Consider the following 227,024-nt stretch of genomic DNA (forward strand, 5'->3'; position numbering starts at 1 on the left):
CTCTAGGGCAATTAGGCCCAGCAAACCCTTGCAGTTAATGCCTTGGCCAGACGGAGGGTTTTAGGGTGAATCATTTTCATGAGGAAATTAGCGTAAACCCCAATTGAGATGCTTGTAGGGAGGAATACGATCGTGTTGTTGTTATACCGATTAATAAAAGAAGAATTGGAGATATTCGATGTCTATTACTGCCAAAGATGCAGCCCCAGTAGTTGTTCAAGAAGAAAATACAAGTCAATCCCGTAGAAAGTTTTTCAGCAAAGCAGGTGCTGCTGCTGTAGCTGTTCCACTGGCTGGCTTCCCAATGATTTCTGTAGCTCAAGCTCCTGTTGTGTTGAAAATGCAAGGTGCTTGGGGTGCTAAGGATGTCTTCAATGAAATGGCTGAAGACTACGTCAAAAAAGTAAACGAAATGTCTGGCGGTAAGCTCAAGATTGATTACCTCGTTGGCGGTTCAGTAGTTAAGCCATTCGAAGTGACTGACGCGGTTAGCAAGGGTGTTCTAGACGGTGGCCACCAAGTTGCGGTTTACTGGTACGGTAAGTCTAAAGTAGCCTCATTGTTTGGTTCTGGCCCAATTACTGGCGCTAACGCTGAGCAGACTCTCGGTTGGATTCAGCGTGGCGGTGGCGATCAGCTCTATCAAGAGTTGCTCCAAAAGCTAAACCTGAACATCAAAGGTTTCTTTGCATTCCCAATGCCAACTCAGCCATTAGGCTGGTTTAAAAAGACTCCACCAAAGAACGCTCAAGAGCTCGTGGGCTACAAGTATCGTACCGTAGGCCTTGCAGCTGACTTGATGCAAAGCATGGGCATGAAAGTGACTCAGTTGCCAGGTGGCGAGATTGTTCCAGCGATGGAGCGCGGTGTGATTGACGCATTTGAGTTCAACAACCCAACTTCTGACCGTCGTTTCGGCGCTCAAGACGTGGCCAAGAACTATGTGATGGGTTCATTCCACCAGGCGATGGAATTCTTTGAAATCATTTTCAACAAGACTAAGTACGATTCTTTGTCTCCTGAAAATAAAGCAATCCTCAAGTACGCAGCTGAAGCAGCTTCATCTTCAAATACTTGGATGGCTCAGGATTACTACTCTAAGGACTTGCAAGAGCTGATCACTAAGGACAAGGTGAAAGTTACACGTACACCAAAATCCATTATGGAAGCACAGCTCAAGGCTTGGGCTGAGTTGACTGCTAAATTGAATGCAGAAGACCCATTCTTCAAGAAGTGTGCAGATTCACAATTGGCCTGGGCTAAGCGCGTTGCTTACTACGGCTTCTTGAATGACGCAGACTACAAGGCAGCTTACGAGTATGTATTCAAAACTAAGCTTCCAGTATAAAATGCTGATCTAGAAATAAAGAAAGGCCGCTTTATTAGCGGCCTTTTTTGCAGTAACGAACAATACCTCTAATATTTATCAGTATTAGAGGTATTAGTACAAAAAACAGAAGCGCTAAAAGCGTACTGAGGAGAAAGCAATGCTGGGTTATATCAAGTGGGTTGATGGCCTCTCGAAATCCATAGGCCATGCCTTTGGATGGACGGTAGTCCTGTTGACCCTGGGAACCTGTTACGAAGTGTTTATGCGCTATGTGCTCAATAATCCAACGGATTGGGCATTCGATATGAGCTATATGTTCTACGGCGCATTATTCATGATGGCAGGACCATACACACTATCCAAGGCCGCTATGGTCCGAGGCGATTTTTTATATCGCACCTGGAAAGAGACTACACAAGCCAAGGTTGATCTTGTTTTGTATTTCTTGTTCTACTTCCCTGGCATTTTGGCTCTGATTGTGATTGGTGGTCGCTATGGTTTTGATGCCATGATGATTCGTGAGGTCAGTGTGAATAGTCCGGTTGGAGTGCCTGTTTGGCCACTCAAGATGATCATCTTCTTTGCAGGTTTAGGTTTATTTATGGCTGGAACCGCTGAAGTATGTCGTTGCCTCATCTGCATTAAAACTGGCAGCTGGCCTTTTAGAGATCAAGATGTCAAAGAACTCGAAGAAGTTCTTATTGAAACCCATTCAACTCAAGTAGAAAGCACATAATGAGTGATCCAGTCATCGCCCTCTTTATGTTGGGCTTGTTTATTGTTTTTATTTTCCTGGGATTCCCAATCGCCTTCACTTTGATGGCAATGGGTATCGGTTTTGGTTTTTACGCCTATTACGATCCAGTCCTCTCTTTTTTAGATAACCGCATCTTCTACCTATTTGTGCAAAACACATTTAGTGTGATGAACAACGATGTCTTGATATCGATACCCCTGTTCTTATTCATGGGTTACATCATTGAGCGCGCCAATATCTTGGATCGACTCTTTTTGAGCTTGCAAACTGCCTTAAGGCACGTGCCTGGATCAATGGCAGTTGCTGCCTTGATTACCTGTGCACTGTTTGCTACTGCTACCGGTATTGTGGGCGCAGTGGTAACTTTGATGGGCTTATTAGCTTTGCCATCAATGCTTAAAGCAGGTTACGACCAAAAGTTGGCAGCAGGTGTTATTACTGCCGGTGGTACTTTGGGTATTTTGATTCCACCATCAATCATGTTGATTGTGTATGCCGCAACTGCAGGTGTATCTGTGGTCAAGCTCTATGCTGCTGCTATGGTGCCTGGTTTCTTGTTGGCGGGCTTGTATTTGGTGTATGTCATTGTGCGCGTTGTGCTTAATCCATCACTAGCCCCTAAACCAAAAGATGTGGATAACGTCGGTTTTTGGGATGGCTTTAAATTACTGGTAACCGCATTCTTCCCATTGGCTTTATTGATTTTGGCAGTTCTAGGCTCCATTTTGTTTGGCTTGGCAACCCCAAGTGAAGCAGCGGCAATGGGTGCATTGGGCGGAACCATGTTGGCAGTTGCCTACAAGGCATTTACTTGGCAACGTCTGCGTGAGTCTGTCTACTTGACTGCGAAGACCTCAGCGATGGTGTGCTACTTGTTCGTAGGTTCATGGACATTCTCATCCGTGTTTTCTTATTTAGGTGGCGAACACCTTATTAAAGATTTCATGATGTCAATGGATTTGAATACCGTTCAGTTCCTCATCATTGCTCAGTTAATCGTCTTCGTCTTGGGTTGGCCACTAGAGTGGAGCGAGATCATTATTATTTTCGTCCCGATCTTCTTGCCACTCTTGGCGCACTTTAATGTCGATCCATTGCTGTTTGGTATTTTGATCGCCGTGAACTTGCAAACCTCTTTCTTGACGCCGCCCATGGCCATGTCGGCCTACTACCTCAAAGGTGTGGCGCCGCCAGAGTTGGCTTTATGGACGATTTTCAAGGGATGTTTCCCATTCCTAGGAATGGTGCTAGTCACCTTAGTGCTGGTCTATGTACAGCCAGTATTGGTAACTTGGTTGCCAGATATGCTCTATAACAATGAGGATGTATCTGCTCCCTATGATCCAAATGATCCTAGCGCAGTAAACCCTGAATTCTTAATGAGTAAGTAAGACGAGATGAGTGACGCAGTGATTACCTTAAATCAGTTGGATGTCCCAAAAATTCGAGAGCTTATCTCGACTGGGTCATCTAGCTGTGTTGAGCTCACCGATTTGTTTTGCCAACAGGCAAAGGGGATTGATGAAAAAATTACTGCGCTCGCTTTTTTTCATCCCAAAGCCATTTTGCGACAAGCAGCTTTAGTTGATGATGGTCACGCACGTGGCTTAAATCACTCGGCCAGGCTTGAGGGTGTTCCGGTTGCACTGAGTGACAACATTGATTCCATTGATATGTTCTCCACTATCGGATCTCCCTTATTAGAGGGGCGTCATCCTCGTTGGGATGCTTCTCTCGTAAAACGCTTAAGAGATGATGGTGCAATTACTTTTTGTAAAGCCAAAGTTGCAGAATTCAATTTGGGTCAAGCCCCCGAAGTTTGCAACCCCATTGATCTTGAGCGACAAGTTGGCTTGGCTGCTGGAGCTGCTGCTGCTTTAGTTGCTAGCGGTATCGTGCCTGTTGCAGTGGGTACGCAATCTCTAGGATCGATTGCGGAGTCTGCGTCTTATTGTGGTGTAGTGGGCTTTAAGCCTAGCAGTCGCTTAATCTCTCAATCAGGAATCTTTCGTGCTTCAAAAACACTCGAGCAAGTTGGCATCTTTAGTAAGACTGTAGAAGATGCTGCTTTACTAGCTGAGATTGTCTTGGGATCTGATGATCAAGATCTAGATACTAAAGGCGTGCTCCCAAGACCGCTCTTGGCAATTTGTAAAGAAGAGATTCCTTTTAAGCCCAACTTTGTTTTCTTGAAAACGCCAGATTGGGTTGATATGGAAGCTGAGGCAAAAGAAGCGATCGAGGCTTTGCTTGAAGAGCTTGCCGATCAAATCACAATTATTGATTTGCCGGAGTCTACGATTCAGTCAAAAGAGTGGCATGAGCTTATTGTGCAGGCGGAGTTCACCCAAGCTTTAGAAACACAAGAGCGTCAAATCTCTAAAAAGCCGCCTAAGAGAATTGCTGACATGATTAAGGCGGGCTCGAAGATCACCGCTCAAGAGTATCTCCGAGCTCTGAATGCCATTGAAATGGTATCAAGTAGTTTTGATGAGTTCTTTGATCGCTTTGACTGTATTTTGACGCCTTCAAGCTTAGGCTTTGCACCATTGAAATCTGAAACTGCAAGACCTAGTAGTTTGGCAAATTCTCTTTGGGCTGTTACTGGTATGTCAACGATTAGTCTACCGATTTTGCAATCAGGCAAAGGGCTTCCTTTGGGAGTTCAGCTGACTGGTAAACAATTCGACGATGCTCGTCTCTTAAGGACGGCGCGTTGGTTTTTAAATCACTTCAATCAATAACTGGAACTATTGAATATGAAAAAATTATTCCCACCTTTATTAGCATTAGGTTTATTGCTATTTTTCTTTTTAGCCTACATCCTCAAGCTCAAGCAGTTTGATTTATTGCTATTGCTCACCTTTGGTATTGGTTTGGCAGTGTATGACTTCTATCTTTCTTACAAAGATAGCAAAGACCAGCATTAATCAGTTATGAGTTTTCCTGCTTGTGCTGGAGGCAGATAAGCCGAAAGTACAAGCAAGTAGTGTGATTCCTGACCTAGGGCTGTAGCAGCCCAATAGCCTCCCGAATGAGGAGCGCGCGATAAGCCATGTAGATGGCAACAAGTACAAATCCCGATAAGAATAGTTTTGGTATTAGGGCGCCTTCGCTCACTAATTCTGAATTCAGTAGCCCTATTGCCACCGCCAAAAAGAATAGTGCGCCCAGTACCAGCATGACCCAATTCTCTGCGCCTGTAACTTCTTGGGTTTGGTTGCGGTACGCCAGTACTTGAAATGCCGTATTTGACCGATACCCCGATACTGTCACGCTATCGCTATCGCCAATCTTCATTGGCGTAGAAAACTTTGCTTGAATAGCTTGATCACCTAAGTTAAAGCTTGATATATAGAAACGCTGGTAATACACAGAGGAGTGATCGTGGGTTGGTTTTTCAGGATTAACGTATTCTAAGAGCTCATGACTCAGATTGCTGACAGTCCCCGAAATAGCGCTCACTGAGCTAGTTAAAAAAGAACTTGGTTTTATGTGACAGCCTTTATAAACAGGCTAATAGCAATGAGAAGAGTGAATATAGCAAATATCTGCTGTACCCTTGGACCGCTAATTTTCCTCTCCAGAACTTTTCCTATTAATAGCCCAATGAGAGAGCCAATAGAAAAGGGAATAGCAATGCTAGTGTTTAATGTGCCCGATGCCAGAGAAATAAATGCACCTCCAGCTGAAACAATAGCTAATACCCCTAGTGAGGTAGCCACAATAGATTTCATTGGGAGGTCGGTGAACTTATTGAGGGCCGGCACCAGAATAAATCCCCCGCCAACACCTAGTAATCCCGATAGGAAGCCGGCAAGTGCACCGGCAAACATAAGTGCCCTAGCGCAGGGCACCGTCCAAATGAGTTTTCCGATAGATAAATTCAGTTGGCAAGGCGGCGGCTTGACAGTCTTAACAACTTTCCCTGAGATTGTTCTAGCTACCTGAAACAACATTCTGATCGATACATACATCAAGATTCCGCTAAACGCGATCAATAGCGGTGCGTTGGGTATCCTTTGCGCAAGCCATAGCCCGAGCGGAGATAGCATTAGTCCAAAGGCGGCCATAAAGATTGCGGCCTTATAACGGAGTACCTTAGTATTTAGGCCAATGATTGCGCCAACACCTGCAGATAAAGTAATGGCAGTTAATGCAATCGGGCCCGCTTCGGAGATGGGAAGGTGTAGCAAAAAAACCAGTAGCGGCACGGACAGTATGCCTCCACCTGCTCCTGTAAGGCCCATCAACACCCCTACCAAAATGCCGATTGCAGCGGTAAGGTGGGGGATATATTCTGGGCTTAGGATCATTTATTAATTTTCAAAGGGGCGAGCAAGCCATTCTCTTCCTTTGAGCATAGCATTCCAATAGAGCCATGGCAGAACATCTTTCTTGAGTATCCAGGCTAGTTTAGTTGCCTTTAAGGGGTTAATGAGCCATGGGAAAGTAGGCAATAACTTGCCCCCAAAACCAAATTCCGCTAAAACAATTTTGCCGCGCTCAACTGTCAATGGGCAGGATCCATATCCGTCATATTTAGTTGGCAATGGCAGATTATTTTTTGCGGCTACTAGATTTTCAGCGACAACAACAATTTGCTTTCTTGCAGCAGCAGCTGTCTTAGAGTTAGGTGATGAGCAGCAATCACCCAGGCCAAATATATTTGGATAGCGAGTATGTTGTAAAGTGAATTGATCAACATCTACAAAACCTTCTGGATTGGCGACTGGACTTGCTTTAAGGCAATCTTGAGGTCCCTGTGGGGGCACCACATGAAGCATATCAAACACTTTTTCAACTTGGCTGACATTGCCGTCGGCATCTTTTACTGCAAATATAGCCTTCTTGGCTGCGCCATCAACAGAAACTAGGTTGGTATTGAAATTGAGTTTGGCGTTATATTTTTTTACGTATTCCATTAGTGGAGGCACAAAATCAGCAACTCCAAATAGTGCGGCGCCAGCATTGTTGAGCTCCACCTCAATTTTACTCAGACTGCCTTGTTTTTGCCATTCATAGCATGACAAGTACATGGCTTTTTGTGGTGCTCCAGGGCACTTAATTGGCATTGGCGGTTGAGTGAAGATAGCTTTTCCAGATTTGAGGTTTTTTACGAGTTCCCAGGTATATGGGGAATATTCAAAGCTGTAATTAGAGGTCACTCCATTTTTGCCTAGCGTTTCCACTAAGCCTGGAATTGCCTCCCAGTTAGATTTCAGTCCAGTCGCGATTGCCAGTTGTTTGTATTTAATTGGACTACCATGCTCAATAAGTACTTCATTTGCATCTGGGTTAAAGCCGGTGATTTGATCTTTAATCCAATGTACACCATTTGGAATTAGGCTTTCGGTCTGACGACGGCTATCCTTTACATTGAAAGCGCCTCCACCCACAAGGGTCCAGGATGGCTGGTAATAATGGACTTCTGAGGGCTCTATGATGGCAATCTTGAGTGACGGCTCACGTACTTTAAGGCTAGACGCGAGGCCAATACCAGCCGCACCACCTCCAGCAATCAGGACGTCAAATTGGTCAATGGTTTGCGCTGTAGGCATGTTTTCTCCGGGGGTCTAGTAATCGGTACAGGAGTAAAAATAAACGATAAATGCATTATTTCATATCAGGGTTTCTTATTACTTTATATTTTTATATAATGTATGTAGATAAGTTTATTTACCGTGATTGGAAAATTTTGATGAAACCGACTGTTAAGGGATTTTTTGACCCAGAAACTTGGACTGTGACCTATGTGGTTTATGAAAAGCCTGGTTCACCATGTTTAATTATCGATTCTGTGCTCAATTATGATCACAAGTCAGGTCGAACTAAGACTAAGTCGGCGGATGAGGTCATCGCCTTTGTTAAGGAGCATAACTTAGAGGTAGAGTGGATCCTAGAGACTCATGCACACGCTGATCATGTCTCCGCTGCCCCCTATTTAAAGTCGCATCTTGGTGGAAAAATTGCGATTGGAGAACACATCACCAATGTGCAGGATGTATTTAAAAAAGTTTTTCATTTGGAAGGTGCTTTACCGACAGATGGATCGCAGTTTGATTGCTTGCTAAAAGATGGTGAGGAAATTCAAGTGGGTGCGTTAAGCTTTAAGTCACTATTTGTTCCTGGCCATACCCCGGCCTGTATGGCGTATCAAATCGGCGATGCAATTTTTGTTGGCGATACGATGTTTATGCCGGATGTCGGGACCGCAAGATGTGATTTTCCGGGTGGCGATGCCCATACCCTCTATCAGTCAATGAAAAAAATTCTGAGCTTTCCCTCTGAAACTAGATTGTTTATGTGCCATGACTACCCGCCGAATGGTCGCCCCGTAAACTTTGAGACAACCGTCGCTGAGCAAAAAAAATCCAATATTCATATGCGCGATGGTATTAGCGAGGCAGAGTTCGTGCAGATGCGTTCTAAGCGTGACGCTACCTTAGAAATGCCAACATTAATACTGCCCGCTATTCAAATTAACATTCGAGCTGGAGTGCTCCCGCCCCCAGAAAGTAATGGCGTCTCCTATCTGAAGATTCCGTTGAATGCACTATAAGTTTGCTCCTTCAAATGAATCCAATGATTACTAAATCCGAGCTAAAGAAGATGCAGTCATCTGCAGATGATGCTTGCAGGATGATGAAGGTCTTATCTAACCGAGATCGCATGATGCTCTTATGCGAAATCGGCCAAGCGGAAAAATGCGTTAGTGAGCTAGAGGCCGCCCTAGATTTACACCAACCTACACTCTCGCAGCAGCTTACTGTGTTACGTAAGGAAAAGCTGGTCAAAACACGTAGAGATGGTAAGCAAATTTACTACTCCCTATCAAGCCAGGTTGCTGTAGCAGTGATGAGTTTGCTCTACAAGCATTACTGTAAGAAGTAATTGCCAGAAATCACTCAATTGTTTTTAAAGGGAGTTCAATATGAAATGTAACGTCGGCGGTATCGATCGTATCTTAAGAATCTCAGTAGGCATTGTGCTAGTTGCGCTTGCAGCCAACGGTATCGTAGGTTGGTGGGGCTGGCTTGGGCTAATTCCTTTGGCTACTGGAATTTTCCGTTTCTGCCCAGCGTATCCATTATTGGGAATCAATTCTTGTGGAACTTCATCCGGGAAAGATTCTTGCTCTAAGTAAGTCTTCCATCCTTTGATTAAGGCGTATTGAGAAATAATACTCAATGCGCCTTATTGCCATCTAGCGCTCGCACTTTTTGGTAAAAACTCCATGTAGTAAAAATATGGCAAAGAAGGCAATGCCAATCACCCAGTGGCTTGTGATAACAGCATCCCGAATTACTTCTGGCCCGTAATACAACAAGACACCTGTTAGTAATAAAGTGCCTAAGAAGGCTAATTGGCTAAGGCCACTCCACAACTTTCGCCTGGACTTGAGCCCTGCCTTCAGGTGGAATGGAAAAATGGAACCCAGTGCCATCGAGGCCACCATAGCAGCAATGCCGTGCCACATTAATACGGAGTGGGAGCCCAATACAGTCCGCTCAATATGAAATTCGTGCCCAAGCAAATAGGCTGTGCCAGTAAGGGAGCAGCTCAACATCGCAATCAGTACAAAATATCTTTGCCAGGTCGGCATTTTTCCCAGGCGACTGGTATTTTTCATGGGGTGAGCGTGTTGGGAATTTTGATAGCTTGGGCAGAAAAATGACTCAAGCAGGGGTGTTGGGTATCCCCAGAAATGCTCACTACCTTGGTCAAAGCATCTGCGTAGACACATTGATTTGCAATCACTGAGTAAGACTCTGAAAATTCAAGATGCTCTTGATTGAAGGGGTTGACCATATAGCTTTTGGCATCAGCATTGCGCCTTGAAAAATAGAGGCTGCTAGTTGCGATTGCGCCCCTCCTGATATTGCCAATTTGGATGAGTTCATGGGGGTGTGCTGGATTGCGAATGTGAATGTCTTGACTGCAATCGCCAAAAACTCGTAAATCCCCACCAGCATTAACGGATCCTGATTGGATGCTGCTAGCTAATAAGATCTCCACCGCCCTGTCCACAGCATAGCCTTTAGCAATCCCCCCAAGATCAAGGCAGAGTGGGGCCGTGGAGTACACCAAGTTTGGCTCAATGAATAGAACATCTTCAATACCTCCAAATGCATGAGCACCCAAGCAGACATGCTGAGGAAGTAAGCCTGCTTCTACTAAGAGGTGCCCAACTCCGCAATTAAATAGGCCATTTGAGAGTTGGTAAATCTCTTTGGCAATCGAAAGCACCTCAGCAGTCCAGGGGTGAATATGGATAGGCTCTAAATATGAGCTGGCATTTATTTGAGAAAGCTCGCTCTCTGGATTGTGAAAGCCCATCAAGGATTGCACTTGCTCAATGCCTAGGAAAGCTTCGTTGAGTACTTTCGAAGATTGCAACGCATCCTCAATTCTGATTTCTACGAAGGTGCCCAAAAGGGGCTTGCAGCGAATCATTTTGCTTTTGGAATTGAGGTTTGATGTTTTAAGGCGATGTCGTATAAGACTGCAACCCGCTTGACGCCATCAGTCAGATGTTTACAAGAAAGGGTGGCGCCACCGATATTTTTAATATCCTTATTCAGCTTAATGGGGTCTGCTGCTGTTTTGCCAATAAATTGTTTTCGCCACTCGACTTCTGCCACTTCGTAGCCATAGGATTCAACGTATTCCAGAATCTCGATGCCAGTCACCGCGCCTGATGGGTTGAGTGCCACTGCATAGGTAATCATTTCATGTTTGCCAACCACCTCATCTACGATGAACCAACTGCCATCAGATGTCTTCCAAATTCGATCACCTTGAAAGGGGTGGCGAATGCTTGAAGCGGCACGCATTTTGTCTTGTAACTCATCGGTGATGATGATGGGATTTTTCGCTAGAGGCTTATTAGGGGCTAGTATCTTTTGGGCTTGCTCAATGGATACATAAATCTTGGCATGTGCAACTATCGGTGTTGTTACTGCAACAAGGCCAATGACGAGTGAGGGGTTGGGTTTCCAGTTCATATTCTCTTCCTTAGTTCAAAGGAAATCCAACTTTGACAATGAATTCATTAACAGAGTGGCTATCCCAAACTCGGGCATTGGAGCATTCTGCTTCTCCGCCACCCATGCAATTCCCACCCTTTAACTGATAGCGCCATGCGCCAGTAACCCACCAGTCTTTTGCAGCGTAGTGCATGTTTGGTCCAACAAAGGTTGCTCGCTGTACTTGATTCCGTAAATTCAATTCTGAGTAATCATTGTGAAAGCGCGCTTCAACACCGGCAGACCATTTGGGGGCAAATCGGTAGCTAGCCCCCACAAGAAAATCGAGCATGGATTCAGGAACATTGCCATTTTCAATAAATTTCAAGCGTTCATTCGCTACGACTACGTTACCTGCCAATACCAGTCGGTCATCAATGAAGTTCGATTGCAAGAGGAGGCGAGCCTCAATTTCATCTTTGTTTCTACCCCAGGTGGGCTCTAGATATAGTCCCACTCCAACAGGAGATGTCACTGGATTGGTGAGTCGATAAATGGCCTCTAAGGAGCCGCCCTCAATACCACTTTTTCTATAGGGGGTAGCGGGATCATGGCTAGATGACACTCCATATCCACCTGTGCAACTTGCGGCATCACCACAAGCCTCAGGGTTGGTGTAATTTTGATTTGCACTGGTGTAATAAGAGTTGATGTAGCCAGCGATTTGCAAATCATTAGTTAAGCCATATTCAAGCTCAGTTCTAGCAGTCCAGGCATCGTAGGTGCCTGCAGCTTGCTGTTTATTGAGCTGTAAGCGTTGCTCAAACTCGAGCTTTCCTTTTGGCTGGAGATCGAGGGTGTAAATCCATCCAAACGCCCCTTCGCCCGCATTGGCGAATGAGAAGTGCAAGGCGGTGGCTAATAGGATGCTGAAGGCTACGAGTCTTTTGATGGTCAGTTTCATGGTGATAGTGGTTAGTGAATAAAAGTTATTGAGAATGATTCTCAATATACAGTAAATGAGAATAATTCTCAATTGAGAAAATGACCCTGTTTGGCTTGGTGTTGAGATTTGGCTGGGAACTTGCTGGGGCTTGTAAGATCAAGGCTATGGATTCAGAAGCTCTGGTGAAGCTAGTCACAATGAAGATGCCTTTTGGCAAGCATGCTGGCCGTGCACTTGCTGACTTGCCTGGCAATTATTTGGCGTGGTTTGCTCGCGAAGGCTTCCCTCAGGGTGAGCTAGGTCAGTTGCTGGAGCTAATGCATACCCTGGATCACAATGGATTACGAGGCTTGTTGGCGCCTATTCAGCGGGCCCATGGGACTGCTCCCCGCACTCGGGAGCAATAAAGAGTTACTTTGAGTGCACTATCGCTACGACACGATTGCGTTCGTAGCTCACATTGGGTGAATCGGGCGGACTGCTTTGCGAAAGCCTGACCTGCATTTGAGTTTGCGCCTCAATCTCTTGTGTCAGACTCTGAGCCAACTGGAGATTGCGGTCATATTGAAGCTCTATGCTGGCAACCCTTCCCGCCTTAATGCTGGAAATGATTGCTGAAACCTTTTCGGGTGAGTATTGATCAAAAAAGATCGGATACCAGCCACCCAGTGCTTGTCTAGAATCAGTTGCGCCTTTATCAACTTGTGCAAGAGGCTTGCTTACACTGTTCTCTACAGGTAAATGAAAGTCGATACCAGTTTTCTGAATCAGTTCAGCATAAGAGATTGGTGGATGCATTTGAGCTCCATCGGTGTTTTCAACCCAATAAGCCCAAGCTAATTTTTTATCGGGGTCATATACCAGTTTATAGAGATGACTTGGAATGGTGACCTTACTTTTACCAATGCTGCCGGCATGACCAGTTGAGCCAGTAAAGACGTAGACATCGCCTTGCGCACGCTTGATATACATCCTGGTAGGCTCTTCAACCCGCTTTGCCCAGATGCCTTGGTTATTTTGTCTAGCCTGCGGCATCATATTTGCCAGGGAAAATGATTGCGCCATTCCTCGTTCGCGAGTCATATCACCAGCCGGGACGTTGTGTCCCCGGTCATAACCGCTGCCACGATAGTCGGCCAGTAGGGCGCGTTCACTCAAGGGCAGTCTAGCTTCTTCGTAAAACTGATTGGTGCGGCGGGGGCGAGGTGCTTGAAGTTGCTCACCATTTAACTTTTCGACGGTATAGATAGGCTTTTTATCCGAAGGGGAGTAATAAATTGCAAAATCATCAAAGCAAAGGTCTCGCCCTACCTGGGAAGTGCTGGGTATTTGCTGGGATGGGAAAAAATCTTTGCATTGATCAAATAGGGCGGATGCACTTAGAGGTAGCCAAAGCAGGCTAAGTAAGAGGGGTTTGACCAGGAATTTCATTGCATCTCAGTGTAATGAGTGTCCTCACCAGGTGCTTAAAGAATTACACCTATCACGTGATCAGATTAGCTCTAGGGCTAGTATTGATCAGGGTTTTAGAGGCTAAGACCCTAACTATTGATGTGGTTGAAAAGCAGGAAGATCAATGGATCTGTAGCTTGATGCAATGATTCAGATAACACTACCTGTAGAAAATAAAGCTGCTGCAAATACTAGATGTATGGGTTTGCAGCTCTTGCAGAAGCTCATGTGCGATTACACATAAGCTGCAACTCCATATTCAATAAAATCAATAGGTTATTAATTTACTGGCCGCCAAAAGCTGAAAGTAATTTACGTATAAGTTGCAATTTTCTTAAGTAATTTGCGCATAAGTTGCAATTTTCTCAAAGTCACTTGTAAATTCGTTTTGAAGAAAATAGTTATTTAGTCGCTTCTCAAAAGAGGCGGGGAGAAATAAGTGGTCCTCTTTTTCAATTACCCCTGGGATTGAAATTGTCCATAAACCAAGCAACTCAATAGCATTTATGGTTTTCTCAAATGACTGACTGTGTTTAGCTGCAATTTTGCTGACATTTATAAAGTGAGTCTCAAACCGATCAATAAATGATCGGGTAATGATCTTGCCGTTGGGTTCTTCACGGTATTGAAGATATCCAGTGCGCATTAAAAATTCAATTCCTGTTTTATTTGTGCGAATATCACAGGCCGCTTGAGCAATCGAAAGCCCTTCATTTTGAATTGCAACTCTTTTTTGAGAAACATATTGCTTAATTTCTCTCTTATATAAAATTAAGCTCGAGAGCTTTTTCCCAAAGCGTCCTCGTACTGTAATTTTATCCTCTAAAATTCCCTTCAAAATAGAAATTTTTATTTCAACATCAATTGACTTCTTTTCTAAGACTTTCTCAAGCGTTATGAATTGTTCATTTCTTACCGAGGTACGTCTGAAGCCAACTATATTCTTTTTCTTAATGGTTTCAAGAATCTCATCTAGAACCTCTTTGAGCCAGGGAAATTTAAGGGATTTTGCTTTTTCTGTGATTAGATAATCACTCATAACTCCACTGCTCCAAAATAAGCCGAGAATATTATGAGGAACCCCTATGTAATCCGCAGCCTCTGTTAGGGTGAGAATTTTGTTATCCGTATGGGATGATTTTTCCTTGGGGGGTAAGTTGGGAAAATCATCAAAATAAGATACATGGGTGAGATTAGGTTTGCCCTTTAATGGGCTTGGAAATGTAAATTGATTTGAAAAGAGCAACAGCTCATTAATTATAAAGTCAGTATTTTTGTCAAAATTGCTATTGTTGGTTAATTCATTAATTAGTTTCTTTATTTGTGTTGAATGTAAATATTTTTTTCCAAACTTATCAGCGGCATTAAAGTATCTATCTAAAAAATCTGCATACCCTTCAGGCCATCTTGAAAACATTGCTACACTCACATTAACGGCATTTGTTACGCCCAAGGTGGCGTCGTCTCTGGTTATAACTCTATCTTCGTGCGGTTCATAAAAACTACTCACTTTGCTATTTTTATGCAATATTTCCAACAGTTGCTCTAGCTGAAGTTTTTCGAAGTGGCTTAAGGGGAACCGATATGTGTTTGGCAGGTTGTCAGTAAATTTTTCATTGAGTTTTGCGTAAATAATTCCCATCAACTCTGTGTGCGACTTTTTCGAGGGTTCTAGAGGAGCATTTGTATAATCAGCACCGCATTTACATTTGAGTAGCCCAGGCCTAAACCAGCTTATCGGATTAAGGCATGATTGACATTTAGTGATGGGTTTTACTTTATGCCTTGGACACGCAATTGCAATAGATAGGTCCCAAAAAGCATTAATATGACCATCTTCTTTTACGCAAATAGGGCAAATCTTTGCTTTAATAGTTATAAGGCGTTGGTGCCGTTGATTGCATCCGAGTTGCCGCCCAAGTATTTTTAACTTTGATGCTGATTCGCTGTCTGTGTGCGAATATCTATCAAGTCTATTTTCTGGAAATCCAAGAATTTCTGCAAATTTTTTTGTGGAGATATTTCTTGACCCGGGAGTGAGTTTCTCGGTCCCCAACATTTTTGCAACTAAAGAGGGTGATAGATAGCCATTTGCTTCTGATACTCTTAATAAATAGCCTCGCAGGCTTTCATATCTGAATGGCTTTGGGGTTACCACAAGAAGATTATTTTCATTTGCCTGCAAAACTAACCCCTAAGCGACTTGATCCCTCGGGGATTCAAATTTGTTGGTCTAGAAATGTCTGAGTGATTTAAATTTATTTTTGGAAATCCTATTTGTGCAACTTTCGCTAAAACTTCATTTGGCTGCGCCTGTATGAAGTTCCTTGAAAATGGATCAAAGTTTGACAGGATTTGTTCGTCTCTCCATATCGATGCTTCATAAGCAATTTTTAGGTCTTCAATCGTAATGATCTTCTTGTTTGTATCCAGGGCTTCCCAGACTGCATGTCGCAATAACTTGCTCAAATATCCAATAAGGCCACCAGTTGCGCAATAGCATCTAAATGCCATTTCATTTGAGTCCAGTGGGGGTATATCAAAATGAGAGCTTATTGATTTATGAAAGGCTCCTAATATTCCCACGAACTCCTCTCTTTGGTCGATATCTCCCCAATCAAATCTTGGCAAAACTATCGGGGCAAAAAATCTTCCTGCAAGCTGCTCATTCTGGTCTAGTACCGCTTTACAAGTGGGGAGCCCTGCTACAACTAAGGCGCATTTAGTATCGTCAACTAATATCTTTAACCAGTCGGCAACATAGTGCATTACTTTGTGCGTCCCCTTATCATAAAAGTGTTGAAATTCATCAATGATTACCATTGATGTTTTAGCGCTTCTCATTAAGAGTTTTAACCTCATTGTTTTGGCGTTTTCAGTGCCAGAGTAACTTTGTGGGTCACCCAATGCGCGAAGCATAATTTCGACTAAACCTTTTACGGTGGGTTTTGATGGGGTCTTTACCATTAAAATCGGGGCTTTGACACCATCCTCATCTCTTTTGGGTGGATGATTATGGTAGAAAGCTTCTAGCGCTCGACTCTTTCCAGTTCTAGATTCGCCAATTAAGGCCAGGCAGACTGGTTCTGGACTATCTAAAGAATACCGCATACATTGCTCGATGCGCATAGTAGCTGTTGAGAATGCGGTGTGAGGAACTAGAGTGGATTCGACAATATGCCTCTTTAGTGCACTCATTCGGTTCCCCAATTTAAGGTCCGATTGGAGATGATTGGCTCAAATGTCCTTATCTTGCGTTGACTCGCTTGTACATTTCTAGGGGCATCGGGCCCTATATCATCCACGGCATTGCTTTTTAGGCTTGTTGAATGACCTAGTTGAGGAGCTGGCAATTCATCAATTGGACTTACAGATTTTGAAATTAAGCTCTTATCTCCCCTAAATCTAGTAACCTTTTGTCGAATTTTCTTTGGTCCTGTTTTTAAGTCTTGATCAATCCAATCTTGAATCATTTGCTTTGCCTGAAGGCAGCCAAATACATCATCTTTATCGAGATGTTTTTGGGAAAGCCTTTTGCAAATTCGATGCTGATACTTCGAAAGTCCTTTTGCGTAGTGATTAAGTAGTGCTGGAACTGTGATTAATTCATTGTTACTCGGGGATAGTACGATAATTTGACCCAAGTCTGAGTCATCAATTTGAATTTGGACCTGAAGCTTTGTGCCAAACCGTCTTCTTAATGCTGCTAATTCTTGTGAGTTATAAAGTAGTCCATCGAGCTCTATACCTTTGTGTGTTAAAACCCTTGTTTCGCTACGACTTAAGATGGCATCTAATTGAGCAACATTATCGGGGAGTAATATATCGCCCGAATTAATACTGGATTTCCAAATCGAGGCAGGGCTTGCTTTCAGACTACGGTGAAGTTCTTGGTGGTATACATCTGCTATCCATGTGCGATAAATTTTTTGAAATGTGCTGTATTTAATGACCGCATGTTTTACTGGGTCGTACTCACCTTTATCAAAAATATTACTAAAAGTCGTTCCGGGGTTGCCGTGTGCAAGTTCTTTATTTATGGTTCCAAGAAAGCGTTCAATTTTTCCCTTGAACCATGGCGTTTTTCTTGCTGAATAGTGAATTTCTATGCCAAGGGAGTAACAGGCTTTCTCGAGATTCTCACCATGAAATTCCATTCCATTATCAACTACTAGTTCGCGCATTACTCCGTGAGCATCCCAGGCGGATTTTATTTCTGGGTATTCCTCTCTTAGATTTGCTTTTGGGAGAATTGCCATCTTCAAGCATTGAGCAACTGTCAAAAAGCTTGGGGGTTCAAAGCTCACTGATATCCCAAGAATGCATCTAGAATAATCATCAATACATGCTGTGATCCATGGTCGACCAAGCGGAAACCCGTTCTCATCAACCAACATGAGATCCAATTGAGTATGGTCAATTTCGGCTCTCTCTAATGGGGCTTGAGTTATGCGGTGAGATGTAACTGTGCGAAATTTATTGAGGGCTATATTCCTCCCGTCTCTCGCCATGCAGACATCAAAAGCTGGTATCGCAGAAATTAGTCTTTTAATCAATCTTGGGCTCGGCAACGGCAGTTGCATGCTTTGCACAAGCAGCGAATTTTCTTTTAGAACTAGAAGAGTTGCTCTTTCAAAAACCTTTTTTAGATTTCCTTTTTCTGGAGTGAGGTAAATTTCATCGATAGCTCTATTTACTATAGCCTCTACCTCCTTAGGGTATCTACTGCCGGTATTGCCTTTCTTGCTATGGTTATCGGCCAAGGACATGATGTCTTGACCAGACTTCATGTATCTTTTTTTCCACCTGTACACGGTGCTCCAATTTGGTGGCTTGGGTAATGTATTTTGGCTAATCATTACCCAAACTTTTCTAATTAACGGCTCAAATGCTTTTAATGAGTTGGGGGAGTCGATAACTGCGTTGACATAGGCCCTCTTGATTTTTAGGGTTTGCCAATCCTCATCGCTAAGTTCAGAGGTTAAGTTAGGGATTTTTTGGCGAGGATCTTTTTCAGTTATGAATCCCTCATTAAAGACTAATTTTCTATTTAAATATAGTTTCTCAAGTTCGGCAATTGATAACCTTATTAAATTACCAGTGTTAATTTCTTCGCACTGCCATGAATGATTCTCAACCCTTTTTCTCAGTACATATGACTCACCTTCAATTTTAATTTTGACGCCTTTTGTTAATGAAGAGCAGCTCATAATCTCTCCTCTCTTAATGGCTCCAAAAAAGATTTGCGCCATTGAAAAATGGTTTTGTTTGACCATACTTGATTAATGTCAAAGTAAATGTACCCCTCTATCACCAATCTACATATAATTTTTGGGCCCTGTGGTCCAATAAGCCCGGATTTCAGCTCACCCCAGCTGATGGTTCCGTGGCGCTCTAAGTAACGAAGCGCTTTTTCTTTCTCTACTATGCCGATGGGGTTTACTCCATATCGCAACAAGGCTATAGTGTTTTGTTTTTTGGGCTGAAGTGTTAGACTTTTTGGGTCAACGGTGCGCCAGCTATAGCCCATCTTTAAAAGTTGACTTTTAAAAGCCTCTATATTTGTGATGGACATCCCATCAGTCATATCGGACCACTTCTTTATTTCCCAAACTTCCTTGTACTCATAAGATTTAACGAGTAAGTCTGGGTACCGATGAAAAGTCTTGCCATCAATTTCGTATTGAATTTCCATTGGAGATTCGTGAAATGAACTAATGGTTGGTGTGATATCTAGTAATCGAAAAGCATGAAGTTGGTCAATATTTTCCCAATGCAGCATATGACCCATTTTTAGACTTGGGTACTTGCCAGTTGGCTTGGTGTTTGACCGAGAGATTACTCGCTTGATTCTTGTCTCGCCTGCCTCGGGCATTCTTATTTGTATAATTTTAAGCATTTATTTATTTGGTTTAGCCAGCTATACTAGATTAATTAAAAAAAACTTACCTTTTTAGGAAATGAGTTAACAGCTGCAGTGAGGTTTCTAGTTTGTATGTCGGATCATTGCGCTTGGGTTTGCGAATTAGAGTCAATTTCTTATTATCTAAAGCTAAGATCCCGCAGTTATTAGGAGTACTCTTGGTTCCATAATCAGGATTGAATTCACAAAATGCTATCCAAATGTAATCACAGTATTTTGCTTGGACATAAAGGGGAGAACAGTCTTGCCTAGGATTGTTATTAGCTTTAATTTCAACCCCATGAAACTCTAGTCCGCTTTTATTTTCCAGTACAATCATTGCGTCAAAGCAGATACGCTTACCCCCATCATTTTTTTGCATGAGACAGAAGTTTGGCATCACCACTTCATACTTATTTTTATTTTCCATCTCCATCCAGTTATTGTCTGGAGAATTTAGGCAAACAAGCACCTGGGCTTCATTGATGCTCGCTTGATTTTTGGGATCCGCTAAGTCTATTTTGGGCCTAGATACGCCCGTCCCTCTCGATGTTTTACCTTCCAAACTTTTTCTATATGCAATCCAAGTGGACCGCAATTCATTTCTCTTGATATTTTCAGATAGAACTCTTTTTGCTAGAGTTATAAAAACATCTCGTGGAGTTACTCGTTCAATTTTTTCAAGAATTTCTAAGTTTTCAGGACTAATCTTCGCAGATAAAGTTTTGAATTCTGGGGCTGTTATCTTATATATTTTTAGTTCTTCCTGAAGGTTTTTGTAAAACTTTGCAGCTCTAAAGTATCTCCATAGACTGCTCTCACTCAGCAACATTTTTTTGCTGACATCAATTAGCCACTCAGTAAATGATTTATGGGTTGATGACCATTCTCCGGTTGCTTCATTGGAGAGCAAAAATTCAGCCATAACCACCCATGAGTTAGATGAGGATTGGAGGGGGGTGTCATTGATTTTTTTAATTTCCATTTTATTAGTTTAGCTGGCTAAAGTGAATTTGTCAAATGTTTTTTTCAGTTATTTAGTAAAGAGCTTATTAAGAGCGTGCTTATTTTATCGGATAACTTTACAGTTAGTCATTTTAAGTTTATAGTTTAATGACTTTAACTTTATATTAAACCATTTTTAACTTGGCAGTCAATAATGTCTAAACCATCAAGACTTAATCAACTTATAGCAAGCGTAACCGAGGATGTTGTAGCACATCCCGCTGATCTGACGCGCCATTACATGGGTAAGCTGAATATTTCCAGGGTTGGCGCAAATAACTATATTAAACAGCTAGAGGAGCAGGGTTGGATTGCCAGAAGTGGGCCATCTACAAGGCCTTTGTTTAGTCCTGGGTATCAAAGGCATGTCTCAAGGCTCTACGAAATCGAAAATCTTGAGGAGGATCTGGTTTGGGCTAAGGAATTTAGGCCATATTTCAGCCTTGCACCAAATGTCTTTAATATCGTAAATCATGGCTTTACCGAGATGTTAAATAATGCAATTGACCACTCTGGAGGGAGTGAGGTTTTTATTTGGGCTCGGCAAACCGAAACCCGTTTTACATTGGCTATATCTGACAATGGAATTGGCATATTCGCAAAAATCGCTACCGCACTTAATTTGCCAGATATGCGACAAGCTCTTTTTGAGCTGTCAAAGGGTAAATTTACAACCGACCCAAGTAGGCATAGTGGTGAGGGCGTATTTTTTACTTCTCGGATGTTTGATTGGTTTGAAATAAATGCTAATAACTTAGAGTTCCATCACGATCAAAAGCTTGTGGAGGATGTATTGCATGAAGCAAAGGGGATATTTCCTGATGGAACAGTTGTCTTTATGAGTATTGCTTTAGATAGCATGCGAACTACAGCCGATGTCTATGCGGAATATACAAATGCTCCCGATGATTTTGATTTTTCTAAAACCGTGGTTCCAATGAAGCTTGCGCAGTATGGGGAAGAGCATTTGGTTTCGAGGTCCCAGGCAAAAAGATTGATAGCGCGATTTGATAGGTTTAAAAGGGTGGTGCTTAATTTTGATGGGGTGCAAGAAATTGGTCAGGCATTTGCGGATGAAATTTTCAGGGTTTATGCCAATGAGCACCCCGATGTCGAGTTGATACCAGAAAAGATGACTAAACAAGTTCAGGGTATGTGGTTGAGGGCTGTGGCTCCAAGAATTTAGTGAATTTCACTATAGGTAGTTGTTGCGTTTCTCATTCTGACTATTAGTAGATGATTTAACGTTTTTATTGCTTGCAATTTATGGGGTCCAAACTTGCAGCTTATGGGGTCTAAATTGCAATTTATGCGTAAACGCACAAAATAGTAAAAAAGTTGGATTTTCGGCACTTTTTTATGATATGAAATAAGCACCCACTAACTTCTATAAATCATTGAATTTAAACAATAAAATATCAAAAATAAGGACTTCCACGGGGGGTAAGTGTATTTCAAGACCTATAAGTTATTGAAACACCATTCTTTATTCTTGACTTGATATAAGAACCTTCTTAGGATGGCACATGTTTTTAACTTATTGCATTGCAACATAAATCAGATGTTTGATTTTTTGGTGTGCTGCAAGACCATGAATGATTAAATGTTTGTCTGCCGATTCGAGTGACTTGCAACTAGCCCAGCCCCTAGGCGCTAAGGCTATGAAGTTGTTCTCTTACGCGCTCTCACCAGTTTATCGGGTGCTCAATGGCTTATTGATCGTGACAGTGTTCATGATCGTGGGGCTCTGGCTCTCCGGCAATGGTACTCAAGCGGGTGCATTTGATATGGCTCGCATCTTGGTTCCAGATGAAGCTCGCCAGATGGTTTGGCAAAACGGATTTGGAATGCTCGATCAATACCAAGAAGAGACTCCAAAGGCTCTGGACGATAAAGAAATCACCAGCGTGATCTACGACAAGGCTTCAGCAGGCTCTAGCAGCAGCCTGACAAGCTCTAGGCACCAAAAAGTAGCCCTTCTAGTGCCATCAGTAGCCCACGCGCAGGTGAAGCCAATCTCTCACTTATCGGATCGCATCCCAGCATCAAAAATAGATCCACAGGCGCTAGATTCCAAATTAATGACATCGATTCAAAATCAACGCGCAGTAGCTGACTTCTTCGAGAAAAAGTACAAGCTGGACCGCGCCAAGATTGAAGAGTATGTATCTAATACTGTATTGATTGCAAAAGAAGTCAATATTGATCCAGTCCTATTACTCGCCGTGATCTCAGTGGAGTCTAATTTCAACCCGCTCAGTAAAAGTCATGCTGGCGCTGAGGGCTTGATGCAGGTGATGACTACAATTCACCAAGATAAATATGCCTTGTATGGCGGGGTTAGTGAAGCAGTTAAGCCAGAGGTGAATATTCGGATAGGCGCCTACATCCTGAAGTATTTGATAGCGACCAGTGGCTCATTACGTAATGGCTTGAAATACTATGTTGGTGCGGCAAATGCAGAAAATGACGGCGGCTACACTGATAAAGTGATGGCTGAGAGAAATCGTTTGATTAGTTTGTGCCAGCCAACGTCGCAAAGTAAATTAACTTTGAATGGTAAAGATTTGCGTTCATAGGCACCCCATTTACTTTGTAAAAATAAAGGCCACTCAGTTCAATTGAGTGGCCTTATTACTTGCAGATGCAGCTTTCGAATTAACTGACTCCGTGTAGCTCTACATCAAATACCAGCGTCGCATTTGGGGGAATCACACCACCAGCACCGCGTGGCCCATAACCCATTTCTGAAGGGATGATCAGGGTGCGTTTACCGCCGATTTTCATGCCTTGAACACCCTGGTCCCAGCCCTTAATGACATGGCCAGCACCTAAAGGAAAGCTGAATAATTGGCCGCGATCAAGGGAGCTATCAAACTTCTGCCCTTTGTGATCTGGTGCATTCTCATCAAATAACCAGCCGGTGTAATGTACGTCCACATCATTGCCGGCAACGGCTTCCGCGCCATCACCAACAACAGTATCTATTTTTTGCAGTTCGCTCACGTTTTTCTTCCTCTTTGGCTGAAATTGAGGGGCTAGTATATTCTGAGCGTAATCTTTTTGTTCGAGCACAATCACATGACACACTTCTGGCCTCATTCCGCTTATCAAACCCTGACGGTGGGCTCGGATAATCAATTACTGGTGACGGATGATTTTCTGCGTACTTACCTACTGCGCCCAGAGTTAAATCTCGTTCCTGAATCCTGCGATGCAGAGCGAAGCCTGCATCAACGTTTAAGCGAGAGCCCGCGTGCAGTGATTTCTGATCAAGAAATTGCTGCGATGGCTGATCCTGATATTCAGGTGAACTATCAAGTTTGGCTGAGATATCGAGCCAAATTATTGGCGGCTAGCTCTTTAGAAAACTTCTATATGAGTTTGTTTAAAGGTGAAGGTGTAGATGTTCCACCGCTATTTATTGCTCAGCTGGCGCAAATATTTATTCACCATATCTTGGGTCAAGATTGCCATCCCTTAGATGCTCGCATGGGCGAGATTTTCTTTCGGACTCAGAAGATCACTGTGCTAGAGGACGGTGTTGTAATGGGTGCAGATGATGAGGTGGTTACTCGCAATGCACAGGCAGGGGAGACTGGCAATATTCTAGATCTCCTGAAGAGTAAGTCGATGTCTATGCGCTCGATCGACTTAGATGTTCTGCACGAAGAAAATGCTGATCTCTATTGGGAGAAATCCGAGGATCATGACTTTGCGGTTCAACTGAATTTTGGGCAGCCACCTATTAATCACTTTTGCCGCGTGCTTGAAAAATGGATACAACATTTTTTAGGTGCTCAGGTACGTATTACCCCAATGCAGCAAATCACTGACCCAAAGTGGTCTTGGCATGTTGGCCTCGATGCTGCTGCATCCGATATCCTCAATAAGCTGTATAAAAAAGAGCCCGTAGATCCGGATGAGCTTGAGAGAGTGATCTGTTTATTCCGCCTCGACTTTATCGATGAGGCTGCTGTTACCCAATCGCAGGCTGGAAAACCAGTCTATATGGCGATTGCTATGAATGATGAAAAGCAACTCAAGCTGAAACCGCAAAACCTGCTCTTCAATTTGCCCTTAGCTAAAGCTTCCTAGTTTCTTGCGATTGGCGCTAAGCCAAATCAAAGCACCTGCTGTGACGGCAACTGGAAGTAGTGAGCCCCAGTTCAAAATATTCCAGCCCTGCGAGGTAATGAGTGCGCCAGAGCCGAAAGAAGTAAAGGCCATGGTGCCAAATACAAAGAAGTTAATTGCCGCCTGAGCTTTGTCACGCTCTTCCGGGCGGTAAGCTGTCATCGCCAATGAGGTCGAACCCGTAAATAAAAAGTTCCAACCAACCCCCAATAAAAATAACGCAATTAAGAATTGATGTAAGTCGGTACCAGATAGTGCGATTGCTATGCACAAGAAATTGAGGATGACCCCAACGCCCATGATTTTGAGGGTGCCAAAGCGCTGAATGAGTGAGCCAGTAAAAAATCCGGGGGCAAACATCCCGATCACGTGCCACTCTAAAACCAGAGCAGTATCAGAGAAGGGTAGTCCACAAATTTGCATAGCGAGCGGAGTAGCTGCCATCAGGAGGTTCATGACGCCATAACCCAGGGAGGCACCAATCACCGCAACCATAAAGACTGGCTGCATCAGAATAGTCTTTAGATCTCTACCATCGGACAGCGAGTGCCGTGTCTTGAATTCTTCTGGAAAGTGGATGAACTGCATCACGATGATGCTAATCAAGCCAGCTATCGAAAGGGAGAGATATGCGCCTAAAAATGCAGTATCAAAGAAATCCTTGGTCCATGACGCAAGATTAGGCCCAATGACAGCGCCCAGGATTCCGCCGGCTAGCACCCAAGAGACCGCTTTATCTCTCTGGCTGACAACGGTCAGCTCGGCAGCAGCAAACCGATAGAGTTGCCCATTAGCGCTGTAATAGCCTGCAATAAAGGTGCCCAGCACCAAGAGCCAGAAATTCTTAGAAATGGCGGCATAGGCGCAAAGAAGGGCTGATAAGACTGCTACCAATAGGCCCAGCTGAAAAGAAATCTTCCGACCAAAGTAATTTTGAGTTTTGGCGACGATCGAGGTAGAGAAGGCCCCACCAACAACATAGCCCATGACAGGTAGGGTAGCCATCCAAGCGACGGGGCTCAGACTAAGTCCAACCAGGCCATTAATGGCAATAAAAGTCACATTATTGGTCAAAAACAAGCCCTGGCAGAGAATTAGCAGTACGAGGTTTTTGTTGAGCAGAGTGTACTTATTGGTCATGCGCCACAGTTTACGATCTAAGTGTCCGCCGGGTTTGCTCGCTGGATTCCCTGAAATTGACCCGCTTTGGCCAATTTGGGGTCTAAATCCCCTTAAATAGCCGGGTTCGATGATTTAAAATAGACGTCTCGGTCCAGTGCGTGAAATATCACCCAAGATAGCCAAAAGCGCCTGAAGTGTTGCGCATGGAACGCGAGAGTGGTTCGGTATAAGGCCGAGCCCTAATATTTATCCATATCGAGGAAACATCAATGGCTTCAGAGAAATCAAAGATCATTTACACGCTGACAGACGAAGCGCCATTATTGGCGACCTGTGCATTTTTACCAATCATGCGTACTTTTACAGCGCCAGCTGGGGTGCAGGTTGTAGAAAGCGACATTTCTGTTGCGGCACGTATCTTGGCAGAGTTCTCTGATTGCTTAAGTGCTGAGCAGAAAGTGCCTGATAATTTAGCCGAGCTGGGTCGTATGACTTTATTGCCGGATACCAACATCATCAAGCTGCCGAATATCAGTGCTTCAGTGCCTCAGTTGCTCGCCGCTATCAAGGAATTGCAATCTAAGGGTTATAAGATCCCTGATTTCCCAGAAGATCCTAAGGATGATGCTGAAAAAGCAATTCGTACTCGTTACTCTAAGTGTTTGGGTAGTGCAGTAAACCCAGTATTGCGCGAAGGTAACTCTGATCGCCGCGCACCAAATGCGGTCAAACGTTATGCCCGCAAGAATCCACACTCCATGGGTGAGTGGAGTCAGGCTTCCCGTACACACGTATCCCACATGCATGGTGGCGATTTCTACGCAGGCGAGAAGTCAATGACTATGACTAAGGCATGTGATGTGAAGATGGACTTGGTCACAAAGAGTGGCAAGACCATCGTTCTCAAGCCAAAAGTCTCTTTACTGGCTGGTGAAATTATTGACAGCATGTATATGAGTAAGAAAGCGCTCTGCGAGTTCTACGAAAAAGAAATTGAAGATGCTTATAAGACTGGCATGATGTTGTCCTTGCACGTGAAGGCAACCATGATGAAGGTATCGCACCCAATCGTGTTTGGCCATGCTGTAAAGATTTTCTACAAAGATGCATTTGCAAAGCACGGCAAGTTGTTTGAAGAGTTAGGCGTTAATCCAAACAATGGTATGAGCAGTTTGTATGACAAGATCAAAACCTTGCCAGAATCTAAGCGCGAAGAAATCATTCAAGACTTGCACGCTTGCCATGAGCACCGCCCAGCATTGGCGATGGTGGATTCTGCTAAAGGCATTACCAACCTCCATTCACCAAGCGATGTGATCGTGGATGCATCGATGCCAGCGATGATTCGTGTTGGTGGCAAGATGTGGGGTGCTGATGGTCGTTTGCATGACACGAAGGCAGTGATTCCAGAAAGTACGTTCGCCCGTATCTACCAAGAGATGATTAACTTCTGTAAGACTCACGGTAACTTTGATCCAAAAACCATGGGCACAGTGCCAAACGTGGGCTTGATGGCTCAGCAGGCAGAGGAGTACGGCTCACACGACAAGACCTTTGAGATTGCCGAAGCTGGTGTTGCCCGCATTGTTGCGGATGACGGCACAGTATTGCTTGAGCAGAATGTGGAAGAGGGCGATATCTGGCGTATGTGTCAGGTTAAAGATGTGCCGATTCGTGACTGGGTTAAGTTGGCGGTAAACCGTGCGCGTTTATCAAATACTCCAGCAGTATTCTGGTTAGACGAGTACCGTCCACATGAAGCTGAGTTGATCAAGAAGGTTCAAACCTATCTCAAAGATTACGACTTAACTGGTGTGGATATTCAGATCATGTCTCAGACTCGCGCAATGCGCTATACATTGGAGCGCATCATTCGCGGTAAAGATACGATTTCAGTGACAGGCAATATTTTGCGTGACTACCTCACTGACTTGTTCCCAATTATGGAGCTTGGCACTAGCGCCAAGATGTTGTCTATCGTGCCTTTGATGGCAGGTGGAGGCCTCTTTGAAACTGGTGCAGGTGGTTCTGCTCCTAAGCACGTTCAACAATTGGTTGAAGAGAATCATTTGCGTTGGGACTCTTTGGGCGAGTTCTTGGCCTTGGCTGTTTCTTTGGAGGATATTGGTGATAAGACCAATAATCCAAAAGTGAAGATCTTGGCCCGTACTTTAGATGAGGCAACTGGCACATTGTTGGATAACAATAAGTCGCCATCTCCACGCACTGGTGAGTTGGATAACCGCGGTAGCCAGTTCTACTTGGCAATGTACTGGGCTCAAGCCTTAGCTGCGCAAACCGAAGATAAAGAATTGCAAGCCCACTTTACTCCGATTGCAAAAGCCTTGGCTGAGAACGAGCAAAAAATTGTTGCTGAGTTCAAGGCTGTGCAAGGTAAGCCAGCAGATATTGGCGGCTACTTCATGCCTGATCAAGCCAAGTTCAAAGCAGTGATGTGCCCAAGTGCAACATTGAACGATATCTTGAGCAAGGCAGCAGTAGCTTAAGCTTGTTTTACTTCACTAGGTGAAGTTCGCAAAATGAAAAAGGCAAACCAGTGGGTTTGCCTTTTTTCTTGCCCTCAGATCTTCTTTTGATCCTTACGCCTAGTGCCGTACTAATTATCCTAGGCATTCAGATACTGATCTTCTTGGTAGGTACTCACCCATTGCGGCCTATAAATTAACAACATAGCCAGCAACATACCGGAGAGTGAGCCCTCCATAAATGACAGGATGAGTAAGCCTAAAAACCAGCCCACCGGATCATTGCTAGCAAATGAGGTGATATTGAATGCTTGTTGTAACCCGTATATCAACACGCCGGTTGCAAAGGTACTTAGAAAAGCTGCCAAATAACCATGCCCCAAAATCAGAATAAATAAATGTTTGGGTAGTAGTCGATCAACCGCCTTGATGACACAGTAAGCAAAGATTGCAGGAATGACGCTCACCATGACATAGTGTTGAGTGGACTCTACCAAGTCACCGCTGATGCTTAAGACCCCAACTAGGGCTACGAAAAAGAGGAGTGTGATTGCACTCCAGAAGCCAAATAATGCGACTAGTAATGAAGCTCCAAAAAAGTGGAAGGATAGATCGATTAAGTTATCGAGGTTGCTATTGGGTAGGTGGGCGCGAATATTCCAGGCTACAGCTAGCAGAAGAATGCAGACCAAAAAGAGGTTGCGAAGACGGGGTTGAAGAAGAACCCCTTGGCGACTTTGATACACGCCTAATAGGAAAATGGCACATGCCACTAGGATCCAGGTCATACCGCTCTTTCAGGGTAAATAAATTCTTATTTGAACTCCATATGAGCTGGTCAGATATTGGATGAAACCCTATTATCCAGCACGGTTCTGAGCAATAAATTGCCAACCGTAGGAGAATGAGCCTTATTCACCATGCAGTTTGACATCCATCAAAGAGATATTGATATGTATACAAATGACCAAAAGCAACTTTCTTTAGAAATCACCCCCAAGGCAGTTTTTGAAGGACGCCGTGATTTGATTAAAAGCGCTGCTGCCGGAGCTTTTGGGTTGGCACTTGCGCCCTGGTTCTCACGCGAGGCTCTCGCAAGCACCCCACAAAAATTAATCGCAACACCAAATCCAAGTCTTTCGGTGAAGGAAGATACTACTGGCTATCAATATGTTACGGGCTACAACAATTTTTACGAGTTTGGTACCGAGAAATCGGATCCTGCTGCCAATGCGGGCTCCCTGCAGACTCGTCCATGGACTGTCACGATTGAAGGTTTAGTTAAAAAACCAGTTACTTTGGATATTGATGCTCTTCTAAAACTTGCTCCAATGGAAGAGCGTGTTTATCGGATGCGCTGTGTTGAAGGTTGGTCGATGGTGATTCCTTGGGATGGTTACTCGCTCTCTAAATTACTAAATTACGTTCAGCCTTTGGGCTCAGCAAAGTTTGTTGAGTTTATTTCTCTAGCAGATCGCAAACAAATGCCTGGCTTAAGGAGTCAAATCATTGATTGGCCCTATCGCGAAGGCTTGCGTTTAGATGAGGCAATGAACCCATTGACGCTATTGACATTTGGTTTGTATGGTGAAGTGTTGCCCAAGCAAAATGGCGCTCCGGTTCGCATTGTCGTGCCCTGGAAATATGGCTTTAAGAGCGCTAAGTCGATTGTCAAAATTCGTTTGACTGAAGAGATGCCTAAGACCAGCTGGAGTCAATTTGATGCGCGAGAGTATGGCTTTTATTCCAACGTCAATCCTTTAGTGGATCATCCTCGTTGGAGTCAAGCAACTGAGCGTCGAATTGGCGATTTTAAAGCGGCCTTTGCACCTAAAATGAAAACACAAATGTTTAATGGTTATGGTGATCAAGTTGCCAGCATGTATACCGGCATGGACTTGAAGAAATTCTACTAATTGATCTGAGATAGTTGGTGTTCATGAAGGTATTTGTTTTTCTGTTGGCGCTACTGCCCTTAGGGCGACTTATTTGGCTGGGCTTTAATGATGGCTTGGGTGCTAATCCAGTTGAGTTCATTACCCGCTCGACAGGTACGTGGGCATTAGTCTTCTTGTGTTTAACCTTGGCGATGACGCCATTGCGTTTGCTAACGAATGCAGCAGCATGGATTCGGTATCGCAGAATGTTGGGCCTATTTAGTTTTTTCTATGGCTGTCTGCATTTTGGGATTTGGCTTTGGTTGGATCAGAACTTTGATTTAGTAGAAATGATCAAGGATGTGGTCAAGCGCCCATTTATCACCATGGGCTTCATTAGCTTTGTTCTATTAATTCCGCTAGCTCTGACATCTACCCATTGGGCTCAAAGAAAATTAGGCCGTCGGTGGACCCAACTGCATCGACTGATTTATTTGATTGCCTGTACTGTGATCCTTCACTATTGGTGGCATAAAGCAGGTAAGAATGATCTTGATACCGTAACAATTTATGCGATCGTTTTGATATTACTGTTATCTTGTAGGATTCCTTATATTCGCAAGTTCCTAGGCAAGAAATTTACCACTTAATATCAAATCTCCCATGACTCTGTTTCTAAATCTTCGCGTTTCAATCGTTTCCATATTGGGCTTTCTGATGATTTGTCTGGGATCTGTTCAGGCTAATGCTCAGCAAGCTGATCAGACTGTAAAGACCATAGCTACTCTAGATGTGCCTCGTTATCTCGGCACTTGGTACGAGATTGCGAAGTTTCCAAATTGGTTTCAGAAGAAATGCGTTTCTAATACCAAGGCTGTATATTCCCCCAAACCCGATGGCAATCTTCAGGTACTGAATAGCTGCAAAACTGCAAGCGGAGAGACTTCAGAAGCGGAGGGTTTAGCTCGCCAAATTGGTGCGAAGGATTCGCCAAAGTTAGAGGTGCGTTTTGCTCCTGAGTGGCTTTCATTTCTACCTATGGTCTGGGGTGATTACTGGGTGATTGATTTGGATGCTCAATATCAGGTGGCTGCTGTAAGTGATCCGAGAAGAGAATACCTTTGGGTTTTGTCTAGAACACCACAGCTCGATCCGAAAGTCTATGCTGATTTATTGCAGCGCTTAAAGCAACAACAATTTGACATTCAAAAGCTCGAGCTCACTTCCCAGAAAAATTAAGGTGTCTGAAAAGCGAATTGGCAATTATTTGCTCCCGCCCGGAATTGAAATCTTCGAGCGTGGTTGGTTATCAGCCAATAATATTTTTTTATTTGGTGAAGATGATGTTTCCTTGGTTGATAGCGGTTACTGCACGCATCAGCAAATGACAGTGGATTTGGTTTCTAATGCACTCAAGCGGCACAACTTAAGTGGCCTCAATAAATTAGTTAATACACATCTGCACTCAGATCATTGTGGTGGCAATGCGGGACTATTAAAAGAGTTTGATTGCGAGATCTGGATACCAGAAGCTGAGGTAATCGCTGTGCAAGATTGGGATGAAGATTTACTCAGTTTTGCGCAATTGGGGCAAGATTGCCCGCGCTTTTCTCACTGCGATCAACTCGTAGCTGGCAAAGAGATTAACTTGGGTCCTTATCGCTGGCAGATTCTTGCGGCTCCTGGTCATGACAATCATTCAATCATGCTCTATCAAGAGCAACATCAAATCTTGATCTCTGCCGATGCCCTTTGGGAAGAGGGTTTTGGAGTCATCTTCCCTGAGCTCTGGGGTGAAAGTGGCTTTGAAGGGGTGGCGCAGACATTAGAGCTAATTGAAGAGCTTCCAGTTGCCTTGGTGATTCCGGGACATGGAAAACCGTTTACTGATGTAAAGAAGTCAATCGCTACCGCAAAATCTCGGCTTGACTATCTTTCAGGTGATACTGATCGTAATGCTCGTCACGGCGCTAAGGTGCTGCTCAAGTACAAGTTGTTGGAGTGGCGAAGTAAAGAGATGTCAGCAGTCAAGAGCTGGATTGCAGGTACGCCAGCACTAGAAAGTATTCGTAAGCAAATGAATCTCTGTAGTGGGGATTTTGAAGATTGGTTGATACAGGCTTTAGTAAAATCAAAAGCTGCAATCATTGAGAAAGACTGCTTAGTTAATCTTGACTGAAGTGCCGCTCAGAAATTAAACCTTAGAAATTAAACGATAGCTTTCCGTAAAAAGACCAGTCGTAAACAGAGTAGCTTTCAACTACTTGTTTGCTGGCTCCCACTGCAAACAAAAAATGTTTATTGAGGCGATGGGTCACCATGGCATCGAGTGGAACAAACCAGCCACCACCCCCACCCGTATTCCAGACGATCCCGTTTTCATCCCACAGTCGAATTTGAGTATTGGGAAAGACATTAAACCCAAGCGTTGGAAAAATATTGAGATTACGGGCTAGGGGCGGCTGATTGGGATTATTGGCCAATGAATTGCCTTTGCTATCAAAGCCATACATATATCGTAGAAGCGGTGAAAAGTCGGAGAGGCGCGAGCTACTATCTTTGGTAGGCACGTACACCGTGCCGATCTGAGGACCAACTGCCCATTGCCCATTATTACCAAACGGAAAAATTACTCGACCTCCCAGTGTGCCTTCCCAATTTTTCAAAATACTAGGGTGATTTCCCCAGACGGTCAGCATCGTATTGCCAGCGATATAGGTGCCAGATGATTGTTCTGAAAGGGTAGGTCCATAAGTTGAAACGTAGGAGGTATCGAGTCGCATAGTGCCTCGCCAGCGATCAAACTGGAGGGGTTGGTAATAGCGCAACTTCAAGGTATCACTTTGAGTTTGCTCTCCAAAGGCGTTGTGGTAGCCCCAAAATTCCAGAACCCGCTGACTTGAGTACTGGTCAGATGCTTTTTCTAGGTTAAGAAAGCCCCCCGAGAACTTGCTTTCATCAGCCAAAACCCCTCCCATTAATCCCAGCAGAATCAATGAAGTCAGGGTGTGGGTGAAAATCCGCAACAATGCCATATACGCAGTAATATAAATGAATCAGTCAATTACAAAAAATAAGTAGGAAATTATGGAACATACCGTTTTGGTAACTGGCGCTACTGCTGGTTTTGGAGAGGCAACTGCGAGGCGTTTTCTCGCTAATGGTCATAAAGTAATTGCTGCAGGCAGAAGGGCAGAGCGCTTGGAAGCTTTAAAAGCATCCCTTCCTCTAGAGCAGCAAAAAAAATTACTCACATTGGCTGTGGATGTTTGTGACAGCGAACAGGTTGATGGTCTTGCCGCAACATTGCCGGCAGACTTTGCTGCGGTAACAGTACTGGTGAATAACGCTGGATTGGCTTTAGGTTTGGAGCCGGCGCATCAAGCATTTCTCTCAGACTGGGATCGAATGATTGATACCAATATTAAGGGGCTGGTGCATATGACGCGTGCTTTCTTGCCTGGAATGGTGGAGCGTAAATCTGGCCACATCATCAATTTAGGCTCGGTCGCTGCAAGCTATCCCTACCCGGGCGGCAATGTATATGGTGGAACTAAAGCATTTGTGCAGCAATTTAGTTTGAACCTGAGGGCAGATTTGCTTGGTACGCCAGTCCGTGTTACCTGTATTGAGCCTGGCATGAGTTCGGGCACAGAGTTTTCAAATGTGCGCTTTAAGGGCGATGACGATAAAGCGGGTAAGGTCTACAGTGGCGTTAAGGCATTAAGTGCGGATGATGTGGCAGAGGCAATTTATTGGTCTGCAAGCTTACCAAGCCATATCAATATTAATTTGGTAGAGATGATGCCAGTACAGCAAGCTTTTAATGCTTTCAGCGTTCACCGCGGTGAGTTTTAAAGCAATCTAGACTGTAGGTTTCCATTTGTAAAACTTGGGATAAACGCGCATTACTACTGGTCCGTCAAAGTCCCAAGATTTACAAGTTCCCAAATATAGCGGTGGCTTGTTGTCATCCGGATCAAAGAGGGCTCCAGGAATTGATTGAAAGGCAGCGGTAGCGATATTGCTGAGAAGCTCTCGTAGGTGTGTACAGCCCTTAATTCCTCCAAGATGTTCATTAATAGTTTTGCGCCAACCTTTACCAAGGCGCGCGCCAATCAGCGCATCCATTGGAGGGATTGCCTGAGGACATTCTGGATGCGGATGGCTGTCCATGGACACCTCAATTGCTAGTATTACCAATTCCGTATTCACGGTAATACGAACCCACATGTCATGAAATGCCTGACCTGGCTCCCAGGTTTTCCCGCCGGTAGTGAAGGGGTGAAATTTAAAGTCTCGTAGATGGGCCTCTATGTCCCATAAGCCATCCTCTCGGGCATAGCCTTGGAAAGTAATTTCACGGGTATGGAGTGGATTTCTGCTTGCTGGAGTTGATAGCATGGCGACAATAAGTAAGAGGCTAAGAGATGGTATGCATCCATCATAATGGCTACATATCATGGTCGCAGAGTCAGCCTACTTTGTAGTATTCTCGGCATGACATGGCAAAACCAATTTCTCTCGAAAAAATATTATTTAGCCAAGGATTTGGCACTAGGCGCTATTGCAGCGATTTAGTCTATGCCGAGCTAGTGAAAGTTAATGGTGTATTGGCGGAAGATCCAGAGGAGCGCATTGCGACTGAGGGTTTGATGCTGAACGTGGAAGGCAAAGATTGGGAGTTTCATGAAAAAGCCTATATCGCTTTTAATAAGCCCCCAAACTATGAGTGCTCTCATAAAACTACGCATCACCCCAGCGTCTACAGTTTGTTACCAAAGCCATTTGTAGAGCGAGGATTACAGTGTGTCGGCCGCTTAGACTTTGATACTACTGGCCTTATTTTGATTTCGGATGACGGCCAGTTTATTCATAAGATGACTACGCCAAAGAAAAATATTGGTAAGGTCTATGAGATTACTACCCCTGAGCCTATTACTCAAAAACAGATGGATCACTTATTAAGTGGCGTTGTGCTGGATGATGACCCAAAACCCTGTTTTGCGACGGCTTGCAAACAGCTAAGTGAAAATGTTTTAGCTATGACTATAGTTGAGGGCCGCTACCATCAAGTCAAAAGAATGATGGCTGCTGTAGGTAATCATGTTGCTAAGCTGCATCGTACTGAAATCGGGCAATACCGTATGCCTGCCGATTTGAAGGAAGGTGAGTGGCGTTGGCTTTATCCAGAAGATTTACAGATGCTATCTAAGAGTGTGGATGCTCCCATTGTCTAAACCTAAACTCCTAGCAAATGATTTTGACTTTGCAAAAGTTGTGCCCGATTGGCAGCTTAATTTAGCTACTCAAGAGCTAGAGCGAGTATTTGTATTTCGGGATTTCAAGGCGGCATTTGAGTTTATGACTCTAAGTGCTAATAAGGCGGAGGAGTTAGATCATCATCCAGATTGGTCTAACTCTTGGAACCGAGTATCAGTGCGCTTAAGCACCCATTCGATGAAAGCTTTGACTGAACTCGATATCGCCATGGCAAGTGCCATGGATCGATATGCTTTGCAAGTTCAGGCTTAGTTCCTCTTACTGAACTTCTTCATCCTCTTCATCTTCCGAAGTAATACTCATGAGGATGGTTGCCAATAGACCATAAACAACCTCAGTGGCAATCATGCCATCTTCATCGAGCTCATCAATCAGGTCGTTTAGACAATCTTCTGTGGGCTCATTTAAGAGTGTCATGGCGCATTCGCACCCATAGTCAAAATCTTCGTCGTTTTGGGTTTGAGTGTCGTTCGTCATAAGAATCCTTTAAGTGATGCTGCAGAATAGCAAATAAAGTCTCGCTAGCCCAGCGCTATTATTTCAATAGGGCAAGAGCTTCTTTGAAGGCTGGATTTTGAGCACTCTTTAGCCACTCAAATCCCAGCATCTCTCCAGTAATCAGTCTGGCTCCAGCAGCACTCAGTCGATCAAGAGCGATTTGTTTATCGAGTGCTCGGCGTGAGCCAACCCCATCCACCACTATGGATACGTCATAACCCTCATCGATTAATTTCAGTGCGGTTTGCATTAAGCACACATGGGCCTCGCATCCCATCAGAATGCATTGCTGGCGATTGGTGGGAATGGCTGCTGCGAGGCCATCTGCGCAGGCATTGAAATGCTCTTTGCTGATTGTTTGGCTACAAAAAGACTTAATGGATTCAATATTGCTTCCAAGGCTCTTTGGGCTTTGCTCTGTGCCAATGATTGGAATCCCGAGAAGTTGAGCAATCTTGGCAATCCGGATGCATTGATTTAATACCGACTCACCTTGATTAATTGCGGGCATGAGACGACCCTGTAAATCAATCAGGATGAGGATGGATGACTCTGAATGAATTTGATTGGAGGTTCTCATGATTATTGGGCTCACAGTAGAAGGCTGACAGTTTTAAAGTCGGGATCATCATCAAGCTTAGTAACTTCAAAACCTAACTCAGAAACCAGGTGCAACATTTTTAAGTTCTTACTCAAGACATATCCAAGCATTTCTTGTAATTGATTTTCTTTTGCATATGCGATTAGGTCAAGCATCAAATGCGTACCAATTCCATGTGCCGCATAGTGATCACTTACGCTCAGAGAGAACTCGCAAACATTGTTATTGGGTGGAGTCACATAACGTGAAATGCCAATAATTTCTTCATCACCTTGTTTATTTCGAATGACTGCGACTAGAGCCATTTCTTTTGCGTAGTCCAGTCGCAAAATGTCATCCAGAAAGGCATCTGGAAGCTTAGAGATTGCGTGGGCAAATCTTAAGTAACGACTCTCTGGTGAGAGATGGTTGAATAGCTCAATGATTCGGTCCCGGTCATCTGAATGGATGGGGCGAATCAGGTAGTGTTCACCGCTGTCAAGCGTATAAGTCTTGTTGGGGAATGAGATTGCTGTCTTCATAAGCTGGAGGTAGTCGAGACTTGATTCTTCAGGATACCTTTTTATGCAAGAAACTACAGTCTTTTAGCTCTAAAATAGAATCTCACACCTATCCCATATGGCAATTCCCTCATGATTTCTTTGGCTCAGGCCTTTAATGACCACTCTGTAGCCTTTTTTGTATTTGCTGCTATCAGTGTCATCATTGTGGGCATCTCTAAAAGCGGCTTTGGTGCGGGCTTGGGAGTGTTGTCATTGCCGCTAATGGCGAGTCAGTCCAGTATCCATGAAGCCTTGGCAATCTTATTGCCTCTGTTAATTGCGATTGATTTGGTGGGCTTGAGGAGATTTTTGAAAAATGCCGATTGGCGAATCTTAAAGTTAGTTCTTCTACCTGCTGCATTTGGCATGCTGTTGGGCTATCTCTTTTTCTCTGTCATTACCCCCAAAATTCTCTCGCTCTCGATTGGTATCTTTACCTTGCTATTTTTAATTCAGAGCTTAGTGATGTCACGTTTAAAATTGCAAGAAGCTAAACCATTCCCATGGCTTGGAAGATTAATGGGGGGAGTTTCCGGATTCACTTCATTTATTGCCCACATCGGTGGCCCTCCCATCACAATCTATATGCTGAGAGAGAAAGTCGCACCTATGGTGTACACCTCAACCCTGGGTATTTTTTTCACGGTGATTAATTTTGGTAAGTTACTACCGTATGCTCATCTCGATTTACTCAATTTCAATCAATTAGCTACTTCAATCCTACTCTTGCCTTTAGTGCCAGTAGGTGTCTATTTAGGATTTTATTTAGCCGAAAAGATTTCAGCTAAGTGGTACTACATCGTCGTCCAATTTTTTCTATTGGTGGCAAGTATTAAATTAATCGCAGATGGCTTACTCGCCTAAGTCAAAACAAGAAAGGTTTATGAATAACTTTATACAAGTAAAAGCGATTCTGCCGATTAGAATTGCCTTCATTTTTGCTATCCCAATCACTTCAATCGCACAAACTTTTTCACCTTATAGTCCTGCGCAAATACAAGAGTTTAATAATCAAGCCATAGCACCGATGGAGACTCCTGCTGGCCCAGTGTATCTGGAGAGGCCGCCGGTCAATCAGAAGCCGAGTGTGCCATTTGATTCTCGCTATATTAAAAATCCAGATGGCGAAGAGCAGGCAGAAGCACAGGGGGCCGAGTCAGCCGCTCCGTTTGAGCCAATCCCCGCTACCTTTACCTTCTAGTCAATCCTAGCTGTTAAGATTGCTTCAATATTTTAGAAAAGAGTTCTTTATGAAACCGTACTCCATCCGTTTTTTTATTAGTGCTGTAATGGCATTAGGTTTTGCTTCTGTCGCCTGTTCTCAAGACGCATTGCCGATTAATGCCGCTGCCTCCGTTAACGGGGTGATCATTTCTAACGATGCTGTTGAGCAAGGGATCCAAGCTTCCTTATCTCAAGGTCAAAAGGATTCTCCAGAACTTCGCAAGGCAGTTTTGGGAAAGATGATTGAGATTTCTCTTCTTTCCCAGCAGGCTGAGAAAGATGGCCTTGCTAATTCTGATAGAGCCAATAGTCAACTGGCCCTCATTCGTCAAAATTACTTAGCCGACTTAGAGTTGTCTACTTATATTTCAAAAAATCCAGTAACTGATGTTGATGTGCAAGCAGAGTACAGCCGTGAGATTGCCTCGCTAGGCCCTCAAGGCATGATCATTGAATATAAGGTCAGTGATATTGCTGTTGCTACTGAAGCTGATGCACAAGCTGCCCTAGTTAGAATTAAAAAAGGCGAGTCTTTCGATAAAGTGGCTAAGAGTGTTTCGCTCGCACCTAATAAAGTTCAAGGCGGGGCTGTAGGCTGGGTACAAGCAGGTCAGACCTTGCCACAAATTGCTAGTGTTCTCGTAACTCTCACTAAAGGTCAGGTTTCACCTGCGCCAATTCAGATGCCACAAGGCTGGTATTTAATTAAATTGGAAGATAAAAAATCCAGCAAGCCGCCAACTTTTGAGCAGGCTAAAGCAGCTATTCGCAACGGCTTAACGCAGAAGAAGCAATTTGAGTTCTTGTCCCAATTGCGTCAGGGAGCGAATATCGTCGTACGCTAAATAAACTTGGCTATTAAAAAGGGCGCCTCAGGGCGCTCTTTTGTATTTCTACCATCCCCTCTAGTGGTATTTCTCTATCTCCATACCAGTCATTCGGGAGTAGATTAAATCATCACCGATTAAATAAGGGGTCATAAATGAGTAAGAATCCATTTGATTTAGGCGCGATGGCAAGTCAGGCTAAAGGCATGAAGGCTGCGCAAGCAGTTGGACAGGCAGCGCTGACTAGTGCTCAGGAAATTGCTCAGTTAAATCAGAGGGCTGCGCAAGAGCTTTCTACTCGATTACAAACCAAAGTTGCTGAGCTGATGAAAACACAAGATCCAAAGGCGGTATTTGATTATGTCCATGCCGAAGTCTTGCAAGATGCTGCAAAAGAAGTGGCCGACTATCAGGCTCAACTTTTTCAAGCGTTGGCTAGTGGAAATAAAGAGCTAGCAAAAATTGCCGAGTCAATGATTAAAGACTCTCAGCATGACTTAATTCATTTTGTGAATGAAGCTACTCAAAATGCTCCCGCAGGAACTGAGCCATACACCTCTGTATTCAAAACCTCATTTAGCAATGCACTTCAGAATTTTGAGTTGATCCGCGCGGCAATGGCAGACTCCTTTGTGGGTTTTGAGAAGAGCGTGGAAAATATGAGTCAGTTTTCAGCTACACAGAGTAGCGCTGCAAAACAAAAGCCGAAAAACAAATAAGTCTATATGCTTTAACGGGCGAACTATGGGTTGCAGTGCTTGCACAAAGAGGGGTTGGCAAATTGAATTATTTTCATCCCTTCTGAGTTTTGATATTCGCACTTAAGGCATCCCCATATTTTTGCAATCTCCTGGTTGGTCGGCATGCCGCATGCATTGCAAGGCAATCCTCGCTGAATCTCCTTAACCCAGTAGCCTGGAGTTTGGCATTCTGGGCATAAGGAATTCATCTTTTTTGCAAGATCTATCGCCGCTTGCCGAATACCCTCCATTCGGGTTGGGTTGGCAAAGGCTCTAAGGTCATTTTCAACATAAACAATTCCTTTTGATGAGTGTGCTGAGGCCCATTCAAAAGCATGCTTGAGTTGCTTGATGTCGCTAATATTTTTTATGGATTGAGGGTGATATTCATCTGTTGGTTTTATCACGAGATGATGGGATGGAAAAAGTGCTGCGTGAGAAAACTTTTCTAATTCCTCCCAGCGAGTGACATAGGCATGAGCATTTTGAGCGGGACCGCTGTAGAACCCAGTAATTTCTAATTGGAGTGCTTCGTCGATGAGGATTATTAATTCCTGATTCCATGGCAGCATCCCGGTATATGGGTCGGCAACAAAGGCCCCTTCATTTGCTAAACCAAGATCAGTGCCAACTAGCTTCATACCAATTTGAGCCTTCTTGCGTGCAGCATCTAGTTGGCTGCCGTATCTAGGCGCTTCGAGGGTAAATGTCCCTAGTAAATCTGTATCGTAAGCATCGGTGTGTTTTATCTGAAGTCCAGTGCTGGGCTTGAGGATTTCATTAAGCACAAGCTCTTTGCCATGCTTGGTTAAAACGCTAGCTGTTCTATTGAAATACATATTCATCGGAATATCTCTAAATAGAGCTCATGTGCTAACTAAATCACTAGTTTGGCAATCATGGCATACAGAGGAATGCCCAAAATAATATTGAATGGGAATGTGATGCCGAGTGACATTCCCATATACAGGCCTGGATTGACTTCAGGTAACGCATGACGCAGAACTGCGGGCACGGCAATATAAGAAGCGCTGGATGCTAAAACCATTAGCAAAATACTATTACCAAGTGGCAGGCCAATCAGTTTGCAGAATGCCAATGCAATGAGAGCATGTGAGAGTGGAGAGGCAATTGCGTAAAGGAGGGTAATAGGTGGCTTGCCTTTGAGGCCTTTAATACTCCGAGCCGCCATGAGGCCCATATCCAGCAGAAAAAATGCGAGCATTCCCTTAAAGAGATCAATTGAAAATGGTGCCATTAACTTTTGACCGGCATCACCGCTTACTAAGCCAACCACCATCGACCCTAAAAGGAGGAGTTGTGCGCCATCAGTAAAGGATTCATGCAATATTTTTGAGATACCAGTTTGCTCAGGCTTGTTTTGGTGCTGAGCTGCATGCGCAACCCGAGCTTTGTTTGCTAAAACAATTGCCAAAATAATAGCTGGAGACTCCATGAGCGCCATCGCAGCTGCCATATGCCCCCCATAACTAATATTGAATTGGTCTAGGTATTGAGTGGCTGTAATGAAGGTAACCGCACTGACAGAGCCATAAGTTGCGGCAACTGCTGCTGCATCAAATGCGTTTAATTTAGTTCTCAGAATCTGATAGCCGATGATAGGAATCAGGACGGCCAGGAACACGGCAAGACCAAGAGACAGGGCAATCTCTACCGTAAATCCGGACTTATGTAGAGCAAAGCCGCCCTTGAGACCCAGTGCCATTAATAAGTAGAGCGATAGAAATCGAGCAATCGGCTGTGGAATTTCTAGGTTCGATTTAACGGCGCCAGCAAATGCGCCAAATATAAAAAAGAGGATTGCTGGATCTAAAAAACTTGCCATTGCTTAGCGCCTAATAATTGCTTCTACTAACGGATGCTGAATTTTCTTCTCCGAGCGAATGGCGTAAAAATACTCGTAGATATCTTCACACTTGCCAATCATTTCAATATGGTAGGTTTCTTTTAAATCCTTTTTGATGCTTTCGCCGGCTGGGAAGATTCCTAAGCCACTCGCTGCAAAGGTCTTTAGTAGAGCGCTATCCTCAAACTCGCCTGCAATATTTGGGTTGATACTATTTTGTACGAACCATTGATCGATCAGGTACCTAACCTTTGAATGCGAGGTTGGTAATAGTATGGGCAGATCATTCAGACATGCAGGAAAAGATTTTTTGGATTGCTTGAGTAGCTTCTTGGGGCCAAACCAGGCAATCGATGACTTCATTAACTCTTCGCTATAGACATGCAGATTTTTATTAATCGGTGCAGGTCTATCCGCAAGCACAATATCTAACCTATGTAGGGCAAGATCAGCTAAGAGGTCTTCAAATTCTCCTTCATGCGCAATCAGCTGCACATCGTTTTTTTCCAGAATTGGTTCAAGTAGCTGTCTGGTTACTAGCTTTGGTAGTCCATCGGATATGCCAACCGTTATTTTAGTTTTAGGTGAAGTGGCAGCCTCTCTGACTGCTTCCGGCAGTCGCTCGCCAAGGAGAAAAATTTGATCAGCAATTTCCAGGGCTGCATATCCAGATTCAGTTAAGGTGATACCCCGTCCAGCTGGTTTGAAGAGCAGATAACCGAGTGATTTTTCTAATTCATGTACCTGGGCGCTGATTGTCTGAATTGCAATATTGAGACGCTCGGCAGCCTTAGACATGCTGCCTTCTTTGGCTACTACCCAGAAGTAGTAAAGGTGTCGGTAGTTATAGAGCATTTGATTGTCAGTTTTTTCCGAAATTAATGTCAATATATCTCTGCTTTTTACTAATGGCAAATCAGCCTACATTAACCCTATCGAAATCCATGGAATTCATGGGTAATTAAATGAGGAGATGAAATTGGAACTATTTAGCCCGGAATTTTTTTCGGCATTGCTGGCAATTATTGTGATTGATCTGGTGCTTGCAGGTGATAACGCTATTGTTATTGCGATGGCTGCCAGAAACTTGCCAGCACATCTTCAGAAAAAGGCGATTATTTGGGGTGCCGTAGGTGCCATTGCTGTCAGAAGCGCTATGACACTAGTGGTCGTATATCTACTTAAGATCCCTGGACTAATGTTGATTGGTGGATTACTGCTGGTATGGATTGCATATCGTTTACTCAATCCTGAGCAAGAGAGTGATGAGCATGGCCAAGCCTCTACAACCTTTTGGGGCGCAATGAAAACCATTGTGGTTGCGGATGCCATTATGGGGTTAGACAACGTTCTCGCTGTGGCTGGTGCGTCTCACGGTAGTTATGTATTAGTTGTGCTTGGCTTGTTGATTAGCATTCCTGTAGTGATCTGGGGATCGACTCAAATACTTAAACTCGTCGAGCGCTACCCTTCTGTGACCTATTTGGGTGCTGGTGTCCTCGCATGGACGGCGGCAAAAATGATGATTTCTGAGCCAATCTCTAAGGAATGGTTAGCTTCCCAAAGCTCGGCTTTGGAATACGTGATTCAAGTTGCTGTTGTACTAGGTGTATTAGCAAGTGGTTTTATTAGAAGTAGACGTGCGCTTGAAGGTGTGATTGCTCCTTCGGTTGTAGTTCCGGAGTCTGCAAGTATGGTGTTACAAGAGCAGCCCCCTAATTTTGGAGAAAACAAAATGAATAAAATTTTAATTCCTGTGGATGGTTCAAAAAATTCAGATTTGGCAGTGAAGCATGCTGTGAAGACTTATGGCCAGGATTCGAATGCACGTTTTTACTTGTGCAACGTACAGCCTACCTTATATCGTCACATCGGCAAATACTTGAGTAAGCAAACGATTAATGAGTGGCATGCTGAGCGTGCAACTCTGGCTGCAGCCTCGGCATCAGCTTATCTTGAAAAGCATGGCCTGAATTTTTCCTTTAGCTACGCCTGTGGTGATAAAGGTAGCGCTATTCGTGATGAGGCTACGCGACTTGAATGTAGTCGTATTGTGATTGGTACTTCAAAGAAAAACTCTTTGAGCCGTTTGTTTGAGAACTCTACAACCGCCAAACTACTAGAGATCAGTGATATTCCGGTAGAGGTAGTAACTGGCAGTTCATTACCAGCGCTTGAGCGATGGGGTATTCCTGCCCTTGGTGCTGGTGCTGCAACCGCGCTAATGGCTGTGGTGATCGATTAGTTTTAATCCGGCTGTTCTCTTTTATGCCCTCGTTTTGAGGGCATTTTTTTATCTTTAAATATTCAGATAAATACTGAATTTAAATCAATTAAATTCTTCTTTATTAAGAATAAAGACTGATCTATTCTGGCCCAGTGTTAAGTAGAGGAGGATGTTAATGAATGTAATCTTAGACACTAGGGATGGCCTTGAGCCAGAATTAAAAACTTTCACAGAGAATCGTGTGAAATTCTCGTTGAAGCGACTTTATTGGATGGTCCGAAAAATTAAGATTCAATACAGCGCAGTTGCATCGTCAAAGACCACTTGCAATCAATACTGCGTGATTAGCTTGGAGACATTTGACCATCATCAAATCGAAGTGAGCATGGCGGCCAAGGATCAGCGGACCGCGCTGGAGATGTGCCTTAAGAAAATCTATAAGCTGGTTCAGAGAACCCTTCATAAAAGCCAGCAATATGGACGATTTTCAAAACACCTCTATATATGAGTAATTCACTCCCAATTCGATTGATTCCCCACAAGTATGATCTAATAGACTACTTACATGTGGGGAGTAGCCTGCTCAGTCCTCTGAGTCCTATATATCGTCAATTCGGCCTTAGGGTCCGGTATAAAGGTGGATCAATATCAAGGCAAGACCATTTTAATTTTCATAAATGGTTATCTTTTGAATTCGCAACCCCGATCGTTGATTTATACGCTCAAAATCGTGCCCAAGTCCCTTATTTGGGGAATTCCACATATTTTCAATTTAATAAGGCGAGATAATGAGAGATCTTGTTTATTCATTAAAATAGTCGCAATGAATCGATTAGTAACTGCATTGATATTTGCAGTCTGTATCTTGTTTGCAGGCGGAGTGAGTGCACAAGCTCAAAAGCCACTTTCTCTAAATGAATTGATTGGTATCGCGCTAGAGTCGAGCCCTCAAGTGCTGGCGGCACGCGATCAATCCAAGGTAATCAGAGGGCAACTCTCTTCCGCTCGCGCAATTCCAAATCCAGAGTTCGAGCTAAATACAGGACAACAAAGATCAGTAACTGGACCGCTGACTACGGGCAATGTGTCATCCTGGTCAGTGACCCAGCCGCTAGATATGCCTTATACCCGCTATCCTCGTGTGAATACAGCCGAGGCTAATTTGCGAGCTGCCGAGGCAACTCGTGTTGCCTTTGAAATTGAAATGATTTCCAGGGTGCAACAACGTTTCTATGAGTTGATGCGTCGCGAAGCAGAGTTAAAAGCAGCCGAAGAAGATTTGGGGTTAACTAAGCAAATTCGCGATCGTATGCAAATTCGTTATGACGTTGGTGAGACTGCCCGATTCGAATTAATTCGTGCACAAACAGAATTTCTGAATGCGCAAATTAATACTGAATCTAGTAAGTTGAGAGTAGAGCAGGCTAAGGGTCAATTGAGGCAAGTAGTTGGACATAACTTGCCAGCAGACTTCGAGGTTGTTTCTCAAGGTCTCAAGATAGAACCTTTGCCTACTTTGCCAATCTTGCTAAGTGAGTTGCACGCGCAAAGTCCCGAGTTGCAGCGGGCAAAAGCTGAGGTCGAAGCAACTGAATCTAAGTTGAGCTTTGAGCAGAACTCTCGCTTGCCAAAACTATCGATTAAGGCGCAGCAATATAACGACCCAAATTTTACTGATCGTCTGTATGGCTTGGTGGTGAGCATTCCTATTTGGGACTTCAAGGGTGGTCAGATTGCGGAAGCAGAAGCCAATGCATCTAAGGCTAAGAATCAACTGAATGCCCAAAGCCAAAACCTCGATCAGCAATTGGAGACGGCATATAAGCTCTACCAGATGACCAGTTATCAGGTAAAAATTCTGGATGAAGATGTCGTTAAGCTAGCATCGAGCGCGCGGCGGATTGCTGAGGTTTCTTATCGTTACGGTGAGCGCGGCATGCTGGAGTATTTAGATGCACAAAGAACATTTAGAGTGGCTCGTAATGATTTGATCAAGGCTCGCTTTGATTTGGCCTCAGTCGTTACCGAGATTCAGCGTTTAAGAGCAACCCCGGAGTGGATTGCAAAAATTGAGAGTGGAATGCAATGAAGCAAGAGTTCACGGAAATCACGGCTAAGTTAAAGGAGTTTTACTCCCGCTATATGGCAATTGCAAAAGTCTATGCAAATGAATGGCTTGCTGTTGTCATTAAAGCCCAAAATGATTTATATCTATTGACCCATGAGTGGTTTAGTACTCACTTGCCTCGTGTGGCTCAGCGGTACGATAAAGCCCCTCCCTGGACGCAAAAAGGACTCTATTACTTTCCTTGGTTTTGTCTATTTCTGATTATCCTAAATTACTTCAATGTGTTTGATCGCAGTCCGACCGTCAAGTCTGTTCAAGATCCCAATGTAGTGATCGTGAATGAAGATCTACATAATATGATTACTGAGGGAGAGGTTTACACCGGTTCGTTTGTTGAAGAGTTACGCGCTTCTGGTCGAGTGGATTTTAATGAGATGTTTTTATCCCGTATCGGTGCGAATGTGACAGGCCGAGTATCGGAGATACTAGCTATTCCAGGTCAAAAGGTGAAGCAGGGCGATATTTTGGCCAAAATCACCTCTACTGAATTAACGCAATCCCAACTATCTTTTCTGAAAGCAAAGAGCGCAAGTCAATTGGCTGATCAGGCAGCTAATCGAGCTAGGATTTTATATAAAGAAGATGTGATCGCTTTGGCTGAGTTGCAAAAGCGAGAGGCTGAGGCAAGTAGCGCCAAGGCTGAATATCGTGCAGCAAATGATCAATTGCGTGTTCAAGGTATGGATCAGCCTAGTATCGATCGCTTGGCAAGGTCCGGCGTGATTGAATCTACGAATAACGTGATCGCCAGTATTCCTGGTGAGATTGTGGAGAGAAAGATCAATAAGGGTCAGGTGGTGCAGCCTGCTGATGCTTTATTTACAGTGGCTGATTTAAATACCTTATGGGCAGTCTCTGAAATCCCAGAAAGTAACTCTTATTTAATTCACAAGGGTCAGAAGATTAGATTGATCATTCCAGCTTTGCGTAATGCAGAGATTGAGGGTGTTGTTGCTCACGTCGATTCCGTTGTCAACACCCAAACTCGTACAGTAGTAGTGCGAATGGAAGTGCCTAACAAAGATGGTTTGATTAAGCCTGGAATGTTAGCAACCATGATGATTGAAAGTCAGCCGACTAAAAAATTGCTAGTACCTACTAGTGCAATCATTCGTGAAGATAATAAAGATTATGTATTTGTTAAAGAGGATGATGAAATATTTAGGATGATAGCTGTGAAGCTTGGTCCTGAAGGCAGGGGATATCGTCCGGTGATCTCGGGTCTAAAAGAGGGGCAAAATATCGCAGTCAATGGTGCCTTCCATTTAAATTCTGAACGTAAAAAACAGTTGAGCGGTGGTTAAGCTGCATGATTGAGAAAATTGTCCGCCTCTCCCTGCAGCAGAGACTCTTAGTCGCAATTATTGCTTTGGTATTAATGGTGGCAGGCTTGCTGGCAACCAAGCGTCTGTCGGTTGATGCATTTCCAGATGTCACTAATGTACAAGTACAGATTGCCTCTGAAGCTCCAGGCCGCTCTCCCGAAGAGGTAGAGCGTTTCGTCACAGTTCCTATTGAATTGGCGATGACTGGCTTGCCGGGCCTTACCGAAATGCGCTCCCTGAATCGCAATGGAATCTCTGTCATTACCTTGGTATTTACGGATAAGACCGAACTCTATTTTGCAAGACAGTTGGTTACTGAGCGCTTGATTGAGGTAGCCTCCAGAATGCCTGTTGGTATTACGCCTGTGTTAGCACCACCTTCAACAGGTTTAGGTGAAATCTATCAATACACCTTAGATCATCCTTCTGATGGTGACCGAGAGCTCACAGTAGATGAGCTAGAAGAACGCCGGACTATTCAAGATTGGATAGTGCGCCCCATGCTACGTTCAATACCTGGGGTGGCTGAAATTAATACTCAAGGCGGATATGCGCGTGAGTATCAGGTATTGGTTAATCCAGAGCGCTTGCGTCACTACCAAGTGAGCTTGCGCGAAGTATATGAAGCACTCGCCAGAAATAATGCTAATTCAGGTGGTGGGCAGCTACCGACCTATGCAGAGCGCTACCTCATTCGTGGCGTTGGATTAATTACCAAGCCAGAAGATATTGGCAAAATTATTCTGAAGGAAGTCAAAGGTATTCCGGTATACGTGAAGAACGTAGCTGAGGTCACCATCGGTAGTGAGATTCGTCAAGGCGCAGCGATTAAAAATGGTTACACCGAGAGTGTGGCAGGCATTATTCAGATGATTCGCGGTGGCAATGCTCGAGAAGTAGTAAATCGGATTAAGTTAAAAGTAGCAGAAATTAACGAGGGTAAGTTACTCCCCGATGGCCTACAGATCGTGCCATTTTATGATCGTACAGACTTGGTAAATGCGGCCATGTTTAATGTGGCGAAAGTATTGGTCGAGGGAGTTGTCCTGGTCATTATTTTGCTCTTCTTATTTCTGGGTGATGTGCGATCTTCCTTGATTGTGGTGGCTACATTGATTTTGACGCCGCTACTGACATTCTTGGTTATGAATCGTTATGGCATCTCTGCTAATCTGATGTCATTAGGTGGTCTCGCAATTGCGATTGGCATCATGGTGGATGGTTCGGTAGTGGTTGTAGAAAATACTTTTGCAAAGTTAGGTGAGCGACTAAAGGCTGGAGAATCTAAAAATCGTATTATTTTGGAGGCTGCCTCTGAAGTAGGCACCCCAGTCTTGTTTGGTGTCGGCATCATTATTTTGGTCTTTATGCCACTACTCTCTTTGGAGGGGATGGAGGGCAAGATGTTTGCCCCAATGGCTATCACTATTGCAATAGCACTAGCGATTTCTTTGATCTTGTCATTTACCTTATCTCCAGCACTCTGTTCGTATATTTTGAAGGGTGGTAGTGAGGACGACACTAAGCTGGTTGCCCGTCTTCGTGCGCCATATGATCGCTGGCTGCATTGGAGTCTTGCCAATCCGAAGTTAGTTGTTAAGAGATCCTTGATGGCTTTAGCGGCAAGTTTGGTTGGTTTTGTACTTTTAGGTAAAGCATTTATTCCAGTGATGCAAGAGGGTTCAATTACCCCAGTGATTGTGCGCGCACCAAATATCTCTTTGGATGAGTCTGTGAAGTTGGAGTTTGAAGCGCTTAAAAGAATTATGACCATACCCGACGTCAAGATGGTGGTGTCTCGTCTTGGTAGAGGGGAGTCCCCCGCAGATCCGGGTCAACCCAATGAATCTGACCCAATTGTGACCTTAAAACCTTTGAGTGAGCGCAGTCTAAGTCAAGAAGAAATTGCCCAGCAAATTCGCGATAAGTTAAAAACACTACCTGGTATTGAATTAGCCATTTCACAGCCGATTGCTGCACGTGTCGATGAAATGGTTTCAGGTGTGAGATCGCAAGTAGCGATTAAGATTTTTGGTGATGATTTATTGACCTTGCAAAAGCTAGGAGCGCAAATCAGCCAAATCCTCACTAAGATGAAGGGCAGCAATGACTTGCGAATAGAGCAAGTCTCTGGACAAAATTACCTCAATATCAAAATTGATCGAGATGCCATTGCTCGCTACGGGATCAATGTGTCGGACGTAAATGAAGTGATTGAAACAGCGATTGGTGGTAAGCAAGCCAGCATTGTCTATGAAGGTGAGAGACGTTTCCCACTCATGTTGCGATATCCTGCCCCCTATCGAGATAATGTAGATGCTATCGAAAACATCATTCTGCACTCACCTGATGGTGCTCAAGTGCTATTGCGTGACTTAGCGGAAATTTCCTTGGTGGATGGCCCAGCGCAAATCTCGCGCGAGGCAGGCAAACGTCGTTTGGTCGTTGGCGTGAACGTCGATGGTCGAGATCTGGGTGGATTTGTGAAGGAAGCTCAAAGCTTAATTGCTAAGCAGGTTGAGTTGCCAGAAGGTTATACCCTGGAGTGGGGTGGCCAGTTTGAAAATATGGAACGCGCTATGGCTCGTTTGATGATCATTATTCCGCTGACTATTTTGGCGATCTTTTTCTTACTCTTCATGCTATTTAAATCCATACGATTAGCAGCTTTGATTATTTTGGTCTTGCCTTTTGCGTCAATCGGCGGTGTAGTCGGTCTATTTATAGCTGGTGAGTATTTATCCGTGCCTGCGGCAGTAGGATTTATTAATTTATGGGGTATCGCCGTTCTAAATGGCGTGGTGTTGATCTCATTTATTAAGCAATTGCGTGAAGATGGCTACTCTATGGAGGATGCCTTGCTGCATGGATGTGGCCATCGCTTTAGGCCAGTCATGATGACTGCTTCAGTCGCGATGCTGGCTTTGGTACCAATGCTGTTTTCAGGCGGCCCCGGCTCTGAGGTTACAAGACCGCTAGCTGCAGTAGTCATCGCTGGTCTGATTACATCAACTGCATTAACATTATTAGTACTCCCCGTCTTATATAGATGGTTTGAAGATAAAGAGGTGGAAGCATGATGGAAGTGAAGGCGGTTATTCGCCCCAATAAATTAGCAGCCCTCAGAACAGCATTGCTGGAGACCCCGGGATTTCCGGGTATGACTGTATCGAAGGTTGAAGGTTGCAGTGCCCCGAACCGTACCAGTAAATTTAATATTAAAGAAGAGTTAACCGATTATTCTGCCAAGGTAAAAATTGAAATCGTTTGTAATGACGAGATTGCTCCAGTTTTCATGGACCGCATCGTGACTATTTGCCAAACGGGTCAGGTGGGCGATGGTGTAGTGTGGTGTACAGAAGTACCCAAGGCATTCTTTATCTCTAAGACCTCAGTCTAGGCAAATCTGTAAATTCTTCGGTATGATGAATCGAGCAATTTTATTAATGATTGCCAATCATCTTGGAGACTGCTTTGAAAAATATTATCGATCGCATTGATCATATTGTCCTGACTGTTACAGATATTGAGCGCACTACACAGTGGTATGAAAAAGCCTTAGGTTTCGAGCGAGAGTTTTTTACTGGACCAGAAGGTCAGCCCCGTTATTCATTGCGCTTTGGGCAATTAAAAATTAATCTTCAAGATAAAGATACAGAAACACCTACAAAAGCCAAAGTTCCTACGATTGGCTCTGGTGACTTTTGCCTGATTTCAGCGATCCCCTTGGATGACTTCATTTTTCATCTTCAGAGCAATGGCGTTGCCATTGATGTTGGTCCAGTTCCTAGACGTGGCGCTCTTGGACCGATTCGTTCTGTCTACTTGCGTGACCCAGACAATAACCTCGTAGAGGTTGCTGAATACGTTTAATGCCAAACTAGATCTTATGCGTTTAGCTGGCGTGCAAGATCTAGAAAGTCTTTTGCGTGATAGTTAGTAAATTGCTCCACATGGAGATCATTTCGAAGATGATTTTTGCCAAACTCCATTGGACGTTCAATAAAGGCCGTTTGTAGTCCACAGGCATGGGCGGCTTCTAAATCATCTTTATGTGCTGCAACCAGCATGACCTCTTCTGGTGAAATATTAAAAGTTTCTGCCACCCCTAGATAAGTTTCTGGATCCGGCTTGTAGTGGCGGAATACCTCGGCGGAAAGAATGAGGTCCCAGGGTAGCCCGGCGTTTTTAGCCATGTTGGCTAATAAGCCCAGATTTCCGTTGGAAAGAGTCACGATTGTGAACTGACTTTTCAGCTTGTGTAGACCTTCGACAGCCTCTGGCCAAGGAGTAAGGCGGTGCCAGACTAGATTGAGGTCTTGTATTTGCGCTTCAGATAAAGAATTGATTTTGAAGGTCTTGAGAACATCATCTAGGATCATGCGGTGCAGATCATCAATCTTGGTCCAAGGAAGTTCTCCGGAGCGAACACGAGCCATAGCTGGCCTATAACCTTGCCGCCAAGCTGTTGCAAAGGCATCTGGATCAACTGGCAGCCCGAGTCGAGTGACCTCGGCTGCGATGGATCCATGCCAGTCAACTACTGTGCCAAACACATCAAATGCAAGAACTTTTGGTTTTGTTTTCATATGGAGATTATTCATTAGCTTGAAAAAAATTGCTGGAGATTATTCTGCTGAATTCTTCTTCAGAGTCCTGTATGTGATGTGAAGTCATACAAGTCATACATTGCAAAGAATTGCTAGAATGACAAAGACCCTAAAAGGGCGCCAGATCAAATAAGGACATAGTCATGGGCGGTATTTCTCAGTGGGAGCAATTGAATATTGAATTAACGGCTGCCTTAGGTAGCTCTGTTCATTTTGATACAGCCCATCAGGCGGTATATGCCTCAGAAGCATCCAACTACCGCCAAATTCCGATCGGGGTTGTTACCCCTAAAAATACTGAAGAATTTATAAAAGGTATTGAGATCTGCCATCGCAATAAAGCGCCGGTACTGATGCGCGGTGCTGGTACCTCCATGAATGGTCAGACTGTGAATAATGCGGTCGTATTTGATATTTCTAAGTACTGCAACCATATTCTTAGCTTAGATCCAAGTGCTGGCAATGCCATTGTTGAGCCGGGTGTCATCTGCGACTCGCTGCGTGATGCTGCTGAGCTACATGGCCTTACTTTTGCGCCAGATCCTTCGACGCACAGTCGTTGCACTTTGGGGGGTATGGTTGCCAACAACTCTTGCGGAGCCCACTCCGTAATGGCGGGTAAGACGCTTGAAAATACCGAAGCATTAGAGATTCTGACCTATGACGGTGAACGCTTTTGGGTTGGCCCAACTTCTGATCAAGAGTTGCAAGACATTATTGCTGCCGGTGGACGTAAAGGCCAAATCTATCGAGACTTGCTAGCTTTGCGTGAGCGCTATGCAGATTTGATTCGGGCGCGCTTCCCAAATATTAAGCGACGTGTTTCTGGTTATAACTTAGATCAATTGCTACCCGAGAATGGGTTTAACGTTGCACGTGCTTTGGTTGGTACGGAAGGGACTTGCGCACTCACTCTGGCCGCAAAAGTGCGCTTGGTAAAGAGCCCAGCAAAAAGGGTGGTTCTCGTTTTGGGTTTTGATGATATTTATGTGGCAGGTGATGCCGTACCTGAATACCAATCCTTCCACCCTATTGCGATTGAAGGTTTAGATTACAAAATTATCCGTGGCTTACAAGAGCGCAATTTAGCTAAAGCGGAGATTGATTTGCTTCCCCCTGGCAACGCTTGGGTAGTTGTGGAGTTCGGTGATGACACTATCGAGGGTGCTATTGCTCAGGCTCAAAAAGCGGAAGAATATTTCAAGGCAAGAACGAAGGGTCCAAAGCCATCTACATGGTTAGAGCCTGACCCACTAGTGCAGAAACGTATTTGGTCAATTCGTGAAAATGGTGCCTCAGCCACTCACTTATCGATCGACCCTAACTCGCCTGATCCAGTTGTTGGCTGGGAAGATGCCGCAGTTGATCCAGCGCGTCTGGGTGAGTATCTTCGCGCCTTCCAAGCATTAGTGGACTCCTATGAATACGAAACTTCGCTCTATGGACACTTTGGCGATGGATGTATTCATGCGCGCATTACTTTTAATTTACGCTCTGCAGAAGGCGTTGCTAAATTTAGATCGTTCATTCGGGATGCGGCAACCTTAGTTGTGGAGTTTGGTGGCTCACTCACTGGTGAGCATGGTGATGGCCAAGCTAGGGCAGAATTTCTCCCCATCATGTTTGGCGAAGAATTAATGGGCGCAATGCATGAGTTCAAACGCATCTGGGATCCGCAAAACAAACTCAATCCAGGAAAAGTGGTTCATCCCTATCGCGTAGATGAAAACCTGCGCATGGGCCCAGAGTACAAAGTGGTCAATATCAAAACGCGTTTAAATTTCTTGAGCCAAGAAGGCAATGGATTCCAGAGAGCAGTTGAGCGTTGTGTTGGTATGGGTAAATGCCGTAGCGAAAAAATCGGCACGATGTGTCCAAGCTACCGCGCCACTAAGGAAGAACGCTTTTCTACTCGTGGACGCTCACGCCTATTCTGGGAAATGCTCCAGGGTGAAGTAATTAAGGATGGCTGGAAGAGTGAAGAGCTCAAAGAAGCTTTGGATACTTGCCTCTCATGCAAGGGTTGCAAGAGCGATTGCCCAGCGCACGTGGATATGGCTTCATATAAAGCCGAGTTCTTATCCCATTATCATGAGACCAATAGCAGACCTCGTCAGGCTTTGACCATGGGTCGTATTGGTGATTGGGCGCCCCTTGCCAGCAAGTTCTCCTGGTTGATGAATGGTGTTATGCAAACGCCACTACTTTCTAGTATTGCTAAGTGGCTTGGTGGCGTAGCGCAAGAGCGTAGCCTGCCGAAGTTTGCAAACCAATCCTTCAGAAAGCAATTCAAGCCAATAAAGCATGCAGGTCTGGGACAGAAGAAAGTCATTCTCTGGGTGGATACTTTCTGCGAGCACTTTCATCCTGAGGTTGCAAATGCTGCGGTTGAGGTGCTGGCACATGCGGGCTTTGAGGCAACGCTACCAAAGACGCCTCTATGCTGCGGCCGACCTTTGTACGACTTTGGTTATCTAGATCTCGCTAAGCAAAAGCTCGAAAAGATTTTGGATGCGATCGGCAGTGAAATTCAATCCAATCCAAGTGCGCCGATTGCAGTGGTAGGTCTTGAGCCAGGCTGTATGTCGGTATTTAAGGATGAGCTATTAAAGTTCTTCCCGAACGATCCAAGGGCGAAACTCTTGGCATCGAGCACCTACCTGCTGGGAGATTTTCTGCACGAGCAGGGCTACACGCCACCACCCTTAGACTGCAACATCTTGGTTCACTCGCATTGTCACCAGAAGTCTTTATTTGGTACCAAAGGCGATATAGCTCTATTGGCTGCTTTGGGTGCCAAGGCTAATTACATTGATAGCGGTTGCTGTGGCATGGCAGGTTCATTTGGATTCAATCCAGAGCATGTTGAAATATCCAAAGCAGTAGGTGAGCTGGTATTGCTGCCCGCTATTCGAGCTACTGATCTAGAAACTATCATTCTGACCAATGGCTTTAGTTGTCGAGAGCAGATTGAGCAAGAGACCGGTCGCAAGGTAAAGCATCTAGCTGAGTTGCTACAAATGGCGCATCAAGCTCAAGTAGAAAGCGTGTAATACCAATTCCCTTGCAGTAAGAAAGGTTCATAATGCTACTAAAGCCCTATTTAGATTGGGAGTAATCAATTGGATAAGTTAAATCTGCAAGCCTCTTATTTAAGTAGCTCTACCCATAGAGGGGATGCTACTTTGCATGATCGAAAAATAGCCCCTAGTACAGCCTCTACTCGAGCCCATCCTATCCCCTCCGCGCTAAAAGTTGAGCAGTCTGGACCAGCAGTTACTATTGAAATTAGCGGTAATACCCCCGATCCCCTTAAATTGATCCCGATGAGTGCTGATCGACAAATCAGCGCATATATTCGAAATACAAAGTTGCTCTAAATCTCTCAGGTTGATAGCGGTACCCTCTGATTTAGTTTGAGCCTCGCTCAGAGCTCGTGGATTCACGATAAATAAGTTAGTATTAACTAACTTATTTATCGACCCTCGCTACAAATGAGTACGTCCTAGTAGCTTGTCCCCAAATAAAGCTAGAATGGATCCCCGCCCAAACAGATGAGGGGGATAAAGCACTACGGTGTGGATGCCCAAAGGAAACCCAATGAGTTTGTTCAAGAAAAGTTCACAGTCCATTAAGTTCTTACAGCCAACGATGGAGTCCTTTGAGACCATCATTGGACCTGCTACGGAGGTTCATGGCAGGCTAGTTGCTAATGAGAGTCTACGAATTGATGGTCGAGTTATCGGCAATATCGAGGCGCGCCAAGGTAAGAGTGTCAGCATAGCTTTGGGTCGTACGGGGGTGGTGCTGGGTGATATTTTCGCCTTTAGGGTTCTAGTTGCCGGCAAGGTAGAAGGAAATATCTACGCTACTGAGCGCGTTGAGTTGCATGAAGGTGCGGAAGTTCGAGGCGATATTACTTATGGTCAACTCGGAATTGAGCATGGTGCAAAATTAAATGGCCTGATGATCTCCAGAAATGGTGAGGAGCCAGAGGGCGCTACTGATTCTGCTGCAATTTTTCAAGCCAATTGGAGCAAAATTAAAAGCCAATAATTTTTTGGCGCACACCATTTTTACCTATTAACGCATTAACAAGGATAGTAGCTCATGGGATTATTTGACTTGATTAAAGGCGGGTCTTTGCAGATGAGTCAAAGACAGTTCGATCAGTGCGTTTTTAATCACTATCGCGAACGATTTAACTACGATAGTTTTCAAAGTTTCTGGCATGCAACTGTTTCAAATCCGGACGGTAGCGTTGGGCGCTTAGTTGATCGCCTTTATGCATGTGAGGATGGCTTTCCAAAAGATAGTCTTTTACATGCGCAGTTAGCAGAAGCCTCTTTGATCATTGAAAAACATTGGTTCAATACCTACGGTATTAGTCCAGAGTCCTTAAGTATTTTTTCAAATATCTGCACCCAGGCACAACAGGCTCTTGAGGAACAATTAAGTTCTGAAGCCGTTCAGCCTATTGAGATTGATCCTGAAGTGAGGGTTGATGGCTGTCAAAAATCTCTGAACACGTATGAGCAAAATCTGGCTCAAATGGGTATACCCAAGTTTGATGATTTAACAAAGATTCACTACTTTATGGTGGATATGAATGAAACCCTATCAGCCCCATTTAAATACAGCGGTAGTGTTTTAAAGGTTTTGGAGCAGGACTCTTATATGCAGGATGATGATGTTAGCTGGGGGCGATGGACTCTGTTTAGAGACGCTACTGGCTATACCGATATTTGGATTGTGCGCATCGAGTCTGGAAAAGCTGAGGTAGTAAAAATGATTTCTAAGGTAGATGCAGATGCCTACAGCTTAGATGAATCCCCCAGGGGAATTCAATATGATCTAGAAATTTTTAAGGCAATAGATAAGACACGTATTACTGCTTTTGATAATTCTGAATTTAATGATCCGCCACCGCCGTATTTCCAAATGCTGTCGATGATGGATGTCATTGGCGATAAACCCGGCAGCAACGTCTAGATAAAAAAATACCCCAATAAAGGGGTATTTTTTTAAGCGACTAAGACTTACTCATCATCACTCGAGTTTGAGCTTGAATAGTCTTGAGTAGAAGAGCTTGAGTAGCTTGTAGAGGGTGGAGTCGCATCAATTACTCTCAATTCACCACTGAGCTTGGCGCCTTTTTCTACGCTCATTTCAGCATATTGGGTGAGTCCAGTAATTTTTGCGCTAGAGCGAACATTCAGGTGATTGGTCACATGGAGGCCTTGAGTCACTTCGCCGCGAATCTCAACCACTTCAGCATTGATGCGACCATTCACAATTCCGGAAGTATCAACTAGTACTTCTTTGGTATTGAGTTCGCCTTCAACTAGACCTGCAACAACTGCCATTTCTGGTACTTCAAAGGTGCCCTTGACAATAACGCCCTCACCAACAAAAAGGGAGCCTTTTGGATTGTTATCGGTCATAGTAAGTTTCCTGAGGTAATAAATATGGTTTTATCATATAGTAATTAATGAAATTTTTGGACTTCCGTGCTACTGGCTTGCCCTACATTGGGGCCGGTTTTTTTCCGGTGGTAGGGGTGGATAGCTCTGAAAACTGCTCTTTTAACTCTTTAAGTGAGTTAATTTTGCTTTCTATATGGGGGATTTGTTTTTGAAGTGCCTGGAGATTCTCGCGATAGTGGGCTTCAACCTCATCCATTTCCTTGCGCGTAATGACGCCCCCCATTTCCTTGGTCATTTCAGGGCTAAATCGAATGGCCACCCTAAACCCTAAGAAGTGGATGCCAATGCCAAAAAGAATAAATGCGCTAAAGGATAAAAAGGCGATCTTGATCGCCGTTCTACCGGTTATCTTGACTTGCTTCATGGTCGATGTAGACCCAGAAATCCAGATGAGCTGCATTTTTTGCTATTAATCCTCTATTTTCTTGGGGTATTACCCTTAATTGAGGGTGATTTTAACATTTTGGATCAATTTTGAAGGGTTTTTTGAGCCTAAATTGCTTACTATCAATAGGCCAATTTGCTAATATCTAAACATAAATAAAACAATATGGAGATAGGATCCCCCAATCTTTACTCCTGCTTGTATTTTTGCGGCGAAGTAAATTGAGGAAAATGGCATGTCGCCAGTAAAAAACAACCCCTTGCCAGATGTGATTGGAGCCAGGCTAAAAGCAGCCAGGGAGGCTCGCAAGCTCGAGCGCGTGGAGTTGGCGAACTTATGTTGCTTGTCTGCCAAAATGATTTTGGAGCTGGAGGAGGGTGGCATGAGCTCTTTCTACAGCTTCCCCTTGAAGATCAGTGCAGCAAAACGGGTGGGTAGTTTTCTGAATCTCACTGAGTCTGATTATTTGTCATTTCCGCAGCCCCCTGCTGATCCTGTTGAGGGTCTTGAGGGTGTGGCGCCTGAAGCGGAGGACGTGGCTAGAACTGAAGTGGCTCCCGCAGAGTTAAATCCTACATCTGCGCAAGATGAGGTTCTTGCTGGATCACGCGATCCAGCCATCACCGAGCGACTAGAGTGGCAGGAGTTGTTAACGGAAAAAGTGGGCGGAGATGTTTCTGGGCCAGAGGCTGGTGGTCGCTTTAGCTTTTCCCTCAGGCCAGCACTTTTTCTGTCTCTGGGGCTAGCTATTGGTGGGCTGTTGTTTGGCCTAAATACGAAATATGACTTGGTATATCAAGTTGCAGCCCTCATGGAGACTAAGCCTACGCCCCCACCTGCTGTTCCAGTAGAGGAAGCGTCTAAAGAGACTGCTGATGAAGGTAAAGCGCAAGTGCAGCCTGACCCAGCATTGAGCCAGGAAGTGAAGCCCGCCGAAGCGGTGGCAGCGACAGGCCAGTGCCCATACAAGCAAAATGGTCAACTATTGAGCTATCAATCGCCCAATCCGTCAAAGCCTGGCGATACCGTGAATCTCAAAACCTTAATTAAGCAGACTGTTTGCTTTGTTGATGGGGCCGGCAAGCAGTTGGTGATGGCAATGGAGGCAAATACTGCCCTTGCTTTTAAAGGTATTGCACCATTCACCGTTTTGGCTCAAGATTTGGATGATGTTGAAATGTATTTTCAGGGTTGGAGGGTTCGCTTTCCTGCCGCTGGGACTAAGCAAGTGCAGTTGCTCGAAGTGAATTAATGGCCCACTATCCTGTGCGCTAATTTTTTGAGGTATTGAGAAATGTTCGAATTTTCAAAAAAAGGCCCGATGGCCGATACACAGTTGACTTATGCCAGCATGGTTGGCAGTGGATCTACTGTAAAGGGTAATTTCACACACCGTGGGAATATGCTGCTCTCCGGGCACCTTGTTGGGGACATCCATCAAGATGAGGAGTCCTCAGGATCCACGGATGGCTACACCGCTGTAGTTGGTAAATCGGGGTTTCTAGAGGGCAATATTCACAGTGCCCACGCGATTATTATCGGCCGCATTGAGGGTTCAGTTTACGCAAAGGGTCGTGTTGAAATTTATCCTGGTGCAATCGTCAATGGTGATGTGACTTACTCGCAAATTAACGTTCATCCAGACGCTAAGGTGAATGGTAATTTAAAGTGCCTATTGTCAGATCTGACGGATCATTTGACCGATGAGCATGGTAGTGACGAGTCTCTCAATAATGTGTTGCCGATGACTAAGGCTGATGGCTACTAAGTAGTCATGATTTAAATGACAGAGTTTAGAGATAAAGCTCCTTGGTATGGATTGCTAATTTTTATCGTCCTGGTGGTTGTCAGCGCCATAGTTCACACCTACTACTTTAGAGACTTGCCTAAGTGCCGTGATGAGAATATCCAAATCTTGCTTAATAATAAGTTGCGAAATAATGAGCAGCTTCTGAATAATTCACAAACTTTAGCGTTTGGGCAATTCCTGGAAAAATCTCACAATGCAGTTCAGAGAGATTGCAGTGCAGAGCTTTTGACAAATGCTGGGACTTATTTGATTTTGTACAAAGTCATAAATGACTCTGGCGAGCAATCCTTCTTTCAGCGCCTATTTGCTCCAGTCGATTACTCAATATCACTTGAGTCTGTAAACGCGATAAAACAGTAATTGCTGAATTCAGAGTAAAAATTTGCCAACAATGTAAAGCATCAGCCCGGAAATCAATAGATATCCGAAGCCTTTTGCGAGGGCCTTTTCTACGCCCTTTTGAACAATGCGATTCTGAATACCTTCATCTGCCACAATATTTTTGATGTTCCAAAGATCTTTTCTGATGACATTGAGGCTTTCATCGGACTTACGATCTCTTTGCTGAAGATTGGCGCTAATCTCGGCTAAGTGAGTATTGATTGCCTGCAGCTCTTTAATTGCGTCATCTAAATTGCCCATAGATACCCCGAAATAATGTTTAAGCTAATAGCTCGTCAATCTGTAAGTCTTAGAGATATTTAGCTGATAAACATAGATTATTGCAAATCTTGACTAGGTCTTGCCATTTGGTGGAAATCCCAGGGATTTGCTTTATAGTGATGCTAGGTCGACATTGCACATTAAATCGAATGCTTTGCCACTTCAATATGACACGCAGTATGGATATCAAACCGCAAATGATCGTAAATCAAATTGGGCTAATAGCCAAAAAAATTGCCAAAGTTTTGATTTATGCATTTATTGCTTTAGTACTGCTTTATGTTGCCTTTAAGGCTTGGGAATACCAGGCTGAGTCTGAGCAGAAGCAGGCTGATAAAGTGTCGCAAACTCAGCACAGCGAGAAGTTTGCTAACGGCAGTCAATATGTCGCAACCTATTCTCCTTTGCTAGTGGGCGGCTCATCACTAAGCTTCGTTCAGCGCCCTAACAATGAGCCCCTTTTTAAGTATTTGTTAGGGGCTAGTTATCCAAATTTCATTACTGCGCTTGAAGATAGCGCATCCCTGGTTTATGTGGGACCACAAATCCTGGGTACAGGATGTCAAAAATTGGGCTGCGCTGTAGCGCAAGCAGCATTAGTGATTGATCCAAGTAAGGGCCGTATTTATGCTGCCCTGATTGAAGGTGGCAAAGTAAGCTACTTTGGTTTAACTGAGGGACAGGCGGTGCCACCTGCATTTGAGAAATGGGCTAGCACTCAGATCGTGGAGCTTGCAAAGTGAACCAATTCTTCTGCCGTATGAAGCCACTCATCTACCTTGCACTTGCCTGCACATTGATTTCTTTTGTTGGCGGTGTATCTGCAAAAGCGCCTGCAGATACTGGTCATGCCAAAACTTCAGAGTCTAAGGGGGCAACTAAATCTGCCAACGATAAAGATATCGTCCTGGGAAAGAATTCTGAGAGCACGCTGTATTTGCTAGCAGGTTGGGGCAAAGCAGAGGGACCTTATATTTGGTACACAGTCTCTGCGCACTTCAATAAAGATCAGCTTGCTCCCGATGGGAAAACATTTAATTTATTTAGCGCTAGCGGCGCCCTAGATTGTAAGGAAAACAATTCCTTTTATTACCGTACTTCTTACATGTTCTTTGATGCTAAGGCGGGGGCGCTCAATGAAGTATTTTTTGAGAAAAGTAAATCAAATCCATTACGAATTGATTTAGGGAGTATTGAAGCTGATGTTAAAAACATCGTCTGTAAATAATTTCTCGACTTAGAGAAGTTTGAGATGGCTTTCTTCAAAACTACCGCAGCATCGATGCCTAAGGACCCAGAAACCGTTGCCGACCTAAATTTGGATTTAAGGCTGGACCTCATCGCTGCTAACCCAGAATTCGCTGCCGAGCAACTCAAGAGTATCTTGGCGAACTTACAACAAGTTTTGCAGGCAACAAATCGAGAGGCGGCGATCGCTTATCTAGCTCAGGATCCCAGCTTATCCACTTTTCAACGCCACCTACTTTCTGACTTACTAGGTGAGGGTGGGAAAGCTATCCCTGGTAATCGGGATGAGTTAACTGGCTTATTGACTCGATCAAATCTATTGGATTTATTCTCCCAAGAATCCCATGGAGTTGGCACCAAGACGAACTTAGCCATCTGCTTTATTGATCTAGATGGCTTTAAGGTAATCAATGATCAGCACGGGCATGTGATCGGAGATCAAGTATTGCTAGCGATCAGCCAGCGCATACAGGCAGCGATCCGACCGACTGACATGGCTGTTCGCTGGGGTGGGGATGAATTTATTGTTGTATTTGAGGGTGTGAGCACGCCTGATGTGGTGATGCAACTGGCCACCCGACTATTGGGAATTATTGGCGAGCCACTGCAATTAGATTTGGATAATCCGATGAGATTATTTTTGGGTGCCAGTATCGGCGTTGCGATCCGAACCGATGAAAAACTATCGATGAGCGATTTAGTGAACCGGGCTGATCAGGCAATGTATCAAGCTAAAAAGTCTGGGCAAAACGGTATACAGATTTTTTCTTGAGTACTAAGCTTTGCGAAGGTGCACTGCTGGTATGCGTAGAGCCTCACGGTATTTCGCAACAGTTCTTCTGGCAATAACGTAGCCCTGGTCACTCAGCAGTTTAGCGATATTAGTGTCCGAAATCGGTTTGGTTGATGGCTCGTTTTCAACAATTTGCTTGATCAAAGCTTGAACTGCTGTTGAAGAAATTGCCCCGCCTTTTTCTGAGCTGAGCTGACTGCTAAAAAAGTATTTGAATTCATAAATTCCGAGTGGACATGAAAGATACTTTTGAGTCGTCACGCGAGAAATAGTCGACTCATGCATATTGAGGCTTTCAGCAATTTCTCGCAGCACAAGTGGCCTCATACCAACCGCACCCATGGAAAAGAATTTTTGCTGGCGCGCAACGATCTCTTGAGCAACCTTGAGAATTGTTTCCTCGCGCTGTGCAATGTTTTTTACCATCCAACTAGCCTCGAGCATCTTTTGCTTTAAAGCACCGTTGGCTTTCTTTTGACCATTTTCTTTCAGGATTCTGGCGTATTCACTATTGAGTGAAATGCGAGGTTTCGCATTGGGATTGGATTCGACTACCCATTGCCCATTCTTTGCTTTGACGGCGACATCAGGCAAAACCCATTGATCATGTTCACGCTCAAATTGGGCACCAGGATTATGTTGCAAGCTACGAATGCATTCAACTGCTTTGAGAACTTCTGCTTGGGATTTGCCGCAAGCCTGTTTTATTTTGAGCCAGTCTTTAGACCCTACTTTATTCAAATGGGTGTTGACAATCAGTTTGGCAAGTTGCCAGTCATCTGCATTGCCCTGTTGCTCATCTAGAATGCGATCAATTTGTAAAGAAAGGCACTCTGCAAGATTGCGCGCACCAACTCCTGGGGGGTCAAGGAGCTTGAGTTGACTTAGTCCACGCTCTAAAAGTTCGGCAGAGTTCAGGTCTTGATCTTGGAGTAGAGCTCCAATCTCTGTATTGATGGTCTCTATATCGTCTATCAAATAACCCCTCTCATCAAGGCATCCAGCTAAGTACGTCAGAATCGACTGTTCTTGAGGGGGGATATGCAGCAAATGAATTTGCTCTTCTAGGTGTTCAAGCAGGGTTTGTTGATGGGCAACCCTTTCATAGCGCTCTACCCAGTCTTCATCATCTTGGCTTGACTGGCTGGTATTGGACCAATTGTTCTGTGGAGCTTCGATTCGTTCGTTTGATTGACTGAGATTGGACTCAATTTCAGGATTGGGCTCAAATTCTAGGAGCGGATTGTCTTCTGCGGCCTTGGCTAATTCTTGCTCCAGCTCATTATTGGACAACTGAAGTAGTTTGATGGCCTGCTGTAGTTGCGGGGTAAGGCTTACCTGAGTACTCAGGCGGTTATTTAGTGAGATGGCCATATTGCTACCTACCGAAGTCCAGTAGGTGAGGTAATCCGGGCGCGCCCTGGGATTGGGTGGTGCCAATCCTCAATTGCAGTGAATACAGTTCCGAGTGCATAACACCATTCTAACCATAAATTTTGTGTAAATACCTATATAAATTAAAGGCTTAAGCGTTATATCTTGCTTGATTCCAATTGATGGGATAAAAATTGTCTAATCAAAGCAGTCTATTTAGCCGTATTAAAATCACCAGAGAATAAAAGAGACATTTCACATTATGGAAAATCCAGTCATTACCGAGCATCGCATTCGTGGCGAGCGTTTCTATACGATTGAAAAGAGTAGCAAAATTGCGTTTTATACGACCAATATCGCTGCTGCACGCTACTGGGTAAAGCATGTCATTGATGGGGAGTCCATCCCCTTGCCGGCTGAAGAGGGTGGTCTGGAGACTCCTCAATCCTAATTAGGGTTTTAGTATTGACAGAGTTGGCCTTGCCCAACAACTGATCACCAGAACTTGTTCTAAGTTGGGGTGCTTTTACCCCCTAGATATCCGTATAATTGCCAATTTAGATGGTTTTCACCATGGGCAAGCCTTTTTCGATCAATCTCGTTGTATTAGTTCTCTCCAGTTTTTTTGGGGTGAGCTTGGCGTATGCGCAGGCAAACGACGATTTGGTTACGGTGCTTGACGGTAAGCACTACACCATTGCTTACTACAAAAGTTCTATCAAGTTATTGCCGCCTGACTGGAAAAAGGTTTGGATCATTACAAATCGAAAATCGAGTGATGGACAGTCTCGAGTGGCGTCAGTTCGTCGCAATATTCTTTTTAACTGCGCGCGCAATACCTACTCCACTTTAGCAACCGTCAATTATGCAGAGCCTATGGCAGGGGGCAAGCCAATGCTGCAAACCGGTTCTGGTTTCGAGTTAAATGATGAGCCAGTTCCCGAGGAAAGTCCTTTAGCAATTGTGCAGAGTCAAGTTTGTGCGCCTTAATTCAATCTCATGAAATTTAATATATTCCCTCCTGAAGCACTGAAAAGCATTGAACCTAAGTTTCATGTAGAGCCTCGTGCGATTGCGAAAACAATCGAGCGCGAGCTTCACAAAAAGCCGCTTGCCGGTTTATTTACACTTGATGGATCAGCAAGAGAATTGCCTGTATCGTTGTTGGATATTGCGCAAGGCTTATTGGTGATGAAGCCTCTAATCAAGCCTGAAGGTGGCCTGACTGGTTTAGTCGGCGGTCAAAGACTGGTTGTGCTGTGTGGCGACACTGGCAAGATGCAATTTTTAGCGAACAATCTCAAGCTAACTGAAGACGGCAATCTCACATGCCCTTTGCCAGCCGATTTAATTTTGATTCAGCGTAGAAAAGAATTCCGTACCTTAGGTCCCGGTGATGAGGACTTGAGCTTTGTCCTTTGCTTGGGTGCGGGCCAGGAATTACTAACGAAGGTGATTGATATTTCTGATCATGGAATGTTGTTAGATATTCGTTTGGGTGCAACTGAAGTAGAGGTTGGCCGGTATTGGCATTCTGGCTATTTTGAGCGCTTGAAATCACGCTCTACTACGATTGATCTTGTAATCAAGAATGTTCGTCCGGGAGCGGCGATGGATCGCATTCGTGCGGGCTGCGAACTATATGAGCCTAATAGGATGGTTCTAAAAGAGTTTGAAAGTACGCGCAGTGCTATCGAGAATGCTAGAGTTCAAGGTCGCCTTAATCGATGGTATCTAGGGGCATCGTGGCATGAATAATTTCGCTCCATGTGATTATCAAATATCCGAATGAATTGACTATGAGCCTATTTGCCAACTTCACCACCGGAAAACTCATCATGATCATCAGTGCGCTGATGTTCATTGTGTTGCTGTATTTCTTTATCAAAGATTTTTACGGCAAGGTCGTTGAGGACGTCAAGACAAATGGAATTGGTCCTGAACCAATTGAACCGGTAGTGGTCGCAAGCCTTCAAAAAACGCATCAGCTTGAAGAAGTCATTAATCAAAAAATTGCCAACATGAAGTTAGACCTCATGGCGGAGCGTTTACGTATTACATCAACAGCTGAAGTCTTAAAAAACCTTGCTGTTGAGCGACATCTTCCAGAGACTTTGTATCAGATCTATTTTGAGACTCGGGCATTTCCGAAAAAGAGTCTAGAGGCTCAACAAACCGATCTAGAGTGGCATGCGCAGGCTGGCATTACAGATCTCAAAGTGGACCCCTTGCCTTTGGATGATGGCACTGTCATTCATTTCACCTTACATAACTACCCTTATACGCTCACTGCCATTAATCATCGATTCGCTAGAACTTACTACGTGGAGTTGACACTGCGTGATGTGGATGATGTCAGATTGTTTGTGGTGCGCGTGAAGGCAAATGAAGCAACAGGGCGCGATATTTTAGAGACTGCCATCATTGAGATGAAGTCGGGAGATTGGATTGATGACATCGCCAGTTGCCGTTTGTTAATGGATAAGCGTAAGACTGAGGTGCAGTTAATGGCAGAGCATCGTGAAGTGGAGATGCTCAAACAACGTTTTGTTTTAAATCATTCGGGTAATAAATTGAGCGCAAGCAAGACTGACTCTGGTCGTAAGAAAGGCTAGAGACTATCTTGTTTTCACCTCAAATCCCTCGCTCACAGCGCAATCTGTATTTCTGGTTTTTGGCCTTCTCAGGCTTTTTAGTCGTCGTCTCTTTATTGACGCTATTAGGTGCTGCCAGTGAATTATCAAACGCTTCGATTGAGTTAAAAAACCTGAAAGTGGTGGGCCCGAATCTTGAGGACTTTGTTAATACGCAAAATATTGACTTTAGATTAAATGCTAAAAATACCCAACGTAGATTAAAGCCTGCGGACATCCCAAAGCTTGTGGATGATGCGATTATACCCGTGGGTATGGACGAGGCTGTTACGAGGGCCTTCCAATTCTTTGCTGAGTTTGAAAATAAGCGTTTCAAGCCAATTTTGACGGTCACTCTTCCGGTGATTGAATCTGTCGAGCCTGGCTCTCCCGCCGATTTGGCTGGTATTAAAGCTGGGGACCTTGTGTTGAATGTGAATTCAGTCAAAATTGAGTCGGTTATGGGTTTTTATCTTGCCTTAAATGAGAAGCCATCCGCAGAGGTAGCGCTCAAACTTTTAAGGCATAAAAAAGATAATGTTTCGGTGGTGTTGCGTCTGATTGGCAAAGGCCCAATCAATGATAGTAATTGCGGGCTTAAATTTTTAACTCCGCCAGATGCTGTGTATTTAACTGAACAGGAAACCAAGCGCCAGGCCGATCAATATCGTCGCGATATGCTTCCTAGTATTCCAGTAGATTGGCGCCCTGAAGCTGCAAACAATCTCATGCAAACTGCTAAGCGCCTCAATCTCATTGCTAAAAGTGTGATTGACCCCTCTGGTGCCAATCCTGCAAAAATTCAGTCTAAGGATGTATTGGTTTGGCAGCACAAAAAGTTTCTAGAAAATGTGGATACGTATTTTTCTCTCAGAAGAAAAATTGAGAGTAGAAGTAGCTCCCACCTCATGGGTATGGGCGACGCAGTAGTTGGCTTTGTTTCTAGCCTGTTTATTTTTGCGATCGCATTGGGATTATTCTTGTATCAGCGTCGAGTAACTGGTAAAAAATCATGACCAATCTTGAAAATCCAGAATACTGGCTTGGGATGCGCATCAATGGCGAGCGATATGTGCTCCCAGCGAGCTCAGTACAGTCTGTTTTTTTATACCCTGAGGCAGAGCAATCCTTAAAGGATTTAAGAATCAGTGGTGTAGTGGTTCATGAGGGTGCACCGGTTTATCTGCGTAACCATTTTCAGGTGCTGCGGTTTAATCGTCGATCAGAAAATATTGCCGATTGGCAGCAAGTGCTTAAGCCAGGGGCTGCGCCTTGGATCGTCGTATTAAAGGATGGCCTTAATAAGGGCCTTGGTTTTAGGGTGAATAATATCTCCGGCCCCTTTCATGGATCAGTTTTAAGTGATTCATTATTTGTGCATCACAATGGGATCGATCATCTTTTGGTGGAGGCTTCCTAGAGCTGGGTGACTGGTCTCATTCATTAGCTAGAAAAAATATATGAGCAAAAAATATAAAAACCATATCTTTCAGCGAGCGACGATGCCTTGGCGTTGGTTAGCAATTGTCTCGTTTGTGATTGCGCTAGTCACTAGCGTTAGTGCATTTATTACGGCGCGTGATTGGGTATCTGATGGGAAGTATTTACAGTCGATTGATATTGAGCAGATTGAGGTACTCCGTCTTATCCCAGCATTAAAAGTGTTGCAATCTCAAACGAGCAGTACTGTTGGTCTAGAGCCCAGCTTTTTTAATAATCTTAAAAAATCAGACGGCCTCTTTAAATCCATTACAGATGACGTTAAGCTGCCTGTAGATGCTCCAGCAACTGACTCTGGGCCAGCGAAAAGTCCTGCTATGAATTCGGCAAGTCCAGCTCAGAGTGCGGACACTGCTAAGTTGGCTACTCTCTCTGATAATCCTGCGCTGGCCTTTTTCCAAAAGTTAGATGCCAAAATTATGAAGGTGGTCTTCGGTAAGCCAGATAAATACGCTCATCTTGCTGAAGAAAAGCTAGATGCATCCGAAGTTCAACCGGCTGAAGCGAAGTCATCTAAAGTTGCTAGCGTTCAGGATGTGCTGCTGGGAGCAAAGAGGGCAGAACAAGCAATGGGCACGGTTTTAGTGCAAGAAAAAAGTCTGGCTGGATTGGGGATTCTTGCAAAATCAGCAGAAGTCTTATTGTCGCCAAAAGGCGTTTTAGATTTAGATAAGATTTCCAGTGATTCTCCAGCAAAAAAATATGCAGAAAGTCTGAATGCCTTTCTTAGGGCAAATGATGCTTGGCAGAAAAACATCACTGACGCGGCTAGCACCTCCGAGCTTCAAAAAGCTTTAGGTACGGTAATCGATCAAAAAGTATTGCTTGAAATTGAGTTGGGTAAAAAAGTCTCTGGAAAATCACCTCCTAAGTTGAATGAGGTGATGACCAAGGTTCATCAAACTCCTTGGCATACAAAATTGCCTCAAGAAAGTGCTTTAGCAATCAAGCTTTATTCAACGGGCATGACAACGATTCGTGATTTTGCTTCTAGTCATGAAGCATTAAGAGTAGTGGCTCAACAAAACTCTCAAGATTTAGGATTCTTTGACTTTAAAACTGCCGGTGGATTTTTGGGGCTGACTATTGTTTCCGTTGTTGGCATATTGGGTTTTGCTATTGGTGGCTTCATGTTCTCCCGAAACACCAACTTAAATGCCCTTGATTTACAGCGCACATCAAAAGTGGCTTCTGCTGCCGATCAACTCTTAAGCTCAATTGACTTGGGCTTTGCTAATGCACCAAGTATGAAAGCGATGGATCCGCCTAAGAGTGAGCCTCAGCCTGCTGCTCCTCAGCGCGCGCCGCAACCCGCTACAGATGCGACTTCGCCTGAATTGAAAACAGTGGTGAATGTGATTTCTGAGCTGAGTGGCGATTTGAAGCAGAAGATCAGTGATATTGAGCGTCGCTTCAAGTTACTTAGCCAGTTAAGTAATAAGCTACGACATTCTGTTAACACCTTGCAAGATAAGGCTGCGCAAATACGCCCTGCCGACTCTGGTGGCAATGAGCAAGCCTATTCAGGCTCTACTGAGAGAGCAAGCAGAGTTGGGCCTTTAGATCAGCTGCAAGATGCATTCTTCGCCTTGAAACAGCAGGGCGTCAGATTGTACTTAGCTATCTTAGATAACCACTCTAGTAAACAGTTGGCAGTAGAGACTGAGCAACTCAATCTATTGGTTGATCGTGTTGAGGCAACTGTCTCAAAAATGAGAGGTTCTCTTGCTATAGCTTTAGAACAGGCGGCCGCTACTGAGCAATTTGCTCCAGAAATTTCTCTTGAGGCAATTGAGCTTTTGGGCATGGACGCCAAACAAGTGATACGTGATCTCGATAGTTGGGAAGAAGAGTTTGATGGCTTGGGTCAAGAATTCTCAGATTTGAAGCGTCAAGCAAAAACTTAATACGGTTAACTAGAGATAAAGCACACATCCCATGTCTGAAGAAAAACCGCTATTTTTAATTGACGTTGATCGGGCAATTGAGGGCTTAGTATCCTCTGTGCCTGCCAATGGCGGTACTGGTTCAGCTAGGCTTGAGTCTTCTGTAATGTATTGCGTTGATTTAGCCAATGCCCTTGATGGCGCTGGCCTAGATGCATTAAGTGGATTTGCAAGTGAGTTATCTGAGAGCTTTACGGCTAATAGCTCCCAAGCATTTTTATTGATCCCAGATTTAATCGCGCTGGTCAACGCAGAAGCTTCGCATATTCACAGTTCCGGTGAGTCCGGCGCCTTGGTGAGTGTCGAGCAACTAAACCAGGCTAAGACTGCATTCGAGCAGAAGCTGGCTCAACTAAAAGCGGGCGCTCCAGTTTCTAAAGAACCTATCTCACTACTAGTGTCTGTCGCCGAAACTATTGAACCAGTGATTGAGTTAGAAGCTCAGCCTACAGCCCAGCCAATAGCACCCATCCCCGAAGATGAGTATGTAGATGAGTTTCCAAATCAAGAGTTTGCTTCCGATCTTAAAGAGGGTTTGCGCGCTCCTGAAAAAAGTCCTGAGTCTCAAGCTCAAACTCAGAGCCCGCAAGCTCGAGTTGAGTCTGATGCACCTAGTGATCGAGAGATTGAACTAAACCGTACGCTAGATCGCACGATTAGTGAGTTGAAGAATCTCTTTGCACCTAGGCAAGAGTCCCCGCCAGTGCTTGTGCCAGAGCCAAAGCCAAAAGCGTTTTCGATCCCTGAAGGCTTATCTCAGCCGATCGATCGGGCAAGTGCTTTTGAGTATTCGAGTAACTCACGTTTATTGGACAAGCACTATGTTTTGGATCGATCGACGAATTTAAATCGATTACAAAAAGCCCGTAGCTTAGCTGGTAAAGGGAATGGTTGGAGTGGAGTCGAACTCGATTTTGTATTAAGCAAAGAGCAAGATGAATTGATTCGCGTAGGACAACAATCTTTGCGACATATTTTTGACAACTTAACTGATGAGTTGTTGATTGATGAAGTCTATGCAGACGCAGACGTTGCGCAGCAGTTATTAACCATCCTGAGTATTTTGCCGCCATGCCCAAGCATTTTTGCTGTGCAGCAAGAGCTCATGATTTTTATCGATTTGGACCACATTTCTTTATCTCAAGAGCATTTGTTGGCGGTTGGCAGCATGATGGCTGAAATCGGCGGCTCTTTGGAGGTTCATCACGAGGGCGTTCGTCTCTCCTGCCCATCTAGTCTTTTAAGAATGCCGATGGCCTATTTCTCGCGTCATGGAGAGTATTTTGCGGTATCCGCGATCCAGTATTTAGGCGAAGAACAGTTAGATAAGCTTGCTAGTTCAAAAGTAGACTCTTTGGGTGAAATCATCCATCCCGCTAGGAAGATTGCTATTCGGGCAGGTTTGGAAACTTATTGGATCTATGCCCACGAGTTTATGGGGGTTGAGAATATGAATATCCACCAAAACATTCCCGCGGCATTAGAGCGGCCTCATTGGTTGGCTGGTGTAGCTTTGGATGGTGCAAATACTGTCTATTCTTGGGTTGCCTTGGATCGGTACGTCAGATAATGCGCTTGCTCGGCTTTGCTCTATTCGCATACCTAGTTCAATTTCTTGCGGCATTTAGTGTTCAGGCTGCCTTGCCTCCCGATGTGGAGGCGTCCATGAAGCGCTTCATTCAAAAAAGCCCTAGTGTGAATGGTCTGCGTGTTGAGGTGCAACTGGTGGAGCCAAATCAGGTGATTCCGGCCTGCTTAGGGGGTTCTATTGAGATATTGACCCCTCCCGGTGTGCGGCTCTGGGGTAGAAGTACTTTGCAATTGCGCTGTGCCAAGGCCTCTTGGATGGTCAATGTGCCTGTCAATATCCACGCTTATGGGGATTATGTAGTGGCTAGCCGCTACCTTGCTTTTGGGCAAAAAATCGAAAATGGCGATATTCGGGTGATTGAGGGGGATTTAACTACCTTGCCCGATGATGTCTTGAGGACCCCTCGAGCTGCCTACGAAAAGGTATTGAGTCGCTCGCTACAAATGGGGTCACCAATTGGGCTAAACGATTTAAAGGAATCATCCGTAATAAAGGTAGGAGATCCTGTTTTGATCCAATTAGTGGGTAAGGGATTTCAGGTATCGGGAGAAGGAACTGCCCAAACCGCCGGAATGATAGGTGATATGGTGCGTGTGCGCCTGATGGACGGTCAGGTCTTGCAAGGCAAGGTTTTAAGGCCGGGCGTGATCGGGGTTAATGTAGAGTGAGCGTTGCTTCACTTTATGCGGTAAAGTTGTGAAACAAGGCAGTTTTTTAGTGGTAATTAGCAGTAAAATTTCGCTGTAACGCAGTACTTAGGAGAATGAGATGAAGATTAATGAGAATGCACCACTGATTCCACCAAATTCAGGAGTGGCTAAACCCACACCAGGCTCAAACTCGGCTGCTGTAAATAACACTGCTGCTAAAGCCAATGCTGATGTAGTTTCTGGTCCAGCTGTTAATTTAGATATCAGCCTGACTGCAAAGTTGGCTGAAGTTCAAAATGATTCCAAGGCAAGTAAAGCAAGCGACGAAGCTTTGATTGAAAAGTTGCGCGCTAAAGTTGCTGCTGGTGAATTTGAGATTGATTACAAGAAAATCTCTCAAGCGATGCTCAAAGATGTCGTTGCAGCAATTGGTCAAAAGCCCAATCGCGCATAACTGACTTCTAGCTAGTTTTCGTAACACCCCCAAAAAACCATGTCCGTTACAGCCCCATCAATGTCATTTGATGGGCTGCATTCTTTTCTTCAGAAAATTGATACCGCTGTAAGAGATCTGCGCACCGCCTTAGAGGCAAACGATATGGATCGACTGCCCAATGCTCTTGAATTGACTAATGCAGCCTTAGAGTCCATTAATGGCTATCCTGGTGGAGTAGAAAAACTTCGTGGGGATATCAATGAGTTCCCTGAGGGGCAAAAAGAGCGTTTATTAAGCTTACTCAATGAAACCTCTACCAATCATCAAATTAATGGCGATTTAATACGCCTCGCAATGCAGCGTAGTGCGGCAATGCAATCTTTTATTGCTCAACAAGCCCCGGGTGCCACCTATGGCAGCGATGGCGGTGTTCCTGGATCTGTGGGTGGAGTTCTGTCCCGCAAGGTTTAAGCTTTTCTGCTCCCATTTAGCCCCTCTGGGGGAATATCAGGACTACAGATATTTGTATAATTGAAGCTTACCCAAGCTTCAAGTTTGAGTCAGCTTTTCTCTTTTTTAAATTGAAGAATGCACTCATGGCGGGAACGGGCAATTACAAATTCCAGCGATGCCATTCAACATTTACCAACCCGATGCCGGTCAGATTGATCCTAAATATAATTTGGACAGTCGATTTTTGTATAAAAATCTCGAGAAATTTTTCTCTCCGGGACCGGTTTCTGCGATCTTCAATACCAAGTCATCACAATTGCTGCCTGTCAGTGTAGATAGCCTAGAAGCCAAGACGGGTTTCAAATTCAAGGTAGAGGAAGCGCCCAAAAATGGGGTGCATTCCTTCCTGATGGATCCATGCATTTTTGTTGCTGGCTTGGATGTTGGTAAGTTGCAATTTTCAATGCAAGGATTGCGATTCTTAGATAGCGGGTTGCTAGCATGTGACATTCCCAGGGAAGTAGCTCTGATTCAGCGTCGAGAAGATTTTAGGGTTCCGGCCCCACCTGATAGGGCATTTAAGGCCTTAATTTATTTCAGTGTTGGCAAGGAAATGATTGCCGATATTGTGGATATTTCCGATAAGGGTATTCAATTTGATATTCGTCTTGGGGCTACGGAACTAGAGGTCGGAAAAGTTTGGAGTGGCTGCACCTTGGAGAGATTGCAAGCTCGCACTGCTAAGTTCGATCTCATTATTCGGAGCATTAGACCAAGCCTTCTGGAGGAGTCACGAGTCCGAGTGGGTTGTGAGCTTTACGAGCCAACCCGCTTAAATGAAAATGAATTTGTGAGCACCAGGACGGCCATTCAGAGCTCTAGGGTAAACAGGCGCATTAATTACTGGTATCAGGAAGCTTCCTGGTGCTAATGTTGATGCCCCAATGTGGCGCAAGAAGAATTCATCGATAATTACTTATTCAATAAAATTAATGCCTTACTAGGAGTTAGAAATCATGGGTTACGGAGCAATTGAACTAGGTCAATTGAATATGCAAAAAGGCAAGTTTGATGTTGCCTTTGATATTTTGTACGACTGTGCGGTCAATGATCAGAACGATGACGCTGTTTTCTTAATGACCAAAATGGTGTTTGATGGCAATCTCTCGCCGGAGCATATTGAGAAATTCTACGAACTCCAAAATGGTCACACCAGTCTAGGTAATGGTTATGCCCTGTTTAATGTGGGGCTGATGCACGAACGTGGTCTTGGAAAAGTTGCTCAGAACTATAAAATTGCAGTTGATTACTATCAAAAAGCCATCAAAGAGGATGTTAAGGATGCTTACTGTAATTTGGGCAATATCCTGGCGCTGGGCCTGGGAATGGATCAAGGTGTGCCGCGAGATATAAATAATGGAATCAAGTTTTTAGCAAGGGGCGCTGAAGAGGGTAGTCGTCAATGTGCTTATACCTTGGGCTCGCTCTATGGCAAAGGTGAATTTATTCCGCAGGATCTTAAAAAAGCCTTTTACTACCTTTCCTTAGCAGCGCTTCAAGGTCATGATCAAGCAAAGCGGGTGCTGCATATTTTTGTTCATAGCCACAAAGAAGACTACGATGCAGAGATGTCGGCTGCTGAGTTACAGTTCGGTAAGATTGAGAATATGCGGCAGCTATATAAATGCCTATAAGCTAATTTGGCTTTGAAAATAAAACCTCAAATGCCTAGTGCCTTTGAGGTTTTTTCTTTTTTGTGCTCAAACTGAAATCAAGCTTCATGTTCTAAAATAGACTCATCACTTAATCGATTGGTGTTTTATGCAGTTTGATAATTCTCGTTTAGATATCGCCACCTTAAATCTCAGAAAAGGTAGGTATGATGCTGCGTTCGAGATTTTTTATGACTTAGCGACAATCGATTTAGATCAAGAAGCGCAGTTTGCCCTAACCAAGATGTGTTTTGATGGTCATCTTGACCCAGAGCAAATTAATAAACTTTTTACTTGGGTAAATTCCAATAGCAGTTTAGGTAATGGTTATGCCCACTTCAATGTGGGCCTCATGCATGAGCGCGGTATGGGAGAAATCAAGCAAGACTATAAGACTGCCATTGAGTATTACGAGAAGGCTATCAAGGAAGAGGTGCATGATGCCTACTGTAATCTTGGAAATATCTATGCTTTAGGCCTAGGTGAAGAGCAAGGTGTTCCTAGGGATGTTCGCAAGGGTATTGCATATTTAGCCAAGGGCGCTGAAGAGGGGAGCCGTCAGTCTGCCTATACCTTGGGCTGTTTATATGAAAAAGGGGAATATATTCCTCAGGATCATAAAAAGGCTTGCTATTACTTGGTGCTAGCAACTCTTCAAAAACATGATCAAGCCCATCGAGTGCTCATTATGTTTCAGCATGCCAACAAAGGTAATTACGATAAAGAATTTGATGCTGCGGAAGCGCAGTTTGGAAAAATTCAGAACATGCGCACGCTATATAGGTCTCTGTAACTGAGAGCAGTAGTCGTACGGTGCTAGTGATTAGACTTTCAGTTTGGCTCTAATCCGAATCATTCCCTGAGTATGAATTTGGCTAATACGGCCTGGGGTGATGTTCATCACTTGGGCAATTTCTCGATAAGACAAGTCTTCCTGGTAATGCAGTGCAAATACCAGTTTTTCATTTTCAGGTAATCCCTCAAGAATAGTTGCTATGCGATCTGCCAACTGACTCATCGCAACTGCTCTCATCGGGTCTGAATCATCGGCATCAGAAGGTAGTAAATCATCTGATAAATCATCAAGTGGCATCAAGTGCACCATATTGGCCATGATGGCATGGTAGGCCTCAATGGTGATTTCTGCGCTACTGGCAATTTCTTTTTCAGATGGGTGACGCCCTAAGTTTTGCTCCAGCTTGCGGGTGACTTTTTCAAGCCCTACGAGCTCATCGCGCTGATTACGCGGAAGAATGTCATTTTTACGGCAAGAATCATAGATAGCACCTCGAATACGAGTTCTTGCATAAGCTTCAAAAGCTAAGTTAGCCTGAGGCTCGTAGCGGGTTAGGGCATCGAGGAGACCAGTTAGACCTTCTTGGATAAGATCATCTACTTCCACATTAGGCGGCAGTCTTGAGCAAATTTGATGAGCAATCCGCTTGACTAGCGGTAAGTGCTCTTCAATGGCTTGATTGATATCAATTGACTGGGAATAAGTGGATGGCTTCAATCACAACTCGTTTATTGGGAATGCTTAATTTTATGCGACTTAGCTCGTAATCTTTGCGGAAATCGCCTTGAAGAATCCCATAGGCATCACAAATTCATGTGTCTCGCCTTTGCTGACTGGGTTCCAAGTCAAATCATCAGGGTCTAGCTCAACGCGTTCGGCAGTTAAAGCTTTGATCCATCCAATGAAATCTAAGGGCTGCTCGAGTGCAGAAACGGATGCGTTGTGGAGTTTTTCAAAGGCCTGAGCACCAGCAGCTTCATCTTCACCGCCCACAATCAATACTGAGAGCGGCTCATCAATTTGCAAAATTGCCATTTGACGAATCATCACCATGGCCTTTTTGAGGGAATCTTGATCGCTTGCGGTTACTAATATGCGTTTGATATTACTGCCGTAGTAGGCAACGATATTTGCCTGAGGATCAATTGTCGGAAAAACGATGTAGTCGATATCAATTTCATGATTAACTAAGCGTTGATCCAGCTGAGGATATTTAGCAAAACGATGGGCGATCTCTGGGCGCAATTTAACGCTCGTGGCATACCAAAAATTCTCTTCAATGGCTTTAATGCTTCTTGCCAAATTGATGGAGCTAGTAAACACTTGTCCTAAGTCATAGCGGACTGGGTATAAAAACCCGGACATTGTTTTGCGATCTGATAAAGCAATCTCATCAATCAGAAGTACCCTGTGACCCAACTGCTTAATACTATGCGCTGTGCCATGACCCAAGTGAATAGTGGAGTCTGGATCGAGCGTACTGGCAATACAAATGACCCTCGATAACTCAGCGCCAAAGATATTGCGTAAACCCGCAGCTTGATCCACGCTACCTGTAGTTGTTGTACTCATTGATTGACTTTGCGAATCCAGTCACCCAGGTGGTCTGAAAGAAGAGCGGGTACCTGTTCATCAGTAATCGAGAAGGTTTCTGAGAAAGCACGCATTGCCATCGCACGGTGACTCAAGTAATTAATATCGGGCTGACTGAGATCTTCGGGAACGCGTTGACCATTAGAGACAAACATGACTGATAAATCATGACGAATCACGCTATCAATCACTGGTGCAAGATGGGCTGCCTCATCAATCTTGGTGATGATGACAGAATCCAGTTTTTCACCATTGGCATTTTGCATAGCCTGGTTGTGCAAGCTGATCACTTCTTCTTGGGTGCGTAGATCGGTAGTAGAGCTCATGACTAAAATGCGACGTGCCTTGTTAGAGCCATGCTCTAGTAATTGAGATTGCTCAACCATGAGCGTATCGCGTTGGCTCACACCGGCGGTATCTAGCAGGACAATCTTGCGATTAGAGAAGTCCTTAATCTTTGCAGCTAAATCTTCGCTATCTCGTACAGCTGTGACTGAAAGCCCCAGGATTTTTGCAAATGTTTTGAGTTGCTCTTGAGCGCCGATACGATAGGTGTCGGTGGTAAGAAGAGCAACTTGGTTGCGGCCATAGCGCAATACACAGCGTGCAGCAATTTTGGCAACAGTTGTTGTTTTGCCAACCCCGGTAGGTCCAATAAAGGCAAAGACGCCGCCACGATCAAAGATGTCAAAGGCATGCGATGTCTTGATCATGCATTTCACTTGCTCACGAGCATTTTTTAGCAATGCTGGCAAACTCAAGTCCTGAGGCAAGTTACGTGCAATCTCGGCGCATAGCTTGGGAGAGAATCCGCTATTGAGAAGGTGTTTCACGATCTCGGTAACGTGGGTATTTTCCTGTTGGATATTTCCCCAGAAATTACCGGCAACATGCGATTGCAGTAAATATTTAACTTCACTGATCTCAGAAAGCAGCTTTTCTACTTTAGGTGAACTACCTGATTCAAATATATTGGAGACTGCTGGGGCGGCATTTACTGCAGGTGCAGCGGCCGCAGCAGGCGCATTTGCTTTTTGTAATCCGGCTTCCGAGATGCGATGCGCCTGAGCCGCATTGAGAGCTGAAACTCTAGCTGCATTGAGAGCTGCAACATCTTGCGCTGCTTTTGCATTGGCAGCAGCAGAGGCATTAAATATCGCGTCATTATTGGACGGATTGATTACGCTGCTATCACTGCGCTGAATACGTTCAGCATTGTTAAAGGAAGTTGGTAAAAATGCTTCTGCACCAGGAGCTCTGACAGAGCGACCCGCTCTAGCTGGGTTGCGTCTTAAGCTACCCGCAGGAATTTCGCCATATGGTTTTGGCGCGGGGGCTTGGGCGCGACGCGCAATAGCGTTTTCAAACTTGTCTGACAGACCAGATTGAGCCATCGATCTTTCTGAAAAAGGGCTGGCTTCACTGCTAAGGGCATCGAGCGATTCGGAGCGTGTGGATAGATTGGCTAAATCTTGTGAAGTAATGGCAATAATTTCTACGCCTTGGTCGGTGTCTTTAGTGGAGAGCACCATAGCGTCAGAACCCAATTCTGTACGAATCAGCTTTAACGCATCAGCGGTATTGGCTGCAATAAATTTTTGGGGGCCCATGCTTAAACTCCGGAGTAGATCTCTTTAATAGTGATTTTAGGGGTTTTTGCCCGTTTGGGAACAAAGAACCTTGAAGAAAGCCAGATTGGAGGTTGGTGGTAGCTCACTTAATGCCAATACCACCGCCTGAGGGCAGACCCTGCGAGCAATTCTGGAGATGGTGGTTCTAGTCCGTGTGCCACTGACAATGACTGGCGGCAGGTTTTGGTTTTCCATCTCCTGAACACCCCTGATAACCTCTTCCCCAAACATGCGGGCTAAAGAGGGCTCAATCAGCCCATCCGGAGCAATGGCTCCAGCACCAATCGATTGCTCAATGAGGCGCTCAAACTCTGGCTGAATTCCCAATACTTGATAGTTATTGCCATCACCTAAAACATCTTGAACGATCGTGCGACGCAGTGCATAACGAATATGCGGCAAGATCTCTAAAGGATCATTGAGTTTGCCCGCATATTCACTAGAGATTTCCAAAATGGTGCGCAGATCTTTGATGGGAACATTTTCTTCCAGCAGTAATTGCAAGATGCGCTGCAGCTGCGCCACGGTAACAATTTTCGGTATGACATCCTCAACCAATTTCGGGTAACTCATCTTGAAGTGATCAAGCAGGTCTTGGGTTTCTTGTCGACCTAATAGCTCGGCAGCATGCTGATGAATGAGGTGATCTAAATGCGTAGTGATGACTACTGCAGGTTCAACGACGGTATAGCCTTTAGCAATGGCTTCATCGCGCATGGTGCGCTCAATCCAAACAGCAGGCATACCAAAGGTTGGATCTTTCACTTCGATGCCCGGAATTTTATCGGTACCACTTTGTTGAATCGCTAATAGGCGATCTGGCAAGCACTGTCCTCGTCCAATCTCAGCACCGTAAAGCAAAATACGATAAGTCTCAGCACTCAGTTGCAAGTTGTCCCTAATATGTACAGACGGAATTAAAAATCCTACTTGAGTAACGAATTTTCGGCGAATCGCTTTAATGCGTTTAATGAGATCACTCTCATCACCTTTGTCTACCAATGGAATGAGGCGATACGCTAATTCAAGGCAGAGTGGCTCAACGATTGGAACATCTTTCCACTCTAGCTCCTCATTAACAACTGGCTGAGCCAAAGCTACTTTAGTTGCTGCAGCCTCTCTCTTAATGCGTTGGTGGGTTAAATAAGCAAGACCACCAAAAAGGGCAGCAAAGCCTAAGAAGATGACATGGGGCATACCAGGCAAGATGCCCAAGATGCCGAGCACTCCAGCTACAACGCCCAGTGCATTACTGTTCGCTTCAAACTGCTTGGAGACCTGACCGGAAAAATCATCCTCGGTGGCAACGCGGGTTACCAAGATACCGGCCGCAGTAGAAATAACGAGCGCTGGAATCTGCGCAACTAAGCCATCACCAATTGTCAGTGATGCAAAAGTGGAAAGCGCCTTGCCAAAATCCATGCCATGTTGCAGGACGCCAATCATCACACCACCGATGAGATTGATTACCAAAATCATGATGCCGGCCATCGCATCGCCACGCACGAACTTGGACGCACCGTCCATGGAACCAAAGAAGTCTGCTTCTTGCGCTACATCAGCGCGTCGTGATTTTGCTTCTTCTTGCTGAATAAGACCAGCATTGAGATCAGCGTCAATCGCCATCTGTTTACCAGGCATGGAGTCCAAAGCAAAGCGAGCAGAGACTTCCGCTACGCGGCCGGAACCTTTGGTGATCACCACAAAGTTAATGATCGTGATCACAATAAAGATCACGATACCCACCGCAAAGTTACCGCCAATCAAGAAAACACCAAAGGCCTCAATCACCTTACCGGCAGCATCCGTTCCTTTGTAACCGTCCATCAACACAATACGAGTCGAAGCGACGTTAAGGGACAGGCGAAGTAGGGTGGTTAACAGTAATACCGTTGGGAAGGCAACGAAATCTTTAAAACTCTTGATATTGATCGCTGTAAATAGAACGATGATGGACAGCGCAATATTGAAGGTAAAGAGCACATCGAGAATGATGGCTGGCAAGGGCACCAGCATCATGATCAGTACTAAAAGTACCAAAATCGGGATGGCGCCTTGTGCCGATGGGCTCGGCAACTTTGAGGTGTCAAAACCCAATATTTTCATGCGATAGGTCTATTGCCTGATAAATGATTAAAAATTGCCAAAAAACTGCACTAAATCAGTAGGCGCTAACCTATATATAGTGTTTAGCACCCCAATAGACCCTAAATATACTGTATTTCAGGGGAAAAAACATTAAAAATGGCAATAATTGCCGCATTTTTTAGACAAAAATTGCCTCTCAAAAAATAGCGTTGGTGGGCTAGAGCTTATAAGTTGAATTTTAATCAATTAAGGCTCATATTTCGACATTATAAATATATAAGTATTTGATTTATATGGGAATATTTTTTATTTCAGAATAATTGATAAAAAGAGCTAAACACTCTCGGAATAATTGCCGTATAAGACGATAGGGAGTCACCCCTTCTTTATCTAAAAAGATTGAGTGATTTATGGTCAATGCTTTCTAAAGATGTTAATTTCGCAAGAGGATGAGTTAGAAAAATCATGTCAGGTGTAGTTTTTTCAACAGGAAATGTGGCGAGCACACAGTATGCAAATGTGTCGCAGGGTACAAGCACGCCTGTAGATGCTGCTCCAATAAAGATTGCTACTCCTGCTGTTCCAAGCGATGCGGAAATAGTTTCCAAGGTAGCTAGCACTGAAATAAAACCTTCTAATGTTGCTGAAACAGCCCAAGCATCCAGAGTTGCAATTGATAGAGCAGCTGAACAAATCCAAAGCTTTGTTCAATCTATGGGGAGAGATCTGAGGTTTTCAATCGATAGTGCAACTGGATATCATATTGTAACAGTTACCAACCCCCAAACTGGAGAAGTGGTGCGTCAAATGCCATCCCCGGAATTGCTAAAAATTGCACAAAGCTTACCGCAATATAAGAGCGGCCTGGTAAATCAAAAAGCTTAAAACTAAAGCCTGATTAAAGGATTTGGCTTCCGGCTAGAGGGCTTATCAGGTATAGGTTGTAGCTTTACTCATCCACAATTCTTGTGCTTAATCGAACTCTAAGATTTAATTCTCAATTCCATCATTGAGGTGAACTAAAGTATTCGCTAGCTCTCCATAAATAGAGGCTAAAGAGAGGAGTCGTACATTTACGATGTGATACAAATTCAAGCGAAAAGCAACATGCTTTTAGCGGTTAATCAAAACACTGGAGTAGACTTAAAGTTTTAAGTATTGAAATAAAGGGTGGGGATGAAGTTACATATAGGCGGCTTGCAGGCCAAAGATGGCTGGAAGATTCTGAATGTGCAAAAATTTACGAATGTAGATTATTTGGGCGACATATCAGACCTTGAGCAATTTGAGGATTGTCAATTTGACGAGATTTATGCAAGCCATGTTTTGGAGCATGTGCCTCAAAAAAAAATGCTGGCAACGTTTCAGGGAATATTTAGGGTCTTATCCCCTGGCGGTCTTTTTTATATTTCGGTTCCTGATTTAGATATCTTGTGTCGCACCTTCATTGACCCAAAATTAAACCCTAATCAGAAAATGCTTACTATGCGCATGATGTTTGGGGGGCAAATGGATGAGCACGACTTTCATTACTTCGGCTGGAATCAGCAATTTATGATTGATTTTTTGCGGGATGTTGGATTTACTCACGCACAAAAAGTCGAATCTTTTGATCTTTTTGAGGATACGAGTAACTATATGCCCTTTGGATTTCCAGTTAGCTTAAATATTATTGCGAGAAAGTAGCATTTATGAATTTAATAAATAAATAAATTGGCTGGTGAAATGCCTTTGCGCCACATAGTTACTACCTCTGAATATCCACGCTCGATGCTGCGTGTATAAGACTCAGTATCGAATAATTTGGAGGTTAATCTATTTTTAGCAATGTTTTCTCGGACTAAATCTAATTTATCTCTGTTATTAGCGAGATTAATTGCGATACGCTCATACTCATCCTCTGAGTACGCTATTAATTCAGGTGTATTGAGTGATTTGAGAATGCTTCCCGCAACTCTACTAGAAAATGTTCTTCCTGCTAATGTCACAACAGGAAGGCCTGACCAAAGTGCATCACTAGCAGTGGTATGAGCATTGTAAAAAAAGGTATCAAGAAATAAATCAGCTAGTTTAAGTCTTGCTAAATGGTCTTTCATCTCCGGCAATCTTTGTGCAAAAACGATTCTTTTTTTATCGACACCATATTTTGAGAATTCCGCCAGTAATCTATCATTAGCTGCGCTAAAGTTATTTGCAAGCCATAGAATGCTGTTTGGGGTAGCATTAAGGATATTCATCCAACATTTCATTACCCTTGGATTTATTTTGTATGAATTATTAAAGCATGCAAATACAAATTTGCCTTCTTCTAGGCCGAACTCTTTTCTGGCTGGGATTGAGTCAGCAATTTTTTTCGTCGAGTCGTTTACTTGGTAACTAGGAAGATAAATTATTTTTTCGGTATAGAAACTTCTAGCATCCTCGGGAATTAAAAATTCATCTGCAATAATGTAGTCATAAGCAGTGTTAGCCATTGTTCCTGGGAATCCAAGATAATTTATTTGGATTGGCGCGCATCTTTTTGAGAATATCTCAAATCTTGCTCCTGCTGTGTATCCACCTAAATCAATTGCAATATCAATTTCCATATGGCGACACAGATTTACAACTTCATCATCTGATAGGTCTAGGGTATTAATTACTTTATCTAGCGAGTTATCTATTCTTACTCTTGATTCATCATTAATTATTGGACCATGCGAGAATCCTATTATCTCAAATTGGCTTTTATCATGGAATTCAAACATCCCTGAAATTAAATGGGCTACTGGATGATTATGGAAATCGGCAGAAAAGTATCCAATTTTAATTTTTCGAGAAACTTCATTGCCCTTAAATTTAATTTTTTCAACTGAAATTAAATTTTTATCTTGAGCATAAATTCTTGCACATTTTTGCTCAATTTTGGGTTCATTTTGAATCCCAATAAGCGGAAATGGCAGCGAGACCTTTTTATTTTTTTTAACACCTTCTAAAACCTCGCTCAAGAGCTGGTCAAAATTTCCCCAGTCCCATGCGATCATTTTCACGTGTAATAGCATGCCAAGCAGATAATCTAAATTTGGATTCTTGGCTAGAGCATATTCATATGCGTTTTTAGCTTCATCATACCTTTTAAGCTCGCGTAGTAAATCCGCATAATTACAAATGGGATCGATGAAGTCCCCATCCAATTCTATAGCCCTTCTAAAACAATTGAGAGCATCTTCCTTTTCCCCGTATTTGGAAAGTGCGCTCCCTTTATTATTGTAGAAAAGTGCAGCCTTAGGATCCAAGGTAATAGCTGAGTTGTAATCATCAATAGCTTCTGCATATTTATACAGTGCAGCTTTGGCAAGCCCTCGATTATTTAGTGCCAGCGCAAATTGTGGATCCCAACAAAGTGCATTGTTGTACCCCTCTATTGCACTGTCAAATTTGCCCGTTAGATAAAGTGCGTGAGCTTTGTTGTAATAGGCGTGTACATTTTGTGGATCAAGATCAATACATTTGTTATAGGCATCAATTGACTGAGGAAATCTTTTGAGATCCTGAAGGGCATTCCCAAGGTTAAAGTATGCGGAAGCATAGTTGGGGTCAAGGCTTATTGCTAGTTTGAAGTTGTTAGCTGCCTCCAATGGGCTGTTTAGATTTTGAAGGGCAATCCCAAGATTATTGTGCACCGCAGCATATTTCGGATTGAGTTTCTTTGCTTTTCTAAGTAGTTTGACAGCCAGCTCGAATTCCTTGTTTTGGGAGTGAATGACGCCTTGCAAATGAAGAGCATCAAAGTGATTTGGACATATCCTCAATATTTCCTGGTAGATATTTGAAGCCTTTGCCAGATCCCCAGATTTTTGATGGTTGAGGCCATTGTGAATGAGTTCGTTGAGTTTTTGCTCGATAGATTGATTCATTGATGAATTATGTATGGATGCTATTTGTGGGTGTAGAAGAGGGCAAAAAATGCCATTCTATTTGAAAAAAATCAATTAATACAAGCACTTGCAAAATTAACTAACCACAAACATGTATTTATCCGTTTGAAAAGTACGAGGCAATTTAAATAAGTTAGTGAAAGTCTAAACGAAAACTTAAAACTTGCCGTTAATTCAGATATCGGGATGTCGATCCCATTAGGAGAAAAAAATGTCAACAGTAATTAACACAAACCTAGCTTCGCTTTTTGCGCAAAATAGCCTGTCCAATGCTCAGAACAATTTGGCAACATCTGTCCAAAGACTATCTTCTGGTTTGAGAATAAACAGCGCAAAAGATGATGCAGCAGGTTTGGCGATTTCCCAAAATATGCAGAGTCAGATTAATGGTACAAATCAATCAGTACGTAATTTATCTGATGCAACCAACTTATTGCAAACCGCAGACACATCACTTTCATCAATTCAGGATATGCTCTTGCGTCTAAAGCAATTATCAGTCCAGGGCTATGATGGATCACTTTCGGCTAATCAAAAACTAGATATTGTTCAGGAGATGAAAGACCTCAATACTGAAATCAATGCTACCGCTCAACGCACAGCATTTAATGGAATTAATTTATTGACTTCTGGCTCTTCGATTGACTCTGTAAACTCAGATTTAGTGGCCGGCCAAACCTTAACAACCACTGCGGTTGCTGTGGCAACTACTGCAGGTACTTTGGGTGTAGCTACCAAAAACCTCGGTGATGCTGCAACATCTACTTATTCAATTGCAATTGACCCAAGTCTTGCTACTCGCACACCTGGTACCTATACATTCACAAGCCTTAATAACCAGTTGACAATGACTGGCACCTTTAATGGCCTTTCCCAGTCTCAGACTGTTACTGTTGCTGATGCACCTTCAGACAACTTGGCCGCAAGAACAACAAGTCAGGTATTGAATTTTGATAAGTTTGGGGTTGCCTTCACCTTAAATACTACTAACGCCGCAGCTGCGTCTGAAACTGGTGCAGTTTTAGCTGCCGCAATTGTTACTAAGGGCTCTACATTAGTCATTAATGGTGTTAACGGTGATGTTACTGATGTTCGTTTATCTGGCGTTGCACCTGGAACTTACACAATGGCAACAACTGCAACTGGTGCTGATTATTTGAAATTGTCTGGCACTATTAACGGTGTATCTACAGTACAAGAAATTCAACTATCAACTAATGCTGCAAACGCAACAGAAACTGTTAACTTTAGTAGTTTTGGTATTCAGTTTGATATTAAGAGTTACCAGCAACAGACGGGCGCACAGTTGGTAACCGCCTTGACAACAAGAACAAGCGGCGCGGGCTCAACAACTGGGGCAATTATTGTCGGCTCTGGAAATAACAGTGCATTGAAGTTCCAAAGCGGTCCAACTTCTGATCAGTTTATTCAAATCGACACTTTGAATGTGCAAACTGGAAGTAGTGGATCAACAGCTGGTCAAGCAATTGAGATGATGACGCTAGGCACTCGTATTACTTCATCATCAGCCGGTAATTTAGGAACCCTCGGAGCTGGTGATACGATCGATACATGGCAGACCGCATTTAAAAATGCTGCCGCTGCGGTAGATAATGCTCTCGAATATATATCTACTAAGCGTGCAACTTTCGGCTCCCAAATGAATCGTTTGAGCTTTGTGTCTACAAACTTACAAGCTCAAAGCACTAACTTGCAAAATTCACGTTCTGCAATTATTGATACAGATTTTGCAGCTGAAACTGCAAAATTGACTAAAGGACAGATCATGCAGCAGGCTGCAACAGCAATGTTGGCGCAGGCCAATCAAATGCCAAACGTAATCTTGTCTTTATTGAAATAAGTAATTTGCAAAGCAATACACAAAAATCAGGGTGACCTGATTTTTGTGCCTTAGGAATACGCATTATGTAGTTAATGGGAGGTAATATATGAGTCAAGTCGCCGCATTGAATTCTGTGCCACAGCCAATGGCAGTTGGAGTAATGCAAACGGCTGGTTCAGTACCTGAGCGAGTAGCTCAGCCAATTCGCAGTGATGCGGAGGTTGTGTCAAAAGCTGCCAGCACTGAAATTAAGCCATCTGCAGTAAATGAGGTAACGCAGCCAACGCGCGAAGTAGTTGCCAAAGCTGCTGAGCAGATTCAAAGTTTTGTTCAGTCTATGGGCCGCAATTTAAGCTTTTCTGTTGACAGCACAACTGGTTATCACATTGTTCGCGTAACAAATCCGGAAACTGGAGATGTCGTTCGGCAATTGCCAACTGAAGAATTAATTCGTATTGCCCAAAGTTTTGAGCAATTAAACGCAACTTTAGTGCATCAAAAAGCATAATATTTTCGTGCCAAGTCTAGTCTTGGCACGAAAATTGCATAAATTTATCTACCTCAGCATGCTTTTCTGGGAACTAATTTCTTTAACAGCGTTGTATTGATAAGGGTGGGAATTTAAGAAATGGCGGTTTCTTCATCTAGTGCAAGCACTTCTAGTGCGGGAGCTGCCTCCATAGATGTGGCTAGTATTGTTGCTCAATTAATGACAGTTGAGAATAAGCCACTAGATGCGCTTGCCGCCAAAATTTCCCAGCAACAGGTAGTTATTAGTGATTTAGGGACAATTAAGAGCAAAGTTTCGGCATTAGGGGATATGCTTAAAGCTTTCCAAAATCCCGCCTCTTACAATAGTGCTGTTGCCAGCACAACCGATTCAACGATCTTGCAGGCTAATGCCGCAAATGGAGCTATACCAGGCAGTTACAACGTAACCGTTGGCTCTACCGCATCCGCATCAAAATTCACTATCTCCGGGTATTCTTCGATGACGGATTTGGCGGGTATCAACTCTGTAGCGGGATTTTCTATTACAGTTGGGTCCACGACTTACAACACCTTGGGGACGCCTGCTGGAACGCCCTCTCTTGCCGCAAGTGCAACTATTGGTGATTTACGTAATTGGATCAATGGACTTGGCGTGAACGTAAATGCTAGTCTTGTTCAAACCACTGATTCTTCGCACTATGCATTGATGATTCAAGGAACGCAAACTGGAGTTGCTAATGCTCTTAGTTATGCTGGTCTAGACATGGTTTCAGGCCCCTCAATCGTAATTACTTCAGGTTCTGCGGATGTGCCAACCATCACTGAATCTGCAAGCGTAACTTTTAATGCTTTGACGGCAGGACAAACCCTGGTTATTGGCGGCTTGACCTTTACAGCTGGCACCAGTGGCGCGACAGCAGATCAAGTTGCTGCAGCGTTTGCTGGCATCGCAAATGAGGAAACCTATACTAGTATTAATACTGACAAGGGATTGGGGGATGCGAGTGGAGGCGCTTTTACGGCCGGAAGCTTAAGCGCTTGGTCCAGTGGGTCTGCCACCGGTGCCAACATTGTATTTACTAGTGATATATCGAATTCTAATGTTGATAATCTTGTGAGCTCAGGCTCGGCTGGTGGTCTTACTGCAACTACTGTAAGCACGGCACAAGATGCGGCCTTTACAATCAATGGAACGGATTTTGTTAGATCGTCTAATGCTGTCGGGGATGTTATTGACGGGGTTGCTTTAAATTTGGTTTCTTCCTCTGGCACGACGCAGGTCTTAAATATTGCTAGGGGCGCAGATAATTCAAAGCAAACCATTGCGAACCTAATTAGTGCATACAATGATCTTGTAAGCACTTATAAGTCCATGACTGCAAACCCAAGCAATTCCAGTGCAAACAAGCTAGGGACATTTGCTAACTCACCAACAGTTTTATCTTTTATTGGTGATATAAAGTCTAAACTTTCGAGTGGGGCAACTTATGGCAGTCCTGATCCTGTAACTGGTAAATTAAGCACTATTAGTTTGAGCGCCATGGGAATGGATTTGCAGCTTGATGGAACAATAAAGTTTAATGATGCAGCTTATGCTTTGGCTAGCAACAAAGGGTTGCAAAGTATTTTATCGGCAGGGGTCAAAATTGGAGGGGTTACAGGTACGCTATCTTCCAACCCCAGAGTTACAACAACGCAAGGCACCGCTTCAAGTAATGAGTCTGCTAGTGTTGCATTTAGTTCAATGTCGCCAAACGAAACCCTATCTTTTGCTGGATTAACTTTTAAGGCTGGATCCAGTGGAGCGAGCGCAGCGCAAGTGGCATCTGCATTTTCGTCACTCTCGCCAGCAGGTACCACAGCAGACAGCTTTAACAGCAGCAAATCTCTTAGTGCATTAACTGGTGGAACCTTTACATCTGGAGTTTTAACGGGATGGTCTAGTGCAGGAGCGATTGGCACCTCCGTTGTTTTCACAAGCACAACTTCAAATGCTGATGTTGCTGATTTAACCTCGACACAAACTGCTGGAACTACAGATCTACTGGCATTTATTAACTCGCAAGTTGGCACAAATGGCGTTTTGTCCTTGGAGATACTGGCCAAAACAACTGCATCTAGTAACTTAACGAAGCATCAGGCTGATTTGCAAGCGCGACTGCTAACAATTCAAAATAATCTAACTGCCCAATACTCAGCTTTAAATGCACTTTTATATCAGCTAAGCTCAACAAGTACTGCCTTATCAAGCGCATTTACTGCTTTGACCAACAGTCAAAGCAGTAATTAATGATTGGCGTGCTATCTACGGGGAATTATTAGTGATGAATAAATCTGCTCGCGCCTATGCTGCAAATGAAGTGCTTACTGGGGTTAATGGCTCAGACGCAGGTCAACTGATTGTTCTAGTTTATGAACGAGTCTTTGATCATTTGAAATTAGCCAAGAATGCTCTGGATAATGGCGAGTATGGAATTGAATCTTTTACTAAAGCTCATGACCTTATTCAGCAGGGTTTGTTGGCATGCCTTGATTACGAAGGTGGAGGTGAAGTTGCTTTAAGTCTCGGTGCTGTATATGAATGGACTTTACGTGAGATTTTAAGTGCACGATTAAATAAATCCCCTGAGAAAGTTCAAGAGATTTTGGATGTATTGTGGCCGCTATATGAAGCATGGTTGGTTTTGGCTCCAAAAGATGAAATAGTACATTTGGTTTCAACTTCAAGTGTTGAAGTCAATATTTCTCAGGCCACACATTACTAGAATTAATTTGGTGCTGTCGTGCTATCAGAGATATGATGGCTAGCATCATTAACATTAGCGAGGATTGAGTATGGCCATACCAATTCCCTCGAATTTACCCATCAATCCTGTGGTGGATTACCACCGCAATGATTTAATTACCCCTCCATCTGCACCAGCGGTTGTCGAGAGTCTTGGTGCAATCGACCCCCGGGTAGCATTAAAGATGCCCTTACCAGTTGGGGATTCATCTGCTAGCGCCGCTATGCACGATGCATTGCAGAATGCCGCTGCTAGAGCGGGTGCCGCTGTTGCATCTGAGCCCAATGTTGATCAGGCAGTCTTCTTAGAGCTTTCATCTATGACCGGTGATCTGGCAGAGGCCTCAGGTAATCCGTCTCAAGCTCGAGTAACGAGTTTGTTATCCCAGAGCCTGGCGCGCATGGATACCCTGGGTGGTGCTGCACTTGGGCAGCTGCTCTCAGATATCTTGGCGGTTGATGTGCCTCAGCTTGGCAAGTCCATTACTACAGATGCAAAGGCTGCTATAGCTCAAAATGCTGTGGTTAATTGGCCTGGAGCTAGTACTCAAACCCCACTTGTTAATGTCGCGGATCCTAAATTGGCAATGGCGACTTTGTATCAAAATCTGCAGAGCTCAGGAATATTTGCAGCTGATCAGCTCAAGCGCTTATTGTTTCCTGCAAGTGAGGAAGACGGAGCACCATTAGCCACCAGTAACAGTGTTGAGACTGAAACCGCAAATTTAGTTAACCAGCTTTCAACAGACTCACCGGCAGTACGAGACTCAGTCAAATTACTTTTGCGCGGAGATATTCTCTGGCAAGGGCAACTGATGCCAAACGTCCAAGGGCGCTTATATCGCGAGGATGCATGGGAAGCAGATCCAGATCAGCCTGGGCAATTACAAAAAGGTAGCCGCATCACGATGGAAGTTACTTTGCCAAACTTGGGCCCATTTAAAGTTGTCGGCACTCAGTTTGGCGAAAGTGTGCACGTAGCAGTAGAAGGTACTCCTGAGGCGCAAAGCACCCTGACAAATGCTTTTTCAGATTTGCTAGAACAAATACGCGCGCAAGTTGATCCTGATACCAAAGTCAGCCTAAAGGGTGGGGGATCATCCAATGGATGAGAAAAAGATCCGTAAAGCAGTTGCGCTTGCCTATGAGGTCAATAGCGCTGCACCACGCATTACCGGACAAGGTGAGGGCTTTGTGGCCGAAGCCATTTTGGCCAGGGCAAAAGAATTTGGTATTCCAACCAAAACAGAGCCAGAGCTAGTGGAGTTTTTAATGCAACTCAAACTGAATGAATTAGTGCCCCCTAAACTCTATGCTGCAGTGGCTGAAGTGCTGGCTTGGGCCTATGAGGTGGATGGCAAAACCGTACCCAATCCAAATAACATTCCGATAGATTCTCGATAAGAGATCTTGGTAATAAAAAAGCCCAGTTGAACTGGGCTTTTGCTTGTCTGGGGGCTTGGACTACTTAAACTTGTAAGTTAGTCACTTCTTTGTAAGCATCCACCAATCTGTTACGAACGGCAATCATCCCTTGCAAGGAAAGGTTGGCTTTTTGGAGGGAGACGATCACGTCTTCCAGTGAGGTATCTGATGCACCAGTTGCGAAAGACTGGGCTTTAGCTTGAGCACTATTTTGGGCGGTATTAACATTTTCAATGGCGTTTTTGAGAACTGCAGAGAAATCAACACCATTGCCAGCTTGGTTATCAGTAGCGACAGGCTGACCACTGGCTGCAGCGGCTAATGCCTGCATCCGGGTAATCATCGAATCTACGCTGGTTGTTGTGCTCATGCGCCTAATTATCTAACAAAAACAATCAAAATACTCATTCATTTAGAAAGCCAGCTTCTTTATAGGCTTTCAGCTTGTAGCGTAATGCCCTTGCTGAGATACCTAATACTTCTACGGCTTTCGTTCTATTTCCATTTACTTCTGCCAAAACCTTGAGAATGTGCTCACGCTCAACCGACTCAATATCCTGACTCACTTCACCCTTAAATAATGCAATTTCTGTGCCATTTTGGGGCATATTGCTATCTGGAGCTGGATTTATTGCTGCTTTTGGGGAGTGATCGACTGTGGCTGTGTGGGTCAGTTGGGAGTCATCCAGCTCCAAGTCTTCCGCATAGATTTGATCCCCGTCTGCCAATAAAACCGCTCTTTGGATAATGTTCTCAAGTTCGCGGACATTGCCAGGCCAAGGGTACTTTTGTAAAAGAGCTCTGGCTGCCACACTCAGGGTAAGCGAATCACGACCAATATTTACGCTATAGCGTTTGAGAAAGAACTCCGCTAGGGGAATGATATCCAGCGGACGGTTACGCAATTCCAGAACATGAATCGGGAATACGTTTAGGCGGAAGTACAAATCCTCCCTGAACTTGCCTGCCTTGACTTGCTCCTGAAGATTGAGGTTAGTAGCTGCAATGATTCGCACATCTGCCTGAATCGAATCCGTAGATCCAATGCGTTCAATCATTTTGTCTTGCAATACGCGCAATAGTTTGGCTTGAAGCGGTGCTGGCATTTCTCCAATTTCATCTAAGAAGAGAGTGCCTTTATGAGCTTGCTCAAATTTACCTGCTTGTGATTTGGTAGCGCCAGTAAATGAACCTTTTTCATGACCGAACAAAATCGATTCCAGCAAAGTCTCTGGAATGGCAGCACAGTTAATCGCTACGTAAGGACCTTTTGCGCGCTTAGATGTTTTATGAATGTGATGCGCAATTACTTCTTTACCTGCACCAGATTCACCTGTCACTAAAACGCTCGTATCGGTTGCAGCTACTCGTTCACATCTTGTGAAGGTAGCAATACTTTGTGGATCTACGGCAATCACGTTGTGTTCAGCAGGTCGAATCTGTGAGCCCACTTCTTTAGTTTTTGGCGTGGCTTCTACTAGAGCAGATGCTTCAGGTGTGCTTGCAGAATTCGTTTCTGGTGGGTAATAGCGAGAAATAATTTCAATGAGTTGTTGTGGCACAAAAGGCTTAATCAGAAAGTCTCTTGCACCTGCTTTCAGTGCCTCGACAGCAAGCTTGGTATCGGCAAAGGCAGTCATGATGACCACTGGTAAATCGGGGCATTCTGTTTGTGCAATCTTGAGCAGATCTAAGCCGGTCATGCCAGGCAGCTTGTAGTCTGTAACCAATACAGTCTTGAGCCCAGGGCGTAAGAGGGGCACTACTGTCTCAGCTCTTTGGTGGGTCACAAAGTCAATATTTTTCATGCGCAGCGTGACTGCAATAGCCTCTCTGAGGTCTTCATCATCCTCAACCAGAATCACAGGGAAACGTTGATCAATAGCGTCATTCATTTCAATAGTTCGTTTCTCAGTATTTATTGTTGCGTGATGGGTAAGGTAATCTTGAAGACTGCACCGTGCTTGGTGTTGTGAACGGCAATCGTTCCACGGTGGGCATCTAAAGTATTTTTGGCGATCGATAGACCAAGACCAGTGCCATTAGCGCTGGTAGTAGAGAAGGGCTCAAACAAGGAGTCAATGATGGTGCTCGCAATACCGGGGCCTTGATCTTCAATGGTGATGATCAATTTCTTTGAATCAATATTTGCAGTCAGTAAGACAGTATCTTGAGGCTGTGAGACTGCTAGTGCGTTTTCAAGAATAGCCACTAATGCATTCGGAATAGATTTTGGTTCTACTAGCAACATGGCTGTCTCAGAAATATTGCACTGAACATTGAGCTTTACTTGCTTTGTTTCAAACAGGGCCTGAATGCTAGCTTGCGCTTCATCAATTAGTTGTTTGGCAGATGTAAGAACAGTTTTGGTGGGGCGATTAGAAATAAATCGCAACATGTCTTGTGAAAGTTTTTCTAGATCAAGTAATTGCTTGCGTAAGCGCAAGGCAAACTCTTTAGCCATCTCTGGCTGCACTTCATCATCACAAAGATGGGATGAATACAGAAGGGCGGTAGCAAGTGGTGTGCGAAATTGGTGTGCAATACCGGCAGCCATCTTGCCCATGGCAGTGAGGCGATTTTCGCGCTGGGTTTCTTGGTGAAGAGCAATGTTGGCGGTAATGTCTTGAATCTGCACAAAGCTACGTATGCCCTCGTCAATGCGAATGACCTGAACCATTTTTTGCGGGGAGTTGCGATCCTCGGCATTACCAATCAGGTACTCTCCAGGGGCAATAGAGGCTTGCCAATCATGTGGCAACTGAAAATGATTGCCTGTGCTTAAGCTAGGTAAGAACTGAAGGACTGCTGGGTTATGAAGCAGAACAATATTGTTCTCGAGCAGTATTACTCCAGCTGGAATGGCATTTAATAGGATCCCTAAGCGCTGATTGGACTTTTGCAACTCGGAGCTGAGTTGATTGATCTTCTCTTGAAGAGCTGCTTGCTGAGTCTCGAGTTTTTGAGATTCCGCATAAAAAATGGCAAATGCTTCCTCTAGGTGCTTAGCAGCTAGAGTGGGATCTTTCTCAGCGGTTATATTGGGGGCTGACTTGGTCAATGTATTTATCTATGGCTAAATGCGTATTAAATGACTTTGGTTTTGTAATAACTAGGGCGGCAAATTTTGCCTCTTTATTCCCATAGAATATCAATATTTAGGGAAAAAAGGCAAAAAGGTTCTATATTTAGTGATATTATGTTTACAGAATTTTTACCTGATTTGACGGAATCGACCCATTGAGCGAAGAGGCAAAGCCCGGAATACAGGAAAGCGAAAAGGATGCAGCAGTAGTCAGCATTGGCTCTAAAGCCGCCTCCGCAGCTATTCCAGCGATGGCCCCATCTAAGGGCAAGGTCAAACTCCCCTCAAAATTAGGCGAACTCCAACAGCGTTTTGGTGCTCTTGGTCTACAACAGCGCCTGATCGTACTTGCTGCACTCTTCCTCTTTATTGCAGTCTTGGTCTTTGTTTCGATTTCCGGCCGAAGTAGGGATGACTACCGCGTACTTTTCTCCAGTATTAACGAGCGTGACGGCGCTGCGATCGTAGCTGCCTTGCAGCAGATGAATGTTCCTTACAAGTTCACAGAAGGTGGTGCTGCTATTTTGGTGCCAGAGTCATCTGTTTATGAAACCCGTTTGCGCCTTGCTGGACAAGGGCTTCCCAAGGCGGGCAACGTTGGTTTTGAGTTGCTTGAAAACCAAAAAATGGGTACCAGCCAGTTTGTAGAGCAGGTGAACTATCAGCGTGGTCTTGAGGGTGAGTTGGCTCGTAGCATTAGCTCATTGGCGCAGGTTAAATCTGCTCGTGTGATGTTAGCCATTCCTAAGCAAACCGCATTTATGCGTGAGCAAGAAAAACCCACTGCATCTGTTGTCGTCACAATGCATCCTGGTCGATTCTTGGATGCTCAGCAAGTTGCTGCCATCACGAATTTAGTAGGTTCTTCAGTGCCTAATCTAGGCCCAGCCAATGTCACTATTGTTGACGCTGAAGGTAGTCTCCTAGCCCCCAATGCCCAACGTTTAATGGGCTTGGATAGCAATCAGTTGAAATATGTAGCGGAACTTGAAGGCGCATTATCTAAGCGGGTTCAGGCCATCTTAGAGCCCGTCACTGGTAAAGAAAATGTACGTGCTCAAGTAACGGTTGATATGGATTTTGGTGAGCTTGAGCGAACCGAAGAAACGTTCGGTCGCAACTCACCACCAAATCAGTCCTCCATTAGAAGTCAGCAAACAAACGAAGCAGCAACACCTGGATCTGCAGCGGCAGGCGTCCCTGGTGCGCTCACCAACCAACCTCCTGGTGGCGGTCAGGCGCCTATTAATGCGGCAGGCGGAGCTGCTGCTGGGCCGCAGAATCTCAATGCACCGCCATCAAGTTCAAGCTCTACTGCTAGCAACATCAAAAAAGACTCAACAATCAACTACGAGTTAGATCGTGCGATTCAGAGAATTAAATCTGAAAAAGGTCAAGTCAGAAGAGTGTCTGCTGGTGTAGTAGTGAACTACAAGCAGCCCACCGGGGTTGATAAAGATGGTAAGCCACTCAAGCCTGTGCCTTATAACGCCAAAGAGTTGGACCAGATTAATAACCTAGCTCGTGATGCTGTTGGCTTTAATGAGCGTCGTGGTGATAGCGTCAGTGTTGCCAATATTCCGTTTAAGGTTGAAGCTGACGTTGAACCTCCTTTTTACAAGCAGGCGGGTGTAATTGAGCTCAGCAAAGAGTTCTTTAAGTTTGCGATTATTTTGGGATCTCTAGGTATTATTTTCTTTGGCGTTGTGAAGCCTTTACTCTTTCCTAAGAAGATGGATGAGGCCTTGGAAGAGCAGCGTATAGAAGAAGAGTTTGATGAGAAGATGAAGGCTGAGATGGCCCAAATGGATCCGAAAGCTCGCGACAAGCGTCGCATGGAAATGGAATTGCTCAAAGAGCGTCAGCGAATTGCTGAGGAAGAAGAGCGCGCACGTCTTGAGGAAGAGCGTGCCAAGCTTGAAGAAGATCGTAAACGTGCTGATGAAGAGAAGAAGCAAGAGTACGACGAGTTACTCAAGTACGCGCAAGAATTTGTGGAGGAGAACCCTAAAGTGGTCTCCTCTATCTTTAAAGAGTGGCTGGCCGATGATGCCGAAAAAACAAATACTGCTAATGCCGCTGCGGCAAACGCTGGTTGAGATAAAGAGTAGATAGACATGGCTGACGAAGAAACCGGCGCCCCCAAACAGCTCTCGATCGCTGAAGCTCTGAAAGAGGGCGTCAAGGGCGCAACTCAATCTGGAAGTTTGACTTTCGAGGAGCTGGATGGTGCTTCGCGCGCTGCCGTGGTGTTGTTGGCAGTAGGTGCTGAATCTGCTGCAAATGTTTTGCGTCAAATGACGCCATTTGAAGTGCAGCGCCTATCCGGAAAGATGGCGGTTGTTCGCTCCTTAAGTCGCGATCTTGTATTGCAAGTGTTGCGTCAGTTTAAGGATGTCACTGCGAATAACTCACAAGTGGCTTTCGATACCGATTCCTTCATGCAAAACATGCTGACTAAAGCGATGGGCGCTGAAGGTGCTTCTGATTTGCTCGGTCGTCTAGAGTCCACGCTCGACATGTCGGGTATTGAAACTCTGAAGCGTATGGAATCTGATGTTCTGTACGAGATGATTAAGAATGAGCATCCGCAAATTATTGCTACAGTGATGGTGTTCTTGGAACCATCGCAAGCAGCCTCTGTTCTCAAGTTGTTTGCTGATGATTTGCGTAACGAATTGATCTTGCGTATTGCCTTATTAGAGAAAGTCCAACCAGCTGCCTTGAAAGAATTGAACGAAGTCATGTCACGATCCGCAGGTCCAGATGCCGACTTCCGCAGAAGCACCGTAGGTGGTGTTGTGCCTACTGCAGAAATTCTCAATATGCTGTCCGGTGGCTTGGACAAAGAAGCGCTCAATACGATTCGTAACTTTAATGGCGAATTGGCTGATGCAATTCAAGAGAAGATGTTCGTGTTCGAGGATTTCAACGACATCGAGGATCGTTCACTACAGACCCTCTTGTTAGAGGTTCCGCAAGAAACTTTGATCGTTGCTCTGAAAGGCGCAAGTCCAAAGTTGCGCGAAAAGCTCTTCAAAAATATGGCCAAGCGTGCTGCCGATGGCGTGCGCGAAGATCTCGAGACTCGCCCACCAGTCAAGGTACAAGAAGTCGAAGAGATGCAAAAAGAAGTTATTCGTGTTGCACGTGTCTTGGCTGATGAAGGCCGCATGATCATGGAAAGGGGCAAGTCAGCCGATGCCTTCCTCTGATGAGGACTCCCTGCTGACGAGGTGGGAGCCTCCCTCCTTTGATCCTCCAAAGCCCCCTAAACCTCCTAAGGTTGCGCCTATTCAATACCCAACGGTTGAAGAGGTTGAGGCGATTCGCGACAACGCCTATAAAGAAGCTTATGAGTTAGGCTCAAATCAAGGTTTTGTAGAAGGTAGGGATGCCGGTTACAAAGAAGGCAAGGAATCAGGCTATCGCGAGGGTTATAAGCAGGGCTATGTCGAGGCAGACGAAGAAACTAAACGTTTACAAGATGCTCTGGGTCAATTGCTTGAATCAATCACTGGAATGCCTGAGGCCATTGCTGAGCCCCTCACACAACTGAGTTTTGAGATTGCCTCTCGCCTTGCTGCCAATATTTCAATGGAGCGTGCTCCGTTCGTAGCGGCTGTTCAAGAAGCCTTGATGCGTCTTCCACGCCCCGGTGAAAATCTTTACCTGCGTCTGCGAGCAGAAGAGGTTGAGACTTGGAAAAAAATTGTTGATGATCCCGGTCTCCCATTTGCCTGCACTATTTTGGTTGACGCGGATGTACGCCCAGGACATGCTTATGTTGAGGTGAGTGGTGCACGTATTGATGTGGGCCTTGAGGCACGCTTAGCTCTCGTCAGAAACGCCTTAGGTTTGGATGGCACTGCTGAAGAGCTCGCAACGGTGAACACAGAAGCCTTGATCGATAGCAGCATCAATATGCTTGAAGATGAATCTAGTGATGACTCTCACCTGGATGAAGAGCGGAACCTAGATCTCCCTGACTCTGGTGAGGTGGAGAAAGAGTGAGTCACTTGCAGCCGACTCAATTAGCAGATCAACTGGAGATGCGCAGGCAGCATCTGGCGCAAGCGCCTCGCTCGATTCGTGAGGGTAAGCTCAAGCGGGTTTCTGGAATTGTGCTTGAGGTAGAAGGTTTGCCAATGAGCATTGGTACTGGTGCAACCATACTGTCTGAACTCGGTGGCAAAACATACGATGCTGAATGCATCGGCTTTAACGGTGCCATTACCTATTTAATGCCGATCGACACGATGGAAGGTATTTCTCCTGGAGCTTTGGTTTATCCAGCAGATACCCCCTTTAATTCTGGATCGGGATATACCTCCAATAGCATCGGTGAGCCATTGCCCATCGGCGAGAGTCTGCTTGGTCGTGTAGTCGATGGCTTAGGTCGTCCGATTGATGGCAAAGGTTATGGGGAAAAGCAATTCTCTCCATTTATTCAAAGAACTTTGAATCCATTGGATCGCACCCCAATTCATGAGCCATTAGATGTTGGGATTCAAGCAGTCAATGGTTTGCTCACAGTGGGTCGAGGACAGCGGGTTGGAATCTTTGCTGGTTCTGGGGTTGGTAAAAGCGTTTTATTAGGTATGCTCGCGCGCAACTGCGTAGCTGATGTGATCGTGATTGGTTTGGTGGGTGAGCGTGGTCGTGAGGTGCGTGAGTTTTGTGAAGACACACTCGGCCCTGAATCATTTAAGCGCGCTGTTGTAGTTGCTGCTCCAGCAGATGCTTCACCCTTAGCGCGCTCTAAGGGTGCCTCGTATGCAACTGATGTAGCTATCTGGTTTAGAGATCAAGGTAAACATGTTGTTCTCATTGTGGATTCTCTGACGCGTTATGCGATGGCATTGCGCGAGATTGGTTTGAGCTTAGGTGAAGCGCCAGTAGCACGTGGATACCCGCCTAGTGTGTTTGCACGTATGCCTGAACTGGTTGAGCGCGTTGGTAATGGCGCTAATCCCGATGGATCGATTACGGCGTTTTATACCGTGTTGCTAGAAGGTGACGATACGAATGATCCAGTTGCGGATACTGCCCGCGGAATTTTGGACGGTCACTTCTTCTTATCTCGTGAATTAGCAGATAGTGGTCACTACCCAGCTATTGATGTTGAAAAGTCAATTTCTCGTGTGATGCCTAAAGTGGTTTCCAAAGAGCATCTCTTATCCGCAAGGCGCCTAAAGCAACTCTACAGTCGGTATATGAGGGGGCGCGATTTAGTTTCTATGGGCGCCTATATTGCCGGAACTGACCCAGATTTAGATGCAGCGCTCCAGGCTTGGCCAAAAATTCAGGCATTTTTACAGCAAGATGCCGAGCAAACCATTCCAATCGATCAAACTGAAAAACTCCTTTTCGAGATCGCTCCACCGGTGGTTTAATTCCTTATGTCTGCTATTGAGCTACTTCTGCGCCTAGCTAAAATCCGCGAGGATCAAGCAATGGCTCGTGCAAAAAGGGCTGCTGGACAGGTTAATCAAACAAAAGCCTTTAAAAATCAAGTACTTGAGTATGCTAAGGACTATGAGGTACAGATGATTGCCGGTGGCAATCAAAGTGTTTCTGTAGCATTTATTCAAGATGCCAATGCCTTTAGGGAAAAGCTGATTCAGAGCTCTATTGAGATGGATGGGCAGATTCAGGGTCTATCCAGAGCCTCAGAAGATACCCTCAAGACCGCCACAGAAGCCAGAATGCGCACCCTTGGATTGACTAAATTAGTCAATAAAAAGAAGCTGGAAGCCAGGAAGAAGAAGGCTAAGGCGGAAATGAACCTCTTTGAAGATAACTACGCCGCGAGGGCTAGTGCCAATTCTGGCACGAAAGATGCATAGTAAGTAGTGTTCCTTTTGGAGAAGCTATGCCAACAGTAGGTCAAATTCGAATGCAAGCAGCAGCCAGTGGCGTAAATGCCGCAGGTAGCAAGTCGGGCTCAATGCCCGGCGGCTCGGCTATGCCTGTGGGATTTGAGGCCTTCTTGTCAGCGCTAGACCGCTCTACAGCTTCTCGTCGTGATGCCCAGTTAAATTCTAGTCAAACTAGTACACAAGGCGCTTTTGCTATGCAAAATTTGCCTACTATGGGTAGCAAACAGGCTGGGGCTGCAAAAAATTCCGATCCAGTTGAAATGTTGATGGCAGAAATAGCCGCACAGGGCTTGCTGAACGTTGCCTTCCAAAATCCAAGTCAGGTTAATCAGACGAATGGTGTAAGTAATGCTGATGCCAACGCTAATATCCAGAGCTTGCTGAGTAGTTTAGATACACAACAAAATCAATCCTTATTGGGATTGGCAAATGGACAACAGCTCGACGCAAAACAAACAGCCTTAATCAGTCAAGCGCTCTCCAAAGCAATGAAAGCCTCTGGTCAGGGCGCGGAAGTTGCTATGCAAGGTCAGGCAGCTTCTTTACTGCAAGCATTGCAGCAACAGTCCTTGGGTCAGCAAAATACCCAAACCCCAGCACAAATTGCTAGCACTATTCAGAGTCTGGCGCAGAAAAATGGCATTACTTTGCCGCCAGAAATTCAGACTCAGTTAACCAATCTGATCAATAAGGGCTCGGAAACTGGCTCAATTAAGCTTTTGGGAATTGAGGGAGCTGGACAGCAAACATCCGCAGTAGTTGTGGAGCAGGCTGGTGTAGTTGATCCTAACAAGGCCACTACTATTCAAAACGTAATTGATCCTAAAACTCCTAACGTTTTAACTAGTGCTGGCGACAAATTGGCCAAATCTAAGACCTTGGATGTCAACTTAACACCAGGCAATGTAGCTGATAAAGGCCAGTTTGCTAAAGGTGGCGCACCATTGATGAGTGCGAGTGCTGTAGATGCCAAGGGCGCAGTAGAAGCACAAAACTTGTCCCATGCTGAAAAGCAAGAATTTAAAGATGCTTTAAATTTAAGTGAGATTACTGCAAGTAATGGCAGTTTAGCTAGGGCTGATGCTCAAAATTTAGGCAATCAACAGAAGATCGAATTGAAAGCATCAGAAGTTTCCTTGGCCTCAGGACCCTTGCATGAGCAGGTCATGAGTGCAGCGAAGTCTGGTGGCGGTCGGATTATGTTGGAATTAACCCCTCCAGAGCAGGGAACCATCCGAATTGACCTTAGAATTGACCAGGCCGGACGTGCACACCTCATTGTTGAGGGTGCTAGTGATGCCACCAAGTCCCGTCTCGATCAGGGCGGTCAAAACCTGAAAAATGAATTTGCTCAAATGGGCCTGAATTTATCCCTCGATTTAAGGCAGGGTGGTCAATCTCAGCAGGCTCGAGAGCAAGGTTTTGGCAGTTCTCGACAAGGTTTTTACAACAGCCAATCTACGATTTCTCAAAGCTCAAATACAACATTAGCCATCGGTTCTGCCGGATCAGGTGATAATAGGGGAAATAGCGATACAGTCCACCTGTATGCTTGATATTATTGAGTAAAGAGGAAGACAGCGATGGCTGAAGAAGAGCGTATTGAACCGACTTTAGATCCAAATGCAGCAGCGCCTGCTGCGGCTGCTTCAGGCCCTCCCGCACATGGCGATGGTTCCGAAGAAGCCGAAAAGCCTAAAAGCAAAAAAACACTTTTTATCATTATTGGTTTGGTAGTTGTGATTGTTGCTGCAGTTGGCGGATATATGTATATGCAGCACTCAGCCGAAGCAAAGCGTTTGCAAGAGGCTGAAGCAAAGCGCCCAGAAAATATCCTGAAGAAGCAGTTGATGGAGCGCAAAGAAAATGCGCCACCAATCTACATCCCGCTTGAAGAAATGATTGTTAATCTTCCTGGTCGAGGTGGTGAGCACTATCTTCAGGCAAAGATTGTTTTAAGAACCAATGATTCTGCTACTGAAGGCAAAATCAAGAATTTCATGCCAGTCATTCGGGACAAGATCATTACTGTTTTGTCATCACGTCAAATGCAAGAGTTAGCTACGGTTGAAGGTAAGGTCATGATGGCACGAGAAATTGCCTTGGTGATCAATTCCATTATTGCCCCACAGCTAACTGCGATTTATATTTTGCAACAACAGCCGGGCACCGCTGATATGCAAAATTTAGAGCGTATTGGTGCAGTTCCCAAAGAGACATCCTCTGGTCAAAAAATTACTGGGGAAGCAGCAAGAGCAGCTGCTGAATTCTGGAATGTCACTGAAATGGATTTGCCAGTGCAAGCTGTGTTGTTCAGTTCTTTTGTGATGCAGTAATCGACCACCTTAGAAAGTCCACTTAGGAAAACATGGCGGCAGAGGAAATCAATGTCGAGATGAACATTGACGCTGAAGATCAGCGTGCAATGTTTGATAAATCGAAGATCATTGCTCGGCGCCGCATGCCGACTTTGGAGTTGATTCACGAGCGCTTCAGTCGTGCAGTTCGACTCACTCTTTTCAACATGATTCGTGCACCGATTGAAGTGCAGATGCATCTTCCGGTAGTCAAGAGTTATCAAAAATTCGTAGATGAGTTTCCTGAGCGTACCAACATCAACATTGTTGGTATTCGCCCATTGCGCGGTGTGGGTTGCTGGATTGTGGATCCAGGCGTGGTTTACATTGCGATTGACAATATGTTTGGTGGCGAAGGGCGTTTAGCTCCGCGCCTGAATTTGCGTGAATACACTGCAACAGAATTACGTATCATTCGCCGCTTAGTTGACGCCTTTCTCAGTGAGTACGAGAAAGCGTGGAAATCTGTCTATGAAATTAAGTTTGACTTCATGAGACAGGAAACCAACTTCGGTTTTGCCAAGATTACCTCTCCTGGTGAGATGGTGTTGCACTCTAAATTCACTATTGAGATTAATGGCCGACCAGGCGATATTGATCTGTGTATCCCTTTTTGGGTGTTGGAGCCGGTTAAAAGCATTCTGTACAACAATATGCAAGGCTTCGCGACCGAGCCTGACCAGCATTGGACTGATTTATTAAATGATCAAGTTCATGAAGCCCCTGTTACTGCAGTAGCAGTTTTAGCTCGTAAGCAAATGCTGCTCCGTGAAATTACCTCACTTTCAGTTGGGGACATCATTCCTATTGAGATTAATGATCCTGTGACCGTGTATGTAGATGGTTTGCCGGTAATCAAGGGTCAATATGGCACGAAAGATGGCCGTTATTCTGTAAAAGTTGGCACGATTCAACATCCTGCAGAATTCCTGAAGAGTCCTCTTGAAAGTGCTCGTCTTGGCCCAAGCATGATGCGCAGTGCTGAAAAGGGCGAGCTTTATGAGCAACTTCCAGAAGTCGCCAAAAGTCATGTTGAAGTGCCTGAAAATCCAGACGCAAGCGATACAATTAGCGCAGTGACTGATGGCCTAGTGCCTGATGGTCAATGAAGCACAAAGAAAGTAGAGAATAGGGAATCACCATGGCTGAAAACGATAACGATTTAGCAAAATCAATGACTAGTGCTGATGTATCTGGTTCATTGAGAAAAGCCACCTTTAACAATCTAGAGGAAGGTGCTAGAACTAACCCAGACTTTAACGAAATTGATTTGGTGATGGATGTACCAGTTCAAGTCACAGTGGAGTTGGGTCGCGCCAAAATGCAAATTCGTAATCTACTGAACTTAACTTATGGTTCCGTGATTGAATTGGATATTCTGGCAGGAGAGCCGCTCGAAGTGGTAGTTAATGGATGCTTGGTTGCTCAGGGTGAGGTAGTGATTGTGAATGACCGTTACGGTATTCGCTTGACTGATATCGTTACTCCGGCAGAGCGTCTGCGCAAAATTAATCGTTAATTGACATGGACTCCTCGGTCGGAGGTATGTTGCTATTCTCATTTTTTTGGCTTGCACTTGCAGCCGCTCTCATTTGGGTTGTTGCATTCTTGGTAAAGCGCGACTCAGCTACCCGCGCCAGTAATCCGCATGTGATGATCTTGGCTCAGCAAGCCTTAGGTCCACGTGAGCGAGTGATTGTTCTTAATGTCTTAAATCGAATTTTGGTTGTGGGTCATACCCCCAGTCAAATTACTCTGATAGCTGAGCTTGATCCCGAAGATGTTGCTAATTTGAAGCCGCAAGCAGCAAGCGCAGATTTTGCAAATAATTTGCGCCAGTTTGTGAAAAGAAAATTAGGATGAAACGAAAAATATTCTGGTACTCATTTGGAATTACAGCCCTGATTGGGCTGTTTCCATTAGTTGCCTGGAGTCAATCTTTACCTCTTGTGACCGCTAAGGCGGGTGGCGGAGGTACGATGTACGCAGTGCCGGTAGAAACCATCATTGCGCTTACAGCGCTCAGTTTCTTGCCGGCCGCTTTGGTTCTCATGACCAGCTTCACGCGTATCCTGATTGTCTTTTCCTTATTGCGTCAGGCGCTAGGTTTGACGACCATGCCGCCAAATATTGTTTTGATCGGCCTTTCATTTTTCTTGACGCTATTCATCATGAATCCCGTCTTTGATTCGATCTATAAGAATGCTTATCAGCCTTACTCTACTGGCAAGATGGGCTTTCCGCAGGCAGTAGAGGTAGGCGCTAAACCTTTAAAAGAATTCATGCTCAAGCAAACCCGTCGAGACGATCTCAATCTCTTTGCAAAAATGTATGGCCAAGAAATTGCCACGCGTGAGGATGTTCCATTTACTGTTTTAATTCCAGCTTTTGCTATCTCCGAAATCAAGACAGGTTTTCTGATTGGCTTCGTAATTTATTTGCCATTCTTGGTGATTGACTTTGCGGTTGCCAGTATCTTGACATCGCTTGGTATGGTGATGGTCTCGCCAATGATGTTTTCATTGCCACTAAAGCTAATTGTGTTTGCATTGGCTGATGGCTGGGCGCTCCTGTCTACTTCACTTGTGCAAAGTTACATTAATTAGCGCCTATGGAAAGCGGAGTCATTATCGATTTGGTGTATCAAGCCTTAAGAATGGCAGCGGTATTGGCTGGTCCAATCTTGATGTCCTTGCTAGTAGTAGGATTGGTGATTGGTATTTTGCAGGCCGCTACTTCGATTAATGAATCGACTGTTGCCTTTGTTCCCAAGCTCATTGTGTTCGGCGTTGTGATCGTGATGATTGGCCCGATCACCTTAGTTTTATTTACTGACTATATTAAAGAGCTCTTTGCTCGCATACCTGGTTTGGTGAACTAATTTATGTTGACCATCTCAGGTCTTCAGATTGAGCAGTACATGGCAATCTTTATGTTTGCCTCAATGCGAGTGTTTGGACTTTTTCTCACCACGCCGCTATTTGCGTTTCGTGCCCTCCCAATGCAATTCCGTTTACTGGTAGCAATCTCCTTTGCCGCCTACATGATGCCTGTGATTTCCTCTGAGTTAATTCCTAATCCGGGCAGCATTACTTTCTTTGCCTCAGTGATTGAGTTATGTATCGGGGCATTTATGGGGTTTGTGATTCGATTGGGTTTTATGGTGATTGATATTGCCGCAGAAATCTTATCGTTTCAGGCTGGTTTTAGTTTTGCCTCAACGGCATTTCGAGATCCGGCTTTAGATTCTGGCTTGGTGGGTCAATTTTTGGGTCTTACCGCGATTGCTCTGGCCTTTTCTCTTAACATTCATTTGGTATTAGTTGAAATTATCTTGAGTAGCTTTAAAACAATCCCGGTTGGGGTGTGGCCAGATGCGTGGTCATCTAAAGGGGTGATGGAGTTAGTTGCTGCTTCATTTCGTTTGGGATTAATCTTATCCATGCCCGTACTACTCGTGTATATGATGTTTAATTTGACGCAGGCCTTTTTGGGTAGAACCAGTCCACAGATGAATTTATTTTCGGTTGGTTTTGCTGTCAGCATTCCTTTAGCATTCCTAGTTATATTTATGATTCTTCCTGATTTAAAAATTGTTTTGGAGCGCTCTCTTGAAAACCCACTGCAACTTATTCGCCAAGGCGTGGAGACACCCAATGCAAGATAAATATTTAATCCAGTTTTTCTTGACGCTGTCACTATTACTTCTTGGCTCTACTAGTTTTGCTCAGCCATGGCCTGAGGGTCCAAGCTCACCAGAGGGTGACACCAGTCAAGTTATGTCTGCTGAAGATAGGGTGACTATTTCTCAGAACTCCTTAGACCAAGCTCCTGTTGGTCCGGATGATTGTGAGTCAAAGTTTCCTTTTCCTTCCTCAGCCAAACGCGATCCTTATGCCGAAAATGGTCCAGAGGTCTGCAAGAAATTGCAGATTCGTGGACAAAGAATGCAATGTGAGGTGGATTCGCTTTTATTGGAAAAACCGACCAGCTCAACTACTGGCTCGAAAATTGAAATGGCTGCTTGGGCTCGTTGTAACATCAAGGTAGCATCGCTGTTAATTGAGGGTTATTACTTGCCGGCTAGTGAAATTGAGCGTCGCCTGCAAATCTGTAGCGCCAATTTTTATGCTGACCCAGGTAAGATGCCTAAATTAGGTTGGTATCAACGTTTTCTCAGGTGGGCTACAAGTAATGATCTAACCCCGCCTCCAACTGATGCTGCGATTGAAGTGGCATTAAAACAATCCACACCGCTAGAGAATCATCAAGATGCTGCCGGTCTCATGAAATGTGAGTGGATGTTCTCGCGGAGCAGATCTCCTGCAATTGACGTTTTACCAGGCGGAAGTCTTGCGGATGGTGATGGTGCCCCTCCTGTGGCGCCTAGCAAGAAGCCAGTGACCAAGCGCCCCGCTAAGAGCGCTACAAAGCCATGATTTATAAAGCAATATAAACACGAAGCCGAAAATATCCGTTAGAAAATCTATGAATAAAAAAATCAAACTATCTATTTCATTGTTTGCACTTGCGTTGTCATATGCAATCAGTTCAAGTGCCATTGCTAGTGATGCACCGGCTCCTGCCGCAAGTGCTGATAAGCCTAAAGCTTCAACCACGGCCACAGCAGCTTCATCATCTAGTGATGACGATATGAGCAAGGCGCTCTTAAATAAGATTAATAAGGGTTCTGGCGATATTGTTATACGAACTGGCGATCTTCCAGCTAGCAATACCACTGCGCAATCTAAGCCTGAAAGTAAGCCAAAGGCAACTAAGGCAGCGGCTAAGGCGGTTGAAAAGGATCATCACGACGTGCATTGGTCCTATGTTGATGGTCCTGGCGGCCCAGAAAACTGGGGTAATTTAAGTAAAGACAATTTAGCTTGCTTAAAAGGTAAGACTCAATCACCTATCAATATCAATGTTGATAGAGCGGTGAAAGCAGAGCTCACACCTTTAGAGTTTCTTTATAGACCTTCTCAACTCGCCATCGTCGATAACGGCCATACGATTCAGGTGAATTACGGTGAAGGCAGTAATTTGATTGCTGATGGTCGTCAGTACAGATTAGTTCAATTCCACTTCCATAAGCCCAGTGAAGAGGCGATCAATGGCGAGCGTACTGATATGGTGGCCCATTTAGTCCACCAGCACCATGATGGAAGTTTGGCAGTAGTTGGCGTATTAATGACTACAAAACCACCCGCAGCAAGCAAAAAGTACTGGTGGGGAAGTGACGAGGTTAAGGAAAATGGACTCATTCAGACGCTTTGGAATAATGTCCCACTGATTAAAGGTAAGTCAGAAGCGCCTGGAGTGGTGATCGATGTAAACCAGATTCTGCCGGCTGATAAGAGTTATTTCACCTATATGGGTTCGCTTACAACCCCACCTTGCAGCGAGAATGTACTGTGGTTTGTGATGAAAAACCCAATTTATGTCAGCGAAGAGCAGGTCAAAAACTTTGATCGCATTTATCCAATGAATGCCCGCCCATTGCAGCCAAAGGGTGATCGTTTAGTAAAAGAAACCAAAGCTAACTAAATCTTGGCCTATTGGCAAAAGCTGCCAATAGGATTGCATGGCATTGTAATAAAGCGGCAATTTTTGCCGATATTAAGAAAACCCCATATTTTGGGGTTTTCTTAATTCTAGGGCTCACTTCGTCAACGAAGTCAGCGATAAGGTGCTTAGCTTAAAAAGTTAGCGCTTACTAATTTAAATCTCCATATAAAACTGGCACGGTCCTTGCATATTCATATGTGAGGATTTTCCCCTCAGGATTTGTATTCCCTTAACGGGTGGAGAGTAAATGAACGCTGTACCGCAATACGACCCTTTAACTTTCGGCGAAAACGCACTAAAACTGCGTACGTATCGCCAGCAAGTGCTTGGGAACAATTTGGCAAACTCCGATACTCCTGGCTACAAAGCTAGAGATATCCGCTTTGCTGACGTATTGAAGGCGCAGCTAGATGGCAAAACATCCTCTAGTGCTATTGGAATGGCAACAACGCATTCAGCCCACATTCCTGGCAAGGTGCCCCAAGAAGATCCTCGCTTGCTCTACCGCATCCCAAATCAGCCTTCGATGGATGGCAATACGGTTGATGCTGACGTTGAGCTCACTGAATTTACTAAGAACTCAGTATTTACTGAGTCAGCACTCAATATGTTGGGTAGCACAATTCGTGGTCGTATGTCTGCAATTACAGGTCAACCTTCATGAGTTTATTAGGCGCATTTAATATCGGCTCGACTGGCCTCACAGCTCAAGCAATGCGCTTGAATGTGACTGCATCCAATATTGCCAATGCTGAAAGTGTCTCTGGACCGGATGGTCGCCCATACCGAGCAAGACAAGTGGAATTTACAGCGATCACTAAGCCAGGGTCTCCTGGATCTGGAGTTGAGGTTAGCAAAGTGTTGGAGAGCGATGCCCCACTAAGAATGGAGTATCGCCCAGGTCATCCAAAGGCAAATGCTGCTGGCTATGTGGAGATGCCAAACGTCAACCCAGTAGAAGAGATGGTGAATATGATTTCTGCATCACGTTCATATCAAATGAATGTGGAAGCAATGAATGTATCTAGGCAATTGATGTTGAAGACCCTAGATTTAGGTAAGTAATTAATAGAGAGCATGCGTAAAGCGTAAGAGGAAATTATGGCAATCACCAATCCAATGAGTGGCATTCGTACTTATGACCCAACTACAGCGAATAAACCCGCTGAGGCATCAGCTACATCCACAAGCGGCGGGACTGCTGCAGAGCAAACGCAAAATTTCTTAAAACTCTTGATTGCCCAGATTCAGAATCAAGATCCAATGGCTCCAATGGATGCATCCACGATGACTGCGCAAATGTCACAACTCAATATGGTGAGCAGTATGGGCAATATGAATACGTCCATGACCGCCATGCTTGCACAAATGCAAAGTGTGAATTTCATGAACCAAGCCGCATTGATTGGCCATAGCCCAGCAGTTGCTGGTAATGGCATTGCATTTGATGGAGAGAATCAAGTTATGTTGGGCGCAAATGCAGAAAATCCATTGAAGTCAGTCGTTGCAACCATTACTGATGCAGCTGGAAATGTGGTTAATAGTGTTGATTTAGGCAACCTCAATGCTGGTATGGCCAATTTTATTTGGAATGGTCAGGATGCTGATGGCAACACAGTCGATGCTGGAATGTACTACCTCAGCTTGGCTGGAACAAATTCAGCTGATGCAAGTGAGAACCCAACGGCTTATGTTGCATCAGCAGTTGCATCGGTAACTAAGGGTGCAAATGGCGATGCCATTCTGAATTTATTAGACGGAAGAGTAATTAATTCTTCCGAAGTGCAGCAGTGGATCAGTTAAGAAAAACGTAAGAAAAAATAAATAGTAGACAACAAACAAAAGTAAGCAAGATAAACAAAGTAAAGCAGAGATAAAAGGAAGAAAAATGGGATACGGAATCGGATTATCAGGATTAAAGTCAGCCTCCGAAGCAATTGACGTTACCAGTAACAATATTTCCAACGCACAGACAGTTGGATATAAATCTGGTGAATATGTGTTTTCAGATCAGTTCTTCAGAGCGCAAGATCCGCAATCTGTAGATCGTGCTGGTATGGGTGCATATCGTATGGCAATCCGCCGCACTGGTAGTTACGGTACGGTTGTGAATTCCCAAAATCCTCTAGATATGGCTATTACAGGTCCAGGTATGTTCATGATGGCGAAAACTGTTGATGGAACAGTGCCAACAGAGAATCCAACCAAGTTCCAGTATTCACGCAATGGCCAATTCGCAGTGGACAATCAAAATCGTATTGTTAATGAAAACGGTATGTACTTGGTGGGATATCCTGCTGACTCATCTGGAACCATTATTTCAAGCGCAAAGTCAGTATTGATTCTCGACCGCACACCATTAGCGCAACAGCCAACTAGAAATTCAAGTCTTGAATTGAATCTCGATAATCGTGTCGATCCAAAAACGGGAAGCATATTCTCGCCAACAGATCCGAATAGTTACAGTCAAGCAACATCACAAACTGTTTATGATGACAAAGGTTTTGCGCATACATTGGCAACTTATTACAAGAAAGTAAGTTCTCAATTAATGACGGTTACTGCGGCGGATGTTGGAACGGCAGCTAGTAGTAGTTTTACATTTAGTCCTACATCGACAATAAATAATTATGAAGATACTGCATTCAATGCGCTATCAGATGTTGACCCGTTTAATAGGCCTGCGGGCGAGCAATTTAACAGAATCGCTACGACAGCTGTAGCACTTGGTACTGGTTCGGCAACATTAGAAACGATCTATGAGTCAACACTAACGGCGCAGAGTGGTCAAGAAAATACTGTTGGGACTGTATATAACTTGCGTTTACGCGATGGTACCAACGTTACATTGACGCAAACTGTAGCAGGTACATCGAGCGTAAAAGCTCAATACACTGTGAATGTAGATCGTTTTGAGGTCTTTGCTACGATAGATGGAAATCCTGTTACACCAGATGCAAGTGTTACTCAGCCTACGAAACCAAATATAGTAATTACGAACGGCGTAGATTCAACAACGACAGAAAGTGCTGCAGTGACGTTTCGAGCGTTAGCAGCTGGAGAAACGCTAACAATAGGTGGTTTAACGCTTACAGCTACGGCAGCAATCTCGGCTTCAGCAGTAGCAGCAGGCTTTGCAAGCAAGACAAGTGGCGCTACTGCTGGGAATTCAGTTACTGGCGGTACTTGGTCAGGCACACTAACAGGGTGGGATACAAGTGCAGTAGCCTCTGGCGTGGTAACGTTCACAAGCGTTACAGCAACAGCAGATGTGTCTAACCTAACATGTACGCTAACTCCTGATGTATTGGTTGGTGGAGCTACTGATAGAACAATTCTAATTGAAGGTGAGGAGCGAGAGGAGCAGCTATCTTTGGGCGTAATGGGCTTTATTGCTGGTAAAAATATTGATTCTCTTTCTCGCGATTCCTTTGGAACACCACAGTTCGCAACTAGATTTAATATTGATGCCTCACGGGGTGAGGGTTCTGTCTATGGTCAGACATTAAACGGTGGCTCAATTCAGCTTACCATTGAAGGTAATGGAACTACTGCATATTCATCTGCAGCACAAACATATACAAATACACAAGATGGTTCTGCGACATCGCAATTAGCGTCTTACAACATAGATTCCAGCGGTAAGCTAGTGGCTCAGTATGATAACGGAAGCTCTGTTGTTAAGGGCCAATTGATTTTGGCCTACTTCAATAATCTTGAAGGATTGATTCCGAATGGTAATAACACTTATGAAGCTTCTTCAGCTTCAGGTGAGCCGCTATTGAGCTTCCCAGGCGATGGTACTTTGGGTGCGATTCGCTCTAAAGCAGTTGAGCAATCGAACGTTGACCTCACAGAAGAATTGGTGAAATTGATGGTCTTGCAGCGTCAATATTCTGCTGTATCACAAGCAACTAAAGTGATGGCGGCTACTTTGATTGATGATGCTATCAATATCGGTCGTTAATAGAAAGTAATCGGCCAATCTCATGATCAATCGCTACGCATACACCTCCATGACTGGAGCAACTGCTTCTACACAGCAGTTGGCGGTGACTTCGAATAACTTGGCAAATTCTTTAACGCCAGGTTTTCGAGAGGTGATTAGTGCATTCCGCGCGGTGCCGCTAAAGGGTGATGGTGTTCCTTTTACAGGCAACGGCGCTGATACGCGAGTATTTTCGGTTGAGACAACACCAGGTAGCAATTTCACACAAGGCCAATTGCAAACGACTGGAAATGCTTTGGACGTGGCAATTAAGGGCGACGGTATGTTTACGGTCCGTCGTCCAGATGGTCAAGAGGCCTATACCAGAGCTGGTAAGTTCATGGTCAATGAGACGGGTATGTTGATGATTGGTAAAGATATACCGGTAGTAGGTGCTGGTGGAACCATCACGATTCCGATTGGAGCCACAGTTCAAATTGCTGAAGATGGTGCTGTATATACCCAGTTGCCTGGAACGCAGTTCTTGAATCAAGCTGGGAAGCTCAAACTCGTTAATCCAAATACTAACGACCTGGTTCGTGCAGCTGATGGATTATTTGATCTGCCTGGCCAACAGGCCGCAGCAGATCCATTAGTTAGGGTTGTGCAGGGCGCATTCGAAATGAGTAATAACAATCCAACTTTGGCAATGGTGCAAATGATTGATCAGAGTCGACTGTTTGATTTAAATAGTCGTTCAATTACCTTTGCAGACCAAAATGCAAGATCAGCAACTACCTTGCTATCGCTTTCAAGAGCTTAACCAACATTAAATAACAAGAGAAAAAACAATGTTACGTTCCTTATGGATAGCAAAAACAGGCATGGACTCCCAGCAGTTCAACCTGGACGTTATTACCAATAACTTAGCAAACTCATCGACTACTGCTTTTAAGCGTGTACAGCCGATGTTTCAAGATTTGCTCTACACAACATTGCGCTCTGCAGGTTCTGCAGCAAATGCACAAAACCTCTTGCCAACCGGTCTGCAGATCGGTGCTGGAGCTGCAGTTACATCAACTGAACGAAACAATATTCAAGGTGGCCTAGTCCAAACAGGTAATCAGCTTGATGTGGCAATTCAAGGTAATGGCTTCTTTCAAATTCAGTTGGCGGATGGTACCTTGGCCTACACCCGAAACGGTCAGTTTAGTAAGAGTGCAACTGGTCAGATTGTGACGATGCAGGGTAACGTGGTTGCGGGCGGTGGAGTCATACCAGCCAATGCAACATCAATCACCATTAACCAAGCTGGTTTGGTTCAGTACACATTGCAGGGTAATACCAATGCGATTCAGGCTGGTCAGCTGACAATGGCTAACTTTATTAACCCAGCTGGCTTGCAAGCCTTAGGTGGTGGTAACTTTATTCCTACACCTGCATCGGGCACCGCACAAAATAATATTGCTGGATCAAATGGTATGGGCACAACAAACCAATACTATATCGAGCAATCGAACGTAAACGTTGCCGAAGAATTGGTAAATTTGATCGCGGCACAACGCGCATATGAAATCAATACACGTGCAGTAACGGCGTCTGATCAGATTTTGCAGCGCGTAAGCAATATGGGTCAGTAATGATGAAATTATTTAGAGCCTATCGCGGACTTTCAGTGTCAGTGCTGAGCGCCATTATTTTGGGAGGTTGTGCCAGTGCCGATCGTCCATCACTGCTGACAACACCATCTTCTGCAAGACCAAGACCAATTCAAGAAACCTCAGCAAATATGGGGAGCTTGTATCCAGCAAACTCTGGTGGGCCTTATGTGAATGCGGTAAGCCATCGCCCTCTATTTGAAGATCGTCGTGCGCGTAATGTGGGCGACACGCTGACTGTTGTATTAAACGAGACAACCAGTGCAGCAAAGAATTCTGGAATGTCTGCTGCACGTAAAGCAAATGCAAGTTCGGAGTTTGGAAACACTAGCACAACCCCATTTGGTCCCTACACAAGTATTGCTAATATCGCCAACTTTGGAGGTGCTGGAGACATTAAGAGTGAAGGTACTGGCGCAAGTGCAGCAAGTAATACATTTGCAGGCACGATTACAGTGACAGTTGTTGAGATCCTGTCCAATGGTAATTTGGTAGTTGCTGGTGAGAAGCAAGTTGCCGTGAGTAACGAAGAAGAAATTATTCGTTTTGGTGGTGTAGTCAACCCAAATACATTGGTCTTTAATCAAGTTTCTTCACAACAAGTTGCTGATGCGCGGATTGAATATCGTGGACGCGGTGCAACTGACGATACTCAAGGTACTGGTTGGTTTACAAGGTTGATGTTAAAGCTAGCGCCATTCTGATGAAAAAGAAAACAAAGTTACTAACCAATCTTAAAAAGCAAGCGCTTGCATTGCTGTGTATTGGTGCAATGTCTACAAACTGCTTTGCTGATCGCATTAAAGATTTTGCCGATATTGCTGGACAACGTTCCAACCAATTGGTGGGTTATGGTTTGGTGGTTGGTCTAGATGGTACCGGTGACCAAACAACACAAACTCCATTTACCTTGCAAAGTGTTTTACAGATGATTGGTGTGTTGGGTGTAACCATCCCTCAGGGTGGTGGTCAAACTCAATTACGTAATACCGCTGCCGTCATGGTCACTGCAGATTTTCCGGCACTGGCACGTCCAGGTCAGCAAATTGATGTGACAGTGTCATCCTTAGGTAATGCAACTAGCCTTAAGGGCGGTACCTTAGTTATGACCCCATTAAAGGCAGCGGACGGTCAGGTTTACGCCCAAGGCCAGGGAAATATTGTGATTGGTGGTGCCAGAGCTGCAACTGGCGGAGCTGCAACATCAATAAATCACCTGAACGCAGGTCGTATTCCATCAGGTGGATTGATTGAAAAAGCCGTACCTTCACTACTTGCAGATGAATTTCTACAAATTGACTTACATCGCGCTGACTTTGCGCTAATGCAAAAGACTACCGAGGCCATTGGCAGAAGATTTGGGTTAGGTACTGCGCTGCCAGTAGATGCAAGATCATTGAATGTCCGCGTTCCTGTGGAGCCATTACGCAGAACGGCATTTATGGCCGCCCTACAAGATTTAGATGTACAGATGGTGAGTGGTCCTGCTAGAGTAATTCTGAACTCACGATCTGGATCAGTTGTGATGAATCAAGCAGTGCAATTATCACCATCCGCTGTAGCGCATGGCAACTTGACTGTAAAAGTTCAACAGAGTCCAACAATTAGTCAGCCGCTTCCGTTTAGTCGCGGGCAGACTGCAGTTGCCTCACAAGATACTGCAACGATTAGCGATAGTGGAAAAGAAAATAGCTTGATTTCTGTGCCACCAGGAGCATCCTTAGATCAGGTTGTGAAAGCCCTCAATATGCTTGGTGCGACTCCACAAGATCTTATTTCCATACTGCAGTCATTGAAGTCTGCTGGAGCCTTGAGGGCGGAGTTAGAGGTTATTTAATGAGTGCAATCAACGCCATCACTCCATCGATTGATCAGAGTAGTGCGAGGATAATTGCCAATAGCAATTCCACGCCTGCAATGGCTACTAATGAGGAAAAGCTCAAAAAGGCTGCACAAGGCTTTGAGCGTACTTTGATACGCCAAATGCTCAGCACTGTCCGAAATACGAATTTGCGTGGTACTGAAGAGCAGAGCAGCGCCTCCAAGTCCTATTTGGAGATCATGGATGATCACATGGCTGACATGCTGTCTAAGGGCCAAGGAATCGGTTTTGGCACCAAAATGGCTGAGCAACTCATTCAGCAGGCAAATGCTGGAAAGCTAATCGGAAACGGCGAAATAGCCGTTAAACCATTGAATGCACCAAGAGAAACGCCAGTCTCAGCAGAAACTATCAAGTCACTCCAGAGGCCAGACGGCTTTCTTGGCGCACCTAAATAAGTAAAGGCTCAATATGGGAATCTATTCCTTAACCGATTCAGCAATGGCTGGCTTGAATATTGCTCAAGCGGGAATATTGACGACTTCACAAAACGTAGCCGGTACTAGCGTTGAGGGGTACTCACGTCGTAATGCCAATGTCATCATGGATTCACTGGCGCCAAATTCATTGATGCTGAATGGATCCAGCTTTGCGGTTGAGGGCTTTACACGCCACTACTCATCCCTTATTGGTTCCCAACTCTTAATTCAGCAATCTAAATCAAGCTACTCAGATACATTAGTTCAGTACACCAATTCAGTCGACAGTTTAGTTGCCGATAAATCAACCGGCTTAAATACTGCTATTAGTAATTTCTTTAATGCGATGGGTGCTTACGCGGCAGACCCAACCAATAAAGCGATGGCCGGTGCCATTACAGGTACTGCAAAAGAAGTAGCTCAGCGTATGACCGGCATGAGTACTTTAGTGAATCAGATTCAGAGTGATGCACGAACTGCGCTGACAGATACTGTTGCCCAAGTAAATACAATCCTACCGGCACTAGCAGATATTAATCAAAAAATTGTCGATGGCAATAGCCCTGGCGTTAGTGCACCTTCAGCAGATCTATTGGATGAGCGCGATCGTTTATTGAGTAGCCTACAGCAATTGGTTGGCGGTCAAAGCCTAATCAACTCTGATGGCACAGCCACACAGTTAGTAGCTGGCATGCCACTGGTTGAAAGAGCGATTGCAAACAAGGTCACTATCAATGCGGACCAGGAGCATGTTGCTTTAACTTTTAATTTACAAAATGGCCCAACTAAAGGCGTGCTCACTACCGTTCAAACTTTGGATGGTGGTCAGGCTGGTGCCTTGCTCGAATTAAGCAATAATTTTGTCCCTACAGTTCAAAAACGTCTTGATACGATTGCCATGGGATTGGTTAAAGTAGCTAACAGTGCTGCTCAAACTAGCTCAGGCTTAGCAACTAATTTAGCAATCTTTGGATTTAAAGTTGCAGATAAAACCTATTCAAGTTTGGCGACCAATGATTTATCTGGGAATTTGCCAACCATTGAAAACGAAAATGATTTGTTGGATCTGTATAGCAGTTTAGGTAATGCGATATCTTCCAATAGCGCAGTTAAAGTTGGGAACCTAGTTGGTACCTATACAAGCATCAGCTCTTTGACAGCGGGCTCAAATACCTTGGCTGGTGATTACACATTAACCAAGGTAGGCACAAATCAGCTCAATATTTCCGATAGCTCTGGTAAGAATCAAACGGTCTCTTTGATCACCAGTGTCTCCGGTGGCCTTCAGACAGTTGACTTTAATCAATTAGGCATCACATTGCAGTTGGAAAATTTCAGTCCAGCATTAAGCGCAGTTAGCTCTAGCAGTGTCGTTAAAGATGGGGCTACAGTTGGAGCGCAAACAATTTCCAATATGGAAGTAGAAAATAATGTTCAGTCTGGAACTTACACATTTAGTTACAGTGGGAGTCAGGTTACGTTGACCAGTAGCAATGGCGGTAGTCAAACACTGACGCTGGTTGATGGTACTTCTGCTGGTCAAACTTTAAACTTCACTCAAATGGGAATCTCATTTTCCATGGCGGATACAGGTAGTCCTGTTGAAACAGCAGCAACTATTGCGGCAACACTGAATGCCAAAACAATTACGTTGGTAAACGCTGAGGACTCACAGGCTACTATTGCTACAGCTTTAGATGGCCTGAGAGTGAAGGTCAGCGGCATGAGCAATCCTTTGGTGAATTATGGTTTTAGCGCTGCTAACTTTATCTCTCTAGCGCCTACTAATTTTGCTAGTTACTACAATGGTAATACGCCACTCATTACTTCTGAGAAGGCGAATGCCACTCAACAGATGAGTGCCGTATTTGGCAGCTCAATCTCCAACTTAGTAAACGAAGTCGGCGTTCAAGTTGCAACCTGGAAGAATGGGCAAAAAGCTGATTCAGTTGTCCTAGCCAATCTAAAGGCGCAAAGAGATTCTGTATCCGGTGTGAACTTGGATGAAGAGGCTGCCAATTTATTGAAATACCAGCAGCTTTACACCGCCTCAACGAAAGTGCTACAGGCAGGCAATCAAATGTTCTCAACCCTTTTATCCATCATGAACTAAGGAGATAAGTCATGACAGTTCGATTTAGTTCAAATCAAGTTTTAGATTCTGGTGTTCAGGGAATGGACAATGCTTTAGCTGATGCTATGACCTGGAATAGGAAGGTAACAACTGGTAAGCAGTATGCTCAGGCATCAGACAACGCTTATGCAGTTTCTAGAGGTGTGCGCTTAGATTTTGATATTTCACGTCTAGATATGTTCAAGGCTAATCAAAACTTTGTAGCTAGCTCTCATGCCAATGCTCAAACGCAAATGGATAGCCTAGTGAATGAAATGAATAGCCTAAAGCAGCTATTTGTTCAGTCACAGAGCGGCGCTTTAAATCCAACGAATTACAAGGCCTTAAAAGTCCAGGCCGAGCAGATTTTGATTGCCATGAAACAGCAAATGACAGCTGAAGATGCTACTGGCAACCCGATTTTTGGGAATACCGTGAATCAAGTCCAGATTGAGCCTAATGTCATGGTTGAGTCTGGGGTCAAATTTACCGATGCATTTGGATCTGGCGGGGATTTGACCTACCCAGAAAATAGTGAGATGTACCTCAATATTCAGAAATTTGTCACTTATTTGGACGAAAAAGGCCAAAATACGGGCTTAACGACTCAAACTGCAGATCAGGTATCCGCGGGTCTAAATACCTCTTTTGATCAGTTAACAATGGCAGAGCAGCGTAGCGGTGGGATAGCTGCCCAGGTCGACAATGCCAAATCAGCCATGTCGGCATTTGGGGTTCAAATGGCGGCCGCTCAGTCCGCACTTTTAGATACTGACATGGCAGCAGCCACTGCGTCTTATACTAGAGCCCAAACCTTGTTAAACGCTGCCCAGGCAATGTTTGCTAGACTGCAACAAAGTAACTTATTTTCAAAACTATAAAACTGAGTAAATAGAAGTATGAATATCCCAATTGGGTGGATTATTGCGATGGCTTGTGCCTTGGGGGGATATGCCCTCCATGGCGGTCATATTATGGTTCTGTGGCAACCAACAGAGGTTCTGACTATTGTTGGTGCGGCTGTAGGAACGATGATTGCCGCAAACACCCCAACCAATCTGAAGAAAATGTTCTCAGCCTTGGGACGTGCTTTTAAGAACGCAAAGAATGTAAAGCAAAAGTCTTTAGATCTCTTGTGCTTGATGTTTGAGATTTTGCAAAAAATCAAGCGTGATGGATTGATGTCATTAGAGGGAGATATCGAGGAGCCGGAATCAAGCCCACTCTTTGAGAAATATCCCGAGATAATGAAAGATCATCACCTAGTTGATTTTATTACTGACTACTTACGAATGATGCTGGGCGGATCACTGGATGTGATCCAGATCGAAAGCTTGATGGAGCAAGAGCTTGAGGTGCACCATCATGAGGCTCACATACCAGTTAATGCAGTGACTAACGTAGGCGATGGCTTACCAGCGTTCGGTATTGTGGCGGCGGTTATGGGTGTTGTGCACACCATGGGCTCAATTGGTTTGCCTCCTGCTGAGTTAGGAAAGCTGATTGGTGCAGCTCTGGTGGGAACCTTCTTAGGTATTTTGTTGGCCTATGCATTCGTTTCGCCAGTAGCAAAAGTGCTAGAGCAAAAAGCAGAAGCCGATGGCCGTGCCTACATGGCTATCAAAGCAATTCTGATTGCCAGTTTGAATAATTTCCCTCCTGCAGCAGCTGTGGAGTTTGGCCGTAAAGTACTCTTTAGCTACCAGCGTCCATCGTTTGCTGAGCTTGATGAGGGTACCAAAGCAGTTAAAGGAAAATAAGCGGTATGGCTAAGAACGACGCGCCGATTATTGTCATCAAGCGCGTTAAGAAGGGCGGTCACGGACATCACGGTGGCGCTTGGAAAATTGCTTACGCTGACTTCGTAACGGCCATGATGGCCTTCTTCCTGTTGATGTGGGTCTTGGGGTCCACAACAGCAGGAGATCTCGCTGGTATTTCCTCTTATTTTCAAAATCCAATGAGGGTATCGCTATCTGGTGGCCAAGGCTCTGGCGATGCTACGCGGATCATCAAGGGTGGTGGCGACAATATTACGAAAACAGTAGGTGAAGAGTCTCGTGCAGACGCCGATACTGAACAGCGTCGCATTAGTGATTCTTCTGTTACGGATGTTGAAAATGCCCGTAAAGATAAGACTAAGAATGAGCTTGTCAAAGAAGATATCCAGAAGAAAATTGATGCTGACCCAGAGTTAAAGAATTCCAAAGGTCAGGTATTTATGGATATCAATGCTGAAGGCTTGCGTATCCAGGTAGTAGATGAAAAAGGTAAGCCTTTATTTAGTAGTGGTGGTTCTGTTCCTAGCGTATCTGCAAGAAGGTTATTGCGCATCATTGGAAAATCCTTAAAAGAAACCCCTAATCCAATCCGTATTGAAGGTCATACCGACGCAGTTAAATACGGTAACGGTGAAACGGGTTACACAAACTGGGAGCTTTCTACAGAGCGTGCCAACGTTGCTCGTCGAGAGTTGATCGCTGGTGGTTTAGATTCCAATCAGGTTGTTCAAGTGATTGGCTTTGCCAATACAGTGCCACTGAATCCCGAAGATCTGGCTGACCCATTGAACCGTCGGATTTCAATCACGGTATTAAATAAGAAGCCTAAACAAGAAACCAAGCCAGTTGTAAGGCCGGTTGAAAAAGTTCCTGATAGCTTGCCAAAGGGAGCTCAAGAGATCCCGCCAAATTTGCGTGCTCCTGCCCAATTCCTGTCGAAAGACGCCGCTCCAAAATCCCCTCCAATGGAGATACCTCTTAAGGTAACCCCGTCTTCGGATAAGACAGCGAGGTAAGGCCTTGTTTAGAGCCTTCGGTTTAGCCTTTCTCCTTATGGCCTCGATAGGCAGTGATGCATATGCATCAGATGCCAAGACCTCTGCTGTTGACACAGCTTCAAAATCTCAAAAGTCAGCACAAGCAAATCCAGGTTCTGAGCCTTTTGTGGGCCCTGCCAGTGAGGCTAAAAAGTTATACAGAAAATATAAACGCGCCCATGACAAAACGGTAGTTGCAATTGCTTGTGTCCGTGATCCAAAGTGTATTGAGCCCGAGGATGAAGTGCTTCGCTATAGCAAAGAGGCTTTAAATATTTTGAATAAGTTAGATGCTCTAGCTGCAGAGGGTGATATTCAGGCGAATTACTATCGAGGTTTAATTGCCTATGAGCGTGGAAGATATTACGATGCTCAGGCAGAAATCATTACACATCCAGACTTTATTTTGAGCGCAAGCGTATATCGCCGTTATGCCAAGGAGCAGTTTCTGATTTCGGAAAAATACTTGAGCGTTCCAGCTAAGGCAATGAATCCATTTGCCTGTCGCCTTATGGGTGATATTTATAGCTCCACTATTTTGGGTTCGCCACGCAAAGATAAGGCAACTAACTACTATTACACTGCGGCAATAGGATTTTTGGATCAAGGCAATAAGGTAGAAGGTGCAAAGATGTATATCGCCATGAAAGAAAATGCGAACCCTGCGGACTCTCGTATTGTTCAAGTCTATGCCAAGTTGCATAATGAAGAACCTGTGGCAACTTGGAGAAAATTACCCAATGATGTATTGCAAAAAAAGCCACTTAAAAAGTCACAAGAATATTAAATTGGTATTTAACGGAGACCAAAGGTCATGAAAGAAAAAATTGAGCTGCTGGTGAGATTGCTTAAAAAAATGCTCTTATTATTTATTTTTCCATTGGTCCTACTGATCTTTTTCTTTGTTCTTGGAGAGCAGTTTGAAGTTGGTAGACTCTCAGCGGTTGCAAGTTGTGAGGGTAGTATCAATAATGCCGCATGTATTCGTAGTAAGGGATATTTGGCTAGTTCACCTTACTATCCAGATTTGACACGACGTTACTTTGGTTTATATGCGCGCATGATTGGCGGAGATTTGGGCGCGAGTTATCGCGTAGAACCCCAGTTACCAGCCCTAAATATCAATAAGAATGCTGATGGCAATCCTGATGAGGATCCAGAGGACGTCGAGGAGCCAAAAGCGGCCCCAACCAAAGATAAGCTGCCGCCTGCTAAAAAGTAGTTCATAGAGAGATCTAGGGCTTAGAGATGAGCAATATTCAATGGCATTCGATCATTCGTTTGCCATTGTTGTTATTGGTCAGCGCCTTTTTGCTGGCCTGCTCTGATTACCAGCGAGCCCGTTCTGCTTATGAGGCTGGTGAATACACCAAAGCATTTCAGATTTTTGAGCGCTTATCTCAAGCAGGCGATAACCAAGCCCAATATGATTTATCTCAGATGTATCTACAAGGCATTGGAACGCCCAAAAATATAGAGCAGGGCTGGGTCTGGCTTAATCGCGCTGCAGAACAAGGCAATATCCAAGCGATGCTGGAGTTGGGGGTGCGTTATCAGGCTAGCGCCAGCCTGGAAAATGGTCAGGAAATGGCCTTTCTTTGGTTTCAAAAGGCAGCGCTGGCGGGAAGCCCCGTGGGGCAGTACAACATAGCCCATTTCTATGAATCTGGAAAGCAGGCCCCTGTAGATTTGGTAAAAGCCTATGTCTGGATGACGCTGTCCAATAAGAGCGGAAACCCTGCTGCAGCCTCTGAAATGAAGGCTATCAAGGCCAGACTATCCCCGGATGAGCTAGCTAGCGCTGATCGAATGATTCAGGAAATCAAAAAGACCTTGCCATAAGCTTTCTGGATTCAAATCTAAATCGTTTATCCTCAAACTTCATTGAGTGCCTAGACGGAGTGTGTGGTGGCTGAATCTGGTGATAGTTCCCAGGAAAGAGAGTTAGAACCGAGTGAGCGGAGAATCATACGCGCTCGAGAACAAGGTCAACTACCGCAATCAAGGGATATCGCCACCTTTGCTTTGCTAACCGTTTTTATTATCTTTTTAATTGCTATTGGTCCTCTTTTGCTTCAGCAACTGGTGCTGATGACTAAATCCAGTTTTGTTTTTGCTGAACCAATCAAGTTGCTAGATCACATTCAGGAATGGCTTAATGGCCCTTTACTCGTTGTGCTCGGTTTACTGTCTTTGGTTTTTTTGCCTGTCTGGTTGGTGGGTATATTGGCGCCACTTTCTCTGGTGAATTTTCGTGCTTATTTTGCCCCGAAGTTTGATATGGGCAGGCTAGACTTTATCGCCGGTCTTGGCCGAATGGTTTCTCTAAATGCACTGACTGAATTAATTAAAAATATCTTAAAGACAGCGCTTGTTTTGGGTATTGGTATTACGTATTTGGTCGGACTGTTTGTTTACATTCGCACGATTGTTAGTCAAGATTTTGATTCTGCGCTATTGCATACAAGCTATTTCATTCTCAATGGCTTCTTATTGCTTATGGTTCCTCTGCTATTGATTGCCGTAGGGGATGCGTGGATGCAGTGGTTTAATTTCCGTAAGCAAATCCGGATGAGCCCAGAAGAAATGAAGCAGGAGATGAAAGAATCAGAAGGCTCTCCAGAGATTAAGCAGCGTTTACGTCAACGGCAAAGACAAATTGCTTCATCACGCATGATGGCCGCTATCGAGCGTGCTGATGTTGTTTTAGCTAACCCAGAGCATTACTCAGTCGCACTACGTTACGATATCGAAAAAATGGCTGCACCGATTGTGATTGCAAAAGGGGCCGATCAAATTGCCTTACGAATTCAGGAAGTGGCGCGCGAGCACGATGTGCCTATTGCACAAATTCCACCGCTTGCTCGCTACCTATACAGTCAGCTAGAAATTGGTGAAGCAATACCCATGTCTTTATTTGAGGCAATTGCCAAAATATTGGCGTGGGCTTATGAGGTGAAAGAGTCTGGAGGGGTAGAGGGTGAAATACCCGAAGTCAGCTTCATACCCGAAGTACTTAAGCCAGGAAAAGCATTGCTTTAATTCATTACGCTCTTAGCAAATGTGGTTCCGACATCCTCTGGGAAGTAGTAAACCAACATGAGCTCATTGCGGTTATTTAAGCTGCGACCAATTTGAAAGGCGACTTGACCGCCACCAAAAATATAGGTTTTTGATTTACGAATACCAGCGGCAAATGCGCTCTCTTGCCCTTCTGAGGGGGTGTAGTCAAGGCCGTATTTGATGGTGAAGCGCTCGATGATAGTATCGGCTACATCCTTATTGAAATAGCCCAGCTCTTTTTTCATGAGCACTAGACGACCAGCCTCGTTATAAATCAGCCAGATTGCCTCTTCTTTACCATCAACCTTAATTTTGCAGCTAAAAGATAGTTCATAAGCGGTACAAGCAAATTTATCCTTAGCCTCTTCCCGAGTCGTATTGAATGGGATTGTTGCGTACTCTTCCATAGGGAGTTTCACAACCTTGGTGTCAGGAAGCCAAATCTCGGTCTTCACTTGATCTTCATTTTTTCCGCATGCAGATGCAAGAACTGCTAGGGCGCAAATTATCCATAATTTGAGTGAAGGTAAACGCATGGCTATAAGCTTTCTAAATGAAGCGAGAATTAAACAGCTACCACTGGAATTACTATACCCGATCTTGATTCTTCGGTATTAAGCATTGTTAGATTTAAATGCTTTACCAGTAAGCACTTGGTGGTGCATACACTAAGATTTTTGCGGGGTTGAGATAGTTTTTGTTTTGATGAATCTCATAGTGTAGGTGAGGCCCCGTTGAGCGACCTGTAGATCCTGATTCGGCAATGAGCTGTCCACGAAGAATCTTCTGGCCAGGCTGAACGTGGAGTTTGCTGTTGTGAGCGTACTTTGAAACAAAGCCTTCGCCATGCGCTATCTCAATAAATTTTCCATATGCCGGGTCAACCCCAGCTTTGAGAACAACACCGTCTCCAGCGGCAACAATAGGCGTGCCAGAAGGGGTTACGAAATCAATTCCAGAGTGCTGAGCTAATTGCTTTGTAAACGGATCTACCCGCACACCAAAATTACTAGTCATACCCAATCTAGCATCTATCGGAGGCCCAATCGGCAAGGTACGCAGCCATTGGTATTGCTTTTCCCATTCAGGCTCTAGCTTGGTAAAAATCTCTGCCATTTCGGTAGCCTTGCTAACTGACTCCTCTAGGTTTTCTGCTAGCGACTTAGTGGGCTCAAATTTGAAGCTCAAAGGCTTTAGTGGGCCACCCAAATTTGATGGCTCGACGAATTTATTCTTTACGGTATAGGGTGTCGAAATAGCTAGGTAGCGGTCTTTAATAGACTTCAATTCATTAAAGTGTAGGGAGGCTGTTGCGAGTTGATCCTGAATACTTTTCAGTTGTTTTGTATATCGTTGATCCAAAGCCATTCGTTCTTTGACGGTCACGACCCCGCTCACTTCCCTAGCAAAGTCGGGGTTCACTTCCAGGGCAATATGGATACCGGTTGAAAAAATCAAAATACCGAGCAACAAAAATGAGCCGCAAACAATCATCGCTAAACGAACAAGACGCTCTTTAGTAATGTTGATCTGCTTTATGGCTCCGGTAGAGCCTGATACCCAAAATAGTTGCATATACCAAGTATAAGTATTTGATTTATCTGGACTAAATGTCCAGCGTGTTTAATTTTTAGACTTATAATTCTTGAACCACCCCCAATTTTAACCGCAAATACAGGCCTGTGATCACTTTAAAACGCTCTCAAAAGCAGATTCTTGCATTCAAGTTTTGGATATTTTCTGCCCTTTGCCTGGTTGCAGTCCAAGGCGGTGCCGCCATTATTGGTCAAATGCCCGCACATGGTGATGTTTTGTACATTACCACTGAGCCTTGTACTGCTGAAAATGGGCGGATAGAGCCTAATTGGTACTTCTCGTATTCCGTTAATTCATTGGGGTCTGTGACTCGCAGTTGCTATGTTCGGTATAACGACCAAATCTGGATTAAAGGGCCTTACGGCACTGAGTCCACCTTCCCAATGAGTTACTTTGCGAAGCCATCTGCGAGCGATTCTGGCAAAACTGAGCAGGGATCGGATGTGAAACAGTAAGTTGCAGACTAAGTGGTGGCTTTTTTATGGGTTTGGGGGGACGCAAAAAAATTGATAGAGCACATAGCTCATCGTATCTGGAATGACCCTGTCCCATTGTGAGCCCGAGGTATCGAGTTGTTCGACGCTGACGCCGGATCCACCGGATCCGGAGTAATACCCTATGTAAAACTGTTTATAGCTCTCGTAACCGGTTTTACAAAAATACGATATATCTTGAATTACTGACTGCGTTAGGGCGCCATTGGGCGCGGTCAACGCTTCGTTGTAGCTAATAAGCTGCCAAGTGCTGACCTCACTGGCTGCGCTATCCCTGACAGTCTTGGTGTCTTCGTAGTAATAGGCGTTGCCGACGTTGTCATTGGAGATAAAAACCCACTTTGCCCACAACGGATTAAGTGGATTTATTAAAAAAACCGTTAAGCAAATAAATACTGATTTTTTGAGAATTACTGGCATTTATATAATCGAGTTAGAAATAATGAATTTATTAGCAAATAGTGCATTTTAAAGCCCAAAAGTAGCGTTCAGCTGATAGAATTGCCTAAATCTTTATTAATGATAATGCGCGCTAAGGAGTGCTAAGTATGGCTGAAGTAAATCAACTAGGTTGTTTATTTGTTGGCGAGGGCGTGGTTCTCAAAGGAAATTTTGAGGTTCCCGATATTGCTTCCATTTCTGGAGTAGTAGAAGGTGAATTGACTGCCAAGCAAATCCTCATCGAGGCAACTGGTGTCGTGCATGGAAAACTCTCCGGAGAGTCTATTGATATCCGTGGCGAAGCGAATGAGTTTGTATCCTCAACACGTAGCCTAATTATTCGCTCCACTGGAAAAGTAACTGGATCTATTCATTACTCCGAAATTGAAATCGAAAAAGGCGGCCATTTACATGGCGACCTACATAATCTCAATCCACATTCCTAATCTTTTTGAGCTAAATCACGATGTCTATTTTTTCTAAAAATTCAACACCCGATAACAGTGAAGACAAAATTGCTGATGAGCAAGTTGAGACTTATTCTGAAGCCGCTGCAGTTGAAGAGTCAGTAGTCGTTTCAACATCAAGCTATGAGGCTGTGCGCAACGAGGCTTCAAGTCGTCCTGGTATTTCTAAGCCATCCATCATTAGCGAAGGTTTTACTTTTGAAGGCACGATTACTTCGGATGGTGTTTTGAATATTGCTGGTACTGTGCGTGGAAAAATTACCGCAAAGTCTGTGTTGATCGATGCTAGCGGTCAAGTTGATGGGGAATTAAATTCTGATCAGCTAGTGATTAAAGGGCAGCTGAAAGGCGAAGTTAATTGCGAAGATCTGAATGTTGGACCCCTTGCGCATGTTGATGGAACGATTAGTTACAAATACATTCATATTCAGCGCGGTGGCAAGGTGTCTGGAAAGTTCATCAAGAACTAGTAATGTGACATGGCCTTTAAACAAAGTCATGCAATCAGACTGCTGGATCCATCAAGGGAAACTTTTGGATCCATCATCGGCCCCGATTTAGAAATTTTCGGAAAGATTGTCGCCACCAAGAGTTTGCGGATTGACGGCACAATCATTGGCGATGTTGAGACGAAGTATGGCGCTGATGTTTGTATTGCGCTTGGTAAAACGGGTTTAGTACAGGGCAATATATTTGGTGTACGCGTGTTGGTTGCAGGGCGCGTGGAGGGCAATGTGCATGCCTCAGAGCGTGTTGAGTTGCATAGTGGCGCTGACGTGCATGGCGATATCGTATATGCCCAAATTGGAATTGAGCATGGTGCTAGATTGAGTGGCAAGCTTTCTAAGATCGCTGATGCCAATCTTTTACCCAATGTTGGTTTAGACAATACTTAAATTTTAAATAGCGTAAAAAATGAATATGCAAAATCATGAAGCTATTAAGATACTGGTGACCAACCAAAAAGGTGGGGTAGGTAAAAGCACGATTGCCGCGAACCTAGCCGCTTATCTCGCTATGCAGCAGGGTATTGAGGTTTCTCTAATCGATTTCGATAGACAGGCCTCATCTTCTCGTTGGACCAAAAAAGCACCCGATGTTGGCATTCGGGTTCACTGTGCAGAAATCAATTACGAGAACTCCGGAATTGCATTGCTGAGCTCACGCGCTGCAGTCAGAAAATATTCGGCAGGAGTGCAGGTGAGTATTTCTGATTTGACATGGCACCCCACACTGTCTGATGAGTTCATGCTGGATTTTGATATTGTGATTGTGCCGAGCTCTAGCGCTAAATTTGAGATGGCTAGTACCGAAATTTTTATTTTGGAGTACGCTCAAAAACGTATGGCGCGCTTAGCAGCTAATAAGCAATTCATTTTGGTAGCTCCTAGCAAGGTCGTTCCTGGCTATGCCTCATTGGGCTCATTTACCAATTTAGAGTTCTTAATGAACTGCTACATCACTCCACCAATTCATCAGACACCAGATTTAGATGCCTATGTATATGAGGATTTTCTTTGTGTCTGCTCCGATCAGAAGGTTGCGGAAAACTTTTCGAATTTTGGAAAGTTCCTAGCTAAGAAAATTGAAGAACGCAGGACTATCAAGAAAACTTTATCTTTATCGGGAACCTCGTTAAATCGCGAAATCGTTAAGAAAGTTAGCGTATTGGATGACTATCGTGTACGTGCGCGTGAGTTGGGTATTTATGGGGGCTATGCCGCAAAGCCAGCGACTGACGCTCCCCAAGAAACTCCGCCTGAATCAACCCCTGGGGTCGTGAAGGGTGGTCGATTTATTCCAGCATTTTTGCGTCGCTCTGAATGAGTGCTCTTAACCATAATTCTTAAAAGCAAAAATTGTGATGACTGATCCGAAGCGAAACGATATTTTTGAGGATACAAATGGGGTGAGGGTTGCCGTTAAGCAGCTTTATCCTCCAAATGCTTTGGGAGTAAGCTACGTTGAATATAAAAACCTCAGTGACTCCAACCTTCGCTTCTTACCCTTAGAGCAATTTCATGAAAATTTTCGTTGGGTGGATAACTTTGGCTCTACCGATACCTTTGTTAAGGTAGTGTTAGAAAAAGAAGCTAAATCACTTGAAGAGGCAGAGGCTCCGGAATCTACTGAGGAGACCAGTTCTCCTGCTGAGACAGAGGAGCTTGCTGAAAAGCCGGCTGACGATGGACTAAGGGCTGCTACACCGACGCGCTCATCTTAATAGGGTAATTTAATTTTTCTACCTTCTGATTTGTAAAAGAAGGTTGAGAGGTTTCCAGAGCTTCTGAAAGAATATAGATGTTAGATGTTTCACAAAAATCCCGATCCCTTGAAATTATTCTGAAGCTTATTGCAATCTTCAGTGGGGCGCTCTTAATTGCCGCTTCAATCTTATCCGGAGATACTTTTCAGAGTGGATCTAGTCCAAGTCAATTTTTGCAAGATCAATTGCATCATTTGGACCAGTTGAAATGGTTGATTGGGGTCTTGTTGATCTTGTTTGGAGTCTTGTTTAGTCCGGGCAAGGCGCCTATGAGACCAATATATTCTGGACCAAAGGATCTTGGTAACGACCCATATAAGCTGTATTTAGTAGAAAAATATGGCATCGAGAAAAATACAGTTTTAGATCAGTTAATCTGTCAGAAGAGTTTGTTCGCCAATGTAGCAGATGCACTCCTTTTCGCGCACGGGCTTGAGACTGCAAATGGTAGAGCTAATCGAGTTGATTCCCCAAAGGCAATTCATCATCCGGAGAATTCGCAACCCAACTTCAGCTCTATGAAGTCAGTTGAGGTTGGTATTAAAGATGCGAGCCCAATTAGCCCGCCACCTCATCAAGTGGAGACGTCCGAATCTGAGAGGCGTCGTCGAATTATTTTTCTTCTTGGTTTGGTATTGATTGCCCTTGTTGTGGGCGGACTATATTACGCAAATACGCAGAGCGTAAAAGAAGAAGTGGTAGTGGTCGTTAGCCCCGCCCCTCCATCGAATACTGATCAAGTAGTCGCCAATAGTATTCCAGCAAATCCTAGCCCCCCAGCCGAGCAGGTGCCTGCTGAGGCCGCTACAAAATCGTCTACTCTCCCCATTAATGAGTTGTGGATTGGCACATGGAATGGAGTTGGTAATAAGCAGAAGATCGTGATTACTGCCTCGAACTTTAAATATGGAAACGATGATTTCACTTGGGCAGGCGTCCGACCCAAGGGAGTAATTCAGTGCTGTCCTGCGTTTTATGAGGGATCAAGCTCGAAGGCAGAATTATTAGCCCGCATTCAGGAGTCCGCAGCAAACTCCGCCCTAAAGGGTGATCAGCAAAAAACTATAGATCTCGTGAATACTCTGAGCGAAGGTAATTTTAAGAAAATTGTTTTAGCTGATCCCTTTTTACGAAAATATTTTTTCATCTACGATCAAAACACAATTTACCGTATTAATAGAGACTTAGGCGATAACGCTGAATTGGTGATTGAGCCATTTAGAAAGCAAGAATGAGCTCATCGTCTGACCTCAATGGGGCGCCTGTAGTCAAACTGCAGCCTTACGAGCAGTTGCGATTGCTGAGAGAGCAAACCCACGTTAAGACCATAAGTAAAGAAATTGTAGGTCGGCAGTGCATTTTCTTTTACAGTAAAAATTGGATTTTTGACTATTCTCTCGATAGCACTGATAAGCAGTGGGATATCACTAAGCAAGTTTATTTTCGTAATGTCAGAAAACATAAGGCCTTGGCATTTGCCTTGCCTTATATCGTTGTGCAGCTTGCACTTGCTGACACTAGCAATTATTTAAGAGCAATCGTCACATACGGTGAGGACATCACCAAGATGATTGGCTCTATGGACCACTTCATTAAGCGAGAGCCAGGTATTCGGGCTTGGGTGGAGCAGCCAGACTTTAACTGGCAAGCATCCAGTATTGCTGAATTATCTAATCAAATTCTTGAGGACAACAACCGATTTGGTGAAATTCAGTTTTATCAATATCACGAACCATTCCATGCCAAGTTAAACGGGGCCTGGGAGGTAATTCAGGTCTGACCAATAAAACTTAAAACTCTAGTTATATCCACAAGGATAAAGTTCAATTAACTTTTTCAGCAGAATTGGATCAATATCGAGAGATTTCCTCTCTAGTTTGTTGGTAGATACATCTTTAATACCTAGAGTGATAATTTCTTTGTAATTTGCTATGCTCAGCTTCAAAAAGGGTGGGAAGCAGAACAAAGGGGTACTTTCATTGGATGCCAATGCATTATTTGCAGCATTGAGTCCGCTGGCAAGCCCTAGTACATAAGTGTCCACAGATTGAGTTTTCGATTTATTCTCAAAGTTTGAAACAGTCATGCTGGAAAAGGCGGCCTGGGATGCGAGAAGCATTAGCAAGCCAGAAAAAAATTGGATGATTTTCATATGATTGAATTTTGCTAGTTTATATTTACTAAATGTAACAGAATCTTTTATAAACTAAGGATAATTCTTGCATGCTAAGTTAGGTGTATACATATTTTTTAAAGGTATCTATGGTCGATATTGATTGGGATTACTGGGTTTCTAGGCCCTATGTTTATACATGGCAGGCTGCCGCCCTGATTCAGGGAATTAATCCTAAGAAAATTAAATTTCCAGTGAGGGATGCCGCTGGAGAGCTGCACTTCGAGCGAGCTAATTTTGGTGATGCCTATCCTGAATTTAAGTTAAAGCTCGATCTCTTAACCGAGCATGCATGGATCCAAAATTTTTCAGCTCAAAATATGCGCGTCGACTTCAAGCGTTTTTTGTACTGGGCATATCATATTCAAAAGTGGCCATTTCCTGCTGAGCTCGCATCCTTTGCTCAGAGTTTGAGTTTAGATGCATTAGTGGAGCCAGTAGACGAGAGTGATAATGCCATGCGGGAGAGCGAGAGAAACTCACTCCATTTAATTTGGGCTCTCAGAGAGTTACTAAAAGAGCATCGGTATGGAAAAACAGACCGAGAGTTAATTTATTTTTTATCGAAGACCTACTCTAGTCAGCCAAGCTTCAAGCGACTCGCACTTGAGATGAAGTTTGCTGAAGCGCAGGCAGTTGTTGGCGCAATTGAGTCGTAGATTGGCTTTAGTACGAGCCAATTTCTAGACACTTCCACAAAAGAATTTGGGTAAAACTTTGAATTTCAATAAGCACACTATAAAAAAGCTCAATTATCCGGCATACTTTTTTCATGCTGTGCATACCTTTATCCTAAGAAATAAAGGGCGGACTTTTCGTCAAAAAGTATATTCACTCCTCAATCCAACTCCAAGCTCAGGTGAACTTCATCACATTATTGATCATGTGATTGTTATATCCGTCTTACTGTCGGTGGTGTCCATTATTTTAGAAACTGTATCTTGGATACATAACCCTTTTCGTTGGGAATTTTATTCAATTGAAATTGTTACCGTCATCATCTTTTCCCTTGAATACATTGGTCGAGTCTATTCTTGTTGTGAGCTAGAGAAATATCGTCAGCCCTTTATTGGTAGATTGAAGTACATGTTTACAATTGGGGCCTTGATTGATTTGGTCGCAGTGCTGCCGTTCTATGTAGGACTTGCATTTCATGAAGCTTTTGATTTGCGCTTCTTGCGAGTATTTAGACTATCGCGACTCCTGAAGTTAACGCGCTATACGGGTACTCTCAATACGATGTACAAGGCAATTTATCGAGAGCGTCGCGTATTGTTCGCAGCAGCTTTCATGATGATTTTGCTGGTCATATTGACTGCAAGCTTGGGTTATGAGTTTGAGCATGCAGCTCAGCCAGATAAGTTCAACACTATTCCTGATGCGATGTATTGGGCCGTTATTACATTGGCAAGCGTAGGTTATGGCGATTTAACTCCAATTACCCCCATGGGCAAAGCAATGACCGTTGTCATCAGCCTCATTGGGATCGGAATTTTTGCTATTCCTGCCGGTTTGATGGCTTCAGCATTTACCGATCAACTTCGAATTGATCGTGAAGCATTTGAAAATGAGTTTAGAGACGCCATCGCCAAGGGCAGACTATCTCCGAGTGATCGTCTTGCTCTGGAGGCTGAGGCTGAAAGATTGCACTTGTCTCTAGAGGACGTAGATCGCATTACTGATAAGGTAAAAAGTGAGCTGATTAATGCTACTGGCGTACTTCCTGATGATATGGATCCAGAGATTGTGCTAGAAAAATATCGGCAGCAGATTAGTCACCTGAAGGTATTTTCACTGAGCAAGCAGTTTCAAGATATTGAGATGATGCTGAATGATCCAAATTGCTCAACTGAGCTAGAGCGTCAGATTTGGGTTTTGATAAAAAAATCTAACTAGATTGATTGACTCGTAAGAATTGATAGATGGCTTCGTCAACCGGACTCGGTAAGTCTGGTTGACCAGATGCTGTCAACTCAAGGCTGATTTTTCCTCTTAGAGTAATCAGACCCTTTAGTGTTTCGCGCTTATGAAAATGATCGTGTTCATGATCAATCTCTTGAATCAAAAATTGGTGCAGGTATACATGATTCGAGAGATCAAGCTTTAGTGCAAACGCCAATCGATCAATTTCTTGGTTCAGTTGATGAACCACAGTTTCAAACTCATTATCAAGATAAGGCTTATCTATTTGGCTCATGTAATTTAAATAGTTAATTAATGCTTTTAACTAGGATTTTCCTTAAGGCGGTAATGATTGGGGTTTGAGCCTTCATTATATCTAGAGACCCTGGGTGAGCCTCAGATTTGAGCCTATTTGCCACTTATAATCCAATGACTACGATACGTGTTTGCTTATAGGGTGCTTGAAGATGCGCTTTGGCTTCATGTTATGGTTAGGTATCCGGATTAAAGAATGAATCAAATGTTGAATTTAAGTGGAAAAAAAGGCCTCATTCTTGGGGTGGCAAACGATCAAAGTATCGCTTGGGGATGTGCGCTCATGGCCAAACAGATGGGTGCTGAGCTTATTGTTACCTGTCAAAATGAAAAGGCGCGGAAGTATGTTGAGCCTCTGACCATTGCTGAGAATATTCAGCTTGAAGCGTGTAACGTGGAGGATCCGGGTGCACTAGAGATTCTGGTGAATAACGCTATTAAAAAGTTGGGCCATTTTGATTTTGTAATTCACTCTATTGCATGGGCACCGCTTGAAGATCTTCACGGACGTGTGATTGATAGTTCTAGTATTGGATTTTCCAGAGCAATGGAGGTTTCCTGCCATTCCTTTGCCACGCTTGCAAAGTTATGTGCCCCACATATGCCCTCCGGCGGTGCTCTTTTAACAATGAGTTACTTGGGTGCTGATGAAGCGGTACCCCATTATGGTCTGATGGGGCCGGTAAAGGCGGCGCTAGAATCATTGGTTAGATACATGGCTGTGGAATTGGGGGCGCAAAAAATTCGAGTGCATGCAGTTTCGCCCGGGCCCATAGCAACGCGCGCAGCTTCGGGTATTGATCATTTTGATGAGCTTATGCGCACCGCATCTCAGAAATCTCCACTGGGAAGGCCAGTTCGACTTGAGGAGATTGCCAGCTTATCTACATTTTTATGTTCTGATGGAGCTTCAGGCATGACTGGCCAAACTATCTACGTAGATGGTGGTTGCCATGCCGTCGCTTAAAGGAAATGCAATGAATTCCAAGACAGAAGAGAATGTGCTGATTGAGAACATTACCTATGACGAGCTTAGCATTGGCCAAAGTGCACGCTTATTACGCACTTTAACGCTTGAGGATATTCAGGCATTTGCTGCCGTCTCAGGGGATACGAACCCAGCGCATCTCGATAATGAGTATGCTAACGACACGATGTTTCATGGCGTTATTGCACATGGTATGTGGGGTGGGGCGTTAATATCTGCTTTACTGGGAACCAAGTTTCCCGGTCCTGGAACCATTTACCTGGAGCAGGACCTACATTTTTCACGACCAGTTCGCATTGGTGATACCTTGGTTGTGGTTGCTACCGTGAGCTCTAAAGATGACTTGAAAAAACGTGTTGAGCTCGATTGTGTGGTCCACAACCAAAATGGCGAAAAAGTTTTGTATGGCACGGCTCGCATTATTGCTCCGACACAAAAAATATCTCGCCCTAGATTAAGCGCTCCACAGATTCAGATTTTTGATCCCGAAGCTAGGTTTCATGCGCTACTAGAAAGAGCCTATCACCTTGAGCCAGTATTTTGTGCCGTTGTTCACCCATGCGACACAGAGTCCCTGATGGGCGCTGTTGATTCAGCGGCTGCGGGACTTATTAAACCTATTTTGATCGGTCCGGCCAAGAAAATTCAAGCGATCGCGCATGCCTCATCGATTGATATAACGCCATACGAGCTCATCGATGTTCCTCATAGTCATGCAGCGGCACAGAAGGCGGCAGAGATGGCTGTGGATCGTAAGGTGGAAATGATGATGAAGGGTAGCCTGCATACGGATGAGTTATTGCATGCCATATTGGCCTGCCCTCAGCTCAGAACAGGCAGAAGAATGTCGCACGTATTTCGTTTTGACATTCCCATGTATAGCAAACCATTATTAGTGACTGATGCTGCACTCAATATTCATCCGACACTGATGGAAAAAGTCGACATTATTCAAAATGCAATCGACTTTAGCGTCATCATGGGTGTGCCAAATCCGAAAGTGGCTATCTTGTCTGCGGTGGAGACGGTGAATCCTGACATTCCCTCTACGATTGAGGCTGCAGCACTTTGCAAGATGGCTCAACGTGGACAAATTAAGGGGGGTATCTTGGATGGCCCACTGGCATTTGATAATGCAATCTCATTGCATGCAGCCCAAATCAAAGGAATCGATTCTCCTGTAGCGGGTGATGCAGATATTTTGAATGTCCCTGACTTGGAGTCTGGAAACATGTTGGCGAAACAGTTAGAGTATTTTGCTGGGGCTAGTGGTGCCGGTTTAGTTTTAGGTGCTCGAATTCCGGTGGCATTAACAAGTCGAGCTGATGGCCCTCGGACTAGGGTGGCATCTGCTTTACTGGGTTTATTGGTGGCTCATGCGCATCGCCAAATCGACTAATTTTTTCTAAGTACGATAAAGCACTGAGATGGCAATTCTTTCTGTAAATGCAGGTTCATCAACCTTAAAGTTTGCTATTTATCCGGTTGAAAAGGGCGTTGTTAAGTCCTCGATTTTAGTGGGTAATTTTGAGGGCTTGGAGCCGAATGGTTCACCAGTTCTACATTATGGTTTTGGCGGTGAAGCTACATCATTGCCATTGTCGAGCACACCAGAAGATCCATTTACATCTGCATTGGAGAAGTTAAAGAAACTCATTATTTCTTTGCCTAATATTCCAAAGATCGATGCTATTGCGCATCGTATCGTGCATGGTGGTTTGTTATATACCCACAGCATCATTGCTACTGATGCAATTCTCAATGATTTATGCCAGTTGAATTCCCTCGCACCTCTGCATCAGCCCCATAACCTAGAGGGAGTGAGTGCATTTGCAAGAGCATTTCCGGATATTCCGCAAGTGCTGTGTTTTGATACTGCATACCATCAGACGATTTCTGAGACAGCATCTGCCTTTGCATTGCCAACGGAAATTACCGCCTTAGGCGTGAAGAGGTATGGCTTTCATGGCCTCTCATACCAATACATCATGGGTTCCTTGTTAGATTATTCCAGTAGGGCAAGGGGGAGAGTATTGATGGCTCACCTCGGTAATGGTGCAAGTTTGTGTGCAGCTAAGACTGGTAAAAGCATAGCAACTACCATGGGATTTTCTGCCTTGGATGGTTTGATGATGGGAACAAGGGCTGGCTCATTAGACGCCGGTGTGATTTTATATCTCTTGGAGAAGGGGTACTCTCATAATCAACTAGAGCAGTTGCTTTATAAGAAAAGCGGCTTACTTGGCGTGTCTGGTATCTCTGCTGATATGCGTAAGTTGAGATCCAGTCCAGAGCCATTGGCGAAAGCTGCGATTGAATTATTCACCTATAGAGTAGTTCGTGAAGCTGGTGCAATGATTGCTTGTCTAGGTGGTTTGGATGTTATCGGTTTTAGCGGTGGCATAGGGGAGCATGATTCACAGCTTCGCCAAGACGTAATTGATAAACTATCCTGGTTAGGGATCAAGCTAGATCATGCGCTTAACCAGAATGCGGTTAAGGATCAGATTTCTAGAATCAGCGCAGATGACAGCTTAGTTGAGGTTTGGGTTGTGCCAACCGACGAAGGCATGGTTGCTGCCCGTGACGCGCAAACGCTACTTGAATTAGAGGTAAGTTAGCGGAAAGTATGACGCATTGGTGTAGAGCTTTAGTTAGGTTGCTTTGGGTATGCGGTAGATTTTGCAACATCGTCAGCAGTCCAGGTTTTGCTGAGATCTCCAGTTGGCCCAAGAAAAACAAATGCCAAGCAAATTCCAATGACCAGTGCGGCTAATCCAAGGATTTTGAGAACCTTATAGTCCCGTTCTTCCTTGATAACGAACTTAGGCGCAGGGTGACGCACTTCAAATACCTCAGGAAATGCGTCTTGAATAAGGTCTTTTGCAGATTTAATATGGCGATAACGTTCGTCTTCAGAGGCCCCAGCTTCGATTACTTTAGCCGCTTTAAGGTAAAGTTCGCTAGCATTCCCCAAAATTTTGGCCCTGTGAATGCATTCTGTATAACGTTCTTTTTCAATTGGGGTCATAGTTTTATCCGATACTTATCAACTTAAATCCATTTTACTTTTTCTTGAATTAAAAGTCATCATTAACTGCTTGGACTAATACTTTAGAAAATGACTATCGTCCTGTATTCCTATCGAAGATGTCCCTATGCAATGAGGGCTCGTATGGCGTTGAAGTATGCGGGCGTTGAATACGAACATAGAGAAATTAGCCTAAGAAATAAACCTCGGTCTTTATTGCTCTTATCGCCCAAAGGAACTGTTCCGGTCTTGTGTATCGACGGACGAGTACTTGAGCAGAGTCTAGACATCATTCATTGGGCGCTTGCACAATCAGACCCAGATGGCTGGCTTCGATTTGATAAATCCATTGCCCAGGAGTGGGTTGAGAAAAATGATGGTCCGTTTAAGACTTTATTGGATCAATATAAATACCCTAATCGATATCCTGAATTGAAGCAGACAGAGGTGCTTAAGCAATTACAAGAAATGATGCTTAAACCTATGGAGACTGCCTTAGCAAGGGAAGCCTATTTAATGGGCGATCATATCAGTTGGGTTGATATTGCCATTTTTCCATTTGTCAGGCAGTTTTCTATGGTCGATACGAAGGTTTTTGAAAGCCTACCCGTCCCGCACCTGAAGCAATGGCTCCTCCACTTGCTTGAAAACCCTCTTTTTAATGCAGTGATGGATAAGCATCCAACTTGGGTGGAATGATTTAATAAAAAAACCCCCGAACTTTCATTCGGGGGTTTCAAATAAATGACTGCGCTATTAAGCGTTTGCCAAATGAGCTTCTAAAGTCTTAGTAAATTTGTTAGCGTGGCTACGCTCGGCCTTCGCCAATGTTTCAAACCAGTCAGCGATTTCGTCAAAGCCTTCATCGCGTGCTGTTTTAGCCATACCTGGGTACATATCTGTGTACTCATGTGTTTCACCAGCAATAGCTGCTTGCAAAGCTTCTGCAACTGTCTTAGCTGGCATACCAGTACCTGGCTCGCCTGCGCCGCCTTCGATTAGGTATTCCATGTGACCATGGGCATGACCTGTTTCGCCTTCAGCTGTTGAGCGGAAAACTGCTGCAACATCGTTTGCACCAGCGATATCAGCTTGGTTCGCGAAATACAAATAACGACGATTTGCTTGTGATTCACCAGCAAACGCTTCCTTCAAAGACTCTTCAGTCTTTGTACCTTTTACGGATTTAGCCATGATTGACTCCTAAAAACAGTTAGTTGAAATTGGGTGATTTGCTAAATTACTAGCTCAATAAAGTTCACCTGGGAGTGATTATGACCAAATCTACGGATTTGAATAATCATATTTTTGTATTGACTTGATAGCTAAAAACAACTGATAAGCAAATATCAATTAATAAAATATAACGATAGATTAGCGCTTTGGGGCGTGCTGCGCGAGTTCTACAGGCCAAGAAAGGGGTAAATATTTGGTTAAGTTAGTTATTACTATCGTTTTTTTTACTATAAAAAGATTGTATTGCTAACTTTTCTATCTATTTAGTTAATTACTATGAATATTGTTAATTAATACAATTTTACTATCGGTTGGTCCCGCCCTAAACTGTGGATCATTCGATTTGCACGCTACAACTGTAGAAACACAAGAGGACAGATATGACAACTCGCGAAGGTAGTTTAGAGGCCCCAACCAGACATCCTTTGGATTGGCAAAATCCAAAGTTTTACGACAAGGCTGATTTAGAAGCCGAGATGGAGCGCGTTTTTGATCTTTGCCATGGTTGCCGTCGTTGCGTCAGTCTCTGTGGATCGTTTCCAACTCTTTTTGATTTAGTTGATGCCACTGAAGATCTGGAGATGGAGCAGGTCGATAAGGCGGATTACCAAAAGGTAGTTGATCAATGCTACCTCTGCGATGTGTGCTACATGACTAAGTGTCCTTATGTCCCACCACATCCTTGGAATATTGACTTCCCTCATCTCATGCTGCGTGCTAAGGCTGTTAACTTTAAAGATGACAAGGCTACTTTCCGCGACAAACTTTTATCCTCTACAGATAAGCTCGGACACTTTGCTGGCATTCCGATCGTGACTCAAGCTGTCAATGCAGTGAACAGTACCGGCCTTGCGCGCTTGGTGATGGAGGGTGCCTTAGGAGTAGATAAGAATGCTTGGATCCCTGAATACGCGCCGAAGACATTCCCGCAACTAGCCCAAAAATCTGAAGATCTGCCTGTCGTAGATGGTGCCAAGACGCCTGGAAAAGTTGCTATTTATGCCACTTGCTATATCAATTACAACGAGCCAGGTATTGGGCAAGATCTGATTAAGATTCTGAAACACAATGCTATTCCTTATGAGTTGGTAGATAAGGAAGCCTGTTGTGGCATGCCAAAGCTGGAGTTAGGTGATTTGGAATCTGTTGCTGAAAACAAGGAAAAAAATATTCCAAAGTTGGCAAAGCTGGCGCGCGAAGGTTATGCCATCTTGACCCCAATCCCATCCTGCACTTTGATGTTCAAACAGGAATTGCCACTCATGTTCCCAGATTGTGCTGATACGCAATTGGTGAAAGATGCTATGTGGGATCCGTTTGAGTACTTCATGGCTCGTAATTCCGATGGACTCTTAAAGAAAGACTTCAGTAAAGAGTTAGGCCATGTCAGCTATCACATGGCTTGTCACTCACGCGTACAAAACGTGGGTCAAAAAACTGCAGAAACTCTTAAGTTAGTTCCTGGAACTGAGGTCAATGTGGTTGAGCGTTGCTCAGGACACTCGGGTACTTGGGGTGTAAAGAAAGAGTTTCATGAAACAGCTATGAAGATTGGTAAGCCTGTGTTTAGAAGAATGGCTGAAGAAGAGCCTAACTACATTAGCTCTGACTGCCAACTTGCTGGTCATCATATTGAGCAGGGCATGGAGGAGTTGGGATTGCCTAAATCAGAAATGGCTCACCCTTTAACCCTGCTTGCTAAGGCATACGGTCTTTAATTTATTAATAGGAACACAGCAGCATGAGAACAATTACTCGCGATAGTTTATTGAGCCTTGAGGCTTATCACAAAGAGCGTCCTGCTTTTCGTGAAAAGGCGATTAAAGAGCGCCGTCTAAGAACCGTTCATCTTGGAGATCACGTCACACTGATTTTCGAAAATGAATTTTTAATGCGCTATCAAATTCAAGAGATGCTGCGCGTAGAAAAAACATTTGAGGAGGATGGCATTGAAGATGAGTTGAATGCCTATAACCCTCTAGTGCCAGGTGGATCAGATTTCAAAGCCACTATGATGATTGAATACCCTAATGAGGCGGATCGTAAAGTTGCACTTGCGAAGTTGGTGGGTATTGAGCATCAAATGTTTATCGAAGTTGAAGGTCAGCCACGTGTTTATGCAATTGCTGACGAAGACTTAGAGCGCTCAACCGCTAATAAAACCTCTGCAGTGCACTTTATGCGCTTTGATCTTACAAACGATATGAAGATGGCCTTAAAAGCGGGTGCTCAGATGATGGTAGGTTGTGACCATAAGGGTTACCCAATGCATGTTCAGACGCTCCCTCCAGAAACTTTAGCCTCACTCGTTTCTGATTTGAGTTAAACCAAGGAGCGGGTCTTACAGGTATTGAACACCTGGTAGGGCGCATTGGCGAATCACTTCAGCTAGCTCATTCATTGCGGCGGCCCGTGGAAAGTTCTTCCGCCAGACGAGGCAAACTCGTCTGGTTGGAATAGGGTCCTCAAATGGGATGTAACGAATGAGCTGATCCGAAGAGGCGGCATCAGATGCGGACGTTCTTGGTAGTACTGAAATCCCGATACCGCTAGCCACCATCTGACGGATGGTTTCCAATGATGAGCCTTCAAAGCTACGCTGCTCTCCAATGGTTGCGCCAGATCCAAGGCGATTCAATTCTGGGCACACGCCAAGAACATGGTCTCTAAAACAGTGACCCGTGCCAAGTAATAAAGTATTTTGCTCTTTAAGCTCTCGATGCGGGATTGATGTTCGGTTTTCCCAAGGGTGGCCTTTGGGTACTGCGACTAAAAATGGCTCGTCATACAGGTCAATCTGGTTTAGTCCAGTGCTGGCAAAGGGCTCGGCTATCACTACACAATCTAAGGCTCCTTGACGCAAGACTTCTAATAGACGAATAGTGCAGTTCTCCTCTAAAAACAGCGGGGCATGGGGCAAGCGCTCTCGTGCAACCCTTACTAGGCTAGGCAACAAGTAGGGCGCGATAGTGTAGATGGCGCCAAGCCTCAGTGGACCTGACAGAGGATCTTGACCATGCTTTGCCAAGTGCTTTAAGGAGTTAGCTTCTTCAAGTACTCTTTGGGCTTGATCGACAATCAATGCGCCAAGACTAGTCATTGCAACTTCAGTATTAGTACGCTCAAAAATTTGCGTGTTGAGCTCTTCCTCTAACTTTCTGATGGCTACTGATAGGGTAGGCTGAGATACAAAGCAAGCATCAGCGGCCCTGCCAAAGTGACGTTCTCGAGCAACTGCGACGATATAGCGAAGTTCTGTAAGGGTCATGCTTATTCGGTCTGAATTAATTGTTCAAATGCGTTGATAAATGACTCAGGAGCTTGAGCCCCTTGGACGAGATATTGGTCGTTCAGAATTACTGAGGGTACAGAGTGAATTCCTGCACCAGTATATTGAGCCTCTTCTTCGCGTACTTCATTTGCGTATAGCCCGCTATCAAGAATCTGCTTTGCTTTATCTGGATCAAGGCCGGCCGTAATGACTGCATTGAGGAGGTTTTGTTGATCATCTAAATTGACTGCCAGGCAGAAATACGTCTTCAGTAATTCTGTTTTTAAGCTTGCTTGCTTCTCAAGGCCATACTCTTTACCGGCCCAATGTAAAAGACGATGTGCATCGAAGGTGTTATAGACTCGCTTGCGACCCTCAGGGTGGAACTTAAAGCCAGCCTCAAGAGCGCGCTCTCTAATCTGGGCTTGGTTAGCCTGCACTTGCTCTACGGTAAGACCATACTTTTCAGTAAGGTGCTCGATTGCATCCTGGCCGCCTAAGGGCATATTGGGATTAAGTTCGAAAGGTCGAAAGCGCACTTCAAAGTTTGCTTTGTCACTGAATGCGGTGATAGCCTTATTGAGGTTGCCTAAGCCTACGGCACACCATGGGCAGGCTATGTCTGATACAAAGTCAATTTTGATAGTGGGTTTCATAGAAACTATTCTATAGAAGCATTGGCATAAATGCTTGCCTCCAATGGACTAAGGAATTTAAGCTAGTTTCCGCCGGCAACGTCAATAAATGAGGCGCTTGTATAAGAGGATTCATCAGAGGCAAGCCAAACAATTGCAGAGGCTACTTCAGTTGCAGATCCACCTCTTTGCATGGGGATAAATTGCTTAACGCGCTCAATCCGATTTGGCTCACCTCCACTCGCATGAATATCCGTATCGATATAGCCAGGACGAACAGCATTCACTCGAATGTTGTCAATGGCCAGTTCTTTTGCCAAACCAATTGTTAGCGTATCGATTGCACCTTTAGAGGCTGCATAGTCGACATATTCCCGAGGGGATCCAAGACGAGAAGCTACAGAGGAAATATTCACTATAGATCCACCAGTTCCCTGATACCTAGTGGACATCAATTTGATTGCCGCCTGAATGCATAAAATCGTCGAAAAGACGTTGGCATTAAAGATACGCTGTATGCGCTCGCTCGACATGTCCTCAAGGCGCATCTGAGTTTCCAGAATTCCGGCATTATTGACTAGGGCATGAAGTCCCCCAAAAGTTTGCACCGTTTCTGTAAAGAGATGTTTAACTTCTTCAGCAAGAGTGACATCTGCCTTGACGGCGATGGCTAGGCCTCCATTACTCCGAATCTCATCTACAACGGCTTGGGCCTCATCAGCATGGGATTTATAGTTGACGCACACCGCGAAGCCTTTGCTAGCAGCTAGTTTTGCAGTTGCAGCTCCTATGCCGCGACTTGCCCCAGTAATAATCATGACTTTTGACATGACTCCATACTACTAGCTTTGCCATACTCAGTCATAGTGAGTAAGGGGCGGGATTGTTTTAGTGGCTAGATAATAATTAAAAAGATTAGGCAAAACCTGATTAGGGCAATTATTTTGGGGCTAGTTTTAGAAGATGTTGGCTAAGTAATGTTGCAGCAGGTAACTGATTGGTTTTTGCCTTCATTGCTAAGAGAAGATTTCGTTTGGCCCATGAATCCTCAAGTTGAATAGTCTTGAGATCCAATGCCTTGATTTGAGCTGCGCAGGCCTGAAGTGGTAAGACGCCTATTCCCAAGTTCACTGCGATCATCTGGCACATGGCATCGTAGCTTCTAACCTGAATTCTCAGTTTCATTTGTTTTCCCAGTTTTTCAGCACTTCGAGAAGTGAGTTCAAGTAATGAGCTACCTCTGTTAAGCCCTACAAAATCATATTGAAGACATTCTTCAAATGAGATGTGCTTTCTTTTACTTACCTGATGTCCTTTGCTGCAGGCTATGACCAACTGATCTCTACCAATGATTTGAGTATCTAATCCGGATATAACTGGGCCTTCCGCAAAGACGCCAATATCCGCTATTCCATCCATCAATGCTCTTACGATATCGCCGCTCAATTGCTCCTCCACTTCAACCTGTATTTCAGGGTGAATTTTTAGGAAGCTAGCCAGTGAAGCTGGTAGAAACTCAGTTAAGGCAGACATATTTGCCCAGAGTCTGACGTGGCCTTTTACCCCCTTGGAGAATTCACCCAATTCATTACTTAATTGTTCAAAGCCTTGAAAAAGTCTTAATGCATGCTGCATCACCGCATGGCCTGCAGGCGTAATGGAGACTCCTTTAACAGAGCGTTCGAGTAGCGGGATGCCAACCGTCTCTTCAAACTCAGAAATTCGTCTGCTAGCAGCTGATAGAGCTAGGTTGCATGCGCTCGCCCCCTTGGTAATGCTCCCGGTTTGCACTATGGAGCAGAAGAGCTTGAGGGTGACAAAGTCAACTCTGGCGGGGTTGAGCGGGTTATTCATGGGGTAATTCTAACCATACCTTCGCAAAATGAGAAGGTATCGACTTGAAATAGCAATTTTCAAGACTGATGAATGGGAGTACCTTTGCTAAAAAGATATTTCAGGGGATCTTATGGAGCCATTGGCAAAGTTGAAAGTAATAGAGATGGGGCAGTTGATTGCTGGCCCATTTGCGGCTAAAACTTTAGCCGACTTTGGTGCTGATGTTATCAAAATAGAACCTCCAAATGTGGGTGATGCGCTACGTAAGTGGCGATTGCTGAAGGATGGAACCTCTGTTTGGTGGCAGGTTCAGTCACGCAATAAGCGATCCCTCTCATTAGATCTAAAGCTAGTAGAGGCTCAAGAAATTGTCAGGACGCTCGTAAAAGAAGCAGATGTATTAATTGAAAACTTCCGTCCCGGAACATTGGAAGGGTGGGGTCTTGATCCACAAAAATTACTCGAAATAAATCCACGCCTAATTGTTCTTCGTATTAGTGGTTATGGTCAAACTGGCCCCTATCGTGACAAGCCGGGCTTTGGTGTGGTCGCAGAAGCCATGGGAGGCTTACGTCATCTTACTGCTGAGCCTGGAAGGGTGCCGGTTCGGGTGGGCATCAGCATTGGTGACACCTTAGCGTCCTTACATGGTGTTATTGGAATATTACTGGCTCTGCAAGAGCGACATCACAGTGGCCAAGGTCAAATTATTGATATCGCACTGTATGAAGCAGTATTTAATTGCATGGAAAGTTTATTACCTGAATACAGTGCATTTGGCGAAGTAAGACAGGCAGCTGGAAGTGCTTTGCCGGGTATTGCTCCCACCAATGCCTATCTGTGTGCAGATGGAGGGTATGTTCTTGTAGCTGGCAATGGCGATAGTATATTTAAGCGTCTGATGGGCGTCATCGGGCGTGATGATCTGGGTAGCGATCCTCAGCTAGAGAATAACGATGGCCGTGTGAAGCGTGTTGCTGAGCTTGATGGGGCTATTGGTGTGTGGGCTAAAACAGTTAGCACTGATAAGGCTCTAGAGATTCTGGACTCTGTCTCAGTTCCTGCCGGTCGAATTTATACCATTGCTGATATTGCTAGCGATCCTCATTACAAGGCGCGGGGGAATATTGAAACGATTCAAATGCAAGATGGATCCAAATTAGATGTGCCTGGTGTGATTCCAAAACTTTCTCGTACGCCTGGATCCATTAAGACTCTAGCTCCTGATATTGGAGAGAATACTGATGAGATATTACGCAGCCTAGGCTTGAATGAATTTCAAGTTACGTCCTTAAAAGAACGCGGTGTTGCATTTACTAAAAGCTAATGAACAGAAGATCATGACAAGAATATATTTTAACGATGTGGTGACAAGAGATGGGTTTCAAATTGAGCCCAACTTTATTCCTACCGATGACAAAGTAAAGTTGGTGGATGAGCTAAGTGAATGTGGCTTCGCAAAAATCGAGGTGACATCATTTACTTCGCCAAAGTCTATCCCCATGCTCAGAGATGCGGAAGAAGTAATGGGTCGCATTAAACGATTGCCTGAAGTGGAATACACCGTGCTGGTGCCTAATCTTCGGGGCGCAGAGCGAGCCTTTGAATCTAAGGCTGATGAATTTAATTTGGTGATGTCCACATCTGAAACCCATAACCTAGCGAATCTTCGAATGGGAAGAGAAAAAAGTTTTGCCGGATTGGCAGAAGTAATTAAATACGTTAATGGCAGAACACCCATTAATGTTTCTCTTTCTACCAGCTTTGGCTGTCCTATGGAGGGTGAGGTTCCTCAAGATGTTGTGGAGGGATTTGCTCAGCGCTTTTCTGATCTGGGTGTGAGGGGGATTACGATTTGCGATACAACGGGGATGGCCAATCCAGATCAGGTAAAGAGGATGTGCGATTCTCTGCAAAAACGCTTTCCTAGTATTCAGCTGACTTTGCACTTCCACAATACGCGAGGCATGGGTTTAGCCAATCTCTTGGCGGCAGTTCAGTCTGGCATTGTGCGATTTGATGGATCGCTCGGTGGTTTAGGGGGATGCCCTTACGCGCCTGGAGCAAGCGGAAATATTTCTAGCGAGGATGCCATTCATATGCTCGATGCTATGGGATATGACACAGGTATCAACATATCTAAGTTATTGCAGCTTGCTAAGGAGTTGCCACAGATCGTCGGTCATGAAGTACCAGGTCAGGTTGCCAAAGCTGGCAGTACTTACGCACTGCATCCCGAGCCAAGTTATGTTGAAGAGTTACGTCGCGCGCAATAAATTCTAAAAAATCTTTGATTGCGAAACCCCTGTTTTCGGATGCACCACCCAAACTGGAAGAATTTGATATGAGGAGAAAATGATGATTGATCACCTAGATCATCTAGTACTTACGACAGCTAAAGAGGCTGAGTGCGTGGATTTCTATACCCGTGTTCTTGGAATGAAGCTTGAATCCTTTATTGGTGGAACCCCACCTGTTGAGAGAAAGGCATTTAAGTTTGGCAATCAAAAAATTAACCTTCACATTAAAGGAAAAGAGTTTGAGCCAAAAGCAGACATTCCTACCCCGGGGTCACTAGATCTATGTTTCATTGCTGATCGACCGCTGGAGAAGGTCATTGAGAAATTAATGGCAGCGGGATGGCCAATTATTGAGGGTCCCGTTCTTCGAACCGGTGCTACGCAAAAAATTAACTCAGTTTATGTGCGCGACCCAGATCAAAATTTAATTGAAGTATCTGAATTAATTTAAATAAGTAAATAAGGAGACAAAAATGAAGATGCGCATATTTATAAAAACACTAGCGACCCTTTCAATTGGAAGTTTTTCCTTATCTGGGTTTGCTCAAGAAGCTTATCCAAATAAGCTAATAACACTAGTTGTTCCCAGCTCGTCCTGATACCCAAAAGATGGCAGAGGACTTGGGAACTTTTGTTGAGAAAATGCCCCCAGCCCAATTGGCAACCTTTACAAAGAAGGAATATGATTACTGGGGAAATGTAATTAAGAATGCGAGTATTACTGCTGAATAAATTGTTTATCGCCTAGAGAGAACTCTAAACATTCTGAGCGATAAAAGAAGGGGGTCGCATTCTTGTGACCCCTTTTGCTATTGGTGGATTGGGCGAGATTGACTTCGTTGAAACTTCATTTTCGAACTCGCGATAAGCTTTTTTAGAAAATGACCCGCTGATGCTGCGATAGAATTACTACATTACTAACGCAAAGGACCAGATCATGAAAATTGTTAACTCCACATTGATAACTCTGGCAACAGGCCTTGTATTAGCAGCTTGTGCTCAACAGACAGAATTAATTCCCACTAAGGGTCAATCACCTGAGCGCTACAACCAAGACCGCGCAGCTTGTATAAAAGAGTCCAATACATACTACGGTAACAGTGGTGGCGCCCCATCTGATTCTGATGTATTTTTGGGATGCATGAAGGCAAAGGGTTATCAAATTAAACAAAAGTTCTAATGCTGATAGATGAGGGCGCTAAGTACTTTTGCCGTTCTAAAGAAATTAAACCACCTTCGGGTGGTTTAATTTTGTCGACCAACCCAGGATACTTGTGGGTCGGGCGAGATTCGAACTCGCGACCAACGCAGTCTGAAACTCATTTAGCGCTCTTGTCCACACGTGACACTCAATCGCTGCAGGCATTGCGCTACCGAGTTTCTTTTGAATTGATTAAGGAAAGAATTTCACCATAAAGATGGTGTGAATATAAGGAATGACATAAGATGAGGCTAATTATTTCTATTTCTCGAGTCAGAAAATATGTTACAAGAAGATAAAAAATCCATTATTGAGGCGGAAGAGCGTTTTAGGCATGAAATTAAGTTAAAGCTCGAAAGCGAATTTGCTAAAAGCCAGCCCACTATTGAAAAGATAGAAGACTCAGCTAAAGATATTGAAAAGAAAGCTTCTTCAAAAGTATTGGATTTTTTGAATAGTTCATTGGGGATGCTATTGATTTCCTCGGTGTTGATTTCGGGTGGTGGGACACTTTATCAGCAGGCACAACATCATTATGCAGTGGAGCAAAAAAATAAAGAGCAATTAGTGGCTTATCAATTTGAGATTGGCGATCGCATTCAAAATATGCGTTATTTGCTTCGACACAGCAAGACGGTAGGTGATGCAAAAACCGCATTGGCTAGCATATTCAAAAGCAAATTTCCCCTGAACTCAGATTTGGATAATAAAAGTCTTTCTGCTCTGTACTTTAATTTGTATCAATTAATACAGGGAAGTCAAAAGACAAAGAGCAGAGAGGCTATGGAGATCTTAAGAGAACTTGAGGATGCTGAGTATTCGCTGCAATCTAAAGATAACAATAGCTTACTCAATGCCGATGAAAAAGAAAAGCTAACCCAATTGGTTTTGAGTATCGAAAAACTTCATCTAGATTCACCTGTTAACTAGTTGTGTCGAAGGATCAATTTAGCCACATTCCATTGAGAATCTGAACAGCCTAATTGTTGCGCTATTTTTTTGAATCTTCTTGTTGGTGAACCCGATAACCAACCTTTAAAAACACACTTATAGTGCTGTTGCTCCTCGAGCGCCCATCATCCTTACCTATGGCGAACCCATGGATTGCCTGTTCTTAAAGCAGGCGCAACATTTCCTTACACCAGAAAGACAAAGCCCCCACTATTGCTAGTGGGGGCTTCTTGATACTGGTGGGTCGGGCGAGATTCGAACTCGCGACCAACGGATTAAAAGTCCGCTGCTCTACCGACTGAGCTACCGACCCAGTAAGACAGAAATTATAGCAAGAACTTGGTTTGGCTTCCCCGGTTTTCAGGTGTTGCCCTGTATGCCTTGTACTTACAAGTGCGCTAGGCGTTGGCGCGTCTGGCAACAGGTGGATTTTTGGAGAAATAGTCCTTAATTCCTCTCAAAATTGCTTCTGCAATGCGGTCTTGATAAGCATCATCATTAAGGCGAGCCTCTTCTTGAGGATTGCTGATAAACGCTGTCTCAACGAGGATTGAGGGGATGTCAGGAGCCCTGAGAACAGCAAAGCTAGCTTGCTCCACCTTATTTTTATGTAGCGGAGCAAATCCACCAATTTGCTTCAAGATCGACTGCCCTACTTGCACAGAATCTTTAATTTGAGCGGTTGTGGACATATCCAATAAAAGATTAGCAAGCTGCTTGTCCTGCGTCTTGATATTGATACCACCAATTAAGTCAGAGGCATTTTCTTTGTTGGCCATCCAGCGTGCAGTAGTGCTACTGGCACCCATTTGGGATAGGGCAAAAACGGATGCGCCTTTGGCTCTAGGTTCGATAAATGCATCTGCATGAATCGATACAAATAAATCCGCCTCCACTCGACGTGCTTTTTGTACTCTAGTATGGAGTGGTACAAAGTAGTCGCCATCCCTAGTCAAAAATGGACGCATATACGCATCATTATCAATTTTGTCTCGCAAGCGTTTCGCAATAGAAAGAACAACATTCTTCTCTTTAGAGCCCATCGCGCCAATAGCGCCTGGATCCTCTCCACCATGACCCGCATCGATTGCAATGGTGATGAGGCGCTTTTGTTTTGCTGGAGCAGCTGGTTGTTTTACATCTGGGATAGCTTGGGCTACCGGAGCCCTTGGAGCCTCCTTCTCTTTCTTGGTTGCAAACTGTGCAATCAAATCGATTTCTTCATTGGCTTTTTCTAGCGCATTCTCTTTGCGGGCACTACTCTTAACTAATTCCATCAAAGGATCTGGCGGAGTCGCTGGGTAGAGATCAAGCACCATGCGGTACTGATATTCCGCAATGGGGTCTAGTGTGAAGAGTTGAGGTTTTACAGGCTCTTTAAGGTCAAAAACAATGCGCACCATGCCAGGTTGAAATTGCCCCACACGTATTTGTGAGACATAGGGATCGTTAGGCTTGACCTTAGCTACCAAATCTTTCAGGGTGGAATTCAATTCCATACCTTGAACATCGACCACCAAGCGATCGGGATTGCTCAGTAATTGCTGTGTAATCGGTAGTGCTTTATCGGATTCCATCGTGATCCGTGTGTAATCTTCTGCAGGCCAAATACGTACACCTAAGATTTTTGCACCCCAAGCAATCTCTGCCTCGCCAAGGAAGAGAATGAAACCCAGCATCTTTGCTGAAGTTTTAAGATGTTTTCTTCTAGAGGAGTTGATGGGTGACTTGCTCATCTCTATTGTGGCAATAGTTCTTCTATAACCGCTATTCCGTGACGGGTGTTGGCTTGCAGGCTAATATTTCTTGCGCTTTCATCTTCACCGGCGCGGAGATGAATTTCAATATCAAAAGCTAGTAGCGTGCCTTCAGCTTTACCCGGCCACTCTACCAAGCAGAATCCAGGTTCATCAAAATGCTCTGCAAAGCCAGCTTCTTGCCACTCTAGTGGATCTCTCATGCGATAGAGATCAAAGTGGTGGGCTGTAATGTTTACTGCTGACGATGGGTTGTCACTGTTGATTTCAATAGGGTAGGGCTCACACAAGGTATAGGTTGGGCTTTTGACTCGCCCTGCATATCCTAGGGCTTGTATCAGGTGGCGGGCAAAAGTGGTCTTACCCGCCCCAAGATCGCCTTCTAGGGAAATATTCAGGTGAATGCTTTGGTCTGCTTGAAAAAGATGGCTGAGGCCCAAGGCAAGCTTTTGTGCCAATGCGGTCGTATCCGCTTCTTGCCTACAATATTGATTAAATGAATTCTGAGCCATTTGCCTAGTTTATTCAATTATTAAGCTACATTCTGTATTACTCATGACTTCTACCCAAATGCCGAGCGCTGTTGATCAGACCCATCTTCGTGAATGGCTGGATGAGCAGTCTCGTCAATTGGGTTTTGATGGCTTGCGCATTACTGATACCCATCTTGGATCGGCCACAGAGAGGCTGCATGAGTGGTTAGAGCAAGGTCGTCACGGGCAGATGGAGTACATGGCTAAACATGCTGATTTACGCTCTGATCCCGGCATGCTGGTTCCCGGTGCTGTGAGAGTGATTTGCGTCACGATGAATTATTTATCCCCAACAGTTAATTTTGACCATGAGTGGCAGCGTTTAGCTGAGCCGACTCAGGCGGTTGTATCCATGTATGCGCGTGGGCGCGACTATCACAAGGTGATGCGCAATCGTTTACAAGAGTTTGCGCAACGAATTGAAAAACAAATTGGTGCTTTTGGTTATCGTGTATTTACCGACTCAGCTCCATTAATGGAGGTGGAGTTGGCTCGTAAGGCAGGCTTAGGTTGGCGAGGCAAGCATACGCTCTTGCTTAATCGTGAATCTGGGTCTACATTTTTTTTAGGTGAGATATTGGTTGATGTCCCGCTACCGATTGATCAAGAGGAAGATTCCCATTGCGGTACTTGCCAATCTTGTATTGATGTATGTCCCACACAAGCTATTACCGCCCCTTATCAATTAGATGCACGACGCTGTATTTCTTATTTAGCGATTGAAAACCCAGATGCCATTCCGGTGGAATTTCGTAGGGCAATGGGTAATCGTGTTTATGGATGTGACGACTGTCAGTTGATTTGTCCTTGGAATAAATTTGCGCAACGTACAGCCTTACCTGACTTTGCTGAACGACATGGTCTTGGAAGAGCTAGTCTCTTGCAGCTTTGGTCTTGGACTGAGGAAGAATTCGAGAAGCGTCACGAAGGTAGTGCAATTCGTCGTATTGGTTACACCCGCTGGCGCAGAAACTTAGCTGTTGCGATGGGGAATGCCTTGGCTGATGGTGAGGTATCGGAGATTGAGAAACGCTCCCTCAGAAAGGCTTTATTGGCCTGCTTGCCAAGCTCGGATAGTTTAGTGGCCGAGCATATTCAGTGGGCCCTAGATGCCTAGATAAATTGGAAGCTTAAGCCCTATCTCACTTACAATCGTTTCATGTCATTAGCCGATAAACCCGATATAGACCCTAGCGAAATTGCTCTTGAAGGTTCGGCTGCACAACGCTTTAAAGATTCCAGTCATGCTTTTTGGTCTGGCATTCGTGATGCTGCAGGAGCCCCAGCTATGGTCTTGTTTGCAGGCATGGTGGGTTTTGGTGCGATGGGCAAAACGAATGGTATGGATGTCTGGTTTACCGGCGCCACCAGTTTCTTGATGTTTGCATTGCCTGGTCAGGTGGTATTGCTAGAGATGGCTATAACAGGATCTTCACTGCTAGCTATTGCACTGGCAGTGACTTTGACATCCACGCGCTTTATCACAATGACTGTGACGCTCTTTCCTCAGCTCCATGAAAAAGATCGCAATCACGGTCTCTATGCTTCGGTTCATCTGCTAGCAATGACAGCATGGGCAATTTCGATGCGAGAGTTTCAGACTATTGAGGCAAAGCATCGTCTGAGTTATTTCATGGGTCTTGGTCTGTTATGTTGGCTGATCTCAGTGCCCGGTACTATTTTGGGTTACTACTTGGCTGGTATGGTGCCTCCAGCCATTACTCTTGGTTTGGTTTTTATTAATCCTTTATTCTTTTTGCTGACATTTACAGAAGTAAAGGTCTGGATTAATCGAATTGCTATTGGTCTTGGATTTGTACTGGGTCCTTTTTTCTTTATTTTGGATCGCGATACGAGCTTGCTGACTACTGGTTTAGTCGCTGGAACTGCTGCCTATTTATTTGATCGCAAAGTATTGCGTAAGAAAGCAGGGGTAATAGGTTAATGAATACTGCTCTTCAAGGCTGGGGTTTATGGATTGCCTTAGCTGGCGCTACTCTTGGAACTTATTTTTGCCGTGCCATTGGTGTTTTGCTCGCCAAAAAAATTAACCAAGACAGTGAAATCTTTCGTTGGCTTGCCGCAGTAACCTATGCCATGGTTGCAGCTTTAGTAGTCAGAATGGTATTGATGCCAATTGGCTTATTAGCAACTGTTCCTGTATGGATTCGCATTCTGATTTGCCTTCTCAGTTTGGGTGTGATGGTTTCAAAACCAACCCACCGCCTCGTTCCAGCCCTATTGACTGGAACGCTTCTGATGTTGGCTTACGGCGTTATACGCTAAGCAAATCTTAAGTAGTTTGATTTAAAGATGGGCAGCCAAAATTTTGGCAATGTGTACTGCATCTCTTTGTGTGCCATCGGCAATCTGGTGGCGACAGCTTGTCCCATCTGCAACCACCCAGCTATCTGGTGCCTTCCGTATTGCTGGTAAGAGGCTAGCTTCTGCCATTTGCTTTGAGACCTCAATATGCTCAACTTCATAACCAAAGCTACCTGCCATGCCGCAGCAGGATGATTCAATCAGCTTGGGTTCAGCATTCGGGATTAACTTCAAGAGCTCCATCGCCGGTGTTACAGCAGCAAATGATTTCTGATGGCAATGACCATGAAATAACACCGGGCGCGAGGCTGGCTTTAACTGAAGTCGCAGTTTTCCACTCTTTGCTTCTTGAGCTAAAAATTCTTCTAAGAGCTGTACATACTTACTTACTGTCACCGCACGCTCACCAAAGCCCATGACTAAAGCTTCATCCTTTAAGGTAAACAGGCAAGAAGGTTCTAGACCAATGATAGGAATATTCTTTTCTGCAAATGGCGCAAGATGATTTACCAACTCATCCAAACTGGCTTTGGCTTTATCCACCATACCAGCAGCTAAATAGGTACGGCCACAACAAAATTCCTTGGAACACGTATTTGGTGTGGAGTCTGCTTTTTCCTTAGCCAAGCTCTTCTGTGGAATATGGACACGATATCCAGCAGCCTTCAGTACCGCAAGTGCTGCTTGTAAATTCTCATCTTCAAAGTAGGCATTGAAGGTATCTGCCAACAGTACAACGCCTTTATTGCCATTGGCATCATCTTGACTGAGTTCGGCTGGGGTAAATTGATAATGTGCAATTGCATTCAGATTGTTCCAGAATGTTTTTGCTTTCCAGATTGGTAGACTTCTTTGTGCAGAGATGCCCATGATCCATTCTTGTAATTTGGCAATCGGCGCAATATGGTTGCGTAGATTGAGTAGCGCAGGCAAACCAGGGATGCTGCTAATGATCGGCGCATATTTCGGTAGATAGGCAACGGCTAGATCTCGTAATGAGTACCCAACCCGTTTTTTGTAGGCCGACAAAAACTCAATCTTCATCTTCGCCATATCGACGCCAGTAGGGCATTCACGGCGGCAGGCCTTACAGCTGACACAGAGTTCCATCACTTCCTTAATGGCGTCGATACCAAGGGGTGAACTTTCATCTTTAATATCCAATTGATTAGAGAGTGCAAGACGTAAAGTATTGGCGCGACCACGGGTGAGGTGCTTTTCATCGCGAGTCACGCGGTAACTTGGGCACATCACTTCCGCATCAAATTTACGACAGTGACCATTGTTGTTGCACATCTCCACTGCTTTGGCTAAGCCCATTGCCGGGTCGCCGCCAGTACCCGGTGCGCTGGTCTCTTCAGTGACAGGATTATTTTGTACGTTCCAGGCAGACCAATCTAAAGCGGGCTGAAGTGGAATGACCTTATAACTTGGTGGGAAGCGGAAATTACTCGCATCATCCATTTTCGGTGGATCAATAATCTTGCCGGGATTAAATAATCCATTCGGATCAAATTCATGCTTAATTTCTGCAAGTGCTTCAGTAATCTTGGGGCCAAATTGCCAAGAGATCCATTCGCCACGGCAAAGTCCATCGCCATGCTCGCCACTATAGGCGCCTTTATATTTGCGAACCAATGCAGATGCCTCTTCAGCAACGGCACGCATTTTTTGTGCGCCATCGCGGCGCATATCTAATATTGGGCGTACATGGAGGGTACCTACAGAAGCATGTGCATACCAAGTGCCTCGTGAACCATACTTAGAAAATACATCTGTGAGTGCTTGGGTATATTCAGCAAGACTCTCGAGCGGGACTGCGCAATCTTCAATGAAGCTCACTGGCTTGCCGTCACCTTTAAGGCTCATCATGATATTTAAGCCGGCCTTACGTACTTCCCATAAATTCTTTTGCAAACCAGCATCAGGCATAGCTACTACTGAGCCTGGCAGACCTAGGTCACCCATAAGGCCCTGTAAAGACTTTAGTTTCTCGAGCAAGGGTGCGTGCGCTTCACCGGAGAACTCCACCAAGAGAATTGCTTCAGGAGTGGGGCCGCTAGCATCAATGAGGGCAGTCTCAATAGTTTTCTTAAAGCTGGGGTTGTGACGCGCTAAATCAATCATAGTGCGATCGACTAATTCAACTGCAGTGGGCCCAAGCTTGACGATATGCTGCGCGCTATCCATTGCTTTGAAGAAACTTGCAAAGTTCACCACTCCAAGCACTTTGTGTTGTGGCAAGGGCGCCAATTTCAACTCAAGCGATTTGAAATACGCCAAAGTACCTTCACTGCCTACCAACAGGTGCGCCAAATTCACACTGCCATCTTGTGTATACGGGCGCTCACTTTGTGGATGAAAGACATCCAAGTTGTATCCAGCAACACGACGCAACACTTTGGGAAAGTGCGCTTCGATTTCAGGCTGGAGGCTATTGGCTAAACCTTTTACAAAGTCACCGAGTTGTTTTGCAGCGCCAGAGCTATTAGCGTAATTTCCAAAGCTAGCTACTTGCCCAGAGGCTAGCCAGGCATCAATCCCTAAAACGTTGTGCACCATGTTTCCATAGGCGATAGAGCGACTGCCGCAAGAGTTATTGCCTGCCATGCCGCCTATGGTTGCTTGACCAGCAGTAGAGACATCTACCGGGTACCAGAGTCCATGAGGCTTAAGTGCAGCATTGAGGTGATCCAAAACAATTCCAGGTTCAACAACTGCAGTTGCTTTTTCTGGATCCGCATGTAGAAGCTTACGGAAATATTTTGTGTTGTCGATGACGAGTGCAGTACCGGTGGTTTGACCGCACTGACTGGTGCCCCCTCCGCGAGGCAAAACTGGGACACCCAAATCAGCTGCAATCTGAATAGCTGTTGCAATATCCTCGGCTGTTTTGGGAACAAAGACAGCAACTGGCATGGCTTGATAAATTGAAGCATCTGTTGCATAACGTCCGCGACTAGCCATATCGGTCATTACTTCACCAGAGGTTTCTTGCCTGAGGCGCTTAGCTAACTCTGCCTTGTTGGCAACAAATTCTGGAAGAGGAAAATCGAGTGGCTTGTTCATGCTGTAACTTTCTGTTTGGATTCTGAGTCAACTAATTGGATCACTACATCACGTTTATTCATGACGTGCTGCATCATGACTTTGCGCATGCGCACGCTGTCACGTGCTTTTAATGCATCGAGCATTTCTTGATGTTCTCCCACTGCCTTCTCCCACTTCACGCCATCTTGGTTGGAGCGAAAGCGTAGTGCCTCAATACGGGCATTGACTTGGGTAAAGAGCTGGCTTAAGACAGGATTGTTTGCCGCTTGATTAATAGCCTGATGAATCTTGAGATTGAGTTGGTAGTAGCTCGAGAGATCTCTGCGAGCATATGAGGCCATCATTTCATATTGAAGTGCTTCCAGTTCAATTAGAGCTTGATTGCTAATGTTTTGCGCTGCTAGTTCTCCGGAGTAGCCTTCTAAGTTCGCAATCACATCAAAGGTGTGAAGGATGTCATCCCGCGTGAGTTGTACTGCAATCGCTCCGCGGTTGGCAATCAGCTCAACTAGGCCGGCGGCAGCCAAACGTCGAATTGCCTCACGAATAGGGGTGCGTGACACATTGAGCTGTTCTGCTAATTCACGTTCATTTAACTTGCTACCCGGTGTAATGGCACCCTCTACCAATAAAGCTCGCAGCTTTTGGAAGGTGACCTCGTGTAGGTTTTGGGTATTTGGTGGTGCGGTGAGCATCATATGAAATGCCTTAATTTTGTATACATATTTACTATAACCTATCAATAGCCTTAAATAACGCTATAAATTGCTTATTTTTTACTTATTTGGGAAATATTTTGCATACAAAATTGTAAATTACTAAAAAGTACCTTACACTGGCCAGCAAGATTAACAACAAAAACCAAGCGAGACTCAGCATGCTAAAACTAGATAACCACCTCTCAGGGCGTCATTTTTTACATATTCCTGGCCCAAGCCCAGTGCCATCCCGCATCCTGCGGGCAATCAGCTATCAAACGATTGATCACCGTGGACCTGAATTTGGTCAGTTTGGCCTCAAGGTTTTGGATGGCATTAAAAAGATCTTTAAAACTGAGCAACCAGTCATTGTTTACTCAGCCTCTGGAACGGGTTCATGGGAGGGGGCTTTGGTTAACGTCCTCAATCCTGGCGACAAGGTGCTCTTTTATGAAACCGGTCAGTTTGCTAATTTGTGGCGCGCTTTGGGTAAGCGTCTTGGTTTGGATGTTGAGGTGGTGACTAAGCCTGGTCAAGATACTTGGCGGTGGGGTGTTGATGCATCTGTCATTGAAGAGCGCTTACGCAAGGACACTGGTCATGAAATCAAGGCGGTCTGTGTAGTTCATAACGAAACCTCCACGGGCGTAACTTCGAACATTGCCGCAGTTCGCAAGGCAATTGATTCTCTCAAGCATCCAGCACTGCTGTTGGTTGATAGCGTTTCTGGTTTGGGTTCTGCAGACTACGAGCACGACAAATGGGGTGCCGACGTCACTGTATCGGGCTCACAAAAAGGATTAATGCTGCCTCCAGGCATTGGTTTTAATGCCTTGTCAGCACGCGCAATTGAAGTTAGTAAAACGAACAAGATGTCTAAGGCCTATTGGGCTTGGGATGAGATCTTGGAGTCCAATAAATCAGGCTACTGGCCAACTACGCCTAGTACCAATTTGATGTATGGCTTACATGAGGCTTTGGATATGATGATGGCTGAAGGCTTAGACAATATCTTTGCTCGTCACCAACGTCTTGCAGCTGCTTGCCGTGAAGCGGTGAATGCTTGGGGCTTAGAAATCCAGTGCCAAGATAAAGATTGTTACTCGCCAGTACTCACTTGTATTGCTACACCAGAAGGTATGGATGCAGATGTATTACGTAAGCATGCTCTGGAGAAGTTCAATTTATCCCTGGGTACAGGCCTTGGAAAAATTAAAGGTAAGGCCTTCCGTATTGGCCATTTGGGTGATTGCAATGAGCTCAGTCTGATGGCTGCACTAAGTGGGGTAGAGATGAGTTTGGGCGCGATGGGCTACAAGCCTAAGGCAAGCGGTGTTGTTGCTGCCCAAGAATTTCTAAAATAATCAGTAAGTTGGGTGTAAATGGGGTGTCAGCTGGTGAATCTATCGGCCAACACCCCTTATAATTCAAGTACTTATATAGATAGTACTTTCATCAAATAAAACATATTCGAGACAGAAAGATTTCACATGTTGGCAACTAAACCATATTTAACCCAGGCTGATGTTCAGAAGATTTTGGATGCAGCAGATAAGCATGCTGCAGCAAATAACTGGGCAGTGACTATCTGTGTCTGTGATGATGGCGGGCATGTATTGGGATTAACGCGTCGTGATGGTTGTGCTCCTGTCTCTGCGTACATCGCTCAAGAAAAAGCGCGTACTGCTGCAATGGGTAAACGTGAGAGCCGTGTTTACGAAGAAATTATTAATAACGGACGCATTTCCTTTTTATCTGCCCCACATATTTCGGGCATGTTGGAAGGTGGCGTCAATATCGAGGTAAATGGGTTTACCATCGGCGCAGTCGGTGTTTCCGGCGTTAAATCGACTGAGGATGCCGAAACCGCAAAGGCCGGCATTGCAGCCATTCTGTAAGTTACCTTGACAAATACTGTTCCTGAAATAAATTCCCCTACCGGCGCTACTGAGAGTAGCGCCACCCCAGCAACAATTACCTTTGCTGACTTTGGCTTAGATCCAAAGATTCAAAAAGCGGTATCTGAGCAGGGTTACAACACCCCAACTCCGATTCAAGCGCAATCTATTCCGCACGTTTTGGCTGGAAGTGATTTGATGGGCGCTGCCCAGACTGGTACCGGTAAGACGGCTGCTTTTGTATTGCCAATTATTCAAAAGATCCTGCGTCATGCAAGTAGTAGTGCTTCGCCAGCTCGTCACCCAATTCGCGCCTTGGTACTAACGCCGACACGTGAGTTAGCTGTGCAAGTTGCCGAGAATGCAGCAAGCTATTCCAAGCACACTGATTTGCGTGCTGCCGTGGTGTACGGCGGCGTGGATATGAAAGAGCAAGTTGCTACATTGCGTGGTGGTGTAGAGATTTTGATTGCTACCCCAGGGCGCTTGTTAGATCACATTGGTTCTAAAGTTGCCAATCTCTCCCAAGTAGAAATTTTGGTTTTAGATGAAGCGGATCGTATGTTGGATATGGGCTTCCTGCCCGACTTGCAGCGCATCATTGATTTGATTCCCGCGCAGCGCCAAACACTCTTGTTCTCAGCAACATTCTCACCAGAGATTAAAAAATTAGCGCAAAGTTATTTGCGCACACCGGTTACTGTTGAAGTAGCACGCCAAAATGCTGCAGCCGATACTGTCAAGCAAGTAGTGCATATGGTAGCCAGCGAAGACAAACAGCGTGCGATTGTGAAGGTCCTTGAAGCGCGCACTCGTCAAGGTTTATCTCGTCAGTGCATCATCTTTACTAACAGTCGTTTAGGTTGTGCTCGATTAGCGCGTTCATTAGAGCGTGATGGTATTAAAGCGGGCGCGATTCATGGTGATAAGAGTCAGGGCGAGCGTACTCTCACTTTAGATGCATTTAAATCTGGCGCGATCGAGGCTCTGGTAGCAACTGACGTAGCTGCACGTGGTTTGGATATTCCATCGATGCCTTGCGTGATTAATCATGAGTTGCCATTTAATGCGGAAGACTTTATTCACCGTATCGGCCGTACGGGTCGCGCAGGCAGCAAAGGTGATGCGATTGCATTGGTCGATGCTAGTGAAAAACGTTTACTCGACGATATTGAAAAGTTGATGAAACGCAAGTTGGATATCCAGCCGCTACCCGAAGGTAATCCTAGCTACGCTCCTAGCAGAAGCTCAACTAGATCAGATGCGCCGGCCAAAATGTCGGATCCTTTTTTCTATAAGCCTTATGAGCCTAGCGCTGTCAACAAGTCATCATCAGAGACTAGTAATCCTGAAGAGAAAAAAGTGGGCATTACGCCTGCAAGACCGGCTGTTGGTGCTCTGCTCGGTGGCTTTAAGAAGAAGTAATTTTTCTATTCCAAGCTTGGGTGGCAGCTAAGAGCCACTCAGCAATCGAAGTATCTTTTCCATCTGGAAGATCTTTCAATCCCAAGTGCTTTGCGGCTTTACGTAATTCTTGTAAAGCCTGTTGTGCATTTTCTGTATGAATAGCGTTCGCCAAAGTTTGCTTGCTGAGTTTTTCACCATGCGCATCGAGCACTAGTGGTAGATGCAAGTAGCTTGGTATTGGATATCCCAATATACTTTGTAGATGTATTTGTCGTGCTGTGTTGTTCAGTAAATCTGCACCACGCACAATATGAGTGATGCCTTGTTCGGCATCATCTACCACTACGGCAAGCTGATAGGTGAATATGCCATCCCGACGACGCAATACAAAATCGCCCACTTCTTGATTCAGGTTTTGACTTTGCTTCCCTAGGGCTAAATCTTCAAAATGAATACTGAGATCTGGGGGCAGGGCAAGCCTCCAGGCCGCTTCAACCTTAAAGATGTTTTCATCCTCATACAGGGGTATTTGTTGGGGGCGGCAGCTACCTGGGTAGACCATTTCTTGATTGCGAGGTGTGACTACACCACGAGCCTCTAGAGCGCCTGCAATGCTTTGCCTGGAACAGGTGCAGGGATAGATGGTTTGGAGCTCATTTAAGCGCTTTAGAGCCTTTTTATAGCGATCTTGGTGCTTGGATTGCCAGGTTAGCTCCCCGTCCCAGCTAAGCCCGCAGGCAAGCAACTGGCGTAGGATTTCTTGATCCGCCCCCGGAATGCAGCGGGGGGTATCTAAATCCTCGATTCTGATTAGCCATTTCCCTTGATTTTGTCGGGCATCCAACCAGCTTCCTAGGGCGGCAACCAAGGATCCCGCATGAAGCGGGCCAGTAGGCGAGGGGGCAAAGCGCCCGCGATAGCCGTCGGCTGGGGGTGAGGGGTTTTTGAGGTTCGGCACAGCTAAAATGATCTCATGGCTTCACCCCGTTTTGTTCATCTGCGCGTCCATTCCGAGTTTTCAATTACGGATGGTGTCGTTCGTATTGATGATGCGGTAGCTGCAGCCGAAAAAGACGGCATGGGAGCCTTGGCGCTCACTGATTTGAGTAATTTATTTGGCTTAGTCCGTTTTTATAGTGCTGCACGCTCAAACGGAGTTAAGCCAATTGCAGGTGCTGATGTTTGGATTAGCAACCCCCAAGACCCAGATCAACCCCATCGTTTATTGCTCCTGGTACAAAACCACTCTGGCTACCTCAATTTATGTCAGCTATTAAGCAAAGCCTCCCTGGAGAATCAATCTCGTGGTCGGGCAGAGGTAGATCCCAAGTGGTTTAGTGAGCCCGCTTCTAAAGCTGAAGATAAAGCTGCAAAAAGAACGCTGGCATATGGATTGATTGCGCTCTCGAGTGGACGCTGGGGTGATGTGGGTAGCGCGCTCTTAGCTGGCCAAGAAGATCAAGCTAAAGATGCTGCTAAACATTGGGCAAAGTTATTCCCAAATACTTTTTACATTGAAGTGCAGCGTGGCGGCCATCCTCAAGATGAAAAGCAACTTCAGCTAGCCTGCCATCTCGCAAGTGAATTAGATCTACCTATAGTTGCTACGCACCCAGTGCAATTTATGCAAAGAAGTGATTTCACGGCCCATGAGGCGCGGGTTTGTATTGCTGAAGGAGAGCTCTTAGGCAATCCTCGTCGCACCAAGAAATTTAATGAAGAGCAGTATTTCTTATCTCAAGAGGAGATGGAAAAGCGTTTTGTAGATTTGCCTGTTGCATTGGCTAATTCGGTGGAGATTGCCAAGCGTTGCAATCTCTCTTTAACTTTAGGTCAGCCACGCTTACCGGATTTTCCAACGCCTCCTGGTATTACGCTCGACGATTATTTATTGCAGCAATCGGAGATTGGTTTGAAGCGCCATATGGAGCGCAATTTCCCAGATCCAGAAGAGCGTGCAAAGGAAGAGGCTCGTTATCACGAGCGACTAGTCTTCGAGGTGAAGACCATTTCTCAAATGGGTTTCCCAGGTTACTTCTTGATTGTTGCGGACTTTATCAATTGGGCAAAAAACAATGGTGTACCAGTCGGCCCAGGTCGTGGATCTGGTGCCGGCTCATTAGTTGCTTACTCACTTGGTATTACGGATCTTGATCCACTGCGTTACAACCTCCTCTTTGAGCGCTTCTTAAATCCTGAGCGGGTATCGATGCCCGACTTCGATATTGACTTCTGCCAGCATGGGCGCGATCGCGTTATTCAGTACGTAAAAGATAAGTACGGCAAAGATGCGGTCAGTCAAATTGCGACCTTTGGAACGATGGCTGCCAGAGCGGCGATTCGTGACGTGGGTCGTGTGCTGGAGCAAGGTTATAACTTCGTTGACGGTATCGCCAAGTTGATTCCGAATAAGCCAGGTCAGTACATGACTATCGAAATGGCTAAGAAGGAAGAGAAGCAATTAGGCGAGCGCGAAAAGAATGAAGATGAAGTGCGCCAGCTCTTATCTCTTGCACAGCAGCTTGAAGGCATGACCCGTAACGTCGGTATGCATGCGGGTGGCGTATTGATTGCCCCTGGTCGTTTGACCGATTTTTGTCCGCTTTATACACAAGAGGCAAAAGATTCTAAAGATCAAGAGAGCGGCTCCGTCATTAGTCAGTTTGACAAAGATGACGTAGAAGCTATTGGCTTAGTGAAGTTCGATTTCTTGGGTTTAACGACGCTGACTATTTTGGCGGCTGCTGAGAAGTGGATTAAGACGCTGCATGCTGATCGTAAAGATTGGAATATTGGTGAAATCCCACTCGATGATGAAAAGGCCTTTGAAGTTTTAAAGAATGCCAATACGGTCGCAGTCTTCCAGCTAGAAAGTCGCGGCATGCAAGGCATGCTTCGTGAAGCCAAGCCTGACCGCTTTGAAGACATTATTGCGCTCGTCGCACTCTATCGCCCAGGTCCAATGGATTTGATTCCGGACTTTATTGAGCGTAAGCATGGTCGTCAAAAAGTAGAGTATCCAGATCCGCGTATTGAGCCCGTTCTGCAAGAAACCTACGGCATCATGGTCTATCAAGAGCAGGTGATGCAGATGGCCCAGATGATTGGTGGCTACTCACTTGGTGGTGCCGATATGTTGCGTCGTGCCATGGGTAAAAAGAAGCCTGAAGAGATGGCACAGCATCGCAAGATCTTTAGTGATGGTGCAAAAGCCGGCGGTATTACTGAAGGCAAGGCCAACGAGATTTATGACTTGATGGAGCGCTTTGCAGGGTATGGATTTAATAAATCCCATGCTGCTGCTTATGCACTCTTGGCATATCAAACTGCCTGGCTTAAGGCTTACTACCCTGCTGAATTTATGGCGGCCAACTTATCGCTCGCGATGGATGACACCGATAAGGTGAAGATTCTGTACGACGATTGTTTGGCAAACAATATTCGGGTGTTCTCGCCAGATATTAATACTGGCGTTTATGTGTTCACACCATTACGTGCCCCAGATGCTGCTCCAGATTCTCCGATCAGTCATATTCGCTATGGCTTGGGCGCAGTGAGAGGTACCGGTGAGGCTGCAATTGAAGTGATTGTGAAGGCGCGTGAAGCTGGCGGACCTTTCAAAGATTTATTTGATTTCTGCGCACGCGTTGATCGTAGGCAAGTCAACCGTCGAGCAATTGAAGCTTTGATGCGTGCTGGCGCCTTTGATAGTTTGTATAAGGACTCTATTCCTGCCGGCGGTAATCCTTACGATATTCGCTCCACTTTATTGGCTTCTTTAGCGCGTGCAATCGAGGCGGCAGAACAAGCGGAAGCTTCAATCAACCAAGTCAGTTTGTTTGAGGTAGCAGGGGAAGAGGATCGCCACCTGCCTGAATTGGTGCGCGAACCAGTCTGGTCTGAAAAGAAACGCCTTCAAGATGAGAAGAGCGCCTTAGGACTTTGCCTAACGGGCCACATGTTTGACGCCTATCGCGACGAGACGGCGCATTTCATTCGTCAACCATTGGCTAAAGTGACGGAGGGTAAAGATCAGTTGATCGCCGGCATTATTACTTCTGCCCGCATGCTGACGGGTCAGCGTGGCCGTATGATGATTGCAACAATTGATGATGGCACCGCTGCAATAGAAGTGACCCTCTATAGCGAGGTATATGAACCAAATCGCTCTTGGCTCAAAGAAGATGAGTTATTAGTAGCGAAAGTGAACGTTACACCCGACAAGTTTTCTGGCGGAATGCGGATCGTATCAGAGGCGGTGATGGACATTACGGGTGCGCGCATGCGTTTTGCTCGCAATATCCATTTATCGATTGATTCAGCGATTGATCTTAAATCCTTACGTAGCCAAATTGGGCCTTACTTGATGAGTAATCGAGTGCGAGATCCCAAGTTGGGCCCCGCAGCAGCCGCTATGCCAAGTGCTAGCGAAGGCTTAAAGGGTTTAATGCTCACGGCTGCAGTCACTACTAGTGGCGGAGCTTGCTTGATGCAATTCCCAGAAGAGTTGCGCATCTATCCTGATGATGCCTGCTTGCATAGTCTGAATCAAATATTGGCGGCCAAGCAATCTAATACAGTTCAGGTTCAGTACCTCTAAATCAGCAGCACCAAAACCACTCAGAGTGATTTATTGATTTGTGGCGTCTTGAAGCGCTGCAATCACCTGATTGGGTTCTAAGAGATCCAAGCATTCGCTACGACTATTTGCACGATCTTCACAGCCTGCTTTGCGACAGGGGACGCATTCACCGGGTCCTTGCAGGATCGTGACATGACCAACTGTCTGCGAGCGAGCTCTTAATTGATAGGGCTGCTCACCAATAAAACTATTAGGCCATGGCCCAAAGTTGGTGGGTGGCGTTGGACCAAATAAGGCAATGGTCGGTGTATTACATGCTGCCGCTAGGTGTGTGATGGATGTATCTACCCCGATATAGGCAATTGCACCGCGAATCAGTGTTCCCGCTTGCGGGATAGTAAGTAGGCCTGCTGTATCAACAACATGACTGCGGGTTTCTTCATCAAGCAATGACAGAATATCTTTGTTTAGCTGTAGATCTTGCTTGGCGGGTGATGCGCTCAATACAACTTGCCAACCTTGTTTTGTAATCCATGCCAGCAATATTTGCCAATAGGCAAGCGGCCAACGCTTATAGGCAGTCAAGGGTCCTGGATGCACCACAACGTAAGGTGCGTGAAGTTGACCAGCAATGCTTGGGGTAATGGGGTCGCCAGCAGGTGGAGTGACTGAAATAGGTTTGTTAAATAAATCCTGCGGCTTCTTGTAAAAGATCTCAAGTAGGCGAAGCTTTTCAGTAATGACATGCTGGGCAAAATAATCCACATCAACTGTATGTAGGCTGATAGCCTTTTTCCAGGCGTTTTGCTTATCGCTTTTACTTTTCTTGGCTTTATCTTGATCTGTGAGACCTTGAGGGTGACCGCCTAGTACGCCAACGCGGTGATGGGCAGCTACTAGACCATAAAAATAGGCGCGATCACTAGGTTGCGTAACGACAGCCAAGTCGTAACGCTGAAATAGTTTAAAAAATAAGGAGAGATACTCTTTGAATTTGGGACGATCGGAAGTTTCGATGATCTGGACAATATCGGGATTACCTTTGAGCATCTCGAGCTTGCCGCGATAACCTAAAAAATGAAACTCAGCATCAGGCCATAATTCGCGCGCTTGAGAGATGAGCGGCGTAGTGACAAGGACATCTCCAATCTGACGAGTCGCAATAAATAAAACTTTTTTAGGCTTTAGTGCTGAGAATGCAGTCATAGGGCTAATTTAACTGAATCCTACTGAGCTTTAGCCAGAATTTTTTCACGGACGCGACGTGCATTTTCTGCGGCATTGGATTGATCGTTGATACGGTGGTAGAGATGCAGCACTTCAGTCGACCAGGAGCCGGATTTACGAATCAAACCCCTGTTCTGCAGTCTGAAAACAAAATCCGCATCCTCGTGCCCCCAGCCCGTCATGGTTTCATCAAAGCCGCCAATGGCTTTGGCGTCGGCTTTCCAACAGGCCATATTGCAACCCTTAATACGACGCCATACGAATTTCTTATAGTTGCGCCAGGCACCATCCCCCAGCTTCATTTTGAGGGGCCAGTATTTGTTGACGCCACCAGAGAGTCGATAGCTCAACAGTTTGTCGATAAATTTTTTGAAATCCCAGTGCTGCCATGATAGTAATTGTTTGCTGAGTTCGGCATTCAGCAAGACGCGACTGCCTGTAACTAGGTGGTTGGTCTGAGATAGGATTCGATGCTGGGCAATAAAGTCTGGTTGTACAAGGCAGTCGCCATCTAAAAATACGAGATAGTCACTGTGTGCTGCCTCGATTGCTTGATTAAGAATGCGGGTCTTGCGAAAGCCTTGATCTTCTTGCCAAAGATGGGTAATTTTTACTGGAAAATTTTTCTGGATGACCTCTATCAAGCTCTTAGTTTCTAATGTAGAGCCGTCATCAGCAATGATGATTTCAAAATCTAAATCAGTTTGAGTGCCAAGTGACTCAAGACAGAGCTTGAGAGCCTGTGGCCAGTTATAGGTCGCTAAAAGTACGGAGATCATTTGCCGTGATGTGGATTATTCGCAGCTTCTTGATGCAATTGCCATAACTTCATATAGCGGTAGTAGGTACCTTGCCCGTTGGAGATCGCTAAGGCAAAGCCCTGAGGACCATCTAGGAATCCAAGTCTTATGAAGTAGGTTCGAGTAAAGGCCCAGATGCCATGAAGCACGGCCTTTAATGGACTACTCTTTTTCCCTTTGGCAAATGCCTGCTCTGCAGAAGCTGTTGAATAGCGATCTAACTTTTGAAGCACTTGTGAATAGTTCATGAAGCTATAGTGCAGCATGGGATTCTCAAGCTTTGCTACTTGCCCACTCGGAATGAGTCGCTCATGAACGAGGTCATCTGAGAAACGAGCCGTCCCACGTTTAAACAATCTATCCACATAATCCGGATTCCAGCCAGAGTGGCGGATAAAGCGACCGCAATACCAAGAAAGGCGTGGAATCGAGAAGCAGTCGACATGTGCCGAGTGATGAATGGCAGTGAGAATTTCACTTCTAAGGGCAGGAGTGAGGCGCTCATCAGCATCCAGGGATAGGACCCATTCACATGTTGCCAAGTCCAAGGCGCGGTTCTTTTGGGGTCCAAATCCTGGCCAATCCGCTGGCTGGCTAATGAGGGCCCCATGGCTTCTGGCGATTTCTAGGGTGCTATCGATGCTATTGGTGTCGACCACCACGATTTGCTGGGCAATCCCCTCTAGGGAGGCCAAGCAATCGGCCAAATTGGCCTCTTCATTGCGAGTGATGAGTATGACTGATAAGGTGGGCATAATTCATTATATGAATGCTCAAGACCGCACCTCCCTAAATCGCTTAATTCAGTACCTGAAGCCCCATATCTGGACGATTATTGGGTCTTTATTGGCTATGGCGCTTGTTGCTGGCGCTGAAACCTCTATTCCGGCGCTGATGAAGCCTTTGCTTGACCGGGGGTTCACTGGTCAGATGGATAACAAGCTGTGGCAGGTGCCGGTTTTCTTGGTGGGTTTGGCTTTTGTGCGGGGAATGTCGCAATTTCTATCTAGTTACCTTTTAAATCGCGTTATCAATGCTGTTTTGCTCAAGATGCGTATGCAGATGTTTAAGGCATTACTGCATTCAAGCACTACCTTCTTCCAAAAGAATTCTGCATCCAACTTAATTAATGCGGTAGTTTTTGAAGTGAATAATGCCCTTTCGATTATGGGTGGCATGTTGATTAGTTTGGTGCGAGATTCCCTTACGGTGATTGGATTAATTGGCTACCTGATTTACCTAAACTGGCAACTTACATTGGTGGTGCTTATGATTTTCCCAATCATTGCTCTAATCATCGGCAGAATTAATAAACGCTTACGCTCACTCAATCGTGAGCAGCAGACAATGACAAGTGATCTCGCTTACATCGTTGAGGAATCTGCTGCTGGGTACAAGATCGTGAAAGTACATGGTGCTGAAGAGTATGAGATGAGTCGCTTTATGGAAAAAGCTGACCGCCTCCGCAAATTCGCTATGAAGTCAGCGGTGGCTGGAGGTCTGAATCAGCCGATTACTCAACTGATTGCTTCCATGGCGCTATCGATTGTACTGGTGATTGCTTTAATGCAGTCATCCTCCGAAGGTGTTACGGTAGGTGGCTTTGCGTCTTTTATTACTGCGATGATGTTGGTGATCTCGCCGATCAAGCACCTGGCCGATATTAATCAACCCTTGCAACGCGGCTTAACTGCAGCGGAAATGATCTTCTCCCTCATGGATCAACCTTTTGAAGAGGATGAGTCCCGAAAAGGAAATATGAAATCCTTGGATAAGACTAAGGGTGGAATTCGTTTTGAGAATGTAGGCTTCTATTATCAGCAAGAAGCCGGGCGTAAAGATGCTCTCACTGGTGTGAATTTAAATATCAAGCCTGGCGAAGTCGTTGCCTTCGTTGGCCCATCTGGCGGAGGTAAATCTACGCTAGTGAATTTATTGCCACGATTCTTTAAGCCGACAAGTGGACAAATTTTCTTGGACGATATTCCGCTTGAGGATATTGTTCTTGCAGATGTTCGTAAGCAAATTGCTTTTGTGAGTCAGGATGTGATTTTATTTAATGACAGCATTGCGGCAAACGTAGCCTATGGTGCTGTTGGTCCAGTAGGCATTGATCGTGGGCGCGTGATAGAGGCGCTGGAGGCGGCTAACTTATCTGCACTCATGAAAGAAATGCCTGAAGGAATCGATACTCAAATTGGGGATAACGGCAATCGCTTATCTGGTGGTCAGCGTCAGCGTCTAGCTATTGCGAGAGCCATTTATAAAGATGCGCCCATCCTTATTTTGGATGAGGCTACTTCAGCGCTCGATTCTGAATCCGAACGTCAGGTACAGGATGCTCTAGAGCGCTTGATGGCAGGTAGGACCACTCTGGTAATTGCGCATCGCCTATCGACTATTGAGCATGCCGATCGGATTGTGGTCCTAGAGCATGGTCATGTGATTGAGAATGGCTCACACGAAGAGTTGATTGCTAAGGATGGCATGTATGCCAACTTACATCGTATCCAGTTTTCAAATGCTTAATTAATGATTAACTGAGAACGATGTCGTACTGCTCTTGGCGGAAGCTACCTTCTGCCTGAAGTTTGATGGGCTTACTGATGAAATCGCCAAGCTGCGCCAAAAATTGATTTTCTTCTTCAAGGAACAGGTCAATGACATCAGGCGCCGCAACAATTCTAAATTCTCGAGGATTAAATTGGCGATGCTCACGAACAATCTCGCGCAAAATCTCGTAACAAATAGTTTGTGCTGTTTTGACTTCACCCTTGCCTTGGCAGGTAGCGCAGGGCTCGCATGTAATGTGGGCAAGGGATTCTCGAGTGCGTTTGCGTGTCATCTCTACCAGGCCTAGCGAGGAAAAGTCGCTCACTGAAGTACGAGCGTGATCACGATCTAAATTGCGATTGAGTTCATGTAAAACTGACTCTTGATGGTCTTTGCTCAACATATCAATAAAGTCAATGATGATGATCCCACCAAGATTGCGTAAACGGAGTTGACGAGCGATAGCCTGAGCAGCTTCAAGATTGGTTTTGAAGACGGTGTCATCAAGATTGCGTGCACCCACATAACTACCTGTGTTGACATCAATCGTAGTCATTGACTCTGTTTGATCAATCATCAGATAGCCGCCTGACTTGAGATCAACTCTTCGACCTAAGGCCTTATTAATTTCAGCATCTACATCAAATAAATCAAAGAGGGCGCGCTCGCCGCGATGCAGGGTAAGCTTATCCAAGAGGTTAGGCATGTATAAGGTAGCGAATCCTTTGAGCTTTTCAAAGTTCTCTGCAGAGTCAACCCGAATTTTTATAGTTTCTTCACCAGCAACATCGCGCAATACACGTTCAGCCAAGCTAAGGTCCTGATAAAGCAGGCTGGGGGCAGCCTTATGGTTCACAGCTTCTCGGATCCTCTCCCAGGTCGTGCGTAGGTAATGCATGTCGTTCTCAAGCTCGGTATCGCTGGCATCTTGTGCGCTGGTGCGCACGATAATTCCACCTTTTTCATCTGCGGGCATGAGTCCTGCAAGGCGTGACTTGATAGCCTCACGTTCCTCGGGCTGATCAATTCGTTGGGATACGCCAATATATTTTTCTGTGGCTGCATCTGTACCGGCGGGGGGCAGGTAAACCAGATTACGCCCAGCAATACTGAGTTGGGTCGTGAGGCGCGCACCTTTAGTGCCCAAGGGATCTTTGAGAACTTGCACTAAAACATTTTGACCCTCAAAGAGCAACTTTTCAATTTGTGCTTGCGGGTTGTTTTGCGTGATATCAGCGACGTGCATAAATGCAGTGCGCTCTAAACCAATTTCAATAAAAGCAGATTGCATACCCGGTAGCACACGTACTACTTTGGCTAAATAAATATTGCCAACGATACCGCGTTGACGGGTACGCTCAATTTGCAGTTCTTGAACAGCACCTTGCTGAATTAATGCCACCCGTGTTTCCTGTGGGGTGATGTTGATCAGAATTTCTTCATTCATATGCGGGCAACTTTAGCGAAATCCAATAATTGGTTAACTTCAAAAATAGGTAATCCCATGATACCGCTATAGCTGCCTTTAATTGAAGGAATAAAAGCCCCTCCCGAACCTTGAATACCATACGCCCCGGCCTTACCGAAGGGCTCCCCGCTCTCAATATAGCTGTCAATTTGTCCTTGAGTTAAATGGGCAAACTCCACTTCGGAGACTTGCACTAGACAAAGGGGTTTGGTTAGAGGGTCGATCATGAGAACAACCGAAGTGAGTACCTCATGCACACGGCCGCTGAGCATTTTTAGAATGCGTTCAGCATCGGCGGCATCGTTCGGTTTTCCCAGAATTTCGCCGGCAGGATTGCCAGGCAAGCTGACGGTGGTATCTGCACACAGAATGGGTGCCCAAGGTTTTCCACTACTTTGCCACCTCGCTAATGCAATAGCACTTTTGGCGAAGGTGACTCGCTCAACATAATCACGTGCCTTTTCATTGGGGAGAGGAACTTCAAGAGTCTCTGTATCTTCACCCGGTCCTGCAACCAGCATTTCGAATTGGACGCCAATCTGTTTGAGTAACTCTTGGCGACGTGGACTTTGTGAGGCAAGATAAATATAAGAAAACATGAATGACTTACTCACGGTGATAGGGGTGACCCTGCAAAATAGTCCAAGCTCGATAGAGCTGCTCAACTAATAAGACTCTTGCCATTGCATGAGGCAATGTCAGGCTTGAGAGGCGCCACATCGCTTGTGCACCCTCCTTGAGGCTGGGATCGAGTCCATCGGCACCACCAATCAAAAAGGTGATGTCAAAACCTTCTTGTCTCCAGTTTGCCAGTTGCGTAGCTAGATTTTGAGTGGTCTGATCTTTGCCGCGCTCATCCAGCGCAATGACACGAGAGCCTTTTGGAATAGCTGCTGCAATTTTGATAGCCTCTTTAGCTGGGGTGAGATCGGGCTTAATCTCTTTGATTTCGATGCTGCAGTCTGCAGGCATGCGCTTAATGTAATCATGGGTTGCAGTTGCAACCCATTCAGGCATTTTGTGACCAACAGAAACAATTGTTAAACGCATTACTAAAGCATTAATCTTCGTCGTCAGGTTCGCTTGCTTTCACAAGACCTTTGTCTGCTGCTAATTTGACGCGCACTGGCTTGGCACCCCACATACCTTCAAGTTGGTAGTAAGCGCGCAATGCGGGTTGCAGAATATGAACCACGATGTCGCCACAGTCGACGAGCACCCATTCACCAGTCTCCAGGCCTTCGACGGAAATGACTTCGCCGCCCTTTGCATTAACCGCTTCTTTAACTGACATGGCCAATGATCTAGTCTGGCGATTAGATGTACCGGTTGCGATGATGACGCGATCAAACAGTTCGCTGAGTTTGGTGGTGTCGTAAACGCGAATATCTTGAGCCTTGACATCTTCTAGGGCATCGATCACGACACGTTGTAATTTAGTTAAGTCCATAGTTTCTTTAATATTTTTTCTGAGATTTTTGTATATAAGGGTGATCTTAGCCTGATTACTTATACAGACCCAGATTTGTGATGATTTCTAAAGCGTGTGATGGAATGTGCTCGGAGGCAATGGCACTACGGGAAGTGCTTTTAAGTTGATTCCGCAATTCGGTTGATGAAAGGTCTACTGAAAGACTGTTATCTAGGTAGATGCGGCCAAATGGGCTTTTTTCAAGGGTATCTGGGTCATTACATTGATGATTTGCCAATAAAGCCTTAATTTCAGGGCTCATCTCCCCGGAAAGTTCATGGTGAGGCCTGCTGGCTACTGCGAAATTTACAAAACCTAACAATTGATCCCAGGAGTTCCAGGAGGGAAGGTTCAGAAGAGAGTCGGCCCCCATTAACCAAGTCAGGCTAACTTGAGAGCCAAAACGCTCCCTGAGGACTTTTGCGGTATCAATGGCATAGCTCGGGCCTGCACGATCAATTTCAATGCGATCAACGCCAATTTGAGTCGGTATTTTTAAGTACAGAAATGCACGAGCCAGATCAATGCCTGCTGCTTCAGTCAGTTTCAGACGTAACTCAGCAGGCGTGATGTTAGAGTCTTTTTGCCAAGGTTCGCCGCTGGGGACTAGCAACAAGGCATCGAGATGCAAAACCTTTGCAAAATGCGTAGCCAGTTTAAGGTGGCCAAGGTGTGGTGGGTCAAACGTACCACCCAGAATACCAATTTTTTTTGGGGTATCCAAATGCGCTGAGCTCAACTTAGGCCAGCCAGTTACGCGACTTGAGGTAGTAGTCGTAGAGCTTGGCTTCTGGTGTGCCAGGTTTTGGCTGCCAGTTGTACCACCACTGAACTACTGGTGGCATAGACATTAAAATAGATTCTGTACGTCCACCAGAATGCAGACCAAAAATAGTGCCACGATCAAATATCAAGTTGTATTCCACATAACGACCGCGACGGTATTCTTGAAACGCTTTTTCTTCGGCGGTAAAGCTGTCTTTATAGCGACGCTCCACAATCGGCAGATAAGCATCAATAAAAGCATCGCCAACAGCGCGCGTCATGGCAAAGCTCTTCTCAAACCCAAGCTCATTAAAGTCATCAAAGAAAACACCACCAATACCGCGTGGCTCTTCACGATGTTTTAAGTAAAAATATTCATCACACCATTTTTTAAATCGCGGATAGAGCTCCTCACCAAATGGATCTAAAGCATCCTTAGCTGTTTGATGGAAGTGTTTGCAATCTTCATCAACGCCATAGTAGGGCGTGAGATCAAAGCCGCCACCAAACCACCAAACAGGTTCTTTGTCTGGAGCTTGCGCAATAAAGCAGCGCACATTCATATGGGTGGTCGGTACCTTAGGATTGTTCGGATGAAAGACCAGTGAAACGCCCATGGCTTCAAAGCTACGCCCCGCAACCTCTGGGCGATGGTGTGATGCAGATGGTGGCATTTGGTCGCCACGGACATGTGAGAAGCCCACGCCACCTTTTTCTAGAATATTACCGCCATCCAAAATACAGGTGCGTCCATAACCTTTTAATTTGCTATCTTCCGGTTTTTCCCAGGCATCCACCATGAAAGCTTTGCCATCGAGCTCACTCATTGCGGTCGTGATGCGATCTTGCAGTCCTAAAAAGTAATTTTTTAATTCTGCAATATTGATTTGAGTTTGTTCGGCTGATGACAAGGTTTAAAGGTCGCTATATTGAGATGGATAAATGGATTGAATTACTTCACTGCGCGATAGCCAATATCTTTGCGATATTGCATGCCATCAAATTGAATTTTAGAAATGGCCTCATACGCTTTTTGCTGAGCGCCACGAACGGTATCTGATAGACCCACTACGCACATCACTCGACCACCTGAGGTGAGAAGTTTGCCATCCTGTAGCTTAGTACCAGCATGAAAGGTCAATTGATCTTCAGTATCAGCTGGTACCCCAGTGATGACATCGCCGTTGCGCGGTGTATCTGGATAGTTATGGGCTGCGAGCACTACACCTAATGCGGTGCGGCGATCCCAGTCTAATTCCACTTCGTTTAGAGTTCCGTCAACTGCATGATCTAAGGCATTCACTAAATCACTACGTAGGCGCGCCATGATGGGTTGTGTTTCTGGGTCACCCATGCGGCAATTAAATTCCAATGTCTTGATCTTGCCATCAGGAGAAATCATCAGGCCTGCATAGAGAAAGCCAGTGTAAGGAATACCATCAGACTCCATACCTTTGACTGTAGGCATGATGACTTCTCGTAAGGCGCGTGCATGAATTTCTGGGGTAACAACTGGGGCTGGAGAGTACGCACCCATGCCGCCTGTGTTGGGGCCCTGATCAGCATCGAGTAGACGTTTGTGATCTTGACTGGTGGCTAAGGCTAAAACATGCTTGCCATCCACGAGCACGATGAAGCTGGCTTCTTCGCCAGTTAAAAATTCTTCAATGACTACGCGTGCACCGGCATTGCCCAGTTTGTTATCGGCGAGCATCATATCGACAGCCGCATGAGCTTCTGCTAGATCCATTGCCACAACAACGCCTTTGCCTGCGGCTAGACCATCGGCTTTGATCACAATAGGCGCACCCTTAGCATCAATATAAGCATGCGCCTCTAATGCGTTCGAAAAAGTCTGGTACTCAGCCGTTGGAATCCCATGGCGCTTCATGAAGGCTTTAGAGAAATCTTTCGAGGACTCTAATTGGGCGGCAAGTTGGGTTGGGCCAAAAATGCGCAAGCCATTATTGCGAAACACATCTACGATACCGGCAGCCAATGGGGCCTCTGGACCAACAACGGTTAGATGAATTTTTTCTCGCTTAGCAAAGTCTGCCAACTCTTGAAGGTCAGAGATAGGGAGGTTTTCAATTCCGGCTGCAGCTTGTTTTGCAGTTGCGGTACCACCATTACCTGGTGCTACATATACGGTTTGAACTTGTGGGGATTGGGCCAGCTTCCATGCCAATGCATGCTCACGACCGCCGGATCCAACTAAAAGAATTTTCATAAAGAGCTAAAAGAGATATTGATGAATAGTATTGAATGAATTGAACGAACAAATTAACTGGTTACAAAGAAGCATTCGTAAATACTTCTTGCACATCATCTAGGTTCTCAAGGGCATCTAATAGTTTTTGCATGCTTTCAGCTTGGTCACCTTCGAACTCAGTCTCTGTTTCTGGGCGCATTGTTACGGTGGCTATTTCTGCTTTTAAGCCTGCCTGAGTGAGTGCATCCTGAACTCTCGGAAAATCGGGAACTGGTGTGAGCACTTCAAGTGATCCATCTTCATGGGTAATCACATCCTCAGCGCCTGCATCTAGTGCAATTTCCATGAGTTGATCTTCATTGGTTCCAGGAGCAAATAACATCTGACCGCAGTGTTTAAACATAAAGGCAACAGATCCCTCTGCACCCATATTCCCACCATTTTTTGCAAATGCATGGCGTACTTCAGCAACAGTACGAGTGCGGTTATCGGTTAGACAATCCACGATGATGGCTGCTCCATTAAGACCATAACCCTCATAACGAATTTCTTCGTAGTTCACACCTTCTAGTGAGCCTGTACCACGCTGAATTGCACGCTGTACGTTGTCATTAGGCATATTGGCATCTTTGGCCTTATCAATAGCGAGGCGTAAACGGGGGTTCGTAGCAATATCGCCGCCGCCTAATTTAGCTGCAACCGTGATTTCTTTAATGAGTTTGGTCCAAATCTTGCCGCGCTTTTCGTCTTGACGTCCTTTGCGGTGCTGAATATTGGCCCATTTCGAATGGCCGGCCATACGGGTAAGTCCTTTTGAATAATGTGGCTTGAAGTCGTCATTTTAAGGGCTTCTGTACCCAAGAATGGGGGCGATGCAACTTTTTTGTTACACTCTCACCTCTTAGTAAGCTTCAATGCAGTTTTTCCACTGCAAACACCTGCCCCGGTGATGGAATTGGTAGACGTGCCGGACTCAAAATCCGGTGCCGCAAGGCGTGGCGGTTCAAGTCCGCCCCGGGGCACCATCCCCCTTCTTATTTTTAGCCCTGATCAATTAGGTTCACGGGTAGCCTTTGCTATGATTATTGGCAATAAAAGCTTCTAGCAAGCATCAAAAATAAACTAAACGAGACCAAATCATGAAAAAAGTAGGATTAATCGGGCTGGGCGCCATGGGCTCCGGTATGGCCTCATCTCTCCGAAGAGCGGGTTTTGATCTGTATGTATTTGATGTACGTTTAGATCATGCCCGTCAATTTTGTGAGGCTGGTGGTACGGTCTGTAAGTCAATCGAAGAGTTAGGTTCAATCTGTGAGGTAGTTATCTCAGTCGTAGTGAATGCTGCACAGACTGAAGAGGTTTTGTTTGGCTCACCAAGTAGTCCTGGCTTAGTAGATTCATTAAAGCCCCAGAGTGTTTTCGTGATGTGCTCCACTGTCGATCCTAATATTTCGATTTCATTTGAGTCACGTCTCGCTGAAAAAGATATTCTTTATGTAGATGCCCCTATATCTGGTGGAGCTGCTAAAGCTGCCTCTGGTGAAATGACCATGATGACCTCAGCCTGCGCTGCTGCATATGAAAAGGTGAATCCCATTCTTGATGCGATGTCAGGAACTGTTTATCGCTTAGGCGATAAGGCGGGTATCGGCAGTAAAGTGAAGGTCATTAATCAGCTACTTGCTGGTGTGCACATTGCCGCTGCTGCAGAAGCAATGGCGCTCGGTTTGAGGGAGGGCGTAGATGCAAATGCACTCTACGAGGTGATTACTCATAGTGCTGGTAATAGCTGGATGTTTGAGAACCGCATGGCACATGTGCTTGCGGCTAACTATGAACCTCTATCTGCTGTAGATATATTCGTGAAGGACTTGGGAATAGTTTTAGATATGGCCCGTGCGAGTAAGTTTCCATTACCCCTCTCATCCACTGCACATCAAATGTTTATGCAAGCATCGACTGCTGGTTTTGCTAAGGAAGACGATAGCGCTGTCATTAAAATTTTTCCTGGTATCGAGTTGCCGAAAGCAGTCAAGTGAGTATTCTTTTAGGTTGTATTGCAGATGACTTTACAGGCGCTACTGACCTGGCGAATAACCTGGTTCGCAATGGCATGCGCGTTGCGCAAACTATTGGTATCCCACAGCACGCATTGAATACTGAGTTGGATGCTGTCGTAGTGGCACTGAAGTCCAGAAATATTGAGCCTGAGGCTGCAATAGCGCAGTCATTAGAGGCTTTAGAGTATCTTCTCGCGCAAGGAGCGCAACAGATCTTCTTTAAATATTGCTCTACCTTTGACAGCACCCCTAAAGGGAATATTGGCCCGGTTACAGAGGCGCTGATGGCAGCCTTGGGGGCTGACTTTACTATTGCAACCCCTGCTTTTCCGGATAATGGGCGGAGTGTATTTAAGGGATATTTATTTGTCGGCGATCAATTGTTGAGCGAGTCTGGCATGCGTGATCACCCCTTAACCCCAATGACTGATGCAAATCTTGTGAGAGTAATGCAGGCTCAATGCCAAAATCAGGTGGGATTGATTGAGTACCAAACTATTCTTGCCGGTGCTGATGCAATCTCCTCAAGAATCGCCGACTTAAAAGCATCCAATGCAAAAATTGCCATTGTTGATGCAGTGACTAAGGATGACTTGTATCGTATCGCACCAGCATTAAAAGATCTCCCTCTAATTACTGGAGGCTCCGGTATTGCTATTGGACTGCCTTCTAACTTTGGTCTGCAAGCGCATCCAACGTCTAGCCAGCTTCCACCTGCTAGCGGATATCGCGCCATTGTTTCGGGCAGTTGTTCTCAGGCCACTAACCTCCAAGTTGAGCGCTTTAAAAGTTTAGGTGGTGAAATGTATGTCGTGAATCCACTTGAATTAAATGAGAAATCTACAGAGCAAATGTTGCAGGAGATCTTAACTTGGGCAAAGCCTCGACTCCCACATGGCTCAGTCTTGATTTACTCATCAGCAAGCCCTGATCAGGTAAAAGAAGTGCAATCACAGCTTGGTGTTCAGGCTGCTGGTAGCGCAATTGAAAACCTTTTAGGCTCGGTTGCCAAAGGCCTTGTTGCTCTTGGAGTTGGGCAGTTATTGGTAGCTGGCGGAGAGACCTCCGGTGCATGCGTGAAAGCTTTGGGTATTGATCAAATGCAGATTGGTCAGCAAATTGACCCAGGCGTACCTTGGTGTTATGCAAAGGTTCAGAATAAGCCTCTACATCTTGCGTTAAAGTCTGGGAACTTTGGCGCAGCAGATTTTTTTACAAGTGCCTTCTCAAAACTGTGAGCAAAAAGATGAATGAGCAATTAGCAAGAGAAGAGATTTGCCGGATTGGAAAAAGTTTGTTTGATCGATCCTATGTCCATGCAACTGCGGGCAATATTAGCGTTCGTATTGAGGATGGTTTTTTAATTACACCCACAGATGCCTGTCTCGGATTCCTTGATCCTGATCGATTGGCTAAGATTGACATTCATGGTCAGCAACTTAGCGGTGATAAAGCTAGTAAAACAATGGCCTTGCATGCTGCCATTTACAACAAAGCAAGACAATTTGATCAAGATACCTCTTGCATTATTCATACTCACAGCACTCACTGCGTAGCCTTGACTCTGGAATCCAATCCATTTACGGACGATGGAGTTTTGCCTGAATTATTACCTGCAATCACGCCATATTTTGTGATGAAGGTTGGTCATGTCCCAACAATTCCCTATGCAAGCCCTGGCTCTGTAAAAACTATTGGATTTGTAGAGAAGGCAATCGAAGCTTATGGAAGGGCAGGAATACCTTTGCGAGCTTGCATGCTGTCACGCCTAGGGCCATATGTTTGGAACAACTCACCCAGTTCAGCAATGGCTACCCTAGAGGAGTTGGAAGAAACGGCAAAACTGTTTTACCTCAAAAATGTGCCGATCAATTCGCTTACGGATGCACAGTTAAATGAACTGCGGACTGCATTTGCAGTCCGCTGGTAGTTACTGAGCGTAAATTGAATTAATCTAATTCGATTTTGGCGTAATCAACTACCTTTTTCCATCTTTGTGCATCGGCCTTAATAAATTCAGCTGACTTGCTGGCATTCATAAAATCTACAGTAGCACCCAGTTTAGTCAGTGAGTCAGCCACTTCCTTTTGAGCCACTGTCTTTTGAATACTGTTTTGTAATTTCAAAGCAATATCTGCTGGTAAACCTTTTGGTGCAGCAATACCGAAATAAGCTGTAACCTGAAAGTTCGGAAAGCCTGCTTCTTGCATTGTTGGGACCTGGGGAAGCGCAGGATTTCTAATGGTGCTGGTAACAGCAAGTGCTTTCAACTTGCCGCTTTTAATTAAGCCAAGCGCAGAGGGAAGGTTGTCAAACATAAAATCGATATCTTTAGATACTAGAGCTACATTCGCTAAGGATGAACCTCTGTATGGAATGTGAACTACAAAAATGCCGGCTTGACTTTTCAGCATCTCGGCACTGAGGTTCAATGAGGTGCCATTGCCGTTGGAGCCATAGTTCATCTTGCCTGGAGACTGTTTTGCGCGTTTTACTAATTCAGCAACTGAATTAATTCCGGAGTCAGGATTGACTAAAAGCACATTCGGCAACTGCCCAAAAATGGCAATTGGTTCAATGTTGCTGGGGCTGTAAGGCAGTGTTTTATAAATTGCTGGACTAATAGAGAGTGGCGGGGATGCCATGAGAAGCGTATATCCATCGGGGCTTGCTTTTGCAACCTCTGCGGCACCTAAATTACCGCCTGCACCAGGCTTGTTTTCTACAACAATAGCTTGCCCAAGATCTGTTGAAAGCGCTGGAGTAATGAGGCGGGCAACATTATCGATCAGTCCGCCAGGAGGAAATGGCACTACCAGCTTGACGGGCTTATTTGGATAGGTGGTTTGCGCAAATGCAACTCCCGAGCTGGCCAGCATCAGAAAAACTGCACATTGTTTAAATAGGGATATCAGATGATTTTTCATAAAAGATAAATTTTTTGTTGTAAGGAAATATAAAGTCTCGTTGCAAAGATTAGCACGAAGTGGTGTGCTCGGCTTTTGGCTTAAATTTCATAGGTTTCTGACTCGCTATTCATCGCTTGCTCCACAATTTTCTTGGTGAGGGTTGGTGAGAATAGTTCAATGAAGGTGTATACAAAAGAGCGAAGATAAGCTCCTTGCTTAACACCTAAGTGCGTCACATTGTTTCCAAACAAGTGGCCAACTGGAATGACTCTGAGATTGCGATCTCGATCTGCGTCATAAGCTAAGCCAGCAACAATCCCGACACCCATTCCGGTTTCAACATAGGTTTTGATCACATCTGCATCAATTGCTTCCAAAATAATGTCTGGACTCAGATTGCGTTGCGCAAATGCGGCATCAATCTTGCTGCGCCCTGCAAATGCTCTGTCGTAAGTGATGAGCGGATACTTTGCAATTTCTTCCAGGGTGATGGTTGACTGATTGAGAAGCGGGTGGCTTAGCGGCACCATAACGACGTGTTGCCATTGGTAACCCGGAAGCGCAAGGACGCCAGGCGTGTTGGCGATACCTTCGGTTGCTATTGCAATGTCAGCCCGATCATGAATGAGTAGCTCTGCAATTTGACCGGGGCTTCCCTGTTGAATGCTGACCCGCACCTTTGGAAAGCGTTTAGTAAATTCAGTCAGTACTTTAGGTAGGGCATAGCGGGCTTGTGTATGTGTAGTGGCAATCACAAAGCTACCCTGATCTTGGCTAGCAAAGTCTTTTCCAACTCTTCTTAATGTTTCCACCTCGTCCAAAATGCGCTCAATTGAGGCAAGAATTCTTTTGCCCGGCTCGGTCAGTGAGCGGATCCTCTTGCCGTGGCGTCGGAAGATTTCTACACCGAGCTCATCTTCCAACTCAATAATGGCCTTAGAGACTCCAGGCTGAGAGGTAAAAAGTGCTTTAGCTGCCGAGGTCAGATTGAAGTTCTGTCTTACAGCTTCACGTACAAAGCGAAATTGGTGCAAATTCATAAGGATCCCATTCTTTATATCAACTGAGATATAGGAATAAAATTCTATATGATTTTCAGGTATTAAGCTCTAGATACCCAACGTAAACCTGCAATTGCCAAAATGAAATAGAGCAATGGAGGTGTTAGGGCGGTCAGCAGTGCGGGCCACGACCCCAAAAGACCAACGTTCGAGAAGAGTGAGTTAAAAAGCTGAAAGCTCATTCCCAGCATAATGCCGCCGAATACCTTGATGCCAACGCTACCAGCGCGTACCTTGAGATAGGCAAATGGTAGCGCCAATGTCAGCATGACAAAGATCGTAAATGGGTAGATTACTTTCTTCCAAAATGCTATGGCATGGCGGTGTGCATCTTGTTTGTTATCTCTTAGATGAGAAATAAAGCGACCTAAATTAAAAATCGACATTTTTTCTGGACTCACCAAGAGTACGCTCAGAATTTGTGGGGTGACTTCAGATTCCAGGCTCACGATTGGATGGGCAAAAGTTTGCGCTGAATAGACTGGGTTGAGTGGGTCAGCCTGTTTAGTTTCTTTAAAGCGAGTTTCTATAACGTCATCCAGTATCCAGGTGCCTGTTTGGTCAAAGCGCCCCGAAGCTGCACTTCGAATGGAGAGCAAGCGGTACGCATCATCAAATTCATACATGCGAATATTTTTGATTTCGTTGTCATGTTCAATTTTGCCAACGTTGACATAGCGGACTCCAGGCCTAACAGGACCGCTGCCATCTTCATCGCGTAAGCGATCTTTCACCCAGATACCAGTTTTAAATTGAGAGCTGTAGGATGAGCCTAAAGCCTTCATTCGAATTTGATCTGATAGCTTTTCGGTGTAGGGCCCTAACCATTCACTCATCACAAGCGTGACAATCACGAGTGGTAACGAAATCTTGGCCAAGGTACTTAAACCTCTGCGTATATCTAATCCAGCAATACGTAAGATCGTGAATTCTGACTGGCTGGCCAACATAGCAAAAACATAAATACTTCCGATGAGGCCTGCAATAGGAATGATCTCGGAAATCCGACTTGGCGCTTTCAAAATAACATGTAGAAGGGCTAGTGGCAGGGTGTACTGCCCTTTTACAGATCCAAGCTCACTCAGAATGTCAAAGAATAAAAACAGTGCCACCAAAGCAAACAGAATGAAACCAAAGGCAGCATATATCTGCTTGGCTAAGTAGCGTTCAAAGATATAGGGGAATAGATATTTCATCTACTAGCCAAGAAGGAGGGGAGTTGGCGGCGCCACCATTTCAAGGATGGGTTGATGCGGTTGCGGATCAGTAGGAAGGCAATGCCAAACGCTAGGGCATGTATCGGCCAAGCTGCTACAAAAACATTTACCTTGCCTTGTGAAACGAAGTTTTGAGTAAGGTTCAACAGATTGCTATAGATTAGGTAAATCAGCACGGCATAAAACATCGCAGTGTAGTTGCCCAGCCTTGGGTTGACGTAGGCAAGCGGAATAGCAATGAGCACTAAACCCAAGGCCATGAAAGGCAGGCCCAAGCGCCAGAGTAGCTCTGCATAATTTGGGTTAATGGCAGCTGGATTAGGATCGTTTAACAGCTCCATGACTGTTTTTTCACGATCGCGTGGCGCTGGATCAAGTGCATTTTTGCTGTGAATTTGGGTGCTGTACTCAGCAAATTCTAAAATCCTGAAATCCGGTTGCGTTGGGAGTCCTTCGTAACGACGGCCATTATTTAGCACAATCGATTTTCCGCCTCCCTCTGCATTCTCCATGAATCCAGTGGCTGCAACTGCAACACTGAGCCGCCCATTTTTAGTTTCTGCGGCAAAGATATTTTTTACTTCACTTTTATCGACATCCAACTCTTCAATAAAAAATACCCGCTCCGCTTTGGCTGATTCTCTAAATTGACCTGCGGCAACCATGGAGACATCACTGCGTTGCTGAAAGCGTTGGCTGATGATGGTGGATTCACGATTGGCCCAAGGCCAAACAAAAAGGGCCAATAGGGCAATGATGACAATGAGTGGCGCCGCAAAGCGCAGAATTGGTCGAATGAGACTAGAGATGCTCAGACCGCTAGCAAACCAAACAATCATTTCTGAATCTTTGTACCAGCGCACTAGTACTATTAACACGGCTACAAACAGGGAGACTGTGAGAAGAACGGCCATATAGCCGAGCGTGGCCAACGCAATTAAAACAAGGGCATCTTCTGGATTTACAGCGCCATTAGCGGCAAAGCCCAAAATTCGAATGACTAGGGTGGTAATCATGATGGTGACCAAAACCAGGAAAACGCCACCAGTTGTAAAACTGAGTTCGCGGCGAAGGGCTTGGTGAAAAATCATGAGTAGATAATAAGTTGGCTGTTATTGGCTCACTCAAGATGTGAACCTGCATCTCGGAGGATAATGGATAAACACCCATTTTTTTCCTTGAATTGACTTAAAAATACTTCTAGACATCATGACTATTCAATTTAGCACCAAGATTTTCGCGCAAGCCGATCTCAATAATCCGAAGCAACTCAAAGCAAGTCTAGCCACTTTATTGGCGCAGAGCTCTGATTGCTTAGTTTTAGCCTACTCAAAGGCTGATTTAGATGCCTTGGGGGGCGGTAAATCTAAGTCTGGGCTATTAATGGAATTGGATCGATTGCTTGGGGGCTCTGTCACCCATGCCAATCTTGTTGGTGATTTGGATGCTCAGCAAGCATCTACTTGCGTCATTCGAGCTGAAAAATCTTGGGCAGGCTTGGGAGTCAAGGTTAAACGTATTCTTTTGGTATCTCTGGGTGATATCACTCCCGCTAGCGCACGCAGTCTGAGTTCTTTCTCCAAAATTGCTCGTGCAGCATTAAAGCAATTAAGCGGCGGTGCCATCCAAAACGCTTTGTGGTTTATTCCGAGCTTTGCCTTGGGACATCGCGCTGAGTTCATTGCTGAAGAAGTACGCTTGACCATTCAATATGCAGGCGATCAAGCATATCGTTTTGGCGTTCGTCAGCCAGCCATGAAATTCAAGGCCAAAGATAAAGCAGATACTTTTACTCACCTCATCTTTGCGGGTAATGACGCTTGCGCCAAAGAGCTCAAGGCCTCAGTACCAGAAGGTGCTGCGATGGTTGAGGGTATGAATTTGGCTAAAGATTTGGGTAATTTACCTCCGAATATCTGTACGCCAACTTACTTGGGTAAAGCAGCGCAGGGCTTAAGCAAGAAGACTGGCCTCAAGGTGGAGGTATTGGGCCGCAAGCAAATTGAAGCTTTGGGCATGGGCTCTTTTTTATCAGTAGCCCAAGGTTCAGATACGCCGCCACAATTTATTGTGATGCGTCACCAAGGTGGTAAAGCTGGCGAGGCTCCGATTGTGTTGGTGGGTAAAGGCATCACCTTTGATACCGGCGGTATTTCCTTAAAGCCTGGCGAAGCCATGGATGAGATGAAGTACGACATGTGCGGTGCTGCCTCTGTGATTGGCACGATGTATGCCACAGCATTAATGAAGTTGAAGAAGAATGTCATCGGCGTAATTCCGACTTGTGAAAATATGCCTTCCGGCAATGCCACACGCCCCGGCGATATTGTGAAGAGTATGTCTGGTCAAACGATTGAGATTCTCAATACCGATGCAGAAGGTCGACTGATTTTGTGCGATGCCTTGACTTACGTTGAGCGTTTCAAGCCCAAGGCTGTGATTGATGTAGCCACTTTAACTGGGGCCTGCATCATTGCATTGGGTCATGTGCATAGTGGCGTGTTTTCAGATGATGAGGGTTTAGTGAACTCTCTTACTAAAGCGGGGCACGCCTCTTTGGATACCGTATGGCGTTTGCCTTTAGATGCGGCTTACCATGAACAACTCAAATCGAATTTTGCGGATGTTGCCAATATTGGTGGACGCCCGGCTGGTAGCGTGACTGCCGCTTGTTTCCTATCGCGCTTCACTGAAAAATATAAATGGGCTCATTTGGATATTGCTGGAACCGCTTGGAAGAGTGGTGCTGCTAAAGGTGCAACGGGACGCCCAGTACCTTTGCTTGTGAATTACTTGTTAGATCAAAAATAAGCGCAGAAAGTCATTCATGGCTCGTATTGATTTTCATAGCAACGTTAGCGATAAGCTGGAATACGCTTGTCGCTTAACGCGCAAGATCTGGAGCGCCACACCTACTGGTGAGTCCGTGCGCAATATTGTGATGGTGGGCGAGAAGGCAGACCTCAAAAAATTGGATGAACTGCTATGGACATTTAGTGCAACAGATTTCCTGCCACATTGCTTTATTGAAGATGAAGCAGCGATAGATACACCCATCTTGCTGACAGATCATTTTTTGTCACCGGCATTAGCTCAGTTGCCTCATGCGGATGTATTAATTCATTTGGGTATGAAAATGCCATCAGATGTTCCAGCATTGCTTGCTCGCTTCCCTCGTATTGTTGAGGTTGTCACAATCAACGAAGCAGAACGTCTTGCGGGTCGCGAGCGATATAAGGCTTATCGTGACTTAGGTCATGAGTTGCACAATTTTGATCAATCCAAATCGTGATTGCTAAACACTCAATATGTTGATTCATCCAGAATTTGATCCTGCTGTAATTAGGATAGGCGCATTTGCCATTCATTGGTATGGGCTAATGTATCTATTGGCATTCGCTCAATTTTTATTATTAGGTCGTCTGCGCATCCGCACTCCGCGATATCAATCTTTGGGTTGGACATATAAAGACCTTGAGGATCTTTTATTTGCTGGCGTTTTAGGTGTGGTGCTGGGCGGGCGTTTAGGCTACACCTTGTTTTATATGCCCGGCTACTACCTTGCAAATCCTCTCAGTATCTTCAAGATATGGGAGGGTGGCATGTCTTTTCATGGCGGCCTGCTAGGAGTCTTATTGGCCTTGCTCTGGTTTGCCTATCGCCGCAAGGTTTCCTTCTTTGTTGTGAGTGACTTAGTTGCGCCACTTGTTCCATTTGGTTTGGCATTTGGCCGCTTAGGTAATTTTATTAATGGCGAGTTATGGGGGAGGCCAACAGACCTACCATGGGCTATGGTGTTCCCAATGGTGGACTCCATTCCGCGCCACCCCTCCCAGATTTATCAATTCTTGGGTGAAGGTATTTGCCTGGGGATTGTGCTTTGGATATATTCCAGTAAACCGCGCAGGGTAGGGCAGATTTCTGGCTTATTTTTATTGGGTTATGGCATTTGCCGTTTCTTGGCGGAATTTGCTCGCGAGCCTGATGCCTTTTTGGGTCTTTTGGGCCTAGGTTTATCTATGGGGCAGTGGCTTTCTATACCCATGATTCTTTTTGGAATTTACCTTATAGTGAAGGTGAATACGAAAAACGGCAGTTATCAGTAGTTAAAAATCGAGTTTTCTAGGTCTTTTGTAGTCAATTTCTTAAATTTGACTAAATTACCTGGTGATGCATTGGTTTTTTACGAAAATTGCCTATTTTCTGAGCATATTTACTTAAACTGAAAGATATCCATGCTGGAGAAGTTAACCAAAGCTCGCAATTTATCTAAGGCAAATAACGCCATCAAGCGTTTGATATCGGAGCGAGGTGAATCTAACGCACTCAGCATGGCTGATGATGTAGTTAATAACTACCGCAAATTAGCAAAAGATCAACACGTCTCATTTTTTACTTTTTTGTTTGAGAAGCTCAATCCCGAAGCGGACGCAGTGCTCAAGGCAGCGCAAAATTTTGTTGCTGATTCCAGTGCGCGTAATTACATCCAGCTTCAAAAGGTTTCTGAATCTCCGCGCCAAGAATTCTTTAGACGTCTCAATCGTGCTAGTCATGGGACTGCAGCTGTAGTTCAGATGCGTCGAGATCTATTGCAGTTACTAGATAAAAAACCAGAATTAGCTGCGGTGGATTTTGATATGCGCCATTTGTTGTCATCTTGGTTTAACCCGGGCTTCTTAAAAATGCATCGGGTGGACTGGAAATCTCCAGCAGAGGTGCTGGAGAAGTTAATTCAACATGAAGCAGTTCATGCTATCGATGGTTGGGATGACTTGCGTCGTCGGCTTCAGCCAGATCGTCGTTGCTTTGCTTTCTTTCATCCGCAGTTACCAAGCGAGCCCTTGATCTTTGTAGAAGTGGCGCTCTTGCCAGAGATCCCAACGGTGATCACACCATTGGTTGACAAAAAAGCAGAGACAGTCGATCAGGCATCCCAATATAAGGTCGCTGTTTTTTATTCCATCAGTAACTGCGAGCCTGGTCTTCGTGGCGTATCCATGGGGAACTTCCTGATTAAGCGGGTTGCGGAGCAATTGCATGCTGAATTCCCCGGAATCAAAACTTTTGTAACCTTATCGCCCATTCCGGGATTTATGGATTGGGTGGCCGCAGGCGCGCATCTGGGTAAGGGCGTTCCTGCGGAGCGCTTGAAACCGAATTTGAAAGCGGCGCGTGATGCGGCTTTGGCGCTTCTGAGGCTCGATAGCCAGTCTTGGAGTGAACGACTGGCGGGCGGCTGGCACCCAGATTTAGCCTCTGAGAAGGAGAAGGCTGCCTTATTAAGCTTGGCAAGTATGTATTTGGGACTTGCCTCTACAGGGCGCGATGGTAATCCTGTGGCGAAATTTCATTTGGGCAATGGTGCAAAGTTGCATTTAGTGAATTGGGCAGGGGATTTATCGCGCAAAGGATTGCGTCAATCAGCAGGGCTAATGGTGAACTATCTGTATGACTTGGGAAGTGTTGAGGATAACCATGAGCGCTTTGCTAATGGAGAAATTGTCTACTCAAGGGCAGTGGGCCGCTTGATGGCACCCTAGTGTTTTCCCTTGTATGGACTTTTGCAGTAAGCGTTAAGTACCCTTAGAATGGGTGCTGTATTTAAAAAAACGAAGTCAATCATTAGATTGATATAAAAGGAGACAAAGATGTTTAATCAAAAAAACAGGGCATCACTTTTTTCTGTAAGCACGTTGAAGAAATCACTATTTCTACTTTGTGCAGCACCGCTAGCGGTAATGGCGCAAGAATGGCCAGCTAAGCCAGTTACTTTTTTAAATCCGTTCCCAGCGGGCGGAGGAACTGATGCATTCGCAAGACCCTTGGCGGCTCAATTAACTGAGCAGTTAGGTAAGCAATTTGTTATCGATAATCGTGGTGGAGCAGGTGGCACTGTTGGTGCTTCAGTTGCGGCAAAGGCAGCTCCTGATGGCTACACTTGGTTTATTGGTGCGACACATCACACGATTGCACCATCAATGTATAAAAACTTAGATTACGACATTGAAAAGAGTTTTATTCCTGTGGCTATGTTGGCAAACGTACCTCAAGTTCTGGTGGTTAACCCACAGCGCGTGAGTGCTCGCAATGCTAAAGAGTTCATTGATCTTATGAAGAAGAATCCTGGTAAATATAATTTTGCTAGTGCAGGTAGTGGTACTGTTCATCACTTAGCTGGTGAGTTATTCAAGATTCAGACAGGCACCTTTATTACTCACATCCCTTATCGTGGCGCTGGTCCAGCTATGAATGATTTGCTGGCTGGTCAAGTCGATTTGGAATTTGATGGCCTTGCTACATCTGCGCCACAAATTAACGCCGGTAAATTGGTGGCGATCGCCGTGGCTGCAAACAAGCGTTCTTCAGCAATTCCAAGTGTGCCAACATTCCAAGAGGCTGGTTTGCCTGACTATGTAGTGTCAACTTGGTACTCTATGTTTGCTCCAGCAGGCACTCCAAAACCGATCGTTGACAAGATGATTGTTGAAGTGCAGAAGGCCTTAAATTCACCAAAGCTCAAGTCAATCTGGGAGAAAAACGGCTCTGAGACGCCGAATCTCTATGGTGAAGCATTTGGTAAGCAAGTGCATGCTGACGTAGTTCGTTGGTCTAGCGTAGTCAAGAAATCTGGTGCTTCGTTAGATTAATTGAGTATTTAATGCATTGGTATTTGAGGCTCGAATGAATTTATATTCCTTATTGGAAAAGGGTTTTCCAAAAGATAAGCAAGCATGTGCACTTGAAACGCATGATGGACTTTATTACTCCTGGAGTGATCTAGAGCGTGCAACTGCCAAGATGGCAAATTTGCTTAAGAGTCTCAAATTACCTGCTGGATCAAGGGTTGCAGTACAGGTTGAAAAATCTCCTGAGGCCCTTTTTCTTTACCTTGCCACTATCAAGGCAGGCTACGTTTACCTACCTCTGAACACAGCCTATCAAGCGGCGGAAATTCAGTACTTTCTCGAGAATGCCGAGCCTGCAGTAGTAGTTTGCAGTTGCAAGAATTTCTCTTGGGTATCGAAGGTTGCTTTTAAGGCGGGCACTAAACACGTGTTTACTTTGGATGAAGATCGCAAAGGCACTTTGCTTGAGCGTGCAGCTGACCAAAGTGATAAGTTCAAGACTGTTGCGGTAAAAGATGATGATTTGGCTGCTATCTTGTATACCTCCGGTACAACCGGACGTAGCAAAGGCGCGATGCTGACTCACAAGAACTTGGGTAGTAATGCACAAGTGCTACAAAAGTTTTGGGGTTGGAAAAAAGGTGATGTCCTATTACATGCATTGCCAATCTTTCATGTCCACGGTCTATTTGTAGCTGCTCATGGTGCATTAATTAACGGTAGCAAAATGATTTGGTTGCCGCGTTTAGATACTGCGCAACTAATTCATCACATGCCCAATTCCACTGTAATGATGGGTGTTCCAACGTTCTATGTACGCTTGCTTGCAGATAAAAACTTTAATAAGAGCGTCACGCGCAATATGCGCTTATTTGTTTCTGGTTCAGCTCCTTTGCTCACGGAAACGTTTAATACTTTTAAAGAGGTGATTGGTCAACCGATTCTTGAGCGCTATGGCATGAGCGAGACCGTGATGTTGGTCTCCAACCCATACAAAGGAAATCGTGTAGGCGGATCAGTCGGTTTACCTTTGCCAGGTGTGAAGGTGCGCGTGGTTAATGAAAACAATAAACCTTGTGGTGTTGATGAAATCGGTAGTATCCAAGTTAAAGGCCCAAATATATTCAAGGGCTACTGGCGCATGCCAGAGAAAACTGCAGAAGAATTTACCAAAGACGGCTGGTTTAAAACTGGTGACGTTGGTCGTTGGGGTGGCGATGCCAATGGTGGTAAAGCACCCAAGGACTACCTTTGTATTGTTGGACGCAGCAAGGACTTAATTATTTCTGGCGGCTATAACGTTTATCCAAAAGAAATCGAAAGCTTTATCGATGACATGGATGGCGTAGATGAGAGTGCTGTGATTGGTATTCCGCATCCAGATTTTGGTGAAGCGGTAATGGCAGTGGTCGTACCCAAAGCAGGTGCCAAGCTAGATTCACAAGCTATGATTGCTACACTCAAAACGCAGATTGCAAATTTCAAGATTCCAAAGCGTTTAGAGATTGTTTCAGACTTGCCTCGCAATGCAATGGGCAAAGTCCAGAAGAATATTCTGCGTCAGCAATACACCAGCTAATCTCAGGAAATCAGTTTTTTAGAAACCAAATGCCTTGCGGCTTTCATTAAACATGAAGGCTGCAAGCATAAAGAGCATCACTCCAAAGATGCGTTTGAGTTGAGCTACATTGAGCTTTCTAGCCATCTTGGCGCCCAGCGGGGCGGTAAATATACTAACCGCCACAATGCAAAGCACTGCGGGAATATAAACAAATCCAAGTGAGCCCGCAGGGAGGTTGGGGTTGCCCCAGCTTCCATACATGTAGCCAATCGTTGCTGCAGCCGCAATCGGAAATCCTAAGCCTGAAGAACTTGCCATCGCAGTATGTGGTTTTACATTGCACCAAAGCATAAACGGCACGGTGATAAAAGCTCCACCTGCGCCAACAAGGCTGGCAATCACACCTGTAAATGCCCCAAATGAAAAAAGACCGAGGGGGCCTGGCAATTCTCGCCCAGCCGTAGGTTTTTTATTAATAATCATTTGGATCGAGGTATACACAATAAAAATGGCGAAAAATAGAGATAGCCAAGAGGTGTCAATTGCCTCAAAGATTTCACTACCGCCAACAAGGCTGCCAACAACTAGTCCAGGGCTCAGTGCTGCCACTAGTTTCCAGTCAATAGAGTTGTGTTTGTGGTGAGCCCAAATAGCTGAGGTGGTTGTAAAAAGAATGGTTACCATTCCAGTGGCAATTGCCATATGCACAATGACATTTTGACCAAACCCCAAATGATTAAAGACTACGATCATGAAGGGGACCAAAATCATTCCGCCACCAATACCAAGAAGCCCAGCAAGAAAGCCGGATATGCTGCCGCACAACATCAGCATGAGGATATCGGCTATCGACATGAATTCCCCGCCTTGGCCGCTAGGCCGTCATCCTGAACCCTAAGGTTCAAGGTGGAACGGCTACTCTGTTTCGGGTGCATTAAGAACTCCAGGGAGTGAACAGCTCGAGGCTGCCACTGTGAAGATTCGAAACGCTCACGCCCACAGTGTAAAGATCGTTCCGGATGCTTGCGCATCGGTTCAAGGAACTATTGGCCTTGGCGAACCAGGCAGGGAAAGGGTTTGCATCAGAGCATCTACTTGATCTTCCAGAGAGTGAATTTCTTTCTGGAGGCGAGCAATTTCATCTGAGTCGGAGTTTGATGAAGTGCTCTGCACAGGCGCATTTTGGGATGCAGTTTGTAATTTAATGAGATCACCAGCAATTTTCAGCGCGGCCATCATGCTGGCACGTTCGATGCTGCGATTGCCGCCATTGATTGCCAACTGAATTTGCTCATCCACTAATGTGCAAGCTGCACGCAGCAAAGGCTCATGTTCAGCGCTCGTGGCTAAGGTGATTTTTTGACCTGCGAGGGTTACTTCAATGCGTTGTTGGCTCATTGTCATCCTCTGGGTTAGGTGGCGTGACGGGTTCGCCAAGTAAGTTCAATTGACGTCCATCACTCTGTTCCGGTAGGCGGCTCAAAATGTGCTGAATTCGCTTCTGCGCATCTTCAATCTTAGCCTCAAGCTGATTGCGGTCTTGATATAAGGCTTTTACGGCATCGGAGATTAGCTGAATTTTGTGAGATAGCCTGTGCAATGATTCTGCTATCGAATCAGATTCAGTTGGGTCACTTGGGACATGAGGGGTGTACTCGGTCATATGGGCATTGTAGCCTTAGCAAAACGCTTTGTGAAACTCCTGGTTTTGGGCTTACTTGGGTAAAGCCACCCAATCATCCCCCAGCTTTTCTAGGTGAATGCGCCCATCAAATAGCTCGATTAGGGCCTGATGGGTTCTAGGGTCTTGGTTTGACCCCTGAAAATGTAGTTTGCCTTTACTCAGCATAACCAAATGGTCGGCACGGAGAGCAAAATGAATCTCATGTAATACCGTCACTAAGGTCTTGCCTTGAGTCAGTAAGTCGTCTTGCCATTTCAGAAAATCGGATTGATGAGGTGGGTCCAAATTGGCCAGGGGCTCATCCATGAGAAGGATGTCGGAGTCCACTGCAAGCATACGCGCCAATAAAACTCGCTGACGCTCTCCCCCAGATAGTTGCTGTAAGGGACGATGGCGTAAATGCCATGCGTCAGTCTGTTGCAAAGCCCTTTCGACCGAAATATGATCGGCATCGGAAGGGAGGTGCAGCCACCCCTGATGCGGAATACGTCCCAGCATGACTGTGTCATACGCACTTAAGGAATCATCAAATTCTTCTGAATTATTCGAGCCTTGATCGAGCCAAGCAATTTTCTTTGCAAGATCTTTTGGGGTAAATGCAGACAAAGGAACTTCGTCGATAGTGATGGAGCCATCCCACTTCAGTAACCCAGCCATTGCCTGTAAGAGGGAAGATTTTCCTGCGCCATTGGGTCCAATAACGCTAGTCCATTTTCCCTGTGGAATATCAATATTGAGATCGGAGAGAATGGCGCAAGGACCTCTGTATACATTAAGTTGGCGGGCTTTCATGAGCGCGCTCCAAGAGAGGTTCGTCTTAGCAGAATCAGCAAATAGAGACCGCCTAAGACCGCCGTCACTATGCCAACTGGAATTTCAATTGGCGCAAAGAGGGTGCGCGCAATCAGATCGGAACTCAGTAATAAGATTCCGCCACCTAGACAGGAGAATAAAAGCTGTACTCGTTGCCGTCCGCCAGAAAACTTCCTAACTAGATGAGGTGCTGCTAGCCCAACAAAAGCAATCAAGCCAGTCTGTGCAACAGCGCATCCAGTTGCAAGAGCAAGAATGCCAATCAATATCAGACGTAGTTGATCTAATGGCAAGCCTAAAGTGCGAGCGGTATTTTCACCAAGTGATAAAGCATCCAGAGCGGGGCTAATGATAAGAGTGATGAGTAAGCAAATCAGCAAAGCTACTGTCATGATCTCAACGCCAAGCCAATTCAATAACGTGGTGTTGCCCAGCATAAAGGATTGAATGCTTTGAAATAGATCAGGGCGGATAAATGTAAATAAAGAGTTTGCTGCGCCCAGGATCACGCTGATCACCACCCCAGATAATAAGAGGCGTAGGGAGCTGCGATAACCACCCGCTAACAGAAGAGAGGCCATCACTCCAAACAGCGCTCCCAGAAAGGCGCCGCCATTGAGACCAATAATTTCTAACCAAGAATTGCCAAGATAGGCAAAGCAGAGAATGCTGCCAACCCCAAGCAAGGCGCCCGATGCGCTTCCGAGTAGGTAGGGGTCAGCCAAGGGATTGCGAAATAGGCTCTGAGCAATACCGCCAGCAAGCCCTAATAAAGCTCCCGCAAGATAGGCCCCTAATGATCGTGGTAGCCGAATATCAAACAAGACAGTTTGATCAGTTTCTGACATATTCCAACTGGCACCCGTACTTCCGAGCAGAGTACCCATTAGCACTAAAGCTGCACTAAGAATGAGCAGGGCGAATAGCTTGCCTAGAAAATGGTTAGTCTGCATTACCGAGATGATGACATCTTCTCTTGGATGCATTGAGAAATAATCAACGCTGCTTCACCCATGCGTGGGCCGGGACGAACCAAAACATCATTTTGCTCGCCAGTAAATACGCAAATTCGATTATTGGAAACCGCTGGAATAGAGTTCCACCCTGGACGTTTCTGAATATCAGCAACAGTTGATTCAGTAAGAAGGATGACGTCTGGCTTAGCCTGAACCACAAACTCAGGATTAATCTTCGGAAAAGCCCCTAAAGATTCGGGAATGATATTGATCAAACTTAAGCGTGCAAGAATTTCACCGATAAAAGAAGTGCTACCAGCCGCAAAGGGCGCTGGATTTACTTCAAAGTACACACGAATATTGTCTGCCCTGTCTGAAAGTTGCTTGCGAGCGCGCATGATTTCTTGTTGTATCTGATTCCAAACACGAGCGCTTTCGGAGGTGCCTAGTACAAGATCTAGCTTTTGAAGGGCGCGCTCTTCATCTCCCATTGACTTGATATCCAACGCAAAAGTCTTAATACCCAATCCATTTAACCGGGCAATAAGAGGAGACGCCTTATCAAGCAAGATAACATCCGGCTTGAGTTGCACAATACGCTCAATATTAATATCTCCAATGCCGCCAAGCTTGGGCAAGCCTTGAATCGATTTAGGCCAATTGGAAAAGCGATCAACACCAACCAATGCTGAACACTTTCCTAATGCACAAACAGATTCAGTGAGGGAAGGCAGAAGACTGACAACGCGCTGAGGTGGTTTATCAAATACCATTAGAACTCCTCGGTCATCTCTAACTGTAAGAGGTTTAGCAAACACTGCCAAAGAGAATGCAAGAAAAAATAATGCAACGCCGATTGTCAGGTAATGAGTCCGAGTTGAGGGTTGCATAAATTTATCCGTGCCAATTAACTGGATTAGAAGTTGTATTTAGCACTAAGATAAATTGATCTAGGATCATTTGCGTAATAGTAGTAACTATTTCCGCTACTGTTATTTGGGAACTGAACGTAACCATAACCCCCATAAGTTGAGTACTGTGCATTACCAACATTCTTCACGGTTAAACGAGTTTCCCAATTCCCCATTCTATAGTTCGCATAAATGTCACCTACTGCGTATGACGGCATGACGTTAAGACTGCTGTAGTAGGAGGGGGCGGCATCATAACGCTGATTGCTAACGTAATTTACTACACCACCAAGAGACCAATTATTGTTTAGTACGTAAATAGCTCTAGCATTTAGTAATAAGTTTGGTACCTGTGCAATAGCTTGATTTTGATAGGGCCCGTTAGCATAAAAAGCATTTTGTACTGTACCGCCGCCACCGATAGAAAGTTGAGAAGTCACGGGAGAGAGGAAATTTAGATTTGCACCAGTTCTATTGATGTTGTAGGGCGAATTAGAATTATTGTAGGTTGCAGGGTTGTACAAAATTTCATTTTGAGAAACTGAGCTAAAAACTGCTGCAGTCAAATTTGTTTTGAGTAGCTGCCAATTGCCACCAAGTTCATAGGTTTGAGCAGTTTGCGGCTTTAGAATACCGCCAAATGATGGGCTTCCTCCAGCGCTAGACCAAGTCCAAAATTCATCTACATTTGGAAAGCGATAGGATTGATTCCACTTGATGTAAATCCGTTGACCCTCAAGATATTTGAAATTAAATGCGATATCTCCAGCGTTTGCTGAGTAAGTTTGATTGGGGTTGGGATTGGCTGAGCCACTCCAGATACTTAAGCCATTAGCACTAGCGCTCTGTGTTTGATATCTATAGCCTCCAGCAAAATCTATGACTCTAGTTAGCGGATTTCTTTGAATTAAATACACGGATTGGTTGTAAAGGCTTGCGTTAGCGGAGCTGGATATTGGGTTGATTACTGCGCCTTGTGCTTGGGCGGCTTGATTCATGATGCTGCTATAGCTAGCAGCAGATGATTGACTTGCTTTGTTGAACTCGTAACCAACAATGCTCGTTCCAAATTTACCAAAGTCACCTTTTATTCGAGGGCTGAAGTTGGCTTGCCACCCCTCATATTTTGTAAAGGATGGACTTATAGTTGGAAAGGCTCCAACACCCGAAGCGGTAGTGGAGTAATAGGGCTGAGTAAAAAAGGTAGTTTTGGCGCTGTAGAAACTATCAACTTCTAAATTAAAAGTATCGCTTAATGCTTTAGCCAGACCCATTCTGATCCCAGAATTGTCGACAGTAGTGCCCGATCCAATGTTATTAAATTTTGCAAGTTGTGGATTGCCTTGCCCTACTTGTCCAAGCGTACCTCCTGGCATTTGCTGATTGGAGTAGCTATAAAACAGATCAGCATATACATTATCCTTACCCCCTAACGATTGCGTTACTTTGCCATCAAATGAATAAGCATTAGCAGCAGAGTTTTGACGCCAGCCATTTGTATTGGAGGTATTGGCACTTAATTGGACAGTTGTTTGATCTATGGTGTTTCTAAAGATGGCGTTACTTACTAGGGTGTTGAAGCTGCCATAGCTGGTTGATGCTTGATTAAGAGTTTTGCTTCCACCATTTGTGATGATGTTAATGACACCTCCTAAAGCACCATTACCATATTGAACGCTGGCCCCGCCCCGCAATATTTCAATGCGGTTAATTGAGTCGAGTGGAATTGATTCCCAAGATATGCCCGATGAATCAATGGGATTGATGCGTTGCCCATCAACTAGGATAAGAGTTGTATCTTTAGCTGTGGGACCATATCCACCCATATCCACGGTTGCGCCAAGGTTTAGCTGCCCGCCTGCAGTACTTCTTATATTCAAGCCGCCAATCTGCGACAAAATGTCTGGAATGTTAGTCGACGTAGATTCCGCAATTTCTTCGCGGGTAATCACTTGAACATTCGCAGGTACTTCGTTTAAGTTTTCTTCAAAGCGTGAGCCAGAGACAATAACTGTTGATTGTGAGTCTTGAGCTGCCGCGTTAAATGTTGCTGCTGCGCCGCAAAGTAGGGCGATCAGCGTTTTGCTACTGAACTGCTGTTTCATGATGAACCTTCTGCCTTCGAATCACCTAGCTAACTTCCCCGTAAGCTGGGTCGAACAGAATTTCACTTTGTGAGAGTGTTCAGGCGTCAATTGGACATCCCGCCTCTATGGCTTAGGATGCTTCATCGGCGCGCGAAGGATCCCCGTCCGCAAAATTCCACCTGTCTTGGCCGGTATCCGGGCTAGTAAATCTCAGAATCTGGCCTTCCCATGCAATTGACGCGCACAGTGGCTTACTCAGACTCCTGACACCTTTTCCCTGAAGTTGGGGGTGTATTTACTTACCGTTGCGGGGGCAGCACACGTTTAGTGTTTCCCGTTTAACTTTATTGCATTGCAATAAAGCACCACGACCCTGTAATTCTATCTTAGGCCGAGTATTTGTCGGCTCAAAACCCCAAAAAAGCCTACAATATAGCCTCTAGGACTAAGGATTCATGACAGCATTAGACAAGCACCCCGAAAAAAATCTGATTCGATTGCAGCTGAGTCAAAACTCAGTCTTAAAAAGCTTGGATCCTGCAGCAATGGCCGATTTAGAGCGCCATTTAGTGATTTCAGACCTCAAAAAATCAGAAATCTTGCTTCATCAAGGTGATCACCAGATGGAGCAGTACTTCGTTCTGGATGGAATCTTGAAGCGCATTGTTTCTAGTGCGGACGCAAAAGAAATGATTCTGCGTTTTGCCATTGAAAAAGATATTGAGACTAGCTATGCGGCTTGGCGCCTCAAAACGGCAGCCCCTTACAGCATTGCTTCAGTTACGAAAGCACGCGTAGCCCGTATGCCTCTGAAGAAATGGGCTGAATTTTTGGATGCACACAAGCCTCTGAAGGAGAGCTTTGAGTTCGAAGTCATGCGCCTGATGAGTGAGATCATGGCCCATACGATTACCCTCCATATGCTCGATGCCCCGGGCCGTGTAGAGCGGTTTTTACGTAAATACGAAGACCTATTTGAGCTTCTCCCTAAAAAAGAGCTGGCTGCTTACCTTAACCTCTCTCCAGAGACTTTAAGTCGCCTCAAAACAAAGCATAAAGAGCTCTTTGTTTAGTCAGAAATCCTAATTGTTTCTAGATTTCAGGGGAAATTGACCGAAGTCAATGATGATCCCTATCCCCAAGCCTAATATTCATCTCAGCCTCAACGGGAATGCTTTTGATTACCCGTGGCACTACTAATAACTAAATTGGAGACAGTTGGCGAAAGCTAAATTGCACTGAACAAGCGATATGTTCGGGCAGTGTAATTAACTATAAATTTCTATGACAACAGATAATCAAAATACCCAAGTCACTGATGGCTTTCATCTCGTCATTGATGCTTTAAAAGCAAATGACTTAGATACTATTTTTGGTCTCGTTGGTATTCCGATTACCGACTTGTGCCGTTTAGCTCAAGCTGAAGGAATGCGTTTCATCGGCTTCCGTCACGAGCAGCATGCCGGTAATGCTGCAGCGATTGCAGGTTACATGACTCAAAAGCCTGGCATCTGTATGACTGTGTCAGCACCAGGTTTCTTGAACGGTTTAACAGCCTTGGCTAACGCCACTGTGAACTGTTTCCCAATGATTTTGATTTCTGGTTCAAGTGAGCGTGAAATCGTTGACTTGCAGCAGGGTGATTACGAAGAGATGGATCAGCTCAATGCTGCTAAGCCATACTGTAAAGCTGCATATCGTATTAACCACATCGAAGATATCGGCATTGGTTTTGCTCGTGCAATTCGTGCAGCTGTATCTGGTCGTCCAGGCGGTGTTTATTTGGACTTGCCCGCACAACTATTGGCTCAAACAATGCCAGTGGAAGAGGCTAAGAAATCGATCTTCAAAGTAATCGATCCAATTCCACGTCAAATCCCTGCAGCTGATGCTGTTGAGCGCGCATTGAATGTATTGAAAGGCGCTAAGCGTCCATTGATTCTCTTGGGTAAAGGTGCTGCTTATGCTCAAGCTGATGCTGATATTCGTGCATTGATTGAGAAGTCTGGTATCCCTTACTTGCCAATGTCGATGGCTAAAGGCTTGTTGCCAGACAATCACCCACAATCTGCTTCTGCAGCACGTTCATTTGTATTGGCTGAAGCTGATGCAGTGATGTTGGTTGGTGCTCGTTTGAACTGGTTGCTTGCCCACGGTAAAGGCAAGACATGGGGCAAAGATCCTAAGAAATTTATCCAAATCGATATTCAAGCAAATGAAGTGGATAGCAACGTACAAATTGATGCTCCTTTGATTGGTGACATTGGTTCTGTAGTTGGTGAGCTTCTCAAAGGAATTGCCTCGGTTCCAAAACCGCCTGCCGAGTGGATCAGCGCGATCAACGAGAAAAAAGATAAGAACATGGCGAAGATGGCTGAAACATTAGCCAAAGAAGCCTCGCCAATGAACTTCCATGGTGCTTTGCGTGCCATCCGTGATGTGATCAAGCAAAACCCAGATGTGAACTTGGTAAACGAAGGTGCAAACACACTCGACTACTGTCGTGCGATTGTGGATATGTATAAACCACGGAAGCGCTTTGATTCTGGAACATGGGGAATCATGGGTATTGGTATGGGTTATGCCATCGGTGCTGCGGTAACAAGTGGTTTACCTACAGTTGCAGTTGAGGGTGATAGTGCATTTGGATTTAGTGGCATGGAATTAGAAACCATTTGCCGCTACAACCTTCCAATCACTACCGTGGTTTTCAACAACAATGGTGTTTACCGTGGTACTGACGTAAATCCAACTGGTGGCGCTGATGTTGCTCCAACAGTATTCGTGAAAGATGCGCGTTACGACAAGATGATTGAGGCATTTGGTGGTGTTGGTTATTACGTAACTACCCCTGCCGAATTAGAAGCGGCTTTGACTAAAGCGATTGCTGAACGTAAGCCAGCCTTAATTAATGCAGTGATTGACGAGACAGCTGGTACAGAGAGTGGACGTTTAACAAACCTGAATCCATCAACAGCTGCTGGTAAGAAGTAATACGTAATAAACACGTAATTTTTTAAGAACGAACTTAGCAACAAATAAGAAACACTTTAAGGAGAATCAAACATGACAAAACCATTAGACGGTATTCGTATTATTGACTTCACACACGTACAGGCAGGTCCTGCATGTACTCAGCTATTGGCTTGGTACGGTGCGGATGTGATCAAAGTAGAGCGCCCAGGTTCTGGTGACGTAACTCGTAGCCAGTTGCGTGATATCCCAGGTGCGGATGCCTTGTATTTCACGATGTTGAACGGCAATAAGCGTTCATTGACATTGGATACTAAGACACAAGAAGGTAAAGAAGTTTTAGAGAAGATGATTAAAACATCTGACGTGATGGTTGAGAACTTCGGTCCAGGCGCTTTGGATCGTATGGGTTTTAGCTGGGCACGTATTCAGGAATTGAATCCAAAAATGATCATGGCTTCTGTTAAAGGCTTTAGCGATGGCCATTCATACGAAGACTTAAAGGTATATGAGAACGTTGCTCAGTGTGCTGGTGGTGCAGCATCGACAACTGGTTTCTGGGATGGTCCTCCAACTGTTTCTGCTGCTGCTTTGGGCGATAGCAACACTGGTATGCATTTGGCTATCGGTATCTTGACTGCATTGATGCAGCGTCAAAAAACTGGCAAAGGTCAAAAAGTATCTTGCTCAATGCAGGATGCGGTATTGAACTTGTGCCGTGTGAAGTTGCGCGATCAACAACGTCTGGATAAAGTTGGCTATCTCGAAGAGTACCCACAGTATCCACACGGAACATTCTCCGACGTAGTTCCACGCGGCGGTAACGCTGGTGGTGGTGGTCAGCCAGGATGGGTATTGAAGTGTAAGGGCTGGGAAACAGATCCAAACGCCTACATCTATTTCACTATTCAAGGTCACGCTTGGGAGCCAATTACTAAAGCTTTGGGCAAACCAGAGTGGGCAACTGATCCAGCGTACATGACTGCAGAAGCGCGTCAAGATAAGATTTTTGATATCTTCGCAACGATTGAAGAGTGGCTCAAGGACAAGACTAAGTACGAAGCTGTGGACATCCTCCGCAAGTTCGATATTCCTTGCGCACCAGTTCTCTCAATGAAAGAATTGGCTGCTTCACCTGATTTGCGTAAGAGCGGCTCTATTGTTGAAGTTGACCACAAGGTTCGTGGTAAGTACTTAACAATCGGTAGCCCAATCAAGTTCTCTGATTTGAAGATCGACGTTGGTCCATCACCAGTATTGGGTGAGCACACCGATGAAGTATTGAAAGATCTTGGCTATAACGCTGATGATATTGCTAAGTTGCATGCAGCTAAAGCGGTTTAATAACAATAAGTAATTTTGTTTTGATCTTAAAGGCGCTCTTGTGAGCGCCTTTTTTTATTCACCCGAATGGTGTAAAAGTCTTTAGATAGGCATCATGAAAACAAATGTAGATTTATCCCAATTGATCGACTGCATTGGCGATGCAGTGATTGTTGCTGATGCTCATGAAAAAATTGTTCTTTGGAACGCAGCTGCAAGCAGAATTTTTGGTTACTCAGAAGAAGAAGCGCTTGGAAACACTTTAGATTTGATTGTTCCTGAACGTCAGCGCCAGCGACACAACGAGGGCTACAGCAAATCCATGGAGACAGGTACTACCCGTTATGGCACTTCATTGCTAAAGGTGCCGGCAAAGCACAAAGATGGCCATACTTTATCAATCGCTTTTACCGTGGGCATGTTGTTTGATGCAAATAATCAAGCTTATGGCGTAGTCGCAGTGATTCGGGATGAGACCCAAGGTTTTGCAGAAGAAAGGGCACTAAAAAAGCGACTTTCGGATCTCGAAAGCTGAATATTTCACAGCAAAATCCCCCAATATGAGGTATCTAGGCTGGTTTGTGCCTAATAAATAGGCACGCCATGTTGCACCGCAATCCGTCGCTGGTAAAATTGGCTTAATTCAAAATTTCAATCTTATTAGGACTTTAATCATGGCAAAAGCATTAGAAGGGGTCAAAATTCTTGACTTCACACACGTTCAATCTGGCCCAACATGTACTCAGTTGCTTGCTTGGTTTGGTGCAGACGTAATCAAAGTAGAAAAATCAGGTGAAGGCGATGCCACTCGTGGTCAATTGCGCGATATCCCTGATGCAGATAGTTTGTATTTCACCATGTTGAACCACAACAAGCGTTCAATCACTGTCAATACGAAAACTCCAAAGGGTAAGGAAATTCTGGAGCGTTTGATTAAGGAGTGTGATGTTCTTGTTGAGAACTTCGCTCCTGGCGCACTAGACCGTATGGGTTTTTCTTGGGAGCGTATTCAAGAGCTCAATCCTATGATGATCATGGCTTCAGTAAAAGGCTTTGGCCCTGGTCCTTACGAGGATTGCAAAGTTTATGAAAACGTTGCTCAATGTGCTGGCGGTTCAGCGTCAACAACTGGTTTTGATGATGGCCCTCCTATGGTGACTGGTGCGCAGATTGGTGACAGTGGTACTGGCCTGCATTTAGCATTAGGAATTGTGACTGCACTGTATCAACGCACTCACTCTGGTCGTGGTCAAAAAGTATTGGCAGCAATGCAAGATGCGGTATTGAATTTGTGCCGCGTGAAGTTGCGCGATCAACAGCGCTTAGAGCGCGTTGGTTTGATGCAAGAGTACCCGCAGTTCCCTAATGGAGAGTTCGGTGATTCAGTGCCTCGTGCAGGTAATGCTTCAGGCGGTGGTCAGCCTGGTTGGATTGTGAAATGCAAAGGCTGGGAAACAGATCCAAATTCCTACATGTATGTCATCGTACAAGCCCCTGTTTGGGAGGCGATTTGCAAGGTAATCGACCGAGAAGATTGGATTACGGATGTGCGATTTGCATCCCCAATGGCGCGCTTGCCACATTTGATGGAAATTTTCGGTGAAATCGAAAAATGGACAATGACAAAGACGAAGTTCGAAGTCATGGATATCTTGAACAAATACGATATTCCTTGTGGTCCAATTTTGTCGATGAAAGAGATCGCAGAAGAGCCGGCATTGCGCGCTACTGGAACTGTTGTTGAAGTGGATCACCCAATTCGCGGCAAATACCTCACTGTTGGTAACCCAATCAAGATGTCTGATAGCCCAACGGATGTAACTCGTTCGCCGCTACTCGGTGAGCATACCGATGAGATCCTTCACGAACTCGGCTATTCAACGGATGAGTTGATTAGTCTTCGTCACGATAAGGTTATCTAAGATGCGTGTTGCGCTGATTGGAAGTGCGGATTTTGGTAAGGCGGCATTAGAGGCTTTTTTGGATCGTGGTGACGAAGTCGTTGCCGTTTTTTGTCCGCCGGATAATCCAAAATCTAGCAAACCTGAGGCGCTGAAAGAGGCGGCTATTGCAAGAGGCTTAAGCCCCTTGCAATTTGCCTCTCTCAAGGGCCCTGAAGCAGCGCAAGCAATGATTGATAGCCAGGCGGATATCTGTGTGATGGCCTATGTGCTTCAGTTTGTGCCGCAAGAGCTTTGCAAAATTCCTAAGCATGGCACGATTCAATATCACCCTTCCTTATTGCCCAAGTACCGTGGTCCTAGTGCCATTAATTGGGCAATTGCATTAGGTGAAGAAAAAACAGGCCTGACAATCTTCCGTCCATCTGATGGTTTGGATGAGGGTGAAATCATTTTGCAAAAAGAAGTTGCTATTGGACCTGACGATACATTGGGTAAAGTCTACTTTGATCACTTATTTCCAGTTGGAGTGAAAGCACTTCTTGAGGCTGCTGATCTAGTGCTTGCAAATAAGCATCAAGAAGTTGTTCAAGATGAATCGCAGGCGAATTACGAAGGCTGGTTTGATGCAAATGCTGCTCAAATCCACTGGGCCACTCACATTACTCAAATTTATAACTTAATACGTGCATGCAATCCTGCACCGGGTGCTTGGACTAAGTTTGGCGAGCAAAAAGTACAGATCTACGATTGCCACAAGCATGTAGCAGCTACCTTTGGATCCGTTAAAGGCAAGCCAGGTGAAATCACTCAAATAAATTTGGATTCATTCTTTGTCGCCTGCCATGGTGGGCAGATCGAAGTCCTTAAGGCAAAAGGCGCTGCTGGAAAAGTAACGGGTGCTGAATTAGCTAAAGAGTTGAGTTTAGAGATCGGGCACTTCTTCGCACTATAAGCCACAACAACCTAGAAATTAAATTTCTAGGTTATCAATCAAACGTGTTTTACCAAGCTTGGCAGCTGTCAGAATCACCAGCGGCTCGCCAGCTTGCAAGCTTTCATCTGAGGCTGGTGCTAAATCGCTTTGCTGGCGAATCGCAATGTAATCGGGTTGCCAGCCACGGCTAGTCAGAAGATTTACCGCATTCTTCTCAATCTCAATTAGTGAATGCGCATTGCGCTCGCTTAAGTCCATTACGCGTGCCCGGACTTCCTTTAAAGCCTTCTGCAGCTCAGGCGCTTCTGCGCGCTCTTCAACTGAGAGATAGCCATTGCGAGAGGAGAGGGCAAGACCATCTTCAGCCCGAATCGTTTCACCAGGAATAATTTCGACTGGGAGAGCAAACTGTTTTGCCATCTGACGAATAATCATCAACTGTTGATAATCTTTTTTTCCAAACACTGCAACTTTGGGTTGGACGCAAGACAAAAGCTTGAGTACAACAGTGCACACACCTTTAAAGAAGCCGGGGCGGAACTCCCCTTCCAGGATGTCGCCTAGCTGCTGTGGCGGATCTACACGGTACTCTTGGGGCTGTGGGTAGAGGTCTCTTTCAGTTGGTGCAAATAAGATATACACACCTTCTTTTTCCAGCTTATCGATATCTGCCTGCATCGTGCGCGGATAGCTATCAAAATCTTCATTTGGTCCAAACTGGAGGCGGTTAACAAAGATACTAGCGACAACTGGATCACCATGTTGTCTGGCAAGGCGCATGAGAGATAAGTGACCCTCATGGAGGTTGCCCATGGTCGGCACAAAGGAAGCGCGATTTTGTCCACGTAAGTGGTCACGCAACTCTTGTATATCGCTAATTATTTTCATGCAACAGGGGTATAGGCGAGACGCACATAAATTGGCGCATATGGCTCAGCCTGAGTAATTTCAACTAAGGCTTCGCGAGAGAGCTCTAGCATCGCAATAAAGTTGACGATTACTATCGGAATGCCTTTGCCAGACTTAATGGCTTCTTCGAATAGCTCGCCGAACTCGACGAATTTAGTGCTTTGTAAGCGACGCAGAATGCGTGTCATGAAATCGCGTACGGATAGCTCTTCACGAGTAATCGTGTGGTGCTGATTGAGTTTTGCACGATGCAACACATCACGCCAAGCCATTTGTAGATCATCTTGATTGACCTCAGGCCAGGTGACGGCAACAGTAGTGTCAACATACCCATGAGCGATTTGGAAGTCACGCCCATGCTGCGGAATTTGATCCAGATCTTGCGCAGCGAGCTTCATACGCTCATATTCCAAGAGGCGGCGAACCAGTTCAGCACGTGGGTCTTCAACCTCTTCATCGCTATCAGCCTTCTTCATTGGCAATAGCATGCGCGATTTAATCTCGATCAACATAGCGGCCATCAATAAGTACTCAGCAGCGAGTTCTAGGTTGTGATGACGGATTTGATCGATGTAACTCAGGTACTGTTGGGTCACCTGTGCCATCGGAATATCAAGTACGTTGAAATTCTGTTTGCGAATGAGGTAAAGCAGGAGATCGAGCGGACCTTCAAATGCCTCTAGAAAAACCTCTAAGGCATCAGGTGGAATGTAGAGATCTGTTGGGAGCTTAAATAAGGGCTCACCATATAACTTGGCGAATGCCGCAGACATTCCATCGGTAACCGACGGAGTGCTATCGAGCAACTCAGATTGAACGCTTGGCTCAGATCCCAAGGAACTACCTGAGTTAGTCATTCGAGTAGACGTAAGCGCGCTGCTTTAATTTGGCTGCTTTAGCGCGACGTTGATCTTCAGTAGTTAAAGGTTCCTTATCCCAGAGGAGGGCGCGACCAGCTTGTTGACCTGCCTCGAGGTGCGGTTTCTCAGATTTAAGTTCATTTAAGAACTGGGTGAATTCGGATGTATACCTAGCCATCATATTTCCTAAAATTCTCAATTAATTCAATAACTTGCAAAAATTACCATGCAGCAACTGACTGCTTAGCCCATCATTATTAACGATTTTCCCTACAAACCTGCCGACTTTTTGGCTAATTCCTAGAAATTCGCCATTTTGAGGCTGTTTTTATAGGTTTGCAGCCAATAAAGCCTCGATTTGAGGCGCCTCGACACGGCTCATGAGGTGTTTGTAGGCTTTGATTGGATTTTGGCTGGAGAGCGGCGTTTTAAGGTCATTCCAGGTCATGGTGGGGACCGAGAGGAAGTCCTCAACTCCCGCTGTGACTTGAGGCAAGATCGGCTTGAGATAGAGACTTAATAGGCGGAATGCCTCCAAGGTCACACTGCAGACTCCTTGCAAGTCAGATTCTCGGCCCGGATCTTTGGCGATTTCCCAAGGCTTGTTTTCATCAACGAAGGCGTTGACCTTATCTGCCAGCTCCATGATGGTACGTAGTGCTTTGGCATATTCACGAGCTTCATATAGCTCAGCAATTTTTTCACTGGCGGATCTAATATCAGCAAGCAATGCATTGTCCATTGCTGCATCAGAAACCACGCCGCCAAAACGCTTCACCAAGAAGCCAGCGCTACGACTTGCGATGTTGATGTACTTGCCCAATAGATCGCTATTGACTCGCGCAACAAAGTCTTGGAGGTTTAAATCCAAATCTTCCATGCTGTCATTTAGTTTGGTCGCAAAGTAATAGCGGAACCACTCAGGATTAAAACCAGATTCAATTACGCTATGCGCAGAAATCAATGTGCCACGCGACTTACTCATTTTCTCGCCATCGACAGTGAGGAAGCCATGAGCAAATACATTGGTTGGTGTGCGGTAGCCTGCGAAGTGCAGAGTTGCTGGCCAAAAGAGTGTGTGGAAATACAGAATGTCTTTGCCAATAAAGTGGTACTGCTCGGTTGTTGTATCGGGCTTAACCCATTCCTCAAAGTTCAAGTCTTTGCTCTGGCAGTAGTTGAGGAAGCTAGCGTAGTAGCCGATCGGCGCATCAAGCCAAACATAGAAATACTTGCCAGGCGCATCAGGGATTTCAAAGCCAAAGTAGGGGGCATCACGGGAGATGTCCCAGTCACCAAGCTTGCTATCTCCTGGCTGGCCAACCCATTCCTTCATTTTGTTGCGAGCTTCAGGTTGTAAGGGAGTTTTTACTTGAGTCCACTCACGCAAGAAAGTTTCACAGCGAGGATCGGATAGTTTGAAGAAGTAATGATCGGAAACCTTTTTAATCGGTGTTGCACCACTCACTACAGAGAACGGGTTTTTTAAATCTGTTGGGGAGTAGGTTGCTCCGCACTTTTCACAAGAATCGCCATACTGATCTTTAGCACCACACTTAGGGCATTCGCCTTTAATAAAGCGATCCGGCAAGAACATCTCTTTAACGGGGTCATACGCTTGCTCAATCGAGCGCATTTCAATCAAGCCAGCATCGCGTAACTTGAGATAAATGCTTTGAGATAGCTTTTCATTCTCGGGACTATCTGTCGTGTAATAGTTATCGAAAGAAATTAAGAAATCATCAAAGTCACGCTTATGTTCTTTCCAAACATTGGCGATAAGTGCTTTTGGAGTAAGACCCTCTTTTTCGGCACGCAACATGATTGGAGTGCCGTGGGTGTCATCAGCGCCAACATAGTGGACTTCGTGACCACGCATTCTCTGAAAGCGCACCCAAATATCCGTCTGGATATATTCCACCAAATGCCCAATGTGAATCTGGCCATTGGCGTAAGGCAAGGCGGATGTAACTAGCAGGCGACGTTTGGGGCTACTCATGCGGGCTTAAAAGAAATAAATTCAACAAATGGGAATACAAGATTATGGGGCTTGAGCCCTCACTTCAGCACTAATTTTAGTCTGCGGTTAAAGTTAATACCGATTTGAACCTATTTAAGAGGCGTTTTATGGCTTTGCCCCACAACATTCAGATGTCTAACGCTTCCGTGCCCTTGGTGCACGAGGTGCAGATCATGGATGAGGCAGGCCGCATTAAGACCACCCATATTCCTGGAGAGCGCCCTTTAACCATTTACTTGGATAAGCGAGAGGTCGTCACCTTGATGACCTTAGGGAGCGCCCCTGAAGCCCTCGTATTGGGATATTTGCGTAATCAGCGCCTAGTAGAGTCCCCAGACGATATTGCTAGTATTCAGGTGGACTGGGAGACGGATTCAGCTGCCGTTAAAACCCATCGCAGCACGGTGGACATTGATGCTCTTACCAGTAAGCGCGTGGTGACTACGGGTTGCGGGCAGGGCACGATGTTTGGCGGCTTGATTGAGGAGATGGCAGAAATTAGATTGCCAGACGGCCCTCAATTAACCCAAGAGGCAATTGTGGCCCTCATCGACAGCATTCGAGTTCATGACACCATCTATAAGAAATCGGGTTCGGTTCATGCCTGCGCTGTTTTTGAGCGTGATGGCAACAATAATGTCCGCCTTCTGCATTTCATCGAAGATGTTGGGCGGCATAACGCCGTAGATTCAATCTCGGGCCTGATGTGGCTGGCAGATAAGCAGGGCAAAGACCTAATCTTTTTCACTACCGGGCGCCTCACCTCGGAGATGGTCATTAAAGGGGCTCAGATGGGCATTCCTTTCTTGTTGACCCGCTCTGGCGTGACCTTAATGGGTTTGGAGCTTGCCCGCAAAACCAATCTCACACTTTTATCCCGCTGCTCTGGCAAGCATTTTGAGATCTTCAACGCCCCAGAGAGGGTGATTTTTACCTCCTTGCCTGCTACCTTGTAAATTCGTGGTCATAGGCCCTGCGATGGTTTTACAATTCGGCCATGACTATTAAATCTGACCACTGGATCCGCCGTATGGGCGAGCAAGGCATGATCAGCCCATTTGAACCAGGGCAGGTCCGCCAAGATGCCGCCGGGCAAAAAATCGTGAGCTATGGCACTTCAAGCTATGGCTATGACATTCGTTGCGCTGATGAGTTCAAGATTTTCACGAACATCAATAGCACTATCGTTGATCCCAAGAATTTCGACGAGCAATCCTTTGTAGATTTCAAGGGACCAGTTTGTATCATCCCTCCTAATTCTTTTGCCTTGGCAAGAACCGTTGAGTACTTCAAGATACCGCGCAGTGTATTAACAGTGTGCGTTGGTAAGAGTACTTATGCGCGTTGCGGAATTATTGTGAACGTCACTCCATTTGAGCCGGAGTGGGAAGGTTACGTCACACTCGAGTTTTCTAATACGACTCCATTACCTGCAAAAATTTATGCCGGTGAGGGATGTGCACAAGTTTTGTTCTTTGAAAGCGATGAAGTGTGCGGCACATCGTACAAAGATCGTGGCGGTAAGTATCAAGGCCAAGTCGGCGTAACTTTGCCGAAGACTTAATCTATTTAATCGCCGTATTGGCGAATTTAAAGGCTACTCATGAAATTTCGTTTTCCAATCATCATTATTGATGAGGACTTTCGTTCTGAAAATATTTCAGGTTCGGGTATTCGCGACTTAGCGGAAGCCATTGAAAACGAAGGTATGGAGGTGATTGGCTTAACTAGCTATGGAGACCTCACATCCTTTGCGCAGCAGGCATCCCGCGCCTCTAGCTTTATTGTGTCTATTGATGATGAAGAGTTTGTTTCTGACTCTGAAGACCATGACTTGCCAGCATTAAATAACTTGCGCGCCTTTATTACTGAAGTACGTAAGCGTAATGAAGATATTCCAATCTTCTTATATGGTGAGACTCGTACTTCACGTCATATGCCAAATGACATCTTGCGCGAGTTACATGGTTTCATTCATATGAATGAAGATACGCCAGAGTTTGTGGCGCGTCATATTATTCGTGAGGCGAAGGTGTACCTAGACTCATTAGCGCCGCCATTCTTCCGCGCGCTGACTAATTACGCATCTGAAGGCTCTTACTCTTGGCATTGCCCGGGCCACTCTGGTGGTGTCGCTTTCTTGAAGAGCCCAGTGGGTCGCATGTTCCATCAATTCTTTGGCGAGAACATGCTCCGCGCTGACGTTTGTAATGCGGTGGAAGAACTGGGTCAGCTGTTGGATCACACTGGTCCTGTATTGCAAAGTGAGCGCAACGCTGCGCGTATCTTTAATACTGATCATTTGTTCTTTGTAACCAATGGCACATCCACATCAAACAAAATTGTTTGGCACTCTACTGTTGCCCCTGGTGATGTGGTGCTGGTGGACCGTAATTGTCACAAGTCAGTGATTCATTCGATTACGATGATGGGCGCGATTCCTATCTTCTTGATGCCAACCCGTAATCATCTGGGCATTATTGGTCCGATTCCAAAAGAAGAGTTTGAATGGAAGAACATCAAGAAGAAAATTGATGCCAACCCATTCATTAAAGATAAGAACGTAGTGCCACGCGTCATGACGCTCACTCAAAGTACTTATGACGGTATTGTCTATAACGTCGAGATGATTAAAGAGATGCTTGATGGAAAAGTAGACTCATTGCATTTTGATGAAGCTTGGTTGCCGCACGCTGCATTCCACCCTTTTTATAAGGATATGCATGCTATCGGCGCAGATCGCAAGCGCACCAAAAAGAGTTTGATGTTTGCTACCCAATCAACTCATAAGTTATTGGCCGGCCTCTCTCAAGCTTCGCAAGTATTGGTGCAGGATGCAGAAGAGCACAAGCTCGATCGCGACTGCTTCAATGAAGCCTACTTAATGCATACCTCGACCAGCCCGCAGTACGCCATCATTGCCTCTTGCGATGTATCTGCTGCCATGATGGAAGCTCCTGGGGGTACAACATTAGTGGAAGAATCCATCGCAGAGGCAATGGATTTTCGTCGCGCAATGCGCGAAGTGGATGATAAGTTTGGTGCAGACTGGTGGTTTAAGGTCTGGGGCCCAGATCATTTAACTGAAGAAGGCATTGGCGAGCGTTCAGATTGGATTCTGGAGCCAAATGCAAGCTGGCATGATTTTGGTAATGTTGCCAAAGATTTCAATATGCTTGACCCCATCAAGGCGACTGTAGTGACGCCTGGTTTGGATGTTGAGGGCAACTTTGGTTCAATGGGTATCCCAGCAAGTATTGTTACTAAGTACTTGGCTGAGCACGGCGTGATCGTAGAGAAGTGCGGCTTGTACTCCTTCTTCATCATGTTCACCATTGGTATTACTAAAGGCCGTTGGAATACTTTGGTGACCGAACTACAGCAATTTAAAGATCACTTTGATAAGAATGCCCCATTGTGGAAAGTACTCCCAGAGTTTGTGGCTAAACATCCTCGCTATGAGCGGGTTGGTCTTAAAGACATCTGCCAGCAAATTCATGAGTTCTACAAGAGTCGTAATGTAGCTCGCATGACGACTGAGATGTACACCTCAGACATGGTGCCCGCAATGATGCCTTCAGAAGCTTGGGCGAAGATGGCGCATAAAAAAGTAGATCGTGTTCCCTTGGATCAATTAGAAGATCGGATTACCGCAATGCTGGTAACTCCATATCCTCCAGGCATTCCACTTCTCATCCCGGGCGAGCGCTTCAATAAACGCATCATTGACTATCTCTACTTTGCTCGTGACTTCAATGAGCGCTTCCCAGGCTTTGAGACCGATATTCACGGTCTGGTTAAAGGAGATATCGATGGACGAAGTGAGTACTACGTTGATTGTGTAAGGCAGGAGCCGGATATTACTTTGTAAAGTACGTCTGCATGCCTGCTAAATAAAAACCACCTGTAGGTGGTTTTTATTTGCCTTGCTTATCCAGTTGAAATAATACTGGCGCATCTTCATCTGCCTTGTTTGGTGATGTATCTGATTCAGCCTCACCACTTCCAGTGAAGTTAAATTCTTGACTCTGGACCACTGCTGCAGGCTTATCCATGAAGGTGGTGACTAGTGCTGGGAATGCCGCTACAACAATTACCATAATCAGTTGTAGGGCAACCCAAGGTAATGCGCCCCAATAGATGTCACTGCTCTTCACTTCTTTCGGTGCTACCCCACGAAGATAGAACAGCGCAAATCCAAACGGTGGATGCATAAATGAGGTTTGCATGTTCACGCACAGCATGACGCCAAACCATACCAGTGCAGCACTGGCTGCGGCCTGGGGATTGCCATTCATGGAGGCAAGTAGAACCGGTGCAAGTAGTTTGACTGCGACTGGTGCTAATAAAGGCACAACGATGAAGGCGATTTCAAAGAAGTCCAAGAAGAAAGCCAAAAAGAATACAAATAGATTCACAAGCACTAAGAAGCCAACCCATCCCCCCGGCAGATTAGAAAACAATTCTTCAATCCAGTGGCCGCCATCAATGCCCTGGAAGACAACCGAGAAGCAAGTGGAGCCAATCAAGATGAAGACCACCATGGCAGTAATGCGCATCGTGTTTTGATAAGCCTCTTGAATCAATCCTTTGAGATTGGGGATGCTGGCTCTGCGTATCCAGGCTAAAAGCAATGCACCCATCGCACCCATGGCGCCTGACTCGGTTGGAGTGGCAATGCCAGTCATGATGGTTCCCAGTACCAAGAAAATCAGTACTGCCGAGGGAATGATTCCCAAGAGGCATTTTTTCCAGAGTGCCCAGCCTGTGAGGGTGAGTTCGTTATCAGGGGCGGCGGGTAGATAGTCGGGTCTAAAGCGAGCAAGGAAGAATGTGTAAAGAGCAAAAAGAGCAATTTGTAAAAGAGATGGACCCCAGGCGCCTAGGTACATGCTCCCCACATCAGCACTACCACTCTGAGTTTTGAGTTGGTCAGCCAGGACAATCAGCACTAAAGATGGTGGAACTAGTTGGGTAATGGTTCCAGAAGCCGCTAAAACGCCCGTAGCGTAGCGCATGTTATATCCATAACGCATCATCACAGGCAGGGAGATCATCGCCATGGCGATCACCTGAGCGGCCACAGTACCGGTTATCGCCCCGAGAATGAATCCGACAATAATGACTGAGTAACCCAGACCCCCGCGAATGCGCCCAAAGAGCTGACCCATGGAGTCCAGCATTTCTTCTGCAAGACCGCAGCGCTCTAGAATGGCGCCCATAAAAGTAAAAAAAGGAATTGCTAGTAGTAGGTCGTTAGCAAGGACGCTGCCAAATATACGCTGAGGAATGGCCTGCAAAAAAGGCATGCCAAAGAAATTCTCAGTAATCGCTATGCAAGCAAAAAACAATCCCGCAGCCATTAAAGAAAAGGCTACTGGAAAGCCGATCAACATAAACACAATCAATCCACCAAACATCAGTGGCGGCATCCATTCAAGCGGAATCATTGCATGGGCTTTTCATAATGGAGATCGGCTACAGGCAATGTTTCTTTACCTTGGAGTGCGCCAATGCGTTTAATGATTTCCGATAAGCCTTGCAGACTCAACATAAAAAAACCAAATGGCACAACCAATTTAATCGGGTAGCGTAATAATCCGCCTGCATTGAGCGAATGCTCTGAGACTAACCATGAGGGATAAAACAAAGTGGTCCACGATAGCCAAGTAAACAGAATGCAGGCCGGCATTAAAAAGACAATCAAACCAAAGAGGTCAATATAAATACGTCCGCGATCAGAAACCTGCGAGTAAATTAAATCGACTCGAACATGTTCATTGCGTTTGAGGGTATATGCGGCACCCAGCATTACGGCAGCAGCAAAGAGGTACCACTGCAATTCTAGCGGCCAGTTGTTACTAATATCCAGGCTATAGCGGAGTAGTGCATTGAGAGCTGATACTACGCAAGACAGCAAGATCATGATGCTGGCTGCTTTGCCCAAGAATTGATTTAGACGGTCAATTCCTGTTGAGAGCGTTCCCCAAAAGCCCATGCAGTTTAGAGATCTGCACGACCCCGTTTAATTGCAGCAAGCACTTGCGCTGGAGCAGTACCGCCAGCATGTTGACGAGAATTTACAGAGCCATCTACCGTTAAGAGGGCAAAGACATCATCACCCATGAGTTCAGGGCGATTATCTAAGCCGCAGGCAAAGCGTAATTCAGACAGAGTGAGATCGGTAAGCATGCAGTTACGACCAACGCAGGCCTTAACGGCATGGGCTACGGCCTCATGCGCATCGCGGAAGGCTAAACCTTTTTTAACCAAGTAATCAGCCAAATCAGTTGCGGTGGCGAAGCCTTCTTCAGCAGCAGCCTTCATCACATCGGCTTTCACCTGAATATGTGGGACCATATCAGCGAAGATACGCAATGTATCTTGCACGGTATCAACAGCATCAAACAGAGGCTCTTTATCTTCCTGGTTATCTTTGTTGTATGCCAGCGGCTGACTCTTCATCAAGGTTAATAAAGAGATTAAGTCGCCGTATACACGACCTGTTTTGCCGCGCGCCAATTCCGGTACATCTGGATTCTTTTTCTGCGGCATGATGGAACTGCCAGTGCAGAAGCGATCCGGTAAATCAATAAAGCCAAAGCGTGGGCTGAGCCAAAGCACAAGCTCTTCAGATAGGCGAGAAACGTGCATCATCAAGATGGAAGCAAAGGCGCAGAACTCAATCGCAAAGTCGCGATCAGATACTGCATCAAGCGAGTTATTGCAGATGCCATCAAAACCAAGAGTCTTGGCAACTTGCTCGCGATCAATTGGGTAGGTGGTTCCGGCTAATGCAGCAGCACCAAGCGGCAGACGATTAAAGCGAGCACGAAGATCAGCCAAACGGCTAGCATCACGGCTAAACATTTCGTAATAAGCCATTAAGTGATGGCCAAAAGTAATGGGCTGCGCTACTTGCAGGTGAGTGTGGCCAGGCATGATCGTGGCAGAGTGGGTCTCCGCAAGATCCAGCAAAGCAATACGCAAGGTTTTGAGGGTGGCTGCAATTTGATCCACGCTACCACGCAACCACAGACGTAAATCCGTGGCGACTTGGTCATTACGTGAACGACCAGTGTGAAGACGCTTTCCGGCATCGCCGACTAATTCCGTTAGGCGAGCTTCAATATTCAGATGGACATCTTCCAGAGCGAGTTGCCAGTTAAATTCACCAGCCTCAATTTCACCCTTAATCTGAGCCATACCCTTTTGAATATCCGCTAAATCTTGCGCGCTAATAATCTTTTGGGTAGCCAGCATTTCAGCGTGAGCCAAAGATCCAGCAATGTCGACTAAGGCAAAACGTTGATCAAAGCCAATGGAGGCGGTATAACGCTGAACTAGTTCGTCAACGGGTTCGTTAAAACGGGCCGACCAAGCTTGGGCTTTGTTGGCAAGGGAATTTTTTGATGAGCTCATAAACGCAGTATATTGGTGTAGGTCTTTGATTATTTTAAATGTTATGTCCCAAACCCCTATTTCTAGCTCCACTTCCCCTGTATCTGGCACACCTCAGCGCCTGGTAATTGCCTCCCGTGAGAGTCGCCTCGCCATGTGGCAGGCGGAACACGTCCGAGATTGCCTTAAAAAGCTCTATCCAGCGTGCGACGTGCAGATTCTGGGTATGACTACCCGGGGAGACCAAATACTGGATAAGGCCCTCTCTAAAGTGGGTGGTAAGGGCTTATTTGTGAAAGAGCTCGAAACTGCCTTGGAAGACGGCCGGGCTGATTTGGCTGTGCACTCCCTTAAAGATGTGCCTATGGTCATGCCTAAGGGTTTTGATTTGTCCTGCGTGATGGCTCGGGAAGATGCGCATGATGCATTTGTCTCTAATGATTACGCCAGCCTAGAGGATTTACCAAATGGCGCGGTGGTAGGCACTTCTAGCTTGCGCCGTGAGTCGGTCCTAAGATCCAAGTTCCCACATTTAGTGATTCAACCTTTGCGTGGCAATTTAGATACCCGTATGGGCAAGCTCGATCGTGGTGAGTATCAAGCCATTATTTTGGCTGCTGCCGGTCTCAAGCGACTAGGTTTGGAAAGTCGTATTCGTGCACTGTTACCGATTGATCCATACACCCCAGCTGCTGGACAGGGTGCGCTCGGTATCGAAACTTTGAGCAAGCATCCCAATATTCAAGAGTGGTTAGCCCCCCTGAATGATTTGCCAACCCTTTATGCGGTCACTGCTGAGCGTATGGTGTCGCGTCAACTCGGTGGTTCTTGTGAGGTACCTTTAGCGGCTTATGCCACATGGGATCAAGATCATATGAATATCCGCTCTTTTGTCGCCAGTGTCGATGGCACTGCAAGTTGCTTGGCTAGTGCTCAAGGCGCTGTAAAAAGTGTAGAAGATGCGGAAGCACTTGGACTCTCGGTTGCACGAGATCTGATTGCTCAGGGTGCAGAGCGTTTATTGCCAAACGGTCTACCTAAGTAAAACCCAATGAGCAACAAGACTATTGTCATTACCCGTCCCAGCGGACAGGCACGTCAATTGTCGGAAGCCTTACAAGCAAGTTTAGTAGATAGCGGGTTTACGAAAGACACAGTCCCCCAGATTATTTCTTTGCCACTACTGACAATTGTCCCGAAGGGTGATGATGTTTTAGCAGGGCGGATCACTGCAGCACTCAAGTCTGCAGACCTAGCAATTTTTGTTAGCCCCAATGCAATTGAATGCACGATGCGTTTGCTGGAAAGGTCTTGGCAAGAGGTGTCTGATCGGCCATTACCAATAGGTGTGATGGGAGGAAGTAGTTTGGCAGCCCTCAATAATCACGGTATTGGTCTCGAGGGCAATGCGACAAAAATTATTCTTCCTCAGAGTAATGCACAGTGGGATTCCGAAAGTCTTTGGTCTGAATTGCAGGCCCTGAACTGGGAATGGTCGACCAAGAAAGTCATCATCTTTAAGGGCGAGGGTGGGCGCGACTGGTTGGCTGAAACTTTAAAACAGGCTGGGGCGCAAGTTGAGGCTTTCTCTGTTTATACCCGCGTACCATTAGATCTCAACAGTTCCGCTTGGAATGATGTCCATGAGATGGATTTTGCAAAATCACTTTGGTTGCTTACCTCATCTGAGGCAGTGCGTTATTTGGGTCAAGCAACATTGTCGCTCGATCTCGCATCAGCAATGTGCCCGCATCACAATATTGCTAGTGCAGCAGAACAAATTGGGTTTGGTAAGGTATTTACTTGCGAACCCGGTGACGAGGCTTTAATTGCCGCATCACGAGCTTGGCTATCCGTTTAATTGCTAGGGTAGTTCAGTAGCGCCGGTAGAAATACTTCACTCACCAGGAGTTGACGCCCCTTCAGTTGATAGAGCGTACGTCTTGCCCAACTCACAGAGGGAAGCTCTGGGTATTGCTGGAAACACTTTTTCCATAAGGCGCTTCGTTTATCCAATCTAGTAATTTCACGTAAAGGTTTTTTCTTGGAGTGCATGCGTGTTTTAGCAAACAACACCGCTCCTAAAGGTTTCTTTCCTAAACGTAAAATCTCGTGATTACTGCCACTAGAACTACTGATGGGAATAATGCTGTGAGCCATGACTAGTGGAACACCGTTTACACAAAGCAGCACTTCACGGATACGACAACGTTTGATCTTGAAATGAAAATAGCGACTCTCGTCGCTATTTAGGTTTTGCCGGCAATCTCGCAGAACTACTACCTCTAGTTTTTGTCCGATTGCGCGTTCAATTTTTTGGGTTAAAGAACCGGTATCACTTAGCCAGGCCTGCCACTTGCGTGGCGCCTGATGCAATTCACCGGAATCGACTCGATTCCATGCAGAACGGAGACGACGACGGTGATTCATTTTTAGCTACCGCTAAAGTTTCTGCGTTGACCGCCAGATTTTGGTTTAGCAAAACGTGGACCAGCGGATGGACGTGAGTCAGCAGAACGTGCAGGGCGTGAATCAGCAAATCGATTGCCACCAGCAGGGCGTGAATCACCAGATGGACGGGAATCGCCAGAGCGAGATTCGAAATGATTGCCTGAGCGATTACCACCGCCTCCGCCACCAGAACGAGACTCTGAGCGGGCACCAGAACCATAACGACCGCCACCGCCACCAGAACGGTTGCCACCGCCGAAGCCGCCACCAGAGCGACCGCCACCTGGGCGACCACCGCCACCACCAAAGCTAGGCTTAGCTTGTGGCTCAAGGCCGGCAATGACTGAAGCAACGATATCTTGCTGTGTAAAGCGTTCGATGTTGCGAATCTTGGCGCGATCACGATGCTCAACTAAAGTGATAGCAACACCATTGCGACCAGCGCGACCAGTACGACCGATACGGTGCGTGTAGTCCTCAGGTTTCATTGGCAAGCCAAAGTTAATCACGTGACTAATACGTGGCACATCAATACCGCGAGCCGCTACGTCAGTCGCAACCAAAATCTTGGTGTGACCTTTACGTAAAGATTCAAGACGGCGCATACGAACAGCTTGAGGCATTGCACCGTGTAAGGCGCTAGCTTCGTAACCATTGGCACGTAAGGTGTCAGCAATTTTTTCACTTTCAACTTGAGTGCTTGCAAACACAACTGCTTGATCCAAAGAGGCATCAGCCAAAATGTGCTCAAGCAATTTATGCTTGTGTGACATGCTGTCAGCCCAGTGCAGCTTCTGTTCAATGTTCGCGTGCTTTTCACCAGCATGAGCAAGCTCAATACGTTTAGCGTTGGTAGTCAACTCATTGGCCAAAGACATAATCTTTGGTGCAAAAGTTGCAGAGAACATCAAGGTTTGGGTGCGACCAGCACAACGCTTATCAATCGCCTCGAGATCATCAGCAAATCCCATGTCGAGCATGCGATCGGCTTCATCGATAACGAGTTGCTTAACATCATCCAAGCGAATTGCTTTACTGTCAGTCAGGTCGAGCAAGCGACCAGGGGTTGCGACAACTAACAATGCGCCTTTCAGGGCTTGGATTTGCTTGCCATAAGGCATGCCGCCCATGACGGTTGCAATACGGATACCTTTCATGCCGCGAACTAAGTTCACTGCATCTGCGGCAACCTGTTGAGCTAATTCACGAGTAGGACAGAGCACCAACACTTTAGGTTGTGCGCGACCTGGTACAGGTGAGCCGTTTGGGTTGTCTTCGATCAGTTGATTAATCAAGGGTAATAAAAAGGCTGCGGTTTTACCGCTACCAGTTTGGCTGCTGACTAATAAGTCACCGCCAGCGAGAGCCGCAGGGATAACCTGAGCTTGCACTTCAGTGGCTTGGGTATAACCCAGTTCAGCAACGTTTTTAAGGAGTGGCGCCGCGAGGGCGAAATTCTGGAAATCATTTCCAGAGGGATTGGTTTCTTTAGAAAAAGTCATGCTATTACACATCCCTTTCAAGGGATGTCTCCGTGTATACACTCTCTGTTTTTTATTGAGTGTGATGGTCAAAGGCATCGACCATCAGACAGGCGGCAGCGCGATTTTTAACTTCGGTGTTTATGACTTCTAAACGATGCGCTGAAATATAGCTGGGGGGCGATGAATCAAATTGCTTTAAAAAGCCTCTCATTATGGCATTTTGAGGAGCCAATTACAAGGGTTTTCCCGAATTTAATTATGATGGGCTGATGAATTGGTTTATTTCTCCTTCAAGTGTTGGCATCGTCGACTTCCCCACCTATTTGCTGGGCGTGATTTTTACCATCTTATTTCCCGGTCCAAATTCTCTGTATGTATTAACGATTGCTTCACTGAAAGGTTGGCGTGCGGGAGCGTGGGCATCGCTCGGGATTTTTATTGGTGATGCCATTCTGATGATGGGTGTTGCTCTAGGAGCCGCTACCTTACTCAACTCATCGCCATCCACATTTAACTTCATACGTTTGCTAGGTGCCGCTTATTTGGCATGGATGGGTTATGGGTTCATACGAGATGGAATGCGGCGTTGGCGTGGAGATCAATCAGTTATTACTAAAGATGTCGGAGCGCATTATTTAAGCTCAGTGCACCCCTTGGTTGCTTCCTTGACATTGTCCTTAACTAATCCCAAGGCGATCTTTTTCTTTGTTTCATTTTTTGCGCAGTTCATTCAACCGGGCTACGCGCATCCTGCTCACACCTTTTTGTATCTTGCTGTTGTGCTACAGCTGGTCAGCATGACTTACTTGACTGGTTTGATATTTTTAGGACAATATTTTTTGGGCTTCTTTAAAAAGCACTCTCGCTATGCTGCGATTCTTTGGATTATCGTTGGGATACTTTTAGTCGGATTTGCTACAAAGCTATTGCTCTAGCCCTGAACCCAGCGATAGTATTTATTTGAGCCAGCGTAATAAGCGCTCAACACCCTTGCGATAAGGTGGCCTTGCCAATTTGGTTCCACCTAAGAACTTGAGACCCAAGAAGCCGCGAACCTCTAAGACGGATTTGCGATGACTGAATGCATCAAAACCTGCTCTGCCATGATAGGCACCCATACCACTTCCGCCGATGCCGCCAAAAGGTAAATCCTCTATTGCTGCATGCAAGAGGGTGTCATTGATTGTTACACCACCAGAACGAGTTTCATTGAGAATTCGCTGCATTACCTTTTTCTCTTTACCAAACCAGTACAGGGTTAATGGCTTAGGCCGTTCATTGATATAGCGAATGATGGAATCAAGATCATTAATAGTTATGATTGGCAGAATGGGCCCAAACACCTCTTCTTGCATGACGAGCGCATCTTCAGAAACATTCAGGAGTGCCACAGGCATGAATGCCAGCCCAAGATTGCTAGGAGGAGAAAGCAAAGGAATTGCTTTTGCCCCGCGATTCACCGCATCTTTAACCAGTTGATGCCAACGCGCTAACTGATGTTCATCAATTGCACCTGTGAATTCTTCCGGATTGGAAAATTGTTCTTGAGCGGCATTTTGCAATTCCTGAATAAAGGTTTCGCTAACACTTGAGTGAACTATGGCGTAATCCGGGGCAATACAGGTTTGACCACCATTCACTAATTTGCCATAAATAATGCTTGCGGCTGCATCTTTCATTTTGGCAGATGGGTCAACAATCGCTGGCGATTTACCGCCTAGCTCAAGAGTGATTGGCGTTAGATGGTCTGCAGCCGCACGCATCACTTTCTTGCCAATGTTGCTGGAGCCAGTAAAGAAGAGATGATCGAATGGAAGTGCTGCAAAAGATTCTGCAACTTCAGTGCCGCCAACGGTGACACAAAATTCGATCGGGTGAAAATACTCTTGAATTAATGTCGCCAAGAATCCAGAAGTGCGTGAACTTCTTTCTGAAGGTTTGAGCCAAACTCGATTACCCGCCGCAAAAGCCGCAATAGCAGGAACTAATGCTAGTTGGACCGGGTAATTCCAGGGGCTCATGATGCCCACCACGCCCATGGATTGCATTTGGGTCCAAGCATGAGAGGAGCCCAAGAATGCTGGTGTTGAGACTAGTTGCGGCTTCATCCACTCTTTGAGATGCTTACGGACATGTTTACATGCCTGATAGACCATTTGAAATTCTAGGAGTCGACTCTCAATCGAATGACGAGTACCAAAATCTGCGGCTAAGACTTTGCAGATCTTTTCTTCATTAGCGGCGAGCATTTTTTCAATTCGACCAATTCGTTCAAGGCGAACCGCTACTGTGGGGTTTGGTTCTGCGGCGTAGGCTGCCTTGATTTCGTCTAATTGGAGTGTGAAACGATTTATCGACATGGGGTTTTATGTGAAGCAAGCAAATGATTGAATAAGGTATTAGGATAAAGGTATGAACAACACTATCCTTAAAAATGACCTCATTCTTGAGCGCGCCACCTTAGGTGGTGGCTGTTTCTGGTGCCTGGAAGCGGTTTACCAGCAAATCATAGGTGTCAGCGCTGTAGTTTCGGGGTACGCGGGAGGGGCGTTAGCTAATCCCGATTATGAATCCGTTTGCTCAGGTCAAACTGGCCATGCTGAAATCGTTGATGTCTATTTCGATCCGACGATAGTGTCTTATCGTGATTTATTGGAAATCTTTTTTGTCATTCATGATCCAACTACCTTGAACTATCAGGGTAATGATCATGGTACTCAATACCGATCAGTGATTTTTATTCACAGTGAAAGTCAAAATGTCACTGCCCATGAGGTGGTCAAAGAGTTGGAGAATGCAAAGATCTACTCCAATCCAGTAGTGACTCAAATTGATGTTGCGCCCGTTATTTATCCAGCCGAGGATTATCACCAAGATTATTTCCGCCAGCATCCTGGGCAGGGTTACTGCAGGGCAGTTGTTGCTCCTAAGTTAGCTAAATTTAGAGCCAAGTTTCAATCTCGGATTGCGCCAGAGTTTCGCTAAGCAATCAAATCAAGTGTGGTCGAATCTGTTAGGGTGCTAGGCGAGTAATACGCCATTGAGTCCCATCGAATTGATAGTGAATGCGGTCATGTAAGCGCGATGGACGCCCTTGCCAGAATTCAATTTCAGTAGGGCATAAGCGATAGCCTCCCCAGTGATCGGGTCTAGGTGGTTTATCTCCAAAGTCGGCCGCGAAGCGCTTTTCAGCTTCTTCAAGAAATTCTCGATTCGGAATTTCAGCGCTTTGAGGTGATGCCCAAGCACCAATTCTGGAGGCTGCTGGGCGAGACTGGAAATATTCATCGCTCTCGGCAGTGCTGACCCGCTCAACCCCCCCTTTAATACGAACCTGACGCTCTAGTTCATGCCAATGAAACAGTAGGGCAGCCTGTGGTCGAACAGCTAACTCTTTCCCTTTTTGACTATCGTAATTAGTAAAGAAGGTAAAGCCAGTCTCATCCGCCCCTTTTAGTAAGACAATACGGGCTGATGGATTGCCTGCTGCATCTGCAGTGGCCAAAGTCATTGAGTTGGGTTCTGGACACTCCGCTTTAATAGCTTGATCAAACCAAAGCTGAAATAAGCTCAGTGGATTGGGTGGAACCTCAGTCTCTGAAAGTTGACCGAAGGTATAGTTTTTGCGAAGTTGAGCGATGGAGTCCATTTTTTCAGTATAAAGAGAAGCTATGGCAGAAGACAAGATTGAAGAGAGCGTAGAAGATCGTCGTTTTGGAGGTGTAGCTCGGCTATACGGTCCAGAGCTGCGTGAGCGTTTTCGTCTTGCCACAGTTGTTGTGGCTGGATTGGGTGGGGTGGGTTCGTGGGCTGCTGAGGCTTTGGCGCGCACGGCTATTGGGCATTTGGTCTTGATTGATTTTGATCACATTGCCGAAAGCAATACTAATCGTCAGCTACACGCTCTTGAGGGTGAGTATGGCAAAGCTAAGGTACAGGCGATGACTGATCGCATTCGCCAAATTAATCCTGATATCAGGCTCACTAGCCATGATGCATTTTTGGAGCCAGAAAATCTGGATACCCTGATTCCAGAAGGTGCAATTGTTTTAGATGCAACCGATTCGGTACAAACCAAAATTGCCTTAGCAGTTTGGGCTAATAAAAACCAGTGTGCTCTAGTCATGTGCGGTGCAGCTGGCGGAAAATCAGATCCCACTTCCGTGCGATGTGACGACCTGTCTAGAACTGAGCAAGATGCTTTATTGGCAAAGGTGCGTCAGGGCCTCAGACAGGATCATGGATTTTCTAGAAACCTGAAAAGAAAAATTGGTATTCGTGCAATCTACTCTCACGAGCCTCGTGCAGGTGTTGCTAGTGGGGGCCTTGCATGTTCTGGCTATGGGTCAACAGTGATGGTGACTGCAGCCTGTGGTTTAGCTGCTGCTGCTGAAGTCTTAAATCTCATTGCCATTCAGTAAGATTTCTGAAGCTGAGCAATAAATCCTTAAGGGGAATCCCTGTAGGAAATTACGGATTCTGATGTCATCCAAAATTTATTATTTCCCCATCAAGCCTGTATCTTCTTTGCCCAAAGATTTCTCTTGCACCATATTTAATTGTTTAAGCACTTTACGCATTTTTATCCCCTAGTGTAGAAGCTCAGTCCTCCCTAGACTTTGCCTCGTTGGTGATTTACCAACGACAAATCGAAAGGAGGTCTCTTTTGCAGACTGAACAAACTGGTTTACAGCGCCACCTCAAAGTAAGGCACATTCGCCTGATGGCTTTGGGTTCCACTATTGGTGTTGGATTATTTCTGGGCTCGGCAAGCGCGATTCAGATCGCAGGACCTTCCATCTTGCTGGGATATTTACTAGCCGGTATCGTTGCATTCATTGTGCTTCGCGCCTTGGGTGAGATGGCAGTGCATGAGCCGGTTGCTGGTTCATTTGCTGCATATGCCAATACCTACGTAGGACCGCTAGCGGGTTATATGGTCGGGTGGGGATATTGGACTTACTGGATCGTTGTTGGAATAGCTGAAGTCACTGCTGTTGGTATTTATATGGGGATTTGGTTTCCTGATGTACCTCAGTGGATCTGGGCTTTGTCTTCCATCTTAATGATGGGCTTAATCAATCTCATTGCTGTAAAAGTTTTTGGTGAGTTTGAATTTTGGTTTGCTCTCATCAAAGTCGTTGCTATTGTGGCCATGATTGCCTTGGGAAGCTCAGTCATCTTCTTTGGTTTTACCAATGACTGGAATCCGATTGGCTTCAGCAACCTTTGGCAGCATGGTGGTTTCTTCCCTAACGGTATTGGCGGAATGTTGCTTTCCCTGCAGATGGTCTTATTTGCATACGTTGGTATTGAGATGATTGGTTTATCTGCTGGTGAGGCAGAGAATCCACGCAAAACCATTCCAATGGCAATTGATTCATTGGCATGGCGCATCTTGATTTTTTATATGGGTGCGATTCTTGTCATCTTGGCTATCTTCCCTTGGAATGAAGTTGGTCAACAAGGAAGCCCATTTGTGGTGATGTTTGAGCGGATTGGATTACGCGAGGCCGCTGGAATCATTAACTTTGTAGTCATCACTGCTGCTTTGTCATCTTGTAATGCTGGGATCTTCAGTGGTGGGCGACTCTTATATGCGCTCTCAGTGAATGGCTATGCGCCTTCCCCATTTGCCAAGCTATCTAAGTACGGCGTTCCAAATCGAGCGGTGATGGCGACGGTAGCAGTATGTATGACTGGGGTGGTCTTGAACTACTTCGTTCCAGATAAAGCATTTCAGTACGTTATGGCTGCAGTTACCTTTGTTGGATTAATGGTGTGGATTGCAATCTTGCTCACCCAAATTCAATTTCGTCGCTCACTGACTAAATCCCAGGTTGCCGAGTTGGCTTATCGCACGCCTTGGTGGCCCTATTCCTCGTGGTTTGCATTGGCATTTATTACCTTGGTAGTGTTGTTAATGGGCTTTCATGAGGATGCACGGATTGCCTTGGTATTGGGCCCGTGTCTATTGGGTGTGTATCTCGCCATGTTCTACATCGTTGGCTTACATCGCAAAACAAAACTGAGTCGTGAATTCAAATAAGGAGATTGAAATGATTGTTGGCGTACCTCAAGAAGTAAAAAATAATGAATTTCGTGTTGGCTTAACCCCGGGTAATGTCAGGGGCTTATGTAAGCAGGGACATTCTGTCCTAGTACAGCGTGGAGCTGGTGAGCAAATTGGCTTGAGTGATGAGTCCTATCGCCTATCTGGCGCCACCTTGATCAACAGTGCTGCTGAGGTCTTTTCAAAAGCAGAGATGATCGTCAAGGTTAAGGAGCCTCAGCCACAAGAATGCGCTATGTTGCGTGAAGATCAAATCCTCTTTACCTATTTACATCTTGCTCCAGACCCACAGCAGACCAAAGCATTGCTGGCCTCAGGTGCAAGCTGTATTGCTTATGAAACGGTTACTTCATGTAATGGTGCCCTGCCTCTTTTAGCGCCTATGAGTGAAGTTGCGGGCAGGATGTCTATCCAAGCAGCAGCCATCCATCTTGAGAAAACAAATGGAGGTTTGGGTATCTTGATGGCGGGTGTGCCAGGTGTAGCACCTGCTAAGGTGGTTATCTTGGGCGCTGGTGTTGTTGGACGTAATGCCTTGCAGATGGCTGTGGGTATGGGTGCCGATGTTTGTATTTTCGATCGCAATATCGACTGCTTAAGACAGATTGACATGCTCTACGGCAATCGCGTCAGAACCTTCTACGCTGACCCACTCTTGGTTGAATTGGAGGTTTGTGAGGCGGATGTTGTGATCGGCGCTGTCTTGCTACCTGGGGCTGCAGCGCCAAAGCTGGTGACAAGAGAAATGGTGCGCAAAATGAAGGCGGGTGCAGTAGTGGTGGATGTCGCAATCGATCAAGGCGGCTGTTTTGAAACATCCAAACCTACTACGCATGCTGATCCTACCTTTAGCGTAGATGACGTTCTCCATTACTGCGTAGCAAATATGCCTGGTGCAGTTGCGAGAACCTCTACCTTTGCATTGACCAATGCGACTTATCCGTTTATTGAAGCTTTAGCTAATCGAGGTATGGTGAAGGCGCTCTCCCATGATCACCATTTGCGCAATGGCTTAAGTGTGCATCGAGGAAATCTCACTTCTGAGCCAGTTGCTAAAGCCCAGAAGGTCGATTTTGTAT

Annotated in this window: 234 protein-coding genes, 2 tRNA genes, 1 other RNA gene, 3 pseudogenes and 1 riboswitch (1 of these 241 only partly in view); of the genes and pseudogenes, 151 read left to right on the forward strand and 89 right to left on the reverse strand. The window is 45.1% G+C overall.

Annotated features, from left to right (window positions below; translation table 11 throughout):
• Window positions 1-178: 178 nt before the first annotated feature.
• The 5 genes from FD975_RS01820 to FD975_RS01840 all read left to right on the forward strand — a co-directional run bounded on the left by FD975_RS01820 (window position 179) and on the right by FD975_RS01840 (window position 5,017).
• Window positions 179-1,348 carry a TRAP transporter substrate-binding protein gene (locus tag FD975_RS01820; RefSeq protein WP_215302609.1) on the forward strand — a complete coding sequence of 390 codons (1,170 nt, stop codon included), beginning with the start codon at window positions 179-181 and terminating at the stop codon, window positions 1,346-1,348.
• A 139-nt stretch (window positions 1,349-1,487) separates the two neighbouring features.
• A complete protein-coding gene (locus FD975_RS01825) occupies window positions 1,488-2,066 on the forward strand; it encodes a TRAP transporter small permease subunit (protein ID WP_215302612.1) in 579 nt (192 codons plus the stop codon).
• Window positions 2,066-3,478, forward strand: a complete 1,413-nt coding sequence (locus tag FD975_RS01830; RefSeq protein WP_251371370.1) for a TRAP transporter large permease subunit — start codon at window positions 2,066-2,068, stop codon at window positions 3,476-3,478. The genes FD975_RS01825 and FD975_RS01830 overlap by 1 nt, the downstream gene beginning before the upstream one ends.
• 6 nt (window positions 3,479-3,484) lie before the next feature.
• Window positions 3,485-4,831 carry an amidase gene (locus tag FD975_RS01835; RefSeq protein ID WP_215302614.1) on the forward strand — a complete coding sequence of 449 codons (1,347 nt, stop codon included), beginning with the start codon at window positions 3,485-3,487 and terminating at the stop codon, window positions 4,829-4,831.
• A 15-nt stretch (window positions 4,832-4,846) separates the two neighbouring features.
• Complete coding sequence (locus FD975_RS01840) at window positions 4,847-5,017, forward strand: hypothetical protein (RefSeq protein ID WP_162785842.1); 171 nt, start codon at window positions 4,847-4,849, stop codon at window positions 5,015-5,017.
• 73 nt (window positions 5,018-5,090) lie between these two features.
• On the opposite strand, the gene FD975_RS01845 is transcribed toward FD975_RS01840, so the two are convergent.
• Genes FD975_RS01845 through FD975_RS01855 form a run of 3 tightly spaced genes read right to left on the reverse strand, consistent with a single transcriptional unit; the run spans window position 5,091 to window position 7,648 of the window.
• Window positions 5,091-5,552 (reverse strand): hypothetical protein, encoded by a 462-nt coding sequence (locus FD975_RS01845; protein WP_251371371.1) that lies wholly within the window; start codon window positions 5,550-5,552, stop codon window positions 5,091-5,093.
• 26 nt (window positions 5,553-5,578) lie between these two features.
• Entirely contained in the window at window positions 5,579-6,403 is an 825-nt protein-coding gene (locus tag FD975_RS01850; RefSeq protein ID WP_215302616.1) for a sulfite exporter TauE/SafE family protein, read from the reverse strand.
• A 3-nt stretch (window positions 6,404-6,406) separates the two neighbouring features.
• Complete coding sequence (locus FD975_RS01855) at window positions 6,407-7,648, reverse strand: FAD/NAD(P)-binding oxidoreductase (RefSeq protein ID WP_215302618.1); 1,242 nt, start codon at window positions 7,646-7,648, stop codon at window positions 6,407-6,409.
• A 140-nt stretch (window positions 7,649-7,788) separates the two neighbouring features.
• On the opposite strand from FD975_RS01855, the gene FD975_RS01860 reads away from it, so the two are divergent.
• From FD975_RS01860 to FD975_RS01870, 3 genes are read left to right on the forward strand one after another with little or no spacing between them, the layout of a single operon-like run.
• Entirely contained in the window at window positions 7,789-8,649 is an 861-nt protein-coding gene (locus tag FD975_RS01860) for an MBL fold metallo-hydrolase (RefSeq protein WP_215302619.1), read from the forward strand.
• A 14-nt stretch (window positions 8,650-8,663) separates the two neighbouring features.
• Window positions 8,664-8,981, forward strand: coding sequence for a metalloregulator ArsR/SmtB family transcription factor (locus FD975_RS01865; protein ID WP_371743386.1), 318 nt, complete (start codon window positions 8,664-8,666; stop codon window positions 8,979-8,981).
• Window positions 8,982-9,021: 40 nt separating this feature from the next.
• The gene (locus tag FD975_RS01870; protein ID WP_215302622.1) at window positions 9,022-9,234 is read left to right on the forward strand and encodes a DUF2892 domain-containing protein; all 213 of its coding nucleotides are present in this window, start codon (window positions 9,022-9,024) and stop codon (window positions 9,232-9,234) included.
• A 60-nt stretch (window positions 9,235-9,294) separates the two neighbouring features.
• On the opposite strand, the gene FD975_RS01875 is transcribed toward FD975_RS01870, so the two are convergent.
• Genes FD975_RS01875 through FD975_RS01890 form a run of 4 tightly spaced genes read right to left on the reverse strand, consistent with a single transcriptional unit; the run spans window position 9,295 to window position 12,020 of the window.
• Window positions 9,295-9,720 (reverse strand): hypothetical protein, encoded by a 426-nt coding sequence (locus FD975_RS01875; protein WP_215302623.1) that lies wholly within the window; start codon window positions 9,718-9,720, stop codon window positions 9,295-9,297.
• Window positions 9,717-10,544 carry an FAD:protein FMN transferase gene (locus tag FD975_RS01880; protein WP_215302625.1) on the reverse strand — a complete coding sequence of 276 codons (828 nt, stop codon included), beginning with the start codon at window positions 10,542-10,544 and terminating at the stop codon, window positions 9,717-9,719. The genes FD975_RS01875 and FD975_RS01880 overlap by 4 nt, the downstream gene beginning before the upstream one ends.
• Window positions 10,541-11,095, reverse strand: coding sequence for an FMN-binding protein (locus tag FD975_RS01885; protein WP_215302627.1), 555 nt, complete (start codon window positions 11,093-11,095; stop codon window positions 10,541-10,543). Before FD975_RS01885 ends, FD975_RS01880 begins: the two co-directional genes overlap by 4 nt.
• A gap of 10 nt (window positions 11,096-11,105) precedes the next feature.
• Window positions 11,106-12,020, reverse strand: a complete 915-nt coding sequence (locus tag FD975_RS01890) for a DUF6662 family protein (protein ID WP_215302629.1) — start codon at window positions 12,018-12,020, stop codon at window positions 11,106-11,108.
• A gap of 146 nt (window positions 12,021-12,166) precedes the next feature.
• Here FD975_RS01890 and FD975_RS01895 point away from each other — a divergent pair, with 146 nt between their 5' ends.
• Window positions 12,167-12,409, forward strand: coding sequence for a DUF3820 family protein (locus tag FD975_RS01895; protein WP_215303758.1), 243 nt, complete (start codon window positions 12,167-12,169; stop codon window positions 12,407-12,409).
• Window positions 12,410-12,413: 4 nt separating this feature from the next.
• On the opposite strand, the gene FD975_RS01900 is transcribed toward FD975_RS01895, so the two are convergent.
• The 6 genes from FD975_RS01900 to FD975_RS01925 form a co-directional block, all read right to left on the reverse strand.
• Window positions 12,414-13,433 (reverse strand): DNA/RNA non-specific endonuclease, encoded by a 1,020-nt coding sequence (locus FD975_RS01900; RefSeq protein ID WP_215302631.1) that lies wholly within the window; start codon window positions 13,431-13,433, stop codon window positions 12,414-12,416.
• 355 nt (window positions 13,434-13,788) lie between these two features.
• On the reverse strand, window positions 13,789-15,639 hold the full coding sequence (locus FD975_RS01905) for a TniQ family protein (protein ID WP_215302633.1): 1,851 nt from the start codon (window positions 15,637-15,639) through the stop codon (window positions 13,789-13,791).
• A 2-nt stretch (window positions 15,640-15,641) separates the two neighbouring features.
• Entirely contained in the window at window positions 15,642-16,652 is a 1,011-nt protein-coding gene (locus FD975_RS01910) for a TniB family NTP-binding protein (protein ID WP_215302635.1), read from the reverse strand.
• Window positions 16,649-18,664 (reverse strand): Mu transposase C-terminal domain-containing protein, encoded by a 2,016-nt coding sequence (locus tag FD975_RS01915; protein ID WP_215302637.1) that lies wholly within the window; start codon window positions 18,662-18,664, stop codon window positions 16,649-16,651. The genes FD975_RS01910 and FD975_RS01915 overlap by 4 nt, the downstream gene beginning before the upstream one ends.
• On the reverse strand, window positions 18,661-19,236 hold the full coding sequence (locus FD975_RS01920) for a hypothetical protein (protein WP_215302639.1): 576 nt from the start codon (window positions 19,234-19,236) through the stop codon (window positions 18,661-18,663). The genes FD975_RS01915 and FD975_RS01920 overlap by 4 nt, the downstream gene beginning before the upstream one ends.
• Before the next feature lie 163 nt (window positions 19,237-19,399).
• Window positions 19,400-20,341, reverse strand: coding sequence for a hypothetical protein (locus FD975_RS01925; protein ID WP_215302641.1), 942 nt, complete (start codon window positions 20,339-20,341; stop codon window positions 19,400-19,402).
• A gap of 174 nt (window positions 20,342-20,515) precedes the next feature.
• Between FD975_RS01925 and FD975_RS01930 the strand changes: the two genes are divergently transcribed.
• Together FD975_RS01930 and FD975_RS01935 are read left to right on the forward strand one after the other, a co-directional pair.
• Window positions 20,516-21,547, forward strand: coding sequence for an STAS-like domain-containing protein (locus FD975_RS01930; RefSeq protein WP_215302643.1), 1,032 nt, complete (start codon window positions 20,516-20,518; stop codon window positions 21,545-21,547).
• 409 nt (window positions 21,548-21,956) lie between these two features.
• Entirely contained in the window at window positions 21,957-22,940 is a 984-nt protein-coding gene (locus FD975_RS01935; RefSeq protein ID WP_215302645.1) for a transglycosylase SLT domain-containing protein, read from the forward strand.
• Window positions 22,941-23,019: 79 nt separating this feature from the next.
• Here FD975_RS01935 and FD975_RS01940 read toward each other — a convergent pair whose 3' ends face one another.
• The gene (locus FD975_RS01940; protein ID WP_215302647.1) at window positions 23,020-23,367 is read right to left on the reverse strand and encodes an FKBP-type peptidyl-prolyl cis-trans isomerase; all 348 of its coding nucleotides are present in this window, start codon (window positions 23,365-23,367) and stop codon (window positions 23,020-23,022) included.
• Window positions 23,368-23,442: 75 nt separating this feature from the next.
• Between FD975_RS01940 and FD975_RS01945 the strand changes: the two genes are divergently transcribed.
• Entirely contained in the window at window positions 23,443-24,459 is a 1,017-nt protein-coding gene (locus tag FD975_RS01945) for a DUF6352 family protein (protein WP_215302649.1), read from the forward strand.
• Here the strand turns inward: FD975_RS01945 and FD975_RS01950 are convergent.
• Entirely contained in the window at window positions 24,442-25,638 is a 1,197-nt protein-coding gene (locus FD975_RS01950) for an MFS transporter (protein ID WP_215302650.1), read from the reverse strand. The two genes, FD975_RS01945 and FD975_RS01950, sit on opposite strands and share 18 nt — an antisense overlap.
• 251 nt (window positions 25,639-25,889) lie before the next feature.
• Between FD975_RS01950 and FD975_RS01955 the strand changes: the two genes are divergently transcribed.
• Complete coding sequence (locus FD975_RS01955; RefSeq protein WP_215302652.1) at window positions 25,890-28,127, forward strand: NADP-dependent isocitrate dehydrogenase; 2,238 nt, start codon at window positions 25,890-25,892, stop codon at window positions 28,125-28,127.
• Window positions 28,128-28,246: 119 nt separating this feature from the next.
• On the opposite strand, the gene FD975_RS01960 is transcribed toward FD975_RS01955, so the two are convergent.
• A complete protein-coding gene (locus FD975_RS01960) occupies window positions 28,247-28,894 on the reverse strand; it encodes an energy-coupling factor ABC transporter permease (protein WP_215302654.1) in 648 nt (215 codons plus the stop codon).
• A gap of 165 nt (window positions 28,895-29,059) precedes the next feature.
• Between FD975_RS01960 and msrP the strand changes: the two genes are divergently transcribed.
• From msrP to FD975_RS01980, 4 genes are read left to right on the forward strand one after another with little or no spacing between them, the layout of a single operon-like run.
• Window positions 29,060-30,022, forward strand: a complete 963-nt coding sequence (gene msrP, locus FD975_RS01965) for a protein-methionine-sulfoxide reductase catalytic subunit MsrP (protein ID WP_215302656.1) — start codon at window positions 29,060-29,062, stop codon at window positions 30,020-30,022.
• Between the two features lie 23 nt (window positions 30,023-30,045).
• A complete protein-coding gene (locus FD975_RS01970) occupies window positions 30,046-30,633 on the forward strand; it encodes a sulfite oxidase heme-binding subunit YedZ (protein ID WP_215302658.1) in 588 nt (195 codons plus the stop codon).
• Between the two features lie 13 nt (window positions 30,634-30,646).
• Window positions 30,647-31,222: a lipocalin family protein gene (locus FD975_RS01975; RefSeq protein ID WP_251371374.1), complete on the forward strand. Its 576-nt coding sequence runs from the start codon at window positions 30,647-30,649 to the stop codon at window positions 31,220-31,222.
• A 1-nt stretch (window position 31,223) separates the two neighbouring features.
• Window positions 31,224-32,162 carry an MBL fold metallo-hydrolase gene (locus FD975_RS01980; RefSeq protein WP_251371375.1) on the forward strand — a complete coding sequence of 313 codons (939 nt, stop codon included), beginning with the start codon at window positions 31,224-31,226 and terminating at the stop codon, window positions 32,160-32,162.
• Between the two features lie 22 nt (window positions 32,163-32,184).
• Here FD975_RS01980 and FD975_RS01985 read toward each other — a convergent pair whose 3' ends face one another.
• On the reverse strand, window positions 32,185-32,949 hold the full coding sequence (locus FD975_RS01985) for a hypothetical protein (RefSeq protein ID WP_251371376.1): 765 nt from the start codon (window positions 32,947-32,949) through the stop codon (window positions 32,185-32,187).
• A gap of 121 nt (window positions 32,950-33,070) precedes the next feature.
• On the opposite strand from FD975_RS01985, the gene FD975_RS01990 reads away from it, so the two are divergent.
• Window positions 33,071-33,841, forward strand: coding sequence for an SDR family oxidoreductase (locus tag FD975_RS01990; protein ID WP_215302659.1), 771 nt, complete (start codon window positions 33,071-33,073; stop codon window positions 33,839-33,841).
• Between the two features lie 6 nt (window positions 33,842-33,847).
• Here the strand turns inward: FD975_RS01990 and FD975_RS01995 are convergent, their stop codons facing one another.
• Window positions 33,848-34,387, reverse strand: a complete 540-nt coding sequence (locus tag FD975_RS01995; RefSeq protein WP_215302661.1) for a DUF2889 domain-containing protein — start codon at window positions 34,385-34,387, stop codon at window positions 33,848-33,850.
• A gap of 101 nt (window positions 34,388-34,488) precedes the next feature.
• Between FD975_RS01995 and FD975_RS02000 the strand changes: the two genes are divergently transcribed.
• Together FD975_RS02000 and FD975_RS02005 are read left to right on the forward strand one after the other, a co-directional pair.
• Complete coding sequence (locus tag FD975_RS02000) at window positions 34,489-35,223, forward strand: pseudouridine synthase (protein ID WP_215302663.1); 735 nt, start codon at window positions 34,489-34,491, stop codon at window positions 35,221-35,223.
• A complete protein-coding gene (locus FD975_RS02005) occupies window positions 35,207-35,518 on the forward strand; it encodes a 4a-hydroxytetrahydrobiopterin dehydratase (RefSeq protein WP_251371377.1) in 312 nt (103 codons plus the stop codon). The genes FD975_RS02000 and FD975_RS02005 overlap by 17 nt, the downstream gene beginning before the upstream one ends.
• Window positions 35,519-35,524: 6 nt before the next feature.
• On the opposite strand, the gene FD975_RS02010 is transcribed toward FD975_RS02005, so the two are convergent.
• The 3 genes from FD975_RS02010 to FD975_RS02020 are packed head-to-tail and all read right to left on the reverse strand — an operon-like array spanning window position 35,525 to window position 36,886.
• Window positions 35,525-35,743, reverse strand: coding sequence for a hypothetical protein (locus tag FD975_RS02010; protein WP_215302665.1), 219 nt, complete (start codon window positions 35,741-35,743; stop codon window positions 35,525-35,527).
• Window positions 35,744-35,801: 58 nt separating this feature from the next.
• Complete coding sequence (locus FD975_RS02015) at window positions 35,802-36,344, reverse strand: isochorismatase family protein (RefSeq protein ID WP_215302667.1); 543 nt, start codon at window positions 36,342-36,344, stop codon at window positions 35,802-35,804.
• Between the two features lie 11 nt (window positions 36,345-36,355).
• Window positions 36,356-36,886, reverse strand: a complete 531-nt coding sequence (locus FD975_RS02020) for a GNAT family N-acetyltransferase (RefSeq protein ID WP_215302669.1) — start codon at window positions 36,884-36,886, stop codon at window positions 36,356-36,358.
• 111 nt (window positions 36,887-36,997) lie between these two features.
• On the opposite strand from FD975_RS02020, the gene FD975_RS02025 reads away from it, so the two are divergent.
• The 4 genes from FD975_RS02025 (at window position 36,998) to FD975_RS02040 (ending at window position 39,677) form a co-directional block, all read left to right on the forward strand.
• Complete coding sequence (locus tag FD975_RS02025) at window positions 36,998-37,771, forward strand: sulfite exporter TauE/SafE family protein (RefSeq protein ID WP_215302671.1); 774 nt, start codon at window positions 36,998-37,000, stop codon at window positions 37,769-37,771.
• Between the two features lie 19 nt (window positions 37,772-37,790).
• Entirely contained in the window at window positions 37,791-38,108 is a 318-nt protein-coding gene (locus FD975_RS02030) for a hypothetical protein (RefSeq protein WP_215302673.1), read from the forward strand.
• Between the two features lie 49 nt (window positions 38,109-38,157).
• Complete coding sequence (locus tag FD975_RS02035; RefSeq protein ID WP_215302675.1) at window positions 38,158-38,976, forward strand: peptidylprolyl isomerase; 819 nt, start codon at window positions 38,158-38,160, stop codon at window positions 38,974-38,976.
• Between the two features lie 137 nt (window positions 38,977-39,113).
• Window positions 39,114-39,677: a phasin family protein gene (locus FD975_RS02040; protein ID WP_215302677.1), complete on the forward strand. Its 564-nt coding sequence runs from the start codon at window positions 39,114-39,116 to the stop codon at window positions 39,675-39,677.
• A 23-nt stretch (window positions 39,678-39,700) separates the two neighbouring features.
• Here the strand turns inward: FD975_RS02040 and FD975_RS02045 are convergent, their stop codons facing one another.
• From FD975_RS02045 to FD975_RS02055, 3 genes are read right to left on the reverse strand one after another with little or no spacing between them, the layout of a single operon-like run.
• Window positions 39,701-40,543: a DUF6671 family protein gene (locus tag FD975_RS02045; RefSeq protein WP_215302679.1), complete on the reverse strand. Its 843-nt coding sequence runs from the start codon at window positions 40,541-40,543 to the stop codon at window positions 39,701-39,703.
• Window positions 40,544-40,575: 32 nt separating this feature from the next.
• Window positions 40,576-41,544 carry a sodium-dependent bicarbonate transport family permease gene (locus FD975_RS02050; RefSeq protein WP_215302681.1) on the reverse strand — a complete coding sequence of 323 codons (969 nt, stop codon included), beginning with the start codon at window positions 41,542-41,544 and terminating at the stop codon, window positions 40,576-40,578.
• A 3-nt stretch (window positions 41,545-41,547) separates the two neighbouring features.
• On the reverse strand, window positions 41,548-42,420 hold the full coding sequence (locus tag FD975_RS02055) for a LysR family transcriptional regulator (RefSeq protein WP_215303768.1): 873 nt from the start codon (window positions 42,418-42,420) through the stop codon (window positions 41,548-41,550).
• A gap of 118 nt (window positions 42,421-42,538) precedes the next feature.
• Between FD975_RS02055 and FD975_RS10450 the strand changes: the two are divergent.
• The 8 genes and pseudogenes from FD975_RS10450 to FD975_RS02090 form a co-directional block, all read left to right on the forward strand.
• Window positions 42,539-43,207 (forward strand): annotated as a pseudogene (locus FD975_RS10450) (TerC family protein); the annotation flags it as partial.
• Window positions 43,208-43,300: 93 nt separating this feature from the next.
• On the forward strand, window positions 43,301-43,810 hold the full coding sequence (locus tag FD975_RS10455; RefSeq protein ID WP_251371440.1) for a universal stress protein: 510 nt from the start codon (window positions 43,301-43,303) through the stop codon (window positions 43,808-43,810).
• Window positions 43,811-43,967: 157 nt separating this feature from the next.
• Window positions 43,968-44,300, forward strand: coding sequence for a hypothetical protein (locus FD975_RS02065; protein WP_215302685.1), 333 nt, complete (start codon window positions 43,968-43,970; stop codon window positions 44,298-44,300).
• Window positions 44,301-44,615: 315 nt separating this feature from the next.
• Window positions 44,616-45,881: a TolC family protein gene (locus FD975_RS02070; RefSeq protein WP_215302687.1), complete on the forward strand. Its 1,266-nt coding sequence runs from the start codon at window positions 44,616-44,618 to the stop codon at window positions 45,879-45,881.
• Entirely contained in the window at window positions 45,878-47,224 is a 1,347-nt protein-coding gene (locus FD975_RS02075) for an efflux RND transporter periplasmic adaptor subunit (RefSeq protein ID WP_215302689.1), read from the forward strand. Before FD975_RS02070 ends, FD975_RS02075 begins: the two co-directional genes overlap by 4 nt.
• Window positions 47,225-47,229: 5 nt before the next feature.
• On the forward strand, window positions 47,230-50,325 hold the full coding sequence (locus FD975_RS02080) for an efflux RND transporter permease subunit (protein ID WP_215302690.1): 3,096 nt from the start codon (window positions 47,230-47,232) through the stop codon (window positions 50,323-50,325).
• Complete coding sequence (locus FD975_RS02085) at window positions 50,322-50,645, forward strand: P-II family nitrogen regulator (protein ID WP_215302691.1); 324 nt, start codon at window positions 50,322-50,324, stop codon at window positions 50,643-50,645. Before FD975_RS02080 ends, FD975_RS02085 begins: the two co-directional genes overlap by 4 nt.
• A gap of 74 nt (window positions 50,646-50,719) precedes the next feature.
• The gene (locus FD975_RS02090) at window positions 50,720-51,118 is read left to right on the forward strand and encodes a VOC family protein (protein WP_215302693.1); all 399 of its coding nucleotides are present in this window, start codon (window positions 50,720-50,722) and stop codon (window positions 51,116-51,118) included.
• A gap of 14 nt (window positions 51,119-51,132) precedes the next feature.
• Here the strand turns inward: FD975_RS02090 and FD975_RS02095 are convergent, their stop codons facing one another.
• Entirely contained in the window at window positions 51,133-51,834 is a 702-nt protein-coding gene (locus FD975_RS02095) for a haloacid dehalogenase type II (protein ID WP_215302695.1), read from the reverse strand.
• A gap of 164 nt (window positions 51,835-51,998) precedes the next feature.
• Here FD975_RS02095 and FD975_RS02100 point away from each other — a divergent pair, with 164 nt between their 5' ends.
• From FD975_RS02100 to FD975_RS02115, 4 genes are all read left to right on the forward strand, one after another.
• Window positions 51,999-54,908: an FAD-binding and (Fe-S)-binding domain-containing protein gene (locus FD975_RS02100; protein WP_215302697.1), complete on the forward strand. Its 2,910-nt coding sequence runs from the start codon at window positions 51,999-52,001 to the stop codon at window positions 54,906-54,908.
• Between the two features lie 69 nt (window positions 54,909-54,977).
• Window positions 54,978-55,235 carry a hypothetical protein gene (locus tag FD975_RS02105; protein ID WP_215302699.1) on the forward strand — a complete coding sequence of 86 codons (258 nt, stop codon included), beginning with the start codon at window positions 54,978-54,980 and terminating at the stop codon, window positions 55,233-55,235.
• A gap of 220 nt (window positions 55,236-55,455) precedes the next feature.
• Complete coding sequence (locus tag FD975_RS02110) at window positions 55,456-55,911, forward strand: polymer-forming cytoskeletal protein (RefSeq protein WP_215302701.1); 456 nt, start codon at window positions 55,456-55,458, stop codon at window positions 55,909-55,911.
• A 54-nt stretch (window positions 55,912-55,965) separates the two neighbouring features.
• Complete coding sequence (locus tag FD975_RS02115) at window positions 55,966-56,847, forward strand: hypothetical protein (protein ID WP_215302703.1); 882 nt, start codon at window positions 55,966-55,968, stop codon at window positions 56,845-56,847.
• Window positions 56,848-56,894: 47 nt separating this feature from the next.
• Here FD975_RS02115 and FD975_RS02120 read toward each other — a convergent pair whose 3' ends face one another.
• Both FD975_RS02120 and FD975_RS02125 read right to left on the reverse strand, forming a co-directional pair.
• Window positions 56,895-57,299 (reverse strand): polymer-forming cytoskeletal protein, encoded by a 405-nt coding sequence (locus FD975_RS02120; protein ID WP_215302705.1) that lies wholly within the window; start codon window positions 57,297-57,299, stop codon window positions 56,895-56,897.
• 82 nt (window positions 57,300-57,381) lie between these two features.
• Window positions 57,382-57,705 carry a hypothetical protein gene (locus tag FD975_RS02125; protein WP_215302707.1) on the reverse strand — a complete coding sequence of 108 codons (324 nt, stop codon included), beginning with the start codon at window positions 57,703-57,705 and terminating at the stop codon, window positions 57,382-57,384.
• A gap of 256 nt (window positions 57,706-57,961) precedes the next feature.
• On the opposite strand from FD975_RS02125, the gene FD975_RS02130 reads away from it, so the two are divergent.
• From FD975_RS02130 to FD975_RS02140, 3 genes are read left to right on the forward strand one after another with little or no spacing between them, the layout of a single operon-like run.
• Window positions 57,962-58,978: a helix-turn-helix domain-containing protein gene (locus FD975_RS02130; protein WP_215302709.1), complete on the forward strand. Its 1,017-nt coding sequence runs from the start codon at window positions 57,962-57,964 to the stop codon at window positions 58,976-58,978.
• A 42-nt stretch (window positions 58,979-59,020) separates the two neighbouring features.
• Complete coding sequence (locus FD975_RS02135; protein WP_215302711.1) at window positions 59,021-59,494, forward strand: polymer-forming cytoskeletal protein; 474 nt, start codon at window positions 59,021-59,023, stop codon at window positions 59,492-59,494.
• Between the two features lie 15 nt (window positions 59,495-59,509).
• The gene (locus FD975_RS02140; protein ID WP_215302713.1) at window positions 59,510-59,896 is read left to right on the forward strand and encodes a hypothetical protein; all 387 of its coding nucleotides are present in this window, start codon (window positions 59,510-59,512) and stop codon (window positions 59,894-59,896) included.
• A 9-nt stretch (window positions 59,897-59,905) separates the two neighbouring features.
• Here FD975_RS02140 and FD975_RS02145 read toward each other — a convergent pair whose 3' ends face one another.
• The gene (locus FD975_RS02145; protein WP_215302714.1) at window positions 59,906-60,178 is read right to left on the reverse strand and encodes a hypothetical protein; all 273 of its coding nucleotides are present in this window, start codon (window positions 60,176-60,178) and stop codon (window positions 59,906-59,908) included.
• Between the two features lie 188 nt (window positions 60,179-60,366).
• Between FD975_RS02145 and FD975_RS02150 the strand changes: the two genes are divergently transcribed.
• From FD975_RS02150 to FD975_RS02160, 3 genes are read left to right on the forward strand one after another with little or no spacing between them, the layout of a single operon-like run.
• Window positions 60,367-60,942, forward strand: coding sequence for a hypothetical protein (locus tag FD975_RS02150; protein ID WP_215302716.1), 576 nt, complete (start codon window positions 60,367-60,369; stop codon window positions 60,940-60,942).
• Complete coding sequence (locus FD975_RS02155) at window positions 60,939-61,427, forward strand: hypothetical protein (RefSeq protein WP_215302718.1); 489 nt, start codon at window positions 60,939-60,941, stop codon at window positions 61,425-61,427. The genes FD975_RS02150 and FD975_RS02155 overlap by 4 nt, the downstream gene beginning before the upstream one ends.
• Window positions 61,428-61,451: 24 nt before the next feature.
• Entirely contained in the window at window positions 61,452-62,219 is a 768-nt protein-coding gene (locus FD975_RS02160; RefSeq protein ID WP_215302719.1) for a GGDEF domain-containing protein, read from the forward strand.
• 3 nt (window positions 62,220-62,222) lie between these two features.
• Here FD975_RS02160 and rpoN read toward each other — a convergent pair whose 3' ends face one another.
• On the reverse strand, window positions 62,223-63,614 hold the full coding sequence (gene rpoN / locus FD975_RS02165) for an RNA polymerase factor sigma-54 (RefSeq protein WP_215302721.1): 1,392 nt from the start codon (window positions 63,612-63,614) through the stop codon (window positions 62,223-62,225).
• Window positions 63,615-63,876: 262 nt separating this feature from the next.
• On the opposite strand from rpoN, the gene FD975_RS02170 reads away from it, so the two are divergent.
• The 14 genes from FD975_RS02170 (at window position 63,877) to FD975_RS02235 (ending at window position 75,328) form a co-directional block, all read left to right on the forward strand.
• Window positions 63,877-64,065 (forward strand): hypothetical protein, encoded by a 189-nt coding sequence (locus FD975_RS02170; RefSeq protein ID WP_215302723.1) that lies wholly within the window; start codon window positions 63,877-63,879, stop codon window positions 64,063-64,065.
• A gap of 110 nt (window positions 64,066-64,175) precedes the next feature.
• A complete protein-coding gene (locus FD975_RS02175) occupies window positions 64,176-64,604 on the forward strand; it encodes a surface-adhesin E family protein (RefSeq protein WP_215302725.1) in 429 nt (142 codons plus the stop codon).
• A 9-nt stretch (window positions 64,605-64,613) separates the two neighbouring features.
• Window positions 64,614-65,372, forward strand: a complete 759-nt coding sequence (locus tag FD975_RS02180; RefSeq protein WP_215302727.1) for a hypothetical protein — start codon at window positions 64,614-64,616, stop codon at window positions 65,370-65,372.
• A gap of 41 nt (window positions 65,373-65,413) precedes the next feature.
• On the forward strand, window positions 65,414-66,229 hold the full coding sequence (locus FD975_RS02185) for a hypothetical protein (protein ID WP_215302729.1): 816 nt from the start codon (window positions 65,414-65,416) through the stop codon (window positions 66,227-66,229).
• A gap of 8 nt (window positions 66,230-66,237) precedes the next feature.
• On the forward strand, window positions 66,238-67,263 hold the full coding sequence (locus tag FD975_RS02190; RefSeq protein ID WP_215302731.1) for a PDZ domain-containing protein: 1,026 nt from the start codon (window positions 66,238-66,240) through the stop codon (window positions 67,261-67,263).
• Window positions 67,260-67,667 (forward strand): hypothetical protein, encoded by a 408-nt coding sequence (locus FD975_RS02195; protein ID WP_215302733.1) that lies wholly within the window; start codon window positions 67,260-67,262, stop codon window positions 67,665-67,667. The genes FD975_RS02190 and FD975_RS02195 overlap by 4 nt, the downstream gene beginning before the upstream one ends.
• A 40-nt stretch (window positions 67,668-67,707) precedes the next feature.
• Window positions 67,708-69,654 carry a hypothetical protein gene (locus FD975_RS02200; RefSeq protein WP_215302735.1) on the forward strand — a complete coding sequence of 649 codons (1,947 nt, stop codon included), beginning with the start codon at window positions 67,708-67,710 and terminating at the stop codon, window positions 69,652-69,654.
• A gap of 31 nt (window positions 69,655-69,685) precedes the next feature.
• The gene (locus FD975_RS02205) at window positions 69,686-71,263 is read left to right on the forward strand and encodes a hypothetical protein (protein WP_215302737.1); all 1,578 of its coding nucleotides are present in this window, start codon (window positions 69,686-69,688) and stop codon (window positions 71,261-71,263) included.
• Window positions 71,263-71,952 carry a flagellar basal body P-ring formation chaperone FlgA gene (gene flgA, locus FD975_RS02210; RefSeq protein ID WP_215302738.1) on the forward strand — a complete coding sequence of 230 codons (690 nt, stop codon included), beginning with the start codon at window positions 71,263-71,265 and terminating at the stop codon, window positions 71,950-71,952. The genes FD975_RS02205 and flgA overlap by 1 nt, the downstream gene beginning before the upstream one ends.
• Before the next feature lie 100 nt (window positions 71,953-72,052).
• Window positions 72,053-72,388, forward strand: coding sequence for a flagellar biosynthesis anti-sigma factor FlgM (gene flgM, locus FD975_RS02215; RefSeq protein ID WP_215302740.1), 336 nt, complete (start codon window positions 72,053-72,055; stop codon window positions 72,386-72,388).
• A 39-nt stretch (window positions 72,389-72,427) separates the two neighbouring features.
• Window positions 72,428-72,841: a hypothetical protein gene (locus FD975_RS02220; RefSeq protein ID WP_215302741.1), complete on the forward strand. Its 414-nt coding sequence runs from the start codon at window positions 72,428-72,430 to the stop codon at window positions 72,839-72,841.
• 157 nt (window positions 72,842-72,998) lie between these two features.
• On the forward strand, window positions 72,999-73,754 hold the full coding sequence (locus FD975_RS02225) for a hypothetical protein (RefSeq protein WP_215302743.1): 756 nt from the start codon (window positions 72,999-73,001) through the stop codon (window positions 73,752-73,754).
• Between the two features lie 121 nt (window positions 73,755-73,875).
• Window positions 73,876-74,517, forward strand: coding sequence for a tetratricopeptide repeat protein (locus tag FD975_RS02230; RefSeq protein ID WP_215302745.1), 642 nt, complete (start codon window positions 73,876-73,878; stop codon window positions 74,515-74,517).
• A gap of 127 nt (window positions 74,518-74,644) precedes the next feature.
• Window positions 74,645-75,328 (forward strand): tetratricopeptide repeat protein, encoded by a 684-nt coding sequence (locus FD975_RS02235; RefSeq protein WP_215302747.1) that lies wholly within the window; start codon window positions 74,645-74,647, stop codon window positions 75,326-75,328.
• Window positions 75,329-75,358: 30 nt separating this feature from the next.
• On the opposite strand, the gene FD975_RS02240 is transcribed toward FD975_RS02235, so the two are convergent.
• Genes FD975_RS02240 through flhA form a run of 4 tightly spaced genes read right to left on the reverse strand, consistent with a single transcriptional unit; the run spans window position 75,359 to window position 80,661 of the window.
• A complete protein-coding gene (locus tag FD975_RS02240) occupies window positions 75,359-76,048 on the reverse strand; it encodes a FliA/WhiG family RNA polymerase sigma factor (RefSeq protein WP_215302749.1) in 690 nt (229 codons plus the stop codon).
• A gap of 39 nt (window positions 76,049-76,087) precedes the next feature.
• Entirely contained in the window at window positions 76,088-76,903 is an 816-nt protein-coding gene (locus tag FD975_RS02245; protein WP_215302751.1) for a hypothetical protein, read from the reverse strand.
• On the reverse strand, window positions 76,900-78,534 hold the full coding sequence (gene flhF / locus FD975_RS02250) for a flagellar biosynthesis protein FlhF (RefSeq protein ID WP_215302753.1): 1,635 nt from the start codon (window positions 78,532-78,534) through the stop codon (window positions 76,900-76,902). The genes FD975_RS02245 and flhF overlap by 4 nt, the downstream gene beginning before the upstream one ends.
• Window positions 78,535-78,570: 36 nt before the next feature.
• Window positions 78,571-80,661, reverse strand: a complete 2,091-nt coding sequence (flhA, locus tag FD975_RS02255) for a flagellar biosynthesis protein FlhA (protein ID WP_215302755.1) — start codon at window positions 80,659-80,661, stop codon at window positions 78,571-78,573.
• Window positions 80,662-81,108: 447 nt separating this feature from the next.
• Here flhA and FD975_RS02260 point away from each other — a divergent pair, with 447 nt between their 5' ends.
• Both FD975_RS02260 and FD975_RS02265 read left to right on the forward strand, forming a co-directional pair.
• Entirely contained in the window at window positions 81,109-81,528 is a 420-nt protein-coding gene (locus FD975_RS02260; RefSeq protein WP_215302757.1) for a flagellar protein FlaG, read from the forward strand.
• 291 nt (window positions 81,529-81,819) lie between these two features.
• Window positions 81,820-82,329, forward strand: coding sequence for a methyltransferase domain-containing protein (locus FD975_RS02265; protein WP_215302759.1), 510 nt, complete (start codon window positions 81,820-81,822; stop codon window positions 82,327-82,329).
• A gap of 11 nt (window positions 82,330-82,340) precedes the next feature.
• On the opposite strand, the gene FD975_RS02270 is transcribed toward FD975_RS02265, so the two are convergent.
• A complete protein-coding gene (locus FD975_RS02270; RefSeq protein WP_215302760.1) occupies window positions 82,341-84,539 on the reverse strand; it encodes a tetratricopeptide repeat protein in 2,199 nt (732 codons plus the stop codon).
• A gap of 232 nt (window positions 84,540-84,771) precedes the next feature.
• Between FD975_RS02270 and FD975_RS02275 the strand changes: the two genes are divergently transcribed.
• The 6 genes from FD975_RS02275 (at window position 84,772) to FD975_RS02300 (ending at window position 91,084) form a co-directional block, all read left to right on the forward strand.
• Window positions 84,772-86,421: a flagellin gene (locus FD975_RS02275; RefSeq protein WP_215302762.1), complete on the forward strand. Its 1,650-nt coding sequence runs from the start codon at window positions 84,772-84,774 to the stop codon at window positions 86,419-86,421.
• 88 nt (window positions 86,422-86,509) lie between these two features.
• The gene (locus FD975_RS02280) at window positions 86,510-86,911 is read left to right on the forward strand and encodes a flagellar protein FlaG (protein WP_215302764.1); all 402 of its coding nucleotides are present in this window, start codon (window positions 86,510-86,512) and stop codon (window positions 86,909-86,911) included.
• Window positions 86,912-87,031: 120 nt separating this feature from the next.
• Window positions 87,032-89,185: a flagellar filament capping protein FliD gene (gene fliD / locus FD975_RS02285; protein WP_215302765.1), complete on the forward strand. Its 2,154-nt coding sequence runs from the start codon at window positions 87,032-87,034 to the stop codon at window positions 89,183-89,185.
• Between the two features lie 34 nt (window positions 89,186-89,219).
• Window positions 89,220-89,660: a flagellar export chaperone FliS gene (gene fliS / locus FD975_RS02290; RefSeq protein ID WP_251371441.1), complete on the forward strand. Its 441-nt coding sequence runs from the start codon at window positions 89,220-89,222 to the stop codon at window positions 89,658-89,660.
• A 70-nt stretch (window positions 89,661-89,730) separates the two neighbouring features.
• Entirely contained in the window at window positions 89,731-90,792 is a 1,062-nt protein-coding gene (locus FD975_RS02295; RefSeq protein ID WP_215302769.1) for a hypothetical protein, read from the forward strand.
• Window positions 90,785-91,084: an EscU/YscU/HrcU family type III secretion system export apparatus switch protein gene (locus FD975_RS02300; RefSeq protein WP_215302770.1), complete on the forward strand. Its 300-nt coding sequence runs from the start codon at window positions 90,785-90,787 to the stop codon at window positions 91,082-91,084. The genes FD975_RS02295 and FD975_RS02300 overlap by 8 nt, the downstream gene beginning before the upstream one ends.
• A gap of 64 nt (window positions 91,085-91,148) precedes the next feature.
• Here the strand turns inward: FD975_RS02300 and fliE are convergent, their stop codons facing one another.
• From fliE to FD975_RS02315, 3 genes are read right to left on the reverse strand one after another with little or no spacing between them, the layout of a single operon-like run.
• Entirely contained in the window at window positions 91,149-91,475 is a 327-nt protein-coding gene (gene fliE, locus FD975_RS02305; protein WP_215302772.1) for a flagellar hook-basal body complex protein FliE, read from the reverse strand.
• A 34-nt stretch (window positions 91,476-91,509) separates the two neighbouring features.
• Window positions 91,510-93,000 carry a sigma-54 dependent transcriptional regulator gene (locus FD975_RS02310; RefSeq protein ID WP_215302773.1) on the reverse strand — a complete coding sequence of 497 codons (1,491 nt, stop codon included), beginning with the start codon at window positions 92,998-93,000 and terminating at the stop codon, window positions 91,510-91,512.
• Between the two features lie 23 nt (window positions 93,001-93,023).
• Window positions 93,024-94,166: a PAS domain-containing sensor histidine kinase gene (locus FD975_RS02315; RefSeq protein WP_215302775.1), complete on the reverse strand. Its 1,143-nt coding sequence runs from the start codon at window positions 94,164-94,166 to the stop codon at window positions 93,024-93,026.
• A 179-nt stretch (window positions 94,167-94,345) separates the two neighbouring features.
• On the opposite strand from FD975_RS02315, the gene fliF reads away from it, so the two are divergent.
• The 32 genes from fliF (at window position 94,346) to FD975_RS02475 (ending at window position 123,857) form a co-directional block, all read left to right on the forward strand.
• A complete protein-coding gene (gene fliF, locus FD975_RS02320) occupies window positions 94,346-96,289 on the forward strand; it encodes a flagellar basal-body MS-ring/collar protein FliF (RefSeq protein ID WP_215302776.1) in 1,944 nt (647 codons plus the stop codon).
• Window positions 96,290-96,307: 18 nt separating this feature from the next.
• On the forward strand, window positions 96,308-97,405 hold the full coding sequence (fliG, locus tag FD975_RS02325; protein ID WP_215302778.1) for a flagellar motor switch protein FliG: 1,098 nt from the start codon (window positions 96,308-96,310) through the stop codon (window positions 97,403-97,405).
• Entirely contained in the window at window positions 97,392-98,204 is an 813-nt protein-coding gene (locus tag FD975_RS02330) for a FliH/SctL family protein (RefSeq protein WP_215302780.1), read from the forward strand. Before fliG ends, FD975_RS02330 begins: the two co-directional genes overlap by 14 nt.
• A gap of 5 nt (window positions 98,205-98,209) precedes the next feature.
• Complete coding sequence (locus FD975_RS02335; protein ID WP_215302782.1) at window positions 98,210-99,586, forward strand: FliI/YscN family ATPase; 1,377 nt, start codon at window positions 98,210-98,212, stop codon at window positions 99,584-99,586.
• 60 nt (window positions 99,587-99,646) lie between these two features.
• Window positions 99,647-100,039, forward strand: a complete 393-nt coding sequence (locus FD975_RS02340) for a hypothetical protein (RefSeq protein ID WP_215302783.1) — start codon at window positions 99,647-99,649, stop codon at window positions 100,037-100,039.
• Window positions 100,040-100,065: 26 nt separating this feature from the next.
• Window positions 100,066-101,628, forward strand: coding sequence for a flagellar hook-length control protein FliK (locus tag FD975_RS02345; protein WP_215302785.1), 1,563 nt, complete (start codon window positions 100,066-100,068; stop codon window positions 101,626-101,628).
• A gap of 27 nt (window positions 101,629-101,655) precedes the next feature.
• Window positions 101,656-102,408: a flagellar basal body-associated FliL family protein gene (locus FD975_RS02350; RefSeq protein WP_215302787.1), complete on the forward strand. Its 753-nt coding sequence runs from the start codon at window positions 101,656-101,658 to the stop codon at window positions 102,406-102,408.
• Window positions 102,409-102,440: 32 nt separating this feature from the next.
• Window positions 102,441-103,538, forward strand: a complete 1,098-nt coding sequence (fliM, locus tag FD975_RS02355) for a flagellar motor switch protein FliM (RefSeq protein WP_215302789.1) — start codon at window positions 102,441-102,443, stop codon at window positions 103,536-103,538.
• Between the two features lie 32 nt (window positions 103,539-103,570).
• Window positions 103,571-103,948 (forward strand): flagellar motor switch protein FliN, encoded by a 378-nt coding sequence (gene fliN / locus FD975_RS02360; RefSeq protein ID WP_215302791.1) that lies wholly within the window; start codon window positions 103,571-103,573, stop codon window positions 103,946-103,948.
• Between the two features lie 5 nt (window positions 103,949-103,953).
• Complete coding sequence (gene fliO, locus FD975_RS02365; protein ID WP_215302794.1) at window positions 103,954-104,292, forward strand: flagellar biosynthetic protein FliO; 339 nt, start codon at window positions 103,954-103,956, stop codon at window positions 104,290-104,292.
• Window positions 104,289-105,035 carry a flagellar type III secretion system pore protein FliP gene (fliP, locus tag FD975_RS02370; RefSeq protein WP_215302796.1) on the forward strand — a complete coding sequence of 249 codons (747 nt, stop codon included), beginning with the start codon at window positions 104,289-104,291 and terminating at the stop codon, window positions 105,033-105,035. Before fliO ends, fliP begins: the two co-directional genes overlap by 4 nt.
• A 5-nt stretch (window positions 105,036-105,040) precedes the next feature.
• Window positions 105,041-105,310 carry a flagellar biosynthetic protein FliQ gene (locus tag FD975_RS02375; RefSeq protein ID WP_215302804.1) on the forward strand — a complete coding sequence of 90 codons (270 nt, stop codon included), beginning with the start codon at window positions 105,041-105,043 and terminating at the stop codon, window positions 105,308-105,310.
• Between the two features lie 3 nt (window positions 105,311-105,313).
• Window positions 105,314-106,096: a flagellar biosynthetic protein FliR gene (locus tag FD975_RS02380; RefSeq protein WP_215302805.1), complete on the forward strand. Its 783-nt coding sequence runs from the start codon at window positions 105,314-105,316 to the stop codon at window positions 106,094-106,096.
• Entirely contained in the window at window positions 106,086-106,868 is a 783-nt protein-coding gene (locus FD975_RS02385) for a hypothetical protein (protein ID WP_215302807.1), read from the forward strand. Before FD975_RS02380 ends, FD975_RS02385 begins: the two co-directional genes overlap by 11 nt.
• Window positions 106,869-106,917: 49 nt before the next feature.
• Window positions 106,918-107,976 (forward strand): carbonic anhydrase, encoded by a 1,059-nt coding sequence (locus FD975_RS02390; RefSeq protein ID WP_215302809.1) that lies wholly within the window; start codon window positions 106,918-106,920, stop codon window positions 107,974-107,976.
• A 268-nt stretch (window positions 107,977-108,244) separates the two neighbouring features.
• Window positions 108,245-108,661: a flagellar basal body rod protein FlgB gene (gene flgB / locus FD975_RS02395; RefSeq protein ID WP_215302811.1), complete on the forward strand. Its 417-nt coding sequence runs from the start codon at window positions 108,245-108,247 to the stop codon at window positions 108,659-108,661.
• Complete coding sequence (gene flgC, locus FD975_RS02400; protein WP_215302813.1) at window positions 108,658-109,062, forward strand: flagellar basal body rod protein FlgC; 405 nt, start codon at window positions 108,658-108,660, stop codon at window positions 109,060-109,062. Before flgB ends, flgC begins: the two co-directional genes overlap by 4 nt.
• A 36-nt stretch (window positions 109,063-109,098) precedes the next feature.
• On the forward strand, window positions 109,099-109,800 hold the full coding sequence (locus FD975_RS02405) for a flagellar hook capping FlgD N-terminal domain-containing protein (protein ID WP_215302815.1): 702 nt from the start codon (window positions 109,099-109,101) through the stop codon (window positions 109,798-109,800).
• An 85-nt stretch (window positions 109,801-109,885) separates the two neighbouring features.
• A complete protein-coding gene (locus tag FD975_RS02410) occupies window positions 109,886-111,964 on the forward strand; it encodes a flagellar hook-basal body complex protein (RefSeq protein WP_215302817.1) in 2,079 nt (692 codons plus the stop codon).
• A 22-nt stretch (window positions 111,965-111,986) separates the two neighbouring features.
• Window positions 111,987-112,748, forward strand: coding sequence for a flagellar basal body rod protein FlgF (locus tag FD975_RS02415; protein WP_215302819.1), 762 nt, complete (start codon window positions 111,987-111,989; stop codon window positions 112,746-112,748).
• 28 nt (window positions 112,749-112,776) lie between these two features.
• Window positions 112,777-113,565: a flagellar basal-body rod protein FlgG gene (gene flgG, locus FD975_RS02420; RefSeq protein WP_215302821.1), complete on the forward strand. Its 789-nt coding sequence runs from the start codon at window positions 112,777-112,779 to the stop codon at window positions 113,563-113,565.
• Window positions 113,565-114,287, forward strand: a complete 723-nt coding sequence (locus tag FD975_RS02425) for a flagellar basal body L-ring protein FlgH (RefSeq protein ID WP_215302822.1) — start codon at window positions 113,565-113,567, stop codon at window positions 114,285-114,287. The genes flgG and FD975_RS02425 overlap by 1 nt, the downstream gene beginning before the upstream one ends.
• Window positions 114,287-115,420, forward strand: coding sequence for a flagellar basal body P-ring protein FlgI (locus FD975_RS02430; protein ID WP_215302824.1), 1,134 nt, complete (start codon window positions 114,287-114,289; stop codon window positions 115,418-115,420). Before FD975_RS02425 ends, FD975_RS02430 begins: the two co-directional genes overlap by 1 nt.
• Window positions 115,420-115,863, forward strand: a complete 444-nt coding sequence (locus tag FD975_RS02435; RefSeq protein ID WP_215302826.1) for a hypothetical protein — start codon at window positions 115,420-115,422, stop codon at window positions 115,861-115,863. Before FD975_RS02430 ends, FD975_RS02435 begins: the two co-directional genes overlap by 1 nt.
• 13 nt (window positions 115,864-115,876) lie before the next feature.
• Window positions 115,877-117,997: a flagellar basal body rod C-terminal domain-containing protein gene (locus FD975_RS02440; protein ID WP_215302828.1), complete on the forward strand. Its 2,121-nt coding sequence runs from the start codon at window positions 115,877-115,879 to the stop codon at window positions 117,995-117,997.
• 11 nt (window positions 117,998-118,008) lie between these two features.
• Window positions 118,009-118,878 carry a flagellin gene (locus tag FD975_RS02445; RefSeq protein WP_215302829.1) on the forward strand — a complete coding sequence of 290 codons (870 nt, stop codon included), beginning with the start codon at window positions 118,009-118,011 and terminating at the stop codon, window positions 118,876-118,878.
• 18 nt (window positions 118,879-118,896) lie between these two features.
• Window positions 118,897-119,757, forward strand: a complete 861-nt coding sequence (motA, locus tag FD975_RS02450) for a flagellar motor stator protein MotA (RefSeq protein ID WP_215302831.1) — start codon at window positions 118,897-118,899, stop codon at window positions 119,755-119,757.
• Window positions 119,758-119,762: 5 nt separating this feature from the next.
• The gene (motB, locus tag FD975_RS02455; RefSeq protein WP_215302832.1) at window positions 119,763-120,794 is read left to right on the forward strand and encodes a flagellar motor protein MotB; all 1,032 of its coding nucleotides are present in this window, start codon (window positions 119,763-119,765) and stop codon (window positions 120,792-120,794) included.
• Between the two features lie 37 nt (window positions 120,795-120,831).
• A complete protein-coding gene (locus FD975_RS02460; protein ID WP_215302834.1) occupies window positions 120,832-121,602 on the forward strand; it encodes a hypothetical protein in 771 nt (256 codons plus the stop codon).
• A gap of 27 nt (window positions 121,603-121,629) precedes the next feature.
• Entirely contained in the window at window positions 121,630-122,037 is a 408-nt protein-coding gene (locus FD975_RS02465) for a hypothetical protein (RefSeq protein ID WP_215302835.1), read from the forward strand.
• Window positions 122,038-122,063: 26 nt separating this feature from the next.
• Window positions 122,064-122,657 carry a tetratricopeptide repeat protein gene (locus FD975_RS02470; RefSeq protein ID WP_215302837.1) on the forward strand — a complete coding sequence of 198 codons (594 nt, stop codon included), beginning with the start codon at window positions 122,064-122,066 and terminating at the stop codon, window positions 122,655-122,657.
• A gap of 66 nt (window positions 122,658-122,723) precedes the next feature.
• Window positions 122,724-123,857 (forward strand): flagellar biosynthesis protein FlhB, encoded by a 1,134-nt coding sequence (locus FD975_RS02475; RefSeq protein WP_215302839.1) that lies wholly within the window; start codon window positions 122,724-122,726, stop codon window positions 123,855-123,857.
• On the opposite strand, the gene FD975_RS02480 is transcribed toward FD975_RS02475, so the two are convergent.
• Together FD975_RS02480 and FD975_RS02485 are read right to left on the reverse strand one after the other, a co-directional pair.
• Window positions 123,854-124,414, reverse strand: a complete 561-nt coding sequence (locus tag FD975_RS02480; RefSeq protein WP_215302840.1) for a hypothetical protein — start codon at window positions 124,412-124,414, stop codon at window positions 123,854-123,856. The two genes, FD975_RS02475 and FD975_RS02480, sit on opposite strands and share 4 nt — an antisense overlap.
• Before the next feature lie 103 nt (window positions 124,415-124,517).
• Window positions 124,518-125,453 (reverse strand): M23 family metallopeptidase, encoded by a 936-nt coding sequence (locus FD975_RS02485; protein WP_215302842.1) that lies wholly within the window; start codon window positions 125,451-125,453, stop codon window positions 124,518-124,520.
• Between the two features lie 107 nt (window positions 125,454-125,560).
• Between FD975_RS02485 and FD975_RS02490 the strand changes: the two genes are divergently transcribed.
• On the forward strand, window positions 125,561-125,929 hold the full coding sequence (locus FD975_RS02490; protein ID WP_215302844.1) for a hypothetical protein: 369 nt from the start codon (window positions 125,561-125,563) through the stop codon (window positions 125,927-125,929).
• A gap of 24 nt (window positions 125,930-125,953) precedes the next feature.
• Here the strand turns inward: FD975_RS02490 and FD975_RS02495 are convergent, their stop codons facing one another.
• A complete protein-coding gene (locus FD975_RS02495; protein ID WP_215302846.1) occupies window positions 125,954-126,388 on the reverse strand; it encodes a surface-adhesin E family protein in 435 nt (144 codons plus the stop codon).
• A 128-nt stretch (window positions 126,389-126,516) separates the two neighbouring features.
• On the opposite strand from FD975_RS02495, the gene FD975_RS02500 reads away from it, so the two are divergent.
• The 7 genes from FD975_RS02500 to FD975_RS02530 all read left to right on the forward strand — a co-directional run bounded on the left by FD975_RS02500 (window position 126,517) and on the right by FD975_RS02530 (window position 130,922).
• Window positions 126,517-126,855: a polymer-forming cytoskeletal protein gene (locus tag FD975_RS02500; RefSeq protein ID WP_215302848.1), complete on the forward strand. Its 339-nt coding sequence runs from the start codon at window positions 126,517-126,519 to the stop codon at window positions 126,853-126,855.
• 20 nt (window positions 126,856-126,875) lie between these two features.
• Window positions 126,876-127,346: a polymer-forming cytoskeletal protein gene (locus tag FD975_RS02505; protein ID WP_215302850.1), complete on the forward strand. Its 471-nt coding sequence runs from the start codon at window positions 126,876-126,878 to the stop codon at window positions 127,344-127,346.
• A 9-nt stretch (window positions 127,347-127,355) separates the two neighbouring features.
• On the forward strand, window positions 127,356-127,772 hold the full coding sequence (locus tag FD975_RS02510; protein ID WP_215302852.1) for a polymer-forming cytoskeletal protein: 417 nt from the start codon (window positions 127,356-127,358) through the stop codon (window positions 127,770-127,772).
• A 25-nt stretch (window positions 127,773-127,797) separates the two neighbouring features.
• Window positions 127,798-128,703 (forward strand): AAA family ATPase, encoded by a 906-nt coding sequence (locus FD975_RS02515; protein ID WP_215302854.1) that lies wholly within the window; start codon window positions 127,798-127,800, stop codon window positions 128,701-128,703.
• Between the two features lie 37 nt (window positions 128,704-128,740).
• On the forward strand, window positions 128,741-129,100 hold the full coding sequence (locus FD975_RS02520; RefSeq protein ID WP_215302856.1) for a hypothetical protein: 360 nt from the start codon (window positions 128,741-128,743) through the stop codon (window positions 129,098-129,100).
• Between the two features lie 77 nt (window positions 129,101-129,177).
• Entirely contained in the window at window positions 129,178-130,377 is a 1,200-nt protein-coding gene (locus FD975_RS02525) for a hypothetical protein (RefSeq protein WP_215302857.1), read from the forward strand.
• On the forward strand, window positions 130,374-130,922 hold the full coding sequence (locus tag FD975_RS02530) for a hypothetical protein (protein WP_215302859.1): 549 nt from the start codon (window positions 130,374-130,376) through the stop codon (window positions 130,920-130,922). The genes FD975_RS02525 and FD975_RS02530 overlap by 4 nt, the downstream gene beginning before the upstream one ends.
• 18 nt (window positions 130,923-130,940) lie before the next feature.
• On the opposite strand, the gene FD975_RS02535 is transcribed toward FD975_RS02530, so the two are convergent.
• A complete protein-coding gene (locus FD975_RS02535) occupies window positions 130,941-131,294 on the reverse strand; it encodes a hypothetical protein (RefSeq protein WP_215302861.1) in 354 nt (117 codons plus the stop codon).
• A 110-nt stretch (window positions 131,295-131,404) separates the two neighbouring features.
• On the opposite strand from FD975_RS02535, the gene FD975_RS02540 reads away from it, so the two are divergent.
• Both FD975_RS02540 and FD975_RS02545 read left to right on the forward strand, forming a co-directional pair.
• A complete protein-coding gene (locus FD975_RS02540) occupies window positions 131,405-131,974 on the forward strand; it encodes a hypothetical protein (protein WP_215302863.1) in 570 nt (189 codons plus the stop codon).
• A 118-nt stretch (window positions 131,975-132,092) separates the two neighbouring features.
• Complete coding sequence (locus FD975_RS02545) at window positions 132,093-133,211, forward strand: ion transporter (protein WP_215302864.1); 1,119 nt, start codon at window positions 132,093-132,095, stop codon at window positions 133,209-133,211.
• Here FD975_RS02545 and FD975_RS02550 read toward each other — a convergent pair.
• The gene (locus FD975_RS02550; protein ID WP_215302866.1) at window positions 133,204-133,512 is read right to left on the reverse strand and encodes a hypothetical protein; all 309 of its coding nucleotides are present in this window, start codon (window positions 133,510-133,512) and stop codon (window positions 133,204-133,206) included. The genes FD975_RS02545 and FD975_RS02550 overlap by 8 nt on opposite strands.
• A gap of 228 nt (window positions 133,513-133,740) precedes the next feature.
• Between FD975_RS02550 and fabI the strand changes: the two genes are divergently transcribed.
• Genes fabI through FD975_RS02565 form a run of 3 tightly spaced genes read left to right on the forward strand, consistent with a single transcriptional unit; the run spans window position 133,741 to window position 137,141 of the window.
• On the forward strand, window positions 133,741-134,499 hold the full coding sequence (gene fabI, locus FD975_RS02555; protein WP_215303770.1) for an enoyl-ACP reductase FabI: 759 nt from the start codon (window positions 133,741-133,743) through the stop codon (window positions 134,497-134,499).
• A gap of 10 nt (window positions 134,500-134,509) precedes the next feature.
• Window positions 134,510-135,919, forward strand: coding sequence for a bifunctional enoyl-CoA hydratase/phosphate acetyltransferase (locus tag FD975_RS02560; protein WP_215302868.1), 1,410 nt, complete (start codon window positions 134,510-134,512; stop codon window positions 135,917-135,919).
• A gap of 28 nt (window positions 135,920-135,947) precedes the next feature.
• On the forward strand, window positions 135,948-137,141 hold the full coding sequence (locus FD975_RS02565; RefSeq protein ID WP_215302870.1) for an acetate/propionate family kinase: 1,194 nt from the start codon (window positions 135,948-135,950) through the stop codon (window positions 137,139-137,141).
• A gap of 29 nt (window positions 137,142-137,170) precedes the next feature.
• Here the strand turns inward: FD975_RS02565 and FD975_RS02570 are convergent, their stop codons facing one another.
• Window positions 137,171-137,551 carry a hypothetical protein gene (locus FD975_RS02570; RefSeq protein ID WP_215302871.1) on the reverse strand — a complete coding sequence of 127 codons (381 nt, stop codon included), beginning with the start codon at window positions 137,549-137,551 and terminating at the stop codon, window positions 137,171-137,173.
• 90 nt (window positions 137,552-137,641) lie between these two features.
• On the opposite strand from FD975_RS02570, the gene FD975_RS02575 reads away from it, so the two are divergent.
• The gene (locus FD975_RS02575) at window positions 137,642-138,250 is read left to right on the forward strand and encodes a glutathione S-transferase (RefSeq protein WP_215302873.1); all 609 of its coding nucleotides are present in this window, start codon (window positions 137,642-137,644) and stop codon (window positions 138,248-138,250) included.
• A gap of 57 nt (window positions 138,251-138,307) precedes the next feature.
• Here the strand turns inward: FD975_RS02575 and FD975_RS02580 are convergent, their stop codons facing one another.
• Window positions 138,308-138,745 (reverse strand): rubrerythrin family protein, encoded by a 438-nt coding sequence (locus FD975_RS02580; protein WP_114652135.1) that lies wholly within the window; start codon window positions 138,743-138,745, stop codon window positions 138,308-138,310.
• 422 nt (window positions 138,746-139,167) lie between these two features.
• On the opposite strand from FD975_RS02580, the gene FD975_RS02585 reads away from it, so the two are divergent.
• Complete coding sequence (locus tag FD975_RS02585; RefSeq protein WP_215302875.1) at window positions 139,168-140,505, forward strand: heterodisulfide reductase-related iron-sulfur binding cluster; 1,338 nt, start codon at window positions 139,168-139,170, stop codon at window positions 140,503-140,505.
• Window positions 140,506-140,528: 23 nt separating this feature from the next.
• Complete coding sequence (locus FD975_RS02590) at window positions 140,529-141,113, forward strand: DUF3501 family protein (protein WP_215302877.1); 585 nt, start codon at window positions 140,529-140,531, stop codon at window positions 141,111-141,113.
• A gap of 15 nt (window positions 141,114-141,128) precedes the next feature.
• Here FD975_RS02590 and FD975_RS02595 read toward each other — a convergent pair whose 3' ends face one another.
• From FD975_RS02595 to FD975_RS02610, 4 genes are all read right to left on the reverse strand, one after another.
• Window positions 141,129-142,055, reverse strand: a complete 927-nt coding sequence (locus FD975_RS02595; protein ID WP_215302878.1) for a LysR substrate-binding domain-containing protein — start codon at window positions 142,053-142,055, stop codon at window positions 141,129-141,131.
• Window positions 142,056-142,057: 2 nt separating this feature from the next.
• Window positions 142,058-142,714 (reverse strand): DsbA family oxidoreductase, encoded by a 657-nt coding sequence (locus FD975_RS02600; RefSeq protein WP_215302880.1) that lies wholly within the window; start codon window positions 142,712-142,714, stop codon window positions 142,058-142,060.
• 62 nt (window positions 142,715-142,776) lie between these two features.
• Window positions 142,777-143,523, reverse strand: a complete 747-nt coding sequence (locus FD975_RS02605) for an SDR family oxidoreductase (protein ID WP_215302882.1) — start codon at window positions 143,521-143,523, stop codon at window positions 142,777-142,779.
• 109 nt (window positions 143,524-143,632) lie between these two features.
• Window positions 143,633-144,547 (reverse strand): LysR family transcriptional regulator, encoded by a 915-nt coding sequence (locus FD975_RS02610; protein WP_215302883.1) that lies wholly within the window; start codon window positions 144,545-144,547, stop codon window positions 143,633-143,635.
• Between the two features lie 112 nt (window positions 144,548-144,659).
• On the opposite strand from FD975_RS02610, the gene FD975_RS02615 reads away from it, so the two are divergent.
• The 5 genes from FD975_RS02615 to FD975_RS02635 all read left to right on the forward strand — a co-directional run bounded on the left by FD975_RS02615 (window position 144,660) and on the right by FD975_RS02635 (window position 148,960).
• Window positions 144,660-145,856: a CaiB/BaiF CoA-transferase family protein gene (locus tag FD975_RS02615; protein ID WP_215302885.1), complete on the forward strand. Its 1,197-nt coding sequence runs from the start codon at window positions 144,660-144,662 to the stop codon at window positions 145,854-145,856.
• A 13-nt stretch (window positions 145,857-145,869) separates the two neighbouring features.
• Window positions 145,870-146,805: a hydroxymethylglutaryl-CoA lyase gene (locus FD975_RS02620; protein ID WP_215302886.1), complete on the forward strand. Its 936-nt coding sequence runs from the start codon at window positions 145,870-145,872 to the stop codon at window positions 146,803-146,805.
• 82 nt (window positions 146,806-146,887) lie between these two features.
• The gene (locus FD975_RS02625; protein ID WP_215303772.1) at window positions 146,888-147,280 is read left to right on the forward strand and encodes a VOC family protein; all 393 of its coding nucleotides are present in this window, start codon (window positions 146,888-146,890) and stop codon (window positions 147,278-147,280) included.
• A 486-nt stretch (window positions 147,281-147,766) separates the two neighbouring features.
• Entirely contained in the window at window positions 147,767-148,009 is a 243-nt protein-coding gene (locus tag FD975_RS02630) for a hypothetical protein (protein ID WP_215302889.1), read from the forward strand.
• Between the two features lie 303 nt (window positions 148,010-148,312).
• Window positions 148,313-148,960, forward strand: coding sequence for a hypothetical protein (locus FD975_RS02635; RefSeq protein WP_215302890.1), 648 nt, complete (start codon window positions 148,313-148,315; stop codon window positions 148,958-148,960).
• A 258-nt stretch (window positions 148,961-149,218) separates the two neighbouring features.
• Here the strand turns inward: FD975_RS02635 and FD975_RS02640 are convergent.
• From FD975_RS02640 to tsaE, 3 genes are all read right to left on the reverse strand, one after another.
• Window positions 149,219-149,294 (reverse strand) — tRNA-Lys (locus FD975_RS02640).
• Window positions 149,295-149,379: 85 nt separating this feature from the next.
• Window positions 149,380-150,717, reverse strand: a complete 1,338-nt coding sequence (locus FD975_RS02645) for an N-acetylmuramoyl-L-alanine amidase (protein ID WP_215302892.1) — start codon at window positions 150,715-150,717, stop codon at window positions 149,380-149,382.
• 2 nt (window positions 150,718-150,719) lie between these two features.
• Window positions 150,720-151,250 carry a tRNA (adenosine(37)-N6)-threonylcarbamoyltransferase complex ATPase subunit type 1 TsaE gene (gene tsaE, locus FD975_RS02650; protein WP_215302894.1) on the reverse strand — a complete coding sequence of 177 codons (531 nt, stop codon included), beginning with the start codon at window positions 151,248-151,250 and terminating at the stop codon, window positions 150,720-150,722.
• A 43-nt stretch (window positions 151,251-151,293) separates the two neighbouring features.
• Here tsaE and queG point away from each other — a divergent pair, with 43 nt between their 5' ends.
• From queG to FD975_RS02665, 3 genes are read left to right on the forward strand one after another with little or no spacing between them, the layout of a single operon-like run.
• Complete coding sequence (queG, locus tag FD975_RS02655; protein ID WP_371743389.1) at window positions 151,294-152,388, forward strand: tRNA epoxyqueuosine(34) reductase QueG; 1,095 nt, start codon at window positions 151,294-151,296, stop codon at window positions 152,386-152,388.
• A gap of 42 nt (window positions 152,389-152,430) precedes the next feature.
• Window positions 152,431-153,216: an AzlC family ABC transporter permease gene (locus FD975_RS02660; protein ID WP_215302896.1), complete on the forward strand. Its 786-nt coding sequence runs from the start codon at window positions 152,431-152,433 to the stop codon at window positions 153,214-153,216.
• Window positions 153,216-153,557, forward strand: a complete 342-nt coding sequence (locus FD975_RS02665) for an AzlD domain-containing protein (protein ID WP_215302897.1) — start codon at window positions 153,216-153,218, stop codon at window positions 153,555-153,557. Before FD975_RS02660 ends, FD975_RS02665 begins: the two co-directional genes overlap by 1 nt.
• A 21-nt stretch (window positions 153,558-153,578) precedes the next feature.
• Here the strand turns inward: FD975_RS02665 and FD975_RS02670 are convergent, their stop codons facing one another.
• Together FD975_RS02670 and FD975_RS02675 are read right to left on the reverse strand one after the other, a co-directional pair.
• A complete protein-coding gene (locus FD975_RS02670) occupies window positions 153,579-156,665 on the reverse strand; it encodes an FAD-binding and (Fe-S)-binding domain-containing protein (protein WP_215302899.1) in 3,087 nt (1,028 codons plus the stop codon).
• Entirely contained in the window at window positions 156,662-157,345 is a 684-nt protein-coding gene (locus tag FD975_RS02675; protein ID WP_251371383.1) for a GntR family transcriptional regulator, read from the reverse strand. Before FD975_RS02675 ends, FD975_RS02670 begins: the two co-directional genes overlap by 4 nt.
• Window positions 157,346-157,524: 179 nt before the next feature.
• Here FD975_RS02675 and FD975_RS02680 point away from each other — a divergent pair, with 179 nt between their 5' ends.
• The 3 genes from FD975_RS02680 (at window position 157,525) to FD975_RS02690 (ending at window position 160,668) form a co-directional block, all read left to right on the forward strand.
• A complete protein-coding gene (locus FD975_RS02680; protein ID WP_215302901.1) occupies window positions 157,525-158,709 on the forward strand; it encodes an alanine--glyoxylate aminotransferase family protein in 1,185 nt (394 codons plus the stop codon).
• Between the two features lie 129 nt (window positions 158,710-158,838).
• Window positions 158,839-159,243 (forward strand): heme-binding protein, encoded by a 405-nt coding sequence (locus FD975_RS02685; RefSeq protein WP_215303777.1) that lies wholly within the window; start codon window positions 158,839-158,841, stop codon window positions 159,241-159,243.
• A gap of 6 nt (window positions 159,244-159,249) precedes the next feature.
• The gene (locus FD975_RS02690) at window positions 159,250-160,668 is read left to right on the forward strand and encodes a DEAD/DEAH box helicase (protein WP_215302903.1); all 1,419 of its coding nucleotides are present in this window, start codon (window positions 159,250-159,252) and stop codon (window positions 160,666-160,668) included.
• Here FD975_RS02690 and gluQRS read toward each other — a convergent pair.
• Complete coding sequence (gluQRS, locus tag FD975_RS02695; RefSeq protein ID WP_251371387.1) at window positions 160,655-161,608, reverse strand: tRNA glutamyl-Q(34) synthetase GluQRS; 954 nt, start codon at window positions 161,606-161,608, stop codon at window positions 160,655-160,657. The genes FD975_RS02690 and gluQRS overlap by 14 nt on opposite strands.
• 15 nt (window positions 161,609-161,623) lie before the next feature.
• Here gluQRS and dnaE point away from each other — a divergent pair, with 15 nt between their 5' ends.
• The gene (gene dnaE, locus FD975_RS02700; protein WP_215302905.1) at window positions 161,624-165,250 is read left to right on the forward strand and encodes a DNA polymerase III subunit alpha; all 3,627 of its coding nucleotides are present in this window, start codon (window positions 161,624-161,626) and stop codon (window positions 165,248-165,250) included.
• A 30-nt stretch (window positions 165,251-165,280) separates the two neighbouring features.
• Here the strand turns inward: dnaE and FD975_RS02705 are convergent, their stop codons facing one another.
• From FD975_RS02705 to FD975_RS02715, 3 genes are read right to left on the reverse strand one after another with little or no spacing between them, the layout of a single operon-like run.
• A complete protein-coding gene (locus FD975_RS02705; RefSeq protein WP_215302906.1) occupies window positions 165,281-166,438 on the reverse strand; it encodes a glycosyltransferase family 9 protein in 1,158 nt (385 codons plus the stop codon).
• 20 nt (window positions 166,439-166,458) lie between these two features.
• Window positions 166,459-167,238, reverse strand: a complete 780-nt coding sequence (locus tag FD975_RS02710; RefSeq protein WP_215302907.1) for a glycosyltransferase family 2 protein — start codon at window positions 167,236-167,238, stop codon at window positions 166,459-166,461.
• Window positions 167,235-168,014, reverse strand: coding sequence for a glycosyltransferase family 2 protein (locus FD975_RS02715; protein ID WP_215302908.1), 780 nt, complete (start codon window positions 168,012-168,014; stop codon window positions 167,235-167,237). The genes FD975_RS02710 and FD975_RS02715 overlap by 4 nt, the downstream gene beginning before the upstream one ends.
• A 10-nt stretch (window positions 168,015-168,024) precedes the next feature.
• On the opposite strand from FD975_RS02715, the gene msbA reads away from it, so the two are divergent.
• Window positions 168,025-169,788 (forward strand): lipid A export permease/ATP-binding protein MsbA, encoded by a 1,764-nt coding sequence (msbA, locus tag FD975_RS02720; protein ID WP_215302909.1) that lies wholly within the window; start codon window positions 168,025-168,027, stop codon window positions 169,786-169,788.
• A gap of 7 nt (window positions 169,789-169,795) precedes the next feature.
• Here msbA and rng read toward each other — a convergent pair whose 3' ends face one another.
• From rng to FD975_RS02760, 8 genes and pseudogenes are all read right to left on the reverse strand, one after another.
• Window positions 169,796-171,259: a ribonuclease G gene (rng, locus tag FD975_RS02725; RefSeq protein ID WP_215302910.1), complete on the reverse strand. Its 1,464-nt coding sequence runs from the start codon at window positions 171,257-171,259 to the stop codon at window positions 169,796-169,798.
• Window positions 171,256-171,879, reverse strand: coding sequence for a nucleoside triphosphate pyrophosphatase (locus FD975_RS02730; RefSeq protein ID WP_215303781.1), 624 nt, complete (start codon window positions 171,877-171,879; stop codon window positions 171,256-171,258). The genes rng and FD975_RS02730 overlap by 4 nt, the downstream gene beginning before the upstream one ends.
• A 7-nt stretch (window positions 171,880-171,886) precedes the next feature.
• Window positions 171,887-172,330 (reverse strand): 23S rRNA (pseudouridine(1915)-N(3))-methyltransferase RlmH, encoded by a 444-nt coding sequence (gene rlmH / locus FD975_RS02735; RefSeq protein WP_215302911.1) that lies wholly within the window; start codon window positions 172,328-172,330, stop codon window positions 171,887-171,889.
• Between the two features lie 13 nt (window positions 172,331-172,343).
• A pseudogene (rsfS, locus tag FD975_RS02740) lies at window positions 172,344-172,730 on the reverse strand (ribosome silencing factor); the annotation flags it as partial.
• Window positions 172,731-172,785: 55 nt separating this feature from the next.
• Window positions 172,786-173,490: an adenylyltransferase/cytidyltransferase family protein gene (locus tag FD975_RS02745; protein ID WP_251371388.1), complete on the reverse strand. Its 705-nt coding sequence runs from the start codon at window positions 173,488-173,490 to the stop codon at window positions 172,786-172,788.
• A 1-nt stretch (window position 173,491) separates the two neighbouring features.
• Entirely contained in the window at window positions 173,492-174,403 is a 912-nt protein-coding gene (hemF, locus tag FD975_RS02750) for an oxygen-dependent coproporphyrinogen oxidase (protein WP_215303785.1), read from the reverse strand.
• A gap of 65 nt (window positions 174,404-174,468) precedes the next feature.
• Window positions 174,469-175,746 carry a phosphoribosylamine--glycine ligase gene (purD, locus tag FD975_RS02755; protein WP_215302912.1) on the reverse strand — a complete coding sequence of 426 codons (1,278 nt, stop codon included), beginning with the start codon at window positions 175,744-175,746 and terminating at the stop codon, window positions 174,469-174,471.
• Window positions 175,747-175,807: 61 nt separating this feature from the next.
• Window positions 175,808-176,527, reverse strand: a complete 720-nt coding sequence (locus tag FD975_RS02760) for a YebC/PmpR family DNA-binding transcriptional regulator (protein ID WP_215302914.1) — start codon at window positions 176,525-176,527, stop codon at window positions 175,808-175,810.
• A gap of 141 nt (window positions 176,528-176,668) precedes the next feature.
• Here FD975_RS02760 and FD975_RS02765 point away from each other — a divergent pair.
• The 4 genes from FD975_RS02765 to FD975_RS02780 all read left to right on the forward strand — a co-directional run bounded on the left by FD975_RS02765 (window position 176,669) and on the right by FD975_RS02780 (window position 179,718).
• Window positions 176,669-176,753, forward strand: a tRNA-Leu gene (locus tag FD975_RS02765).
• A 114-nt stretch (window positions 176,754-176,867) separates the two neighbouring features.
• The gene (gene ltnD / locus FD975_RS02770) at window positions 176,868-177,767 is read left to right on the forward strand and encodes an L-threonate dehydrogenase (protein WP_215302916.1); all 900 of its coding nucleotides are present in this window, start codon (window positions 176,868-176,870) and stop codon (window positions 177,765-177,767) included.
• Window positions 177,764-179,026: a 3-oxo-tetronate kinase gene (gene otnK / locus FD975_RS02775; RefSeq protein ID WP_215302918.1), complete on the forward strand. Its 1,263-nt coding sequence runs from the start codon at window positions 177,764-177,766 to the stop codon at window positions 179,024-179,026. The genes ltnD and otnK overlap by 4 nt, the downstream gene beginning before the upstream one ends.
• Window positions 179,027-179,034: 8 nt before the next feature.
• Entirely contained in the window at window positions 179,035-179,718 is a 684-nt protein-coding gene (locus FD975_RS02780; protein ID WP_215302920.1) for an aldolase, read from the forward strand.
• Window positions 179,719-179,737: 19 nt separating this feature from the next.
• Here FD975_RS02780 and FD975_RS02785 read toward each other — a convergent pair whose 3' ends face one another.
• The 4 genes from FD975_RS02785 to lptF all read right to left on the reverse strand — a co-directional run bounded on the left by FD975_RS02785 (window position 179,738) and on the right by lptF (window position 184,066).
• Window positions 179,738-180,715, reverse strand: coding sequence for a tripartite tricarboxylate transporter substrate binding protein (locus tag FD975_RS02785; RefSeq protein ID WP_215302921.1), 978 nt, complete (start codon window positions 180,713-180,715; stop codon window positions 179,738-179,740).
• A gap of 80 nt (window positions 180,716-180,795) precedes the next feature.
• Entirely contained in the window at window positions 180,796-181,737 is a 942-nt protein-coding gene (locus FD975_RS02790; RefSeq protein WP_215302922.1) for a CysB family HTH-type transcriptional regulator, read from the reverse strand.
• Between the two features lie 62 nt (window positions 181,738-181,799).
• Window positions 181,800-182,954 carry an LPS export ABC transporter permease LptG gene (gene lptG / locus FD975_RS02795; RefSeq protein ID WP_215302924.1) on the reverse strand — a complete coding sequence of 385 codons (1,155 nt, stop codon included), beginning with the start codon at window positions 182,952-182,954 and terminating at the stop codon, window positions 181,800-181,802.
• Window positions 182,951-184,066, reverse strand: a complete 1,116-nt coding sequence (gene lptF / locus FD975_RS02800; protein ID WP_215302925.1) for an LPS export ABC transporter permease LptF — start codon at window positions 184,064-184,066, stop codon at window positions 182,951-182,953. Before lptF ends, lptG begins: the two co-directional genes overlap by 4 nt.
• Before the next feature lie 124 nt (window positions 184,067-184,190).
• On the opposite strand from lptF, the gene FD975_RS02805 reads away from it, so the two are divergent.
• The 6 genes from FD975_RS02805 (at window position 184,191) to FD975_RS02830 (ending at window position 191,180) form a co-directional block, all read left to right on the forward strand.
• Window positions 184,191-185,786 carry a leucyl aminopeptidase gene (locus tag FD975_RS02805; RefSeq protein ID WP_371743400.1) on the forward strand — a complete coding sequence of 532 codons (1,596 nt, stop codon included), beginning with the start codon at window positions 184,191-184,193 and terminating at the stop codon, window positions 185,784-185,786.
• A 16-nt stretch (window positions 185,787-185,802) separates the two neighbouring features.
• Complete coding sequence (locus tag FD975_RS02810) at window positions 185,803-186,267, forward strand: DNA polymerase III subunit chi (RefSeq protein WP_215302929.1); 465 nt, start codon at window positions 185,803-185,805, stop codon at window positions 186,265-186,267.
• Window positions 186,268-186,283: 16 nt separating this feature from the next.
• Complete coding sequence (gene lgt, locus FD975_RS02815) at window positions 186,284-187,081, forward strand: prolipoprotein diacylglyceryl transferase (protein ID WP_215302931.1); 798 nt, start codon at window positions 186,284-186,286, stop codon at window positions 187,079-187,081.
• A 129-nt stretch (window positions 187,082-187,210) separates the two neighbouring features.
• Window positions 187,211-188,515, forward strand: coding sequence for a malonyl-CoA decarboxylase (locus tag FD975_RS02820; RefSeq protein ID WP_215302933.1), 1,305 nt, complete (start codon window positions 187,211-187,213; stop codon window positions 188,513-188,515).
• 108 nt (window positions 188,516-188,623) lie between these two features.
• Window positions 188,624-189,622: a tripartite tricarboxylate transporter substrate binding protein gene (locus FD975_RS02825; RefSeq protein ID WP_215302935.1), complete on the forward strand. Its 999-nt coding sequence runs from the start codon at window positions 188,624-188,626 to the stop codon at window positions 189,620-189,622.
• A gap of 34 nt (window positions 189,623-189,656) precedes the next feature.
• Window positions 189,657-191,180, forward strand: a complete 1,524-nt coding sequence (locus FD975_RS02830; RefSeq protein ID WP_215302936.1) for a malonyl-CoA synthase — start codon at window positions 189,657-189,659, stop codon at window positions 191,178-191,180.
• Window positions 191,181-191,198: 18 nt separating this feature from the next.
• Here the strand turns inward: FD975_RS02830 and FD975_RS02835 are convergent, their stop codons facing one another.
• The 8 genes and pseudogenes from FD975_RS02835 to FD975_RS02870 form a co-directional block, all read right to left on the reverse strand.
• Complete coding sequence (locus FD975_RS02835) at window positions 191,199-192,017, reverse strand: sulfite exporter TauE/SafE family protein (protein WP_215302938.1); 819 nt, start codon at window positions 192,015-192,017, stop codon at window positions 191,199-191,201.
• Window positions 192,018-192,236: non-coding RNA, 6S RNA (ssrS, locus tag FD975_RS02840), on the reverse strand.
• Window positions 192,237-192,335: 99 nt separating this feature from the next.
• Window positions 192,336-192,566, reverse strand: a pseudogene (locus FD975_RS10525) (cell division protein ZapA); the annotation flags it as partial.
• Window positions 192,541-192,825 carry a hypothetical protein gene (locus tag FD975_RS02850; RefSeq protein WP_215302939.1) on the reverse strand — a complete coding sequence of 95 codons (285 nt, stop codon included), beginning with the start codon at window positions 192,823-192,825 and terminating at the stop codon, window positions 192,541-192,543. The gene FD975_RS02850 and the pseudogene FD975_RS10525, both read right to left, overlap by 26 nt.
• 51 nt (window positions 192,826-192,876) lie before the next feature.
• Window positions 192,877-193,638, reverse strand: coding sequence for an ABC transporter ATP-binding protein (locus tag FD975_RS02855; protein ID WP_215302946.1), 762 nt, complete (start codon window positions 193,636-193,638; stop codon window positions 192,877-192,879).
• Window positions 193,635-194,645, reverse strand: coding sequence for an iron ABC transporter permease (locus tag FD975_RS02860; RefSeq protein ID WP_251371396.1), 1,011 nt, complete (start codon window positions 194,643-194,645; stop codon window positions 193,635-193,637). The genes FD975_RS02855 and FD975_RS02860 overlap by 4 nt, the downstream gene beginning before the upstream one ends.
• A complete protein-coding gene (locus FD975_RS02865) occupies window positions 194,612-195,505 on the reverse strand; it encodes an ABC transporter substrate-binding protein (protein WP_215302947.1) in 894 nt (297 codons plus the stop codon). The genes FD975_RS02860 and FD975_RS02865 overlap by 34 nt, the downstream gene beginning before the upstream one ends.
• Window positions 195,506-195,531: 26 nt before the next feature.
• Window positions 195,532-197,631, reverse strand: a complete 2,100-nt coding sequence (locus FD975_RS02870; RefSeq protein WP_215302949.1) for a TonB-dependent receptor — start codon at window positions 197,629-197,631, stop codon at window positions 195,532-195,534.
• Window positions 197,632-197,781: 150 nt separating this feature from the next.
• Window positions 197,782-197,998, reverse strand: a riboswitch (cobalamin riboswitch).
• 70 nt (window positions 197,999-198,068) lie between these two features.
• On the opposite strand from FD975_RS02870, the gene FD975_RS02875 reads away from it, so the two are divergent.
• From FD975_RS02875 to FD975_RS02900, 6 genes are all read left to right on the forward strand, one after another.
• The gene (locus FD975_RS02875) at window positions 198,069-198,686 is read left to right on the forward strand and encodes a Crp/Fnr family transcriptional regulator (protein WP_215302951.1); all 618 of its coding nucleotides are present in this window, start codon (window positions 198,069-198,071) and stop codon (window positions 198,684-198,686) included.
• Between the two features lie 211 nt (window positions 198,687-198,897).
• Window positions 198,898-200,607 carry an oxalyl-CoA decarboxylase gene (oxc, locus tag FD975_RS02880; protein WP_215302953.1) on the forward strand — a complete coding sequence of 570 codons (1,710 nt, stop codon included), beginning with the start codon at window positions 198,898-198,900 and terminating at the stop codon, window positions 200,605-200,607.
• A 72-nt stretch (window positions 200,608-200,679) separates the two neighbouring features.
• A complete protein-coding gene (gene frc / locus FD975_RS02885) occupies window positions 200,680-201,930 on the forward strand; it encodes a formyl-CoA transferase (RefSeq protein ID WP_215302955.1) in 1,251 nt (416 codons plus the stop codon).
• A 94-nt stretch (window positions 201,931-202,024) separates the two neighbouring features.
• Window positions 202,025-202,444 (forward strand): PAS domain-containing protein, encoded by a 420-nt coding sequence (locus tag FD975_RS02890; RefSeq protein ID WP_215302957.1) that lies wholly within the window; start codon window positions 202,025-202,027, stop codon window positions 202,442-202,444.
• Window positions 202,445-202,583: 139 nt separating this feature from the next.
• Window positions 202,584-203,831, forward strand: coding sequence for a formyl-CoA transferase (frc, locus tag FD975_RS02895; protein ID WP_215302958.1), 1,248 nt, complete (start codon window positions 202,584-202,586; stop codon window positions 203,829-203,831).
• Between the two features lies 1 nt (window position 203,832).
• On the forward strand, window positions 203,833-204,765 hold the full coding sequence (locus FD975_RS02900) for a methionyl-tRNA formyltransferase (protein WP_215302960.1): 933 nt from the start codon (window positions 203,833-203,835) through the stop codon (window positions 204,763-204,765).
• Between the two features lie 18 nt (window positions 204,766-204,783).
• Here FD975_RS02900 and panC read toward each other — a convergent pair whose 3' ends face one another.
• The 4 genes from panC to metG all read right to left on the reverse strand — a co-directional run bounded on the left by panC (window position 204,784) and on the right by metG (window position 208,515).
• Window positions 204,784-205,635, reverse strand: a complete 852-nt coding sequence (gene panC / locus FD975_RS02905) for a pantoate--beta-alanine ligase (protein WP_215302962.1) — start codon at window positions 205,633-205,635, stop codon at window positions 204,784-204,786.
• Window positions 205,632-206,513 (reverse strand): ScpA family protein, encoded by an 882-nt coding sequence (locus FD975_RS02910; RefSeq protein ID WP_215302964.1) that lies wholly within the window; start codon window positions 206,511-206,513, stop codon window positions 205,632-205,634. The genes panC and FD975_RS02910 overlap by 4 nt, the downstream gene beginning before the upstream one ends.
• Complete coding sequence (locus FD975_RS02915; protein WP_114692435.1) at window positions 206,506-206,694, reverse strand: DUF3460 family protein; 189 nt, start codon at window positions 206,692-206,694, stop codon at window positions 206,506-206,508. The genes FD975_RS02910 and FD975_RS02915 overlap by 8 nt, the downstream gene beginning before the upstream one ends.
• 150 nt (window positions 206,695-206,844) lie before the next feature.
• Window positions 206,845-208,515 carry a methionine--tRNA ligase gene (gene metG, locus FD975_RS02920; protein ID WP_215302971.1) on the reverse strand — a complete coding sequence of 557 codons (1,671 nt, stop codon included), beginning with the start codon at window positions 208,513-208,515 and terminating at the stop codon, window positions 206,845-206,847.
• Window positions 208,516-208,649: 134 nt separating this feature from the next.
• On the opposite strand from metG, the gene FD975_RS02925 reads away from it, so the two are divergent.
• Genes FD975_RS02925 through FD975_RS02935 form a run of 3 tightly spaced genes read left to right on the forward strand, consistent with a single transcriptional unit; the run spans window position 208,650 to window position 212,407 of the window.
• Window positions 208,650-209,492, forward strand: a complete 843-nt coding sequence (locus FD975_RS02925) for a formate dehydrogenase accessory sulfurtransferase FdhD (RefSeq protein WP_215303789.1) — start codon at window positions 208,650-208,652, stop codon at window positions 209,490-209,492.
• Window positions 209,493-209,533: 41 nt separating this feature from the next.
• Window positions 209,534-210,100 (forward strand): dCTP deaminase, encoded by a 567-nt coding sequence (dcd, locus tag FD975_RS02930; protein ID WP_041484826.1) that lies wholly within the window; start codon window positions 209,534-209,536, stop codon window positions 210,098-210,100.
• A gap of 39 nt (window positions 210,101-210,139) precedes the next feature.
• Window positions 210,140-212,407 (forward strand): arginine/lysine/ornithine decarboxylase, encoded by a 2,268-nt coding sequence (locus FD975_RS02935; protein WP_215302973.1) that lies wholly within the window; start codon window positions 210,140-210,142, stop codon window positions 212,405-212,407.
• A 46-nt stretch (window positions 212,408-212,453) separates the two neighbouring features.
• Here the strand turns inward: FD975_RS02935 and FD975_RS02940 are convergent, their stop codons facing one another.
• The 3 genes from FD975_RS02940 to argH are packed head-to-tail and all read right to left on the reverse strand — an operon-like array spanning window position 212,454 to window position 215,958.
• Window positions 212,454-213,986 (reverse strand): TRAP transporter large permease subunit, encoded by a 1,533-nt coding sequence (locus FD975_RS02940; RefSeq protein ID WP_215302974.1) that lies wholly within the window; start codon window positions 213,984-213,986, stop codon window positions 212,454-212,456.
• Window positions 213,983-214,534 (reverse strand): TRAP transporter small permease subunit, encoded by a 552-nt coding sequence (locus FD975_RS02945; protein WP_215302975.1) that lies wholly within the window; start codon window positions 214,532-214,534, stop codon window positions 213,983-213,985. The genes FD975_RS02940 and FD975_RS02945 overlap by 4 nt, the downstream gene beginning before the upstream one ends.
• Window positions 214,535-214,539: 5 nt before the next feature.
• Complete coding sequence (gene argH / locus FD975_RS02950) at window positions 214,540-215,958, reverse strand: argininosuccinate lyase (protein ID WP_215302976.1); 1,419 nt, start codon at window positions 215,956-215,958, stop codon at window positions 214,540-214,542.
• A gap of 43 nt (window positions 215,959-216,001) precedes the next feature.
• On the opposite strand from argH, the gene hemC reads away from it, so the two are divergent.
• Complete coding sequence (hemC, locus tag FD975_RS02955; protein ID WP_215302977.1) at window positions 216,002-216,982, forward strand: hydroxymethylbilane synthase; 981 nt, start codon at window positions 216,002-216,004, stop codon at window positions 216,980-216,982.
• A 6-nt stretch (window positions 216,983-216,988) separates the two neighbouring features.
• Window positions 216,989-217,798, forward strand: a complete 810-nt coding sequence (locus tag FD975_RS02960) for a uroporphyrinogen-III synthase (protein WP_215302978.1) — start codon at window positions 216,989-216,991, stop codon at window positions 217,796-217,798.
• Here FD975_RS02960 and FD975_RS02965 read toward each other — a convergent pair.
• The 3 genes from FD975_RS02965 to FD975_RS02975 are packed head-to-tail and all read right to left on the reverse strand — an operon-like array spanning window position 217,795 to window position 220,083.
• A complete protein-coding gene (locus FD975_RS02965; RefSeq protein WP_215302979.1) occupies window positions 217,795-218,367 on the reverse strand; it encodes a chorismate lyase in 573 nt (190 codons plus the stop codon). The genes FD975_RS02960 and FD975_RS02965 overlap by 4 nt on opposite strands.
• A 2-nt stretch (window positions 218,368-218,369) precedes the next feature.
• Entirely contained in the window at window positions 218,370-219,890 is a 1,521-nt protein-coding gene (locus tag FD975_RS02970) for a DEAD/DEAH box helicase (protein ID WP_215302980.1), read from the reverse strand.
• 52 nt (window positions 219,891-219,942) lie between these two features.
• A complete protein-coding gene (locus FD975_RS02975) occupies window positions 219,943-220,083 on the reverse strand; it encodes a hypothetical protein (RefSeq protein WP_215302982.1) in 141 nt (46 codons plus the stop codon).
• A gap of 58 nt (window positions 220,084-220,141) precedes the next feature.
• Between FD975_RS02975 and leuE the strand changes: the two genes are divergently transcribed.
• Window positions 220,142-220,807: a leucine efflux protein LeuE gene (gene leuE / locus FD975_RS02980; RefSeq protein ID WP_215302983.1), complete on the forward strand. Its 666-nt coding sequence runs from the start codon at window positions 220,142-220,144 to the stop codon at window positions 220,805-220,807.
• Window positions 220,808-220,828: 21 nt separating this feature from the next.
• Here the strand turns inward: leuE and FD975_RS02985 are convergent, their stop codons facing one another.
• Window positions 220,829-222,232: an aldehyde dehydrogenase family protein gene (locus FD975_RS02985; RefSeq protein ID WP_251371402.1), complete on the reverse strand. Its 1,404-nt coding sequence runs from the start codon at window positions 222,230-222,232 to the stop codon at window positions 220,829-220,831.
• Between the two features lie 52 nt (window positions 222,233-222,284).
• On the opposite strand from FD975_RS02985, the gene msrA reads away from it, so the two are divergent.
• Window positions 222,285-222,857 (forward strand): peptide-methionine (S)-S-oxide reductase MsrA, encoded by a 573-nt coding sequence (msrA, locus tag FD975_RS02990; protein WP_215302985.1) that lies wholly within the window; start codon window positions 222,285-222,287, stop codon window positions 222,855-222,857.
• Window positions 222,858-222,885: 28 nt separating this feature from the next.
• Here msrA and pdxH read toward each other — a convergent pair whose 3' ends face one another.
• Entirely contained in the window at window positions 222,886-223,521 is a 636-nt protein-coding gene (gene pdxH / locus FD975_RS02995) for a pyridoxamine 5'-phosphate oxidase (protein ID WP_215302986.1), read from the reverse strand.
• A 22-nt stretch (window positions 223,522-223,543) separates the two neighbouring features.
• On the opposite strand from pdxH, the gene FD975_RS03000 reads away from it, so the two are divergent.
• The 3 genes from FD975_RS03000 to ald form a co-directional block, all read left to right on the forward strand.
• On the forward strand, window positions 223,544-224,293 hold the full coding sequence (locus FD975_RS03000; RefSeq protein WP_215302988.1) for a ThiF family adenylyltransferase: 750 nt from the start codon (window positions 223,544-223,546) through the stop codon (window positions 224,291-224,293).
• Window positions 224,294-224,595: 302 nt separating this feature from the next.
• Window positions 224,596-225,921, forward strand: coding sequence for an amino acid permease (locus FD975_RS03005; RefSeq protein WP_305848967.1), 1,326 nt, complete (start codon window positions 224,596-224,598; stop codon window positions 225,919-225,921).
• 10 nt (window positions 225,922-225,931) lie between these two features.
• Window positions 225,932-227,024: the 5' portion of an alanine dehydrogenase gene (gene ald / locus FD975_RS03010; RefSeq protein ID WP_215303793.1), read on the forward strand. It continues 26 nt past the right edge of the window; only the first 1,093 of its 1,119 coding nucleotides appear in the window; the start codon lies at window positions 225,932-225,934; its stop codon lies beyond the right edge, outside the window.

It is taken from the genome of Polynucleobacter sp. AP-Jannik-300A-C4, assembly GCF_018688335.1.
In the GTDB taxonomy this organism is placed as follows: Bacteria; Pseudomonadota; Gammaproteobacteria; order Burkholderiales; family Burkholderiaceae; genus Polynucleobacter.

Bases quoted from the DNA above. Each gene is read 5' to 3' on its own strand.
- flgA (WP_215302738.1), top strand. From the start codon at position 71,263: ATGCGCTTGCTCGGCTTTGCTCTATTCGCATACCTAGTTCAATTTCTT.
- flgB (WP_215302811.1), top strand. From the start codon at position 108,245: ATGAACGCTGTACCGCAATACGACCCTTTAACTTTCGGCGAAAACGCA.
- FD975_RS02945 (WP_215302975.1), bottom strand. From the start codon at position 214,534: ATGGGCTTTTGGGGAACGCTCTCAACAGGAATTGACCGTCTAAATCAA.
- FD975_RS02760 (WP_215302914.1), bottom strand. From the start codon at position 176,527: ATGGCCGGCCATTCGAAATGGGCCAATATTCAGCACCGCAAAGGACGT.
- FD975_RS02560 (WP_215302868.1), top strand. From the start codon at position 134,510: ATGAATTCCAAGACAGAAGAGAATGTGCTGATTGAGAACATTACCTAT.
- FD975_RS02035 (WP_215302675.1), top strand. From the start codon at position 38,158: ATGAAACCGTACTCCATCCGTTTTTTTATTAGTGCTGTAATGGCATTA.
- FD975_RS01860 (WP_215302619.1), top strand. From the start codon at position 7,789: ATGAAACCGACTGTTAAGGGATTTTTTGACCCAGAAACTTGGACTGTG.
- FD975_RS02415 (WP_215302819.1), top strand. From the start codon at position 111,987: ATGATCAATCGCTACGCATACACCTCCATGACTGGAGCAACTGCTTCT.
- FD975_RS02785 (WP_215302921.1), bottom strand. From the start codon at position 180,715: ATGAAAAATCATCTGATATCCCTATTTAAACAATGTGCAGTTTTTCTG.
- flhA (WP_215302755.1), bottom strand. From the start codon at position 80,661: ATGAAAATATTGGGTTTTGACACCTCAAAGTTGCCGAGCCCATCGGCA.
- FD975_RS01955 (WP_215302652.1), top strand. From the start codon at position 25,890: ATGGCTTCAGAGAAATCAAAGATCATTTACACGCTGACAGACGAAGCG.
- FD975_RS02710 (WP_215302907.1), bottom strand. From the start codon at position 167,238: ATGATCTCCGTACTTTTAGCGACCTATAACTGGCCACAGGCTCTCAAG.
- leuE (WP_215302983.1), top strand. From the start codon at position 220,142: ATGAATTGGTTTATTTCTCCTTCAAGTGTTGGCATCGTCGACTTCCCC.
- FD975_RS02260 (WP_215302757.1), top strand. From the start codon at position 81,109: ATGTCAGGTGTAGTTTTTTCAACAGGAAATGTGGCGAGCACACAGTAT.
- motB (WP_215302832.1), top strand. From the start codon at position 119,763: ATGGCTAAGAACGACGCGCCGATTATTGTCATCAAGCGCGTTAAGAAG.
- FD975_RS02540 (WP_215302863.1), top strand. From the start codon at position 131,405: ATGGTCGATATTGATTGGGATTACTGGGTTTCTAGGCCCTATGTTTAT.
- FD975_RS01855 (WP_215302618.1), bottom strand. From the start codon at position 7,648: ATGCCTACAGCGCAAACCATTGACCAATTTGACGTCCTGATTGCTGGA.
- FD975_RS02030 (WP_215302673.1), top strand. From the start codon at position 37,791: ATGAATAACTTTATACAAGTAAAAGCGATTCTGCCGATTAGAATTGCC.
- FD975_RS02595 (WP_215302878.1), bottom strand. From the start codon at position 142,055: ATGACCCTTACAGAACTTCGCTATATCGTCGCAGTTGCTCGAGAACGT.
- FD975_RS02205 (WP_215302737.1), top strand. From the start codon at position 69,686: ATGTCTGAAGAAAAACCGCTATTTTTAATTGACGTTGATCGGGCAATT.
- FD975_RS01875 (WP_215302623.1), bottom strand. From the start codon at position 9,720: ATGAAAAATACCAGTCGCCTGGGAAAAATGCCGACCTGGCAAAGATAT.
- FD975_RS01830 (WP_251371370.1), top strand. From the start codon at position 2,066: ATGAGTGATCCAGTCATCGCCCTCTTTATGTTGGGCTTGTTTATTGTT.
- FD975_RS03005 (WP_305848967.1), top strand. From the start codon at position 224,596: ATGGCTTTGGGTTCCACTATTGGTGTTGGATTATTTCTGGGCTCGGCA.
- FD975_RS02345 (WP_215302785.1), top strand. From the start codon at position 100,066: ATGCCAACAGTAGGTCAAATTCGAATGCAAGCAGCAGCCAGTGGCGTA.
- FD975_RS02140 (WP_215302713.1), top strand. From the start codon at position 59,510: ATGACAGAGTTTAGAGATAAAGCTCCTTGGTATGGATTGCTAATTTTT.
- FD975_RS02460 (WP_215302834.1), top strand. From the start codon at position 120,832: ATGGCCTCGATAGGCAGTGATGCATATGCATCAGATGCCAAGACCTCT.
- FD975_RS01960 (WP_215302654.1), bottom strand. From the start codon at position 28,894: ATGACCTGGATCCTAGTGGCATGTGCCATTTTCCTATTAGGCGTGTAT.
- FD975_RS01900 (WP_215302631.1), bottom strand. From the start codon at position 13,433: ATGAAATTCCTGGTCAAACCCCTCTTACTTAGCCTGCTTTGGCTACCT.
- FD975_RS02900 (WP_215302960.1), top strand. From the start codon at position 203,833: ATGCGTGTTGCGCTGATTGGAAGTGCGGATTTTGGTAAGGCGGCATTA.
- FD975_RS02220 (WP_215302741.1), top strand. From the start codon at position 72,428: ATGTCCGTTACAGCCCCATCAATGTCATTTGATGGGCTGCATTCTTTT.
- frc (WP_215302955.1), top strand. From the start codon at position 200,680: ATGACAAAACCATTAGACGGTATTCGTATTATTGACTTCACACACGTA.
- FD975_RS02465 (WP_215302835.1), top strand. From the start codon at position 121,630: ATGAAAGAAAAAATTGAGCTGCTGGTGAGATTGCTTAAAAAAATGCTC.
- FD975_RS02310 (WP_215302773.1), bottom strand. From the start codon at position 93,000: ATGAATGACGCTATTGATCAACGTTTCCCTGTGATTCTGGTTGAGGAT.
- FD975_RS02245 (WP_215302751.1), bottom strand. From the start codon at position 76,903: ATGAGTACAACAACTACAGGTAGCGTGGATCAAGCTGCGGGTTTACGC.
- FD975_RS02135 (WP_215302711.1), top strand. From the start codon at position 59,021: ATGTTCGAATTTTCAAAAAAAGGCCCGATGGCCGATACACAGTTGACT.
- FD975_RS02935 (WP_215302973.1), top strand. From the start codon at position 210,140: ATGAAATTTCGTTTTCCAATCATCATTATTGATGAGGACTTTCGTTCT.
- FD975_RS02665 (WP_215302897.1), top strand. From the start codon at position 153,216: ATGAATACTGCTCTTCAAGGCTGGGGTTTATGGATTGCCTTAGCTGGC.
- FD975_RS02470 (WP_215302837.1), top strand. From the start codon at position 122,064: ATGAGCAATATTCAATGGCATTCGATCATTCGTTTGCCATTGTTGTTA.
- FD975_RS02510 (WP_215302852.1), top strand. From the start codon at position 127,356: ATGGCCTTTAAACAAAGTCATGCAATCAGACTGCTGGATCCATCAAGG.
- FD975_RS02890 (WP_215302957.1), top strand. From the start codon at position 202,025: ATGAAAACAAATGTAGATTTATCCCAATTGATCGACTGCATTGGCGAT.
- fliD (WP_215302765.1), top strand. From the start codon at position 87,032: ATGGCGGTTTCTTCATCTAGTGCAAGCACTTCTAGTGCGGGAGCTGCC.
- FD975_RS02200 (WP_215302735.1), top strand. From the start codon at position 67,708: ATGAGCAAAAAATATAAAAACCATATCTTTCAGCGAGCGACGATGCCT.
- flgC (WP_215302813.1), top strand. From the start codon at position 108,658: ATGAGTTTATTAGGCGCATTTAATATCGGCTCGACTGGCCTCACAGCT.
- FD975_RS02145 (WP_215302714.1), bottom strand. From the start codon at position 60,178: ATGGGCAATTTAGATGACGCAATTAAAGAGCTGCAGGCAATCAATACT.
- FD975_RS02575 (WP_215302873.1), top strand. From the start codon at position 137,642: ATGACTATCGTCCTGTATTCCTATCGAAGATGTCCCTATGCAATGAGG.
- FD975_RS01910 (WP_215302635.1), bottom strand. From the start codon at position 16,652: ATGAGTGCACTAAAGAGGCATATTGTCGAATCCACTCTAGTTCCTCAC.
- FD975_RS02820 (WP_215302933.1), top strand. From the start codon at position 187,211: ATGCTGGAGAAGTTAACCAAAGCTCGCAATTTATCTAAGGCAAATAAC.
- FD975_RS02185 (WP_215302729.1), top strand. From the start codon at position 65,414: ATGAGCCTATTTGCCAACTTCACCACCGGAAAACTCATCATGATCATC.
- FD975_RS02390 (WP_215302809.1), top strand. From the start codon at position 106,918: ATGAATAAAAAAATCAAACTATCTATTTCATTGTTTGCACTTGCGTTG.
- FD975_RS02440 (WP_215302828.1), top strand. From the start codon at position 115,877: ATGGGAATCTATTCCTTAACCGATTCAGCAATGGCTGGCTTGAATATT.
- FD975_RS02425 (WP_215302822.1), top strand. From the start codon at position 113,565: ATGATGAAATTATTTAGAGCCTATCGCGGACTTTCAGTGTCAGTGCTG.
- FD975_RS02790 (WP_215302922.1), bottom strand. From the start codon at position 181,737: ATGAATTTGCACCAATTTCGCTTTGTACGTGAAGCTGTAAGACAGAAC.
- FD975_RS02485 (WP_215302842.1), bottom strand. From the start codon at position 125,453: ATGCAACTATTTTGGGTATCAGGCTCTACCGGAGCCATAAAGCAGATC.
- FD975_RS02275 (WP_215302762.1), top strand. From the start codon at position 84,772: ATGTCAACAGTAATTAACACAAACCTAGCTTCGCTTTTTGCGCAAAAT.
- panC (WP_215302962.1), bottom strand. From the start codon at position 205,635: ATGAAAATAATTAGCGATATACAAGAGTTGCGTGACCACTTACGTGGA.
- FD975_RS02330 (WP_215302780.1), top strand. From the start codon at position 97,392: ATGCCTTCCTCTGATGAGGACTCCCTGCTGACGAGGTGGGAGCCTCCC.
- FD975_RS02180 (WP_215302727.1), top strand. From the start codon at position 64,614: ATGAAATTTAATATATTCCCTCCTGAAGCACTGAAAAGCATTGAACCT.
- FD975_RS02610 (WP_215302883.1), bottom strand. From the start codon at position 144,547: ATGAATAACCCGCTCAACCCCGCCAGAGTTGACTTTGTCACCCTCAAG.
- FD975_RS02195 (WP_215302733.1), top strand. From the start codon at position 67,260: ATGACCAATCTTGAAAATCCAGAATACTGGCTTGGGATGCGCATCAAT.
- FD975_RS01930 (WP_215302643.1), top strand. From the start codon at position 20,516: ATGTCTAAACCATCAAGACTTAATCAACTTATAGCAAGCGTAACCGAG.
- FD975_RS02645 (WP_215302892.1), bottom strand. From the start codon at position 150,717: ATGAGCAAGTCACCCATCAACTCCTCTAGAAGAAAACATCTTAAAACT.
- FD975_RS02265 (WP_215302759.1), top strand. From the start codon at position 81,820: ATGAAGTTACATATAGGCGGCTTGCAGGCCAAAGATGGCTGGAAGATT.
- FD975_RS02565 (WP_215302870.1), top strand. From the start codon at position 135,948: ATGGCAATTCTTTCTGTAAATGCAGGTTCATCAACCTTAAAGTTTGCT.
- FD975_RS02235 (WP_215302747.1), top strand. From the start codon at position 74,645: ATGCAGTTTGATAATTCTCGTTTAGATATCGCCACCTTAAATCTCAGA.
- FD975_RS02865 (WP_215302947.1), bottom strand. From the start codon at position 195,505: ATGCAACCCTCAACTCGGACTCATTACCTGACAATCGGCGTTGCATTA.
- FD975_RS02715 (WP_215302908.1), bottom strand. From the start codon at position 168,014: ATGCCCACCTTATCAGTCATACTCATCACTCGCAATGAAGAGGCCAAT.
- pdxH (WP_215302986.1), bottom strand. From the start codon at position 223,521: ATGGACTCCATCGCTCAACTTCGCAAAAACTATACCTTCGGTCAACTT.
- purD (WP_215302912.1), bottom strand. From the start codon at position 175,746: ATGAAAATTCTTTTAGTTGGATCCGGCGGTCGTGAGCATGCATTGGCA.
- FD975_RS02125 (WP_215302707.1), bottom strand. From the start codon at position 57,705: ATGAAGCAAGTCAAGATAACCGGTAGAACGGCGATCAAGATCGCCTTT.
- FD975_RS02070 (WP_215302687.1), top strand. From the start codon at position 44,616: ATGAATCGATTAGTAACTGCATTGATATTTGCAGTCTGTATCTTGTTT.
- fliP (WP_215302796.1), top strand. From the start codon at position 104,289: ATGAAACGAAAAATATTCTGGTACTCATTTGGAATTACAGCCCTGATT.
- FD975_RS02570 (WP_215302871.1), bottom strand. From the start codon at position 137,551: ATGACCCCAATTGAAAAAGAACGTTATACAGAATGCATTCACAGGGCC.
- FD975_RS02965 (WP_215302979.1), bottom strand. From the start codon at position 218,367: ATGAATCACCGTCGTCGTCTCCGTTCTGCATGGAATCGAGTCGATTCC.
- FD975_RS01870 (WP_215302622.1), top strand. From the start codon at position 9,022: ATGAAATGTAACGTCGGCGGTATCGATCGTATCTTAAGAATCTCAGTA.
- FD975_RS02580 (WP_114652135.1), bottom strand. From the start codon at position 138,745: ATGGCTAAATCCGTAAAAGGTACAAAGACTGAAGAGTCTTTGAAGGAA.
- FD975_RS02480 (WP_215302840.1), bottom strand. From the start codon at position 124,414: ATGCGTTTACCTTCACTCAAATTATGGATAATTTGCGCCCTAGCAGTT.
- FD975_RS02535 (WP_215302861.1), bottom strand. From the start codon at position 131,294: ATGAAAATCATCCAATTTTTTTCTGGCTTGCTAATGCTTCTCGCATCC.
- FD975_RS02015 (WP_215302667.1), bottom strand. From the start codon at position 36,344: ATGAGAACCTCCAATCAAATTCATTCAGAGTCATCCATCCTCATCCTG.
- FD975_RS02960 (WP_215302978.1), top strand. From the start codon at position 216,989: ATGAGCAACAAGACTATTGTCATTACCCGTCCCAGCGGACAGGCACGT.
- FD975_RS02515 (WP_215302854.1), top strand. From the start codon at position 127,798: ATGCAAAATCATGAAGCTATTAAGATACTGGTGACCAACCAAAAAGGT.
- fliE (WP_215302772.1), bottom strand. From the start codon at position 91,475: ATGAGCACAACAACCAGCGTAGATTCGATGATTACCCGGATGCAGGCA.
- FD975_RS02615 (WP_215302885.1), top strand. From the start codon at position 144,660: ATGGAGCCATTGGCAAAGTTGAAAGTAATAGAGATGGGGCAGTTGATT.
- hemC (WP_215302977.1), top strand. From the start codon at position 216,002: ATGTCCCAAACCCCTATTTCTAGCTCCACTTCCCCTGTATCTGGCACA.
- FD975_RS02160 (WP_215302719.1), top strand. From the start codon at position 61,452: ATGGCTTTCTTCAAAACTACCGCAGCATCGATGCCTAAGGACCCAGAA.
- fliS (WP_251371441.1), top strand. From the start codon at position 89,220: ATGAATAAATCTGCTCGCGCCTATGCTGCAAATGAAGTGCTTACTGGG.
- FD975_RS01920 (WP_215302639.1), bottom strand. From the start codon at position 19,236: ATGCTGCATTGGGAAAATATTGACCAACTTCATGCTTTTCGATTACTA.
- FD975_RS01970 (WP_215302658.1), top strand. From the start codon at position 30,046: ATGAAGGTATTTGTTTTTCTGTTGGCGCTACTGCCCTTAGGGCGACTT.
- FD975_RS02975 (WP_215302982.1), bottom strand. From the start codon at position 220,083: ATGAGAGGCTTTTTAAAGCAATTTGATTCATCGCCCCCCAGCTATATT.
- FD975_RS02605 (WP_215302882.1), bottom strand. From the start codon at position 143,523: ATGTCAAAAGTCATGATTATTACTGGGGCAAGTCGCGGCATAGGAGCT.
- FD975_RS02445 (WP_215302829.1), top strand. From the start codon at position 118,009: ATGACAGTTCGATTTAGTTCAAATCAAGTTTTAGATTCTGGTGTTCAG.
- FD975_RS01990 (WP_215302659.1), top strand. From the start codon at position 33,071: ATGGAACATACCGTTTTGGTAACTGGCGCTACTGCTGGTTTTGGAGAG.
- FD975_RS02670 (WP_215302899.1), bottom strand. From the start codon at position 156,665: ATGAACAAGCCACTCGATTTTCCTCTTCCAGAATTTGTTGCCAACAAG.
- FD975_RS02075 (WP_215302689.1), top strand. From the start codon at position 45,878: ATGAAGCAAGAGTTCACGGAAATCACGGCTAAGTTAAAGGAGTTTTAC.
- ltnD (WP_215302916.1), top strand. From the start codon at position 176,868: ATGAAAAAAGTAGGATTAATCGGGCTGGGCGCCATGGGCTCCGGTATG.
- FD975_RS02780 (WP_215302920.1), top strand. From the start codon at position 179,035: ATGAATGAGCAATTAGCAAGAGAAGAGATTTGCCGGATTGGAAAAAGT.
- FD975_RS01925 (WP_215302641.1), bottom strand. From the start codon at position 20,341: ATGGAAATTAAAAAAATCAATGACACCCCCCTCCAATCCTCATCTAAC.
- flgG (WP_215302821.1), top strand. From the start codon at position 112,777: ATGTTACGTTCCTTATGGATAGCAAAAACAGGCATGGACTCCCAGCAG.
- rpoN (WP_215302721.1), bottom strand. From the start codon at position 63,614: ATGGCCATCTCACTAAATAACCGCCTGAGTACTCAGGTAAGCCTTACC.
- dcd (WP_041484826.1), top strand. From the start codon at position 209,534: ATGACTATTAAATCTGACCACTGGATCCGCCGTATGGGCGAGCAAGGC.
- FD975_RS02860 (WP_251371396.1), bottom strand. From the start codon at position 194,645: ATGCATCCAAGAGAAGATGTCATCATCTCGGTAATGCAGACTAACCAT.
- FD975_RS02705 (WP_215302906.1), bottom strand. From the start codon at position 166,438: ATGACTGCATTCTCAGCACTAAAGCCTAAAAAAGTTTTATTTATTGCG.
- FD975_RS02270 (WP_215302760.1), bottom strand. From the start codon at position 84,539: ATGAATCAATCTATCGAGCAAAAACTCAACGAACTCATTCACAATGGC.
- FD975_RS02680 (WP_215302901.1), top strand. From the start codon at position 157,525: ATGCTAAAACTAGATAACCACCTCTCAGGGCGTCATTTTTTACATATT.
- FD975_RS02150 (WP_215302716.1), top strand. From the start codon at position 60,367: ATGACACGCAGTATGGATATCAAACCGCAAATGATCGTAAATCAAATT.
- FD975_RS02600 (WP_215302880.1), bottom strand. From the start codon at position 142,714: ATGAAACCCACTATCAAAATTGACTTTGTATCAGACATAGCCTGCCCA.
- FD975_RS02530 (WP_215302859.1), top strand. From the start codon at position 130,374: ATGAGCTCATCGTCTGACCTCAATGGGGCGCCTGTAGTCAAACTGCAG.
- FD975_RS02875 (WP_215302951.1), top strand. From the start codon at position 198,069: ATGACAGCATTAGACAAGCACCCCGAAAAAAATCTGATTCGATTGCAG.
- metG (WP_215302971.1), bottom strand. From the start codon at position 208,515: ATGAGTAGCCCCAAACGTCGCCTGCTAGTTACATCCGCCTTGCCTTAC.
- FD975_RS02730 (WP_215303781.1), bottom strand. From the start codon at position 171,879: ATGTTTTCTTATATTTATCTTGCCTCACAAAGTCCACGTCGCCAAGAG.
- FD975_RS01995 (WP_215302661.1), bottom strand. From the start codon at position 34,387: ATGCTATCAACTCCAGCAAGCAGAAATCCACTCCATACCCGTGAAATT.
- FD975_RS02350 (WP_215302787.1), top strand. From the start codon at position 101,656: ATGGCTGAAGAAGAGCGTATTGAACCGACTTTAGATCCAAATGCAGCA.
- fliG (WP_215302778.1), top strand. From the start codon at position 96,308: ATGGCTGACGAAGAAACCGGCGCCCCCAAACAGCTCTCGATCGCTGAA.
- FD975_RS01840 (WP_162785842.1), top strand. From the start codon at position 4,847: ATGAAAAAATTATTCCCACCTTTATTAGCATTAGGTTTATTGCTATTT.
- FD975_RS02500 (WP_215302848.1), top strand. From the start codon at position 126,517: ATGGCTGAAGTAAATCAACTAGGTTGTTTATTTGTTGGCGAGGGCGTG.
- FD975_RS02020 (WP_215302669.1), bottom strand. From the start codon at position 36,886: ATGAAGACAGCAATCTCATTCCCCAACAAGACTTATACGCTTGACAGC.
- fliO (WP_215302794.1), top strand. From the start codon at position 103,954: ATGGACTCCTCGGTCGGAGGTATGTTGCTATTCTCATTTTTTTGGCTT.
- FD975_RS02280 (WP_215302764.1), top strand. From the start codon at position 86,510: ATGAGTCAAGTCGCCGCATTGAATTCTGTGCCACAGCCAATGGCAGTT.
- FD975_RS02005 (WP_251371377.1), top strand. From the start codon at position 35,207: ATGCTCCCATTGTCTAAACCTAAACTCCTAGCAAATGATTTTGACTTT.
- msbA (WP_215302909.1), top strand. From the start codon at position 168,025: ATGAATGCTCAAGACCGCACCTCCCTAAATCGCTTAATTCAGTACCTG.
- FD975_RS02130 (WP_215302709.1), top strand. From the start codon at position 57,962: ATGTCGCCAGTAAAAAACAACCCCTTGCCAGATGTGATTGGAGCCAGG.
- FD975_RS02525 (WP_215302857.1), top strand. From the start codon at position 129,178: ATGTTAGATGTTTCACAAAAATCCCGATCCCTTGAAATTATTCTGAAG.
- FD975_RS02025 (WP_215302671.1), top strand. From the start codon at position 36,998: ATGATTTCTTTGGCTCAGGCCTTTAATGACCACTCTGTAGCCTTTTTT.
- FD975_RS03000 (WP_215302988.1), top strand. From the start codon at position 223,544: ATGGCAGAAGACAAGATTGAAGAGAGCGTAGAAGATCGTCGTTTTGGA.
- FD975_RS02505 (WP_215302850.1), top strand. From the start codon at position 126,876: ATGTCTATTTTTTCTAAAAATTCAACACCCGATAACAGTGAAGACAAA.
- FD975_RS02010 (WP_215302665.1), bottom strand. From the start codon at position 35,743: ATGACGAACGACACTCAAACCCAAAACGACGAAGATTTTGACTATGGG.
- FD975_RS02435 (WP_215302826.1), top strand. From the start codon at position 115,420: ATGAGTGCAATCAACGCCATCACTCCATCGATTGATCAGAGTAGTGCG.
- FD975_RS02970 (WP_215302980.1), bottom strand. From the start codon at position 219,890: ATGACTTTTTCTAAAGAAACCAATCCCTCTGGAAATGATTTCCAGAAT.
- FD975_RS02430 (WP_215302824.1), top strand. From the start codon at position 114,287: ATGAAAAAGAAAACAAAGTTACTAACCAATCTTAAAAAGCAAGCGCTT.
- FD975_RS02115 (WP_215302703.1), top strand. From the start codon at position 55,966: ATGGGATTATTTGACTTGATTAAAGGCGGGTCTTTGCAGATGAGTCAA.
- lgt (WP_215302931.1), top strand. From the start codon at position 186,284: ATGTTGATTCATCCAGAATTTGATCCTGCTGTAATTAGGATAGGCGCA.
- FD975_RS02520 (WP_215302856.1), top strand. From the start codon at position 128,741: ATGACTGATCCGAAGCGAAACGATATTTTTGAGGATACAAATGGGGTG.
- FD975_RS02630 (WP_215302889.1), top strand. From the start codon at position 147,767: ATGAAAATTGTTAACTCCACATTGATAACTCTGGCAACAGGCCTTGTA.
- FD975_RS01820 (WP_215302609.1), top strand. From the start codon at position 179: ATGTCTATTACTGCCAAAGATGCAGCCCCAGTAGTTGTTCAAGAAGAA.
- FD975_RS02660 (WP_215302896.1), top strand. From the start codon at position 152,431: ATGTCATTAGCCGATAAACCCGATATAGACCCTAGCGAAATTGCTCTT.
- FD975_RS02910 (WP_215302964.1), bottom strand. From the start codon at position 206,513: ATGACTAACTCAGGTAGTTCCTTGGGATCTGAGCCAAGCGTTCAATCT.
- FD975_RS01975 (WP_251371374.1), top strand. From the start codon at position 30,647: ATGACTCTGTTTCTAAATCTTCGCGTTTCAATCGTTTCCATATTGGGC.
- FD975_RS02300 (WP_215302770.1), top strand. From the start codon at position 90,785: ATGGATGAGAAAAAGATCCGTAAAGCAGTTGCGCTTGCCTATGAGGTC.
- FD975_RS02915 (WP_114692435.1), bottom strand. From the start codon at position 206,694: ATGGCTAGGTATACATCCGAATTCACCCAGTTCTTAAATGAACTTAAA.
- FD975_RS02175 (WP_215302725.1), top strand. From the start codon at position 64,176: ATGGTTTTCACCATGGGCAAGCCTTTTTCGATCAATCTCGTTGTATTA.
- FD975_RS02675 (WP_251371383.1), bottom strand. From the start codon at position 157,345: ATGATGCTCACCGCACCACCAAATACCCAAAACCTACACGAGGTCACC.
- oxc (WP_215302953.1), top strand. From the start codon at position 198,898: ATGACAACAGATAATCAAAATACCCAAGTCACTGATGGCTTTCATCTC.
- FD975_RS01885 (WP_215302627.1), bottom strand. From the start codon at position 11,095: ATGAACTGGAAACCCAACCCCTCACTCGTCATTGGCCTTGTTGCAGTA.
- FD975_RS01935 (WP_215302645.1), top strand. From the start codon at position 21,957: ATGATTAAATGTTTGTCTGCCGATTCGAGTGACTTGCAACTAGCCCAG.
- lptG (WP_215302924.1), bottom strand. From the start codon at position 182,954: ATGAAATATCTATTCCCCTATATCTTTGAACGCTACTTAGCCAAGCAG.
- motA (WP_215302831.1), top strand. From the start codon at position 118,897: ATGAATATCCCAATTGGGTGGATTATTGCGATGGCTTGTGCCTTGGGG.
- FD975_RS02380 (WP_215302805.1), top strand. From the start codon at position 105,314: ATGTTGACCATCTCAGGTCTTCAGATTGAGCAGTACATGGCAATCTTT.
- fliM (WP_215302789.1), top strand. From the start codon at position 102,441: ATGGCGGCAGAGGAAATCAATGTCGAGATGAACATTGACGCTGAAGAT.
- flhF (WP_215302753.1), bottom strand. From the start codon at position 78,534: ATGGGCCCCCAAAAATTTATTGCAGCCAATACCGCTGATGCGTTAAAG.
- FD975_RS02835 (WP_215302938.1), bottom strand. From the start codon at position 192,017: ATGTCGATAGCCGATATCCTCATGCTGATGTTGTGCGGCAGCATATCC.
- FD975_RS01835 (WP_215302614.1), top strand. From the start codon at position 3,485: ATGAGTGACGCAGTGATTACCTTAAATCAGTTGGATGTCCCAAAAATT.
- fliN (WP_215302791.1), top strand. From the start codon at position 103,571: ATGGCTGAAAACGATAACGATTTAGCAAAATCAATGACTAGTGCTGAT.
- FD975_RS01825 (WP_215302612.1), top strand. From the start codon at position 1,488: ATGCTGGGTTATATCAAGTGGGTTGATGGCCTCTCGAAATCCATAGGC.
- FD975_RS02000 (WP_215302663.1), top strand. From the start codon at position 34,489: ATGGCAAAACCAATTTCTCTCGAAAAAATATTATTTAGCCAAGGATTT.
- FD975_RS01850 (WP_215302616.1), bottom strand. From the start codon at position 6,403: ATGATCCTAAGCCCAGAATATATCCCCCACCTTACCGCTGCAATCGGC.
- FD975_RS02625 (WP_215303772.1), top strand. From the start codon at position 146,888: ATGATTGATCACCTAGATCATCTAGTACTTACGACAGCTAAAGAGGCT.
- lptF (WP_215302925.1), bottom strand. From the start codon at position 184,066: ATGATTTTTCACCAAGCCCTTCGCCGCGAACTCAGTTTTACAACTGGT.
- FD975_RS02985 (WP_251371402.1), bottom strand. From the start codon at position 222,232: ATGTCGATAAATCGTTTCACACTCCAATTAGACGAAATCAAGGCAGCC.
- FD975_RS02080 (WP_215302690.1), top strand. From the start codon at position 47,230: ATGATTGAGAAAATTGTCCGCCTCTCCCTGCAGCAGAGACTCTTAGTC.
- FD975_RS02055 (WP_215303768.1), bottom strand. From the start codon at position 42,420: ATGCTCTATAACTACCGACACCTTTACTACTTCTGGGTAGTAGCCAAA.
- FD975_RS02065 (WP_215302685.1), top strand. From the start codon at position 43,968: ATGAATGTAATCTTAGACACTAGGGATGGCCTTGAGCCAGAATTAAAA.
- FD975_RS02100 (WP_215302697.1), top strand. From the start codon at position 51,999: ATGGGCGGTATTTCTCAGTGGGAGCAATTGAATATTGAATTAACGGCT.
- FD975_RS02110 (WP_215302701.1), top strand. From the start codon at position 55,456: ATGAGTTTGTTCAAGAAAAGTTCACAGTCCATTAAGTTCTTACAGCCA.
- FD975_RS02340 (WP_215302783.1), top strand. From the start codon at position 99,647: ATGGCTCGTGCAAAAAGGGCTGCTGGACAGGTTAATCAAACAAAAGCC.
- FD975_RS01865 (WP_371743386.1), top strand. From the start codon at position 8,664: ATGAATCCAATGATTACTAAATCCGAGCTAAAGAAGATGCAGTCATCT.
- FD975_RS02040 (WP_215302677.1), top strand. From the start codon at position 39,114: ATGAGTAAGAATCCATTTGATTTAGGCGCGATGGCAAGTCAGGCTAAA.
- FD975_RS02230 (WP_215302745.1), top strand. From the start codon at position 73,876: ATGCAAAAAGGCAAGTTTGATGTTGCCTTTGATATTTTGTACGACTGT.
- FD975_RS01950 (WP_215302650.1), bottom strand. From the start codon at position 25,638: ATGACCAATAAGTACACTCTGCTCAACAAAAACCTCGTACTGCTAATT.
- FD975_RS02830 (WP_215302936.1), top strand. From the start codon at position 189,657: ATGAATTTATATTCCTTATTGGAAAAGGGTTTTCCAAAAGATAAGCAA.
- FD975_RS01890 (WP_215302629.1), bottom strand. From the start codon at position 12,020: ATGAAACTGACCATCAAAAGACTCGTAGCCTTCAGCATCCTATTAGCC.
- FD975_RS02120 (WP_215302705.1), bottom strand. From the start codon at position 57,299: ATGACCGATAACAATCCAAAAGGCTCCCTTTTTGTTGGTGAGGGCGTT.
- FD975_RS02045 (WP_215302679.1), bottom strand. From the start codon at position 40,543: ATGAATATGTATTTCAATAGAACAGCTAGCGTTTTAACCAAGCATGGC.
- FD975_RS02855 (WP_215302946.1), bottom strand. From the start codon at position 193,638: ATGAAAGCCCGCCAACTTAATGTATACAGAGGTCCTTGCGCCATTCTC.
- FD975_RS02590 (WP_215302877.1), top strand. From the start codon at position 140,529: ATGAGAACAATTACTCGCGATAGTTTATTGAGCCTTGAGGCTTATCAC.
- frc (WP_215302958.1), top strand. From the start codon at position 202,584: ATGGCAAAAGCATTAGAAGGGGTCAAAATTCTTGACTTCACACACGTT.
- FD975_RS02050 (WP_215302681.1), bottom strand. From the start codon at position 41,544: ATGGCAAGTTTTTTAGATCCAGCAATCCTCTTTTTTATATTTGGCGCA.
- FD975_RS02225 (WP_215302743.1), top strand. From the start codon at position 72,999: ATGCCATTCAACATTTACCAACCCGATGCCGGTCAGATTGATCCTAAA.
- FD975_RS02385 (WP_215302807.1), top strand. From the start codon at position 106,086: ATGCAAGATAAATATTTAATCCAGTTTTTCTTGACGCTGTCACTATTA.
- argH (WP_215302976.1), bottom strand. From the start codon at position 215,958: ATGAGCTCATCAAAAAATTCCCTTGCCAACAAAGCCCAAGCTTGGTCG.
- FD975_RS02170 (WP_215302723.1), top strand. From the start codon at position 63,877: ATGGAAAATCCAGTCATTACCGAGCATCGCATTCGTGGCGAGCGTTTC.
- msrA (WP_215302985.1), top strand. From the start codon at position 222,285: ATGAACAACACTATCCTTAAAAATGACCTCATTCTTGAGCGCGCCACC.
- FD975_RS02620 (WP_215302886.1), top strand. From the start codon at position 145,870: ATGACAAGAATATATTTTAACGATGTGGTGACAAGAGATGGGTTTCAA.
- FD975_RS01895 (WP_215303758.1), top strand. From the start codon at position 12,167: ATGGATTCAGAAGCTCTGGTGAAGCTAGTCACAATGAAGATGCCTTTT.
- FD975_RS01880 (WP_215302625.1), bottom strand. From the start codon at position 10,544: ATGATTCGCTGCAAGCCCCTTTTGGGCACCTTCGTAGAAATCAGAATT.
- FD975_RS02085 (WP_215302691.1), top strand. From the start codon at position 50,322: ATGATGGAAGTGAAGGCGGTTATTCGCCCCAATAAATTAGCAGCCCTC.
- FD975_RS02810 (WP_215302929.1), top strand. From the start codon at position 185,803: ATGGCTCGTATTGATTTTCATAGCAACGTTAGCGATAAGCTGGAATAC.
- queG (WP_371743389.1), top strand. From the start codon at position 151,294: ATGACTTCTACCCAAATGCCGAGCGCTGTTGATCAGACCCATCTTCGT.
- FD975_RS02405 (WP_215302815.1), top strand. From the start codon at position 109,099: ATGGCAATCACCAATCCAATGAGTGGCATTCGTACTTATGACCCAACT.
- FD975_RS02095 (WP_215302695.1), bottom strand. From the start codon at position 51,834: ATGAAAACAAAACCAAAAGTTCTTGCATTTGATGTGTTTGGCACAGTA.
- FD975_RS02295 (WP_215302769.1), top strand. From the start codon at position 89,731: ATGGCCATACCAATTCCCTCGAATTTACCCATCAATCCTGTGGTGGAT.
- FD975_RS02550 (WP_215302866.1), bottom strand. From the start codon at position 133,512: ATGAGCCAAATAGATAAGCCTTATCTTGATAATGAGTTTGAAACTGTG.
- FD975_RS10455 (WP_251371440.1), top strand. From the start codon at position 43,301: ATGAATAAAATTTTAATTCCTGTGGATGGTTCAAAAAATTCAGATTTG.
- FD975_RS02375 (WP_215302804.1), top strand. From the start codon at position 105,041: ATGGAAAGCGGAGTCATTATCGATTTGGTGTATCAAGCCTTAAGAATG.
- FD975_RS02825 (WP_215302935.1), top strand. From the start codon at position 188,624: ATGTTTAATCAAAAAAACAGGGCATCACTTTTTTCTGTAAGCACGTTG.
- FD975_RS02585 (WP_215302875.1), top strand. From the start codon at position 139,168: ATGACAACTCGCGAAGGTAGTTTAGAGGCCCCAACCAGACATCCTTTG.
- tsaE (WP_215302894.1), bottom strand. From the start codon at position 151,250: ATGGCTCAGAATTCATTTAATCAATATTGTAGGCAAGAAGCGGATACG.
- FD975_RS02850 (WP_215302939.1), bottom strand. From the start codon at position 192,825: ATGACCGAGTACACCCCTCATGTCCCAAGTGACCCAACTGAATCTGAT.
- flgM (WP_215302740.1), top strand. From the start codon at position 72,053: ATGAAGATTAATGAGAATGCACCACTGATTCCACCAAATTCAGGAGTG.
- FD975_RS02870 (WP_215302949.1), bottom strand. From the start codon at position 197,631: ATGAAACAGCAGTTCAGTAGCAAAACGCTGATCGCCCTACTTTGCGGC.
- FD975_RS02495 (WP_215302846.1), bottom strand. From the start codon at position 126,388: ATGCCAGTAATTCTCAAAAAATCAGTATTTATTTGCTTAACGGTTTTT.
- rng (WP_215302910.1), bottom strand. From the start codon at position 171,259: ATGAATGAAGAAATTCTGATCAACATCACCCCACAGGAAACACGGGTG.
- rlmH (WP_215302911.1), bottom strand. From the start codon at position 172,330: ATGCGTTTAACAATTGTTTCTGTTGGTCACAAAATGCCTGAATGGGTT.
- FD975_RS02635 (WP_215302890.1), top strand. From the start codon at position 148,313: ATGTTACAAGAAGATAAAAAATCCATTATTGAGGCGGAAGAGCGTTTT.
- FD975_RS01915 (WP_215302637.1), bottom strand. From the start codon at position 18,664: ATGAGCTGCTCTTCATTAACAAAAGGCGTCAAAATTAAAATTGAAGGT.
- msrP (WP_215302656.1), top strand. From the start codon at position 29,060: ATGTATACAAATGACCAAAAGCAACTTTCTTTAGAAATCACCCCCAAG.
- FD975_RS02940 (WP_215302974.1), bottom strand. From the start codon at position 213,986: ATGATTCCGCTTGAATGGATGCCGCCACTGATGTTTGGTGGATTGATT.
- FD975_RS01945 (WP_215302649.1), top strand. From the start codon at position 23,443: ATGACACACTTCTGGCCTCATTCCGCTTATCAAACCCTGACGGTGGGC.
- dnaE (WP_215302905.1), top strand. From the start codon at position 161,624: ATGGCTTCACCCCGTTTTGTTCATCTGCGCGTCCATTCCGAGTTTTCA.
- FD975_RS02410 (WP_215302817.1), top strand. From the start codon at position 109,886: ATGGGATACGGAATCGGATTATCAGGATTAAAGTCAGCCTCCGAAGCA.